We start from the raw sequence: 230,686 nt of genomic DNA on the forward strand, positions 1-230,686 counted from the left end.
TGCCGGACGAGTAGGTCCGCATCGGCAGCGAGATGAAGTCGCCCTTCTCGTTGATGCCGGAGAAGTCGACGATGTCCTGATACCGGCTCTTGATCGACGGGCCTAGCCCGGCAGCAGCCGGACCCGGCCGGCCGGCAGCTTCGGCCACCAGTGCGCGTACCGCCGGTAGAGCCCCGGATCGCGCTCGGCGAGCAGCGCGTACAGGCCCCGCGCCTCCTCGGCGAGCCCCTCCCACACCGGCTCCGGCAGCTCGTGGAAGGCCGTCGCCTCGATGCCTCCCTCGGCCGGCCGCCACACCCCCGCCACCTCGCCGTCGACGAGCAGCGTCGGCAGCACGTCGCCGTTCACGCGGATGACCACCCGCCGGTACGCGGGCGGCATCACCCGGCTCCGGTCCGCGTACGCGAGCAGCACGCTGTCCCACATCCCCAGCAGCCGCGGCGGCGCCGACGCCTCCGCGGCCGGCCGCGGAGCCCCGGGCAGGTCGAACAGGACGACACCGTCCGGCCCTTCGAGACGTTCCACGGCACCGCCGAGTCCGGCCAACACCCGCCGGACGGGCGCCCGCTGCACCATCGCGAACTGCGCCACGTCCGCCACCGACGCCGGCCCGAAGCCCGCCAGATAGCGCAGGACCAGGTGGCCCAGCGCCTCCGGCGCGACGTCACGGCTGCCCGGCACGCCCGCGCCGTCCGCCGCCACGTACGACGGGCGCTCGCCGAACGTCCAGGGCCCACCGGTCGGTTGATGGTGCAACGGAGCGTAGCCGCGCAGCCCCCACCACGCGTCGTCCCGCCGCTCCGCGCCCACCCGCTCCTCCAGCCACCCCTTCATCTCCGCACTGCTGCGCGGCACTTCGGCGAACGACAGGAGCCCCGGCAGCAGCTCCGCCGCGTCCGCGGGTGTCAGGCCGCTCGCCGCGAACCGGAACCCGAGCCGCGAGGCGTACAGCGTCTGCTGCATCGCCTCCCGGAACATCCGGTAGTCCTCGGCGTGCACCGCGTGCAGGGTGATCCGCATCAGGGTCGCCTTCACCACCTCGCGACGGGCGAGGACGGCGTCCGCCTCGGCCGGGTCGAAGCCCGCGAGCCGGTTCCACAGCGCCACGTAAGCCGAGCCCGGATGCTGCGCCTGCAGCGCGACGACCCGCCGGACCCCCTCCGCGACGCCGAGCGGCGCGCGCTCCAGGAGGAGCTGACGGCAGAGAGTGGCCCGGTTGAGCTCGCGCGCGGTGATCCTCACGCCGGGCATTCTCGCCCGTCGGCCCTCGGCGGCCACCACCGGCCCCCGCTGCGCGGGGAGCCCGGGGCGTCCGGACGCGTCCGGCGCACGGAACGGGCTCGCCCGCACCTCGTACGCCTCCCGGAAGGAGCCCTTCCCCGCGGCCGGGTCCTCTACGTCTGCTCGGTGGACCGCTGGGCGTCCCCGCCCGCGCCGACGCTGACCAGACCCGTCTCGTAGGCGACGATGACGGCCTGGACACGGTCACGGAGTCCGAGTTTGGAGAGGATGCGGGCGACGTGCGTCTTGACGGTCGGCTCGGCCAGGTGGAGGCGCGCGGCGAGTTCGGCGTTGCTCAGACCTCGGGCCAGCAGGCCGAGGACCTCCAGTTCGCGCGGGGTGAGCGAAGCGAGGTCGCGGTGGAGGGCAGCGGTGTCGCCGCCGCGCTGGGTGAACCGCTGCACGAGGCGGCGGGTGATGGCGGGCGCGAGGAGGGCGTCGCCGGTACGGACCGTGCGGACGGCCGCGGTCAGCTGCTCGGGCGTGACGTCCTTGAGGAGGAAGCCGCTGGCCCCCGCGGACAGTGCCGCATAGACGTAGCGGTCGAGGTCGAAGGTGGTCAGGATGATGACGCGGGGTGTGTCGGGGGCACCGGTGACGATGCGGCGCGTGGCCTCCAGACCGTCCATCTCAGGCATCCGGACGTCCATCAGGACCACGTCGGGACGTGTACGGCGGGCCGCTTCGACCGCTTCGGCTCCGTTGCTCGCCTCGGCGACGACGTCGATGCCATCGGCCCTGAGGATCAACCGGAATCCGGTGCGGACCAGGGTCTGGTCGTCGGCGAGGAGCACACGCAGCGGCTCGGTCACAGTGCCTCCAAGGGGATCAGGGCCTCCACACGGTAGCCGCCGGTCAGGCGTCGGCCGGTGGTCAGGGTTCCGTCGTGGACGGCGAGGCGCTCGCGCAGGCCGATCAGGCCCCGGCCGCTGCCGACGCTCGCGTCGCCCGGTCGTCCACCGGTGTCCGTGACTTCCACCCGGAGCCGTTCCGGGCCGTACTCCACGGTCACGGCGGCGGTGGCGCCGGACGCGTGCTTCACGGTATTGGTCAGGGCTTCCTGGACCACGCGATAGGCCGCGAGTTCGAGGCCGGGCGGAAGGGGACGGGGCGGGCCGGTCACGGTCAGGTCGACGGGCAGTCCGCTGTCCCGGACCCGTCCGACCAGCGTTTCCAGCTGGTCCAGGCCGGGCTGCGGGGCCAGCTCCGCCGCCGAGTCGCCCTGGTCAGCACCTCCGTCCGTTCCCTCGCCCTCGTCGGGCATGGTGAGCAGCCCCATGACGTGGCGGAGCTCGGTCATGGCCGCCCGGCCGCCCGCCTCGACGGCGAGCAGCGCCTCGTCGGCCTCCTCGGGTGAGGTCTTCATGATCTTGCGGGCGGCGCCCGCCTGGATGATCATCACGCTGACGTTGTGCGTGACGACGTCGTGCAGTTCGCGGGCGATCCTGGCCCGCTCGTGCTCGACGGCCCGGCGCAGCGCCGCGGCCTGTTCGCGCTCCAGGGCGGAGAGCCGGCCGCGGCCCTCGTCGGTGCGGAGCTTCCAGGTACGCAGGCCCACGGCGGCCACGGCCATCGGGACCAGGATCAGCAGGGCGATGTACTCGTTGGGGACGATCGGTGTCACCGAGTTCCCCGACGTGCCGACCAGGACGACCGGCAACGGCAGCGCCGCCAGGGTGGCCACCCGGTACGGGCTGTACACGGCGGCGCTGTAGACGGCGATGATGAACGCGTAGAAGGTCAGCCGCAGAACGCTCTGCGGGGTCGCCAGTGTCGCGGCCGTCACCACGCACAGCACGGCGAGCGGGTAGCGGCGGCGCAGCGCCAGGGCACCCGAGGCGACGACCGCGAGGGTCACCATGAAGGCCAGGCCGCCGGGACCGGACGGGCGCGGAATGACGAGCTCGACGCCGGGTGCGATCTCACGCACCACGACGTTGCCGGCATTGTCGATGCCGTAGTACACGGTGGCGATGCCGAGCACCAGTGCCACCACCGCGTCGAACTGCCAGGCGCGCCGGGTCGGCCGCAGCGGTGGACCGCTCGGAAGCCCGGCGTCGCGGACCGTCCGGCGGGCGGCTTCCCGCAGCCGCTCCAGCGTCGTACCTGCGTCCATCACCGGATCATTGTCGCCGCCGCGCGCACCCGCGGAGTCCGTCCCGGTGGTCATTCCCACGGCACCGGATACATCACCCGCCTACATCGCAGGGATGACGTTTCCGGTGCTCGTCCGAGTGCGGTACCGCAAGGGGTTCGGGCGGGCGACGCGCGCGGGCCGGGCCCGCTCCTAGCGTTCACGCAGCCGACTGACCGTACCCGAGAAGCCCGAGGAGCATGTTCATGACCATGCCGCTGATCGAACTGCGCGAGGTGAGCCGCCGATACGACGACGGCCCGCCCGCTCTGCACGAGGCGTCACTGACCGTGCAGCCCGGTGAGGCCGTCGCGATCCTCGGCCCTTCCGGCAGTGGCAAGTCCACGCTGCTCCACCTGATCGCGGGCCTGGACCGGCCCGACACGGGAACCGTCACTGTGGACGGGGTGCGGGTGGACCAGCTGGGCGAAGCCGGATCGGCGCTCTACCGGCGGTCGAAGATCGGCATGGTCTTCCAGTTCTTCAACCTGCTCGACGATCTGACCGTCACCGACAACGTCGCCCTGCCCGCGCGCCTCGCGGGCACGGCACGTGGCGAGGCGGACCGCCGGGCGGCGGAACTCCTGGAACTGCTGGGCATCGACCGGCACGCCCGCGCCTACCCGGGGCGGCTGTCCGGCGGTGAACGGCAGCGCGTCGCGGTGGCCCGGGCGTTGATGAACCGGCCGGCGCTGCTCCTGGCCGACGAGCCGACCGGGGCCCTGGACACGGCCGCCGGACAGGACGTCAGCGAGCTGCTCAGCGGCCTCAACGCCGAGGGCCAGACCATCGTCGTGGTCACCCACGACCTGGCCCTGGCCCGGTCCTGCACGAACCGCACGGTCCGCATCGCCGACGGCAGGATCACCGGAGACGTCCGGTCGCAGACCGTCGCCCCGGAGGCCGTCCGATGAGCGCGCTCGGCAAGGTGGTGCGCTCAGGGGTGGGACGACGCCGGGTGCAGACGCTGGTGATCGGGCTCGCCACGATGATGGCGGTGGCCGCCTCCGTCCTCGGCGGATCGCTGCTCGTGGTGTCCGGCGCGCCCTTCGACGACGCCTTCGCCCAGCAGCACGGCGCGCATCTGTCCGTCCGGTTCGACGCGGGCAAGGCGAGCGCGGGGCAGCTGTCGAGGTCCAAGGACGCCGAGGGGGTGAGCGATGCGGCCGGGCCGTTCCGTACGGCGACGGTCACCCCGCGGTCGGACGGGTCGGGCGGCCCCCACTGGCCGATGACCGTGGTCGGCCGCGGCGATCCCGGACGGGGCGTGGACGAGGTGGCCCTGCTCGACGGACGCTGGCCCACACGGCCCGGCGAGATCGTCCTGTCGGCCGACTCCTCGCTCGTTCCGACCCTGGGCATGAAGATCACCTTTACCGATCCGTCCGGGGCTCCGACCCTGACCGTCGTCGGTGTGGCCCGCTCGGTCACGCGGACCGCTGATGCCTGGGTGCTGCCCTCCCAGATGCCGGCGCTCACCGCGCCCGCCGGCGGCGGCTTCCAGATGCTCTACCGCTTCACCGCCGCGAGCACCGTCGCGCAGATCACCGCGGGCGCCGAGGCGGTGACCGGATCCCTGCCGCCGGGAACGGCCGTCGGTGAACGGTCATGGCTCACCGTCAAGAAGACCGCCGAGCGCGACACCGCCGTCTACGTCCCGTTCCTCGTCGCGTTCGGCGCTCTGGGCCTGGTCATGTCGGTGCTCATCGTCGGCAACGTCGTCGCGTCGGCCGTCGGCACGGGAACGCGCCGCATCGGCATCCTCAAGGCCGTCGGCTTCACCCCGTCCCAGGTCGTGCGGGCCTACGTGGGCCAGGCGTTGATTCCGGCCGCCGTCGGCACGGCTCTCGGTGTCCTCGCCGGTCACCTGCTCGCCGTCCCTGTGCTGGCCGAGACGGAGGAGGTCTACGGCACCTCGTCCCTCGCCATCACCCCCTGGGTCGACCTGGCGGTCATCGCCGGGGTGCTCGGACTGGTGGCGGCGACCGCGTCCGCGAGCGCCTGGCGGGCCGGCCGGCTGCGTACGGTCGACGCGCTCGCCGTCGGGCGTACCGCTTCGGCCGGGCGCGGCCGGTGGGCGGCCCGCCTGGCCGGACGCCTGCCGTTGCCGCAGCCGGTCGCCCTGGGCCTGGCCCGGCCCTTCGCTCGGCCCGCCCGCGCGCTGGCCATGGGCACGGCGATCCTGTTCGGCGCCATCGCCGTCACGTTCACCGTGGGGATGGGCGCCTCGCTGGGCCAGGTGATGAAAGCCAGGGCCCACGACGCCGCCGATGTCGTCGTGCCCGCGCCACTGCCGGACTTCGGCCCCCGAGGCGCCGGCCCCGAGCAGGAGCGCGAGGCCGATCCCGCCGCGGTTGCCGCTGCCGTCGAGGCCGCCGCCGGGACCGGGAAGTACTACAGTGCCGCGACGGTACGGGCGACCGTGTCCGGCCTGACCGGCACCATCGACGTGCACGCCTTCACCGGCGACGCCTCCTGGGGCGGCTACACGATGGTCTCGGGCCGCTGGATCGACGAGCCCGGCGAGGCCGTGGTCCCGACCCCCTTCCTGGCCGCCACCGGCACCCGCATCGGCGACACCGTCACCCTGAACGGCCTGGCCGAGCCGGTCACGGTCCGGATCGTCGGCGAGGTCCTCGACCCCCGCAACGACGGCATGCAGGTCTTCACCGACGCCTCGACCCTCACGGGCGCACATCCCGACCTGACGGAGACGAGTCATCACATCGCGGTCACCTCAGGCACCGATGCCTCCGCCTACGTCGACACGCTGAACAAGGACCTGGCACCGCTGGGTGTCGCCGCCCGGGTCGGCGGGCTCGACTCCGGCAGCGACATGGTCGTCACGCTCAACGCGCTGTCCGCGATCCTCACGCTCATGCTCGTCGCCGTCGCCGCTCTCGGCGTGCTCAACGGCGTACTGCTCGACACCCGCGAGCGCGTCCGGGAGATCGGTGTCCACAAAGCGCTCGGCATGACCCCGAGGCAGACCGTCGCGATGGTCCTCACCTCGGTGGTCGTGACCGGACTGGTCGCGGGCGCTCTGGGCGTGCCGCTGGGCGTGGTCCTGCACGGCTGGGTCATCCCCGCGATGGGCGACAGCGTGGGGCTCCGCCTTCCCGGTTCCGTCATCGCCATCTATCACGGAGCTGAACTGCTCCCGCTCGCACTCGGTGGCCCGCTCATCGCCACCCTGGGTGCGCTCCTGCCCGCCGGCTGGGCCGCCAGGGCCCGGACCGCCACGGCCCTGCGCACCGAATAGGACATCACATGCAGCAGCCCATCCGGCGCCGGACGCCGACGCCGGCGCCGACGGCCGTCTGCCGTCCTTCCCCTGGTCGTCCTCCGCACCCGTCACGCCGGGAGAACGGACCGCGGGCGGTCGTCGTCACCGCGGATGAGAGGGTGAGCGAAGCACGGGCAGCGCGGGGGCGCGGAGAGGGGGGCGGCATGGGGACGAGCGAGCTCGTACGGGCGGAACTCGCGCGGCACGACTGGGCGGCGCTGGGGTGCGGGTGCGGGGACGGCGCGGAGCACGTGCCGTTGCTCTTCGAGACGATCCTCGAGGCGGAGACCGTCCGCGACATGCGCGGCTACACGCTGCAGGACCACATCGTGGTGGACACGTCCCTCTACGAGTGCACCCCGCCCGCCGTGGGCGTCGTCCTCGCCGCGCTGGCCGGGCACGTGTCGCCGCCGGCCCGGGAGGAGCTCCTCGAAGCCCTCTCGTACATCGCCATCGGCGCGAGCCATGCCCCCGGGGGACTGTCGCCCGAGGAGGCCCGGCTCGAGGAAGGCTGCCGGGCGGCCGCCCACGAGGGGTTCTGGGTGCTCGCCCACATCGGGCTCACCGGCAACGCGTACGAGGCGGAGACGGTGGCCGACATCTGCGCCGCCCTGGGGCTCGGCGGCGACAAGTACGCGGACTACCAGCACCTCCTGCGCGGGCGGGTCGAGGCCAGGACCAAGCGCGGCCGCAGGCGTTACTGACGGGTGCGCACCCGCGGACGCCCGGGCGGCGGACGGGCGGACGCCGGCCGGGGGACGGGCGGACGCCGGCCGGGGGACGGGCGGACGTCGGGCGGGGGCGGCTCGGGTGGCGGAAGGAGCACGGTGGATGGCTGGCGGCGGCGGCGCGACGCGCCGTTGCGGAGCCACGCTTTGAGTGCCCGTCACCGCAGGTCGTACGCTCGCTACGCGCGTCGTACCGGCGCCTGAGCGACAATTGCGCAACGGCCGTACAACGGCCGCAATCAGGGGGGAAGTTCACCATGTCCAGGATTCTCGTCGCCGCCACGCCCGTGTCCGGCCACCACGGGCCGCTGCTCCAGGTCGCGAGCCACCTGTCGCGCCTCGGCCACGAAGTCGTCTTCCTCGGCGGGGCGCGCTTCGCCGAGCAGGTCCGCGCCGCCGGGCCCGAGTTCCGCCCGCTGCCCGCCGAGGCGGACTACGACGACCGGGACTTCTCCGCACGCTTCCCGGAGCGCGACGGCATCCCGGCCGGGCCCGCGCAGATCATCTGGGACGTCAAGCACGTCTTCGGCGATCCGACGCCCGCCCAGTTCCGCGCGCTCAAGGAGGTCCTCGCGGAGTTCCCGGCGACCGCGGTCCTCCACGACAACCTCTTCTTCGGCGGCGTGGCCCTCTCCCTCAGCGACGCGCCGGGCCGCCGGCCGGCCGTGTTCAGCGTGGGCATCTCGCCCCTCGGCGTCGAGAGCCGGGACACCGCGCCGCACATGCTCGGCCTGCTGCCGCCCGTCGACGACGCCCAGCGCGAGCAGTACGCGGCGATCGCCGCCGTGATGGCGGAACAGCGCGCCCCCCTCGACGCGCACCTGCGCGCCTGCTTCGCCGAGGCGGGCGTCACCCTGCCCGACCGGAGGCTCGGGCGCGACCTGGTCGAGGCGGCCGACGTCTTCCTCCAGCTGACGGTCCCCGGCTTCGAGTACCCCCGCGCCGACCTCCCGGCCAATGTGCGCTTCGTCGGCGTCGTCCCGCTGCCGACCGTCGCGGACCAGGAAGAGCCGGCCTGGTGGCCCGAGCTCGTCCGGGCCCGCGCCGAGGGCAGGCGGGTCGTCGTCGCCACGCAGGGCACGCTCGCCAACACCGGCCTCAAGCGTCTCGTCATCCCCACCGTGCGCGCCCTCGCCCACCGCGACGACGTCCTCGTCGTGGCCGCCACCGGCCGCCCCGACGCCGCGGACCAGTTCGCCGCCGAGCTGCCCGCCGTACCCGCGAACGCCGTCGTCGCCGGCTTCGTGCCCTTCGCCGACCTGCTCCCGCTCGCCGACCTCCTGGTCACCAACGGCGGCTACGGCGGCACCCAGGCCGCTCTGGCCCACGGCGTCCCGCTGATCGTGGCCGGCGACACCGAGGACAAGCCCGAGGTCGCCGCCCGCGTCGAGTGGACCGGCACGGGCGTCAACCTCCGCACCGCCGACCCCTCCGACGACGCCCTCCGCACCGCCGTGGACACCGTTCTCGGCACCCCGTCCTTCACCGAGCGGGCCGCGGGGCTGGCCAAGGAGTACGCCACGCACGACGCCCTCGCCCTCATCGACGAGCTCGTGCGGGCGACCGACGGCGGCTGACGCCGGTCCCTCGCGGCCCGTTGTGGTGATTCCGGCGAGAGACCGTCATGAAGTCGTGAAACTTCCTGGGGAAGATACTGGTCAGCCCAGTGCACCACGTACTTCTCGGACTCGGGGGAACACCATCATGAGCACCGTTCGCAGAGCCGCCGCCCTCGCCGTCGTCGCGGCCGTCTCCAGCCTCGCCCTCACCGCCTGCGGCCCCTCCGAGGACGATGCCGCCGGGGCGCCGTCGGCACCGGCGACGCCGACCAAGTCCGCGGCGCCCACGACGCCGGCGAAGCCGTCGACCCCGGGCAAGGACACGACGGGCGGCTCCACGGGCGGGACCGGCGGCGGCTCGACGGGCGGCTCCACCGGCGGTTCGACGGGCGGGTCCACCGGCGGGAGCGGCGGCCCGACCGATCCCGACTACAACGTGTTCCCGTGCAGCACCTTCGACGTCACCTTCACCGCGAGCCTGGCCGAGCCCACGACCAGCAGCTATCTGCTCAAGATCACCAACAAGAGCGGCAAGCCGTGCAAGGCCCTCGGCCACCCCGTCGTGACCTTCGGCGACCTCGACGGCCAGGCCACCGAGCGCGGCGCGGCGCCCGCCATCGAGAAGGCGATCCGGCTCGCGCCCGGGGAGTCGGCGTACGCGGGGCTCATGGGCGGGACGAAGGACGGCACGGGCAAGACCGTCAACTCGATCGCCATGACGATGAGCACCGAGTCCGACCTGGAGCAGAAGCCCCTCAAGGCCTCGACGCCCGGCCTCAACGTCTCGCCCACCATGAACTCCGTGACCCCGTGGATGACCAACGCGGAGGACGCGCTGAGCCTTTGACCGGCCGGCGCCGGGTCGCAGGAACCGGGGAACGGTGGAGCGGGGGAACAGGCGATCCGAGGCAACAGCAGGTCCCCAGGCCTCGGCCGCGTCGAGCGGCCGGGGCCCGACCGTTGTCCGTCCCGGGTGGCAGTGAGGAGTGACGAGCCGCGGTGCGTGCCTCGGATCTACCTCGCCGCAGCGTGATCTCATCGCCGGAATGCGGTTCGGAATCCTCGGCGACACACCCCGGCCTGGCACGACGACGGCACCGTGGTGTGGTCGGGCGGACGGGCCCGGCGGGCCCTGCTGGCGCTGCCCCTCACGATCGCCAAGATCGCCCGAAGGACCGCCGAGACATCACCCTGCGGATCCCCGGTGGCCGGGCCGTGCCGGCCGCGGGCCGCCTAGACCGCCGCGTCCGGCTTCCAGTCGTCCACGAGGAGGCCGAGCAGCACCTCGTCCAGGAACTCGCCCATCACCCAGGCCGAGGAGCGCAGCACGCCCTCGCGCACGAAGCCGTTGCGCTCGGCGGAGCGCAGCATCCCGGTGTTGTCCGCCAGTGTCTCGATCTGCAGCCGGTGCAGGCCGCGGACGACGAAGCCGTAATGGCAGAGGACCGCGACCACGTCGGTGCCGTAGCCCTTGCCGCGGCAGGACGGCAGCAGTCCGAGGCCGATGTGCGCGGCCCGGTGGTGGTTGTCGATGCCCCACAGCGTGGCGGTGCCGACGAGGGTGCCGCCCTCCAGCTCCACCACGGAGAACGGGACGCTTCCCTGCTGCGTGTCGTCCACCACGAGCCGCGGATCCTTCGAGCCGGGCGAGACCGGCCGCCATGGCGCGGCCTCGGCCCGAGAGGCGTTGACCACGTCGTCGTAGAGCTCGGTGCGCAGGATCGGGATGTCGTCCTCGTGCCGGGCCCTGAGCCCGACCTTGGTACCTCTCAGCATGGCAGCTTCCTATCCGACGGGATCGGCCCGCGGCAACCTGTTAACGATCTCCGTGCTTCCCGCCCACGACGCGGCACGGCGCACGGCCACGCCCGCCCCGCGGCCACACATTGCAACGCCGCCGTTGCGTTTGGTCGTCCCGTCATTGCATCAATTTGTGGGCTCTGAGCTGCGATAGTGCCAACCACTCAATTGACCAACCAGTGAACGCAACGTAGCTTTCGTGATGGATCAAACACGTAATGTCGCGAGTTGAGGAATGGTCATGAGCGAGCCCCTCCACACCGTCACGACGCTGCCGACGGAGCGTCAGGCCGGCTGCCCCTTCGACCCGCCGGCCGAGCTGACCGACGCCCGCCGCCACGGCCCCATCAGCCGCTACACCCACCCCGGCGGCGTACCCGGCTGGATGATCACCGGACACGAACTGGTCAGGTCCGTCCTGGCCGACCCGCGTTTCAGCTCGCGCAAGGAGCTCATGAACGTGGTCGACTTCGCGCTCCCCCCGGCGCCGCCCGGCGAGTTCCTCCTCATGGACGACCCCGAGCACAGTCGCTACCGCAAGCCGCTCGTCGGCAAGTTCACCGCTCGGCGGATGCGCCTGCTCACCGAGCGGATCGAGGAGATCACCGCCGAATGCCTGGACGCCATGGAGGCGGCGGGACCGTCCGCGGACCTGGTGACCGCGTTCGCCAAGCCCATCCCCACCATCGTCATCTGCGAACTGCTGGGAGTGCCGTACCAGGACCGGGACTCCTTCCAGGAGCAGATCGACAGGTTCATGAACGGCGAGACGAGCGACGAGGATCTCATCGCGGCCTACACCGCGACCCAGGAGTACCTCGCGGAACTGGTGGTCGCGAAGCGCGCGAACCCCACCGACGACGTGCTCAGCGAACTCACCGGCAGCGACCTGACCGACGAGGAGCTGAAGGGGATCAGCCTGGTCCTCCTGGCCGCCGGCTTCGACACCACCGCGAACATGCTGTCCCTCGGCACCTTCGCCCTGCTGCAGCACCCGGAACAGCTGGCCGCGCTGCGCGCGCAGCCCACGCTCATCGATCAGGCCGTGGAGGAGCTGCTGCGCTACCTGAGCGTCGCCAAGTCGTTCCACCGGACGGCGCTGGAGGACGTCGAAGTGGGCGGCAGGACCATCGAGGCCGGCACGACGGTCGTCCTGTCGTACAACACCGCCAACCGCGACCCGGAGCGCTACGACGACCCCCACGTCCTCGACATCCAGCGCAAGCCCAGCGGCCACCTGGCCTTCGGGCACGGCATCCACCTGTGCCTGGGGGCCCAGCTCGCCCGCGTCGAACTGCGCGTCGCTCTCCTCGCCCTCCTCGACCGCTTCCCCACCCTGCGGCTCGCCGTCCCGGCCGACGAGGTCGCCCTGCGCCCGGAGACGGCGGACATCTACGGGGTCAAGAGCCTCCCGGTGACCTGGGACGTCTGACACCGGGCCGGCCGGCGGCGGCAGTCGGCGAGATCCCGCGCCGGGATGCCGGCGCCCCGGCGGGGCGGCCTCAGGTGACCGTGCGGATGCGGGTGACGAGGAGGCCGCCGATCAGGGTGGCCAGGGCTGCCGTGAGGTACAGGCCGGTGTAGCCGCCGACGTGGGCGATCACGGGGGAGGCGAGGGCCGGGGCCAGGACCTGGGGGCCGGAGTTGGCGATGTTGATGACGCCGAGGTCCTTGGCGCGGTCGGCGGCCTCGGGCAGCACCTGGGTGACCAGGGCCTGGTCGACGGCGAGGTAGATGCCGTAACCGGCGCCCAGGACCGCCGCGGCGGCCAGCGCCGACGGCCAGGTGTGGAGCAGGGCGAGCAGCAGTGCCGCGGCGGCCATGACCACCGAGCAGAGGACGACGAACGTCTTGCGGCGCCCGACGCGGTCGGACAGCACGCCGACGGGGATGGCCGTGAGCGCGGCGCAGAGCGTGTAGACGACCGTGAGGATCAGGACGCCGGTGCCGGGGTCGGCGTGGTGGACCGCGTCCGCCAGGAAGTAGAACAGGTAGAGCGTGCCGAGGGCGTTGCCCAGGTTGATCAGGAACCGGGTCAGCCAGGCCCAGCCGAAGTCGGGGTGCCGGCGCGGGCTCACCCAGAACGAGCGGGCGAAGGAACGGAGCCGGAAGGCGGGGCGCAGGGCCCGGGGGAGGGCCGGTTCGCCGTGGCGCAGGACGAACGGGAGGGCGAGCGCCACCGTGAGCAGGGCGAGGGCGCCGTAGCCGGACCCGACGCCGGTCACGAGCGCCGTGGTGATCAGCGCGCCGAGGACGAGGCCGAGGGACTGCATCAGCCCGGTCCAGCCGGAGACCTGCGCGCGCTGGGAGAGGGGCACACGGTCGGCGATCGGGGTCGTGACCCCGGCCAGCATCGCGTTCAGGCCCGCCTGGGCCAGGCACCAGCCCACGGCGACCCCGGCGACGGTGTGCTGGGAGGCGGTGAAGGCGAGCCCTGCCGCGCCGGCGAGGGCACCGCCGAGGATCCACGGCCGGCGGCGGCCGAAACGGCTCGTCGTGCGGTCCGACCACGCTCCCGCGATCGGATTGGCGAGCACCGCGACGAGCGCGCCGAGGCCGGTGACGAGCGAGAGCGCGCCGCTCTTGCCCTGCGGGTCGATCTGCTCCAGCTGGAGCGGCAGCAGGATCTGAATGGGCGTCATGAACGCCATGAAGACGGCGAGCGTGGCGAGCGAGAGGCTCGCCGTCCAGCCGGGTCCGACGGGGACGGTGGGCTCGGCGAGGACGTCGGCGGCCGGCGCCGGGTGCGCCGCGCCCCGCGTGCCGTCCGTATCTCCTCCCGCACCTCCTCCTGCTCCCGCGTCCCTCGCACCTCTCGCGTCTCCCGCTCGGGGGTGGGCCATGAGAGTCCCCCGCTCAGGACCGCTGGGAGGCGATCAGGTCGCTGTACCACGCGAAGCTCGCGCGTGGCGTGCGGAGCCCGGTGGCGAAGTCGACCTCGACCAGTCCGAAGCGCTGGTGGTAGCCCTCGGCCCACTCGAAGTTGTCGAGCAGCGACCAGGTGAAGTAGCCGCGCACGTCCACCCCGCGGGCGCCGGCCTCGGCGACGGCGGCTATGTGTCCGGCGAGGTAGTCGATCCGCGCCTGGTCCCGCAGCCCGGCGGGCTGCGAGCAGCCGTTCTCGGTGATCCACATCGGCGGAAGGGCGTCGCCGTAACGCGCCTTGAGGCCGGTGAGCAGCTCCGTGAGCCCGTCGGGCACCACCGGCCAGCCGAACGCGGTGCGCTCGTACGGCTCTTGGGGCTCGGCCAGGTCGAAGGGCAGCCCGGCGGCGGGATCGGCCGGGGCGGTGATCCAGGTCGGGTTGTAGTAGTTGATTCCCAGGCCGTCCAACGGCGCGGCGATCGAGGCGAGATCGCCGTCGCGCACCACGCCGCCCCAGCTCGCGTCGGACACGCCGTACGCCGAGAGGTCGGGATACGCCCCCAACAGGACGGGGTCGTTGAAGATCCGGTTGTGCAGGACGTCGTACGCGGCGGCCGCCGCCACGTCCTCGTCCGACCGGGCGTCGGAGCGCAGCCGGACGGGCGTGCAGTTGTTGGCGATCAGCACCTGCGCGTCGGGGACGGCCGCCCGCAGCGCGGCGGTCGCGAGGCCGTGGGCGAGCAGCTGGTGGTGCGCGACGGGCAGCGCGTCCAGGAGCAGGGCGCGGCCCGGGGCGTGGACGCCGAAGCCATAGCCGAAGGACATGTGCACGAACGGCTCGTTGAGCGTGATCCACCGCTCCACCCGGTCACCGAGCCGTTCCGCGACCACGGTCGCGTACTCGGCGAAGCGGTGGGCGGTCTCGCGGTTCAGCCATCCGCCCTCGTCCTCCAGGGCCTGCGGCAGGTCCCAGTGGAACAGGGTGGGGGTGGGGGCGATCCCGGCCGCGAGCAGCGCGTCGACCAGCCGGTCGTAGAAGTCCAGCCCGCGCGGCTCGACCTTCCCGGCGCCGGCCGGCAGGACGCGCGGCCAGGAGATCGAGAAGCGGTACGCGTCGAGCCCGAGCCGGCGCATCAGTGCGACGTCCTCGTCGAACCGGTGGTAGTGGTCGCAGGCGACGTCGCCGGTGTGCCCGTCGCGCACGGCGCCGGGACGCCGCACGAAGGTGTCCCAGATCGACGGGCCCTTGCCGTCCTCGTCGGCCGCGCCCTCGATCTGGTACGCGGCGGTCGAGGCGCCCCAGACGAAGTCGGCCGGGAGCCGGGGGACTCGGGTCGGACCGATGGAGCTGGCTGTCACGGGAACCTGCCTTCATCGCTGGAGCGAGCGTTGCTCATGTCACCCGCCGAAGGCAGCCCGGGGAGGGGAGTTCACCTGACGTGGGCGTGGGCGTGCCGTCCGAGGTGGGCCGCACCGTAACATGAACAACTGTTCACGTTCTAGGGGTGCGGCAGGTGGCCCGGAGTCCTCGGCGCCAAGCTCCGGAGCGCCCGGCCCGCGCCCCGCCCGGCCTCACCCTTCCTCGGCGGCCGTCAGCCGGCCGCGCAGGTCCTCCCAGTAGGCGCCCAGCATCCGCTTGAGCTCGTCCAGAGCCTCCGGTTCGGGCTCGCCCCCGTCCTTGAACACCTCGTGCAGGACGGCGTTGGCGGCCCACACCACCATGCGCGTCGCCCGTCGGGCCCGCTCGCCTCCGGGAACGCCGGTCAGGTGCTCGACGATCCGCTGCAGCCCTTCGGCCACGACCTCGTTGCTCGCCTCGTCGGCGCGCGCGAGCTCGGGACTGAGATGGCGGCCGGCCCACAGCGTCATACCGCCCCGCTGGGACCGGAAGAGCTCGGCGTAGACGTCGACCATGGTGCCGACCAGGTCGGTGAGTTCACCGGCGAGGGCCCGCGCGACGAGCTCGTCGACGGCGGTCCCGAACGCCTCCAGGTACCGCCGGCCGAGCGCGTCCACGACAGCGCCCTTGTCCGGGTAGAACTGGTAGATGCTGCCGACCGGCACGCCCGCCGCCTCGGCGATCCGGCGCATGGTCAGCGCCTCGTACCCCTCCTGGGCCAGGATCCGGTCGGCCGCCGCGAGAATCGCCTCGACCCGGGCCCGGCTACGCGCCTGCTGCGGCGCCCTGCGCACCCGGGACCGAGACTCCGGCCCCGGCGCCGCTGCTCCCGTCACCACGTCACCCCCACGCTCCCGGTCGCCCGGTGAAATGGATGAACGTAGCACGGGCCGGACGCGTCCCGGGGAGGCGACGTCCGGGGCCGGGCGAGTGGTGACCCGCGCCTGCGCCTGAGCGCACCACAGCCCCGACCGGCAGGCCGGTCGGGGCTGTGGCCATGGCTCTAGTGGCTGTCGAGCCAGCGACGTGCCGCCACGCTCAGCGGCAGGTCGTCCGGTTCGCCCATGTCGTCCATGGATCCGTCCGTCAGTGCCTCGGCCCAGCGGCGGAGGACCTGCGCACGGTGCGGCGCCTTCAGCACGGAGGTGCTGAGGGCGTGCTCCCACGTCGTGGCGGAGCACAGCACGTTCCCGTCGAGCGAGAGCATGCGGAACTCCGGGTGGTACGGGGCGCTGCCGAGCAGCCCGTCAGCACCCTTGCCCATGATGTCCCACTCGCTCTGCAGCTCGACGCAGTGCCACCGCGCGAGGCGGTCCTGGCCGGGATGGAGGGCGATCAGGAACCTGCGGTCGGTCTCGGAGAAGAGTCCTCCTTCGACCGACAGCCGGTACCAGTCGGCGTTCGCCTTCTCGTGCAGCTGTGGATCACGGAAGTCCACCATGGCCTCGACACGCCCGTCCTCGAACGGGACGCTCGGTGCCTGGCCGGCGACGGTGGGCGGAAGGAGCCCGTCGGGCGGGGTCCAGCCTTCCACGACCCGCAGACCGGCTGCGGCTGGTGACTTCATCGGGGTGACCCGCCTCCATGGCTCGCGTACCAGGCGGACGGTGGTTGGTTCCATCTGCCTGGGAGACGTCCGGCGAACCCGTACTCGAACACCTGATTGTAGTTGTGGCCGAGAATGTACCCGACCACGCCGTCGGAGCGGACGAGGATACGGGTCAGACCGCCGTTCACGCCGGTGTAGACGGTCGCGTCGTACCACGGGTTGTTGGTCTTGTAGCCGGTGATATGGCCGTTCGCGTTCGTTCGGCGGGCGTCGTACCAGTCGAGACCGGCGTGGTTGACCCGCTGCGACAGCTGGCCGCTCTCGACACGGTTCACGGTCTCGTGGACCTCGCGCGGGATCTGCTTCCAGTTGGCGTCGTTCTGCTTCTGCCGCTCTTCGGTGAGCTCCGGCGAGTAGGGGTCCTGTTCCGTCGGGCACGAGTCGTTGTGGACGAGAGCAGGTGTCGCGCCCGCCAGCACGTAGTACGTGTGGACGTCGCCGACCGTGAGGTTGTGGACCCGCTTCTGCTGGGTCCAGCGCTTGACCTCCGTGACCTGGACCCACGTGCCGGACGAGGTGCGGAGCGCCTCGCCGGCCTTGAGGTCCGTGGCCTTCAGCCACTTGTGCAGCGACGGAACCCAGAACGGGTGACCGTCGGTCGCGGTGATCTTCTCCTCGGAGTCGCCCTTGGCGCCGTCGGTGTCGATCGTGATCTCGACGAGGTTCTTCTGGCCCTCCCCGATGATCCGTGCGACGACGGGCTTGGACTTCGTGGCGCCGGTCTTCTCGTCGGTGGCCATGACCTGGTCACCGGGCTTGACCTCTTCGATGGCCTTCGACGTGCCGTCGCCCATCAGGACCTTGGTGCCGGGCACGAAGCTGTTGCAACCGCTGGCCCCCCCGTCGGTCTCCTTGCCCGACGACTTCTTGGGTTCGTCCGCCTTCTTCTGCTCCGAGGACTTCGACGCCTTGCCGTCGCCGTCCGCCTTCTTCGCCTTCTGCGCGGAGGACTTGCCCTGCTTGGCCGCGGTCGCCGCGGCCTCGTCGGCCTTCTTCGCCGCCGCAGCTGCGGCCTCCTGAGCGGCTCTACGCGCCGCCGCGGCCTCTTCCTCCAGCTTTCTCGCGCGTTCGGCAGCTTCCTCCATCTGGCGTTTCCACTCCGCCAGGTCCTCGGCGTACTTGGCCATCGCCTGCTGGTAGCGCTCGACCCGACGCATGATGTCGCGTGCCAGGGCGAGCTTCGAAGCCCAGCTGTTGAAGGCCTCCCAGGCTCGGTCGAGGGCCTTCAGGATGCGCTTGGCGCGTCCGGCGAAGGGCAGGGCCGCGTCGAGAGCGAGGCTCGCACAGGCCCAACCATCACCGCTGAGACAGGACTTGATGTCGTTGTAGCCCGAGACGTCCTTGAGGATGCCCACGGCGACCTCGAGGGCGATGTCCAGCGCGCTCTTGCCCTGGACCATACGGGCCCAGGCCTCCTCCGCCGCCGTGAAGTCCTGGACGGGCATCACGGGCGGTGCGATCGACAGACCGCTCGGGTCGCTGTACGTCACCGGCGAGTTGTTCGCGTAGGCGTACGAATTCATCTGCTTGGGCTCGCTGTAGTCGACCACGGGGTCGACGGACAGGAACCGGCCCGTCGCCGGGTCGTACTCCCGCGCACCCAGGTGGACCAGACCCGTGGTCTCGTCGACGTCTCCGCCGACGAATCCCTTCTTGCCCGGCCACACGGACGGGGCCGTGCCGCGTACCTCGCCGAACGGGGTGTACTTGCGACGGGTGACGGCTGAGGTCGACGCGTCCACGGCAATGGTCGCCGTGCCGTTCTGGTCAGCCATCAGGTACGACGTGGTGATCACGCCGTCCTTCGCCGTCTTGACCATCGTCGGCCCGGCCGCGTGCGCGTAGTACCGCGTGCCCTCCAGCTTGCCCGCCGTGGTCAGCTTGACCTCGGTGTTCGGCAGGTAGAGCGTGGTGCCGGTCTTGTCGCGCTTGATCAGGCGATTGCCGCCGACGTCGTAGACGTACTCCGTGGACTCGCCGCCCTTGGTGACCTTCGCGAGCTTGCCCGCGGCGTCCCAGTCCAGGGTCTGGGTGTCGCCCTGGATGGTGCGGGTGCGGGTGTTGCCCGCCTGGTCGTACGTGTACGACTCGGTGCGCGAGCCGCCCGGTCCGGTCGTGTCGACCTTCTGCAGCTGGTTGGCACGGGCCTGGCCCGCGGTGCCGTAGGTGTAGGTCCGGGTGACGTCCTGCGTCGTGTCACCCGTGGGGGAGTGCTGGACCTCCTTGGTGCGGTTGCCGCCCGCGTCAAAGCTGTACGAGGACCAGTACGGGTTCGGGCCGCCCACCGACGGGGTCGAACCAGGACCGGACGAGCCGGGCTTGGCGGCGCAGTCGTCCGTGGCGGTCCACGCCTCGTTCATCCGGCGCAGGTAGTCGTACGCGAAGCACTGGACGTCGGGGGTGCCCTGCGGGCCCTCCTTGTCCGTGATCTTCAGGATGTTGCCGACGTCGTCCCGCTCGAACGTCGTGTCGTTGATACGGCTCGGCGACACCTCACGGTCGTTGACGGTCCGCAGCAGTGCGCGGGTCTGCTCGTCGTAGAAGTGCGTCGCGTAGACCTGGGAGCCGGCCGGGCCGGCCTCCGTGCGCAGCACGTCTCCCATGGGCGAGTAGTCGACCTTGCCGACGAACGTCTTCCCACCGACGCCCATGATCGTGGGCAGCTCGAAGTGGTTGTACGTCTGCGTGGTGATCTCGCTGGGCAGACCGCCCACCGCCGGCTGCATCGTCCACGCCATCAGACCGGTGTTCGGCCGGTAGCCGGTGGAGAAGCTGTACGTGCCCGCGAGAGCGCCCTCCGAGGCCGGGATGGTGAGCTTCGTCCCGGTCGGACGGTACTCGGTGTCGTAACCGGTGACCTCTTGCTTGTAGGCGTTGCCGTTCACGTACCGGGTCGAGGAGGCCGGCATGCCGATCGCCCCGGGCAGCGTGTCGTACGTGGTCGACGTCAGCTTCGGTCCCGTCAGCGAGCCCTCGTGCGTGGCGACGACGCGACCCAGGACGTCGTACTCGGGCGCGACGGTCTTTCCGCGGGCGTCGGTGAGGGTGGAGACACGGTCACCTTGGCCGTACGTCACCGACGACGTGCCCTTGTCGGGGTCCGTCTGCTTGGTCTTGCGACCCCGGAGGTCGTACTCGAAGCCCCACCGGTCCCCGGCCTGGTTGACGACCGACTCCAGCATGCCGCGCCGGTTGTAGGCGTAGCGCGTCGTGTCGTACGTGCCCGTCGGCGAGTCCGCGTGGAAGAAGCGCAGCTCCGTCTTGCGTCCGGCACCGTCCAGGAAGGCACGGGTCGGCGTCTCGCCCTTCGGCGGGTCGACGGTGATGTTGTCGCCGCCGTACGAGGTGGTGGTCCGGGAGGTCTCCACGCCGAACTTGCGGGAGATCTGGGCGGTCGCACGGCCGGAGCCGTCGTACTGGGTCACCGTCGAGGACGGGACCTCGTTGTCCTTCGGATCCCACTGGACGCCCGACGGCGCGCCGTCGGTGTAGTAGGCGCCGTTGCTCTTCCAGACCTGGCCGAGGCTGTTGTAGAAGGTGTCGGTGATGAGCCGACCGCCGCCGAGCGCCTCCATCTGGGTCTGGCGGATGCGCAGGCTGGCGTCGTAGATGTCGTAGCTGGTGCGGTAGGTGCCGTCGTCCAGCAGCGCCTTGTTGGTGATGACGACCGGACCGTCGGTGCGGACGTCGTAGGAGAACTCGCCGTCCGGCGACTTGCTCAGCGGGTCGCGGTCCGGGGACCAGACCTTGGTCAGCCGGCCGAGCGCGTCGTACCGCATGACCTGGCGGCGCCCGTTGACATCCGTCTCGGCGAGCACCGAGCCACGACCGGCATCGGTCTCCGTCGTCTTCGTGTGGCCCACCGGGTTGGTCGACACGACCTTCGTGACGATCTGCCCGGAGGCCGGCGTGTACGCGGTGCGGGTGACCTTGCCGAACACGTCCGTGGTGGTCGTGAGGCGACCGTACGCGTCGTACTCCGCGCTGCCGTCCGTCTGGTAGACCGGGCTGCCGTTCACGTAGTCCGACAGCGACTCCGTGGACTGCACGTTGCCCGCCGCGTCGTAGTGCATCCGCACGTCCGACGTCACGTCCGCCGGGCGCGCCACGTCGGTGGCGTCGCAGGCCTTGGCGACCGACTCCACCCGCTTCTGGCGGGCGATGATCCAGCGGGCCGGGTCCTCGTCGTACTCGAAGCGGGTGCAGCTGTCGTCCGACCCGTCGGCGACGTCGCCGCGGTTCGAGACCGACAGGGCGAAGCCGCGGGTGTCGTACTCGGTGTGCATGGCCGTGCGGCGCCAGCCGCGGCCGTCGGAGAGGAGGATCCGGGAGGCCACGTCGCTCGTCTGCTGGACGTACGACTCCTGCGGCTCGATGTCCTCCTCCGGGACCTCGCCCTTGCGCAGGCGGGTCGCGGTGGGGCCGTGCAGCCACGGGGTGTACGTGGTCGCCGCCTCCAGCGGGCCGCCCTCGCCGTCGTACGCCAGGACCTCACGGGTCTGGCCGGCGAAGAGGCGGTGGTCCGGGATCTCGTTGCCCTCGGAGTCCTTGACCTTGACCGAGCGGATGCCGCCCGAAGGCGTCGCACGGTCGCCGTCGAGACCGCGGAAGAACAGCGTCTCGGTCTGCGAACGCCGGTCCGGCGCCACGCCGATGAGGGTGCGGACGCGCTCGTAGCCCCGCCACTGGGACCAGGTGCGGGTCTTGGGCCGCATCATCTCGGTCTCGTCGTCGAAGGCCCAGGCCGGGTCACCGAGGAACTGGTACTCGGTGCGCCGCGTCGGCGAGTTGCCGTTGCGGTCCTCCTCCTGGACCCAGTCGACGACGTGCTTGTGGAACCAGTCGGTGACGTACAGCTTGCGCTCGCGCGTCGGGTCGTTCGGGTCCGGGATCTCCGAGATCACCGGGTAGCACCGCATCGTGTTCGTCTCGGGCGACGAGGGCAGCGCGCCGGCGGAGCACTGGGTGTCCTTGTAGTGCGCGAGGATCGTCGAACCGGTCTCGGTGTCGATCGCCTCGACGCGGTAGCGCTTGAACGGCGGCTTGCCGTCCGAGGCGCCGTCGACACGGTTGTCGAGCTGCTTGCCGCGGAACTTCACCGGCGGCAGCTCGATCGAGCCGCCGTTCTGGCCGGTGTGCCGGATCTCGGACAGCCACAGCGGGTAGTCCGTGCCGTCACCGGTCATCGGGAAGTCCTGGGTGAGCTTCCAGGTGTCGACCGGCTTGCGCTCGCTGCCGTTCCAGACCGACGTGGTGACCTGGGTCAGCCGCTTGCGGGTGAAGAAGGTCGGGGTGAACCGGCCCTTGCACTCCTCGCCCGCAGCGCACAGCTGGTCGCCGGGGGTGTCCGGCCACTCCTTGGCGATGCTCCAGTCGACCTCGGGCTTCAGCTTCGCCGGGTCGCAGTCGAAGGTGGCCGAGACCAGGCAACGCTCCGCGACGGAGAACTTCACCTGGGCGGGCGCCTCGGCGAACAGGTCGTTGCTGCGCAGACCGTACGAGATGCGGTCCAGCCAGCCCGAGCGGTCGTAGGCCCGGGCGGTCGAGCCGCCGGCGATCTGGTAGTTGGAGCCGTAGTGGTTGACCTCCTTCTCGTACCAGTACGTCATGGCGTTTCCGCGCGGGTCCACGACGTAGTCGAGGTTCCAGCGGTACACCTGGTCGCACGCGGAGTCGGCGAAGGTGGTCGTGTAGCAGGGCTCACCGGGGTGGTTGCCGTAGACCGGCACCGTCCAGGCGGAGTTGGTGACGGGCTTGCCCGACGTCCAGCCGGGGATCCGGTTGACACCGAAGTAGAACTGGATGCCCTGGGGGTTGGTGAACCGCCAGTGGTCACCCTCCTTGTCACCGTTCTGCGCGCCCTGCAGCAGCTCGACGCGCGAGCCGTCGTCCTTGGCGGGACGCCACTTCTTCGTGGCGTCGTCCAGGACGAGCTGGGTGGAGCCGCCGTTGAGCGACAGGGTGACCATCGGGGCGCCGTGGCACAGGTCGCCGGTGTCGTCCTTCGGGTTGTTGTACCCGGAGTCCTTGCGCTTGTCCTGGCTGCACGGGACGTAGGACCGCTCGATGTAGTTCGAGGCCAGGTCCCAGCCGTCGCCGACCCAGGAGGTCTGCTGCGCGGAGGCCGAGGTCCGGCCGTCGATGGTCGAGCTGGAGTAGCCGAGCGTCAGCGACGGGCTGGGGCCGCCGAGGGAGGCGGGGATCTCCAGCGGGTACGACCAGGAGAAGTCGCCCGCGGAGCCGCCCGCCTGCCAGGCGCCGGAGGGGTTCAGCGAGGTGGCCTTGAAGGTGCCGTTGGCGCCGTCGGCGCCCGCGGTCGCGGCCAGCGTCACGGTGCCCGTGCCGGCGGTGGTGGCGGCGACGGACATCGTGTTCATGCCGCCGGCGCGCGAGGCCGCGTCGGCCGCGGGGGCGTCGAAGGTGGCGACGAGTCGGCCGGTCGCCGGGTCGTTGCTGGTGGTGACCGGGATGCCGGCCGGGCAGCCCGGCTTCTTCGGCGTGGTCAGGGCGCAGGGCGGGATCGCCGTGAACCGGAGACGGGAGCCCCAGCTGCCGCCGAAGGCGTTCTTGAAGGCGGTGTAGTCGAGTTCGACCGAGACCGGCGCCGAGGACGTGCCGGCGTCGGTGCGCCGAACCGTCAGGAGGAGGCTGTTCGTGAGGCCGGCCCGGTGGGCGGCGGCCCGGTCGAGCAGCCCGACCTCGACCTTGACGGGCCCGGCGGACGAGTCGGCGGGCGCCGCCGCGGCCGACTTGGAGAGCGGTCCGGCCTTGGCGCGGGCGGCGAGCGCGGCGACCTTCACGGGAAGGGTGCCGGCCTTGACCGCCGCTCCCGCCCTGACACCGTTGCCGGAGCGCAGACCGGGGCCGCCGGCGAGGGACTTGCCGGTGGCCGGATTCAGCTGGGCGGTGGGGGTGAGCGTCGGCTCGGGGAGGGTGATTTCGGCGGAGCCGGCCTTGGGCCAGGCGATCGCCGGAGGGTTCTTCCACTTCTTCTTCTGCGACTCGGCCTGGCCCGGCGCCGGCTTGCCCGTGACGGGGGCGCCGCCGACCTTGGTCAGTCGCTGGAGGGAGGGAAGGGATAGGTCGGAGTTGGCTGCCGCGGCGTCGACGGCCGAGAGGCCGGACGCCAGAAGGCTGACGGCCAGCAGTGGTATCGGCCACCGCCGGACACGCCTCAGAGGCGCACGCCAGGCGTGCGCCTTGGATCTGTTCAAGATTCGAACACTCCATGAAAGAGAGATGAAAACGAGCGTGAATTGTGTCATGGCCACGCTCTACACAACGGCGCTGAACCTAACAGTCGCGCTCCCGGCCGTCGAGGCGGCGCAGGTGCGCGGGGTGAGGGGGTGTCAAGACAGAAGTCGCTGGTCGTGCGCACGCCGCGGCGTGAACACCTGGAGTTTGACCTTCCGTCAAACATGAGGTAAAGGGGGCTCCCCGGCGCCGCCGCGCCGCGCGACCCTGCACGCGAAGGTCTCCACGGCTGCTACAAATAATTCGAACGCCAACGGCCGATCGTCGAGGTGGCCGAAAGGCGCCCCCTCGGCGCGCGGCCCGACGCCCAGATTCGGCCACCGCACCCACGCGGGGGCCGCCCGACCCCGAGGACTCCTTCCGTGAGACCCATCCCGACGCGTACCCGCGTCGACGAGCCACCGCGTCGCAGCACGCCGGCTCTCACCACGGCCGCCGTCACCGCGTTGACCGCCGTGCTGCTCGGCACCGTGCCCGTCACGGCCGTCGCGGCACCGAACGCGGCCGCCGCCTCCCAGGCCTCCGCCGCGGACCGGGCCGACCAGAGCGCCCACGCCAAGGCCAAGGCCGAGGCCAAGCGCACCGGCAAGCCGGTGGAGATCACCTCCAAGCGCACCGAGAGCGACGACGTCTGGGCCAATCCGGACGGCACGTTCACGCAGAACCACGCCCTGGCCCCGATCCGTGTGCTGCGCGGCGGGAAGCTCGTGCCCGCGGACACCGGCCTCAGCCGGCAGAGCGACGGCCGGATCGCCCCCAAGGCCACCCGCGTCGGGCTCACCTTCTCCGGCGGTGGCGACAGCCCGCTCGTCACCATGCGCAAGGACGGCCGGGACATCACCCTGACCTGGCCGAAGCGGCTGCCCGCCCCGCGCATCGAGGGCGACAGCGCCACCTACCCCGAGGTGCTGCGCGGCGTCGACCTGCGGGTCACCGCCGACGTCACCGGCTTCTCGCACCAGCTGATCGTCAAGAACCGCGAGGCCGCGAACGATCCGGCGCTCGCCTCCCTCAGCTTCGGCCTCAAGGGCAAGGGCCTGACCCTCCGCAAGGAGGCCAACGGCGAACTGCGGGCGCTCGACCCCTCCGGCAAGGCCCTGTTCAGCTCGGCCAAGCCGCAGATGTGGGACTCCGGCGCCGACCGGCCCGCCGCTCCGGCCACCGCTTCGAAGACCGAGGCCCCGACGACCGAGGGCGCGACGACCGAGGGCGCGACGACCGAGGGCGCGAAGACGGCGGCCCCGAAGACGGCGGCCCCGAAGACCGCGGCCCTCCGGGCGGCCGCCGCGAAGCCGGCCGCCGCCGTGGCCGACCAGGTGCCCGCCGTCGACGGCATCTCCAACGGCACCCGCCAGGCCGACCTGGGCGTCGCGCTCAAGGGTTCCACCCTCACGCTCACCCCCGACCGCACGCTGCTGACCGCGCCCGGGACGACGTACCCCGTCGTCATCGACCCGGTGTGGCGGGACGACTGGAAGTCGGTGTGGGCCCTCGCCTACAAGCACAACGCCTTCTCGAACTCGGCGAACACCAACTACTGGAACGGCGGCACCCTCAGCAAGGAAGCCCGCGTCGGCTGCGCCAAGGACGCGCAGAACGGCTACGCGGTCGTCTGCGCGAAGACCTTCTTCCAGGTCGGCATGGGCAGCCTGTGGGACAAGCAGATCCTGTCGTCCACCTTCCGCATCCAGCAGAAGTACGCCGGCTCCTGGAGCTGCAGCTCCGGTGACATCCAGATCTGGGACACCGACGGCATCGGTACCTGGACCACCTGGAACAACCAGCCCGCCTGGAAGCGCCTGGTCGACTCCTCCGGTCAGTCGTTCGGCGGGCGCAACTGCCCCGGCGACGGCGACACGATCGAGCTCAACGTGACCTCCGCGGTCGCCGACGCGGCCCGCTGGCACTGGCCGGCCTGGACCATGGGCCTGAAGTCGGCCACTGACACCGTCGACGTGTCCTGGCGCAAGATGAACCCGGACAGCGCCCGGATATCCACCCAGTACAACACCGTGCCGAACGGGATCTCCGAGCGCGGCTCCGACCCCTCGGTGTCCTGCGGCGGCGGCATGATCGGCACCACCGACGAGGTCGTGCTCCGCGCCCGTGTCTCGGACGCCGAGGACAACGCGCTGCGTGCCGAGTTCAACTACTGGAACGACAAGGACTACTGGGGCACCATCAAGCGGCCCCAGGTGTGGGTCACGAACGGCAACGTCGCGCAGGTGCGGATCCCCGCCTCGGAACTCCCCACCGGCACCTACCGGTGGGACGTCCGCGGGCTCGACGACTACGCGGCCGGCCCCTGGGCGGGCCAGTGCGTGTTCAGCATCGACGCGACCCGGCCGGGTCACCCGCCCAAGGTGACCTCTCCGCAGTTCCCCGAGAACGAGCCGGACAACACCTCCCAGGCCCGCACCAAGGGCACCTTCACCTTCAGCGCCAACGGCGAGACCGATGTCGTGAAGTACCAGTGGTGGACCGAGTCCGACCCGAAGGTGCGGGAGGCCGCGGCGGCCTCGGTCGGCGGCGACGCGACGGCGGAGTACACCCCGTCCACGACCGGCCCGCAGACCCTGTTCGTCCGCAGCCTCGACGCGGCCGGCAACCGGTCCGACCTGAAGGCGTACCTCTTCTACGCGAAGCGCAAGCCGACCCGCGACAAGCCCGGTGACCTCAACGGTGACGACACCGTCGACATCTGGAGCGTCGACCCGGGCTCCGGCCAGCTGTGGATGCACCCCGGCAAGGGCAACGGCAGCTTCGACCTGTCCAAGAAGCTCGAGCGCGGAACCTTCGCCGACGCCGTGTCCCTGTCCCACCGCGGCAGCTGGGACACGGACTACTACGAGGACCTCATCGCGCTGCGTCCCTCCGCCGACGGCAGCCGCAAGATGCTGTACGTCTACCCGGGCAAGGGTGACGGCGATCTGCAGCCCGTCGACGCCAACCGGACCGAACTGCAGACGGCGTTCCCCGACAACGACCACTGGGCGCAGGCCGACCAGGCGCTCGTGATCGGCAGCGTCGACGACGACAGCAAGGACGGCAAGGTCGACGACAGCGACCAGCCCGACCTGCTCGTGAAGGCCGGCGGCGAGCTGTACCTCTACCTCGGCACCACGACCGGCTTCCTCGACGTCGCGGACACCGGCTTCCGTGCGCCGATCCTGCTCGGCAACGCCGACTGGCAGAACATGACGCTCATCGCCCCCGGTGACCTCAACGCCGACAAGCTGCCGGAGGTCTGGGCCCGGGACAAGGTGACCGGCACGATCCACCAGTACACCAGCCGCGTCACCACCGATCCCGCCTCGACCACCGTCGCGGACCTCACGGTGTACGGCGACAGCGCCGTCCGGAACACCTCCATCGCGACCGGCTTCACCGGCACCTCTCCGCAGCACCTGTCGAGCAACGGCGACTTCGAGAACGACGGCTACGCCGACCTGTGGTCCCGCGACGCCAACGGTGAGATCACCGAGTTCCCGGGCCGTGCCCTGGCCGACGGCTCGGTCTTCGGCGCCGGCCGCCGGCTCGTGCTCGGCGGAACCCCCTGGTCCCAGTGCCAGAGCTTCACCTCGGCCGCGACCGGTACGCACTCCCTGTGCGGCCCGATCCTGGCCAAGTACCTCGCCAAGGGCGGCCCGTCCGGCTTCGGCTACCCGACCACGGACGTCACCGTCCCGGAGGACGGCGAAGGCCGTTACGCGCACTTCCGCCAGAACGGTGCCGGCGGGGAGAACGCCTCGATCTACTGGCACCCGACCACGGGCGCCTGGATGGTCCAGAACGGCATCCGCGACTACTGGAAGTCGCTGGGCGCCGAGAAGGGCTTCCTCGGCTACCCGACCTCCGACGAGTCGACCACCTTCGAGAGCGACGCCTGGGTCACCACGTTCAGCGGCTCCGGCGGCAACGGCGCCATCTACTGGACGTACGACTTCGGCGGACGCTCCATCCACGGCACCATCTACAAGAAGTACCTGGCGCTCGGCGGCCCGGCCGGCTTCGGCTACCCGACCACCGACGAGACCAACGTCGACGACGGCATCGGCCGGTACAACAACTTCCGCCGCCGCGGCGAGACCTCCGACTCCCGCTCCATCTACTGGACCACGACCACGGGCAAGGCCTGGGGCGTGTGGGGCAGCATCCGCAACAAGTGGCTTTCGCTGGGTGCGGGGAAGAGCTTCCTCGGCTACCCGCAGTCGGAGGAGTACGACGTGGCGGGCGGTCCGCGGACCGACTTCCAGAACGGCACGTACATCCGCCACAACAAGTGGACCGGCGCCACCGTGGAGCACCACCCGGCCGATCGCACCGACACGCTGCGCAAGGAGCTCTCGGGCGACTTCAACGGCGACGGCCGCGTCGACATGGCCACGGTCTACGACTACGGCAGCGACGCGATGGCGCTGTTCACCCACGCGGCCAAGCCGGACGGCGGCTTCGCCGCCCCCGTGGCGGCCCACACCAACGGCGCCTGGACGTGGCGGGTCTCCCAGTCCCAGTGGGTCGCGGGTGACTTCAACGGCGACGGCCGCGACGACCTGGCCGCCCTGTACGGCTACGGCGACGGCGCCAACGGCATGTTCACCTTCCTGGGCAAGGCCGACGGAACCTTCACCGCGCTGCAGCGCAGCGCGTACACGGCCCCCGGCAACTGGGACGCGACCAAGGGCAAGCTGGTCGCGGGTGACTTCAACGGCGACGGCCGGGACGACGTGGTCATGATCTACGACCACGGCAACTCCACGTCCGGCGGCTACACCTTCCTGTCGAACGCGGACGGCACCTTCAAGAACATCTTCGGAAGCTGGTGGTCCGGCGCCGGCAACTGGAACCAGAGCAGCGCCAAGTACGTCGCGGGCGACTTCAACGGCGACGGCCGGGACGACGTCATCGGCGTGTACGGCTACGGCGACGGCTCGGTCTCCGCGTTCACCTTCCTGGGCAAGACCGACGGCGGCATCCAGGCGGGACCGAAGTCGTGGTCCCGCGCGCCCGGCCAGTGGGAGTGGTGGCGCAGCAAGGTCACCGCGGGTGACTACAACGGCGACGGCCGCGCGGACATGGCCATCATGTACGACTACGGCTACGGCAACGCCTCGCTGTTCACCCTGACGGGCAAGCCGGACGGCGGAGTCAACGACGACTTCCGCAGCTGGCAGGCGCCGTCGGGCACGTGGCACGTCCAGGACGCCTCGTTCCCGGTCTCCGGCGACACCGACCACGACGGTCGCGAGGACATCGCGATCATGTACAACGACGGCTCCGGCGGTACCGCGGCGAACACCTTCAAGGCGCGTACCGACGGCGGGTTCGAGAACCCCCTGAAGAGCTGGCAGGCGTCACCGGGCACCTGGTGACCCGCTGACCCGGCCCGTCTGACAACAGTCGCCCTCCGAGCCCACCCGGGCCCGGAGGGCGACGTCGTGTCGCGGGCCGGCCGCGCCAACTGGTGGGCGCCGGGGCCGCTGCGCCGGTTCCACCGCCGCTTCGGCCTGAGCGAGGAACCGCGGCCGCCGAGCGGCGCGTGGCGGAAGCCGACGGCACCGGCCGGTGCCGCACCGTAGGTCCCCCCTCACCCCTGTGGCATCTCTGTGACACGAGCGGCACATATTTCCTGCACAACTCCCGCCCCAGCAGGTACTGTTAACCGTGTTCACAGCTTGATGTGGGAATTCCATCTGTTAACACATGGGGGGTCAGGTGTTCCATCACCTGCGCACGACCAGCCGAGCCGGACGCACCCGGCGTACCGCCACCACGGCCGCCATCGCCGCCGTCCTCGCCGCAGGACCGGTCGTCGTGCTGCCGGCAACGGCGCACGCGGCCGGGGCGGCCGAGGTCCTCGTACCCGCGCCGGACGCGTACGGCGCGGGCGTCGAGACGCTGCTGGCGACCGGCAGCCAGGGCGTACTGCACCGCGAAGGCGGCGGCTACCTCTGGACCAACACGTACAACAGTGCCACCAAGCCCGTCCCGGAGCTCGACGGCGTGCCGGAGGACGCGATCGTCCACGGCCACGACGAGTTCAACCGCGCCATCTACACCAAGCCGCGTGCCGACGGCGGCACGGACGTCGTGCGGATCGGAGTCGAGGACCCCAGCTTCACCCACACCCTCGTCGTGCCGGCCGGCTACCTCAACCCGCGCGTGTCCAACGGCTGGGTGCTGGCCACCGTGGACCAGGGCGACGGCACGTACCAGCTCCGCGTGGCGCGCGGCGGCGCCCCGGCGAACGACCCCGTCGTGCGACTCCCCGCCGGAGCCACCACCGGCGCTGAGCCCGTGCTGCTCGGCGCGCACTACAACCGACTCCTGATCGGCTACCGCACGGCCGACGGCACGCCGGGGTACGGCATCCTCACCGCGTACAACGGCACTGTCGAGCCGCTGCCGGTCACGGGCGAGGCGAGCAGCTTCCGGATCACGCAGGAGACCGTCAGCTGGTTCACCCGCAGCGGGGAGCCGGGCGTGCGGGTCGTGGCGCGCGACAACATGGCCGCCGCTCCGCGCGTCGTGCCGCTCGCCCTGCAGGCGACCGACAGCAAGGTCACGTCCTACGTCGTGGGCGAGAACGTGCTCTGGCGCGAGGGCGACGGCGGGCCCCTGCGCCTCACCCCCTTCGCCGGGGCGGAGCGCGAGCGGACGCTGCTGAGCGAGGTCGAGACGACCTTCCTGCGCTCCGAGGGCGGGGGCTCGCTGGTCGCGCTCGGCAAGGACGCCGAAGGCAAGCGCGCCATCCACCACTTCAGCGTGGACGGCTCCGGACTCGTCTTCGACCTGCTCCTGCGCGACGTACCGGGGGTCAGGACGGCGGACGGGCACATCCAGGCCCTGAGCCTCGACCGTGGGCGACTCCGGTACGTCAACTCCCTCGCCGGCAAGGAGACGTTGCACGGCACGGGAGTCGGATCCGGCCTCGACCCGGCCAAGGGAGCGGCGCTCGCCGACTTCCCCGGCCTGGCGGCGGGCCGCTTCGCCGACGGGACCGACGAGGGGCTGGCCCGCCTGGTCGAGGACCCGGCCACGGGTGCCGACGTGCTCGTGACCGGCGACGACCCGGACCACCCGGCCGACCGCTTCACGCTGCCGGGCAAGGGTGGCCGGATCCTCGACGCGGCACCGGAGTTCGTGCTGTACGAGGCGGACGGACGGCAGTACGTCGTGGACACCGCACGCGACGTCGTCGTCCGCGAGCAGCGCGCGCAGGCCGCCGTACTGGAGCAGAAGTGGCTGCTCAAGCCGGCGCTGCAGGATCCCGGCACGGTGAAGGTGGTCAATCTGCTCACGGGCAACGTGACCGAGACCGTGGCGCTGGGCACCGCCTGCGTCCCGAACGAACTCCAGCGCAGCGGCACCCTGCTGTACTGGAGCTGCGCCTCCCTGGACGCGGCAGGCGTGCGCGACCTGGCGACCGGACGCACCTACCCCGCGCCGACGTCGGGCGTCCTCCTGGGCGACCGCTTCCTGGCCCACCGTGACGGCGCCGGCGACCTGCGCCTCACCGCGCTGCAGGCGGACGGCGGTACGGCCGATCTGGGCACCGTCACCGGCCTGAAGCAGCCGACGGACGGAGACGGGCGCGGCACCACCTGGACCCTCGACGCGGGCGCCGGCAAGCTCGCCTGGGTCGACGCGGACGACACCGTCCACGTCACCGCGCCGCAGCACGGGGTCTCCCCGCTGGGCGTCGCCCGCACCGCGGCACCTCGCGCACTGGTCCAGGGCGGCACCGCCGAGTGGGCCGCCGCATGGTGGCTCTCCAAGCCCGCCGCTTCCTGGCGGGTGACGCTCACCCACCGCACGACCGGCGAGGTGGTGCGCACCTGGGCGGGCGAAGGGGCCCTCAGCGCCGTGCGCGTCTCCTGGGACGGCACCTCCGACGCGGGCACCCCGGTGCCGACCGGCGCCTACACCTGGCAGCTGACCTCCGCCCCGGCGGACGGCTCAGGTCCGGAGGCGACGGCCTCGGGCGTCGTACGCGTCACGGACTGACCGGAGCACCGCCCCCACACCGGCGCCTTCCCCCCGACAGCGACGCAGGGAGGGCGCCGGCTTCGCCCCTCGCCCGGCCCGCCGGCGGATCTCCGTCCGGGCCTGGTGGGCTCCCTTCGCTCCGGCCGATGTGGGTAGGGTGCGCGGGCACCAAGGCGACCGGAGGACAGCACGTGACGACGATCCAGCACAGCAGGGCGGGGAGACGGCAGGCCCAGCGCCGTATCCGCCCCAGGCGTTCCCCCGCTGTACCTCTGATCGCCCTCGCCTGGGCCGGTGCGGCAGCCGTGGTCGGGCTGTGGTGGCGCAACACACCGGCTGTCCTCCCCGACGCCGGGGACCGGTTGATCCACGCGGGGCGGATCACCGGCCTGCTAGCCGGTTACGTGATCGCCCTGGTGGTGGTGCAGATGGCGCGGGTGCCCGCGCTGGAGCGGCGGGTGGGGTCCGACCGGGTGTCGCGGTGGCACGCCACGAGCGGCCGGTACGCGCTCTCCCTCACCTCGGCGCACGTCGTGCTGACCGTGTACGGGTACGCGCTGCAGGGCCGGACCGGTGTGGCGGAGCAGACGGTGTCACTGGTGACCGAGTACCCGGAGATGGGCAAGGCGGCAATCGGCACGGTGCTCCTGCTGGTCGTCGGACTCGTGTCGGCCGGTGCCGTACGGCACCGGGTGCGATACGAAGTCTGGTACTACCTGCATCTGCTCACCTACCTCGCCGTCTACCTCGCCTTCTGGCACCAGCTCGCCACGGGGGCGGAGTTCCTCGCCGACCAGGCGGCCCGCGCGGTCTGGTACGTGCTGTACGGCGCGGTCGGCGCGCTACTCGTCTGGTACCGGGTGCTGATGCCCCTGCGACTGAACCTCGTCCACCGCATGAGGGTGGATCAAGTGGTGCCGGAAGCCCCGGGCGTGGTGTCCGTGCTCGTCCGCGGGCGCCGGCTGCACCGTCTCGGAGCGGAGGCGGGGCAGTTCTTCCGCTGGCGGTTCCTCACGAAGGGGCTGCGCTGGACGGCTCATCCCTATTCGCTCTCCGCGCCGCCCCGGCCCGATCTCCTGCGGATCACTGTCAAGGCCGTCGGCGGGCACAGCGCGGCCCTCGCCCGGCTGAGGCCGGGGACGCGGGTGTGGGCGGAGGGTCCGTACGGGTCGCTGACCGCCGCTCGCCGCAGTCGCGGCAAGGTGCTGCTGATCGCTGGAGGCGCGGGCATCACTCCGCTACGCACGCTGTTCGAGACCCTCCCGGGCGCCGGGGGCGATCTGACGCTGCTGTACCGGGCCCGCACGGCGGACGACCTCGCGCTGCGCGAGGAACTGGAGGCGATCGCGGACGACCGTGGGGCGCACCTGCTGTACGCGGTCAACGGTCCGGACGGCAGACGGCCGGAGATCAGCGCCGGTATGCTGCGCCGGATCCTGCCGGACATCGCCCGGCACGACGTGTACGTGTGCGGGCCGCAGGGGCTCGCCGAGGAGTCGTACGCCGCCCTGCGGGAAGCGGGCGTGCCGGACCGGCGGATCCACCACGAGTCCTTCGCCCTGTGAGCCGCCGGACCGTCGGGTGATCGGTCCGGGTGTGACACCCGGCGGCTCGGTGACGCTGAGCGGGGTGTGAGGAAGACACACCCGCTCCGCCGCGCGGTGCTCGCCGGCGCGGGCACCGTATCCGCCGTCGTGCTCCTGCTCGCGCTCAAGCCGACCGTGGATCCGTCGCTCGCCCAGGGGGCGGCAGGCCTGGGCACTCCCCTGGCCTCCGTGGTCCCGGCCGATGCCGGCACCGCATCCTCCGCCGCCTCGCCGTCGGCTTCCGTGAGCGCCGCAGCCTCGCCTTCGGCGAGCACCGGCGCGACCGGCTCCGCGAGCCCGTCGTCGGCCCGCCCGTTCGCGTCCCGTACGCCCATCGCTCCGACGAAGACGAGCGCGCCCACCGTGTCCAGGACCACGCCGGGCTCGTCGGGCAGCACCTCGGCCGGGTCGACCACCCGGTCTGTCGCCGGAGCCACGATCAGTACGCAGTACGGCTCCGTCCAGGTGCAGATCACGGTCAAGGGGAGCACGATCACCGGGGTCACCGCCCTGAAGTCGCCGTCCTCCACACCACGGAGCAGGGAGATCTCCGCCGAGGCCGTCCCCCAGCTCAACCAACGGACAATGGCGGCGCAGAGCGCGGACATCGACTCCGTCTCGGGTGCCACCTACACCAGCGCCGGCTACCGCCAGTCGCTCCAGAGCGCTCTGGACAGGGCCGATGTATGAGCCGCGCGTGCGGCATGTGGAACACGTGATGGGCACGGTGTTCTCGTTCGACGTCCGTGGGTGCTCCGACCTCTCCCGAACGCGCGAGGCGCTCACGGAGGCGGTGGATTTCCTGCACCACGCGGACCGGGTCTTCTCTCCGTACCGCGAGGACAGCCAAGTCAACCGTCTGGCGCGCAGAGAGCTCGACCCCGAGCAGTGCGGCCCGGACGTCCAGGAGGTGACGCGCCTGTGCGAGGACATGGTGCGCCGCACCGACGGCTGGTTCTCGCCCTGGTATGCGGGAAGCGACGGCGGATGGGATCCGACCGGACTGGTGAAGGGCTGGGCGACGGAGCGCGCGGCCCGCATGCTGGCTTCGGCGGCCCCCGGCACGGCCGTGTGCGTCAACGGAGGTGGTGACATCCAGCTGCTCGGCGGGCCGTGGCGCATCGGTCTCGCCGACCCCCTGACCCCCGGAGCTCTGGCCGCGGTGGTGGAGGTGGGCGCTGATGTACCGGAGGCGGCCGTGGCGACGTCGGGCCCGGCGGAACGAGGCTGCCACATCCTCGACCCTCATACCGGTGAGCCGCCCGCGCACGCGCTCGCGGCGATGACCGTCGTCGGCACCACGCTCACGATCGCCGACGCCTGCGCCACCGCCGCCTACGCCATGGGCGAAGCCGCTCGCTCCTGGCTGGACGCGCAGCCGGACGTCGAGGGCCTTGCGACCACCACTACCGGCGTCACCTGGCAGAGCACGGGCTTCGCCCGCTGGACCGCCTGAGGCGTCGGGTGGACGACCACCGGGCGTCATCCCGTCGCACGGGGCCGGAACGGCCACCGGTGCACACCCCCGGCGGTGACACGGGCATTGTCGACGGCCTGCCCATCCCGTGTACTGGCGGCACTCGCCGGTGAAGACGGTGGCGATCTCCGCATCGAGCAGGGGTGCCACGAACTGGGCCACCGTCGCTCGTGCGGCGCCTTCCGCGTTCCCCGAAGCCGGGCCCGGCGCGGCGCCGGGGCGTTCGTTCTCCGTGCGGCCGGGTAGGGGAGGGGACGGTTGTCGGTGACCTCGTCAGCAGTGGTCGTCGGACCGCCAGATACGGTTCACCCGGTCACCTCTGCGGATGCGGCTCGACGGACCCCGGCCGGCCGGGGCGGACGAGGCCCGTCTCGTAGGCCAGGATGACGAGTTGGACGCGGTCGCGCACGCCGAGTTTGGTGATGGCCCGCGTGACGTGTGTCTTGGCGGTCAACGGACTGATCACCAGGCGGTCCGCGATCTGCTCGTTGGACAGGCCGGTGGCGATCAGGTGGACCACCTCCCGTTCCCGTGCGGTGAGTACCGAAAGCCGCTCCGCCGTGTCGGTGGGTGCGACAGGTCGGTGGGCGAACTGCTCGATCACCCGGCGGGTCACGCTCGGCGACAGCAGCGCGTCGCCGCCGGCCACGGCTCTGACGGCCTGGCGCAGGTCGTCGGGCTCGATCTCCTTGGTCAGGAAGCCGCTCGCTCCGGCGCGCAGGGCGGCGAAGACGTACTCGTCGGTCTCGAACGTGGTGAGGACGATCACCCGGCAGCCCGTCAGCTGCGGCTCGCCCAGGATGCGTTCGGTGGCCGTCAGGCCGTCCGTGCCGGGCATGCGGATGTCCATGAGCACGACGTCGGGCCGTGCGGTACGGGCCTCGCGGACGGCCTCGTCGCCCGTACCCGCCTCGGCGACGACTTCGATGTCGCGGGTCCGCCCCAGGAGGCTGCGGAACCCGGCGCGCACCAGTGACTGGTCGTCGGCGAGGAGAACCCTGATCGTCATGGTCGGAAGCCTGGCACAGGAATCGTCGCCCGTACCACGTAGCCGCCCTTCTCGCCGTCGGGACCGGCGGCGAACGTGCCGCCCAGCGCACGGACCCGTTCGCGCATTCCGCTCACCCCGTGCCCCACCGCGCCATCGGCGCCGGTGCCGGACCCGATGCCGTCGTCGACGACAGCGATGCTCACCTCCTCGGCGGTGCAGCACAGACGGACGGTGGAGCGGGAGGCACGTGCGTGCCGGACGGTGTTGGTCAGGGACTCCTGCACCACCCGGTAGGCAGCCAGAGACACCGGTGCGGGGACGGCGGACAGGTCCCCGGTCGTCTCCAGGCGGATGTCCAGTCCGCTCGAATCCATGCGGTCGATCAGGGCCCTCAACCCCTCCACCCCTGCTTCAGGGGTAAGACGTAGCGGCGTCTCCTGGGCGGTTCTGTCGGTGGGGTCGTGCAGCACGTCGATGAGCGAGCGCAGATCCTTCACCGCCTGCGTCCGCACGTGCTGCGCGGTCGCCAGGGCGGTGCGTGCCTCTTCGGGGGAGTCGTCGAGGGACTCTGCCACGACCCGCAGCTGCACACCGACCACGGTGAGCGTGTGTGCCACGACATCATGCAGTTCCCGGGCGATCTGGAGCCGCGCCTCGGTGATTCGCCGGCCGGCTTCCGCGTCCTGCTCCTGCGCGGCGCGACGCAGCGACGCGTCGAGTTCGGCACGCCATCGGTGCCAGTTGCGGTATGCGGCTGCGACGGAGAGCACCAGGGCGAGCCAGAGGGCCTCGGCTCCCAAGGAGCCCAGCACGCCGCGTGGGTCGTTGCCTGCCGCCGCCTCCCAGCTCGCGGCGAATCCCAGCTCCACCAGTCCGATGCCGATCGCCCAGGGCAACCCCGGTCTGCGCGGCCGATCGTCGGCAGCCAGCGTGAAGTAGGCGGCGGTGACGGGCCACACCCAGCCGGCGTCGGTGAGTCCGGCGCTCCGGAACACGATCACCGTCTGCACGCTGAACAACAGCACCAGCACGGGCCATCGGCGACGGACGAGGAGCACGAGGCCCAACTGGAGGGCGAGCGGCAGCGCGCCGGCAGGATCGAGCCGACCGCCGAGGAACGCCGTGCCGGCGAGGACGGCGAGCACTGTCACCGCGGCCATCGCGAGGTCCGCCGGGGGGAGTGGACGTGAAGGCGTGACCGCTCCCCGGGCCGGAAGCGTCGCGGGCAGCTCGGAAGTCGTTCGGTCGGCGATCATGCGCTGATCATCCACGAGCACCACGACCCTCGCTCAGCCGAGCCGTGGCCACCGCAGCGAGGGTGAGCCAGGCGAGGTCGACCGTGATGACCAGCCGCTCGACCAGGCCGACCAGCGTCGGGGCGGAGCCGACGCCCAGCGACGGACCGTCCATCACATCGATCAGGCACACGGCCAGCGCCGCTGTGGCCACGACCGATGCGGTCGTGACAGCGAACAGCGCCTTCCGGGCGGCCGGCCACCGGGCCGTCAGCTGACGACGGAGCAGCAGCGCGGCCAGGGGCAACGCCACGAACGCCGGAAACGCCGCCGTCCCGTGAACCATCTCCGACATCGACGGCCGGCTCCACCGGCCCGGCGGATCCGCCGGGAAGAAACCCGCCACAAGCACCCCGCCCGCCCACACGGCCAGCGCACCCCGCGCCACCCGTCGTACGACAGGGCCGCCCGGCAGGCGCCCCACCTGTACCGCCACAACCGCCGACGCCGACCCGATGGCGAGCAGGGCGGTGGTGATCAACCAGCCGGCGGATCCGTGCACATAACGGCTGACGGTCTCGCTCACGGGGCTGAACTGCGGGTTGAGCACGTCCACCGCGACCATGGCCGCGCACCCGGCGGCGAGCAGGAGCACCACCGCGCCCCGGACTCGGTCCGACCGGCCAGGACGTCCCGTACGTGCGCCATCCGTCGCCACCCGCTCGGGCAAAGTCACCATGCGTTCCTCCTCATCACGACGATGAAGGCAACGCTAGGGATGCGATCACCAGGCAGTCGTCGTCCCTCGGCAGTCACATGCCAGTACGCCGGCCGCGTACCACGTACACCCGACGGAGTACGCGTCCACATCGCCTGGTGAGAGGGCGGGACGCGAACTGCCCAAGGGTCTCCTCCCTTTCGCCCACCGCCGCCGGAGCGGCTTCACCGTCACGGCGAGCACAACGCTCGGTGACCCCCACCTGCACGAGACGTGGATCCGTGAGACCGGTCATGCCGCGGCTGCCGCCCGCCGAACATCGGTGACATCGTGGGCTCGTGACGAGTGACGACCCAGGCTTCGCAGCGGGCGCGGGCTTCATCCGCAGCGAACCCGCCCCCTCGCCGCCCGCTCCGGCCAGGGGGCGTTGTGCCGGCCCAGGTTTCCCCGTGCGTTGAACGGCCGGAGCGGGCGTCCTGGACGTCCTGGACGGTTACGCACCCGGCGCCCGGTACTGGATTCGTTCGGCTTTGCGCAGGGCATCCATGGTTTCCTCGACGGTCAGGAGAACCGTCGTCTCGAACGAGCCAAGCGCGCCACCTCCACTGATCGCCAGCGCAACCGCGGCCATGGACACGTTGTCGGGGGCTTCCCACAGGTTGTAGCCGTCGTGCGTGCCGAAGGCGTACCAGAAGCCGTGGAGCTTTCCGCCGACGGATTCGATGTACGCCCGAGCGGCCGTTGCGCGGTCCTCGGGGTGGACGATCAGCCTCGCCCACGTTTCCGGTGTGTAGCTGAACCTCGATAGATAGAGCGGCATCATGTCTCCCTTTCGTTCCACCCAGGGATGCCCCGGCGGGGCGGGGGACGCGCCAGGGCGTCCCTCGGGTCCCCCGAACGGCCGGGGACGATGACCGAGACCGCCACAGCCGACGGAAGAGCGACCTTCCCGGGCGCTCTGGCCTGCCCAGCCCCAGGCGCGGTGGCGCCCAGCCGCAGCTCGACGTCTCGGCCTGGGCACCAGCTTGTCAGCGCCGGACAGGTCCCATGCCTTGCAGTCGTTGTACGGCTCCTGATCCCTGCGCCGCCTCCGGCTCCGGCGCGGGGGTCACGGATCCCGGTGCCCGCCGGGTGGGGCTGCCCGGCTCTCGGCGGTGTCGGGCGGACCCGGCGAGGGCTCGCCCGCCGCGAGGTGCTCCAGGACCTCCGCCAGTTCCTGGCAGGCGCGGCGCACCGACCGGCGGGTCGCACGCTGCTCGGTGATGACGGAGGCGAGAAGCAGGGCGGTCAGGGCGGCGGAACCGTTGAATGACTGGAGCTTGGCCATGATCTCGATGTCCGTCAGGTGGAGGAACGCGCCTCGCCCGGAGGTCGCCTCGAAGGTGGTGAGCACAGAGGCGAAGAGCGCGCACAGCATGCTTCCGGCGAGCTGGAAGCGGAGTGCTGCCCAGATCAGCAGGGGGAAGACGAGGAAGAGCATGCTCATCGGGCTGAGCACGGCCATGGGCATGAGGACCAGGGTCGTCAGCCCCAGAAAGGTCGCCTCCTTCCAGCGCCGTACCCGGAACCGTCCGGCCGGCCCCGCGAGGACGAGCAGGAGCGGGGCGACGAGCAGCACCCCCATCGTGTCGCCCACCCACCAGGCCAGCCAGACGGGCCAGAACTCGCTCTTGTCCAGGGAGCCCTTCGCCACCTGCAGTCCCACCCCCGCGGTCGCGCTGATCAGCATGGCGCCGAACCCGCCGAGGAAGACCAGGGAGAGTCCGTCCCGCAGCCGCGCCATGTCGCGCCGGAAGCCGGCCCGTCTCAGCAGCAGGAAGGCGCAGAGCGGCGCGACGGTGTTGCTCACCACGGTGACCACTGTGGTGGGTCCCGGAGTGGTGAGGGAGGCGATGACGAGGAAGGAGCCGAGGGCGATCCCAGGCCAGACCCGTGTGCCGAACAGCAGCAGGGCGGCGACGGCGACGCCGGTGGGCGGCCAGATGGGGGTGGCCACCACGCCTTCGACGACGAGGCGGCCCATCAGGCCGAGTCGTCCGGCCGCGTAGTAGCAAACCGTCACGGCCAGCGACATCAGAGCCGCCTCCGTAGAGGGCCGGAACTGCCGAGTATCCAACACGTCAGCCATCAGACACCGGCCGGGCCGCCACGACCGGGCAAGGACCCCTGCGTGTCGGGCGCCGTCGTACGGGTCGTACGGCATGCGCCGGTCCGAGGAGAGCCCCGGTCCGCGGAGGGCCCCGGTCCGAGGAGGGCCCCGGTCCGAGGACCGCCCCGGCCCGAGGTGAGCCCCGGCCCGAGGACCGCCCCGGCCCGAGGACCGCCCCGGCCCGAGGAGAGCCCCGGCCCGAGGAGAGCCCCCTCCCCTCACTCCTCGTCCGCCGACTCGGCCGGACCGCCGTCATGGCCGACGACCAGGACGGCCGCGTCGTCCTCGTGCCCCACCGTGGCCGCCAGCTTCATGACGGCGGTGGCGAGCGCGTCGACGTCCAGCCCGGCGACGGCGGTGATCCCGGCGAGCCGCGTCACCCGGTCCAGACCCTCGTCGACGTGGAGCGAGGGCCCCTCCACCACCCCGTCGGTCAGGAGGACGAAGACACCGTCGGAGGTCAGCCGGTGGCGCGTGGCCGGGTAGTCGACGTCGCGGAGCACACCGAGCGGAGGCCCGCCCTCGCTGTCGTCGATGCCGGAGCGGCCGTCGGTGGTGGCCCAGATGTAGGGGATGTGACCGGCCCGGGCGCACTCCAGGGTGCCGGCAGCGGGGTCGAGCCGCAGGAAGGTGCAGGTGGCGAAGAGGTCGGCGCCCAGAGAGATCAGCAGGTCGTTCGTGCGACCGAGCAGTTCTCCCGGGTCTCCGGTGACGGAGGCCAGTGCGCGCAGTGCCACGCGGACCTGTCCCATGAAGGCGGCGGCCTCGATGTTGTGCCCCTGCACGTCACCGATGGACATGCCGATCTGTCCGCCGGGCAGGGAGAAGGCGTCGTACCAGTCACCGCCGACGTGGAGCCCGTGGTTGGCGGGCTCATAGCGGACGGCCAGTCGGGCGCCCGGAAAACTGGGCAGGTCCGAAGGCAGCATGTCGCGTTGCAGGGCCACGGCGAGCTCGACACGGGAACGCTGTGTCTCGGCCAACTCCCGAGCCCTGGCGGTCAGCGACCCGAGCCGGACCAGAAGGTCCTCGCTCTTGTCGGCCGGCCGTCTGCGGAACATCGATCACTCCGACGTCACGACAATCCTCGCATCACTCCGTCCCGTCTCCACCGCGCGGGACCACAGGGACTACCTCGGTACGAACAGGTCCTTCCCCACTCTGCCCGGAGGGGACGGCGTCCGCATCTCATCGGCGGAGAACGCGGCGGATCCCAGCGGGGCCACCCCACACCACCGGAAACGAACAAAAGCTCGGCGAGATCGAAGGCGCCGCCCCGCCCTGATCTCCGTCCGGACCGAGCAGGCCGACGCCGCGCGACTCGCGGGCGGTCACCCGCCGCACCCGCACCCGCAGCCTCGTGCCGTCGGCGGCGCCCCGGACCGTGATCGCGCCGCCCGAGTCGTCCGTGGCCTCAGCTCGAGACGGCCTCGGCCCAGCCGCGGTTGACGGTCTCTCTTGCCCTCTCCGTCTGCGCCTCCGTCGGAAAGGTCGGCGTGCCCTCGACCGTCGGCAGTTTCTCCGCGGCGGCCTTGTCGAGGGTGCCGTCCTTCTCCATGGCGTCCATGAGGACGGGGCGTGCGTAGGCGCCGAGCCGGAGGTTCTGGCCCTCCGGGCTGAAGACGTACTCCTGCCACAGACGTGCCGCCGCGGGGTGCGGAGCGTCCTTGTTCACCCCGTTCGCGTAGTACTGGGCGAAGCTGCCGTCGAAGGGGATGGCGGTCCGCCAGTCGACGTCCGCGCCGTTCTCGCGGAACTCGTCGGCGTATCCGAGGTTGAGGAAGTCCCAGTCGATGCTGATCGGGGTCTGGCCCTTAGCGATCGTGGCCGGGGTGGATTCGACCGGGATGAAGTTGCCGTTCTTGCTGAGCTCGGCGAAGAAGTCGATGCCGGGCTGGATGTCGTCGAAGGAACCCCCGTTCGCCAGGGCCGCCGCGTAGACCCCGGCGAAGGCGGAGCCGGACTTGGTGGGGTCGCCGTTGAGCGCGACCTTGCCCTTGTACTCGGGCTTGCGCAGGTCGGCGAAGGTCGCGGGGCAGGTCTTGACGCGCCTGGCGTCGCAGCCGATCGAGACGTAACCGCCGTAGTTGTTGTACCAGCGGGCCCGGTCGTCCTTCTGTTCCTTGGGGATCTCGTCGTACGCGGCGACCTTGTACGGAGCGAGCAGGCCCTGCCGTGCCGCGGACTGCGCGAACGAGCCCCCCACGTCGATCACATCGGGGGCGCGGCCTCCGTCCCTGCGCTCCTTCAGGGCGTTGATCTCGTCCTGGCTGGTGCCTTCCGGGTTCTCCACCATGACCTTGATCCCGTACTTCTTCTCGAAGCCGTCGATCACTGCGCCGTAGTTGGCCCAGTCGCTCGGGAGCGCGATCGTGTTGAGCGAGCCCTCTTTCTTCGCCGCTGCGGTCAGTGCTGCCATGCCGCCGGCGTCCGCGGCGGAGGTGGCCACCGCGGGTGCTCTGGGCGCGGTGGCGGGGTTGTCTCCGCAGGCGCCGAGGGGCGCCGCGAGGACCAGGCAGGCGGCGACGAAGGCTGTCCGGAGACGAGGTGCGGGCACAAAGGCTCCATAACGGGCGGTCGCGTACTGATCGAGGCCAGCGTACGTTCGGCGGCCCCGGCGGCGCAGTCCCAGGCGGTGGTGTCCGCTGTCTTCCCTGCGGCTGCCGTACCGGCGCGTTCTCAGAGCCCCTCGTCGTCCCACCCGGCCAGGAGCGCCTCCCCGAGATCCATCGCGGGCGGTGCGGCCCCGTCGAGGAGGGCCTGCTCGCTCCAGATGATCTTGCCGCGGGCGGTGTAGCGGGTGCCCCAGCGCTCGGCGAACTGCGCGACGAGGAACAGGCCGCGACCGCCCTCGTCGGTGGCCTCGGCCCGGCGCAGGTGCGGGGAGGTGCTGGACCCGTCGGAGACCTCGCAGATCAGACTGCGGTCGTACAGCAGCCTCACCCGGATGGGCTCGGTGCCGTAGCGGATGGCGTTGGTCATCAGTTCGCTGAGGATGAGTTCCGTGGTAAAGGCGATCTCCTCCAGGCCCCAGTCCGCCAGTCGGCGGGCGCAGGCGTTGCGCACCGGGGACACCGCCGCAGGGTCGGGGCGCACGTCCCACTCGGCGATCCGCGCGGGGTCCAGTCGGCGGGTGCGGGCCACCAGCAGCGCGACGTCGTCGCTGGGCCTGGAGGGCAGCATCGCGTCGATCACCGCGGTGCAGGTCTCCTCCGGGGTGCGAGCGGGCCCGGCCAGGGCGGCGCGCAGCGCCGCCAGGCCCGCGTCCGGATCGCGGTCGCGGCTCTCGATCAGCCCGTCGGTGAAGAGTGCCAGCCGGGAGCCTTCGGGCAGGGTGACCGTCATGGTCTCCATGGGCAGGCCCTCGCCCAGGCCCAGCGGCGGGGAGACGGGCACCTCGGGGAAGGACACGGTTCCGTCGGGGTGGACCAGGGCGGGGCCCGGATGCCCGGCGGTGGCGGCCGTCACCTGCCCCGAGACGGGATCGTAGATGGCGCACAGGCAGGTGGCTCCGGTGATCCCCTGCCACTCCTGCTCGTCGGTGTCGATGTGGGCGACCAGCTCGTCCAGGTGGCTCAGGAGTTCGTCCGGAGGCAGGTCGAGGGTGGAGAAGTTGTACACGGCGGTGCGCAGGCGGCCCATGGTGGCGGCTGCGTGGAGACCGTGGCCGACGACGTCGCCGACCACCAGGGCCACCCGGGTGCCGGGCAGCGGGATGACATCGAACCAGTCACCACCCACACCGGCCTGGGCAGCCAGATAGCGGTGCGCGACCTCGACGGCGGACTGCTCCGGTACGCCCTGGGGCAGCAGGCTGCGCTGCAGGGTGACGGCCATGGTGTGCTCGCGGGTGTAGCGGCGGGCATTGTCGACGGCCAGTGCCGCCCGGGCGGTCAGCTCCTCGGCGAAGGACACGTCCTCCTCGTCGAACGGCGGGGAGTCCTGCCCCCGCCAGTAGCCGGCCATCCCCAGCACCACGCCCCGGGCCCGCAGGGGCACGGCGATCAAGGAGTGGATGCCGCGGTCCAGGATCTTCAGGGCGTTGGCCGGGTCCTGCGCCCGCCAAGGATGGGTGGCGCGCAGGTCCGCCTCCAGGACCGCACGGCCACCCGCCAGACCGGCCGCCATCGGGCTGGTGGGAACGAACCGGATCAGCCTGCCGACGGGGTAGAGCGGGTGGTCGCCCTGGAGGCCGACGGCGGCGGTGCGGCGCATCTCGGTGCTCGGTTCGGTCGGCTCCTCGCCGCGCAGCACCGGGTCGAGCAGGTCGACCGTGACCACGTCGGCGAACCGGGGGACCGCCACCTCCGCCAGTTCCTCCGCAGTGCGCTCGACGTTCAGCGTCGTTCCCACCCGCACCCCCGCGTCGTAGAGCAGCTTCAGCCGCTCGCGGGCCACCTCGGCCCTGCCGGAGAGTGCCCGCAGCTCGGTGGTGTCCCGCAGCGTGACGACGGTCCCGGCCTGCCCGTAGGGGGCGGTGGGCCGGATGTTCACCGACAGCAGCCGGTCGGCCGCCATGTGCAGCTCGTCGGTCGCGGAACGGCCCGATGCGATCGGCTCGGCGATCCCCTCCTCCAGACCCAGGTCCGTGACGGCGAGACCTTCCGCGTCCGCGGGCAGACGCAGCAGCCGCCGCGCCTCGTCATTGGCCAGCAGCAGCCGTCCGCCGCCGCCGACGATCAGCACGCCCTCCCGCACCGCGTGCAGCACCGCGTCGTGGTGCTCGTACATCCTCGTCATCTCGGCCGGTCCCAGGCCATGGGTCCGGCGCAGCAGCCGACGGCTCACCAGAGCGGTTCCGCCCGCGGAAAGGGCGAGCACCGCGCCTGCACTGCCGAGGACGACCGGCAGCTGCCGGTTCACCATGCTCTGCACGTTCTGGACCGTGACCGGGGAGGACACGATGGCGATGACGCGGCCGTCGGAGTCCCTGACGGGGACCACGGAGACCACGGACTGCCCCAGGGAACCTTCGAAGGTCTCGGTGAAGGACTGGCCGGCCGCCGCCTTGGAGAAGGGGCCGACGACGTGCTTGCCGATCTGCCGCGGGTCGCTGTGGGCGAGGGTGACCCCGGAGAGTGAGTACACGTGGATGCCGTCGACCCCGGCGATCTTCCGGGCCGCCTCGGCGCTCGGCTGCAGCACTGCGGTCGGATGGGGGCTGCGCAGGGCCGCGACGATTCCCGGAGACTCCGCGAACGCTCCGGCGGCGGCGAGCGTACGGTGCCGGGCGTCCTCCATACCGGCGCTCCGGGCCTGCACCACGAGCGCCACCACCGCGGCGGCGACGAGCAGCACCACGACGGCCAGCTGTAGGAGGAACACCTCGCCGGCCACGCTGCGCACGCTCAGGAGGGAGGACAGACGCTGCGGCCGCCGCGCCCTTCCTTCGGCGGGCTGGGGGTGCTCCTGACGCTCCTGGTGGCTTCCTGAGCGGGGACGCCGAGGGGGAGAGGAAGAGCTCGTGGTCGAGCCGAGCAGCCGACGTCGGACTTGTCCAAGTAGGTCGCTCATACTTTATTTTCCAACCTCTATGGGCCGTCGGCAGCGGGGAGTGACGGTCGCCGAGAGCGACGGTCGCCGAGCCGGCGATCCGGGTCCTCCGCGAGCGGGGGTGCGGTGTGGCGTGGCGTGGCGCGTGGGGGCGCGGGCGGGATCCGGGCCGCCGCCGCGCTGATGTGGATCCCCCACGCCCACACGCCGTGCAGGACGTCATGCTGGTTCAGGGAAGTGGAGGGGCGGACGGGACGAGCGCTACGACGTGCCGGCCGCCGTTTCCGCCCTGCTGCGCTGAGCCAGCCACCGGCGGCCGGGGGCGCTTCTCTCGGCTCGGTCCTCGCCACGGCGCACTTCGCGCCGCGGAATGCCCGTGGTGTCCGGATAATGGGTGGAACGGCGAGTGGAAGGGGACATCTCGTGCCATCGGCTCGGCCGGGGGGCGAGGAGACCCACGGCCCGTTCTGGTCCGAGCCGGGGACGCTGCTCGAGCACGTGCCCGTGGCCGTCTTCGGCCTCGATGACCGGGACCTCGTCTGCTACTGGGGGCCCGGCGCGCGGGACCTCTTCGGATATGACGCCACCGCCGTCCTGTCGAAGCCCGGCGCCGTTCTCTTCGCCGACGGGCCCCCGGGCGCCCCCGATCCGTGCTCCCGGCTGACCGAGCGAGGCCGGAACCAGGGTTACTGGAGGGGACGGCTGCCGGTCCGGCATCGTGACCGCACCGTCTTCGACTGCGGCTTCCGGGCCTTCTCCGTGACCGGAACCGGCGGACCTTCGGTGGTGATGGTCCTGGCGAGCCGTAGTGACGAGCTCGATCGGGTCAAGACCAACCTCGCCTTCCTCGACGCCCTTTTCGAGACGTGCCCCATCGGTCTGGTCATGCTCGACCAGGACCTCCGGTACGTCCACCTCAACCAGGCGCTCGCCGACATGGACGGTCTGCCGATCGAGGCCCACCTCGGGCGGCGCATGGACGAAATCATGATCATGTCCGACGGTGGCGAGTACCAGCGCATGCTCCGCGGCGTCGCCCTGGGCGGCGTACCGGTCGTGGGGACCCTGGTGGGCATGCGTACGCGGGGGCATCCGGACCGTGATCAGGTGCGGTCGGTGAGTTTCTTCCCCCTGAGCCAGGCGGTCGGCTCGCGCCCCGGAGTGGGCGGGCTGATGCTGGACGTGACCGACCGGGAACAGGCCATCCTGGAAGCCACCGCCAGCCGTCGACGGCTGGCTCTGCTGGACGGGGCCTCCACTCGCATCGGGACCACCCTGGACGTGAACGTCACCGCCCAGGAGCTGGTCGACGCTTCGATGCCGGACTTCTGCGACGGCGCCGTGGTCGAAGTCGTGGAGTGGACGGACGAGGCAGAGGACTTTGACCCGGCGCGACCGCTGTTCACCCGCAGGATCGCCTCCGGGACGATCCTGCCCCCTCCGGCCACCGAACTCGTGAGCGGGGTGGAGACGGTGCGGTATCCGCCCGGCTCCGTCATCCACGACATGCTGAGGTCCGGTCGCGCCATCTCCGCCGTGGTGAACGAGGAGTTCCTGGCCCGGACGGTCCTCATCGAGTCACGCTCACGGCTCTTCGCCGAGAGCGGGTTGGCCTGCGTCCTCGTCGCCCCGCTCATCGCCAGGGGTACGGTCCAGGGAATCGCCATGTTCGGCCGGTCCACGGACCGGCGGGCCTTCACCCGGGACGATGTCAGCCTGGCCGGTGAGCTCGCCTCACGGGCTGCGATCTGCCTGGACAACGCCCGTCTGTACAGCCGCGTCCAGGACATCGCCCTCACCCTGCAGAGGGCGTTGTTGCCCAGCGCGTTGGCGACCAGCCCGTACGTGGACGTGGCCCACCGGTACGTACCCGGCAGTCGGATCACCGAGGTCGGCGGAGACTGGTACGACGTGATCAGCCTGTCCGACGGCCGAGTCGCTCTGGTGGTGGGCGACGTGATGGGGCACGGTGTGTCGGCCGCCGCCGCCATGGGCCGCCTTCGTATCACCACCAAGGCTCTGGCCAGGTACGGCAGCGAGCCCGGCGACCTCCTCACCGAGCTCGACGCATGCGCCCAGGAGGCCGGCATCGAGCTGGCGACGTGCCTGTACATCGTCTACGACCCGAAGCGCGGAGGAGCCCGTATCGCCAGCGCCGGCCACCCCCCGCCCCTGGTACTCCGGCCGGACGGCACAGTGGAGACCATCGACGACGTCCTGGGAATCCCTCTCGGCGTCGGCGGCTGTCCCTTCCGGACGATCGAGATCGAACTCCCCGGGAACGCGAGTCTCGCCCTGTACACCGACGGCCTCATCGAGACACGAGGCGCGGACCTCGAGGTCGGTCTGAAGGCATTGCGCGCCGAACTGGGCAGGCCCCCAGGCCCGTTGGAAGCAATGGCGGACCGCATCCTCGCGAGCCTGCTGCCCGCCCAGCCGGCCGACGACGCGGTTCTGGTCCTCGCCCGCGTCCGCCGCGCCCGTTGAGGAGGCGTCGAGTCCGGTGTGTCTCGGCAGCTGCCGGTACGTGACCGGCGGGAGGCGGGCCCGCAGCAGGTCGTGGCGGACGGTGACCACGTCAGCCGGGTGGCCGGCCCGCGCGTACCGTTCGCAGACGAAGGTGGCCAGTTCCTCGTCCGGTCCCCGGCACGGATTCGGCCTGCCCCAGGACGGCCAGGCCCACCGCCACACCGTGCTTGCAGAAATTGCCCTCCCGCCCGTACGGGCGGTCGCACGAGCCGGCGAGCCCGCCGTCCTCGTCCTCGGTCGGCTCGACCGTGTAGGCGTCGCTTCCGTCCGCGGTCGCGGTGATCGCCACGTCCCCGATCTCCAGCCGGGACACCGCGGACAGACAGCCGAGCCCCGCTCGAAGGAACGCGCCCTGGCGAGCCGGCGCAGGTCTCCTCGGTGAGGCCCGGAGCGTGTGTCTGCCCGTGCTGCGGCGCCTGATCAGTCCCTACATCCGCGAGGTCTGGGAGGACGCCTTCCCCGAGCCGCTCCGCACCGCTACGACCAGCGGCTCCGCCGCGTGAAGCTCACTCCGCTCCACGAGCTCGGGGGGAGAGGGTTCCCGTCGCCTGTTGTACGACGAGGACGCCGACGGCCGGCCGGTCCGCCGACGCCTCTCCGTCCGGTGGACCGACCACATCCCATCTGACCCCCCTCGTCCTCCGGGCGCACGTCGGCGAGGCGGGAAGACCGGTGGCGCCGTGCCCCCTCCGGCGCGACCGGAAGTCCGCCTTCGCATGTCAGCGGCGTGCCGGCGCCATGGGGTTGACACCGCGGGACGCCCACCCGGGGCTCGTCATGTTCCGTCCGGAATCCCACGATTCATAGCTGGCAGGCCTTTGCCATGGCGAGGACTTGCCGTCACGGGGCCTTCACGACAGCGCTCAGCGGTCGATAGACCCATGGCATGTCCTTCCCCTCTCATGCTTCCGCCTTCCGGCGCAGACGCTGGCGGCTGATCTCGGTTGCCACCGCGGTGCCGCTGCTGGCGTCGGGGCTTGCGGTCCTGCAAGCGCCCGCACAAGCCACTCCGAGCAAGCCCGACGTTCCCGCCAAGCCCTCGGCGACCCACAAGGTCACGCTCGTCACCGGTGACGTCGTCACCGTCACCACGACGGCCGACGGCAAGCAGATCGCCGAAGTCGACCGGCCCGACAGCGCCGTCGGCGGCGTGAAGCTCCAGGAGATCAAGGGCGACCTCTTCGTCATCCCGGACGAGGCGGCGCCCCTGCTGGGCACCGACAAGCTGGACCGGCGGCTGTTCAACGTCACCGACCTGATCGAGATGGGCTACGACGACGCGAAGTCGGCCGCGGTACCGCTGATCGCGACGTACACCCAGCCGAAGTCCCGGGCGGCCGTCGAGCCCACGGCACCCCGGGGCAGCAAGCTGACCCGGAAGCTCAAGGGCATCCGAGGCGCCGCGCTCAGCACCGAGAAGCGGCAGGCTCGCACCTTCTGGAACACCGTCGCGCCGCAGGGGAGCCCGTCGCTGGGCGCGGGCGTGGCGAAGCTGTGGCTCGACGGTCGCGTGAAGGCCAGTCTGAAGGAGAGCGTGCCGCTGATCGGCGCGCCCGAGGCCTGGGCGGCCGGGTACAACGGCAAGGGCGTCAAGGTCGCGGTGCTCGACACCGGCATCGACGTCAACCACCCCGACTTCGCCGGTCTGATCGACGGCGCGGCGAGTTTCGTGCCGGGTGAGGCCATCACCGACGTCAACGGGCACGGCTCGCATGTCGCCGGCACGATCGTCGGTTCGGGCGCCGCCTCCGGGGGCGACAACAAGGGCGTCGCCCCCGGCGCCGACCTGTTCGTCGGCAAGGTGCTCGGCGGCGCCGAGGGCTACGGCCAGGACTCCTGGGTCATGGCGGGCATGCAGTGGGCCGCCGAATCCGGCGCGGACGTCGTCAACATGAGCCTCGGCGACTCGTACCCGACGGACGGCAGCGACCCGATGTCGCAGACGGTCGACGCGCTGTCCGCCCAGTACGGCACGCTGTTCGTCATAGCCGCCGGCAACTCCGGCCCGGAGAGCATCTCCGCCCCGGGCGCGGCCGCCTCGGCGCTGACCGTGGCCGCCACGGACAAGCAGGACCGGCTCGCGTCCTTCTCCAGTACCGGCCCGCTGGCCTACTCCGGCGGCATGAAGCCGGACATCGCGGCACCCGGCGTGGACATCACCGCGGCCCGCTCGCAGGAGATGACCGGCGGTGGTGAGGGCCTCTACCGCACCATCAGCGGCACCTCGATGGCCACCCCGCACGTGGTCGGTGCGGCCGCGATCCTTGCCCAGCAGCACCCGGACTGGACCGGCGCGCAGCTCAAGGAACACCTGATGAGCACCGCCAAGGGCCTGGACGGCGGATACTCGCCGTACGAGGTCGGCACCGGCCGTCTCGACGTGGCCGCCGCCGTACGCACCACGGTCCGCGGCACCGGATCGCTCTTCTTCGGCAACTACACATGGCCGCACGAGCCGAGCGACGGCGCCGTCACCAAGGACCTGACCTTCACCAACGCCGGCTCCGCCGACGTCACGCTGAACCTCGCGCTGAGCTACGGCGGCGGCCCGTTCACGCTGGGAGCCACGACGGTCACCGTCCCGGCGGGCGGCACCGCCGCCGTCCCGGTGACCGGTGACCCGCAAGCCGCCTCGGCCGGCCGGCACGTCGGCTATGTGACAGCGACCGACGCGGCCACCGGGCAGCCGGTGACCCGCACGTCCGTGGCGCTGCTCAAGGAGGAGGAGCGGTACGACCTGAACATCAAGCTGGTCGGACGGGACGGCAAGCCCGGCGCCGGCTGGGTCACGATCAACCTGGCCGGCGACTTCTGGCCGTGGCAGGTCTACGTCGACGGCTCGACCACCATGCGCATGGCACCCGGCCTGTACACCGTCGCGGGGTACGTCGACGTGGCCGGCGAGAAGGCGGACCGCTCGGGTCTGGCCGTGCTGGTCGACCCGGAGACCGTGCTCGAGGACGGCGCCGCGGACGTGGTGCTCGACGCGAGCAAGGCGCGCCTGCTGCAGACCGAGGGGCCGCAGCGCACCGAGGACCGCCAGCGCAAGGTCGACTTCAACGTCCACTACAAGGACTTCGACCCGTTCATGGACTACCGCAGCGCGTACGTGCTGCCGCCGACATACGACGACGTCTACGTCGCGCCGACGGAGCCGATGGAGCAGGGCGAGTTCATGCTGACCACCCGCTGGCGCAAGGGCGAGCCGCAGCTCAGCCTGAGCACGAGGGGCGGCCGACTCCGGTTCGATGCACTGGTGCAGGCGGGCAGCGCCCTGGGCACCGCCACGGACACGCTGGACGCCGTCTACGCGGGCAACGGTGCGACGGCCGCTTACGAGCAGGTCAAGGCCAAGGGGAAGGTCGTCGTCGTCGAGCGCAGCGACGAGGTCTCGCCCCAGGAGCGCACCGAGGCCGCGGTCGCGGCCGGTGCGAAGGCGCTGATCGTGGTCAACGACGGTGTCGGTCCCCTGATGGAGTACGTCGGCGAGTCGGCCATCCCGGTCGCCACCGTGCACCGAGACGCGGGCAAGGCCCTCGTCTCGACGGCCAAGGCCGGCAGCTTCAAGCTGACCGTGAAGCAGACCGAGTACACGCCGTTCGTCTACGACCTCACCCGGGAGTACCCCGGCCGGGTTCCGGACCGTGCCCTGGTCTACAAGCCGACCAAGGCCGACCTCGCCCGGGTCGACGCCCGCTACTACTCGGCCACGGAAGGCCGGGAGGCGGAGGGCTACCGGTCCGACTTCACCCTCAGCCCGTCCTTCAACTTCCCAGAGCGCGAGTGGCACCCGGGCACCCGCACCGAGTGGGTGACTCCGGGTCAGGTCTGGAGGGAGTTCCACGCGCAGGGCGTCGACGGAGCCCTGCCGTGGGTGATGGTGTCGGGCGACAACACGTACACCAAGGGCAGCACCACCCGCCTGGACTGGTTCGCACCGGTCACCAGGCCCGGCCAGAGCGAGTCGTTCGGCGTGTACAACTCCCGGTGGCAGAACTACATGACCTGGAACGTGCAGGCGTGGGCCTCCTCCAGCGGCACCATGCGGCTGGGCGGCTTCCTGCCGTGGGGTGCGACCGCGACCCACCTGCAGGTCTTCCAGGGCGACACCCTGATCCACGACAACCCGAACAGTACGGACATGCAGTGGGTGGAGGTGCCGGCGGGCAACCTGCCCTACCGCGCCGTCCTCGACGCGGAGCGGCCCGGTGGCGACTTCCGGCTGTCGACGCGTACCCACACCGAGTGGACGTTCATGTCCGACACCGTCGACTCGGACTTCTTCGAGCCGTTCCCGGTGCTGAACCTGGACTACAAGCTGGAGTCGGACCTGCACGGCGACGTCAAGGCCAACGCGACCCAGGAGATCGCGCTCAAGCCGGTGTCGATGGGCCGCGGCACCCTGCCGGGCACCGTCACCACGGTGAAGCTGGACGTCTCGTACGACGACGGCGCGACGTGGCAGAAGGTGACCGTCGCCAAGGGCGCCGACGGCCACTGGACGGGTTCGTTCAGGACGGCCAAGAAGCCGGGCGGCTTCATCTCGGTCCGCGCGAGCGCCGAGACCGACAGCGGCTTCAGCGTCAAGAACGAGATCATCCGGGCGTACGGCCTGCGATGAACCGCACTGCCGGGCCCCGGGGAGGTGACTCCCCGGGGCCCTTCCCCTCGCACCTGCTCCCATCAGGGACTATTCAGGGTCTGCCGCCTTGGCGCATACTCTCCCCGCTGCGGCAAGCGGAGGAGAGTCGGTCGCCGATGTTGGATGTTCTGGGCCTCGGACCCGATGACGAGCGCGTCTACCGGGCGCTGCTCGGACGCCCGAACTCCACGGCGATCCTGCTGTCCGACCAGCTCGACCTGTCGCACGCCCACGTCGACATGGCCTTGTCCCGCCTGGTCGGGTGGGGACTCGTGACCAGGTCGGCGGACGAGCGGTTCACCGCCGCACCACCGGCGATGGCGCTCGGCGCCCTGATCAGCCAGCGCCGGGACGGGCTGCGGATGGCCGAGCACGCCCTGGTGACCTTCGCCGAGGAACACCGGGCGGCGATGACCGGGAGCAGCATCAGCGATCTCATCGAGGTCGTCACGGGCGTCGACGCCATCCGCCATCGCTTCCTCCAGGTACAGCAGGCAGCCCGTACGCAGGTCCGCTCCTTCATCACCGCACCGTTCGTCGCCCTGCCTCCCGACGAGAACACGGCAGAGCCCATGGCACTCGACCGCGGCGTGCGGTTCCGGGCGGTACTGGACCGGGCCGTGCTGGCAGAACCGGGCATCCTCGACGACGCGATCGACTCCATGCGCAAGGGCGTGCAACTGCGTGTCGCCGACCAGCTGCCGATGAAGCTCGTGCTGGCCGACGCCGACCTCGGCCTTGTCCCGCTCGCGGTCACACCGGACGGGGAGCCCGGCGCCGCGCTGCTGCACCGCAGCGGACTGCTGGACGCGCTGGACGCTCTGTTCGAGACGGTATGGCGCACGGCCGACCCGCTCGCGCTGTCGGCCGCGGTCGGAGCATCCGAACCCACCGTCGAGGTCGGTCCGCAAGGCCCGACCGAGCTCGACCGCAGGATCCTCGCGCTCCTCCTGGCCGGCCTCACGGACTTGGCGGCCGCGACACAACTCGGTCTGTCACCGCGCACGCTCCACCGGCGCCTGCGTCATCTCATGGACCTGGCCGGAGTCCGGACCCGCATGCAGCTCGGCGCCTGCGCGGTACGAAACGGCTGGGCGGAGCCCCTTCGAACGTGACCGGCACGTGACGGCGTCGCCCTGCCGGGCGCGCGGGAGCCGTCTGGCCTGTGCCGTCGTCCCGGCGGCTCGTCAGCTCGTCAGCTCGTCAGGCGAGGACGTTGACGGCACGGGCGACCACGAGCCCGAGAAGGAGCAGCGAGACGAGGGACTGAACGCCCATGGCGATCTTCGCCCAGGGGGCCAGGGGGCCAGGGGGATGACGTCGGTGGGGCTGAAGGCGGTGGCGTTGGTGAGCGCGAGGTAGAGGTAGTCGATGCAGCGGGGCCGCCAGTCGGCGCTGCTCAGCCGGGGATCGAGCTGTTGGGGGAAGTCGAGCGCGGGGCGGAGGGCATGCGGTGGGCGCGGGAGGCGGGCCCACCGCTGTCGAGTTCGAAGTACAGCAGGGAGAAGGCGAGGACGGTGCAGGCCCACACCGTGCCGCCGGTCTGCAGCAGACTGGTGGCGGAGCTGGTCTCGATGTCAGTCCGTTTGAGACGCACCGCCGCTTTCGTCCGCATCGGCTTCACCGAGGCCACTGAGATGCGATCCTGGGCGCCACCGCCCTCTCTTCAACGCGGCCGCGTCTGCCCGGCCCAGTGAGAGGCGCCTGACAGGTAAAAGCGCAGATCAGGCGCCTCTTTTATACCCTGGAAGAATCCGGGCTTCTTCGGCGAGTAGGAAACCAGCAGGTTCTTCGTCTGCTTGTGGTTTGACCACAGCCCGGCGCCACTGGGGAGCATCGCGGCGACCTCGGAGATTTCCATCAGGGCGGGTTCGACGGGTTGACGCCGCCGCGGTCGGGCGGTGTCGGAAGGCTGCGGTTCCATGGGTGAGACGGCTCCTTCGAGGCCCGGGCTGAGCGTGATCGCAAAGCCGAGTTGCTCTCCGCTCTGTCGGGATTCTGAGGTCTTCGGCGGCCGCCCTGTGTCACTGCCAAGAGTCACCGGGCGGGCTAAGGCCATGGTCATGAGGAACGCCGGTTTCGCGGGGCCGGGATTCGCTGCTAGGTTCCCGCGCCGCTTCTCCGAGGATTCTTGCGGTGGCGAGTCTTCGTGCACGCGCGGATCGAGCGTCTCCGCTCCGTGAGAGTGACGGTGATCACGAGGGCTCTTGAGTGCGTGCTGCGTAGGCTTGTGGGGTCGTCGCGGTGGAGCCAGGGAGAGTGGGCGAAGTTCCCCGGCATTGCCTGATGATGCGTCAGAAAAGTCAGCAATTGGTCAGCATGAGTCCTGAAAAACCTGGGACAGCTGCCTGAACCTGCGACTCGTTGTAGGGTGTGGAAACAGCCCTTGACCTGCAAAAACGCAGGCAGGGAGCCTATGTCCAGGAGTACCTCGATGATACGTACAATGTTCAAGTCCAAGATCCACCGCGCCACCGTCACCCAGGCCGACCTCCACTACGTCGGTTCCGTCACGGTCGACGCCGACCTGATGGACGCCGCCGACCTGCTGCCCGGTGAGCTCGTCCACATCGTCGACATCGACAACGGGGCGCGCCTGGAGACGTACGTCATCGAGGGCGAGCGCGGCTCGGGCGTGATCGGCATCAACGGCGCCGCCGCCCATCTGGTGCACCCCGGGGATCTGGTGATCCTCATCAGCTACGCCCAGGTGACGGACGCGGAGGCGCGCGCGCTCGTGCCGAGCGTGGTGCACGTCGACGGGGACAACCGCATCGTGGAGCTCGGGGGCGACGCCTCGGCGCCCGTGCCGGGGAGCGACACGGTGCGTGCGCCGCACGCCGTGCCCGCGCAGATCTGAGCCGCGGCCGAGGGAGGCCCGCAGCATGGCTAGCTGACGCTCCGGCGTGATCGTCTCCTTCGTGCTCGACGCCGCACCGCACGCGTGCGTCGCCGTGCACACGGTGGTGGAGGCGACGCACGCGGGGAGCGGGAGTGGGCGTCCCGCCCCCGCTCGGCCGGGCCGGGGCGCCCACCCGAAGGAATGGGTCCCGCGAGCGGGGGCACGCGGACAGGGAGACGCTGGTGCCGAACCCGTTCCCGTCCCGCACATCGGAGTCCGTCATGACCCAGCCCCCGATCCCGGATCCGCTGCCCCCGCCCGCGCCGCCACCGGTGCCCCCGCCCGTCCCGCCGCCCGGCCCGGTCCCCCCGCCCAACCCCGTTCCCGTGCCGGAGCCCGAGCCGCAGCCGCAGCCGGGTCCCGCCGGGATGTGACGGAAGAGGCGCCGGATCGGCCCGAAGCCCTTGTCACGCACGGTTGCCCGCCCTTACCGTGGGCGACTGCCGATGCGTTCAAGGGGGGCTCATGGCCGTACGCGGAAAACACCGTCGGCAGCAGCCGAGCCGGATCAACCGTGCCTCGCTCACCGTCACCGCCGGCGGTGCCGGCATGGCCCTGCCGCTGATCGGCGCGGGCACGGCCGAGGCCGCCTCGCTCGACGTGTGGGACAAGCTCGCGTCCTGCGAGTCCTCGTCCAACTGGCAGATCAACACCGGCAACGGCTACTTCGGCGGGCTGCAGTTCACCCAGTCCACCTGGGAGGCTTACGGCGGGACGCACTTCGCGCCGCGGGCCGATCTGGCCTCCAAGGACCAGCAGATCGCCGTCGCCGAGCGTGTGCTCAAGGGGCAGGGCCCCGGCGCCTGGCCGGCCTGCGCGCCGCGCGCCGGGCTCGAACGGGGCGGCCCCGCCCCCGGCATCGCCCCGCAGACCGAACGCACCCGACCGCTCCAGGACGTCGCGTTACCGGCCCAGCGGACCCACGCGACGCAGCCGAGCCGGCCCGAGAAGCCCGCGAGCCCCACCACCGTGCCGACCGTCCGGGAGATGTACACGGTCACTCCCGGCGACTCCCTCTCCAAGATCGCCCGCGACGAGCACGTCACGGGCGGCTGGCAGAAGCTCTACGAGCGCAACCGCGCGGTCGTCGGCGACGACCCCGACCTGATCCATCCCGGCCAGCGGCTCACCCTGCGCATGACCGCGCCCGCCCCCGCGGCGCCCCCGAAGGCCCCGGCCCGGCCCGACGCCACGACGCACCCACGGCCGAAGCCCGCCCCTCAGCCGAAGCCGTCCACGCAGCCGAAGCCCGCCGCGACGACATCCGCCAAGCCCGCCACCAGGCCTGCCGCGAAGCCCGTGGCCGCCAAGCCCGCGCCCAGGCCCCCGGCCGCCAAGCCCCCGGCCGCCAGGCCGGTCGCCAAGCCCCCGGCCGCCAAGCCCGCCGTGGCCAAGCCCGCCCGGCCCGCGGTCCACTTCACCTCGCCGGTCGCCGACACCGACATCGGCACCAGCTACCGCGTCGCCGGAACCTCCTGGTCCAGCGGGTATCACACGGGCGTCGACTTCCCGGTCCCCACCGGCACCTCCGTGCGGGCCGTGTCCGCCGGCCGGGTCGTGTCCGCGGGATGGGGCGGGGCGTACGGGTACCAGGTCGTCATCCGGCACGAGGACGGGCGGTACAGCCAGTACGCGCACCTCTCCGCGCTCACCGTGCGGGAGGGGCAGAAGGTCGGCGCCGGGCAGCGGATCGCGCGGTCAGGGTCGACCGGCAACAGTTCGGGACCGCATCTCCACTTCGAGATGCGCACGGGTCCCGGGTACGGGTCCGACATCGACCCGTTGGCGTACCTCCGGGCCCGAGGCGTTTCGATCTGACACCGACAGCGAGTCCTCGGGCGTCGCCATGCGGTCGAGGGTGAGCCGGACCAGGCCGCCGGCCGCCACCGCGCCGCAGATCAGGGCGGCGACGGTGCCGGCCGTGCCGTACCGGAACGACTCGCCGAACAGGGTCAGGCCGACGGCCGCGGCGACCACCGGGTTGACCACGGTGACCGTGGCCAGCGGGGCGGCGAGGCCCGCGCCCCGGTAGGAGGCCTGCGAGAGCAGCAGTCCGGTGATCGCGAGCGCCGAGAGCACCAGCAGGCTCGGCCACTGGGCGAGCGGGGCGCTCGGCGTGAAGTCCACGGCCACCGTCTTGGTGAAGACCGAGGCGATGCCGAAGGCCACCCCGGCCGCGGCGGCCAGGATCACGGCGCGCAGCACCGAGCGCCCCACCACGTGCGCCGCCGCGAAGAGCAGGGCCACGAGGCCGAAGGCCCCGATCGCGAGCAGCCGCCGCTCATCGGCGGCGAGGGACTGCGCGCCCGTGCCACCGGTGAGGCTGAGCAGCCCGGCCAGGCCCGCGGTCGCCGTCACGGCGCCCCACCAGGCCGCGCGGCCGGCCCGGCGGCCGACGAAGACGGCCGCCATCGGCAGCGCGAAGACGATGGTGAGGGCGCCCAGCGGCTGCACCAGGCTGAGCGGCCCGTACGCGAGCGCGGCGACGTGCAGGGCCGCACCGACGCCGTTCAGCATGACGGCGCCCCACCACGCCGGTCGGCGCAGGGGCGCGTAGCGCGGGCCGGCCGAGGCGGCGACCCGCTCCTGCACGATCGCCGCGGCCGCGTACGCGACCGCGGAAACCAGGGAGAGGAGCACGGACAGCAGGAGGGGGCTCATACCTCCACGATCTCTCTTCCGGGCCTCCACGTCGTCGTACCTGGGAACGCGATCGGTGATACCGCGGATGGAGTACGCGGCCCGCGCGTACGCCGTGGGATGTACGCCCCCGCAGGTCAGGACGGGGGGAACGCGACCATTCCGGTGTCCGGGGCGAAGCGGGCACCGACGGCGAGGGCCTTCCGGAATGCCGCATCCCGAGCCGATCGGCGCGTGACCCGGTCCACATTGGCCCGCAAACTGTGCCCCCGGGCCGCCGGGCAGGTGCCGGGCCGGGACGGTCGCCGAACTCGCGTCCCTGTCCGACCCCGGCGGCGCGCGCACCGCCCGCGCGAGCTCCTCGACCAGCTCGGTCCGCGCATCCGTGGACGGGAGCCGCCGTTGCGGAGCCGAGCACGGGGCGATTCCGGCGGGGTGGAAGGATGCGGGCGTGGATCTCGACGAAAGCGCACGGGTCGGCGGCTTCTTCGCGCTGCGCACCAGCCCGCCCCCGCCGCACTCCGGCGCCCACCGACCCCTCGCGGAGCTCTACGCGGGGAGCGACGACGCCCCGCTGACCGCACGCGTCGACCGGGTCGCCGCCCGCCTCGGCGCGCCCGAGCGTCGCGTCGGCGCCTCCGTCGCCCACCTCGGGCTCGCCGCCCGGCTCTGGTCCACCGCCCTCGGGCCCGCCGCCCTGCACGGCCGCTTCCCCGACCTGACCCCCGACACGCTCCACTGGGACGGCGCGCTCACCTCGCCCGACGACCTGTGGTGGTCCGGCACCGCCACCCGCCCCGGCACCGTGGCGGAGCTCCGGGCCGCCGTCCACGAGGGCCACCTCGTCCCGCTGCACGCCGCCTTCGCCCGGGACGGCCGGATCTCGCCACGGCTGCTCTGGGGCAACGCCGGCTCCGCGCTCGCCGGCGCGCTCCGCGAGCTGGTCCGCTGGGCTCGCGCCCACGACCGCCCCGAGGCCGCCCGGCGCGCCTCCGCACTCGTCGAGGGCCTGTTCGACCACCCCGACCTGGCCGCCACCGTCCGCGGGCCCGCCCTGCGCCGTACCAGCTGCTGCCTCTACTACCGCTGCCCCTCCGGCGGCCTGTGCGGCGACTGTGTGTTCGACCACCCTCCCCGTACGGGTTTGGAGGGGCGGCCCTCCGCTCCGTAAAGTTGCGTCTTTGGAAACGCCGACAACGCCAACCGGATGCGACGGCACGAGCGATCGAGGAACGACGACGGCATGACGGTGACTGAAGAGACCCAGGACTACGGGCCGGGCATCGACCCCGAGCGCCTGGCCGTCTGCCTGAGCGTGCTCGACGAGCTCGACGAGCTGGAGGTCGACCACCCGGACGCGATCACCGTCCGCCGCGCCACCGCCGGCATCTACCGGACCGTGAAGCAGCGCCGCCGCCAGGAGCGCCGCGCCGCCAAGACCGCCAACGACAAGGCGGTCACCGAGGCCACCGCGACCGGCTCCGCACAGCGCATCGACGACGAGACCGAGGGCATCCTGCCCTCCTCGGTCACCGAGGCCGGCCGCATCGCGGGCATACTCCAGCGCCCCCGCTCCTGCTACGTCTGCAAGCAGCGGTACGTCGAGGTCGACTACTTCTACCACCAGCTCTGCCAGAAGTGCGCCGCGGAGAACCGCGCCAAGCGCGACGCCCGCGCCGACCTCACCGGCAAGCGCGCCCTGCTCACCGGCGGACGGGCCAAGATCGGCATGTACATCGCGCTGCGGCTGCTCCGCGACGGCGCGCACACCACCATCACCACCCGTTTCCCGAAGGACGCCATCCGCCGCTTCAAGGCGATGGAGGACTCGGCGGACTGGATGCACCGCCTGGAGGTCGTCGGCATCGACCTGCGCGACCCGGCGCAGGCCGTGGCCCTCGCCGACCAGGTCGCCGAGGCCGGACCGCTGGACATCCTGGTCAACAACGCGACGCAGACCGTGCGCCGGCTGCCCACCGCGTACGCCGCCCTGGTCGAGGGGGAGAGCGCCCCGCTGCCCTTCGGCGAGCTCCCCGCGCACCACGTCATCGGCGCCTTCAACTCCGGTGCCGTCGGTGAGCTCGGCGGACCGGCCGCGCTGCCGGTCGGCGTGAGCGGTCTCGACGCCCAGCAGGTCGCCGACCTCGCCCTGGTCGCGGGCAACGCCAGCATCGAGCGCCACCACGCCGGGACCGCCATCGACGCGGGCGGCCTGGTGCCGGACGTCGTCGACAGCAACACCTGGGTGCAGACCATCGAGCAGATCTCGCCGGTGGAGCTCCTCGAGACCCAGCTGTGCAACTACACGGCGCCGTTCATCCTGATCAGCAAGCTGCGTTCGGCGATGGCCGAGGCCGCCGCGAAGGCCGAGAGCAAGCGCGCGTACGTCGTGAACGTCTCCGCGATGGAGGGCGTCTTCGGCCGTGGCTACAAGGGCGCCGGGCACCCGAACACCAATGCCGCCAAGGCCGCGATCAACATGGTGACGCGGACCAGCGCCCAGGAGATGTTCCAGACCGACGGCATCCTGATGACCTCCGTCGACACCGGCTGGATCACCGACGAGCGTCCGCACTTCGACAAGCTCCGGCTCGCCGAGGAGGGCTTCCACGCCCCGCTCGACCTCGTCGACGGTGCGGCCCGGGTCTACGATCCGATCGTGCGCGGTGAGCAGGGCGAGGACCTGTACGGCGTGTTCATGAAGGACTACGCGCCCGGAAACTGGTGATTCGGGAGGGGCGCGAAGGGCGATGCCGAGCCGGTGATTTTGATCGATGATCGGGCGTTGACCTCGGCAAACGGGCCAGTGTCACTCGATCGCGTCACACTTTTGCGCCCCATAGAGCGCTGACGCGCTCATCTGGTTAATCTGATGCACATGGTCGGCCCAGCGGGGTTTAACCGAACCCCTACGGTCGGCCCGGGGACTGGCCTGCCACCAAGGCCGCGGTCCCGCCCGGAGAACGGCGCCACCGCGACCGAACGGCCCCTTTGTCCCCATCGGTACGCGACACAGAGGAGTGCGCGGTGACACCAGAACTGACCAAGCAGGAGAAGGCCCCGGCCGAACCGACCGAGCGGACGCGCCGGTCAGGAGAGCTGGGCAGCCTCGAAGTGTGGGCGCGTTCGGCCCCGATCCGCCTCGCCGGCTACGAGGACGACCTCGCGGAGCCGCACATCCTGCCCGGCATCGACTGAGTCGAGCTGTCGCTTCGCCCCGTGCCCCCGGCCGACCCCACGGCCGGGGGCACGGGCATGCCCGCGGGATCGTCCGGCGCCCGAGCCGTCCTCGGTCCAGGCCGTCCCCGGCGTCGGCCGTCCTCGGCGTCGGCCGTCCTCGGCGCCGGCCGCCGCCCGGCCGCCGGGCGTGCTCAGTCGCGTTCGGCCGGCTCGCGCAGCCGTACCGGCGGCAGGTACTCCCGCCGCAGGGTCCGGTGCCACCACGCCCCGGTCTCCCGCAGTTCGCGCCAGCTCGTGTACCGGTAGCGGTAGAGCCGGGCCCGGACGTGGGTCGGCGGCGCGTCCGGGAACGGGTTGTGGCGCAGCAGCCGCAGGGTGTCGCGGTCCCCGGCGAGCAGCCGCTCGACGAAGGGCCCGAACCAGTCCCGGGCGTAGCCGGGGGAGAGCGCGGCGAACCACATCAGCCAGTCGAGCCGCAGATGGTAGGGGGCGAACTGGCGCGGCAGCCGGCGCGGGTCGCCGGGCTTGCCCTTGAAGCCGTACTCCCGCCACACGGTGTTCTCGTCAGGGTCCGGATCGTCCGTGCCCTCGACGGCGATCTCGTCCCGGATGCGTCCGACCGTGCCGAACGCGCCGTACGTGTTGACCAGGTGGAGCGGGTCGAAGGAGCGGTTCATCGCCTGCCGCCGCGAGAGCAGGTTGCGCACCGGGTGCCGGCTCTGGAAGAGGATCAGGGCGGTGGCGGCGCACACGACCACCACGTACCAGAGCGGGGCCTCCGGCTGCGGGTGGGAGCCGGCCAGGAGCGAGCCGTCCAGGGCGGAGAGCGCGAGGACGATGGTCAGCCAGTTCAGCCAGGCGAAGTTGCCGGAGAGCACCAGCCACAGCTGGGTGACCACCATCAGCCCCGCCGCGACCGTGGCGACCGGCTGCGGGGTGAAGAGCAGGACGGGCACGCCGAGCTGGACGACGTGGTTCGCGGCGCACTCGACCTTGTGCAACGGCTTCGGCAGGTGGTGGAAGAACCAGCTCAGCGGGCCGGGCATCGGCTGGGTCTCGTGGTGGTGGTAGAGGCAGGTCAGGTTCCGCCAGCACGGGTCGCCGCGGATCTTGATCAGTCCGGCGCCGAACTCGACCCGGAAGAGCAGCCAGCGCAGCAGGAACAGGATCAGGACGGGCGGGCCGGTGTCGTCGTTGCCGAGCAGGACGGCGAGGAAACCGGTCTCCAGGAGCAGCGACTCCCAGCCGAAGGAGTACCAGGTCTGCCCCACGTTCACGATCGACAGGTACAGCCCCCAGAGCAGCAGCCACAGCAGCATCGACACCGGCAGCGGCACGGCGTCGCCCGCACCGGCGACCATCGCGAGAGCGAGTGCGGCGCCGCCCCACGCGACCGTCGCGAAGAGCCGGTCGGAGTAGCGCCACTGGAAGAGGCTGGGCGCCCGCCGGGCGGGTACGAAGCGGACGTACTCGGGGACGGGCAGCATGCCGCGCTCGCCGATGAGCGCGCGGAACTGCAGCGCCGCGGACAGGAACGCGACGAGGTACAGACCGGCGAGCCCCCGTTGGAAGACGATCCGGCTCAGCCAGTAGTCGGGGGCGGTGAACCACTCCATCGCGTGCGGCGGCGGAGACCGGCGGCGGCTGTCGCGCCTGCTGTCAGCGGCGGGCGCCGGCGGCCGGCGCTCTCACTCGTCCTCGTCCGCCGAGCGCTCGCCTTCCGCCTGGGAGGGGGTGGTGCGCATGACCTGCGGGTGGACGTGCGACTTCTGCTGCGCGTCCATGTCCTCGTCGAGGCGCTCGCCCTCGGCCTGCGAGGGGTTCGTGTACTCGTCGTACGGGCTGCTCATGGCCGCCTCCTTCGAGGGAGTACGGGTGAGTACAGAAGGAGCGTAACTCTCATCGGCCCGCGGTGAGACCCGCCAGACCGCGGCCGAGCCGGCGGGCGTAGGCGAGCTGCAGTGCCCGGACGGCCGGCCCGCCGAGCCGGGTGTACCAGACGGCGGCGCGGCTGAAGGCGGTGACCGTGAACCAGACCGTGCCGTCGTCGTGCAGGTCGACGACGAAGGACTCCTCGCCGCACTCGGGGTGCCCGGCGACGGTGCCGTACGCGAAGCCGGTGCAGCGCTCCGTGTAGGCCGTCCAGATCACCTGGCAGGGCGCGTCGAAGCGGATCGGACCGAGCCCCATCGAGACCTCCAGGGTGACGCCCGGCTCGGCGCGCCCGGCGGTGCAGGCCACCCGGGCGCCCGTCGCGCGGTGCATGGCCCACGTGGTCACGGCGGCACCGGCGGCCGCGTAGGCCGCCTCGCCGTGGCCGACCCGGACGGTGTGGTGGAGGTGGTGGTAGCCGACGGGCAGCGGGCCGGTGCGGGTGGCGCCGACCTCGGGGTAGTTCGGCCCGGTCGGGGCCGTGGCGGGGGCGTCCGAGAGGCTGCGGATGAGGCGGGTCATGCCGGGAGCTCCGTTCGGTGAGCGGTGGCTGTGGCTGTGGCTGTGGCTGTGGCTGTGGCTGTGGCGGTTGTGGTGACGGTGGCGGTGGTGGGCGATGGCGGTGGTGGTGGCGATGGCCTGGGCGGTGGTGGCCGTGGGCGTGGCCGTGGCACCCGCGGTGGTGGTCACGCCGGCCGTGGCCGGGGCGGTGGTGTCGACGGCGCTACGGGGACGTGCCTGGGTACGGATCTCCGGGCGGTGCGCGGGGCGGGGCCCGGTCGGTGGGGCGGGGCGCAGGCGACGCCAGGCGAGCAGCGAGCACAGCGCGAAGCCGAGGGCGTTGCCGAGCCCGTGGGTCGCCGCCATCCAGGTCAGGCTCGGGTGCGGGAGTCCGGTGGCCTCGCCGAGCGCCCAGCTGAGTGCGAGCAGCATGGTGGCGACCAGGACGGCCGCCGAGACCCCGAGCAGCGCGCGGGTGGCCGGATCGGCCGCCGCGGGGCGCAGCCGGCGCCAGGTGGTGAGGGCGACGGCCCACATGCCGGCGGAGAGCACGAGGGCCCCGGCCAGCTCCGCCCAGTCGTCGACGAAGTAGCCGAGCAGGACGAGCAGCGTGCCGAGCGGGACGCTGAGCGCCGCGAACCGGGTCGCGCGGCCCTCGACGGTGCGGCAGACGAGCCCGGCGACCAGGGCGGCGGTGAAGCCCGCGAAGTGGAAGTGCGGAACGGTGAGGGCGAGGACGTCGAGGTCGAAGCCGAGCAGCTCGTGGCCGCCGCGTTCGGCGACCAGGGCGAGTCCCGCGACGGACGGTGTCGCGAGGGCGCTGAGCACGGCCACCTCGGCGGGGGACAACGACCGGGTGAGGGCCAGTCGGGCGGGGGCGTGCAGGGCGAGCGCCAGGGTGCCGAGGGCGTAGATCCCGGCGAGGGCCGCGGCCACCGGCGAGCGGGGGAGCCAGAGCGCGACGGCCCCGGGGAGGGCGAACAACGGCCAGGCGCGGCGCAGGGCGCGCAGCGTGGCGGGCTGGGGGCCGCCGATCATCCGGAGCCCGGCGGGCACGACGACCAGCATCCCCAGCATCACGATCGGTCCGACGAGTACGGACACGGCACGGACACCCCCCTTGAACATGTTCAAGCTCTCCGGGACGAGCGTAGACCCCACCCTTGAACGTGTTCAAGAGTGGGGTGGTGAAAGCCTCCGAGCCGGATGGACGCGCCCGGATTGCGGCCCCCCTGGCCCTGCGGCAGACATGAAGGGACGACCCGGGGCGAACAGGCGGGAGACCCAGTGCGCGACGCAACCAGACCACGGCCCACGCGACCACGGTCAGCGCGAGCACCGCACGCGCTGCCGGGCGCCCTCGCCGCGCTCGCCTCCGCCCTGCTGCTCGCGGGCTGCGCCGGCGGCGAACCGGGCGAACCGGGCGCGGAGCAGACCGCCGCCACGGCCCCCGTCCGCGAGGTGCTCCTCCAGCCCGCGGGCGCCCAGGGACCCGCCCCGTTCACCGCCTCCACCGCGCAGGAGGGCGCCCCCGTCGACGCGGGCGCACCCGCCGCCACCGGCGTCGGCGAACCCGCGCCCGTCGGCCGGTCGCTCACCGGTGCCACCCCGGGCCTCTACGGCGGCACCCGCTCCGTCGCCAGCTGCGACGTCGAGCAGCAGGTCGCCTTCCTCACCGCCGACCAGGCCCGGGCCCGCGCCTTCGCCGAGTCCGCCGGCATCCCCGAGAGCAACATCGCCGGCTGGCTGCGCGGCCTCACCCCCGTGGTGCTGCGCACCGACACCCGCGTCACCAGCCACGGCTTCAGCGACGGCCACGCCACCGCCTATCAGTCCGTCCTCCAGACCGGCACCGCCGTCCTCGTCGACCAGTACGGCAGCCCGCGCGTCCGCTGCGTCTGCGGGAACCCGCTGCGCTCCCCGGCCGCCGCGCCCGGCGCCGCCCTCGCCGGACGGGCCTGGGCCGGCTACCGCCCCGACCGCGTCGTCGCCATCACCCCGACCACCGCGGTCGTCACCAGCCTGGTCATCGTGAACACCGCCGACAACACCTGGATCGAGCGGAAGACCGGCACCACCGGCGCCCAGGACCGCAGGCCCGACGTCCTGCCGCCCTGCGACCCCGCCGACTGCGACGTCGTCACCGCCCCGCCTCCGCCGGCGCAGGACAGCCCGCAGGCACCGGAGCCGACGACGCCCAGGAGCCCCGTCGGGCCCCCCACGGCGCCGCGACCCGTCCCCCCGGCACCCGACGACCCGACCCCGCCCGCTCCCGAGCCGCCGCTCCCGGACACGCCGGCCCCCGACTCGCCCGACGGCGGAACGCCCGTACCGATGCCCGACGCGCCGGTCGTACCGGACGGACCCGGCGAGTACCCCACCCCCGAGCCGCCGCCCTCCTTCGACGACCTGTTCCCGGCCGAGACCGTGCCCCAGCAGCCCGAGACCTTCGAGGGCTGACCGCCCCCGCCGGACCGCCCCCGCCGGACCGCCCCCGCCCGACCGCCCCCGCCCGTCCGCCGGACCGCCCCGCCCGCACGTTGTTGCCAAGCTGTGCCGATCTTCGCCGTGCGTACGGGCGGGCCTGCGCCTAGCGTGGCCCCCATGAACGCGGGCAGACGGGGCGGGGAGGCGGCCGAGCAGTGCCGCTGCGAGACGGGGGCGGCCGGGCCGACCTGCTGTTTCCTTCATGAGTTCGGCCAGGAGTTCGGGATGGGCAGCTTCGACTGGGACCTGCTCACCGGCCGGATGACCATGGACGAGGGCGCACTGCGCGTCTTCGACATGGATCCCGGCGAGTACGACGGCGACCCCGCGACCCTCGGCTCGCGCGTCCTGCCCGACGAGGGCCGCCGCCTCGACTCCCTGGTGGCGCAGGCGCTCAAGGACGGCAGCGAGCGCTACGGCGCCTACTTCCGCATCCGCACCCGCGGCGGCGTCCAGCGCTGGACCCACACCCAGGGCCTCGTCCGGCGCGACGAGACCGGTCGGCCCTTCCGTATCGTCGGCGTCGTCCGCGACGCCTCCGAGGAGCTCACCGAGTCCGCCGCACGGCTCGGCCTCGACGAGGGCAGGCGACAGCGCACCAGCGTCGTCGAGGGCATGACGGCCGCCCTCGCCCACGCCCGCACCGTCCAGGACATCATCGACCTGCTCAACGACTCCCAGGGCCTGGAGCAGTTCGGCGCGGCCAGCCTCGTCATGGGCCTCCTGGAGGCCGGGCGCATCCACCTCGTGGCCGAGGGACCCGCCGGCGCGTTCGTGCCCGGCACCCGGTTCACCCGAGTGGACGAGCCGTACCCGATGAGCGAGGTCGTCCGGACCCTGCAGCCCCGGTTCATCGAGTCGCCCGAGGACTTCGCCGCCTCCTACCCGGTCCTGTGGCCGCACATCAGCGGCCTCGGCATCACCTCCGCCGCCTACCTCCCGCTGATCGCCCAGGCCCGGCCCATCGGCGCCCTCGGCCTCCTCTACAGCGACCGGACCGGCTTCAGCGCCGACGAGCGCAACCTGCTCGTCGCCCTCGGCAGCTCGATCGCCCAGAGCCTCCAGCGCGCCATGCTGTACGAACAGGAGCACGACCTCGCCGAGGGCCTCCAGCAGGCGATGCTGCCCCGCCGCATCCCCGACGTGCCCGGCACCCAGATAGCCGTCCGCTATCGCTCCGCCCGGCTCGGCCGGGACATCGGTGGCGACTGGTACGACATCATCCCGCTGCCCGGCGGCCGGGTGGGCGCCGTCATCGGCGACGTCCAGGGCCACGACACGCACGCCGCCGCCGTCATGGGCCAGCTGCGGATCGTGCTGCGCGCCTACGCGGCCGAGGGCCACACCCCCGCCACCGTGATGGCCCGCGCCTCCGTCTTCCTCCACGAGCTCGACACCGACCGCTTCGCCACCTGCACGTACGCCGAGGCCGACCCCAACACCGGACTCGTCCAGATCGTCCGCGCCGGGCACGTCGACCCGCTCGTCCAGGACCCCGACGGCAGCGCCCACCGGCTCCCCGTCGACGGCGGTCTGCCGCTCGGGCTGTCCGCCGAGTTCGGACGACTGGACTACCCGGTCACCACCGCCGAGCTCGACCCGGGACAGACCCTGCTCATGTACACCGACGGCCTGGTCGAGAAGCCGGGCGCCGACCTCGACGAAGGCCTCCAGTGGCTCTCCTCGCTGGTCAAGCGCGGCCCGCGCGACCTGGCGCAGCTCGCCGACCACCTCTGCGACGTCGTCGACGAGCGCGGCGGCGAGGACGACGTGGCGGTCCTGCTGCTGCGACGCGAGGGCGCCCACAAGCCGCAGGCCGGCGGCCGCCTCCAACAGCACGTGGGCCAGAACGACCCCGAGGCGCTCCGGTCCGCCCGCCACATGATCCGGGCCGCGGTACGGGCCTGGGGCGCCGGCGCCCGCTCCGACGAGATCGAACTCGTCGCCGACGAGCTGACGACCAACGCCCTGATGCACACCGACGGCGGCGCCATCGTGACCCTGCGGATGCTCGCCGGCCCGGAACGCCGCCTCCGCGTCGAGGTGGAGGACCGCTCCAGTGCCCTGCCGCGCCGCCGCGAGGCCGGCGAGTCCGGCGTATCGGGGCGCGGTCTCCTGCTCGTGGACCGCATCTCCGACCAGTGGGGCGTGGAGCCGCGCGGCAGCGGCAAGTGCGTGTGGTGCGAGTTCATCACGGAGGAACCGGGGATCTGACGGGCGCCGGTCCCGCCCGTGCGGGGTCCCGCCCTGACGGGCGTCGGTCCCGCCCTGACGGGCGTCGGTCCCGCCCTGACGGGCGCCCGACCCGCCCGTGCGGCAGGGTGGGAGCATGCCCGAACTGCCCGAGGTCGAGGCCCTCCGCGAGTTCCTCGACGCCCACCTGGTGGGCAAGGAGATCGCCCGCGTGCTGCCGGTCGCGATCAGCGTGCTCAAGACCTACGACCCGCCGCTGAGCGCGCTCGACGGCGCCCGGGTGACCGGGGTCGCCCGGCACGGGAAGTTCCTCGACATCGCGACCGAGGGCACGGCCGGGGAGCTCCACCTGGTCACCCACCTCGCCCGGGCCGGCTGGCTGCAGTGGAAGGACGTGCTGCCCTCCGGACTGCCGAAGCCCGGCAAGGGACCGCTGGCGCTGCGGACCGCGCTCACCGGGGGCGACGGATTCGACCTCACCGAGGCCGGCACGACCAAACGCCTCGCCGTGCACCTCGTCCGCGACCCCGCCGAGGTCCCCGGCGTGGCCCGCCTCGGGCCCGACCCGCTCGCCGCGGACTTCGACCTCGCCGCCTTCGGCGCGCTGCTCGCGGGCGAACGGCGCCAGATCAAGGGCGCCTTGCGCGACCAGAGCCTGATCGCGGGCATCGGCAACGCCTACAGCGACGAGATCCTGCACGCCGCGAGGATGTCGCCGTTCAAGCCCACCCAGAACCTGACCCCCGAGGAGACCGCCGTCCTCTACGCGGCCGTGCGCAGCACCCTCGCCGAGGCCGTCGAACGTTCCCACGGCCTCGCCGCCGGCAAGCTCAAGGCCGAGAAGAAGAGCGGGCTCCGCGTCCACGGCCGCGCCGGTGAACCCTGCCCGGTCTGCGGGGACACCATCCGGGAGGTCTCCTTCGCCGACTCCTCCCTCCAGTACTGCCCCACCTGCCAGACCGGCGGCAAGCCGCTCGCCGACCGGCGCATGTCCAAACTCCTCAAATAGACTCCGCACCCCCGCCGGTCTTGCGCGGCTCCTGAAATAGACTCCCGCGCATGCTGCGCGTACTGGCCGTCGACGACGAGGCGCCGGCCCTCGGGGAACTCCTCTACCTGCTGCGGGCCGACCCACGGGTGCGCACCGCCGAGGGCGCGGGCGACGCCACCGAGGCGCTGCGCAGGATCGGACGCGCCCTGGAGAGCGGACCCGACGGCGACGAAGCCATCGACGTCGTCTTCCTCGACATCCACATGCCCGGCCTGAGCGGACTCGACCTGGCGCGGCTGCTCGGAGGCTTCGCCCGGCCGCCGCTCATCGTCTTCGTCACCGCCCATGAGGGCTTCGCCGTCCAGGCCTTCGACCTGGAGGCCGTCGACTACGTGCTCAAGCCCGTCCGGCGCGAACGGCTGGCCGAGGCCGTCCGGCGCGTGCGCGAGCTCGTGCACGCGCCCGCGCAGGCGCTCGCGCCCGAGCAGATCCCGGTCGAACTCGGCGGCGTCACGCGCTTCGTGTCCGTCGACGACATCGCGTACGTGGAGGCGCACGGCGACTACGCCCGCCTGCACACCGACCACGGCAGCCACCTGGTCCGGATCCCGCTGTCGACGCTCGAGGAGCGCTGGGCCGCCCGCGGGTTCGTGCGCATCCACCGCAGCCACCTCGTGGCCCTCGGCCGCATCGACGAGCTGCGCCTCGACGGCGGTGCGACCTCCGTGCGCGTCGGCGACGCCGAACTCGCCGTCTCCCGCCGACACGCCCGTGACCTGCGGGACCTCCTCGTGCGCCGGGCCGGCGGCTGAGCCCGACCGGTAGGTCCGGCGACCCCTACCCGCCCCCGACCCCTTCCGCTTACACTCCACGGGCCCACCCGACCGTGAGAGAGCGGACGCCGATGTCCGAGCACCATCCGTCCCCGGCCTCCGGCCGGGGGGACCCCCAGCGCCGGCCCCGGCGCGAGACCGTCACCCACGCCTCTGCCGTGGGCGGCGGGCCCGTGCCCCGGCCCCGTCCCCATCACGCGCCCGCCCGCTCGGAGATCAGCGAGCAGACCACCCTGGGCCACACCTACGTGCGCTCCCTGATGCGCAGCCAGCTGCGCGCCGCCCTCACCGGACTCGGCGCGCTGCTGCTGCTCGTCGGCCCCCTGCCGCTGCTGCTCGCGCTGCCGGCGCCCGAGGCCGCCGTGTGGGCGGCGCTCGGCGTCGGCGTCCACCCGGTCGTCTGGGCCATCGCCCACTGGTACGTCCGGCGCGCCGAACGGAACGAACGCGACTTCACCGGCCTCGTCGAGCGGTGACCCCCGGCGCATGAACCACAGCTACGCGGTCGCCGCGGTCACCGTCGTCGTCCTCGCCACCGTCCTCATCGGCGGTCTCGGCCTGCGGATCTCCCGTACCACCTCCGACTTCTACGTCGCCTCCCGCACGGTCGGGCCGCGCCTCAACGCCGCCGCCATCAGCGGCGAGTACCTGTCCGCCGCCTCCTTCCTCGGCATCGCCGGACTCGTCCTCGTCCAGGGCCCCGACATGCTGTGGTACCCGGTCGGCTACACCGCCGGCTACCTCGTGCTGCTGCTCCTGGTCGCCGCCCCGCTGCGCCGCTCCGGCGCGTACACGCTGTCCGACTTCGCCGAGGCCCGGTTGGAGTCCCCCCAGGTCCGGCGGCTCGCCAGCCTCTTCGTCGTCGGCATCGGCTGGCTCTACCTGCTGCCCCAACTCCAGGGCGCGGGGCTGACCCTGGAGATCCTGACCGGTGCCCCGGACTGGCTCGGCGGTCTCGTCGTCGCCCTGGTCGTCACGGGCATCGTCGCCGCCGGCGGCATGCGCAGCATCACCTTCGTGCAGGCCTTCCAGTACTGGCTGAAGCTCACCGCGCTGCTGGTCCCGGCGTTCTTCCTCGTCGCCGCCTGGTCCGGGGACGGCGCCCCGCGCGCCCGGTTCGACGCGCCGGCCGTCTTCCGCGCCCACACGGTCGTCCGGGTCGCCGACACGGTACGGATCGAGGTCGACGCCCCGCTCACGCTCACCGTCACCGGCGGCGTCGACGAGCGGGCGTACGAGCGGGGGACGGTCACCCTGCGGCCGGGCACCCACCGGATCGAGAAGGGCACCCGGCTCGCGTTCCCCGCCGGGGCGCCCGTACCGACCCGCGCCTCGAACGGCGCCGACCCCCTCGGCTGGTCCCAGCCGCTCGCCGGCGGGCGCGACGGGCACCAGCTGTACGCGACCTACGGGCTGATCCTCGCGACCTTCCTCGGCACCATGGGCCTGCCGCACGTCGCCGTGCGCTTCTACACCAGCCCCCATGGGCGGGCCGCGCGCCGGACCACCCTGGTCGTCCTCGGCCTGGTCGGCGTCTTCTACCTGCTGCCGCCGCTGTACGGGGCGCTGGGCCGGATCTACGCCCCCGAACTCGCCCTGAGCGGGGCCGCCGACGCCGCCGTGCTCGTCCTGCCGGAACGGCTGCTCGGCGGGGTGCTCGGTGACCTGCTCGGGGCGCTCCTCGCGGGCGGCGCCTTCGCCGCCTTCCTGTCGACCGCCTCCGGGCTCACCATGTCGGTGGCCGGGGTCCTCACCCAGGACGTGCTGCCCTCCCGGGGCGTCCGGCACTTCCGGCTCGCGACCCTGCTCTCCACGGCCGTCCCGCTCGCCGCCGGGGTCCTCGCCTCCAAGGTGCCGGTCGCCGATGCCGTGGGCCTGGCCTTCGCCGTCTCCGCCTCCTCCTTCTGCCCGTTGCTGGTGCTCGGCATCTGGTGGCGGCGGCTGACCCCGCCCGGCGCGATCGCGGGGCTGCTGCTCGGCGGCGGCTCCGCGCTGACCGCCGTCATGGCCACCCGGGCGGGACTGCCGCCGGAAGGCTGGCCGCACACCCTGATGGCCTGGCCCGCCGTCTGGTCGGTGCCGCTCGGCTTCCTCAGCATGGTCCTGGTGTCCCTCGCGACCCCGGGTCGCGTGCCGGCCGGAACGCCGGGGATCCTGGCCCGGCTGCACCTGCCGGAGGAGTTCAGTGGGCGCCCCGAGGCCCAGGCGCGGGGGGCCGAGCGGTGAGCGGCATCGTCCTGGCCGCGGCGGCCGCCGTCGGAGCGGTCCTGCTCGCGGCCGGCTTCGTGCTCGGCCGGAGCACCGCCCGGCGCGGACGCAGGGCGGCCGACCTCGACCTGGGCACCCCCGTCGAACGTGCCACCTTCCACACGCTGCACACCGCCTCGCTCGCCGCGCCCCCGCTGCGCGCCGGGCTCACCGAGGAGACGGCTGGCAGGGCGGCCGGCCGGCTGCGCTCCCTGCTCGGCACGGAGGCGCTGTGCCTGACCGACCGGACCTGCGTGCTCGCCTGGGACGGACCCGGCGACGGGCACCACCGCGAGGCGGTCATGGAACTCGTCGCGGAGACCGTCGCCTCGGGCCGCAGCCGCTCCGCGCACACCGGCTGCGCGGACGACTGCGCCGACCCCGAGTGCCCGCTGGGCTGGGCGGTGGTCGCCCCGCTGACCGGCGAGGACGGGGTGCTCGGCGCGCTCGTCGCGTACGGCTCGCGGGAGTCGGCGGTCCTGGTGCGGGCGGCCACGGAGGTGGCCCGCTGGGTGTCCGTCCAGCTCGAACTGGCCGAGCTGGACCGCTCCCGGACCCGGATCGTGGAGGCCGAGATCCGGGCCCTGCGCGCTCAGATCTCCCCGCACTTCATCTTCAACTCGCTCGCCGCCATAGCCTCGTTCGTCCGCACCGATCCCGAGCGGGCGCGCGAACTACTGCTGGAGTTCGCCGACTTCACCCGCTACTCCTTCCGGCGGCACGGCGACTTCGCCCAGCTCGCCGACGAACTGCGGGCCATCGAGCAGTACTTGGCACTCGCCGGCGCCCGGTTCGGCGAGCGGCTGAAGGTGACCCTGCGGATCGCGCCCGAGGTGCTCCCGGTCACGCTGCCGTTCCTCTGCCTGCAGCCGCTGGTGGAGAACGCCGTCAAGCACGGTCTGGAGGACTCCGCCGACGGCTGCCGGGTGGTGATCGCCGCCCGCGACGCGGGCGCCGAGGCCGTCGTCACCATCGAGGACGACGGGGTCGGCATGGACCCGGAGCTGCTGCGCGCGGTCCTGCGCGGCGAGCGTCCCTCGGACTCGGGCGTCGGCCTGTGCAACGTGGACGAGCGGCTCCGGCAGGTGTACGGGGCGGAGCACGGTCTCGTCATCGAGACGGGCGTCGGCGCGGGCATGAAGGTGACGGTACGGATCCCCAAGTACCGCCCGGGCGTGCACCCGACGGCCTGACGGCGCCTCCCGGGCTCAGCACAGGTGCAGCGCGAGGTGGCTGAGGGCCACGCCCACCTGCCAGGCGGGCAGCCACACCTGACGGTCCTCGTCGACGGCGGCGAGCCCGGCGAGTCCGGCCAGGTCGGCGGCGCGCAGTTCGGTGGCCCGCAGCCGTCGCCAGGTGTCCCGGGCGAGGGCGAGGTCCGGTTCCGGGGGGCGCGCGGACGGAGCGTCGAGGTGGGTGTCCACCCAGGCGGACCAGGGGTGGTCGTGGGCGGTACGGCGCAGCCAGCCGTCCCTGCCGGCCCCGGACAACAGGACGGTGAGGGACAGGGTCCGTACCCCGGCCCGGAACTCCAGCGAACCGGGCGCGACGAGCCCGCTGGTCCGCAACACGTCGTCGGCGACGTACTCGGCGCACAGCCAGTCCATGGGGACGGCGAGCCCGCCTCCGCCGGCGCCGTTCGTGCTTTCGGGCAGCACCGTTTCCACCTTCTCCCGGACGTCCAGACGAGGCCCCCGGTGACGAGCCTCCTCCGAGAAGGGCACGCGCGGGGCGCATTCGCTCAACTCGCCCGAGTGGTTTCGGACACGGCCCCCGCCACATCGGTGCAGGTGAGGGCCGTGTGACGGGGGTGAAGCCCGGGGTGGAGGAGGTCAGCCGAGGAGGGCGTAGACCGCCGTCGCGTGGGCGGCGGGCTCCTCCGTGCCCTCGGCGGTCATGGTGATGTCCGCGAAGGCCATGCGCTTGCCGGCCTTCGTCAGCCGCGCCCGCACCAGGACGTCGACGCCGAGCACGGCGCGCTGGAAGCTGATCGACTGCTGGACCGTGGTCATCGGCACGAAGCCGCCGCGGGCGGCGGACACCGCGATCACGGTCGCGGTGTCGGCGGCGGCCATCAGCGCCTGTCCGGAGAGCCCGCCGCCCTCCCGGGCGAGCCGGTCGGACCAGGGGAGCCGGAGGACGGCCTCGTGACCGTCGACGGAGGCGACGGAGAGCCCCAGGTCGAGCACCCAGGGGGCGAAGTTGTCGGCGAGGACCTTTTCGGCGGCGGCGAGAGTCAGTGTCACGAGCGTCATTGTGGGGCGACGGCCGGGGGCCGGGCAACGCCCGTGCGGCGCCGGGGCCGGTAGCCGGGCAGCCGGTGGCCGAGCTGGCGCAGTGCGTAGTGCGAGCGGGACTTGACGGTGCCGGCCGGGATGCCGAGGTCGGCGGCGGCCTCGTTGACCGTCAGGCCGTGGAAGTAGAGCCGGACGAGGACCGCGCGGTGCTCCGGGCTGAGCCCGCGGACCGCCGCGCGGACGTCGAGGGCCGCGTCGGCGGACTCGGTGGCGTCGGCCGGGTCGGCGGTGACGGCGAGCAGGCAGTCGCCGATCTCGGTCGGCCGGGACAGCCGGGAGCGGCGCGCGTCGATGGCGAGACGCCGGGCCACCGTGAACAGCCACGGCCGCATCGACTCGTACGAGGAGTCGAAGGCCTCGGGGTGGAGCCAGGCCCGGACCAGGGTCTCCTGGGCCAGGTCCTCGGCCCGCTGCCGGTCGCCGTGGGTGAGGCCGAGGAGGAAGGTGAGCAGGGCCTGCCCGTGCTCGCGCTGGAGCTCCTTCAGGGCCCGCTCGTCGGTGGTCGCCCTCGCTGCCTTCGGTGCCGTCAGTGCCGTCGTCATGTCGCCGTATCCGAACGCACCCGCTCGACGAGCGACAGGGAACGGACGAGGTTCTGCGACGAACGGTCGCACCGAGCGGTGAATGGCACGACGAACGGTCGGGCGGAAGCACTGCGTCCGATTCAGCGGGGTTTCCCACGAGACGCGGCAATGACCCTTGACTGGGGCTTATCTCCCCTGTGAATTCGTGAGAACGGATGTTCATCCTACGAATCAGCGGAGTCCGGCAGATGACCCCACGCACCAGACCCGGCGCGGCGGCCCTCGCCGTCGTCCTGCTCACCGCGGCCACCGGCTGCGCCGTCGCCGACCGCGCCCCCGACCGGTCGGCCCCCGACGCCGGACGGAGCCGCGCGGAGGAGCGGTCCCCGGCCCCCGGGGGAGCGTCCGCCCCGGCCCCCTTCACCCTCGTGGCCTCCGGCGACGTCCTGCCGCACGACTCGGTCATCCAGCGGGCCGCCGTCGACGCGGGCGGCGCAGGCTACGACTTCCGCCCCATGTTCTCGGGCGTCCGGTCCGTCGTCTCGCGCGCCGACCTGGCGATCTGCCACATGGAGACCGTCTACGGCGAGCAGGGCGGCCCGTACACCGGCTACCCCGCGTTCAAGTCGCCGCCCGAGGTCGCCGTGGCGCTCAAGGAGACCGGCTACGACTCCTGCTCCACCGCTTCCAACCACACCCTCGACGACGGGGCCGGCGGCCTGCGCCGCACCCTGGACGCGCTCGACAAGGCAGGCGTGCGGCACGCCGGCTCGGCCCGTACCGCCGCGGAGGCCGCCCGGCCCGCCCTGCTCGAGGCCGGCGCCGCGACCGTCGCCCAGCTCGCCTACACCTACGACACCAACGGCTACCCGCTGCCCGAGGGGCAGCCCTGGGCCGTCAACCTGATCGACGAGCAGAAGATCGTCTCCGACGCGCGGGCAGCCCGGAAGGCCGGCGCGGACGTCGTGGTCGTCTCGCTCCACTGGGGCACCGAGTGGCAGACGGCACCCGACGAGCGCCAGCTCGGCCTCGGCCGCGCGCTCACCGCCTCGCACACCGGGAACCGCCCCGACATCGACCTGATCATCGGCACCCACGCCCACGTGCCGCAGGCGTACGAGAAGGTCAACGGCACCTGGATCGTCTACGGCATGGGCGACCAGATCGCGGGCGACATGATCAACTACGAGGGCGTCCACGACCCCCGGGGCAACCAGGGCACCCTGGCCCGCTTCACCTTCGCCCCGCCGACCGCACCCGGCCGTCGCTGGGAGGTGTCCAGGGCGGAGTTCGTACCCCAGTCGTTCGACACCGCCCTGGGGCGGGTGGTGAACCTCAACGAGGCGATCAAGAAGGGGCGGACGCAGTACACCGGGGCCCGCGACGCCATCCGCGCGGTCGTGCTCGCCCGGGGCGCCGCCCGCGACGGCCTGGTGATGGGGGAGTAGCCCCCGGGGGCCCCGGGGCTACGGGACCACCGTGACCGGCCAGCGGCCCGCCTTCACCAGCCGCACCGCGACCGAGCCGACGAACCGGTGCCCCGCCGACTCCGAGGCCCCCACCACCACCGCGTCCGCCTTCAGCTCGTCGGCGGCCGAGACCAGTCCCGCGTACGCGTCCCCGCGGAAGGTGTGGAACTCCCAACGCACCTGGAAGATCTCCTTCACCCGCTCGGCGGACTCCCGGATCTCGGCCACCAGGCCCTCCGCGATCTCCTCCGTCGTCCCGGCGACCGGAGCCCCGAGCGAGGCGCCCGCCGCCATCACGGGCTGGACGTGGACGAGCGCGAGCAGCGCGTGCTGCCGCCGCGCCAGGCCCGCCGCGTACGCCGCGGCGCGCAGCGAGGACGCCGAGCCGTCGACCCCGGCGACGATCACCTTCGGGCCGTCCGTACCCCGTTCGAAACCACTCACCCTTCGAGGCTATCGGCTCATCAGGTGTTTTCGGACGGGCGGCCGGTGTCGCTGCGCGGAGCGCGCCGTCCTCCGGACGAACCATTGGTCATGAAAAAGGATGAGACGACCACCGGTCGCCGGTCGCTGCTGCGCCTCGCCGCCGCCCTCGGAGCCACCGCCGCCGTCGGGGTCTTCGCCACGGACCGGCTGACCGACCCCGGCGGCCCGCCCGAGGCCACCCCGGGCGCCACGCCCTCCGCCCGGCCGTCCGTACGACCCGCCCCCGCGGCGGCGGGGCCGCAGGTCCAGGCCGCCCGGCTGCGACCGGCCGCGTACCGGCTGCAGCCGATGACCGGCTACGCGCCGCCCGCCTTCCGCAAGGCGCTCCCGCCGGTCAGGACCCGGCCCTTCCTCCAACTGACCGGTGTCGGGCGCTCGATGGTGCTCACCTTCGACGACGGGCCCGACCCGCGCTACACGCCGGAGATCCTGGCCACCCTGCGGCGCCACGACTGCCGCGCGATGTTCTTCGTGTGCGGCGAGATGGCGGTCGACAACCAGGACCTGCTCAAGGAGATGGCCGAGGACGGGCACGTCGTCGGCAACCACTCATGGTCCCATCCCCTCGTCCCCAAGCTGCGCCCGTCCCGCATCCGCCAGGAGCTCGGCAGCACGAGCGACGTCATCGAACAGGCCCTGGGCGCTGCTCCGCTGTGGTACCGGGCTCCCTACGGGGCCTGGAACAAGCTCTCCTTCGAGATCGGCGCCGAGCTCGGCATGGAGCCGCTCGCCTGGACCGTCGACACCCTCGACTGGCAGGAGCCGCCCACCGACAGCATCGTCCGGAGGGTCCTGAACGGGGCCGGGCCCGGGGTCGTCGTCCTCAACCACGACGCCGGCGGCAACCGCTCGCACAGCGTCGCCGCGCTCAAGCGCTATCTGCCCCAACTCCTCGACGCGGGCTACAGCATCACCGTCCCGCGCCGCTGAGCGCGCAACCCGCCCCGTACGGCCCGGGGCCCCGGCACGCTGCGGAGTGCCGGGGCCCTGGGCCGTGCCGTGTGCTCCGCGGGCCTACCGCGAGCCCACCATCCGGGCGTAGACGACCACGTTGCCGTCGTAGCCGTGCGCCCGGGAGTAGCCGCCGCCGCAGGTGATCACCCGCAGCTCGGGCTCACCGGTGTCCGCGTAGACCTGGACCGGGAAGTCGTTCTTCGCGTACACGTCGACCCCGTAGATCTCGAAGACGGCCACCCGGCCGTCGTACCGCTCGACCTCGATGTGCTGGCCGCGCTGCAGGGAGCCGAGGCCGTAGAACACCGCGGGGCCCGCCAGGTTGTCGACGTGGCCCACGACGACCGACGTGCCGCGCATGCCCGGGGCGATGCCGTTCTGGTACCACCCGGCGAGGTTGGCCTCCTGGGGCGGCGGGGCGGCGATCCAGCCGTTGTCGTCCAGGCCGACGTCGATGACGGGGGCCGCCACCTTGAGGGCCGGGATCTTGATGCGCGAGGCCTGGGCGTAGGGCAGCGGATCCAGGCCGTAGGCGCTCGTGGGAGCCGGGCCCACCGGACGGGCGACCGGGCGCGCCGCGGCGGTGGGCTGGGGCGGGCCGGACTCGAAGCCGACCCCGTTGCGCATTATCGCCAGCCCGGAGAGCATGACGAGGGCCAGGGCGCCCCAGGGTTGGCGTCTCCTGGCGGCTTCGAGGAAGCTGAAGTCCTTGGGGCTCATGGTTCTCCCGGGCTCATGGTTCTCCCTTGGTGCGTCACGGGAACGGTAAGGGCGCGGGCGGAAACCGGCGATCGGAGCGGGGCGAACGGGTGGCGGCCCCGGGGGCGCCGCCCTGTGCCACGGTCAGGACGGGAGCGCCGGTGGGGTGCCGGTCAGGTGCCGGTCGGGTGCCGGCGGGGGTGAGTCGGGCGTCCGGGTGATGACCCGTCCGAGTAATCGTCAGATCATCGGCCTGACATCGCGTGACCTGCGGTTCCGTCAGTCCCCCACCCCCGTTCGGCGGACGCCGGGACTCACCGAGGTGGCGCAGTGCCGAAATGCGCCGGTCGGCACGGCTTGTGATGGTTCGTCATGGAAGGCGTACTCGTCGATTCTCCCGGAGCACCGCTTTGGGGCGCCTTCAGTTGGAGGTTCAACCATGCGTGCTGCACGCACTCTGGCGGTGACGGCGACCGCGTTCGCGGCGCTCGGACTCGCGGCCCCCCTCGCCACCGCCACCCAAGGGCCCAGCAGCGTGTCGGCCGACTCCTTCCAGGCCCCCGGGGGTGGTGACAACTCCAACGCCGTCACCGTCTCCCCCTTCGCGGTCCACCAGGGGTCGATCCTCACGATCACCGTCAGGGGGTGCGCCGGGGGCACGGTCACGTCCAGCGCCTTCGCGACCACCACCCTCTCCGCCGCCAACAACGGCGTTTCCACGGCCACCGCCCGCATCTTCAACAACGCCACGCCGGGCCAGTACCAGCTGACCGTCCAGTGCAGCAACGGACGGACGCTCACCCAGTCCTTCCGCGTGCTGCCGGGTCAGGGCGCGCAGGGCGGTCTGGGCGGCTCGCTCGCGCCGAGCTCCGTCGAGATGGCCGTCGGCGGCTCGCTCGTCGCCGCCGCCGCGCTGGGCGGTGGCCTGTTCATCGTCCGCCGGCGCCGCATGGGCCGCGTGGAGGTCTGACCGGTCGAACCTCCCGGCAGGCCCGCGACGCCCGTCGCCCCCGGACCCTCTTCAGGGTTCGGGGGCGACGGGCGTCCGGGGCGGTTTCGCACTCGGGCTCTTCCGTGGGGCGGGCCGGGGCACGGCCGCCCCGTCAGTGCCGACGGCCGGCGGCCGACCTGCGCCGGATCACGAAGACCAGACCACCGGCCGCGGCGAGCGCCATGGCTCCGCCGGCCGCCATCGTCCAGCCGTTCGTCGCGTCGACCGAGCCGCCGAGGCCGCCGGCGACACCGCGCGGGGTCGCGGGGCGGAGCGTCGAGAGGCTCGTGGCGGTGGCGGTCGCGCCACCCGTGATGGTCAGGTCGACGGTGCTCTGCATGCCGCCCGTGCAGTTGAAGGACACCGTGTAGACGGCGCCGCGCTTGGCGTCGCTGTCCACCGTGGCGGTGGCCGCGGATCCGGGCGCGATCGTGACGGTGTCGAAGATGCCGGCCGAGGCCGTCGCCGTGCTCGCACAGCCCGGGGCGCTGAGGGTGACCCTGCCGCCCGGGGCGACGAACGCGGGGGAGACGACGAAATCGCCCACTTGCCTCGCTCCGGGCGCTCGGGGGTTCGGCGCCGGCGCGCCGTCGGCGGCGACGGCGAGGGGGGCGGCCAGGGCGAGGGCGGCCGCCCCCAGCAGAGCGGTGGACACGGCACGTATCGCGCGCATGGTGGATCCTCCGGGTCTCCGAGGAGCAGCTGCGGAAGGGTTTTCCGCATAAGGCATGAAATGCACCTCGATACCGGAAACGCTAGGAGTCCCCTACCACAGTCGCGATCCCAGACGGGCGAATGGGGCACCCATGTCCCCCACCCGGCCCAACGTCCGGCCCGGGTCAGCCCAGGACCTGCGGGAACAGGTCGGTGAACGGCGCGGCGGTGGCCGAGATGCCCCGGCCGAACGGCGCGTCGAAGTCCCAGATGAGGAAGAGCAGGAAGGCGATGAGCGCGCTGAAGAGGCCGGCGAGCAGCACCTCCCTGCCGGTGCGCCGGATCTGCAGGGTGAAGATCAGGCCCACCGTCACCAGGGCGCCGATGATGAGGCCGAACCACACCACGCCCGGCATCGTCGCGCCCGCGTTCTGCCCGCGCGCGCCACGGGCGTCGTCGGCCACCGCCACCTGGTCCACGAGCGGTTGGTAGGCCTGCCCCTCGAAGTCGTTGGCGGGCTGGTAGTCGGTCACGCTGCGGCGGACCTTCTCCAGGAGCTCCGTCCCCGTGTCGTCGAGCTCGTTGTGGTCCGACATGTAGGGGAACTCGTCATGGACGACGAAGCTCACGTACGCGTCGACGTCGGCCCGGATCCGGTCCCGCACGGCCGGCGGGTAGACCTGGGCGCGCGCGGAGATCTCGTGCAGGGCCTGGGCCTCCTGCCGCACGGTCTCCTGGGCGGCGCTGCGGGCCTCCCAGACGCCGGCGATGGCGAGGCCGAGGACGATGGCGTACACCACGCCGATCATCATCGTCATGTACTCGATGACGTCGGGGGTCTCGCTGGGGTCGTCGTCCTCGGGGATCCTGCGGTGGTTGATGACGACGATGGTCAGGACGACGGCGCACGCGGCGGCCATCGCGATGGACAGGACGAGCCATTCGGACAAGGTTTCCTCCGTCGGCCGAGCGCGGCCCGGCCGGATCGAGCGCTCGGTGGTGACGAGCGGTCAGCGGGAGCGGGGGCGCAGGATCGCGGTCGCGAGCACCGCGGGCGCGGTGATGAGCAGGGTCGTACTGAGCACGTTCGGGGCGCTCTTCGGCTTGACCCGGGCCGTGCGCTGGTAGTGCGGCAGGGCGACCGGGCCCGGGGCCGGCGGGTGCGACCGCACGGTCGGCACCGGCGAGGGCGACGGCGCGGGCGGCGGGGGCGGGGGCGGCTCCGCCTCGGCGGTGCGCGGGGCCGGGCGGGGGCGCGCGGGCCTCGGTGCCGGGGCCGGCTTAGGCGGGGGAGCGGGCCGGGTCGTCGGCGGCTCGGGAGCGGGCGTCGGCTTCGGCGTCGGCTTCGGCGGATGTGTGGGGTGAGGCGGATGTGTGGGGTGAGGCGGATGTGTCGGGTGCGGCGGATGGGACGGGTGCGGCGGGTGCGAGGGATGCGGCGGGTGCGAGGGGTGCGGCGGGTGGGTGGGGAAACAGGAGCCCGATCCGGTGGACGCGATCGAGATGCCCGAACCGTCGGAACCGGTCGAGGCGTACGCGCACGCGTCGGCGGCCGCGGGCGCCGGGGCGGTGAGGAGCCACACCAGGGCGCCGGCCGCGAGCGGCCGCGCCAGGCGCGATCCGTACAGAGGCGACAGAGACACGCCTCGCAGCATGATCATATGGATCGCTCCGGCGGGCCGGAACGGCCCAGGATTCCCCGGATGGTGGGGATCTCGAGCCGCGGGGGTTTGACGTTTCGCGGGGTTCTGTCGTCTCACACGTACCCAACGGCCCCAACGGCCTTGTCGTTGCGCCCGATTCAGGGGGAACGCCCGACCGGCACCTCTCGTGGGACGCCCGTACGGAGAACTGGCCGGTTGTCGTCGCCCATTGGGCCGGCCCAGGGCGTACTCCGGGCTTCTGGGCTGTAAGGGAAGGGTCTTCCGGACTCCGCGCTTCCATATGCACGTGAATTTGCACGACCTGAAGGCGTGAAGTCTTCCTTACCCGCCGCACGTGCCAATGGCGTGTGACCAAGAACGGATCGCGAATTTCCGTTTCTACTCGCTCTCCAGGCGGGCGATCAGTAGCCTCAGCTCGAACGTAGGCTGCGAACACATGGCCGCATCCATGGCGACTTGATGGAGACTTTGATGGAGCGTCCCGCCTGGGCTCCGCCGGGCATCGACATTTCGGTGCCGAGCGTGTCCCGTATGTACGACTTCTATCTGGGCGGCTCGCACAATTTCGAAGTGGACCGGGAAGCGGCCCGCAAGGCCATGGAGTTCCTGCCGGGGCTCCCCAAGATCATGCAGGCGAACCGTGCCTTCATGCGCCGGGCCGTCCGGTACGCCGTCGCGACCGGCGTCACCCAGTTCCTCGACATCGGCTCGGGGATACCGACCTTCGGCAACGTCCACGAGGTCGCCCAGGCCGCCAGCGACGCGACGCGCGTGGTCTACGTCGACCACGACCCGGTCGCCGTCGCCCACAGCCGGGCCGTCCTCGACGGCGACGCCCGCTCGGCCGTGGTCGCCGCGGACCTGCGCAAGCCCCGCGAGATCCTGCGCAGCCACGAGGTCGGCGAGCTGCTCGACCTGGACCGCCCGGTGGCCCTGCTGCTCGTCGCCGTCCTGCACTTCCTGGAGGACGAGGACGAGCCCGGCGCCGCCGTCGCCGAACTCCTCGACGCGCTCGCCCCCGGCAGCCTCCTCGTCCTCACCCACGCCTCCTACGAGGGCATCCCGGTCTCCCAGGAGCGGGCCGGCGGCGTCGTGGACGTCTACCGCGACATCCGCAACCCCCTCGTGATGCGCAGCAAGGAGGAGATCAGCCGCTTCTTCGCCGGCACCGAGTTCGTCGAGCCCGGACTCGTACCGATGCCCCTGTGGCGGCCGGACAGCCCGGACGAGGAGGAGGATCCCTTCGCCTTCTCCGGGTTCGCAGGGGTGGGGCGCAAGGCGTGAAGCTGCCGTCCCAGCCGACCGGCTCCGTGGCCGACGCCGACGGACCGGAGGACAGACTCAGGCGGTTCGTGACCATCTGGAGCCGGGCCGTGTTCCCGGTCACGGCCACCTCGATGACCCGTCAGGAGTTCGAGCGGCACCTGCTGCCGCCCGCCCGGGAGCTGTCCGAGGCCCTGCACGCCCGGCCGTTCGACACCGCCCCCGCCCACCGCGTCGGCCAGGCCCTCGTGGCCGCCCACTGCACGGACCCGGACGCCCTCGCCCGCAGCCTCGGCGTGGTCGACGCCTACCTGGTGCTGTACTGCGGTGACGAGCAGGACACCGCAGCCGAGGAGCTGCGGGCCCGCTGCGCCCGGCTCCAGCACGCCATGGCCGCCGGCTTCGCCCAGGCGCTGCGCGAGCGGACCCTCGTCGAGCAGGAGTCCATCGCCCACTCGGCGCTCTCCGCCCGCAGTGCCGCCGAACTCGCCCTGCACGCCACCGAGAGCCGCTTCCGCGCGGTCTTCGACGGCGCCGCGATCGGCATCGGCATCGCGGACCTCGACGGCAACGTCCTGGAGGTCAACGAGACCCTCACCCGCATGTTCGGCGGCCTGGAGCAGACCGTCTTCAGCCGCAACATCGTCGAGTGGGCGCACCCCGAGGACGGCCCGCACGTGTGGCGGCTCTACGACGAGCTGGTGCGCGGCGAGCGCGAGCACTACCGCGTCGAGAAGCCGTACTACCGCAGCGACGGCACCGTGCTCTGGACCAACCTCACCGTGTCGCTCCTGCGGGACGCGGAGGGCGCGCCCCAGTACCAGCTGGCGCTGATGGAGGACACGACCGAACGGCGGCTGCTCAACCTGCGGCTGCGGTACGAGGCGACGCACGACGCCCTCACCGGCCTGCCCAACCGCACGCTGTTCTTCGAACGCCTGGAGAAGACCCTCGGCCCGGGCGGGGACACCCGTTTCGGCCTGTGCTATCTGGACCTCGACGGTTTCAAGGTCGTCAACGACAGCCTCGGCCACTCCACCGGAGACCGGCTGCTCGTCGAGGTCGCCGACCGGCTGCAGAGCTGTGTCACCGGACCCGGCGAGATGGTCGCCCGGCTCGGCGGCGACGAGTTCGTCGCCCTCACCACCGGGCCCGGCACCGAGCGCAAGGTCGCCGAGCTCGCCGACCGCATGCTCGCCGCCCTGGCCTCCCCGATCAGCGTCGACGGGCGCGAGCTGACCGTCCGCGGCAGCGTCGGCGTGGTCGAGGGCCCGGCGGGGGAGCGAACCGCGGCCGAGGTGCTGCGCAGCGCCGACATCACCATGTACCGGGCCAAGTCGGCGGGTGGCAACCGCTTCGAGTACGCCGACGCGGAGGCCGACGCGCGGGCCATCACCCGGCACGGGCTCACCACCGCCCTGCCCGCGGCCCTGGAACGCGGTGAGTTCTTCATCGAGTACCAGCCGCTGGTCCACCTCGGCGACGGCAGCGTGCACGGCGCCGAGGCGCTCGTGCGCTGGTGCCACCCGCAGCACGGGGTGCTCGGCCCGGACCGCTTCATCCCGCTCGCCGAGAACACCGGCCTCATCGTGCCGCTGGGCCGCTGGGTGCTCCAGGAGGCCGTGCGCCAGGCCCGGTTCTGGCAGGACGGGGCCCCCGGCGGCCGCAGGGCCACCGGTCCGCTGCGGATCAACGTCAACCTGTCGCCGACCCAGCTGCACCACCCGGGCCTGGTCGCCGAGACCGTCGACGTCCTGGAGCGCTCCGGGCTCGAACCGGGCGCGCTGTGCCTGGAGGTGACGGAGTCCGCCCTGATCGGGGCCGACGACGACCTGCTCAAGCCGCTGCGGCAGCTCGCCGAGATGGGGGTGGACATCGCCCTCGACGACTTCGGCACGGGCTACTCGAACCTCGCCAACCTGCGTCGGCTGCCGGTGAGCGTCCTCAAGCTGGACCGTTCCTTCACCCAGGGCATGCAGCAGCACCCGGCGGACCCGGTCGACCTCAAGATCGTCGAGGGCATCGTGCAGCTGGCGCACAGCCTGGACCTCGCCGTCACCGTCGAGGGCGTGGAGACCGGGGCCCAGGCCCAGCAGCTCCGGGAGCTCGGCTGCGACACGGCCCAGGGCTGGTACTACGCCCGCCCCGGCGCCCCGGACCGGATCCACTCTCTGGTCCTGGCGGACGCCGTGTAGGACGCCGCACCCCCGCGCTCTCCGCCCCGGCCGTCGCGGACCGTTCGCCCCGCCCCGTGGGGGCGGTCGTCCCGCCCCGGCCGGACGACCGCCTCCGACAGGGGTGGGCGAACGCCCCGCGTCGAGGGGGCGGCCGCGCGGCGCGCTATCGCCCCCGGCGGGAGGCCATGAGCAGCTTCTGCAGCTCGCGGGCCGCCCGCGGGGGCGCCACGTCGCTGCGGTGGGCCAGTGCGATCGTGCGGCGCAGGCCCGGGCGCGCCAGGGCCGTGACGCGCAGGTCGCGGCCGGCCCGGCCGGCGACCATCGTGGGCACGACCGCCAGGCCGAGACCTGCCCGTACGAAGCCCAGGACCGCGTCCATCTCGCCGCCCTCCACCGTGAACGAGGGCTCGAAGCCCTCCGCCCGGCAGGCCGCCACGGTCAGCTCCCGCAGGTCGTAGCCGTGCCGGAACATCACCAGGGGCTGGTCGCGCAGATCCGCGATCCGCACGGGCCGCCGCGGCGCCGGGGCGGACGCCGAGGACACCACCACCAGGTCCTCGGTCAGCAGCTCCACCGTGGTCAGGGCCGGTGAGGGGGTCGGCAGCGGCAGCACCACGAGCGCCAGGTCGAGCGCGCCGCGCGCCAGCTCCCGTACGAGGTCGTGCGAGCCGCCCTCCTCGATGAGCAGCTGGATGCCCGGATGCTGGTCGTGGAACGTCCGCAGCACGTCCGGCAGCAGTCCGGTGCACAGGCTGGGCGTCGCGCCGAGCCGCACCCGGCCGCGCTTGAGCTGCACCAGCTCCTGCACCTCGTGCCGGGCGGTGTCGGTGTCGGCGAGGATCCGGCGGGCCAGCGGCAGCAGGGCCTCGCCCGCGTCGGTGAGGGCGATGTTCCCCCGCGCCCGGCTGAACAGCTCCGCGCCCAGCTCCTGCTCCAGGGCCTTGATCTGCTGCGAGAGCGAGGGCTGCGAGACGTGCACGCGCTCGGCGGCCCGGGTGAAGTGGCGGGTCTCGGCGACGGCGACGAAGTAGAGGAGCTGCTGGAACTGCATGGCACCACCCTACCCGCGCCCATAGCTCCCGCCTATCGAGATCAGCCGATCCATGTCTTGGACCACTCGGGTCCTTCGGCCCTACCGTCGCTGGCATGGCTTTGGCAACGAAGACCGATCGGGCGACAGCCCGGACCCCCGCCGCTCCCACCCGCGGCTTCTGGGCCTCCACGATCGGCAAGAAGACGGTCATGGCCGTGAGCGGCCTCCTCATGCTCGCCTACCTCGTCGCACACGTCGCGGGCAACCTGAAGGTCTTCTTCGGCCCCGGGGAGTTCAACGCCTACGGCCACTGGCTGCGCGTCATGGGCGCCCCCGTGCTGCACCACCACTGGGGCCTGTGGATCGCCAGGATCGTGCTGCTCGCCGCCGTCGTCGCGCACGCCGTCTCCGCGTACCAGCTCAGCCGCCGCGGCCTCAGGGCCCGCCCCACGGCGTACGCGCACCGTCGCAAGGGCTCCTCCTACGCCACCCGCACCATGCGCTGGGGCGGCGTCATCCTCGCCCTCTTCATCGTCTGGCACGTCCTCGACCTGACCACCGGCACCGTCCACCCCGGTGGCTTCGAGGAGGGCAAGCCCTACCAGAACGTCGTCGACACCTTCTCCACCTGGTACGGCAACGCCATCTACATCGTCGCCATGCTCGCCGTCGGACTCCACGTCCGGCACGGCTTCTGGAGCGCCGCCCAGACCCTCGGCGTCGGCAACGCCCGCCGCGAACGCGTCCTCAAGATCCTGGCCAACGCCCTCGCGCTCGTCCTGACCGCGGGCTTCGTCTCCGTACCCGTCGCCGTCATGACCGGAGTGGTGAGCTGAATGACCTCCCCCGACTACACCCTCGGCGCCCCGCTCACCGACGAGAAGGCCCCCACCGGCCCGATCGCCGAGCGCTGGGACACCCGCCGCTTCCAGGCCAGGCTGGTCAACCCCGCCAACCGCCGGGGCCACCGCGTGATCGTCGTCGGCACCGGCCTCGCCGGCGGCTCCGCCGGCGCCACCCTCGCCGAACAGGGCTACCAGGTCGTCCAGTTCTGCTACCAGGACTCCCCGCGCCGCGCCCACTCCATCGCCGCACAGGGCGGCATCAACGCCGCCAAGAACTACCGCAACGACGGCGACTCGGTCCACCGGCTCTTCTACGACACCGTCAAGGGCGGCGACTTCCGCGCCCGCGAGTCCAACGTGCACCGCCTCGCCCAGATCTCCGTCGAGATCATCGACCAGTGCGTCGCCCAGGGCGTCCCCTTCGCCCGCGAGTACGGCGGCCTGCTCGACACCCGCTCCTTCGGCGGCGTCCAGGTCTCCCGCACCTTCTACGCCCGCGGCCAGACCGGTCAGCAGCTGCTCCTCGGCGCCTACCAGGCGCTGTCCCGGCAGATCGCCGCCGGCAACGTCGAGATGCACCCGCGCACCGAGATGCTCGACCTGATCGTCATCGACGGCCGGGCCCGCGGCATCGTCGCCCGCGACCTGATCACCGGACGCGTATCCACCCACTACGCGGACGCCGTCGTCCTCGCCACCGGCGGCTACGGCAACGTCTTCTACCTGTCCACCAACGCCATGAACTCCAACGCCACCGCCGTGTGGCGGGCCCACCGGCGCGGCGCGTACTTCGCCAACCCGTGCTTCACCCAGATCCACCCCACCTGCATCCCGCGCACCGGCGACCACCAGTCCAAGCTCACCCTGATGAGCGAGTCGCTGCGCAACGACGGGCGCATCTGGGTCCCCAAGGCCCAGGGCGACACCCGCCCCGCCCACGAGATCCCCGAGGACGAGCGCGACTACTACCTGGAGCGCATCTACCCCTCCTTCGGCAACCTCGTCCCGCGCGACATCGCCTCCCGCGCCGCGAAGAACGTCTGCGACGAGGGGCGCGGCGTCGGCCCCGGCGGCCAGGGGGTCTACCTGGACTTCGCCGACGCGATCCGGCGGATGGGCCGGGACAAGGTCGAGGAGAAGTACGGCAACCTCTTCGACATGTACGAGCGGATCACCGCCGAGAACCCCTACGAGGTGCCGATGCGGATCTACCCCGCCGTGCACTACACGATGGGCGGGCTGTGGGTCGACTACGACCTCCAGACCACGATCCCCGGCCTCTTCGCCATCGGTGAGGCCAACTTCTCCGACCACGGGGCCAACCGCCTCGGCGCCTCCGCCCTCATGCAGGGCCTCGCCGACGGCTACTTCGTGCTCCCCGCCACCATCAACGACTACCTGGCGCGCCACCCGCACAGCGAGCCCGTCACCGACGAGCACCCCGCCGTACGGGAGGTCCTCGCCGAGACCGAGGACCGGATCCACCTCCTCCTCGCCGTCGACGGCGACCGCACCCCCGACTCCTTCCACCGCGAACTCGGCGAAGTCATGTGGGAGTTCTGCGGCATGGCCCGCACCGAGGAGGGCCTGCGCAAGGCCCTGCGCCGCATCCCCGCGATCCGCGAGGAGTTCTGGCGCCGGATCAAGGTCCCCGGGACGGGCGAGGAGTTCAACCAGTCCCTGGAGAAGGCCAACCGCGTCGTCGACTACCTGGAGCTCGCCGAGCTCATGTGCCTCGACGCCCTCCACCGCGCGGAGTCCTGCGGCGGCCACTTCCGCGAGGAGTCCCAGACCCCGGACGGCGAGGCCGCCCGGCGCGACGAGGAGTTCTCCTACGTCGCCGCCTGGGAGTTCGGCGCGGAGGGCACCCCGGTCCTGCACAAGGAAGACCTCGTCTTCGAACACGTCCACCCCACCCAGCGGAGCTACGCATGAGGCTCACCCTGCGCGTCTGGCGCCAGAAGAACGCCGACGCCGAAGGCGCCATGTCCACCTACGAAGTGGACGGAATCTCCTCCGACATGTCCTTCCTGGAGATGCTGGACACCCTCAACGAGGAGCTCATCCTGCGCGGCGAGGACCCCGTCGCCTTCGACCACGACTGCCGCGAGGGCATCTGCGGCGCGTGCAGCCTCGTCATCAACGGCGACGCCCACGGCCCCGAGCGCACCACCAGCTGCCAGCTGCACATGCGGTCCTTCCGTGACGGCGACACCATCGACGTCGAGCCCTGGCGTGCCGCCGCCTTCCCGGTCGTCAAGGACCTGGTCGTCGACCGCTCCGCCTTCGACCGGATCATCCAGGCCGGCGGCTACGTCAGCGTCCCCACCGGCTCCGCCCCGGAGGCGCACGCCACCCCGGTCCCCAAGGCCGACGCCGACCTCGCCTTCGAGCACGCCGAGTGCATCGGCTGCGGGGCCTGCGTCGCCGCCTGCCCCAACGGCTCGGCGATGCTGTTCACCTCCGCCAAGGTCAACCACCTGGGCGTGCTGCCCCAGGGCGCACCCGAGCGCGAGAGCCGCGTCCTCGACATGGTGGCCCAGATGGACGCCGAGGGCTTCGGCGGCTGCACCCTCACCGGGGAGTGCGCGACGGCCTGCCCCAAGGGCATCCCGCTGCCGTCGATCGCGGCCATGAACAAGGAGTGGCTGCGGGCCCGCCGCAAGGCCGGCCGTTCCTGAGGCCCGTCCGACGGTTCCCGACGGCCGCACCCGCGCGGCGCCGGCGGCACGCCGGGGCGGCGACCGGCCCCGCGTGGCGCTCGGCGCCGCGGGCGCCGAGAATGAAAGGGCCGGAGCGGATCTTCACGCCGCCCGCAGCGCAGCCCTGTTCGAGACCCAGGGATCCAGGTGATCACGGATGTGCCGATGGCTCGCGTACTGGGGGACACCCGTGCTCCTCGACACCATCCTCTACAAACCCGAGCACTCCCTGATCGACCAGAGCCTGCACTCCAAGCTGGGGGTGGAGACCACCAACGGTGACGGCTTCGGTGTCGGCTGGTACTCGCCCGAGAACGACACCCCCGCGCTCCTCCGCGACGTCGGCCCCGCTTGGAACAACCGCAATCTGCGGGAGCTCGCGGACCACGTCCGGTCCCCGCTGTTCTTCGCCCACATCCGGGCGTCGACCGGGACGGCCGTGCAGCAGTCGAACTGCCACCCGTTCCGGTACGGGCGTTGGATGTTCATGCACAACGGCGCCATCGCCGGGTTCCCCCTCGTGCGCCGCGAGCTCACCCTGCTCGTCGACCCCCGGCTGTACCCCGACATCGAGGGCACGACGGACTCCGAGGTGATGTTCTACCTGGCCCTCACGTTCGGTCTCGACCGGGACCCGCCCGCCGCCGTCGCCGAGATGGCGGGAGTCGTGGAACGGGTCGGCCGTGAGCACGGCGTGGAGTTCCCGCTCCAGATGACCCTCGCCGTGACCGACGGCGAGCGGGTCTGGGCCTTCCGCTACTCCAGTGCCCGCGCGTCCCGCTCGCTGTACTACAGCAGCCGGGTGGAGGCGCTGCGCAGACTCCACCCCGACATCGCCTTCCTGCGGCACCTGTCCGAGGAGAGCCGCCTCATCGTCTCCGAGCCCCTCGGCGACCTGCCCGGCGCCTGGAACGAGGTTCCGGAGAGCAGCTACGGCGTCGTGCAGCCCGGCACCGACGAGCTGCACCGCTTCGCTCCGGCGGCGGCCTGACCCGGCACGCCCCGGCATCGGCACACCGTCCCGGGACCCCCGGGCCCCCGGGACGTCCCGGGTCGACCGACGTGACCGGACGTCCGACGTGACCGTGGGGACGCCACCCGGCTAGGCAGCAGCCTCGGCCGCGCGCCGGATCGCGTCGAGGGTGCGCCGCACGTCGTCGTCGGAGGTCGACCAGTTGCTCACCGAGATGCGCATGATGCGCCGCCCGTGCCAGGTGGAGCCGCTGATCCAGGCCGTGCCGTCGTCGAGCAGCCGGGCGAGCACCCGGTCCGTGCGTTCGTCGCCGCCGAACTCGGCGCACACCTGGGTGAACACGACGTCGTTGAGCACGGTCGCCCCCTCGATGGCGGCGATGCCGGCCGCGAACGTGGCGGCATGCCGGCACAGTCGCTCGACCAGGTCGGTCACCCCCGAGCGGCCGAGGGACCTGAGGGCGGCCCACACGGTGAAGGCGCGCCCGCGCCGGGAGAGTTCGGGCACCTTGTCGATGGGGTCGCCGTGCTCGTGATGGATGAGGTAGTCGCCGCGTTCGCCCATCGCCGCCCGTACCGCGGACGGGTCGCGCACGATCGCCAGTCCGCAGTCGTAGGGGACGTTGAGGGTCTTGTGGGCGTCCGTCGCCCAGGAGTCGGCGTCCGCGCAGCCCGCCGTCAGATGGGCGTGGCGCGGGGAGGCTGCCGCCCACAGCCCGAAGGCGCCGTCGACGTGCACCCACGCGCCCGCGTCGCGAGCGGCCCGAACGCTCTCGGTGAAGGGGTCGAAGGCGCCGGAATGCACGTCGCCGGCCTGGAGGACGACGAGGACGGGCCGCTCTCCGCTGCCCGCCAGCGCGTCCCGCAGCGCCTCGGCCTCGATGCGTCCTTGATCGTCCGCCGTCACCAGCTCCGGCCTCCCGAGCCCGAGGTAGCGCAGCGCCAGGTCGACGGCCATGTGCCGTGACTCGCCGGCGAGGACGCGAACGGCCGGGCCCCCGTGGAGGCCGTCACGGGCCACGTTCCAGCCGGCGCGCCGCAGCACCGCGTCGCGGCCGGCCGCGAGACACGTGAAGTTCGCCATCGTCGCGCCCGTGGTGAAGCCGACGGAGCTGTCGTCCGGCAGTCCGAGCAGATCGAGCAGCCACGCCCCGGCGATGTCCTCCGCCGCCGTGTACGCGGGGGAGACGGTGCGCATCACGCAGTTCTGGTCCCAGGCGCTGACCAGCCAGTCGGTGGCCAGCGCCGCCGGTTCGGTGCCGCCGACCACGAAACCGTAGAAGCGCCCGCTGGGGAAGGCGGTGAGCCCCGGTTCACAGGCCGTGGCCAGGAGGTCGACGACGTCGGCGGGCCTGCCGGGACCGTCGGGCAGGTCCGCACCCAGGGCGCGGACGATCTCGTCCACGCCGGCGCGGGCCGGAACACGGCGGTCGGGCAGGCTCGCCAGCCACCGGACGGCATGGTCGTGCGCCCGTCGGAGCGCCGCCTCACGCGGGTCCATACCTCCGACCATGTGCCCGTCGGTGCCGCCGCGCAAGCCATGGTGGGGAGGCTCGCCCGAGCGCGTGGCGGGCTCCCCACAGCCGGTCACCGGCGGAGGTGGGCCAGCACCGCGAGCACCCGGCGGTTGTCGTCCGGGGACGGCTCGATCCGCAGCTTCGCGAAGATGCTCGCGGTGTGCTTCGCCACCGCGCTCTCGCTCACGTGGAGCGTGGTGGCCACGGCCGCGTTCGACCGGCCCTCGGCCATCAGCTTCAGCACCTCGTGCTCGCGCGGGGTGAGCGCCGACGTGTTGCCCCGGGCGTCGCTGCGGGCCAGCAGCCGGGCCACCACCTGCGGGTCGAGCACCGTGCCGCCCGCGGCGACCGTCCGCACCGCGTCGACGAACTGGGCCGTGTGCGTCACCCGGTCCTTCAGGAGATAGCCGACGGCCCCCTCACCGCCCGCCAGCAACTCCTGCGCGTACAACTGGTCGACGTACTGCGAGAGGATCAGCACCGGCAGGCCCGGCCGCTCGCGGCGGGCGTCGAGCGCCGCCCGCAGGCCCTCGTCGGTGAGGCCCGGCGGCAGCCGTACGTCGATGACGGCGACGTCCGGCCGCTCCTCGCGCAGTGCGCGCCGCAGCGCGGGCTCGTTGTCCACGGCCGCGACCACCTCGCAGCCGTGCTCCCGCAGGGTCCTGGTCAGGCCGTCCCGGAGGAGGAAGAGGTCTTCGGCGAGGACGACGCGCACGGTATCTCCAGGGTGGCGAGGGTGGGTCCGCCCGGCGGACTGTGCAGGGCGAGGGTTCCGTCGAAGGGGCGCAGCCGGCGCCGCACGCCGAGCAGCCCGCCGCCGCCCGCGGACGGGTCCGCACCGCCCCGGCCGTCGTCGGCGACGCTCACGCGCAGCACACCGTCGACGTGCCCGAGCCCGACGCGGACCTCACGCGCGTCCGCGTGCTTGGCCGCGTTGGCCAGCAGCTCGGCGACGGCGAAGTAGGCGGCGGACTCGACGGCCGCCGGGAACCGCCCGGGCGGCAGGGCGACGTCCACGTGCACGTCCAGGAAGCTGTCCAGCGCCAGCGACCGCACCGCGTCGCCGAGCCCCCGGTCGGCGAGGACCGGCGGCAGGATGCCGTGCACCAGCTCCCGCAGGTCCTGCAGCGCCCGCTCGGAGGCCTCCCGCACCTCGACGAGCAGGGCGCGGGCCCGCGCCGGGTCGTCGTCCAGGAGCCGGGTCGCCGCCTCCAGCGTCATGCCCAGGGCCACCAGCCGGGCCTGCGCCCCGTCGTGCAAGTCACGTTCGATACGGCGTAGTTCGACGGCCTGGACATCGAGCGCGTCGGCCCGGGTGCCGGTGAGGTGGTCGATCCTCCGGGCGAGCTCGGTGGTGTACGGGGCGCGGAGCGCCCATCGGATCCAGCGGGCGTGCCCGGCGAGCGCCCGGGGCGCGAGGGCGACGCCGGCCGCGCCGAACACGAGGCCCAGGAGCAGGGCGGCCGCCATGGTCACGGAGGACCGGACGGGCACGAAGGCGTACCAGTTGTCGTCCCCCAACTCCCGCCACACGAAGGGCTGTACGAGCGCGCCGAACACCCCGTACCAGAAGAGGCACAGCGGCACCGCCACGACCAGACCGCCCGTGACGGGCTCCAGCCACGCCCAGCGCAGCTCGCGCCAGAACCCCTCGTCCGCGAGCAGTGCCCGGGTCGAGCGGGGGAGCGGCTCGGGCGGACCGACCTCCCGGCCCGACCACCCGGCGGCACGGCCCCGCTGCCGGTCGGCGCGCCTGCGCAGGCCCGCCGCGGCGGGCGGGAGGAGCGGAAACCCGAGGCCCACGGGCAGCAGGAGCAGCGCGCCCACCACGAGCCCGCCGTACAGGGGGAGGGCCAGATCGCTCAGCGACTGCCGCTGGCACCGCCCGAGGGCCGTCCAGGCACCCCGTCCTCTTCGCACCGACCGTTCCCCCATGTCAGAGCGCGCCGCTTCGCGCCGCCGCGATCGTAGCGCCCGGCGCCCGCACCCCCGCCCGTACCACCCACAGGAGCGCCACGACCAGGCACGCGGCCGCGAACAGGAGCATCGGCGGCACCGCGCCGGACTCCTCGTCCATGAAGAGCAGCATCCCCAGGTTGACGAGGGCGTGGAAACCGCCCGCGAGGAGCAGCCGGTTCGCCCGGATCCGCTCCAGCGCGAGCCCGAGGACCACGGACATCGCGACGGTCGCCACCAGGAACCCGGCGGCGTACGCCGGTGCCTGCGCGAACACCCCGACGTGCCACACGCCCCAGACCACGCCCACGACGCCCGACGAGGTGAGCGGACCGAAGCGGGACCGCAGCAGTGGCTGCAGCAGGCAACGCCAGCCGATCTCCTCCCCGCAGGCACCCGCCAACTGCGCCACCACGACGAGCAGGAACGGGTGGGACAGCGTGCGCGGATCGGTGGCCACCGGCCCGTCGTGCACCACCGCGTAGGCACCCGCCGACAGCGTGATGATCAGCGGCGCGGTCACCAGCAGCGACCACCCGGTCCGCGGCGGGGACCCGGCGGTGCGGGCGGGCGGGGCCACGGCCGGCGCCTGGGGCGGTGGTGCCCCGTGCCGGGCTCCGGGCAGGGCCCCGGCCAGGCGCCGGCGGATCCGTGCGGGCCACAGGAGCGCGCACACGAGCACCCCCGCCGCGGGCCCGAACTGTGTCAACTGCACCACCTCGGGCGGTATCCCGACCGCCGGCTGCACCGCCCCGAGCAGTCCCGCCGCCACGAACGCCACGGCGAGGAACACCCCCGCCTCCGCCTTCCGTCCCCGTACCCCCATGCCCGCGGCCTCCTCGTCGCCCGGTCCGTCTCCGTCACCGTCGACTCTGCCGTCCGGCGCGGGAACGGTCCCTGGAGGCGACTGCCCGACGGGGGTGTACCTGGGTACACCTCCGTCCGGCAGTCGCGGCTCACCGGGCGAGTCTGGCCGCGAGGAAGCGCGCGGTGCGGCTCTCCGGGGTCCCGGCCACGGCGGCCGGCGGTCCCTCGGCGACGATCCGGCCGCCCTCGTCGCCGCCGCCCGGGCCCATGTCGAGCACCCAGTCCGCCGTCGCGACCACGTCCATGTCGTGCTCGACGACGACCACCGTGTGCCCGGCGTCGACGAGCCCGTGCAGCTGGCGCATCAGCACCTCCACATCGGCCGGGTGCAGGCCCGTCGTCGGCTCGTCCAGGACGTAGAGGGTGTGCGCGCGGCGCGGCCGCTGGAGCTCGGCGGCCAGCTTGATGCGCTGTGCCTCGCCGCCCGACAGCTCCGTGGCCGGCTGCCCGAGCCGCAGATGGCCGAGGCCGACGTCGAGCAGGGTCCGCAGACTGCGGGCCGCCGCCGGCGTGTCCGCGAAGAACTCGGCGGCCGCCTCCACCGTCAGGTCGAGGACCTCGGCGATCGTCAGCCCGCGCAGCCGCACCGTGAGCGTCTCCGGGGCGTAGCGGGCGCCGTGGCAGTCCGGGCAGGGCGCGTAGGTGCTCGGCAGGAACAGCAGCTCGACGGAGACGAACCCCTCGCCCTGGCACGTCTCGCAGCGCCCTCCCGGCACGTTGAAGGAGAACCGGCCAGCCTTGTACCCGCGGGCCACCGCCTCGTCCGTCGCCGTGAACAGCTTGCGCACGACGTCGAACAGCCCGGTGTTCGTGGCCAGGTTGGAGCGCGGGGTGCGCCCGATCGGCTTCTGGTCCACCGTCACCACCCGTGTCACGGCCTCCGCTTCCTGCGCGGCCTCGGTCAGGGCGCCCACCAGGGTCGACTTCCCCGACCCCGACACCCCGGTGACGGCGGTCAGCACCGACAGCGGGAACGCGGCGTCGAGACCGCGCAGATTGTGCCGGGTGACCGGGCCGGTCCGCAGCCGCCCTGCGGGCTCACGCGCGGTCCGTTCCGGCACCGCCGCCCGGTCGAAGAGGAAACGGCGGGTCGCCGACCCGGGCACCTCGGCGAGTCCGCCGGGCGGACCGCTGTGCAGCACCCGGCCGCCGTGCACCCCGGCCCGCGGGCCCACGTCCACCAGCCAGTCGGCGTGCCGCACCACGTCGAGGTGGTGCTCGACCACGAACACCGTGTTGCCGGCTGCCTTCAGCCGGTCCAGGACCACGAGCAGCGCCTCCGTGTCCGCCGGGTGCAGTCCCGCGGAAGGCTCGTCGAGCACGTACACCACCCCGAAGAGCCCGGCCCGCAACTGCGTGGCGAGCCGCAGGCGCTGCAGCTCCCCGTTGGACAGCGTCGGCGTCGACCGGTCCAGGCTCAGATAGCCGAGGCCCAGCTCCGTGACCGTGGCGATCCGCGCCACCAGGTCACCGGTGAGCACCCGGGCCGTCTCCGTGCCGCCCGCCGCGTCCAGCGTCCTGGCCAGGTCGGTCAGCGGAAGCCCGGCGAGCTCCGCGATCGTGCGACCCGCGAAGGTCACCGCCAGCGCCTCCGGCCGCAGCCGGCTGCCTCCGCACACCGGGCACGGCTCGCTCGTCAGGAACCGCTCGGCCTTCGCCCGCAGCGTGGCGCTCTTCGAGTCGGAGAAGGTGTGCAGCACGTAGCGCCGGGCACTCATGTACGTGCCCTGGTAAGGGCGTTGGATGCGGTCCGCCTCCCGCACCGGATGGACGGTGACGACCGGCTGCTCCTCGGTGAAGAGGATCCACTCGCGGTCCTTCGCGTCGAGTTCCCGCCAGGGCCGGTCCACGTCGTGGCCGAGGGTGTCCAGGACGTCCCGCAGGTTCTTGCCCTGCCAGGCCCCCGGCCAGGCGGCGATCGCACCTTCCCGGATGGACAACCCCGGGTCGGGGACGAGGAGTTCCTCGTTGGTGTCGTGCACCCGGCCCAGACCCTGACACGAAGGGCACGCCCCGGCGGCGGTGTTGGGGGAGAAGGCGTCGGAGTCGAGGCGCTCCGCGCCGGGCGGGTAGCTGCCCGCGCGGGAGAACAGCATGCGGAGGGAGTTGGACAGCGTGGTCACGGTGCCCACCGAGGAGCGCGCGTTCGGCGTCGCGCGGCGCTGTTCCAGCGAGACGGCCGGCGGCAGGCCGGTGATCTCCCCGACCTTCGGTGCCCCGACCTGATGGATGAGCCGCCGGGCGTACGGTGCCACCGACTCGAAGTAGCGGCGCTGCGCCTCCGCGTAGATGGTGCCGAACGCCAGCGACGACTTCCCCGACCCCGACACCCCGGTGAAGACCGTGAGCGCGTCGCGCGGGATGTCGACGTCCACACCGCGCAGATTGTGCTCGCGGGCTCCCCTGACCCGGACGAAGGGGTCGTGGGGAGCGGCGGGGGAGGGGCCGGGGGTCTCGGTGCCGGGGTCGCGCATCCGACGATTCTAGGCGGGGATCGTGGTGTTTGCCCTGGTCAGGCCCGCCAGGCGAGCGAGCCGGCGGTACGAGTCGAGCAGGGCGCCCCGGTCGTAGGTGCTCGTGGTCACCAGGATCTCCTGCGCGCCCGTCTCCTTGACCACCGCCTGCAGCGCGTCGGCGACCTGGTCCTCCGTACCGCACACATGGCCGCTCAGGCCCGACGCGTACAGCTCCCGCTGCTTCCGCGTCATGGCGAGCGTCTCGATCGTCTCCGGCGGCGACAGCGGCGGGAAGACCCCGAGGGTCCGCGACTGGGCGAGCGACCACGCCTCCGGCACCAGGAGCCGGCGCGCCTCCTCCTCGCCGTCCGCCACGACGACGGTCCCCGCGACCACGACGTACGGCTCCGCGGACCACGCCGAGGGCCTGAACGCGGCCCGGTAGGCGTCGATCGCGTCGAGCAGCCGGGACCGGCCGCGCAGGTCGCCGATGACCAGCGGCAGCCCCGCCGCGGCCGCGATCGCCGCGCCCTCGCCGGTGGCCAGGACGTACGGCGGCACCCGCAGGCCCTCCGCGGGGCGGGCGTGCACCTGCGGGTGCGCGGTCTGCTCGCCGGTGAACCAGCCCAGCAGCTCGTCCAGTTGCGCGGCGAACCGGTCGGCGTCCTCCTTCTCCCTGCCCAGGGCCCGCCGAATGCCGTCCGTGAAGCCCACCGAACGGCCCAGGCCCATGTCGATCCGGCCCGGGAACAGGGCCTCCAGGACCCCGAACTGCTCCGCCACCACCATCGGCCGGTGGTTCGGCAGCATCACCCCGCCGGTGCCGACCCGGATGCGCGACGTGGCCGCTGCCACTGCCGCCGCGAGCACCGTCGGCGACGAGCCGGCCACCCCCGGCACGCTGTGGTGCTCCGACACCCAGAAGCGGTGGTAGCCCAGCGCCTCGGCCTCCCGGGCCAGGCGCACGGTGTCCCGCAGCGCCTGCGCGGCGTCCTCGCCCTCCCGGGTGCGGGAGCGGTCGAGGACGGAGAGGCGGACGCCGTCGAGGGGGGTCGTCATGCTGCTCACACAGGGTTCAACAGCGCGGGGCGCCGGGGATTCCCCGGTGCCGGCGGCTGCCTACCCTGGGGGAGTGATCCGACACCGCAGGCCCGTGGCCGTCTTCGACCTCGACAACACCCTCGCCTCCACCGCCCACCGGCAGCACTTCCTGGAGGGCCGCCCCCGTGACTGGGAGGGCTTCTTCGCCGCCGCCCCCAAGGACCCGCCGCTCCCCGAGGGCGTCGAGCTCTGCCGCGGGACCGCCGAGGAGTGCGACATCGTCTACCTCACCGGCCGGCCCGAACGCTGCCGCCGCGACACCCTCGACTGGCTCGCCGCGCACGGCCTCCCGGAGGGTCCGGTGCACATGCGCCGCGGCCGCGACTTCCGGCCCGCGCGCCTGACCAAGCTGGACGTGCTGCGCCGGCTGGAACGCGACCGCGAGGTGCACGTCCTCGTCGACGACGACGAGCTGGTCTGCGACGCCGCCGAGGCGGCGGGCTTCAGCGTCGTACGCGCCCGGTGGGCGGTGCCGTCGGAGGCGTTGCGGGACGCGCAGGAGGTGGACGGGCGGGCGTGAGGCGGCGGCCTCAGGCACCCTCCTCCAGGCGGAAGCCGACCTTCAGGCCGACCTGGTAGTGCTCGATCGCCCCGTCCACGAGATGCCCGCGCACCTCGGTGACCTCGAACCAGTCGAGGCCCCTCAGGGTCTGCGAGGCCCGCTCGACCCCGTTGCGGATGGCCTGGTCGACGCCCTCGGTGGACGTGCCGACGATCTCGGTGACGCGGTAGGTGTGGTTCGACATGGAAGCCGGACTCCTCTCGATGCCCTCGGTGCGTTCCCTCCACCGTGCCCCACCGGGCCGAGGTCCGCGACACGTCCGCCGCCGGCCGGGCGGCGGACGCAGGAGTTGGTAGAGGACTTGACCATCCGCATTGGTCCAGACCAGAATCCAGGCCACATGCCCGCGCGAACCTTCCGTTCGGTCCCCCCACGTCGGGTCAGCAGCCCCTGCAGAAGGTGACCTACGTGAAGAACCGGCGTCTCGTCTGTGCCCTGGCCGTCCTCTCCGCCCTCTCCCTCGCCGGGTGCGGCCTCCTTCCCGGCGGGGGGAGCAAGGACCGCACCGTGAACGTCTGGCTGATGCGCGACAGCGTCAGCGACGACTTCCTCCAGCGGTTCACCGAGGCCTACGAGGCCGAGCACGACGGGGTCGAGCTGAAGGTCACCATCCAGGACTGGACCGGCATCGGGAAGAAGGTCACCGAGGCCATCGAGGGGCCGGGCGGACCGGACGTCATCGAGGTCGGCAACACCCAGGTCGCCCAGTACGCCGACACCGACAAGCTCTACGACCTCACCCTGGAGTCGGTGCGCGACCTCGGCGGTCAGGACTGGCTCCCCGGCCTCGCCGAACCCGGCAGCATCGGCGGCGCCCAGTACGGCATCCCCTGGTACGCGGCCAACCGCGTCGTCATCTACAACAAGGACCTCTTCGCCGATGCCGGCGTCAAGCCGCCCGCCACCCGCCGCCAGTGGCTCGACGACACCGAGAAGCTCAACCGCGACGGCAACCAGGGCATCTACCTCGCCGGACAGGACTGGTACACGCTCTCCGGCTTCATCTGGGACGAGGGCGGCGAACTCGCCGTCGACAGGGGCGGCGTGTGGGCCGGCGCCCTCGACAGCCCGGCGGCCCTGCGCGGCATGGACTTCTACAAGGACCTCCAGGCCCTCGGCAAGGGCCCCAGGAACGCCGACGAGCAGACCCCGCCGCAGGCCGAGGTGTTCGCCCGCGGCGACGTCGCCCAGATCATCGCGACCCCCAGCGCCATACCCGTCATCACCAAGGCCAACCCCGGGCTCAAGGACAAACTGGGCTTCTTCCCGATCCCCGGCAAGAAGGCCGGACAGCCCTGCGCCGTCTTCACCGGCGGCTCCGACCTGATCATCCCGGAGAACGCGCCCGAACTCTCCGCCGCCCTCGACGTCGTCAAGGCGCTCGCCGGGGAGAAGTGGCAGGGCGAACTCGCCCGCGCCATGAACTACGTCCCGAACAAGAGCTCCCTCGCCTCCGTCGTCGCCGGCCAGGAGGCCACCGCGACCATGGCTGTCGGCGCGGCCCGCGGCCGGGCCACCCCCAACTCGCCCCAGTGGGCCGACGTCGAGGCCGACAACCCCATCAAGCCGTACATGACCGCCGTCCTCTCGGGCGACGACCCCGCGCAGGCCGCCAAGAGCGCGTCCGAGCAGATCACGGACTCCCTCGCCGAATAACCGCTCAGCCCACCATTCAGCGCCTCCACACCAACCGGCCCCCGCACGGTCACGTCGAATCCAGCCACGAACGGAAGAAACGAGGAGCCGGGCCACCGCTCGCACGGCCCGGCTCCGACCGTCCCCTTCCGTAGTGCCGGAGGAGCCCGCCATGGCCGCCGTACCCCTCGCCCAGACAGTCGCCGGACCGGCCCGCGAGACCCTCGCCGCCGTACCGGCCCAGCCGCAGCCCGTGGACGAGCCGCAGCCCCGCTACGTCGTGGGCCTCGCCAAGGACCAGGAGGACGTCCGCGCCGCCCAGCGGCTGCGCCACCTGGTCTTCGCCGGCGAGATGGGCGCTCGCCTGGACGGGCCCGAACCGGGCCTCGACAGCGACGCCTTCGACGCCTACTGCGACCACCTGCTCGTGCGCGAGGAGGAGACCGGCGAGGTCGTCGGCACCTACCGGGTGCTGCCGCCCGAGCGGGCCGCCGTCGCGGGACGGCTGTACTCGGAGAGCGAGTTCGACCTCACCCGGCTCGCCCCGATCCGCCACGACCTGGTCGAGGTCGGCCGCTCCTGCGTCCACCCGGCCCACCGCAACGGCGCCGTGATCGCCCTCGTGTGGGCCGGACTGGCCCGCTACATGACCCGCACCGGGCACAACTGGCTGGCCGGCTGCTGCTCCGTCCCGCTCGCCGACGGCGGCACCCTCGCCTCCGCCACCTGGGACACCGTCAAGGCCAAGCACCTCGCCCCCGAGGAGTACTGGGTCACCCCGCACCGCCTCTGGACCCCCGAGGGCGTCGCCCCAGCCGAGGGCCGCGTCGAGCTGCCCCCGCTGCTGCGCGGCTACCTGCGGCTCGGCGCCTGGGTCTGCGGCGCTCCCGCCCACGACCCCGACTTCGGCGTGGCCGACCTCTACGTGCTGCTCTCGCTGCGCCGCACCAACCCGCGCTACCTGCGCCACTTCCTCTCGCTCGCCCCCGCCCGGTGACCGCCTCCACGGCCCCGTCGCCGTGGCTCCCCACGGCGCCGTGCACGCCCGGCCGGTGCGCCGCCCACCCCGGCCCCGCCGCCCCGCGCGCCGGCGCCGTCCAGGGCGTGCTCCGGCTGGCGGCCGGGCTCGCCGCGGTGCTGGCCGGCGTCCTGCTCGCCCCGCTGGCGGCCCCGCTGCCGGCGGGGCGGCGCCTGCTCCTCGTACGGCTCTGGTGCCGGGTGGTGCTGCGCGCCTTCGGCGTGCGCGTCCGGGTCACGGGCGCGCACGCTCCCGCGGCCGGACCGCTCCTGGTCGTCGCGAACCACGTCTCATGGCTGGACATCCCGCTGGTCGCGGCCGTGCTGCCGGGCCGTACGCTCGCCAAGCGCGAGGTGCGCGGCTGGCCCGTGCTCGGCCCGGTCGCCGCGCTCGGCGGGACCTTTTTCGTCGACCGCGACCGGATCAGGAACCTGCCGGCCACGGTCGAGGCGATGACCCGCGCCCTCGCGGCCGGCGGCCGGGTGGTGGTCTTCCCGGAGGGCTCCACCTGGTGCGGGCGGGCGGGGGGCGTGTTCCGCCGTGCTGCCTTCCAGGCCGCATTGGACAGCGGATCCGATGTCCAGCCCGTGCGGATCGACTACCGGCCGGTGGGGCCCGCGGCCTTCGTCGGTGAGGACACCCTCGGGGCGTCGCTCTGGCGGATCGCGACGGCGCGGCGGATCGAGGCCGAGATCCGCATACTGGATCCGATATCCAGCATGCGGTATCCGGACCGCCGCGCCCTCGCCCTCGCCGCTCAGTCCACCGTCGCCAGGGAGAGCGCGAACCGTTCCTTCTCGTCCGTCCACCAGTGCGAGAGCGTGAAGCCCGCCTCCGCGAGTTCCGCCCGCACCCCCTCCTGACGGAACTTCGCGGACACCTCCGTCCGCATCTCCTCACCCGCCTCGAACGGCACCACCAGATCGAGCTCCGGGATCTTCACCGCGAGCGCGTGCCGCGCCCGCAGCCGCATCTCGATCCACTCGTGCTCCCGGTCCCACAGCGCCACGTGGTCGAAGTCCTCCGGATGGGCGTCGGCCCCCAGCTCCCGGTCGACGACGGCCAGCACGTTCTTGTTGAACTCCGCCGTCACGCCGGCCGCGTCGTCGTACGCGGCCACCAACGTGACCTCGTCCTTCACCAGGTCCGTCCCGAGCAGCAGGGCGTCCCCGGGCACGAGCATCGCCCGGACGCCCCGCAGGAACTCCCGCCGCTCCTCGGGCAGCAGATTGCCGATGGTGCCGCCCAGGAACGCCACGAGCCGGGGCCCGACCGTCGGCGGCAGGTCGAGCCCGTGGGTGAAGTCGGCGACCAGGGCGTGCACGCGCAGCCCGGGCCGCTCGTCGAGGAGCGCCTCGCCCGCCCCCCTCAGGGCGGACTCGGACACGTCCACCGGCACGTACGCGTCCAGTTCCGGCAGCAGCGCGTCGATCAGGAGGCGGGTCTTCTCCGACGACCCCGACCCGAGCTCCACCAGGGTCCGCGCGCCGGTCGCCGCCGCGATCTGGTGTGAACGGGAGGCGAGGATCTCCCGCTCCGCGCGGGTCGGGTAGTACTCGGGCAGCCGGGTGATCTCCTCGAAGAGCTCGCTGCCGCGCGCGTCGTAGAACCACTTCGGCGGCAGTTCCTTCGGGCTGCGGGTCAGGCCGTGGAGCACATCGGCGCGCAGCGCGGCGCCGGTGGCGTCCTCGGGCAGGGTGCGGGTCAGCTGGAAGGGGCTCACGGGGAGGGCTCCTTGAGCGGGGTGAGGACGACGTCGGCGCGGGAGGCGGTGAGGACCGTGCGGTCCGGCACCTCGGTCCAGCGCGGATCGTCGTCGTACGGTTCGGAGGCCACGACCGTCCGGCCGGGCCCGGTGAGGTACCAGAGCGAGTTCCCCCAGGCCGTCGCCGTGATCGTCGCCCCGTCGGTGAGCAGCAGGTTGAGCCGGGCGCCGGGGGCGGCCTCGGCCACCTCCCGCACGGTGTCGGCGAGCGCCAGGTCGGGCGCGTCACCGGCCCGCAGCCGGTGCAGCGCGAGCGCCCACACCAGCGCCGAGTCGGTCCGCGCCTCCAGGGCCAGCAGCTCCGCCGCCGGCAGCGCCGCGGCGAGCGCGACGAGGGAGCCGGGCCAGCCCGGGACGGCCCCGTTGTGGCTGAACAGCCACCGGTCGGCCCCGAACGGCGCCGCGGCGGCCTCCCCGTCCGCCCCCGGCAGGGTGGCGCCGCGTACGGCGGCGAGCAGGGCCCCCGTGCGCACCACCCGGGCGAGGTCGGCGAACGAGAGGTCGCCCCAGATGGGCGCGGCCCGCCGGTAGCGGGCGGGCACCGGATCGCCCTCGGCGTACCAGCCGACCCCGAAGCCGTCGGCGTTCACCAGTCCGCTGCTCTGCGTCCGCGGCTCCCAGGCCTGCCGCTCCAGCGAGTGCGGGGGGCGCAGCAGCAGTTCGCCGAGGGCGACCGGTTCCCCGAGGTAGGCGAGGTGCCGGCACATCAGACCGGCTCCGCGTTCCGGGCGGTGCGGAAGCCGGCGAAGATCTGCCGCCGCACCGGCAGGTCCCAGTTGCGGAAGGTGCCCCGGCAGGCCACCGGGTCGACGGCGAAGGAGCCGCCGCGCAGCACCTTGTGCGCGGGCCCGAAGAAGACCTCCGAGTACTCCTTGTACGGGAAGGCGCGGAAGCCCGGGTACGGCAGGAAGTCGCTCGCCGTCCACTCCCACACGTCGCCGATCAGCTGGCGCACCCCGAGCGGGGACGCTCCCTCGGGAAAGCTTCCGGCGGGCGCGGGCCCCAGGTGCCGCTGCCCCAGATTGGCGTGCCCGGGGCCGGGGTCGGCGTCGCCCCAGGGGTAGCGCCGCGAGCGCCCGGTCGCCGGGTCGTGCCGGGCCGCCTTCTCCCACTCGGCCTCGGTGGGCAGCCGTCGCCCGGCCCAGCGGGCGTAGGCGTCCGCCTCGTACCAGCTGACGTGCAGCACCGGCTCGTCCTCGGGCACCGGCTCGGTGACCCCGAAGCGGCGGCGCAGCCACCGGCCGCCTTCGCGCCGCCAGAACAGCGGTGCCTCGATGCCGTGTTCGCGGATCTGCGCCCATCCCTCGGCCTGCCACCACCGCTCGTCGTGGTAGCCGCCGTCGGCGAGGAAGGCCTGGTAGGCGCCGTTGGTCACCGGGGTCGTGTCGATGAGGAAGGCCGGCACGATCCGGGTGTGCGCGGGCCGTTCGTTGTCGAGCGCCCACGGCTCGTCCGAGGTGCCCATGGTGAACGGGCCACCGGGTACCAGGACTTCGGTCCGCGCGGGCAGGTCCGCGGTGGGCGCGGGCGGTGCGGGGGCGGTGAGTGCCGCAGGGCCCGTGCGCAGCTGATGGGTGATCAGCATGGTCTCGTCGTGCTGCTGTTCGTGCTGGGCGATCATCCCGAAGGCGAACGCGGACTCCACCAGCGGCCGGCCCTCCAGGCGGGTGCCGTCGAGGACGTCCAGGACCCGGGCGCGTACGTCCGTCGCGTAGGCCCTCGCCTCGGCGGGCGCGAGCAGTGGCAGTGACGGCCGGGTCGCCCGCGGGTGCTCGAAGGCGTCGTACAGCGAGTCGATCTCGGGCCGCAGCGCCTCACGGCCGCCCACGGCCCGCCAGAGCCACTGCTCCTCCTGGTTGCCGATGTGTGCCAGGTCCCACACCAGCGGGGACATCAACGGGGAGTGCTGGGCGGTCAGTTCGGGATCCTCCACGCAGGAGGTGAGCAACTCGGTCCGGTCCCGCGCCGTGGTCAGTGCCGTCACCACCCGCAGGCGCAGCGCGTGCTCGTCGATCCGCTCCTCGTCGGGCGCGGTCTCCTGTGCGGTCATGAGGCCACCTCCTGCAGCTCGTCGGCCGGGCAGCAGCCCCGCATCACGTACCGTTCGTGGAAGGCGGCGACCGCGCCCACCACCTCGGGCGAGGCCCCGATCCGGGGCAGCGCCTCCAGGGCCGCCGGGAACACGTCGAGCGCCGCCCGGTGCAGGGCGGGGTCCGTCAGTCCCTCCCGGGCGGCGATCCGCCACAGCGGGTTGCGCGGCGCCGGAGCCTGTCCCGCGAGCGCCTCCAGCGGATCCACGGCCCGGTGGGCGGTCTCGGCGGCCACGGGATCCTCGAAGAGCGCGGTGGTCACCGCGATCGGCACCATCCACCCGTCGGGGCCGGACTGGGCGTCGATCATCCGCAGCTCCAGGTGCCCGCGCGGCCGGACCGGCGGGAAGAGGGTCGTCATGTGGTAGCGCAGGTCGTCCGCGTCGGCCCGGCGCGGCCCGCCGGTGCGCAGCCACTCCCGGAAGGTCAGCCCCTCCGGCACCGGCCATGGCCCCTGGGGCATCCGTACGCACATCACGGGCGTGTCCAGGACGTGCGCCGCCCACGCGGCGCGCGGCTCCCCGTACGGCGTCCCGTCGGCCGAGCCGTCCGGGGACGGGGCGAGCGCCCGTGAGGGGTCGAGCTCGTCCCAGAGCAGCTGCCGGGTGGAGCGCCAGCCGGTCCGGCGCCCGCCGTGCACGGGGGAGTTGGCGAACGCCGCCACCAGCACCGCGCCCAGCAGGTGCGCGAGCCGCCAGCGTCGCCGGTAGCCCAGCGGCCCCGGCCCGTCGAGACCGGCGTCGAGACAGACCTGCACGGAGGCCGACTCGCACATCATCGCCCGCCCGGAGGGTCCGGTCCTGCCGAGGACCAGCTCCATGGCGTCGTAGCGGGGTTCGTGCAGCACCCGCGCGCGCGGCGCGTGCCAGGGATCGACCCCGTAGCCGCTGAGGCCGAGTCCGAGCGGGGCGAGTGCCTCCCGCACCGCCCGCAGATCGGCGGCGAGCGAGTCCAGGCACTCCATGAGCGAGGCGGCGGGAGGCGAGCTGAGCTCCAGCTGCCCGCCGGGTTCGAAAGTGAGGGCCGCGACCAGCGGCAGGGCCCGTACGGTGTCGATCGCCGCGGCCAGCCGGTGCGGCGGGACGGGAAGGCGCGGATCACGCAGTTCGTGGACGAGCCACTCCAGCTCGGCCCCGACCGTACGCGGCGGTCCCGTCTTGAAACAGATACATCGCAGCAGGTCCTCGGCATCCTCCTCGGTCAGAGGGGGACCGCCCCTGGGTATGCCGCTCGACGACGGTGTCGTCATCGCTCCACCTCCTGGGAAAGCGCTGATTCCACCTAAAGCCACCCGGCACAGGCGTGCAAGAGCGCCTCTCGCGCCCCAGCCGGACAGGGCCGGAAAACCCGTTGCCGCCCCCGAAGGGAGTCGATCATGCTTTCGGCTCATGAGCGCACGACTGCGGGCCCTGGCCCGCGAGACCGAGGAGATCGTGGCCGCGGGCCGCTACACCGCGCCGGACGGCCGGACCGTCCCCCTCGCCGAACAGCTGGCCGCCGCCCTGGCCGGAACCCGCCTCCACGGCCCCGAACCGGTGCCCGTCAGCCCGGACACCGACCGCACGACCACCCTCCAGGTCACCGGAGAGAGCAGCCTCGCCGCCGCCCGCCGGATGCTCCTCGCCGCGGCCGGTGCCCCGGTGGCCGTCCTCAACTTCGCCTCCGCCCGCAACCCCGGCGGCGGCTACCTGAACGGCGCCCAGGCGCAGGAAGAGGTCCTGTGCCGCTCCTCCGCCCTCCACGCCACCCTGCTGCGCGCCCCCGAGTACTACGAGCACCACCGGGCCGAGCGGAGCGAGATGGGGGCCCCGGCCGGAGGCCGGGGGAGGGACGCCTTCTACTCCGACCGGGTCATCCACTCGCCCGGCGTGCCCGTCTTCCGCGACGACCGCGGACACCTGCTCGACGAGCCCTTCACGGTCGGCTTCCTCACCTCGCCCGCGCCCAACGCCGGGGTGATCCGACGCCGCACCCCCGAGCTCGCCGACCGCGTCCCCGCGGCCCTCGCCTCCCGCGCCGAGCGGGTCCTGGAGACCGCCGCCGCGCACGGCTACCGCAGGCTGGTCCTCGGTGCCTGGGGCTGCGGCGTCTTCCAGAACGACCCCGCCCGGGTCGCGGGCACGTTCAAGGCGCTGCTCACCGGCGACGGCCGGTTCGCCCGGCACTTCGACGAGATCGTCTTCGCGATCCTCGACCGCACCCGCGACCAGGCCACCCTGGGGGCCTTCCGGAGCGTCATCGGCCCGTCCTGAGCGCTCAGGACCAGCCGTACCGCTCGATCAGCCGGCCGACCACCCGGTCGAAGCGCGGCCGGTCGAGCGCGCAGGCCTCGCGCCGCATCCCCGACTCGTGCACCCGCAGCACCCGGTCCAGATCCACCCACGAGTCGCGCCGCTCGGAGTCCCACGAGCCCGCGCCGATCGCCACCCACTCGCGGTCGTGGTCGTGCCGCTTGCTCGACAGCTGCACGGCGAGCAGCGTGCCCTCCGCCTCCCGCGCCACCACGAGCACCGGGCGGTCCTTGCCCCGCCCGTCGTTCTCCTCGAACGGCACCCAGGTCCACACGATCTCCCCCGGATCGGGGTCCCCGTCGTGCGCGGGCGCGTAGGAGGTGCGGACCGGCCCGATGGCGTACGGGTCCGCCTCGGTCGTCGTGTACGTCGGCATCGTCATCCCGGCACCGTAGCGCCCGCCCGCGCCGACACGCCCGGCCTGACGTGCAGGTTTCGTACCCCCGTGCGAGTCTGGGAAGAAGTTCCCCGACCACGGGAGGCACGATCGTGGGCAAGAAACAGACCCGGGTCAACAAGGGTGCCCGTACGGGTGGCCACGAACATCGGGCGACGGCGACCGAGACCAGGACGAGCCCGCGCTCGTCCCTGCCCGAGGCGCCACGCCCGGCCATCGACGTCCCGTCCCACCGCAAGGAGCGCAAGTTCGGGCACAACTGACAGGCGGGTGACCGCAGTCGGGACGGTGCGTGGATGATGTACCTCCATTCACGCTCGTCCCTAGGGGGAACATGCGCACCACCGGTACCACCGCGGTCCTCGGCATCGCCCTGCTCGCCGGACTCACCGCCTGCACGTCCTCCACGGATCCGCAGAGCGCACCGACACCCACGGTCCCCGCGGCCACCGTCCCGACGGCCACCACCGCCCCGACGGAGACGTCGGGCCGGGGCGGCGGCCTGCCCGACATGATCGGCGGCAGCGTCGCGGGCGCGTACAGCCAGCTGACCGGCGGCCTGCGGGTCGACGACGTCTCCGGAAAGGGCCGGATCGTCCCGGTGGACTCGCCGGCGGCCGCCGACTGGAAGATATGCACCCAGGAGCTCGCCCCCGACGGCACCGCCGTCCTGGGCGCCGTGAAGAAGGACGAGCACTGCTGACCGGCCCCCACGGCCGCGCAGCGGCTCGCGAGCGGGGCCCGGCGCCAGGACGGCACCGGGCCCCGCTCCGTGCCCCCGGCTAGGCGTCGTCGCCGACCGGGATCTCCTCCGCGCGCGGCGCGGGCACCACCACCTCCGCCGCCGCGGACGGGGCCGGACCGTCCGGCTTCATGTTGGCGAGCAGCTGACGGGCGAGCCCGAGCCCCGTCCCGCCCATCGTGAGCGCCTTGGCGAACATCTCCGACATGCCGTCGGCGCCGTTGAGCAGCACCATCTGATCGACGTTGCCGAACGCGGACGCGCCCGCCTCCACGATCTCCGGCCACCGCTCGGCCAGTTGCTGCGCGACGACGGCCTCCTGGTTCTCGGCGAGGGCTGCCGCCCGCGCCTTGATCGCCTCGGCCTCGGCGAGACCCTTCGCCCGCGTCGCCTCGGCCACCGCCAGACCCTTGGCGTGGGCCGCCGCGGCCTCCGCCTCACCCGTCACCCGGGTCGCCGACGCCGCCGCCGCGCTCGCCAGCTCGGTCTGCTTCGCCTCGGCCTCGGCCGCCAGGATGCGGGCGTCGCGCTCCGCCGCCGCCAGCGTCCGCTTCTCGTAGGCGCGCGCGTCGGCCGGCTTGCGCACCTCCGTCTGGAGCTGCTGCTCCTTGAAGTGGGACTCCAGCTCGGCGACCCGGGTCTCCTGGACCACGACCTCCTGGCGGGACGCCGCGTCGGCGAGCGGACCGGCCTGCCGGGCCTTCGCGGACGCCTGGTCGCGCTCGGCCTGGTAGCCCGCCTGGAGGATCTCGCTGTCCCTGGTCGCCTCCGACATGCGCGCGGCGGCCTGCTGCTCCGCCTCGGTCGCCCGCCGGTTGGCCTCCGCCTGCGCGATGCGCGCGTCGCGCTGCACGGCCGCCGCGTGCGGCGCGGCCAGGTTCTTGATGTAGCCCGTGGGGTCCTCGATCTCGTGGATCTGCAACGAGTCCACGATCAGACCCAGCTTCTCCATCTCCGTGCCACAGGCGGAACGGGCCTGACCGGTCAGCTTCTCCCGGTCACGGATCATGTCCTCGACCGTCAACCCGCCCACGATGGCGCGGAGATGACCGGCGAAGACGATGTGCACCCGCTCCGACATCAGCTTCTGCTGGTCGAGGAAGCGGCGAGCGGCGTTGGCGATCGACACGAAGTCGTCGCCCACCTTGAAGATGACGACACCCCGCACCTTCAGCGGAATGCCCTGGTGCGTGACGCACTCCACGGACAGCTGCGTCTCGTTGAGGTCGAGCGAGAGCTTCCGCACCGCCTGGACGCCGGGCATCACGAGCGTGCCCCGTCCGGTGACGATCCGGAACCCCATGCCCTCGCCGAGGCCCTCCGTCTTGTGGTTCGAACCCGAGATGATCAGCGCCTCGTTGGGTTCCGCGACGCGCCACATCAGTTTGAACAGAGCGATCAGGAAGACGACGGCGCCGACGACGGCGCCCGCCAGTATCCAGAGGCTCATGGGCTGGTCCCCCTTCACCGGACCCGTGCGGTTCCGGTGAAGGGAGTGTGCGCCCGGGGCGCGCCGCGCTCAATGGATCGGTCAACTGTCGTACGCGGCTGTGACATACACGGTGCGTGGAGGGAGATGTTCCACGACCATCACGACCGTTCCCGTCTCGATCCGGTCCCTCCCCGAGGCCGAGTAGGCGAGGAAGTGTTCGGCTCCGCCACGGATGCGGACGATCACCTCACCGACGAGGCCGGGCCCGACGGTGCCGGTCACCCGGCCGAGCAGTCCCACCATCGAAGCGTCGTCCATGACCAAAAGGTACGTCAGATCCAGCCCTCCAGGGCGGACATGAACCCGTCGAAGTCGTCCCGCTGGATCGTGTGGCCCGCACCGGCCACCGTCCGCAGCTCGAAGCCGCGTTCCTTCAGCGTCCGGGCACGCTCGGCGGGGACGAGCATGCTCGGGTCGGCCAGCATGACGAGCGACGGCCGTGCGGCACGCTCCGGTCCCAGGTCCCGCCCGGTGAACGGCACCAGACCGTGGGCCGAGCTCTCGTCCCAGATCCGTACGGTGTCGAGCTCGACGTCCAGGTCCTCCTCCGCCCACCGCGGGTTGAACATCCGCACGTGCTCCCGGGTCAGCAGCTTGGCGTCGGTGAACAGCTCCGGACGGTAGCCGTGCCGGCCCGCCGGCAGCTGCCAGGCCGGGTCCACGTACACCGCGCGCCGCGGGGCGAGCCGCTCCACGGCCAGGGCGAGGGCGAGACCGCCGAGCGAGTGCCCGATCGCCAACTCCGCCCCGGCGGGCAGCGTTTCGACGAGATCGTCCGCGTAGTCCCGCGGGGCGTACCCCGCGGGACCCGCCGCCCGTCCGCTCGCTCCGTGACCCCGAAGGTCGACCGCCACGGCGCGGTAGCCTCGCCCGGCGAGCGCCGGTCCCACCCGCCGCCAGGTGCGGTGGTCGGACATGATGCCGTGGACCAGGAGCGCCACGCGCTCCCCGGCCCCCCAGGTCCTCGTGTGCAGCTGCACGGGCGGTGCCTCTCTGCGTGGTGCGCGGCGCGGCGGCTCAGCGCACGGTACGGATCGGGCGCACGGCGAGCGCGCCGAGCACCGACAGTACGGCGGCGACCAGGAACAGCGCCGTGTATCCGCCGCTGAGCGAGACGATCGTCGAGGCGACGAACGGGGCGACGATCTGCGGTCCGGCGTTGGCGATGTTCAGCACGCCCATGTCGCGCGCCGCGTCCTCGGCCTTCGGCAGCACCATCGTCACCAGCGCCGTGTCCACCGCCATGTAGCAGCCGAAACCGAGGCCGTTGACCACGGAGAAGGCCAGCATCGCGGTCCAGCTGTTCGACACGGCCGGGATCAGCAGGGCGACGGCGGCGAGCACGGCGGAGGCGCCGACGAACAGCTTGCGCCGGTCGTACCGGTCGGAGAGCCAGCCACCGAGCACGGTGGAGACGACCATCGCGACGGCGTTGAGCGGGGTCAGGATCGCCACCGCCTCCTCGGCGCCGAGTCCTGCGGGCAGGTCGGTGCGGTCCTTGAGGACGTACAACTGGAAGCCCGCGACGGCGAAGTAGCCGAGGATGAGCAGCGCCCGGCCGATGAACGCCCAGCGGAAGTCGTGGTCCTTCAGCGCGCTGCCGAAGGCCGCGACCTGGGCCTTGACCGGCATCGGGGCCTTGGGCGCCATGCGCTGCTCGCGGGCGCAGGAGGTGAAGAGGAGGGCCGTGGCCGCGACGATCGCGCCGAAGACGAGGTATCCGGTGCGGTAGTCCTCCGAGAAGGCGGCGCCGACCAGGGCGCCGATCGTGGAGCCGATGGGCAGGCCCAGGCCGACGGCGGCCGAGGCCTTGCCGCGCGAATCGAGCGGGACCCGGTCGGGCACCACGGAGGTGATGGCGGCCTGGTAGACGTTCATCACGGCCTGGCCGAGGCACCAGGCGATCGTCACCAGCAGGATCGTGTGCACGCTGCCGAGCAGCAGCATGACGGGCAGGGCCAGCAGCCCGCCCGCGAGGATCCACGGGTTGCGGCGTCCCGAGCGGTCGGAGAGCGCGCCGGCCACCGGGTTGAAGACGGTCGCGAAGATCGCCGATATGCCGGAGACCAGACCGAAGTTGGCCACCTTGTCCGCCGGGGCGATCTCCTCGATCTGGAGCGCGAGGAGCATGCCGGGCACGCCTACGTACAGCGCGTACATCGCCGTGTTCCCGGCGAGCAGCAGGGGGAGCAGTCCCCGGGTCGGCCGGGGGGCGGCGGGGGAGGCGGTACCGGAGTCCTCGGCGGTGCCGGGGGACGTGCCGGGGGAGGAAAGGGCCACGGTGCCCTCCTGGGGTGATCGCCCGATGCGGGGGCGGGAAGCGGAAGGATGAGCGATGGGTTACACGTGTCAGTGACTCGTGTAAACCTTGTGTAGCACTCGAATCCGGCCATCCGCCAGACCCTGCGCCGGATCGTTCTGGAAAGATGCCGGATCGATGAGCCAGTCACCCAAGAACTCCACCGGACGCTCCGTCCCCACCAGCGCCGACGTGGCGCGGCTCGCGGGGGTGTCCCGGGCCACCGTGAGCTACGTCCTGAACAACACGGCGGCCGTACGGATCAGCGAGCCCACCCGCCGTCGGGTCCGGGAGGCGGCCGAGGAACTCGGCTACGTCCCGCACGCCGCGGCCCGCAGCCTCCGCGCCGGCCACAGCCGGATGGTCCTGCTGCCCACCGCCCACGTGCCGATAGGCCCGCTGTACAGCCGCTTCTTCAACGACCTGCAGTGGGCCCTGCGCCGCCTCGACTACACGGTGGTGCAGTACGGCAGCGTCGGTCTGGACGCCGACGAGGCAGCCCGCGCCTGGGCCGAGCTGCGCCCGGTCGCGGTGGTCTCGCTCGGCCAGGTCGAGCTGACCCCGGCCGGGGTGGAACTGCTCAAGCGCTCCGGTGCCAGGGCCGTCATCTCGGTGGGACCGCAGCAGGTGCCGGGCACCCACGCGCTCGTGATGGACCAGTCGCAGGTCGGCCGGGTGGCCGGGGACCACCTGATCGAGCGCGGCTGCCGCAGCATCGGTGTCGTGATGCCGCAGGAGCCCGGCCTGGAGATGTTCTCCGGCCCCCGCCTGGAGGGTGTGCGCGCCGCGGCCGCGGAGGCCGGCGCGACCGTCGTGCCGCTGCCCCTGCCCTACGAGGAGGAGGCGGCGAACGTGCTCGCCGGGCGCTGGCGCGAGCTCGGCCTCGACGGGGTCTTCGGCTACAACGACGAGTACGCCATGCTCCTCATGCGCGCCCTCCAGGACGCCGGGGTCGCGATCCCCGAGGAGACCGCCGTGGTCGGCTCGGACGACCTGGTCCTCGGCCGCCTCCTGCGGCCCCGGCTCAGCACGGTGCACATCGACATGGTCGTCGGCCGCCGGCTCGCCGAACTCGTCGACCGGGCGGTGCGCGAGCCGGACGCGGCGCCGGAACGGCAGGAGCTGCTCGCCTCCCGGGTGGTGCACCGCGAGTCCAGCTGAGCGCGCCCGTCGGGGTGTCCGGTCGTGCGCGTCCGGCCGGGCCGCGCACGGTCCGCGCGTCCGGCCGGGCGCGCCGCCGTCCGTCGTCTTAGCGTCGGTGCATGAGCACATATCCGAAGCGGTTCGAGATCCTGCTGGTGTCCGCGCACGTGGAGGACCGTGGTGACGCCTCCATAGAGGACAGTGCCGTCCGCTCGGCGGTCGTCGAGGCGACCGGCCGCACCGGTGAGACGGGGTACCCCATCTACGAGGGGCACGGCCTGGTCGCCGACATCGATCCCGAGACGCGGACGGTGGAGGCGCTGCTCGTCGACGGCAGGGAGCTCGACTACGGCCTGACGGCACTGATCAGGGGCCCGGGGACGGCGCGAGGGGGCGTTGACAGGAGCGGGAGAGGGGGCGGAGACTCGGGCCCGCGGTGACGAAGAATATTTCACCAGGCGAACAGCTTCTTCGCTTCCGCATCCGTTTGCCCGTAAGCGAAGGTCACGTGGGAGAGAACCGATGAGCATCCGCGACGTCTACATCGTCGACGCCGTCCGCACCCCGATCGGCAAGTTCGGCGGTGCGCTCTCCTCGGTGCGCCCCGACGACCTGGCCGGCCACGTCGTGCGGGCCCTGGTCGACCGCACCCCCGACCTCGACCCCGCCCGGATCGACGACGTGTACTTCGGCGACGCCAACGGCGCCGGCGAGGACAACCGCGACGTCGCCCGGATGGCCGTACTCCTCGCCGGGCTGCCCACCTCCGTCCCCGGCGTCACCATCAACCGGCTCTGCGGCTCCGGCCTGGAGGCCGTCATCCAGGCCGCCCGCGCGATCGCCCTCGGCGACGCCTCCGTCGCCGTCGCGGGCGGCGTCGAGTCGATGTCCCGCGCCCCCTGGGTGCTGCAGAAGCCGGAGCGCGCCTTCCCCGCCGGGCACCAGCAGCTGCACTCCACGACCCTCGGCTGGCGCATGACCAACCCGCGGATGCCCGCCGAGTGGACGGTGTCCCTCGGCGAGGGCGCCGAACTCGTCGCCGACAAGCACGCCATCAGCCGTGAGCAGCAGGACGCCTTCGCCCTCGCGAGCCACCGCAAGGCCGCCGAGGCCTGGGCCAAGGGCCTCTACGACGGCGAGGTCGTCCCCTACGAGGGCGTCGACCTCGCGCGGGACGAGTGCATCCGCGACAGCACCTCTCCCGAGGCCCTGGCCAAGCTCAAGCCCTCCTTCCGCACCGACGGAGGCACGGTCACCGCCGGCAACGCCTCTCCGCTCAACGACGGCGCCGCGGCCCTGCTGCTCGTCGACGAGGAGGGGCTGCGCGAGACCGGCCGCGAGCCGCTCGCCCGGATCCGCGCCTCCGCCGTCACCGGCATCGAGCCGCAGCTCTTCGGGCTCGGTCCGGTGGAGGCCGTGCGGCGGGCCCTGGACAAGGCGGGCCGGGACTTCTCCGACCTGACGACCTTCGAGCTGAACGAGGCCTTCGCCGCCCAGGCCCTCGGCTGCCTCGCGGAATGGCCGGAACTCGACCCCGCCGTGGTCAACCAGCGTGGCGGCGCCATCGCGATCGGGCACCCCCTCGGCGCCTCCGGCGCCCGGCTCGCCGGCGCGGTCGCCCACCAGCTCGCCGCCGCGGGCTCCGGCACGGGCCTCGCCGCGCTCTGCATCGGCGTGGGCCAGGGCCTCGCGCTGGTCCTGGAACGCTGACAGCACCTGCTGACGGAACGGGTGGGGGCGGAACCCCAGGCCCCCACGCCCCCCGCGCCTCACCGCGCAGGTGACGCCCGCTCATCTGCCCCTGCGAACGGGCCGGCCACCCCGCGTACGGGCAGGCCGGCCCACCCGCGTACGGGGAGTCGGCCGGCTCTCGGGAAGGCCGAGGCCGGCCGGCTCGCGTACGGGAAAGGCGGGGCACCCTCCCGCATCCGCGCGCGGGGGCGCTCACCCGCACAGGTGAAGGGGCGGCCCGGACGCGCCGGGCCGCCCCTTCACGTGGTCACTGGCCCTGCTGGGCCTGCGCCTCGGCGATGGACTTCCGCACCTCGTCCATGTCGAGGCCTCGGGCCTGGCCGATGACGTCCTCCAGCGCCGCCTCCGGCAGGGCGCCGGGCTGCGCGAAGATCGCGACCTTGTCGCGCACGATCATCAGGGTCGGGATCGAGCGGATCTCGAAGGCGGCCGCCAGCTCCTGCTGCGCCTCGGTGTCCACCTTGGCGAACACCAGGTCCTCGTGGCGCTCGGAGGCCGCTTCGAAGACGGGACCGAACTGACGGCACGGACCGCACCAGGAAGCCCAGAAGTCGATCAGAACGAAGTCGTTCTCACTCACGATCTGGTCGAAGTTGTCCTTGGTGAGCTCTACGGTGCTCATTCTTCCTACCTCTCCGGGCCGGTCTCCTGACGGATTCCTTACGGTCCCCTCGGGACACGCCACGCACAACGGTGTATCGAGCCGCGCTATTCCACGCCGATTCCCGACGTCACCCCCAGACTGGAGCTCATGACCTTCGAATACGACGTGGTGGTCCTGGGCGCGGGACCGGTGGGCGAGAACGTGGTGGACCGGGTCCGGGCGGCGGGACTGACGGTGGCGGTCGTGGAGGGCGAGCTGGTCGGCGGTGAGTGCTCGTACTGGGCCTGCATGCCCAGCAAGTCGCTGCTGCGGCCCGCCATCGCCCGCTCCGAGGCCCGCCGGGTCGCCGGACTGCGCGGCCACGCCTATCACCCGCTCGACGCCCAGGACGTCCTCGCCCACCGCGACGCCGTCGTCGGGAACTGGAAGGACGACGGCCAGGTGGCCTGGGTGCAGTCCACCGGTGCCGACCTCCACCGCGGCCACGGCCGCCTGCACGGCCCCCGCCAGGTGGTCGTCCAGGGTCCCGAGGGCGACCGCCACGTCCTCACCGCCCGGCACGCCGTCGCCGTCTGCACCGGCAGCCGCGCCGTCCTCCCCGACCTGCCGGGGCTGCCCGGCGCCCACCCCTGGACGAGCCGCGAGGCGACCAGCTCCAGCCGGGTGCCCCAGCGCCTGGTCGTCGTCGGCGGGGGAGTGGTGGGAGTGGAGATGGCGACCGCCTGGCAGGCGCTCGGCTCGCGGGTGACCCTGCTCGTCCGGGGCGGGGGACTGCTGCCCCGGATGGAGCCCTTCGCGGGCGAGCTCGTCGCCGACGCCCTCGCCGAGCGCGGCGCCGACATCCGTACCGGCACCTCCGTCGCGGCGGTGGTGCGCGACGGGGGCACCGGCCCGGTGACCGTGGTCCTCGAGGGCGGCGACCACGTCGAGGGCGACGAGGTGCTGTTCGCGACGGGCCGCCGGCCCCGCACCGAGGACATCGGCCTGGAGAGCGTCGGCCTGGAACCGGGCTCCTGGCTCACGGTCGACGACAGCCTGCGCGTCGTGGGGCACGACTGGCTCTACGCCGTGGGGGACGTCAACCACCGAGCCCTGCTCACCCACCAGGGCAAGTACCAGGCGCGGATCGCCGGAGCCGCCATCGCCGTCCGGGCCACCGGCGACGGGGCGGTGGACACCTCGCCCTGGGGGCCGCACTGCGCCACCGCCGACCACGCCGCCGTCCCCCAGGTCGTCTTCAGCGACCCCGAGGCGGCCGCCGTCGGGCTCACGCTGGCCGCCGCCGAGGCCGCGGGGCGCCGGGTCAGGGCCGTCGACCTCGACCTGACCTCGGTCGCCGGCGCCAACCTGTACGCCCAGGGGTACCGGGGACGCGCCCGCATGGTCGTCGACCTGGAGCGCGAGACCGTCGTCGGGGCCACCTTCGTCGGCCCCGGCCTCGGCGAACTCCTCCATTCGGCCACCGTCGCGGTCACCGGCGAGGTCCCGATCGCCCGCCTCTGGCACGCCGTTCCGTCCTATCCCACCCTGAGCGAGGCCTGGCTGCGGCTCCTGGAGGCGTACCGGGACGGGTCGGCCACGTCATGAGCCCGGCCGAGCGGGCCAACGAGTACGACGCCTCCTGCGCCCGCTGCGGCGGACCCGTCCCGGCGGGCGCGGGGCTCCTCCGGCACGGCGCCAAGGGCTGGGAGGTCTTCCATCCGGAGCACGCCCCCGCACCGGGACCGCCGCCCCGGGGCGATCATCCCGGCTGGCACCGACGGCGGCTGCTGTCCCTGGACATCGGATCCACGGGCCATCGTCCGGCCGTGGACCGGATCCGATCCGCGGCGTTGCGGGGGAGTGACGGGACGGCGTGGGACTGGACATGGGATCCAGAATCCGATGTCCAGGGTGCGGGTGCGGGTGCGGGTGCGGGTGCGGGTGCGGGTGCGGGTGAGGGTGCGGGTGCGGGTGCGGGTGCGGATGTGGATGTCGGATCCTGGATCCAACCTCCAGCCGCGGGATCCGATGCCGCCCGTCCCGCCGACCCCGCCCAGGCCCTCGACGAACTGGCCACCCTCGTCACCGACCACCTCTCCTCCAAGGAACTGCTGGTCGTCTGGTTCGCCCCGTACGTCCTGACGATGCTGCACGCGGAACTCGTCCGCCACGAACTGGTCCCGCTCACCGAGCGGTTGCCCGCCGGTGTCGCTCCCCTCTGCGATCCGCTCGTGCTCGACCGGCACGTCGACCGCTACCGCCCGGGCACCCGCTCTCTGCGGGCCGTGGCGGAGTGGTACGGCGTTCCGCTCGCCCGCCCCGGCGATCCCGGGGCGGACGCCGAGGCGGCCCTGCTGGTCGCCCAGGCGGTCGCCGCCTGCCATCCGCCGCTCGCCAAGCTCTCCCGGCCGGCACTGCACACCGAGCAGATCCTCTGGTACGCGGAGCAGACGAGCCGTCATCCGGACGCGCCGGCCTGGCCGTTCGCGGCCGTCGAGCCGTTGCCGTGGGAGCCGCCGGCGGACTAGCCAGGAAGCGGGGTCAGGAGGCGGGGGAGGCTCGGGGGATCAGTAGTCCCGCCGCGGCGCGGGCCGCGTCGAGGGCGTTCCTGGTGTCCCGGCCCGACTCCTCCCCGAGGACCACGCGTGTGCTCAACCCGTCGAGCAGGGCGAGGAGTTCGGAGGCGCGGGCGGTGACGTCGGTCGGCGCGAAGTGCTTCTGGTCGACGCCCTTGGCGAGCAGCGTCTCCAGGTCCTCCTGCCAGCCGCGGTCGAGCTCGGCCTGTGCGGTCCGCAGTTCCTCGTTGGCCGGAATCCGCGCCCACAGCTCGATCCAGAGCGTCCAGCGCGGGTCGCGCGGCCCGCGCGGCAGGTAGAGCCGCAGGAACAGGTCGAGTCGGCGGGGGGCGCCGATCCGGCGGGCGAGCAGCTGGCGCCGCTCCTCGGCGAGCTCGGCCTCGCTCCACCGCAGGGCGGCGAGGAGGAGCAGGTCCTTGCTGCCGAAGTGGTACAGGATGTGGCCGCCGCTGGTCCCGAGGCGCTCGGCGAGCGCCGACATGGTGAGCGCGGCGAGGCCGTCCTCGGCGATGGCGGTCATGGCCTCCTCCAGCATCCGCTCCCGCGTGATGCTGCCGTCCCTCCGCCGTCCCGCCCGCGCTGCCGCTGCCACCGCTGCCGTCCTCGTGTCGACTCCGTCCACGGGGTCGACCCTAACCGCAATCCCTTGAGGTCTTGACGTGGCCGGATCCTTGCCTCCATCTTGAATGCCATTCAAGAACTTAGAACGTCGTTCAAGATCGGCATCCGGTCGGCCCGTGGTCGGCCGGTGGCCGACCTGTGGGCGGCACCCGAGAGGGGAGTGCAGTGTGCTCGAACACGAGACGGTGCCCGCGACGGCGGGCGCGGCGGGCCGTGACGAGGTCTTCCAGGTCGAGGGCCATGGCATCGATCCCATTCCCGACAGCGAGCGCCACGGCGGGGCCAAGGACCTCTTCTGGCTCTGGTTCGGCTCGAACCTGACCTTCACCTACGTCATCAACGGCGCCCTCGCCGTCGCCTTCGGCCTGTCCTTCTGGCAGGCCACCGGCGTCGTCGTGCTCGGCGGGCTCTCCTTCTTCGTCATCAGCGCCGCCGGACTCGGCGGCGTCCGCACCGGCACCGCCACCCTCGTCATCTCCCGCGCCGCCTTCGGCGTCCGCGGCAACTGGCCCGCCGGACTCCTCAACTGGATCGTCAGCATCGGCTACACCATCGTCAACACCGTGGTCGGCACGCTGGCCCTCGAAGCCTTCCTCGCCGACCTCGGCTGGAGCGGCGGATCCCTCCCGCGCGCCCTCGCCCTCGCCGTCACCCTGGCCCTGACGTTCGCCGTCGCCCTGTGGGGCCACGCCACCGTCCAGTGGGCCGAGCGCTGGATGGCCTACGTCCTCGCCGTCGGCTTCGCCGCCCTGCTCGTCTTCGTCCTGCCCGGCGCCGACACCGCCGCCCCGGCGGCCTCGCCCGGCGCCTCGGGCTGGAGCCTGGCCCTCCTCGTCATGCTGGCCGGCCCCTTCTCGTACGTCCCGATGCCCGCCGACTACACCCGCTACCTGCCCCGCACCACCTCCCTCAAGGCGCTCACCTGGAGCGGCGGCCTCGGCGGTCTCCTCTCCTCCGCCGCCCTCGGCGTCGCGGGCGTCGCCGCCGCGACCCAGGCCGACATGACCGACGCCGTCGCCGGCACGGAAGGACTGCTGCCCGGCTGGTTCCAGCCCCTGTTCCTCGCGCTCGTCCTCGGCGGCTCGGTGACCAACTCGATCATCACGCTCTACTCGTCCAGCCTGAACCTCCAGGTCCTCGGCATCCCCTGGAGCCGCGCCCGCGCCATCGTCATCAGCGCCGCCGTCACCGCCGCGGGCTCCCTCGGAGCCCTGTTCCTCACCGACTTCACCACGTCGCTGCTCTCCTTCCTCTCCCTCCTGATCATCGTGTTCGCGCCGTGGGGCGGCGTCTTCCTCGCCGACATGGTGCTGCGCCGCTGCGCCTACGACTCCGCCGCGCTGCACGCCGGCGAGCGCGGCGCCTACTGGTACCGGGCCGGCTGGCACCCCGCAGGCATCACCGCCCTGCTCGCCGGGATGCTCTTCGCCGCGCTCACCTGCGACTCCGAGCTGTGGACCGGCCCGCTGGTCGCCCCGCTCGGCGGCGCCGACCTGTCCCTGCTCGGCGCCGTCGTCTCGGCCGCCGTCCACGTCCTCCTCGCCCGCCGCGCCGTACGGCCCGCCCCGGCCGCCTGACCGCCCGCTCCCCCTCGTACCGCAGGAGAAAGACCCGTATGAACCGCCCCGCCCCCGCCGACCTCCTCCTCACCCACGCCCGCGTGCACACCGTCGACCCGGAGCTGCCCGAGGCCGAGGCGCTCGCCGTGCGCGACGGCCGGATCGTCTGGGTCGGCGACGCCGACGAGGCCGAGGCCTGGACCGGACCCGGCACCCGCGTCCTCGACGCGGGCGGCCGGCTCGTCCTGCCCGGCTTCGTCGACGCCCACAACCACGTACGCCTCGGCTCCGACGACGCCTGCGTCCAGCTCGCCGGCGCGCGCGACCTCGACGAGATCCACACCCGCGTCCGTGCCTGGCGCACCGCCCACCCCGACGCACCCTGGATCGAGGCCGAGGCCTTCGACTACTCCGCCATCCCCGGCGGCCGGATGCCCACCGCCGCCGACCTCGACCCCGTCACCGGCGACACGCCCGCCCTCGTCCTGAGCTACGACGTGCACACCGCCTGGCTCAACACCGCGGCCCTGCGCGCCCTCGACGTCCGCGCCGACCGCACCGACCTGCCCTTCGGCACCGCCGTGACCGACCCCGCCACCGGTGAACCGACCGGATTCGTCCAGGACTTCGCCGTCAAGGGGCTCTCCCGTGAGGGCCATCGCGCACTGCGCGGGCTCGGCGTGCCGTGGGCGTCGGCGGACCGTCAGTACGGGCGCCTCGCCAAGAGCCTCGACGACGCGATCGGCTACGGCATCACCACCGTCGTCGAGCCCCAGAACTCCCTCGACGACCTCGCTCTGTTTCAGCGCGCCCGCACGGAGGGCCGGCTCCGCTCGCGGATCGTCGCCGCCCTCTTCCACCCGCGCGGCACCACCGAGGCGGAGCTGGACGAATTCGCCGCCGCCGCAGAGGAGTTCGCGGACGACCGACTGCGCGTCGGGCCGCTCAAGCTCTACATCGACGACGTCGTCGAGCCCCGCACCGCGGCCCTCCTCGAACCGTACGCGGGCTGCGGCCACCACCGCGGCGACACCTTCTACCCGCCCGAGGAGTTCGCCGAACTGCTCACCCGTCTCGACGCCCGCGGCTTCCAGTGCTTCGTGCACGCCACCGGCGACCGCGGCATCCGTACGGTCCTCGACGCCGTCGAGCAGGCCCGTGCCGTCAACGGCCCTCGCGACGCCCGCCACCAGGTCGTGCACGTCGAATGCCTCGACCCCGCCGACACCCCGCGCTTCGCCGAACTGGGCGTCACCGCCTGCATGCAGCCCCGGCACGCCGCCCCCGACATCGCCGGCCCCGGCCAGGACTGGGCCGAGAACATCGGCCCCGAGCGCTGGCACAAGGCCTGGCCCCTGCGCAGCCTGCACCGCGCGGGCGCCCTGCTCGCCCTGTCCAGCGACTGGAACGTCGCCGAGATGGACCCCATGATCGGCATCCACGCCGCCGTCACCCGGCGCCCGCCGGGCGGCGGGGCGGCCTGGACGCCCGGGGAGACCCTCGACGTCGCCACCGCGGTCGAGGGCTACACGATGGGCTCGGCCCGTGCCAACTTCCTGGAGCACGAACGGGGTTCGCTCACCGTGGGCAAACTCGCCGACTTCGTCGTCCTGTCCCGCGACATCCTGGCCGTCGAACCCGACGTCATCCCCGGCACGGTCGCCGAGACCGTCGTCGTGGGCGGCGAGGTGGTGCACACCGCCGGACGGTAGTGCTCCGCGGAAGCCGCCGGAGCAAGCGGAGCGGCGGGCATCGCGCACGGCGGCACCCGCGTCCCGGCGCACACTCCCCACGGGGACGAGTACGGCGTCACCGTCGCCGACCCCGACGGCTACTGCCTCGTCCTCTGCTCGCGCACCTGGGGATAGGCCCGGGCCCCGATCCGCCGGACGGGGCCCGGCCGCGCGCGTCGCACCGCCGCCGCCGGCCGCCGTCGGTAGGTTCGGGCGGCATGGCGGACCCCCTCTTCTACGTCGATCACTCGGACCTCCGCGAGGGGAGGCTCGCCGAGGCCAGGAGCGCGATGCGCGACCTCGCCGCGTTCATCGAGGAGAACGAGCCCCGACTGATCGCCTACCGCTTCTTCGTCGACGAGGCCCAGGCCACGATGACCCTCCTCGCCGTCCACCCCGACTCGGCGGCCCTGGAGTCCCACCTGGAGCTCGGCGGACCCAAGTTCCGCGCCTTCGCCGAACTCATCCGCATGCGCTCCATCGACCTGTACGGCCGGCCGAGCCCGGCGGTCGTCGAGGGGCTACGGCAGAAGGCCGCGATGCTCGGCGGAGGCACCGTCACCGTGCACTCCCCGGAAGCCGGGTTCAGCCGACTGCAGCCACCCGACCAGGTGAAGTGACCCGACTTCGCGTCGGCAGGGTGGTCGACTGCGGCAGGCTCGCCCCACCATGACCTCGGCGGGACGCGTTCCGGTCCCGGCCCCGCGCGTACCCAAGGGTGGAGACGATGACCGGCAGACGCAGAGTGCTCGCCCATGTCCTGACGATGTGTCTGACACTCGGCGGAGGCGGGGCGTCGGCGACCGCGAGCGCCGCCGCGCCGCCCGCCCCCGAGGTGGTGCGGGCCGCGGCCGCCGCCGACCAGACCACCATCTCCCACGACAACCTGCGCACCGGCTGGGACCCGAACGAGCCGGGACTCGCCCCCGACCAGGTGTCCAGCTCCGACTTCGGGCAGCAGTTCTCCACCGCGGTCGACGGCCAGGTCTACGCCCAGCCCCTCGTCGTCGGCAGCACCCTCGTCGTCGCCACCGAGAACAACAAGGTCTACGGACTCGACGCCGCCTCCGGGAAGATCAACTGGACCAAGGACCTGGGCCCGTTCTGGCCCGCCTCCGCCATCAACTGCGGCGACCTGGTCCCCAACATCGGCGTCACCTCCACCCCCGTCTACGACCCGGCCAGCGGGGCGCTCTACCTCACCGCCAAGGTGAACGACGGCCCCGACGCCCAGCACCCGAGCTGGTACGTGCACGCCATCGACCCCGCCACGGGCGCCGAACGCAGCGGCTGGCCCGTCAAGGTGGCGGGCGCCCCGGCCAACGACCCGGGCCGCGCCTTCAACTCGTACACCGCCGCCCAGCGCCCCGGGCTGCTGCTCATGGGCGGCTCCGTCTACGCGGGCTTCGCCTCCTACTGCGACCGCGGCCCGTACGTCGGCTACGTCCTCGGCGTCAACACCTCCACCCGCAAGACCACCCTCTGGGCCGCCGAGGACTCCTCCGCCAACGGCATGGCCGGCATCTGGATGAGCGGCGGCGGCCTCGTCTCCGACGGCCCCGGCCGGATCTTCCTCACCACCGGCAACGGCGTCACCCCCGCGCCCGGACCGGGCACCATGCCGCCCGGCCAGCTCTCCCAGTCCGTCGTCCGGCTCGGCGTCAACAGCGACGGCACCATGTCCGCCCAGGACTTCTTCGCCCCCAGCGACGCCAACCAGCTCGACCTCAACGACACCGACCTCGGCTCCGGCGGTCCGGTGGCCCTGCCCGCCACCCCGTTCGGCACCAGCGCCCATCCCCGGCTCCTCGTCCAGATCGGCAAGGACGGGCGCCTCTTCCTCCTCGACCGGGACGACCTCGGCGGGCGCAGCCAGGGCCCCGGCGGCACCGACAAGGTCCTGGGCACCTTCGGACCGTACGAGGGAGTCTGGGGCCACCCGGGCGTCTACGGAGGCCAGGGCGGCTACGTCTACACCATCGGCTCGCGCGGACCGCTGCGCGCGTTCGCGTACGGACTGACGGGCACCGGCCGGCCCGCCCTCACCAACACCGGCAGCAGCACCGGGACGTTCGGCTACACCTCCGGCTCGCCGGTGATCACCTCCACCGGCACCAACTCCGGCTCGGCCCTCGTCTGGGCGGTCTACTCGGACGGCTCCAACGGAGCCAACGGCCAGCTCCGCGCGTACGACGCCGTCCCCGTCAACGGCACGCTCAAGCTGCGGTGGTCGGCACCGATCGGCACCGCGTCCAAGTTCTCCGTCCCGGCCACCAACGGCGGCCGCATCTACGTCGGCACGCGCGACGGCCACGTGCTCGCCTTCGGGCGTCCCGCCAACTCCGCCATCACCAGCAGCCCCGTCGACTTCGGACGGGTCGCCGTCGGCGGCAGCGCGAACGCCACGGCGACCGTCACCGCCACCCGCGACGTCACCATCAACGCCGTCACCACCCCGGCCGGCAGCGCGTTCACCGCCGCCCCGACCGGCCTGCCGCGCACCCTGCGCGCCGGCGACACCTACTCCGTACCGGTCCGCTTCGCGCCGACCGCACCCGGGCCCGACAGCTCCTTCATCACCGTGTCGACCGGTGTCGGCGACAGCGCCGTCGGGCTCACCGGCTACGGAACGCGGCCCGGGCTCCTCGCCTCGCCCACGCTCCTCGACTTCGAGACCGTGCCCACCGGCACCAGGAAGTACCTCGGCGTCACCTTCACCAACACCGGAACGCAACCCGAGACCGTCTCCGCGACCGCCCCGCCCGGCGCCCCGTTCAGCGCCACGGGCCTGCCCGCCGGCGGCACCGTCGTCCAGCCCCAGCAGTCGGTCTCCGTCCAGGTCGCGTACGTCCCCACGACCGACGGCGACGACACCGGAAGCCTCTCCGTGACCGGGCAGAACGGCACCTCCACCGTCTCCCTCAAGGGCACCGCCGTCACCGGCCAGGCCCGGCTGACCGTCACCCCGACCTCGACCGACTTCGGCACCGTGAAGGTCGGCCAGTCGGTCACCAAGACCTTCGACATCAGCAACACCGGCAACATCCCGCTCACCATCACCAAGGCCAAGCCGCCCGCCGCCCCCTTCCACGTGACCGACCCGCTCAGCGAGGGGCAGGTCATCGGTCCCGAGGACGTCATCCACCAGTCCGTCACCTTCTCGCCGACCTCCCTCGGCACGGTCAACGCCGCCTACGAACTCACCTCCGACGACGGACGCGGCCCGCAGAACGAGACCCTCACCGGAGCCGGCGCCGCCGGGACCGGCGTCACCGTCCCCGGCCCCAACGCCGGCGGCTGGAAGCTCAACGGCAACGCCCAGATCTCCGGCGGCGACCTGCAGCTCACCCAGGCGACGGCGGATCAGCGCGGCACCGCCGTCTGGCCCGTACCCGTCCTCACCGACGGACTCAGGGCGACCTTCACCACCGTCATCGGCGGCGGGACCGGCGCCGACGGACTCTCCTTCGCCCTCCTCGACCCGGCCAGGACCACCGCGGGCGCCCTCGGCGCCGGAGGCGGCGGCCTCGGCTGGTCCGGACTCCCGGGTGTCGCCGTCACCCTCGACACCTACGACAACGGCGCGAGCGATCCCTCGGCCAACTTCCTCGGCATCGCCACCGGCGGCAGCGGCCCCGCCCTCACCTACGCCTCGACCACGACGAACGTGCCGAACCTGCGTGCCGGCGGCCACACCGTGAACGTCGCCGTCACCGGCACCACCCTCACCGTCACCGTCGACGGCACGCAACGGCTCAGCACCAGCGTGGCCTCGCTCCCGCCGACCGCCTTCCTCGCCTTCACCGGCGCCACCGGAGGCAGCACCGACATCCACGCCGTCCGGGGCGTGACCCTCACCGCCGCCTCGTACGCGGTGCCGCCGCCCGGTCCCAACGGCTGGACGTACAACGGCAGCGCGGCCCTGTCCGGCACCAGCCTGGAGCTGACCCCGCTCCAGACCTTCCAGCGCGGCTCGGCCGTCCAGGCCACCGCCGTCCCCTCCGCCCGCCTGAAGGCCCGCTTCACCGCCACCATCGGCGGCGGCACCGGCGCCGACGGACTCGCCCTGCTCCTCCTGGACGCGAGCCGGACCACCGCGAAGGCACTCGCCGCCAACAGCGGCGGCAGCCTCGGCTTCGCCGGACTCCCGGGCGTCGCCGTCACCCTCGACACCTACGACAACGGCCCCAACGACCCCTCGGCCAACTTCGTCGCGGTGGCCACCGGAGGCAGCGGAACCACCCTGACCTACGCGGCCACCGCGACCAACGTCCCCAACCTCCGCAGCGGCAGCCACACCGTCGACGCGGTCGTCACCGCCACCGGCCGGCTCCAGGTCAGCGTCGACGGCACCCGTGTCATCGACGTCGCGGTGACGCTCCCGCAGAACGTCCTCGTCGGCTTCAGCGGCACGACCGGCGGCCGGACCGACCGGCACACGGTGACGGGGGTGCGGGTCGGCTACTGAGCAGCCGACCCGCGGCCGTGACGTTCAGTGGCCCGCGCCACCGGACGTCACGGCCATCCGCCGGGTGAACGTGCGTCCGCCGTCGGTCGACCCGTGCACCCCGTCCCGCGTCGCCACCAGGATCCGGCGCGCGTCGACGGCGGTCAGCGCCTGCGGCGCGCCGCCCGGCACCGTCGAGACCCGGCCGGTCCGTCCGGTCCGGACCGAGCCGGGGTCTGGGCCCGCCGGACCGGACCGGCGGAGCCCGACGGAGCCGGTCCGGTTCGGGCCCGGGTCTGTGCCCGACGGACCGGTCCGAGCCGGGGGCTGCGCCCGACCGACCAAGTCCGAGCCCGACCAGCCGGTCGGCCGGTCCGAGCCGGTGTGGGCCCGACCGGCCGGTCGGCTGCTCAGAGCGGGGCTGGGCCCGCCGGCCGGTGGGCCGGTCAGAGCCGGTCGAGGATCTTCCGCAGCTGCGCGATCTCGGCGTCCTGCGTCCGCACGACGTCGTCGGCCACCTGCTTCGCCGCCGCGTCGGCGCCGTCCTTCTGCTCCGTCTTCGCCATCGCCACCGCGCCCTCGTGGTGGGCGATCATCAGCTCGGCGAACGTGCGGTCGAAGTCCTTGCCCTTCGTGGCGGCGAGGGCCTTCATGTCCGCGTCGGACATCATCCCGGGCATGCCGTGGCCGCCGTGCCCGGCGTTCTCCGGCCTGCCCCAGGCCTTGAGCCAGGACCGCATCTTCCGGATCTCGGGGTCCTGGGCCTTCTCGATCGCTTCGACGAGCTTCTTGATCTCGGGGTCCGCCGCACGGCCGTCGGCGAGCTCCGCCATCTCCAGGGCCTGCTCGTGGTGCGGGATCATCATCTGCGCGAACATCACGTCCGCGTCGTTGAAGGCCCCGGCGGACGCCGAGGCGGAGGCGGAAGCCGTGGCCGACGGGGTGGCGGAGGCCTTGCTGCCGTGCTCCATGCCGCCCATGGAGCCGTCGGAGTCGCCGGAGCCGCCACAGGCGGCGAGGAGGAGCGCGGCGGCGGCGACGGCGCCGGTGAGCGCCAGCCTGCGGGTGGTGCGGTGGGCGGTGGGCGTGCTGAAGGTACGCATAGGTGTCACACCTCGTGTGCTGTCGTGTCGGATCGTGGTGGCGGATCGGTTCGTCGAGCGCGTCGGCGGGCAGCACGGGGCGCCCGCGGTGGCGTGACGGCCTAGATCCGCAGGATCGACAGCTGGGCGAGGTCGGGTGGCCGGGGCGGCGGTGCGTTCGGGCCCAGGGCCGGCAGCAGCCCGGCCAGGAGCGCGGCGGTCCGGTCCGGACGGCGCGCGAGGGCCGCCCGGACGAGCGCGACGAGCAGCCAGGCCCCGAGGACCGCCACGCAGAGCGTGGTCATGTCCATCCCCGTTCCGTCGGACTCGTGCGAGGCCGACTTCCGGTGGTCGCCGCCGTGGTCGCCGCCGTGGTGGGCCGGGGCGGAGGCGTCGGCGGAGGCGCCGTCGGCGGGGGAGGCATCGGCGGGGAGGAGGCCGGTCGCGGCGACGACGTGGGTCGTGCCGTCCGCGCCGCCGCCGGAGGAGCCCTCCGGGTGCCCCACCGAGTGCATCACGAAGACACCGAGCGCGAGCACGACGACGAGCAGGAGGTGCGCCAGGGCGCCTCCTGCTCGTGTACGGCCGCGTCGCTCTCGTTCCACGTGCACGGAAGTGAGCCTATCCGAATACCCCCGACGGGTACGCGACGCGCGCCGCGGCGCGCCGCGAACAGTCCCCGAACGGCCCGCGCGAACGGGCTACCCGACCGTGTCGCCGGCCATCGCGGCGGCCAGCCGCAGGTGCGGGGCGGCCTCGTCGGCCCGGCCCTGGCGCTCCAGGGTGCGCCCGAGCATCAGCCGGGCGTAGTGCTCGACGGGGTCGCGCTCCAGGACGGCGCGCAGCTCCTCCTCGGCGCGGGTGAGCTGGGCCGAGTGGTAGTACGCGCGGGCCAGCAGCAGCCGCTGGGCCGTCTGGTCCAGGTGCTCGGCGACCAGACCGCGCAGGATGCGGGCGGCCGTCAGGTACTCCCTCGCCTCGAAGAACAGCTGCGCGCGGCTCCATCGGTCGGCCGCCGTGCCGAACTCGTAGTACGTCTCGTCGCTCACTGTTCACTCTCTCCGTGGTCGAGCCGGGCGGTGCTTCCTTCGCTCGGCTCAACACCCCGTCCTTGTTGAACATTCCACCAATATTGTGGCGCGGGTCCGCCCCGTACGGACCTCCGACAGGAATAGGTTGAGCGACATGAGCAATCTTGATCGCCAGGCCACCCTCCAGGTCTGCGGCGGCCGGGGTTTCGTCGTCGCCGAACCGGTACGGGAACTCCTCAGCCCCCGCCACGTCCAGCTCGGCGAATCGACCGAGGTCCGCCGACTGCTCCCCAACCTCGGCCGCCGCATGGTCGGCGCCTGGGCCTTCGTCGACCACTACGGCCCCGACGACATCGCCGACGAAGCCGGCATGCAGGTCCCGCCCCACCCGCACATGGGCCTGCAGACCGTCAGCTGGCTGCACGAGGGCGAGGTCCTGCACCGCGACTCGACGGGCAGCCTGCAGACCATCCGGCCCCGCGAACTGGGCCTGATGACCTCGGGCCGGGCGATCTCCCACTCCGAGGAGAGCCCCCGGCCGCACGCCCGCTATCTGCACGGCGCCCAGCTGTGGGTCGCGCTCCCGGACGCCCACCGGCACGTCGAGCCGCACTTCCAGCACCACGCCGAGCTCCCGCGGGTCACGGCCCCCGGCCTGACCGCCACGGTCATCCTCGGCGCCCTCGACGGCGCGGTCTCCCCGGGCACGGCCTACACGCCGATCACCGGCGCCGACCTCGCCCTGACCGCCGGCACCGAGCTCCGCCTCCCGCTCGACCCCGACTTCGAGTACGCGGTCCTCGCCATGTCCGGCGAGGCCCACGTGGACGACGTCCCCGTCCTCCCCGGCTCCATGCTGTACCTCGGCTGCGGCCGCACCGAACTCCCGCTGCGCGCCGCCTCCGACGCGGGCCTGATGCTCCTCGGCGGCGAGCCGTTCGAGGAGGAGCTGGTCATGTGGTGGAACTTCGTGGGCCGCACGGACGAGGAGATCCGCCAGGCCCGCGAGGACTGGATGACCGGCTCCCGCTTCGGCGAGGTCAAGGGCTACGAGGGCGGGCGCCTGGCCGCCCCGGAGGTGCCCCCGACCCCGCTGAAGGCCCGGGGGAGGGTGCGCTGACCTGCGGCTTTGCTCCTTTCTGGAGCTTTCGCGGTGACGCCGTTCTACGCGCTCGATTCTCCCCGGCCGGGACGGCCCCACTCGGGGGTTGCCCCGGCCGCTCGGCGGTGGGGGTTGTTCAGGCCATGGTGCCCACGATCTCCTCGACCAGCTCCAGAGTGGTCTCTGGGTGCAGAAAGGCGAAGCGGGCGACCGTCTCGCCCTCCCAGCCGGTCGGCGCGACGAACGCGGTCTGGCCGGCGAGGAGGCGGGCGGACCATTCCGCGTAGTCCTCGGGGGTCCAGCCGATGCGGCGGAACAGTACGGCGGACAGCTCCGGTTCGCGGATGAGTTCGAGGTGCGGGGTCTTGCGAATGAGGGTGGCGGTGGCGCGGGCCAGGGAGAGGGCCTTCTCCATGGCCTCGGTGTAGGCGCGGGTGCCGTGGACGGCGAGGGAGAACCACAGGGGGAGGCCGCGGGCACGGCGGCTCAGCTGGTGGGCGTAGTCGCTCGGGTTCCACTGAGTGTCGTCGTCCGTGTGAAGGGCGTCGAGGTAGGAGGCGTCCTGGGTGTGGGCTGCCCTGGCCTGACGCGGGTCGCGGTAGAGGAGGGCGGCGCAGTCGAAGGGGGCGAACAGCCACTTGTGCGGGTCGATGACGAGGGAGTCGGCGTGCTCGATGCCCCGGTAGCGGTCCCGGACGCTCGGGGCGAGGAGGCCGGCACCCCCGTACGCGCCGTCCACGTGGAACCAGAGGTCGACGTCACTTGCCACGGCGGCGATTCCCGCGAGGTCGTCGATGATGCCGGCGTTGGTCGTGCCGGCGGTCGCCGCCACTCCGATGACGTCCGACGGGTCCGCGTCGGCGAGGAGCGCCGCGCGCAGCGCGGGGCCGGTCAGGCGGTGGTCCATGGCCGGCACGGTGAAGGGCTCGACGCCGATGATGCGCAGGGCGTTGCCGATGGAAGAGTGGGCCTGGTCGGACACGGCGAACCGGACGCGGTCGTACGGGCCGAGGCCCCGGCGGGACCGGGCCGTGTCGCGTGCGGTGACCAGGGCGGAGAGGTTTCCGGCGGAGCCGCCGGAGACGAAGCATCCGCCGGCTTCGGCCGGCATCCCGGCGAGGTCCGCGAGCAGGCGCAGGACCTGGTTCTCGGCGGCGATGGGGCCGGAGGCGAGGAGCCACGAGACGCCCTGGATCGACGAGCATGAGACGAGCATGTCGAAGAGGGCGGCGGCCTGCGTGGGGGCGGCGGGGACGAACGACAGGAAGCGGGGGCTGTCGACCGCGATCACGGTCGGCGCGAGCTGCTCGGTCCACAGGCGCAGGACCTCCGCCGGATCGTTTCCCTCGGGGCCGATCAGCCCGACCAGGACCCTGTCGAGCTTGTCTCCCTCGCCAGTGTGGTTGAGCGGGGGCCGGTTCAGCAGCCGGTCGCGCAGGGAGGCGACGACGAGGTCGGTGAGGGCAGGGTCGTACGTGTGCATGGTGGGCCTTCGTGTTGACGATCAGCGAGCCCGGCCGGGCAGGGCAGGGCCGAGGCCCAGTCAAATCGGCGCCCGGGTGGGAGGGTTCGGTCTGCCTCACAGCTCTGGGGTGGTCGCTTCGTCCGCTCGACCGAACCAGTTGCCCGGCGCGGGGGTGTTCCGGCGGCCCGTACCAATCGCGGTCGGACCTTTTGGCTTCGGCGACGACCTCCCGCCGCTCCCATCGAGCGACGATCGCGTCGAGACCCCGCGCAGTACGGCGGGAAGAACGGAAAGGCTGCCCCGCATGCGTCACGTCACCCGCCCGACCCTCGGCATCCTCGGCGGGATGGGACCCCTCGCCACGGCCGACTTCTACCGGCGGCTCGTCGAACGCACCCCGGCGGGATCCGACCAGGCGCATCTGCCCGTCCTCATGTGGGCGGATCCGGGCGTCCCGGACCGGACGGCGGCGCTGCTCGGGGAAGGGCCTTCGCCCGTTCCCGCCCTCGTCGAGGGTGCCCGCTGGCTCCAGCGCGCGGGAGTCAGCTGCATCGCCGTCCCCTGCAACACCGCGCATGCCTACGTCGAGCAGCTGTCCAGGGCCACCGGCGTCGAGGTCCTCGACATGATCAGGGCCGCTCTTGAGGCAGCGGCCCGCCGCACGCCTGGGCTTGAGCGCGTGGGCGTCCTGGCGACCCGGGGGACGCGCCTGACCGGACTGTACGAGCGGGCCGGCGCCCGGCTCGGGCTCGACGTGGTCCAGGTGTCCGGCCCCGTACAGGAGGAGTACGTGGACGCCGCCATCCGCGCGGTCAAGGGCGGCGCCGACCCCGCCGGGCCCGAACGCTGGATCGCCACGGCGACTGACAGCCTCAAGGAGCGGGGCGCGCAGGCGGTCGTCGCCGCCTGTACCGAGATACCACTGATCAGCTCAGCGGCATCCCGCGTGCTGCCGCTGGTCGACTCGACCGACGCCCTCGCCGAAGCCGCCGTCGCCCGCCTCTGGCGACCCACGAGCGCAGTTCGTATTCGCGAACGAACCGGCTGACGTATCCTCGTCCGCACGCACCACATCGCAGGGCTGCGCGAGTCCTAACCTGCGGAGATGATCAGGCACATGTCGACGCACCCCGCCCGAAGTCTCAGCCGGGTGCTCGAGGACTTCGGCCACACCCTCCTGGACCTCCTGTACGGCGACCCTGACGCGGCCGGCGAGATCGGCGGCGTCGGCATCCACGATCCGTACGACGAACAGCACTACCCGGAGCGCGCCATCGTGCTCGGCGTCGGTGTCCACGGAGCGGAGGAGACCGCCCGGCTGCTGCGGTATCTCGCCGCCCTCGGAGCCACCGCCCTCGTCGTCCGCGGCCCCGTCGACGACGCCGACGAGCTGGAGCCGGTCGTCAACGAGACCGGCGTCGCTCTGCTCGCCCTGACCCGCGGTGCCTCCTGGGCCCAGCTCGCGGCCATGCTGCGCACCCTGCTCGCCGAAGGCGACGTGGGCAATGCGGGGGAGGGCGAGGAGCAGACCCTGGGCGGGGTGCCGTCCGGAGACCTCTTCGCCCTGGCCAACGCCATCGCCACCCTCCTCGACGCCCCTGTCACCATCGAGGACCGCCGCTCCCGCATCCTCGCCTTCTCCGGACGCCAGGACGAGGCGGACGCCCCCAGGGTGGAGAGCATCCTCGCCCGCCAGGTCCCCGAGCGCTATCTGCGCCACCACGAGGAGCACGGCGTCTTCAAGGAGCTGTACCGCACCGAGGGCCTGGTGCACGTGCCCGCGCCGACCCTCGGCGACGAGGTGGCACTGCCCCGGGTCGCCGTCGCCGTGCGCGCCGGCGACGAGTTCCTCGGATCCGTGTGGGCGGCTCTGCGTAAGCCCCTCACTCCGGAGCGGGAGAAGGCGTTCCTGGAGGCGGCGAAGCTCGTCGCTCTCCACATGCTCCGCTTTCGGGCCGGCACGGACGCCGAGAACCGCCTGCGGGCCGACCTCGTCACCACCGCCCTCGAAGGCGGGGCCGGAGCGGTCGAAGCCCTCGGCCGGCTCGGCCTCGTCGACGAACCCACCCTGGTCATGGCCATGGGCCTCGCACCCGAGCGGGGCGAGGACCACGCCCACGTCACTGCAGAGCGCCAGCGCCTGGCCGCCGCCCTGGCCGTGCACCTCACCGCCGTACAGCCGCGTTCTGCCGTGGCACTGCTCGGCGACGTGGCGTACGCGCTCTTCCCCGTCCCGGGCGACAACGCCCACGCCCGGGAACGCGCCCTGCAGGTGGCGTCGAACTTCCTCCAGCGCACCGGCGACCGGGCCGGCGCCGTCATCGGGATCGGCTCCGTCGCCGAGGAACCCGCGGCGCTCCCGCGGTCCCGGGCCAACGCCGACCGGGCCCTGCGCGTGCTGTTCACCGGCCGTACCGGAAAGCGTGTCGCCTCGATCGCCGACGTGTACGTCGACGCCCTGCTCCTGGAGATGCGGGACCTGGCCATTGCCAACCGCGACGAGCTGTCCGGCCCTCTCGCCCGCCTCGTCGCGTACGACGCCAAGCACAACGCCCACCTGGTGGAGACGCTGCGGGCCTGGCTGGACGCCTTCGGGGACGTGATCACCGCCTCGGCGAGCGTGTTCGTCCACCCCAACACCTTCCGGTACCGGATCCGCCGAGTGGCAGAGGTCGGGGAGATCGACCTCCAGGACCCGTCGGCCCGGTTCGCCGCGATGCTGCAGCTGCGCCTGCTGGAACCGGGACGGACGCAGAAGGGCGGCGGGAGCGGGACCGAAGGCCCGGGCACCGCCGCCAGGTTCGACTGAGCGTCGGCTCGGTCAGAGCCGCACGCCCGGCGGGAGCGTCAGGTCCGCGTGGGTGTCGTGGAAGGCGTCCGCGTCCTGGATGGTGCGCACCCAGTCGTAGAACAGCTCCTTCGTGGACAGCGTCTCGATGCCCCGGCCGGCCAGGCGCCGCAGGCCCCGCTCGTGGGCCTGCCCGGGGCTGTACGCGGCGTCGTCCACGACCACCACGCGCTTGCCCGCGTGGTGCAGCTGGATCGCCGAGTGAGCGACGCAGATGTCCGTCTCGATGCCGACCAGGATCATCGTCGTGCGTGCGGTGGCCTCGATCGCGGCGGCGATGTCGGGGTTGTCCCACACGGCGAAGGCGTTCTTCGGCAGCGTGAGCGCCTTGGCCGGCAGCGCCTCGCGGATCTCCGGCACGGTGTGGCCGCCGGCCGCCGGGTCCTCCTCGGTCACCACGACGGGGATCTCCAGGCGGTCCGCAACGGAGGTGATCCAGGCGATGCGCCGCACCATGTCGTGGAACCGCTGCCGGTCCACGTCGAGCCGGTGGGGCGGGTAGAAATCGGTCTGCACATCGATGATCACCAGGGCGCAGTCGTCGCGGTCGATCAGCGGCATCGTCGTCTCGTCTCCTCATACGTCGGGTGCACGCCACCCTAGGAACGCCGGCCGCCCCCGGAGTCGTCTGGCGGACCAAGCTCCGACCTGCACGTTCGTATCCCTGTACGAACCACGCCGGTGCCTTCGTACGTACGCTTTCGGCCAAGCTCACCGAGCCGCAAACAGACACATCGAACCACCCGGAGGGCGAGCGTGAAGGCCGACATCGAGCACTGGACGAGCCGCCTCGCGGAGCTCGCCGCCGACTCCGACGTGCCTGGCGCGAGCCTGGCCTTCTGGTACGGCGGCGAGCTGTACGAGTGCGCGACCGGCGTCCTCAACACCGCGACCGGGGCGCCCGCGCACACCGACTCGCTGTTCCAGATCGGTTCGGTCACCAAGGTGTGGACCGCGACCCAGCTGATGCTCCTGGTCGAACAGGGCCGTGTCACGCTGGACACCCCGGTCGCGGAGATCCTGCCGGAGTTCACGGTGGGCGACCCCCGTGCCACCGAAGCGATCACCCTGCACCACCTGCTCACCCACACCTCGGGGATCGACGGAGACCTCTTCCTGGACACCGGGCGCGGAGACGACTGCCTGCGGCGGTACGTCGAGGCGTGCGCCGACCTGGAGCAGACCTTCCCCGTCGGGGACTCCCACTCCTACTGCAACTCCGGCTTCGTCATCGCCGGCCGTGTCGTCGAGCAGCTCACCGGAAAGGTGTGGGACCAGGCCCTGCGCGAGCAGGTCTGCGACCCGCTCGGCCTCTCCCACACCTGGACGCTGCCGGAGGACGTGCTGCGCTTCGGCGCGGCCGTCGGCCACGACGAGCACGGCGCCGTGGTGCCGCAGTGGGGACTGCCCCGGTCCGTCGGCCCCGCCGGACTGATCTGCGCCCGGGCCGCCGACGTGGTCACCTTCGGCCGCGCCCACCTCACCCCCGGAGCGCTCCTCGCCGACCCCGCCGCCTTGCGACAGGCACAGGTCGACCTGCCCAATCCGTACGGCGGCGGGCGGCAGTGGGGCATCGGCTGGAGCCTGGACGAGTGGGACGGCCACGAGGTCGTCTCCCACACCGGCGACACCATCGGCCAGCACGCCGCGCTCTGGGTCCTGCCCGAGCTGGGGACGGTCGTCGCCGCGCTGATCAACGGCGGGCGGAGCGTCGAGTTCCAGCAGCGTCTCGTCACCGAGCTTCTCGGGGACCTGCACGCGATCGACGTCCCCGCCCCCATCGGGCCCCCCGAGCCGCCCGTCCACGTCGACGTCGAACCCTTGACCGGTGTGTACGAGCGGGCCGGCAGCAGGATCCATGTGACCGCGCACGAGGGCGGACTGCGCCTGCGCACCGAACCCACCGGCATCCTCGTCGGCCTCGCCCGGTCCCGCACCCTCGACCTCGTCGCTGTCGACGCGACCACGTTCGTCGGGCGCGACGAAGGCGACTCGATCTGGGACGCGGTGGTGTTCGAGCGGCGCCCCGACGGCCCTCCGTACCTCCACTACAGCGGCCGCGCCACCCCCAAGACCAGCTGATCTCCGCAGGATTGGATCGCCATGGCACCACCTTCCACCGCAGATGCGGCGACCTCAGCCCTTTGGGCAATCTTCGACGAGGCCGGAGTCGAGGGCTTCGTCCACGCCCGCGACATCGACGACGCCGACGGAGACCGCGAGGTCGCCTTCCGCGCCGACGCCCCCGTCATCGTCGCTTCCGTCCGCAAGATCGCCGTTGCCCTCGCCTACGCCCGCCAGGCGGCGGCCGGAGCCCTCGACCGGGCCGCCCGCCACACCATCACCGCCGCCAACCGCGAGGGCGGCGGCATCGGCACCGACAGCTGCCGGCACGACGTCACCCTGAGCACCCGCGACCTCGCCTTCTTCATGCTCTCCATGAGCGACAACGCGGCCACCGACAAGCTCATGGAGATCCTCGGCACGGACCGGGTACGTGCCGTCGCCACCGAACTCGGCTGCCCGCGCCTTCCGGTCGGGCGCTACCGCGAGCTGTGGGACCCGGTCTGGGAGGAGCTCGGCCTCGACCCGGACGGCGACATCGATGCCCAGCTCGACCAGGTGAGCGAGGACCGGATCAGGGGCCTCGCCATGCTCGACCCCGCCCGTTCCGCGTCCAGTACGCCACGGGAGATCACGTCCATGCTGACGGCGATCTGGCGCGACCGGGCCGGACCCGCCGAAGCGTGCGCCGAGGTCCGTGAGCTCATGAGCCATCAGCTGTCCGTGCACCGCCTCGTCGCGGGCTTCGACGCAGGCGTCCGCGTCGCGGCCAAGAACGGCTCCCTGTGGGGCGTCCTCAACGAGGCAGCCGTCGTCGAGTACCCCGACGGCGGCCGGTACGCCGTCGCCGTCTTCCTGCGCACCCCCGCCCTCGGCGGCCGTAACCCGGCCGCCGACGCCGCGATCGGCCGTGCCGCACGGACCGCCGTCGACCACCTGCGCCGCCCGTCGGCCGAGAGCACCTCCCAGGAGACAGCATGATCACAGCCGCCGCGCAGTCGGCCGGGGCCGATCAGACCCGCACCGCTCTCTCGTACGTCTTCGCGCAGGCGCGGGCCGAAGGCTTCGTCCACGTCCGCGACCTCGACACGGGAGCGGAGTTCGGCCACGGCGCCGACACCCAGGTCGTGCTCGCCTCCGTCTTCAAGATCCCCATTGCTCTGGAGTACGCCCGGCAGGTGGCGGCAGGGGAGCTCGACCCGGCCAGGCGCCACACCGTCACATCCGCCTACCGGGCGGGCGGCAGCGGCACCGACGGCTGTGCCCACGACGTCGAGATGAGCGCCCGCGACCTCGCCTTCATGATGATGACGATCAGCGACAACGCCGCCACCGACCTGCTCCTGGACGTCGTCGGACCCGACCGCGTCCGCGCGACACTGGACGACCTGGGCTTCCCCGACTTCGGGTTCTCCTCCTGCGCCGCCCTGGACGACGACATCCGCCGGGAACTCGGGCTCGATCCGGACCGCTCCCTCGACGACCAGCTCGCCGGCATCCCCGACGAACGGCTCCTCGCCCTCCGCGCCTGCGCTCCCGGCACGAGTCCGTCGAGCACCCCACGCGAGGTGACCGCGCTGCTCGCTGCGATCTGGCGCGACGAGGCCGGGCCGGCGAGCGCCTGCGCCGAGGTCCGGGACATCATGGGCCAGCAGGTCTGGCAGCACCGCCTGGTCTCAGGCTTCCCCGAACCGGGCGTGCGGCTCGCCGGGAAGACGGGCACCGACTTCGCCGTACGCAACGAGGCCGGCGTGGTCGAGTACCCGGACGGCAAGCGGTACGCCGTGGGCGTCTTCCTCCGTACGTCGACCGCGGCCACGCGGCAACCCCTCGCCGACCGCGCGATCGGCCGGGCCGCACGGGCCGCCGTCGACCATCTCCGCGCCGGAACCTGAACGAGCCACGCCCAGCCGAGCCGCACCGTGCACACCGCCCCTCCGTACGGACACGCCACGCCCCGGACCGCATCGCCCGCGGTCCGGGGCCGACGTGTCTCCGAGACCGTCGCCGGGCTTGGGATCCCCCACCCAACGAGCCCCGCGGCTTTCGTCGCCCCGACTGAATCATTTCCGGCCACGAGCCGCGACTGTGGGGCAACTCTCCCGCTCCAAGGAGTCCCCCTATGAAGCCCCCGATGAAAAGAGCCAAGGCGATGTCCGCCTGTCTCGCGGTGTCACTGCTTGCGGCCGGCTGCGGCGGCGTCGCTCAGGCCGGATCGTCCGGCGGTGACGCCTTCAGCTACGCGATCAAGAGCGACCCGGGACTGCTCGACCCGGCCCAGATCCAGAACACGACCACGTACACCGCGCTGTCGCTGGCCTACGACACCCTGGTGCACGCCGGTTCCGACGGCCGCATCGTCTCCGGACTCGCCGAGAAGTGGGACGTCAGGCCCGCCTCCGTCACCTTCACCCTGCGCCGGGGCGTCACCTGCGCCGACGGAAGCCCGGTGACCGCGAGCACCGTCGCCGCCAACGTCAACCACATCACCGACCCCGCCACCAAGTCGCCCGCGTACGGCGTCGTGGTCCCCGAAGGACTCACCGCGAAGGCGGACGACACCGCCCGCACCGTGACCCTGTCGACGCCCGAACCCTTCGCTTTCATCCTGCAGAGCACCCGCTACCTCTTCATCGTCTGCGGAGCGGGCCTGAAGGACCGCGCCCTGCTGGCGAGCGGCACGTCCGGATCGGGCCCCTTCCGGCTCACCTCCGCCGAGCCGAACCAGAGCTACACCTTCGCCAAGCGCGACGGCTACGCCTGGGGACCGGACGGGGCGACCACCGCCGACCCGGCCATGCCCGGCTCGGTCGTGCTCAAGGTCGTCGGCAGCGAGTCGACGACCGCCAACCTGCTGCAGTCCCACGAACTGAACGGCGCGCAGCTCGCCGGCCCCGACCGCGCCCGCGTCACCAACATCCCTGGCGTGACCACCACCGTCCAGGCCAACGGCACCCAGGAGTTCCTCTTCCACCAGGGCAAGGGCCACCCCGGCAGCGACCCTGCCGTCCGCAAGGCCCTGCTCCAGGCCGTCGACATGGACTCCCTCGGGGCGATCGCCACCGGCGGCACCGGCCGCACCCCCACCGGCCTGGTCATGGACCCCAAGCCCTGCCCCGGCGACACCGTCACCGGCCACCTGCCCGTCTTCGACCCGATCGAGGCCAAGTCGGCGCTGTACGCCGCCGGCTGGCGCCGCGGCTCCGACGGCATCTGGGCGAAGGAAGGAAAGCGGCTCACGATCCGCATGATCTACGGCACGTCGTCAGGCGAGACGATGGCCGCCGCGGCCGAGTACCTGGCTGAACAATGGAAGAAGATCGGCGTCGACGTCCGACTGCGGGCCGTGTCCGACGCGGCCTACGGCGAGATCGAAGCGGTCACCCAGGACTGGGACGTGGACTGGGCGCCCCTCGGCGTCACGCTGCCCACCCAGCTGTTCGGCACCCTGTCCGGCCCCTTCACCCCCGACGGCGGCAACTTCGCCCACCTCACCAACACGGAGTACGAGAAGCTCACCGCCCAGGCGAGCAAGCTGCCCGGCACCGCCGGCTGCACCCTGTGGGACCGGTCGGAGCACGCCCTGATCGAGAGCGGCGACATCGTCCCCGTCGTCGACAAGACCGTCACCGTCGCCGCCCACAACGCCACCTTCCGCATCACGTCGGGCCTCTTCGACGCGACATCGATCCGTATGACGGGAGGACGGAAGTGACCACCACGACCGATGCCCTCACCCCGCACGAGACGGCCCCGGCTGCCCCACCACGCCGCCGCGTCCGACGCCTGACCCCGCTCTTCCTCGCGCGACAGCTGCTGCGCCTGGCCGGGTCCCTCGCCGTGCTCGTCGTCGCGTCGTTCGCGATGATCCACCTGATCCCCGGCGACCCGCTGCGCCAGATGCTCGGCCCCACCGCGCCGAAGGAGCTGGTCGACCAGCGCAGGAGCGAACTCGGCCTCGACCAGCCGTTGTTGAGTCAGTTCACGCACTACGTCAAGCAGCTGTTCTCCGGAGATCTCGGCACCTCGTTCTTCTCGTCCCAGCCGGTGACCGACCTCATCGGCCAGGGCCTGCCCAACACCCTGGCCCTCGCGGTCCTCGCCACCCTCGTCGCACTCGCCGTGGCCGTACCACTGGGCCTGTGGGCCGCCGTCCGCACCCACAACGGACGCCGGCGAGGCACCGAGACCGCCTTCACCACGCTCACCGGCGCCGCCGTCGCCATCCCCGAGTACCTCTACGGTCTGGCCCTGCTGCTCGTCCTCGCTCTGGGCCTCGGCCTGTTCCCGCCGGGCGGTCTGACGGGACCCGCCTCCTTCGTGCTGCCCGTGACCGCACTCGCCATCGCACCGGCGGCGATGATCGCCCGCCTGGCCCGGGTGGAGACCCTGCGCGAACTGGACACCGACTACATGCGCCTGGCCCACGCCAAGCGCCTGCCCGCCTGGCGGCTGTACGCGGTCCACCTGCTGCCGAACACCCTCACCGCGACCCTGACCATGGGCGGCCTGCTGCTCAGCGGTCTGATCACCGGCAGCGTCCTGGTCGAGAACGTCTTCGCCTGGCCCGGTCTCGGCCTGCGCACCGTCGAGGCCATCACGCAGAAGGACTACCCCGTGGCGCAGGCCATGATCCTCGTCTACGGCGCGCTCGTCCTCGTCGTCAACTTCCTCGTCGACATCCTGCTCGGGGTCCTCGATCCCAAGTCGACTCTGTCCACCCCGTCCGCCTCCACCCGCAGGGAGGGCTGATGCGTCACCTGCTGAGAAACCCCGTCGGTCTGCTGGGCGCCGTACTCGTCGCCCTCATGGTCCTCCTCGCCGTCGTCGGACCGCTGATCTGGCAGGACGCCGCCGACCAGATCAACCCCAAGGAGATCAGCCAGGGAGCCTCCGCCGCGCACTGGCTGGGCACCGACGCCCTCGGCCGGGACCTGCTGGCCCGGACCCTCGTCGCCACCCGGCTGACCCTGGGCCTGGCCTTCCTGGCCACGCTGATCGGCACCGTCTCCGGCGTCCTGCTCGGCACCCTTCCGCAGGTCCTGCCGCGACCGGCCGGCCGCGCGGTGATCGCCGCGGTCGACCTCCTGGTCGCCTTCCCCACCCTGCTGCTCGCCATGTTCACCGCCGTCGTCGCCGGGCTCGGCGCGCAGGGCGCCGTCCTCGGCATCGGCGTGGCCCTCGCACCGACCTTCGCCCGGCTCACCCACACCATGACGGCGACTGTCGCGGGATCGGACTACATCGCGGCCGCCCGCATGCTGCGCGTGCCCCGTCGCCGCATCCTCACCCGGCACATCCTCCCCAACATCGCCGAACCGCTCATCCTCAACACCGCCCAGGCGATGGGCGGCGCCCTCCTCGGCCTGTCCGCGATGTCCTTCCTCGGCATGGGCGTCCAGGCACCCTCGTACGACTGGGGCCGCCTGCTCAACGAAGCCTTCGGGCACGTCTACGTCACCCCGTCCGTGGTCGTCGCGCCCGCGCTGGCCGTCACCCTCGCCGGTCTCGGCTTCATGCTGCTCGGCGACACCTTCGCCAAGGCCGCCGCCCACACGAGCGAACCCGTCGGCAAGCCCGTCGCCCCCGTGGTGACCCCCACCCGGGACGAACCCGTACCGGACGCCGTCCTGGAGGTGCGGGACCTCAACGTCGCCTTCCCCGGGCGCATCACTCCCGTACGCCAGGTGTCGCTGACCGTCCGCGAGGGGGAGATCGTCGGCCTGGTGGGCGAATCGGGCAGCGGCAAGAGCATGACCGCCGCCGCCATCGGGCAGATCGTGCCCTACCCCGGACTCGCGGGCAGCGCCCGCACGCGACTGGCCGGGGTGGATCTGGACGGCCTCACGGACGCGGAGCGCCGCAAGCTGCTCGGCTCGTCCCTGGCGATGGTCTTCCAGGACCCCACCTCGTCGCTCAACCCGGCCCTGCGGGTCGGCGGCCAACTCGCCGAAGTGGCCACCCTGCACGACGGCGTCACGCGCACCGAGGCACGGGCCCGCGCCGTCGAACGCCTCGGCACGGTCCGCATCAAGCAGCCGGCCGAGGTCGCCCGGCAGTACCCGCACGAGCTCTCCGGCGGCATGCGCCAGCGCGCCGTCATCGCCATGGGCCTGATGAACACGCCCCGCCTGATCATCGCGGACGAGCCCACCACTGCGCTCGACGTCACCGTCCAGCGCGAGGTGCTGCGAGTGCTGCGCGAGGTGGTCGACGAGACACGCGCGGGCGCCCTGTTCATCTCCCACGACATCGCCGTCGTCAGCGAACTGTGCGACCGGATCGCCGTCATGTACGCGGGCCGCATCGTCGAGGAGCTTCCCGCCGACGGCCTCCACTACGCCCGGCACCCCTACACCCGCGCACTGGTCGGCTCCCTGCCGGACATGGACACCGACCGGTCGGGTCCCCTCAGCACCATCCCCGGCCGCCAGCCCGCGCCCGGCGACGTCGGCGACGGCTGTGCCTTCGCCGACCGGTGCGCCTTCGTCACCGCACGCTGCGCGATCCGGCCCAAGCTGCTCGCCCGTACGGAAGACCACTCCGTGGCCTGCTGGGAGGTCCAGTGAACATCGACCGACTCACCGTCCGATACGGCTCCTTCACCGCTGTCGACGGCGTCAGCCTGGCGGTCCCCGAGGGCTCCGTGACCGGTCTCGTCGGGGAGTCGGGCTCCGGGAAGTCCACCCTCGCCCGCGCCGTGGCCGGCCTGACGCCTTACCGGGGCACGGTCACCGGCGTCGCGCCCGGACGCGTCCAGATGGTCTTCCAGGACCCGTACTCCTCGCTGAACCCGCGCATGAGCATCGGCGACGCCATCGCCGAAGGCACCCGCGTCCCGCGCGCCCAGCGGGCGGCGGAGGTCGGGCGGCTCCTCGAACTGGTCTCCCTGCCGGCCACGTACGCGGGCAAGTACCCCCGTGAGCTCTCCGGCGGCCAGCGCCAGCGCGTCGCCATCGCCCGCGCCCTCGCGGCCGGGCCCGAGCTGCTCATCGCCGACGAGATCACCTCCGCCCTGGACGTCTCCGTCCAGGGAGCCGTCCTCAACCTGCTGCGCGAACTGCGCGGCGAACTCGGCCTGACCATGCTCTTCATCTCGCACAACCTCGCCGTCGTGCGGTACGTCTGCGATGCCGTCGCCGTCATGCACCATGGCCGGCTCGTGGAGTCAGGCCCTGTCGAAGAGGTGATCGGGGCGCCCCGGCACGAGTACACCCGCACCCTGCTCGACGCGGTCCCGCGACTCGCCCGCACCTGAGCCTCCCGCTCGCGTCCGGCGGCCCGATACCCCGTACGGGCCGCCGGACGTCTTCCCCCTGCCCGAAAGGACCGTCGTGTCCCACGACCTCCAGCACCGCGCCGTCGTCGCCGACGCGCACAACGACCTCCTCATGGCCGTCGCAGCCCGCCCCCCGAAGCGCTGGGGTGCCTTCTTCCGCGAACGATGGCTGCCCCAGCTGCGCGAGGGCGGCATCGACATCCAGGTCCTGCCCGTCTTCATCGACGACCAGTACCGCCCCGAGGGCGCGCTCCGGCAGACCCTCCGCATGATCGAGTGCGCCCACGTCCTCGCCGAGGCCAACGCCGACCAGGTCGCGCTGTGCCTGAACGGCGACGACATCGACGCCGCCCTCGCCGAGGGCAAGATCGCCCTGGTCCTCGCTCTGGAGAGCGCCCCCGGCATCGACGCCTCCGTCGAACTCTTCCCCACCCTCTTCCGGCTCGGCGTTCGGATCGCCTCGATCGCCCACTGGGGACGCACCCCGCTCGCCGACGGCAGCCGCGAGGACGCCACCGGCAGCCGGCTCACCGTGCCCGGCGTCGAGGCGCTGCGCGAGATGGAACGCCTCGGCATGCTCTTCGACATCTCCCACCTGGGAGCGAGCGGCGTCGCCCACGTCCTGGAGCTTGCCACACGGCCGCTCATCGCCACTCACTCCTGCGCCCGCGCCCTGCGCGACCACCACCGCAACCTCACCGACGAACAGATCCGCGGCGTGGCAGCCACGGGCGGTGTGGTGGGCGTGAACTTCGTACCGGACTTCCTCACCGACGACCAGGCCAAGGTGAGCACCGATCGGATCGTCGACCACATCGAGCACATCGTCTCCGTCGCGGGGATCGACCACGTCGGCCTCGGCTCGGACTTCGTACGCGAGGTCATGACGGACGTCACCCCGCCCTGTTGCGAGAACCTCGACGACGAGGACCCGATGTTCGACTTCCCCGGCCTCGAAGGCCCCGCCGGAATGCCCCTGGTGACCGAGGCGCTCGTCCGCCGAGGACTGCCGGAAACGGACATCCTGAAGATCCTCGGCGGGAACATGCGGCAACTCATGACCAAGCACATGGGCTGACGGCCGACGCTGCCGCGGTGCCCGGCGGGTCGTACGACCCGCCGGGCACCGGCCGTTCCACGGCCATTGGGTCCCCGGTACGAATCGGGCGCCCAGGTTGTCACCGCGCCACCAACCGGGCCGTGTCCGGCCTGCCTAGCGTGGTGGTCATCCCCACCTGGAGGAACCACCGTGCCGGTTGACCAAGAACCCCACCCCCTGCGAGCGGACCACGCGTCCGCCCCCGTACCCGAGCTCGACGCCATGCTCGCCGACCTCGAAGAGCTCGTCACCTGCGAGTCGTACTCCGCCGACCACGCCGCTGTGGCCCGCAGCGCGCGGGTGGTCGCCGAGCAGGGTGCCCGGCTGCTCGGCGCCCGCCCGCAGACGCTCGTGATCGACGGCGTCACGCACGTCCAGTGGACCTTCGGAACCCCGCGCGTCCTGCTCCTGGGCCACCACGACACCGTCTGGCCGATCGGCTCCCTCACCACCCACCCCTGGTCGGTGGAGCAGGGCATCGCCCGCGGTCCCGGCGTCTTCGACATGAAGGCCGGCCTGGTCCAGATGTTCCACGCACTGGCCGCCCTGCCCTCCCTCGACGGGGTGTGCGTCCTGGTCACGGGCGACGAGGAGGTCGGCTCGGACACCTCCCGCCCGCTCATCGAGGACCTGGCACGTCAGTGCACGGCCACCTTCGTCCTGGAGCCCTCCGCACCCGGAGGCGCACTCAAGACCGGCCGCAAAGGCGTCTCCCTCTACGACATCACGGTCCACGGCCGCGCCGCCCACTCCGGGCTCGAACCCGAGAAGGGCATCAACGCGGCGACCGAACTCGCCCACCAGATCCTCGCCCTGAGCCGGATCGCCGACACGGTGACCGCCGAGACCGGGCCGGGGACGACGGTCACCCCCACGCTTGCCTCGGCGGGCACCGCGAACAACACCGTTCCCGCCCGCGCTGACCTCAGCGTGGACGTACGCGTCCCCAGCGCGGCCGCCCAGGACGCGGTCGACCAGCTGATCAGGACCCTGGGACCGCAACACCCCGAGGCGCGCCTGAACATCGCCGGCGGCCTCAACCGGCCGCCCCTGGACCCCGACGCCTCACGCGGGCTCTTCGCCCTGGCCGACGACATCGCCGCGCGGCTCGGCCTCGACCCCCTGCGGCAGGCATCCGTCGGCGGCGCCTCCGACGGCAACTACACCGCCGGAGTCGGCTGCCCCACCCTCGACGGCCTCGGCGCCGTCGGCGACGGCGCCCACGCCGACCAGGAACACGTCGTCACCGCCACCATGCCGGCCCGCGCCCGGCTCCTGTCCCACCTCGTCGGAGCGATGCAGTGACCGCACTCGACGTCCGGGAACTCCACACCATGGAGGACCTCGACACCGTCAGCCGCCTCTACGCCGGCATATGGGGCACGGCCGCCGACAGCCCGCCCGTCTCCGCCGAGGTGATGCGAGCCCTGGCCCACGCGGGCAACTACGTGGCCGGCGCCTACGAGCAGGGCCGCCTGGTCGGCGCGTCCGTCGCCTTCTACGGCGACCCCGTCGGCACCACCCTGCACTCCCACATCACCGGCGCCTCCCAGGGACGCGGCATCGGCCTCGCCCTCAAACTGCACCAGCGCCGATGGGCCCTCGCCCGCGGACTGAAGCGCATCACGTGGACCTACGATCCGCTGATCCGCCGCAACGCCTACTTCAACCTCGTCAAGCTCGGCGCCCGCCCCGAGGAGTACCTGCGGTCCTTCTACGGCGCCATGGACGACGCCATCAATGGCGGCGACGAGTCCGACCGCGTCCTGACCGCCTGGGACCTGACCGCGCCCGCAGGGCCGTACACCTTCGACCTGCCCGCCGATGTCGCCCATGGCGTCCGCAACGACGACGGCCGCCCCGTGATCGGCCCGACCGACGCCCACACCGTCCTCATCGACCTCCCCGACGACATCGAGTCCCTGCGCCGCACCGACCCGGGCGTCGCCCGCGACTGGCGGCTGGCCGTACGGCACACCCTTGGCGGCCTCCTCGCCGAGGGAGCGCGCGTCGCGGGCTTCCACGACCGACGCAGCTACGTCATCCACCGCACCACCCCCTGACCAACGCACCAGGAGCCACCCGCACATGAAGACCACGATCTCCGGCGTCGAACTGCGCCGCATCGCGATGCCGCTCGTCGCCCCGTTCCGCACCTCCTTCGGCGTCGAGACCAGCCGTGACGTCCTGCTCGTCCGTGTCGTCACCTCCGACGGAGTCGAAGGCTGGGCCGAGTGCGCGGCCATGTCCGAGCCCCGCTACTGCTCCGAGTACGTCGACGGGGCCCAGGACGTCCTGCGTCGCTGCCTCGTCCCGGCCCTGCCGAAGGAGGGTGTGGACGCGGCGACCGTCGGCCGCGCGCTGGAACCCTTCACCGGCCACCACATGGCCAAGTCGGTCCTGGAGACAGCAGTCCTCGACGCCCAACTCCAACTGTCGGGCGAGTCCTTCGCGGCCCATCTGGGCGCTGCCCGCGACCGCGTCCCCTGCGGCGTCTCCGTCGGCATCATGGACTCGATACCCGAGCTCCTGGACGCGGTCGACGGCTACGTGTCGGAGGGCTACGTCCGTATCAAGCTGAAGATCGAGCCCGGCTGGGACGTCGCCCCCGTCCGCGCCGTCCGCGAGCGCTTCGGCGACGACCTCCTCCTCCAGGTCGACGCCAACGCCGCGTACACCCTGGTCGACGCCCAGCAGCTCGCGAAGCTCGACGACTTCGGCCTCCTGCTGATCGAACAGCCCCTCGCCAACGACGACATGGTCCAGCACGCCCAGCTCGCCAAGCTGCTGCGCACCCCGATCTGCCTGGACGAGTCCATCGAGTCCGCCGCCGACGCCGCCGCGGCCATCACCCTCGGCGCGTGCTCGGTGATCAACGTCAAGCCGGCCCGTGTCGGCGGCTACCTCGAGGCCCGCCGCATCCACGACATCGCCCGTGCCCACGGCGTCCCCGTCTGGTGCGGCGGCATGCTGGAGACCGGCATCGGCCGTGCGGCCAACGTCGCCCTGGCGGCCCTCCCCGGCTTCACCCTGCCGGGCGACACCTCGGGCTCGCACCGCTACTTCGCCACAGACATCACGAAGCCGTTCGTTCTCGCGGACGGCCACCTCGACGTCCCGACGGGCCCGGGGCTCGGCATCGAGCCGCTCCCGGACGTCCTGAAGGAGGTCACCACCTCCACCGAGTGGATCGCGTTCTAGTCCTCAGTACAGGACAGCCGAACCTCGAAGGCTCCCCGGGCGCGTACCGCTCCGGGGGAGCCTTCGAGGCACCTCGTCGCCTGCGACGGAATGGCCCGACCGAAATCAGCGCAGGAAACGAACGAAAGGGGTCACCGCTCCGGCACAGTGGCACCACCGCACAGCGTGACGGCAGGAGCGCTTCCACCCGCGAGCACTCACGACGCCACGCAGCCCGCCCGCCTGTCGGTCCAGCTGCGGAACCCCCTTCCAGCGTGAGGGCGGGGGCGCCCCGGACTTCGGGTGCAGGATCCGCGTCGCCACACTGGCGGCGCGGATTCCTTGTTCGAGCCGGAGACGCGATGGACTCCGGCCGGCGGCCGACGCGAGTGCGTCGATGCTTCCTGCCTCTGTACGGAAGCAGCGGCGGAGCTGCGGGGTGAATCGGCCGTCCAGAGGCGCTCTGATGCTGACTTTTGCTGACTTTGACGGGCTAGACCACTTCTGACCTGCGGAAACGTCAGCGGATCAAGTGGTGGTGGAACTTCGTCGGCCGCACGGACGAGGAGATCCGCCAGGCCCGCGAGGACTGGATGACCGGCTCCCGCTTCGGCGAGGTCAAGGGCTACGAGGGCGGCCGCCTGGCCGCCCCGGAGGTGCCCCCGACCCCGCTGAAGGCCCGGGGGAGGGTGCGCTGACCTGGGGCTTCTCTGCCGAATCGATGCGCGCCGGGTGACGTTCGGGCCTGCCGCAGCACCGCGGGCTGGACCGCGGATCGGTCAGTCGGACCCCCTCCGTGCGCGAGACGTCCCGAGCCGGGACAGCCGCTGGAGCTCCCGGTCGGCCCAGCGTCGGACCCGGTCGGGTTCCAGTGGCGTGCCGTGACCGACGTGGAGTGCGGTGGGGTTCAGGGCGAGCATCTCGCGCAGGCTGGCGAGGTTGCGCAGCGGGTCGTCGTGGAAGGGCGGGTTGGCGGGGCGGCCCCGCACGAGACCGAAGAAGGAGTTGGCGATCAGGTCACCGGCGACGAGGTCTCCCTGGTCGGTGAGGACGGAGACCGACCCGGCGGTGTGCCCCGGGGTGGGCATGATGCGGGCCGCGATCCCGAAGTCCTCCAGGTCGGTCTCACCGGCGACGAGGACACCGGGTTCGAACGGTTCGACCTGCATGTGCAGCTTCTTGTTCCGGGCCATGAGGCGGCCCATCAGCCCGGTGGGCAGATAGGGTTCGCGGGCCCGGCCGGTGCGATAGGGGTCGAGGTCGGCGACGTGCCCCGCCACGGGGGCTCCGGTCAGACGGTGCAGCTCCGCGGCGGAGCCGAAGTGGTCGATGTGGCCGTGGGTGATGACGATCAGCGACACGTCGGTGGGGTCCACCCCATGGGCGGCGACCTGTTCGTAGATTCTCCGACCGCTGCCGGGCGTTCCCGCGTCGACGATGACGGGTCTGCGCCCCAGCAGCAGATACGCGTTGATGTTGTGCCGGCCCATGACCGGGAGGGGAACCACCTTGGTTCGGGACACTGTTCTCTCCTTGGGCATGACTGTCTGCCGTCGCGCGGTGGTCCGCGAACGGTCGGGGAGCATGGCGAAATCAGCGGAAGCGGCGCCGGTACTGGGCGGGGGTGGTCCCGAGACGGCGCCGGAAGGAACGATGCAGGCTCTCCACGGAACCGAGGCCGCTCAGGGCGGCGATCTCGGGCAGGCCGTGGCTGCTGTCCTGGAGCAGTCTGCGGGCCGCCTCCAGCCGGACGGACTCGACGTAGGCGGCCGGAGTGGTGCCCGTACGCTCGCGGAACAGCCGGGAGAAGTGGCGCACGCTCAGGTGCAGCCGTGCGGCCAGGGCATCCGCGGACAGGTCCTCGGTGAGGTGCTCACCGATCCACACGCGCAGGTCGTCCAGCCGGTCGCCGGGCGCCGCGGGAGGCGCGAGCGGGGCGCTGAACTGGCTCTGGCCGCCGGCACGTTTGACGTACATGACCATCGTCCGGGCGGTGGCCAGGGCGCGTTCGGGGCCGTGGTCCTCGGTGACCATGGCCAGTGCCATGTCCATCCCCGAGGCGATGCCGGCGCACGTCCACAGGCGCCCCTCGCGGATGAAGATCGGATCCGGGTCGACGGTGACGAGCGGGTGGTCGGCGGCCAGGCGCGCCGCCGTCCGCCAGTGGGTCGTGGCGGAACGACCGTCCAGCAGCCCCGCGGCCGCCAGCAGATGCGCGCCCGAGCAGATGGAACCCAACCGGTGGACACCGGGGGCCGTTTCGCGCAGCCAGTCGGTGATTCCGGGGTCCACCATCGGCTCCACCCCATGGTCGTGCACACGGACGGCTCCCGATACGAGCAGGGTGTCCACGTCGCCGTTCACCTCCTCCAGGGTCAGGTCGGCCATCAGCCGGATCCCGCTGGAGGTCGTCACCGGCTCGCCCCGGGCCGTCGCGATGCGGACGGTGTAGCCGGGGCGGCCGGTGCCGGCGACCCGTGTGGCGACGGAGAACACCTCGGCCGGACCGGTGACGTTGAGCAGTTCGACGCCGGGGAAGGCCACGAGGACGACTCTGTGCGGTAGGGGCATGTGCCGATCATTCCGCCCCGCCCCGAGGGCCGCAATGACCATGTTCTGTCAGATCCGGACATGGAGGTGCCCAGGTGGAGCCGCCGGTGCGGTGCGGCGGCATGCGGACGGCACGGCGCCCGCCCGGACGCCACGTCCCGGCGACCGGCCGGAGGCCCGGGGACCGGGCGTGCCGACGGGCGGCCTCTCCTGGAGCAGGAGGGGCCGCCCGGGGCAAGTGCTCGGATGGATACCGCTTGTGACCGTGCCGCACGTCCAGGCAGAGCGCCAAGACGTCGGAGTAGCTGCCCGGGGAGGGCGACCCCCGCTGTGGGTGGCGGCCGTCCAGTGCGACGGGTTGGCGTCCCCGTCGCCGACCGGTGTGCCGGCGGCGTCGCTCGGGAAGCGACCGCCGTGGACCAGCGGACCAGCGGGCCACCGGTTCCGCGGTCACCCACTGGGGGAAGGTGTGGCGCGGACCGCCCTCCACGGGGAGAGCGGTCGGCCCGATGTCACGCCGTCGCTCTCCACCGGCGTGGTGCGTCAGAGAGCGCCGACGATGTCCTCGACGCGGGCCTTCGCGTCGCCGAAGAGCATGGAGGTGTTCTCCCGGAAGAACAGCGGGTTCTGCACGCCCGCGTACCCGGAGGCCATCGAACGCTTGAACACGATGACCTTCTCCGCCTCCCAGACGGTGAGGACCGGCATGCCGGCGATCGGGCTGCTGGGATCCTCCGCCCCGGCCGGGTTGACCGTGTCGTTGGCGCCGATCACGAGGACGACGTCGGTGCCGGCGAAGTCGTCGTTGATCTCGTCCATCTCGAGGACGATGTCGTACGGCACCTTGGCCTCGGCCAGCAGCACGTTCATGTGTCCGGGAAGGCGGCCGGCGACCGGGTGGATGCCGAACCGTACGTCGACGCCCTTGGCGCGCAGCTTCGAGGTGAGCTCCGCGACGGGGTACTGAGCCTGCGCCACGGCCATGCCGTAGCCGGGCGTGATGACCACCGAGCGGGCGGAGCCGAGCAGTGCGGCGGCGCCCTGGGCGGTGATCTCGGTGTGCTCGCCGTAGTCGACGTCCGAGCCGGACGGCGCCTCGATGCCGAAGCCGCCGGCGATCACGGAGAGGAACGAGCGGTTCATGGCCTTGCACATGATGTACGACAGGTAGGCGCCCGAGGAGCCGACGAGCGCACCGGTGATGATCAGCAGGTCGTTGCCGAGCAGGAAGCCGGAGGCCGCCGCGGCCCAGCCGGAGTAGCTGTTGAGCATCGAGACCACGACGGGCATGTCGCCGCCGCCGATCGAGGCGACCAGGTGCCAGCCCAGCGCCAGCGCCAGGACCGTCACGGTGATCAGCAGCCACAGGTCCGGGGTGATCACGAACCACACCGTCAGGGCGACGAACAGGCCCAGGGCGCCGAGGTTCAGGGCGTTCTTGCCCGGCAGCACCAGCGGCTTGGAATCGGTCTTGGCCGAGAGCTTGAGGTAGGCGACGACGGAGCCGGTGAAGGTCACGGCACCGATGAACAGGCCGATGAACACCTCGGCGTGGTGGATGCCCAGCGTGCCGAGCGCGTCCAGGGCGGTGGCCTCCTGGCCTTTCGGGTCGTGCTCGACGTTCAGGAAGCCGTTCCAGCTGACCAGCACGGCGGCCAGACCGACGAAGGAGTGCAGCAGCGCGATCAGTTCGGGCATGCCCGTCATCTCGACGCCGCGGGCCCGCCGCAGGCCGATCAGCGCGCCGATGAGCATCGCCAGCAGCATGAGGCCGAGGCCGGCGCCGCTGATGTCGCCGTCGATCGCTAGCACGATCGTCGCGACGAGCGCGACGCCCATGCCGAGCATGCCGAAGGCGTTGCCGAGCCGTGCCGACTCGTGCTGGGAGAGTCCTGCCAGCGCGAGGATGAACAGCAGCGCGGCAACGAGGTAGGCCGCCTGCGCGGCGAGGGTCGCAGACATGTCAGCTCCTGTTGAACATGGCGAGCATGCGACGCGTCACCGCGAAGCCGCCGAAGACGTTGATACTGGCCAGCAGGATCGCCACGAACGACAGCACCGTGACGGCGGTGTTCGTGTGCCCGATCTGCAGCAGGGCGCCGACGACGATGATCCCGGAGATCGCGTTGGTGACCGACATCAGCGGTGTGTGCAGGGCGTGGTGCACGTGACCGATCACGTAATAGCCGATCACGATGGCGAGCACGAAGACGGTCACGTGCGGCAGCAGGGCCGCGGGCGCGAACCCGGCGGCAAGGAAGAGCACCAGGGCGCCCAGGGCCACCCCGCCGAACTTCTGCTTCGGCGTCATCGGCACCTTCTTCGGCTTCGGCGCCTCCGCCGGGGCCGCCGCGGGCACGGGGGCCGGGGTCGCCGAGACCTGGACCGGCGGGGGCGGCCAGGCCGACTCGCCCGCGCGGACGACGGTGATCGAGCGCTGCACCGGATCGTCCCAGTCCAGGATCAGACGCCCGTCCTTCTCCGGCGTCATCAGCTTCAGCAGGTTCACCAGGTTGGTGCCGTACAGCTGGGATGCCTGGGCCGGCAGCCGGCCCGCCAGGTCGGTGTACCCGATGATCGTCACACCGTTGTCCGTGACGGTCCTCTCGCCCTTCACCGTGCCGACGACGTTGCCGCCGTTGGCGGCCGCCATGTCGACGATCACCGACCCCGGCTTCATGGACGCCACCATCTCCGCGGTGATCAGTGTCGGCGCGGGACGCCCGGGGATCAGCGCGGTGGTGATGACGATGTCGACCTCACGGCACTGCGCGGCGTAGAGCTCGGCCTCGCGCGCCTTGTAGGCGTCGCCCATCTCCTTGGCGTAGCCCGTCTTCGAGACCTCGACCTCCGGGGACTCGATCGACAGGTACTCGCCGCCCAGCGAGCGGACCTGGTCGGCGACCTCGGGACGCGGGTCAGTCGCGCGCACGACCGCGCCGAGCGAACCGGCCGTGCCGATCGCCGCCAGCCCCGCGACACCCGCGCCCGCCACGAGCACCCTCGCCGGCGGGACCTTCCCCGCCGCCGTCACCTGACCGGTGAAGAACCGACCGAACTCGTGCGCCGCCTCGACCACGGCACGGTAACCGGCGATGTTCGCCATGGACGACAGCACGTCCAGCGACTGCGCCCGGCTGATCCGCGGCACCGCGTCCATGGAGAGCGCCGTGAAGGGACGGCGGCCCAGCTCCTCGACCATGGCCGGGTCGAAGGCCGGCGCGAACAGGGCGATCACCGTCGCCTCCGGCCGCACCCGGTCCAGCTGGGACGGGTCCGGGGCGTTCACGCCGAGCACCACGTCCGAGGCCGCCGCGTCCCCGAGGGTCGCCCCGGCGGCCTCGTAGGCGCTGTCGGCGAAGCCGGCCGCGAGGCCCGCGCCGTGGTCGACGACGACCCCGTACCCCAGTTTGCGGATCTGTTCGATCGTGGCCGGTGTGGCCGACACACGACGCTCACCTGCCCGCGTCTCCTTGAGGACTCCGACAATCACGAGTGTTCTCCGTTCACTGCGTCGGCCGTCACGGCCGCGATCGATCTCGAATCCCGAAGCGCTTCCCCGTCCCTCGGAATCGTCCGCGGTGACCTCGTCCGGAGGTGCGTCAGGCCGGATTTCAGGACGTGGGCGTGTCGAGCCAGTCTGCAGAGAAGGGTGGCATCGTGGGGGCCTTCCGCGAGAAGCGCGGGGCGTGCTTCTCGCGGAAGGCGACGTCCTCATGCCCGTCTCCGACGCCGCCGCAGAACATCGCGAAGGAGTCCACGCGGTGCGCGTCCTCCGGGTGTGCGAGGGGCGTGGTGCGGACCGTCAGGTGCCGGGTCGGGGGCGGGGGCGCGACGCGCGAGCGGCCCGGAGTACGGCGGTCCGCCGGTGCTCGGGCGTGGAGAGTGCGGCGACCTCGATGACGACCCGGGCCGGCACGCTCGCGCCGGCCGACCCCGATCTGGAGCGGTCGGCCGACGATGCGGCCCATCGCTCACCGCTCCGGCGCCGAGACCCGGAGGGCCGGCGCGAGGTCGCCGGAGTGCCCGACGCGCGGTTCGTCGAGCGCGCCGACGAGGACTCCCCTCAGGTCACTCCGCCGACAGGCGCGGCGTGCGCGGCGGCACCGTGCGCCGACTGCCGGTCTTCTCGAAGGCCGCCGCGAGGGACAGCAGGGCGTTGTCGTCGTAGGCGCGGCCCGCGAAGGTCAGCCCGACGGGCATGCCCGTGTCCGCCATGGTGCCCATGGGCACGGTCACCGTCGGGATGCCGAGGTGGCGGGGGACCAGGTTGCCGTTGGCGACCCAGACGCCGTTGCGCCAGCCGAGGTCCGCCGACTCCACGTTGACGTCCATGTCCGCGGGGCCCACGTCGGCCACCGCGGGGAAGACCACCGCGTCCAGGCCCAGTCCGTCCATCCACAGCTCCAGGTCGACGCGGCGCGTCTCCTCCAGCCCGCGCAGCCCCTGCTCGAGGTGCGGCATGTCGGTGAGGGAGGCGTACGGGCGCTCGCGCACGAAGCGGGGGTAGTCGCCGATCGTGTCGTCGAAGCCGGCGTACCGGTCGGGCAGTTCGCCCTCCTGCTTGGGCCAGATACGGTCACCGTCGACGTCGGCCAGGGTGGAGAGAGCCGGATCGCCGTTGGCGCGCAGGAAGTCGTCCCAGGCCCAGGCGGACAGGTCCTCGATCTCGAAGGTGAGGTACTCGAGGCTGACCAGTCCGCGGGTGAGCAGCGAGGGCGCTCCGGGGCGGTCGGACTCGTAGTGGGAGACCACGGGGAAGTCGACCTCGACCACCTCGGCTCCGGCGGCCTCCAGGTCGCGGCGGGCGGCCTCCCACAGGGCGATCACCGAGGGGCGCGTGTCGATGCGCTGCCCGGTCTGGCCGCCGATGCCTCCCTCGGGGTTCGTTCCGGCGTCGGGGTCGGCGTTGATGTACATCCGGGGCACGCCGACGCGCTTGCCGGCGAGCGCCGCGGATGCCGCCACGGCGTCGGCGGGCGCGAGGGCCGGGTAGGAGGCGGGGCGCACCTGCGACGGTGCGGGCAGGGTCACCCACGGCTGTGCGCGCCACAGGTCCCCGCGCGTGTCCGGGTCGTCGGCGACGATGACGTCGAGCAGTTCGAACAGGTCGGCCATGGTGCGGGTGTGCGGGACCACGACGTCCATGGTCGGCACGAGCGGCCAGTTGCCGCGGACCGAGATCACGCCTCGGCTGGGGGTGTAGGCGCACAGGGCGTTGTTCGAGGCGGGGGCGCGGCCCGAGGACCAGGTCTCCTCGCCGAGGCCGAACGCGCCGAAGGACGCCGCCGTCGCCGTGCCGGAGCCGTTGGAGGAGCCGGAGCCGTAGGCGCTGGTGAGCCAGTCGGCGCTGTACGGGCTCTCCGCGCGGCCGTACACGCCGCGCTGCATGCCGCCGTTCGCCATCGGCGGCATGTTGGTCAGGCCGATCAGGACCGCGCCGCCCGCGCGCAGCCGCTCGATGGCGAAGGCGTCGCGCTGGGCGACGAGGTGCTCGAACGCCGGGGAGCCGGACGCGGCCGTGAGCCCCTGGGCGAGGTAGCTGTCCTTCGCGGTGTACGGGATGCCGTCCAGCGGTCCGAGGGTCTCGCCGCGGGCGCGACGGGCGTCGGAGGCCTCCGCCTCCGCGCGGGCCTGCGGGTTCATCACGACCATCGCGTTCAGAGCGGTGGGCGTACCGGGCCGGTCGTACGCGTCGATCCGCGCGAGGTAGGCGTCGAGCAGCTCGACCGCGGTCGTCTCGCCCTTCTCCAGCGCTGCGCGCAGGTCGGCGATACAGGTCTCCACGACATCGAATCCGCGCGTCATGTGGGTGTCTCCTGGGTGGTGGGTGGGGCAGGCGGGCCACTGGCCGTCGGGGCGGCCGCTACCAGCGGGCCGTCACACACCCCATCGTTCTAACTAGATTTTCAGTCTAGAGTAAGAGTCTAGGTTTCCGGAATCTAGACTGGGACCTGGATTTCCGGAACCGAAGGTGAGCTCATGCCGACGTCAGAGACCGGGCCCGCGCTGCCCGACCGCCTCCCCCCGTCGAAGGGCGTGACCGGGTCGGCGGGCGTCGGGACCGGCGCCGCCTCGCGGCCTGCGGCGCGGGTCCCGACGGACAGGAGACGTCAGCCCAGCGGGGACGAGGCGCGGGGGCGGGCCATGCAGGCCGCCATCAGCGTCATCGCCGAGAAGGGCACGGCGGCCCTGCGGATGTCGGACATCGCCGCGCGGGCCGGCATGAGCACCGGGCACATCCTCTACCACTTCGGCAAGAAGGACAGGCTCCTGCTCGAAGTCCTCGCCTGGAGCCAAGCCGACCTCTGGTCCCGGTTCCAGCAGGCCGTCGACGAGGCCGCGTCCCCCGTCGAGAAGCTGGACCTGTTCGTCCGCTTCTACCTGCCCCAGCACCAGGGCGACGAACGCTACGCGCTGTGGACGCAGGTCCTGGCCCAGCGCCACGACGAGGCAGGCCGACAGATCCTCACGGAGCTGCTGGACGGCTGGGACGAGCGCCTGGAGGCCATCCTTCGTGAGGGACGGGAACTGGGGCACTTCGCCGACGTGGACCTCTCCGAGTTCACCATTCGGGCCATCGCCCTGCTCAGCGGGCTCTCCGAGGACGTGATGTTCGGACGGCCCCGCTGGCAGCGGGCCTCCGCACACGCGTTCGCCCTGTCGGCCCTCGAACGCGAACTGCGTCCTGCCGGTCGGGACTGACGACGGCCGGAGCCGTTGATCCCGGCACGCGTGGGGCGGACGACGGACCTCCGATGTCGCGCCGGGCTCCCCGAGGCGTGCGCGTACCGGCGGTGCCCACGGAGGCGCGACCGGCCGGGCCCACCTTCACGGTGCGCCCGCCGCGCCCGGCCGGATCCCCGTCCAGGCTGCCGCCACCGAGCTCGCTCGCAGACGTGCTCACCGGCTCGCTCGCCGGGGCGCGCCCGACGGGCAGCGGTCCCTGGGGGGCCGCCCGCACCGTCACCGCACGTTCGTGCCCCCCCGCCGTGGAGTCAGGACCGACCGGGCCGTACGACGTCGAGCGCGGGAACGGGGCGCGGGGTGCCGTCGGCGTCGATCGCGACGAAGGTGAGGAACGCGGTCGCGACCTCGGTGGCCGGTCCGGAGTTGTTCCACCGCTCCGCGGTGACCCGGACCCCGACCGTCATGGAGGTCCGCCCGGCCCTTTCGAGCCCGGCCTCGACGCTGAGCAGGTCTCCGGCCCGCACGGGAGCCAGGAAGCTCATCCGGTCGACCGACACGGTGACGGCCGGACCGTCCGCGTGGCGTCCGGCGGCGGCCGCGGCGGCGTCGTCGATGAGCTTCATCATCACGCCGCCGTGGATGGTCCCGTACAGGTTGGTGTCGTGGTCGCTCATGATGTGGGCCAGGACGACCCGGGAGTCGTCCGGCGTCTTCGTCGTACGGGCTGGGCTGGTGACGGTGGGATCGGCCACGTCAACTCTCCTTCGCGAGTCGCGGCAGGGCGGTTCCGCACGGCGGGGATCGCCGTCGTACGGGCAGCGGGCAGGTCTTCGGACTCGCGGGCACGCCACTCCTGACGGAGGACACCTACTGGCCGTCGCTTCCCAGCCCCGTCCGGGGCCAGTGCGTATGACGGCGGTCGTTCCCGCTCACCGCTGCGGGGCAGTCCCGGATTCCCACCGGGTTCCCTCTTGCGACGCTCCCGCCTGGAGGACGGGGCGAACCAGCTGCCCGGCCAGCCTACGGCAGCGGCCGCGTACGGGGCCGGGCCCGTGGATCAGGCAGGGGGAAGGGCCTGCTCGGCCCAGATGACCTTGCCCTCCCGGGTGTGCCGGGTGCCCCAGCGCTCGGCCAGCTGGGCGACCAGCAGCAGGCCCCGGCCGCCCTCGTCGGAGGTGAGGGCGCGGCGCAGGTGCGGTGCGGTGCTGCTGGCGTCGAATACCTCGCAGGTCAGCGTGGCCTGGAGGATCAGCCGCAGGTGGACGGGTGGCTTGCCGTAGCGGATCGCGTTCGTCACGAGTTCGCTCACCACGAGTTCCGTGGTGAAGGACAGCTCGTCGAGACCCCAGGCGCCGAGCCGCTCGGAGGCGAAGGCGCGGGCCCCGGCGACGGCCGCCGGGTCGGACGGCAGGTCGACTGTGGCGACGTGCCCCGGGTCGAGCGCCCGCGTGCGGGCGACCAGGAGGGCGACGTCGTCCGCCGGCCGGTCGGGCAGCAACCTGGACAACAACCGGTCGCAGACCGTTTCGGGGTCCTCCGGGCTCTGGGCGAGGACGTCGCTCAGCACCGCGCGAGCCGTGTCCACGTCGTGCGTCCGGCTCTCGATCAGGCCGTCGGTGAACAGGGCGAGGAGGCTGCCCTCGGGGAGCTCGAACTGGGCCGTCTCGAACGGCAGCCCGCCCAGACCGAGGGGTGGGCCGATCGGCACGTCCGGGAACCGGACCGAGGGCGGGACGGAGCCCCCGGCGCCCGATGCCGCGGCGGTGCGCACCGCCGGCAGCACGTGTCCGGCGCTGGCGAGCGCGCACACGCGGGGGACCGGGTCGTAGACCGCGTAGAGGCAGGTGGCGCTGATCTCTCCGTCGTCCCGTCCCTCCTCGCGCTGGAGCCGGATCACCACGTCGTCGAGGTGGGTGAGCAGTTCGTCGGGCATCAGGTCGATGTCGGCGAAGGCGCGGACGGCCGTGCGCAGACGGCCCATGGTGGCCGCCGCGTGCAGGCCGCGGCCGACGACGTCGCCCACGACGAGGGCGACGCGGGCCCCGGACAGCGGGATCACGTCGTACCAGTCGCCGCCGACGCCCGCGCGGGAGCCGCTGGGCAGGTAGCGGGAGGCGGTCAGCACCGCCGACTGGTCCGCCGCGTGCCGGGGCAGCAGGCTGCGCTGGAGGGTGAGCGCGGTCAGCCGCTCGTGCGTGTACTGGCGGGCGTTGTCGATCGACACCGCGGCCCTGGCAGCGATCTCCTGGGCCAGGAGGAGGTCGTCGTCGTCGAACGGCGCCGCGGTCCGGTCGCGGAAGAACTGGACGAGGCCCAAGGTGTTCCCGCGGGCCTGGAGGGGGACCAGCAGGACCGAGTGGGAACCGGTGGCGTCGTCGGGGCCGTCGGGGTCCGCGGCCGGAACCCACGGTGCGGGGGCGGGGGAGTTCGCTGCCTGGTGCAGCAGGGGCTGTCCCGTGCTCAGGGCCCGAGCCGGCTCCGAGTCCGCAGGGAAGGCGTGCGTCCGGTCTGCTGGGGCGGGAAGGGGCCGGTCGTCGGCGGCTCGCTGGGCCACGCGGCGCAGTGACGGTTCGGCGGCGGGCAGGTGCGGTGCGCCGTCCTCGTGGAGCGCGGAGACGAGGAGGTCGACGGTGACGAGGTCGGCGAAGTCCTTGGTGCCGACCTGGGCCAGTTCCAGGGCGGTACGGGCGATGTCGAGGGTGCTCCCGATGCGCCGGCTCGCCTCGTCGGTCATCGCGAGCCGCCGTTGCAGCCGGCGTTCACGCTCCTCCTCGTAGGCGGCGACGACCTGTTCCGAGCCTCGGTCCACGTACGCGAACGCCGTCACCACCAGGCGCATCGTGGCGCGGTTGATCAGCCGCCAGTCGTCGGTGAGCCGTGCGGCCTGGGCCTGGATCTCCTCCAGGAGGGTGATGTGGCCGAGCCGGTAGGCCCGGAGGAGCTCACTGAGGGGCACTCCGCGCCGGGCGAACTCGCGGGCTATCTCCGGGGCCCGCGGGGGGAGCGTGACCTCGGTCGCGGGGAGTCCCTGTTCGATCATGTCCAGGAAGGCGGTCACGTGGTCGGCCGTCTCCTGCGCCGTGAGGGCGTCGAGATCCGCGTGCTCCCGCAGTCCGGCGAGCTCGCCGCGCATGCGGCGCAGCAGGAGGTCGGCCGACTGGTGGGCCCGCGGTCGGAGCTCTTGAGCCAGGCGACGCAGGAACGCGTCGACGTCCGTCTCCATACCGGAAACGTATCGTCCGCTCGATCCGTCCGCCCGTCGGTCGGCCCGTCGGTCGGTCGGTCCGTCGGTCGGTCGGTCCGTCGGTCGGTCGGTCGGTCAGTCGGTCGGGCGGTCGGGCGGTCGGGCGGTCCGTCGGACGGAGGGATCTTGACGGGGTCGCACCGGCGATCCGTCGTGACCCAGAACGATCCGGCGTGACCCAGAACACGAAACGAATCGAAGTCGATTCATTCGGTGGGCTGCCGTGCCTCCGCCCTCGGACCACGCCCCCCACGCCTCGGTAAGCCCGCGCCCGCGCTCCGCTCCGCCGTCACCGCGCAGGGCTGTCCGACACGCCCCGGCGGACGCACTGAGCCGGACCCGGCGAGCGGTCCCGTCCCCTCGACCGGGGGGACCCGCGCCGCTCCCGGCCCGACGACGGCCGCATGGGGCACACGGGACGGTCAGGAGGGCATGTTCTGTTCCGCCCAGACCACCTTGCCGGTCGCGGTGCGGCAGGAGCCCCAGCGCCGGCAGAGCATGTTGACGAGCTGGAGTCCGCGGCCGCCCTCGTCGCTGAGGTCCGCGTGCTGGATCTGAGGCAGGTCGGGGCCGGTGTCCGAGACCTCCACGAGGAGGCGGTCCCCACGCAGCAGACGCAGCGCGCCGGGCCCGTTGCCGTAGCGGAGGGCGTTGCCGACGAGTTCGGAGACGACGAGCTCGCACACGTCGGCCAGCTCCTCCAGGTCCCACGCGACGAGCTGTTCCCTGACCAGGTGCCGGGCCGCGGACGCGGCGCGGCCGTCCTGCGGCAGCGGCCACACGCACAGGTCGTCCCGGAAGCCCTCCGCGCTCGTCGCGGTGAGCAGCACGGCCTCGTCGAAGCGGGCCTCGCCCGCGGGGGCGTACTCCACCAGGCCGCCGCCGTGGAGGGCGTCCGGCGGCAGGTCCCTCGCCACCGAGCGCAGCAGCTCCAGCTGCTCGCTCAGGTCCGCCTGCCGGGACTTGATGAGGCCGTCGGTGTACATGACCAGGCTGCCGCCGTCCGGCACCGTCAGGCGCACCGGGTCGTACGGGATGACCCCCGCCCCCAGCGGCGCGCCGATCGGAACGTCGACGAACTCGGCGGAGCCCCGCCCGTCGAGGAGGAGCGGGGGCAGGTGCCCGGCGAGGGCCATGGTGCAGGTCGAGTCCGCGGGGTCGTGGACGGCGCACAGGAAGGTGGCGACCTGCTCGTCCTCCAGGTCGCGGGTGGCGAGGTCGAGGCGGGCCAGCACGCGTTCCGGAGCCATGTCCAGCGTCATCAGGGTGCGGGCGACCGCCCGGAGGCGGCCCATGGTGGCGGCCGCCGGCAGCCCGTGCCCCATCACGTCACCCACCATGAGGGCCGTCCGGCCCCCGGGCAGGGCCATCACGTCGTACCAGTCCCCGCCGGCCCCGTGGTGGGCCGCCGAGGGGGCGTACTCGGCGTGCACGCGCAGTCCGGGCGTGACCGGGGTCGCGCGCGGCAGCAGGGTGCGCTGCAACGAGACGACGTGCTCGCGCTCCCGCCCGTACAACCGGGCGTTGTCGAGGAACACGGCGGCCTGGGAGGCCAGCTGCTCCGCCAGCGCCTGATCCGTACGGGAGAACGGCGGCGAGCCCGGACCGCGGACGAAGTCGACGGTGCCGATCAGCAGCCCGCGGGCGATGAGCGGCACCGCCAGATAGCTGTGGACGCCGGCGGCCCTCATCTTCGTCGCGGCGCTCGCGGTCGGCGCCACCCTCAGGAAGTCGTCGTCCCCCATCCGGCTCACCAGCACCGGCCTGCCCTGCCGCAGACAGTAGCGGTGCAGCAGCGTCTCGTGATGCTCCTCGTCGCGGACGAAGGTCTCGCCCACCGGAGTCGGCTCCAGGGTGGCCAGCTCCTCGACGGCGGACAGCGCGGTCGCCCGCATCGTGGGAAGACCCGTGCCCGTCCACCGCGCACCCTCGTCGCCCCGTAGGACGCTCTCCAGGATGTCCACGGCGGCGCCGTCGGCGAAACCGGGCACGGTGAACTGGGCGAGCTCCTGGGCGGTGCGCTCCAGGTCCAGCGTGGTGCCGATGCGTGAGGCGGCGGAATTCAGCCAGGCGAGGCGGCCGCGCGTCGTCAGCCGGTCGAGGGGATCCCCACCGCCGACGCCCTTGCCGCGCCGCCCGCGGGCCCCGGCCCAGCGGTGCGCCGCGCCGCTCCTCGTGGAGGAGACGCGCCTGGTCAGACGCCGTCGCCCGTTGCCGCCGCGCACTCGTTCGGCCTCCAAACAGGAACTCGACGCCTCATGATGCACAGCATGCACTGGAATAAGCCCCTGCGCACCGGTCATGCGGAATCGGTTGTGCCGCCGGCCGGTCCCGTACCCCCGCGAAGTGGCGTCGCTGCCGCGCGGAGTACGGGGGTGGGGGCGTGCGATCGAGGGCACCGGGTCCCGTACGGTGCGGGACCCGGTGCCCTCCCTCGCCCCGCGCCGCCGGAGGGGGCGGCGGGCGGTCAGGTGCCGTCGGCGGCGCCCGTGGGCCTCGTGTGACGGAGCAGTGCCGCAGCCGCCAGCGCGACCACCGCCGCGCAGCTCAGGACGGCCAGCGCCTGCGCCCAGGCGAACCGCGCGCCGAGGCTGCTGTGCAGCACGTCGACCGTGCGGGCGCCGGCGACGACATGGAGGCCGATGAGCCCGATCGTGCCCGCCGCCGTCGCGGCCCAGACGATCGCGCTGTCCCGTGCCGCCAGCCACATGCCGCACAGCAGGCAGAAGGCGGTGACCACGATCGACAGGACGGCGGTGTTGCCGCCCGCGCGCAGGCCCTCCACGTCCGTCGGCAGATGGATCAGGCCGCACACGAACAGCGCCGCCGCCGCCGGCCAGCGCAGCACCGAACGCACGGCGGGTGACGGAGCGTGACTGCCCGGACCCGCGGCGAGCGCGTGGTCCAGCGGCGACCTCGACGACTTCACCGGCCCCCGGCGCCGCTTCTTCGAAGCCCCTGCCGTGGAGGCGGGCGGCCGCGCGGGCCCTCCCGTCTCGGTCGTGGACGGCGCGGAGTTCGTGGCGCCGCCGCCCGCGCCCCGCCAACTGCTGCCGTCGGCACCGATGATGCCCACCAGCGCCACGACGTCCTCGATCGGACGGCCGACGGCCGCCGCGCGCAGCGTGGTCTCCGCCTGACGGAGGTCGTACCCCGACTCGTTGAGCAGGACCACCAGTTGCCGCACCTCGTCGAGCGGACGGGACACGGCGGCGGCACGCAGGGCCACGTCGGCGGGGCTGGACAGCTCACCCGACTCCGTGAGCCGGGCGACCAGCGCCGCGACCTCCGTCACCGGCCGTTCGGTCGCCGCCGTCCAGAGCAGGGTGCGGATCGCCTCGTCGCCGTGCTCGCCCTGCTCGTCCTGCTCGTCCTGCTCGTCCTGCCGGGCCTGCTCGTCCTGCTGGAGCTGCTCGCCGTGCTCGCCCCTCTCGTCCTGCTCGCCCTTCTCGGCCTGCTCCGCGATGGCGGGGCCGGGGGGCGAGCCGAACTGCTCGGGTGCCTGCGCGGCCGGCGCTATGGACTCCAGGACCGGGACGGGGACGGGGACGGGAGGGGCGGTGCGGGATCGGAAAGGGTGGGAGTGGGCGTGGGGGTGCGAGTCGGGCCCTGGAGCGGTGTCCCGGGCCCCCGTGTCGTCGTCCGCCGGTTTGCTGTCGAAGGGGTCGGGGGTCATGAGTGGTGCTCCATCCGTGGACACCTGGTGCGGCGTCCACCGTGCCTTGATCGTGACGCGCCGATGAGCGCGTTCGTGAACACCACTAGGAGGCAGCGGTACGGGCTGCGCCATCCGGGACCGGGCTCGCTGGGCCGTCGGAGCGAAAAATCGCCGCAACGGCCACCGTGCGGGACCGCGACCGGCCCCCATGACGGGGCCACGCCGTGGCGCCGCCGCTTCCCCGCCCAGGTCACGGACCGGACCGGGCGGGGTGGGCGGGCAAGGGACGGCTACCACGGCCCCGTCGGGAACGCGGGGATCCCCGCTGCCGGCACCGGGGTGAGGATGCCGGAGGCGACGACCAGGCCGCCCGGGCGGCTGCCGGAGGCGAGGGACGCGGCCGGGCGGCCGGCCCGGGTCGCCGGGGACGGCGCCGGGGCGGGCCGGTCCGCGGCCGGGGGCGTCCCGTCCACCGTCGGCGCCGGGCCCGCATCGGCGGGGAGTTCGGCGAGGAGGGTGAGCAGGAGCAGTCCCGAGCGGTTGGACAGGATGTCGGCGGCCCGGACCAACCGGGGGAAGTGCTGGGCGGGCAACGACAGGGCCACGCACGCGGGTTGGGCGTCCAGGGTGAGCGGCACCGCCGCGCAGACCTCCCGGTCCGAATACTCCAGCAGGTCGAACTGGCTGGCCTGCGGCCCGTGCCCGTCGAGCACGCGGAACAACGTGGCAGGGTTGGTGATGGTCCGCTGCGTGAGCCGGACCGGTCGGTGCCGGGCCAGGTGGTCCATCCGTTCGGCGAAGCCGAGTTGGGCCATGAGGCTCTTTCCGACCGCGCTGGCGTGTGCGGCGAGCCTGAAGTCGACGTACGGGACCACGGCGGGGGTCGTCGGTCCGTCGGCGCAGTGCTGGACGTCGACCTCGCCGTGGGTGTAGCGGCTGATGTAGACGGCGGCGCCGGCGGTGTCCCGCAGATCGCCCAGAAGCCGCTCGAGGGCGTCGTGGCGCAGCACCCGGTCGCCGGCCGGGGCGGGGGAGAAGAGGGGGCCGACGGTGAAGGACCCGTCGGCGAGCCGGGCGAGCAGCAGGTGTCGGCACAGCCAGCCGAGGAGCGGGCCGAGCAGTACCCGGTCCTGCCGGGCCGCGGCGGCGATCTCGCCCGTGCTCAGCGGGCGTCGAGCCGCGCGCACCGCGTGCAGGACGTCCAGGACCCGCATCGCCGCCGCCCACCGGTCGGGGACGTGCGGCGCGGCCGGCGTCTGCTGGGCGAGCGCGGTGAGGGAGGTGTGCCGCATCGGCAGCGCGGAGAAAGCGGTGCTGCGGCCGGGCGGCAGTTCCCGCAGGGCCCCGGTTCGGGCGGGCGCCGGGGTGCCGGGCGTCGACGGCGGTGCCGCAGGGGCCTGTCGCCGACGCCGTACCGTCGGCGGAAGGGGGACCATCCAGGCGCCGGGACGGGAGGGAACCGGCTGGTGGGAGATCGCGAAGACCTCCTTGGCGAGAGCGCGGCCGGCCGTCGGGACGGACCCCAGGTCCTCGTGCTCGCGGTGCCGCACCCAGCGCCGGGCCCCCGCCAGCACGCGCCGTACCCGAGGCGTGAGGAGGGAGGCGGCGCCCCCCGCCACGGGAGCCACGGACGCCCCCACGATCGGCCCCCGGGCCGACCTCGGGGCCGGATCCACCACCGACCTCACGACCGGATCCACGACCGACCGCACGGCCGGATCCGTGACCGACCGCACGGTCGGATCCACGATCGGCTCCAGGGTCGGATGTACGACCGCATCCGGGTCCGGATCCACGATCGGCTCCAGGTCCGGATGTACGACCGCATCCGGGGCCGGGCGCACGACCGGTTCCGTGGTCGGACGCAGGGCGGACACGAGGTCCGCATCCGCCACGGCATCGGCCACCGCGTCCGTCACCGTACCCGTGGCCGGAGGCGTGGCGCGGGTCGTGGAGCGCGCCGGAACCGGGCCGGCCGGCGTGGCCGGCGACCGGCTCCCCGCCTCGTCCAGGCGCCGGAGCCAGAGCGCGGCGTCGTGGAACTCCCCGCGCCGGGTGTGGTCGAGGAAGAGGCAGGAGGCGGCGAGTGCCACCTCGGCGCCGGCGGCGAGCTGCCACCAGAAGGTCGCCCCCTCGCCGTCGCCGGCGAGGTGCAGGAGGCAGGCGAAGACCAGTGCTCCGTCCGGGTCGGCGCCGGCGTGCTCGGCGAAGACCGCGAGCCGGGCACCGGCTTCGCGGGCGAGCACGACGCCCGCGCACAGGGCTTCGAGCTCTCGGCGGGCGTCGTCCGCGTCGGGCAGAGTCTCGTCGGCGTGAGGATCTGCCGCGTCGTCAGGACGGGGTGCGGCTCCGGCCAGGGCCAGGAGCCGGGCCCGGGAGGCCGCCGCGTCGGAGCGGGGGCGAGGTGCGGTGGCCGATGCCGTGGCGAGGACGTCTTCCACGGACCGGAAGATCCCGTGGGTGTCGCTCATGAGCTGGCCTTCCCGTCTCCGGTGGGTGTGATCGGAATGCGAAGCTCCCGGGCGAGCCGGCGCTTGGCGCGGTGCAGATGGGAGCGGATCGTGGCCGCGTCGATGTCGAGGATCTCGGCGGCCTCGGTGGTGGAGCGCCCGAGGAGGTAGCAGTGGGTGACCGCCTCGCGCTGCCGCTCCGGCAGGCGCCCGATGGCGTCGTGGAGGGCGATGTTCTCGACCAGCGTGTCGAACGGGTCGACCCCGCCGACCTGTTCGTCGAGCAGGCCGCCCAGCACGCCGTCGTCGACCGGTATCGGCGTCCGCCGACGACGGCGCCCCTGATCGATGATCCGTTTCTTCAGGACCGTCCAGGCGTACGCGGCGGGTTTCTCCATCACGGACACGCGCGGCCACTGCCGCATCAGGTCGTGGAAGGTCGTGTCCACCGCGGTCAGGGCCGCCGCCTCGGACCGCAGGTCGAAATGGGCGTACTCGAAGAAGTGGTCGTGCCAGCGCGCGTGGAACTCCCAGTAGCCCTGGTGGAGCGCGGGGCTCCAGTCCACCATCGGGGCGGGTCGGCGCGGCAGGCCGATCGCCCCGTCGGATTCCTCCGTCTCCTCGGTCCCGACCTCGCTCACCCGGTCACCTCGGACCGTGTGTCGTCCGCCGCGCCGGTACGGCGCAGGGCTCCGGAGCTGATGTCGGAGATGGCCGTGCGCACCGCGGCGGCCAGCAGGCGCCGGCCGCACCGGACGACGTCTCCCCCGAACACCCGCATCACCAACGCGGCACCGACCAGCCACTCCGTCGTGCTGTGCTGCACCAGCTTTCCTCCTGTCGCACCTGAGCACCGCCCGCAGCCCCCCTTCTCCGCGGCACTGGAGGCGACCGCCTCCACAGGTATCAGCGACGCCCGGAGCCCCAGCGTGCACAGGAAAAACAAAGAAATATAACTGTCGGTAATTGACTTCGATCGATCAGTCTCGATCTGGCGGCCGGGGGCGTTGTCAGACCCCCCTCGTAACGTCAGGAGTACGGGGCCAGGGAGTCGCCCGGCCCCTCGGCGCAAGGAGCGGTCATGGGTGAGATCAGCGTGGACCGGCGGCACCTCGACCGCTTGCTCGCGGACCCCGCGAGCGCGTACGGCCACCCCTACCAGCAGGCGTTCGCCGAGCTCGCGCTCTCCCATCGGGGGCGCCCGGTCGCGACGATCGTGCCGTTGCTGCGCGCGGCGGCCGAACGGGCGCTGCTCGGCTTCACCGCGGCCGACCTGGCCGACCAGGCCGAGGCCATCAGCAGCGGAGCACCGTACGAGCTGCGGATCCGCGTCACCGGGCGTTAGGCCCGTCCGGCCCGTCCGGTGGGTCCGGTCGGTCCCGTGGGTCCGGTGGGTTCGGTGGGTCCGGTGGGTTCGGTGGGTCCGGTGGGTCCGGTGGGGCGGGTGGTCTGGAGGGTCACGCGGGTCAGGGCTGGACGGGCTCTACGGGGTCGGTCCCGGTACGGGCTCCTGTCCGGTGCCCCGGCAGTCCGGGCAGTCCATGCCCAGTCCGCACTCGGGGCACTGCCGGCCGTCGAGGAAGCCGAGGCCCTCGCAGGTGCGGCACGACCCCCAGCCCTCGCACATGCCGCACAGCCGGTGGCCCGGCCGCAGCGTTTCCGGTGTCGCCGCACGGGGCGGGCGGATCCAGTGGGCGTGGATCCACACGACGGGGGTCGTGCCGGAGATCCGCAGCGCGGTTCCGGTGACGCCGACGCTCGCCTCGAACCGTTCGCGCGCGCCGTCGAGGCGCGTCGCCGTCAGGACCAGACGCCCGCCGAAGCCGTCGCCCGGCTCGGTGCGCCAACCGGCCGCGCGGAACGCGTCGGCCGCGACCGGCGCCGCGGTCCCGTACGGAACACGGGGCAGGAGCAGGGACATCGTGTAGCGCTTGCCCATCGCCCCGCTCACGGTGTAGCGGTCGTCGGTCCGTTCCTCGACCCGCGGCTCCAGGCCGGGGGCGACGGCGGCCGCGACCGCCCGCAGAACATCCCGCAGCCCCGCGACCGCCCGCGCGAACTTCTCGGCGGCGCCCTCGATCTCCTCGCTCACGGCCACCTCCCCGCCCCCACTGTACGGAGTCGCGCGAACGGGCGTACGGGAACGGGGAGGGGGCCGCCCGGCACGGGAGGGGGCTCTCGGCGCAGCGGGACATGGGGGTTCGAACGCCTCCGGGGGCTCGAACGCCTCCAGGAGCGGCTCCCGCATCCTGGACGCGATCCATCCTCGCCACGCGGCAGTGCGTCGGCCGCGGGATGTCAGGACGCCAGGATGTCCGGCGTCAGCGGGCGGACTTCAACGCGACGTGGTCGATGCCCAGTTCGCGGACGAGCGCGTCGTCGACCCACTCCAGCATCGTCCTGCGGCTGAACGCTCCCTGGTACGACGTGGTCTGGACGGCCAGTCCGTCGAGCAGGGCGGTGAGCCGCCAGGCCGCGTCGGAGGGGTGCTCGCACACGAACTCGCCGGCGGCGACGCCCTCGGCGACGACCTGGGCGATCTCGGCCTTCCACTGCTGGTCGAGCTCGTGGGTGACCTTGCGCAGGGCGGGTTCGCGCAGCGCGGCCGCCCAGCCCTCGATCCACAGCCGCCAGCCCTTGGCCTGCCCGGTCGGCGCGTACCAGCGCACGGCGGCGCGCAGTCGCCGGGTGGCGCTGGAACGGGGCTTGTTCAGGATCTCGCGGAGCTGGGCGAGGTCGCCCTCGGCGGCGTGCGTGAAGGCCTCGGCGACGAGCAGCTCCTTCGTGGAGAAGTGGTAGAGCACCAGGGAGCTGCTGACTCCCAGCACCGAGGCGACGTCCGCGATGCGCACGTTGCTCACGCCGCGGGCCTGGATCTGCTCGACGGCGACGCGCAGGATCTCCGCGCGCCGTTCCTCCACGCTCAACCGGACTCTGGCCACCCCCGCACCCTACACAGTGGCGTGTGGCCGGACCCGTCGCGCCTGCTGCTGACCGGCCGTTCGGCCAACAGGCCCGGGACTGCCGTGAGGCCGTCCACCGGCGTCCCGAGCGGCCGTGTTCCGTGGAGGGGCCGGCCGGCCTCGCCTCGCCTTCCCGGGCGGCCTCCGTCGAGAGCGCGTCACGGCTCAGGCGTACCAGCCGAAGCGGTCGGCGATCACCGGCAGCCGGTCGGCGACGACCGCGTGCGCCGCGAGGCGCGGGGTGGTGGCGTCGCGCTCGGCCCGGGTGAGGACCTGTTCGACGAGGGCGCGCATGGAGCGCCGGATGTGGGCGAAGGCCTCGTCCGCGTCGGCACCGATGTCGCCGAACAGGGTCCACCACCACCAGGCGTTCGTCGCGGAGTTGACGACGACGTCCGGAAGGACGGTGATGCCGCGGGCCGCGAGCCGCTCCTCCGCGTCGGGCAGCACCGGCATGTTGGCCGCCTCGACGATCCAACGGGCCGTGATCGTTGCCTGGTTGGCGGCGTCGATCGCGTAGGAGACGGCCGCCGGGACGAGGACGTCGGCGGGCACCGACAGCCATGCGTCGCCCGGCAGTTCCTCGTCGCCCGCCCGCAGCGCCGAGCGGTCCACCGTGCCGTACGCGTCGCGGGCGGCGAGCAGTGCCTCGACGTCCAGGCCCTCCGGGTTGGCGACGGTCCCCTTCACGTCGGCGATCGCGACGACCCTGAGCCCCGCCCGGGCGAGGAACCGGGCGGTCGCCCCGCCCATCGTGCCGAGGCCCTGCACCGACACCCGCGTCCCGGCGTGCGGGACGCGGGCCCGGTCGAGGGCGGTCAGGACGGACTCGGCGACACCGCAGCCGCCCGCCAGTTCGTCGAGCCCGATGCCGTCCACCTCCACGGCGAACGCGTCCGCGAGCCGGCGGCGGGCCGTGGCCTCGTCGTCGAGCAGCGGGTAGACGGCCTGGATCGAGGAGACCAGACCGGCCTCCGCGGCCGCACGGTCGACGAGGTCCTGGGTGAGCCCGAGGTCCTCGCCGGTGGTCCAGAACCGCTCGATGTACGGGCGCATCGCGCGCAGGTAGCGCACGAGCACGCCGTACGCCTCGGGATCACGCGGGTCGCAGTCGATGCCGCCCTTCGCGCCGCCGAGCGGCACGTACCGGGCCCGGGGGTCGTAGTGCAGGGCCTCCTTCATCGTCATCCCGCGCGCGAGCCCGGCGACCTCGTCGAGGGTGCAGCCCGCCCGCATCCGAAGCCCGCCGCTGGACACGCCGCGGACGAGCCGGTCGATGACCAGATGGCCCTGCCGGCCGGTGACGTGGTCCGTCCAGGTGAGCGAGACGAGGGGAGTGACGGGGGTGGTGGGGGTGTCTGGGGGCGTCATCTCGGGGACTCCTCGGGAACGGTGACGACGGTGGGGCCTGGGGTGACCAGTGCTTCGGCCAGGGCTGCTGCGAGCTCGGCGGGCGACCGTACCGTGACGCCGCGCCCGCCGTAGGCCCGGGCGAGCCCGGGCAGGTCGACCGCCGGCAGGTCGACGGCCGTCGGGGTGTCCCCTCGCGCGGCCATCTCCTCACGGATCTCGCCGTACCCGCCGTTGTCGAAGACCACCACGGGCAGCGGGAGGCCCGACTGGGCGGCGGTGGCCAGTTCCTGCACGGAGAACTGCAGCCCGCCGTCGCCGCTGAGGGCCACGACCTGGCGCTCGGGGCACGCGGTCTTCGCCCCGATCGCGGCGGGCAGGGCGTAGCCGAGGGTGCCGAAGCCGGTCGGATGCAGATAGCGGCCCTCGGGGCCGACCGGAAGGTGGGGCAGCGCCCCGTAGTAGCAGCACTGGGCGCTGTCGGAGGTGATGACGGCGTCCTCGGCGAGCACCCGGCGCATCGCCCGCAGGTACGGTACCCAGCGGGCGTCCCGGGTCCGGGTCTCGTCGTCGCGGGTGGTGCGCAGGTCCGTGACGAGGGTGCCGAGGTCGGCCTCGTCCTCGACCTCCGCGGTGTCGCGGGCCCGCCCCCGGCACGTGGTGAGCAGCGCGGCGAGGGTGGCGCGCGCGTCGCCGACCAGCGGCAGGTCCGCCGGCCGCCCCGCGTACATCTGGGCCGGGTCGACGTCCACGCGGATCAGCGTGCCGGTCAGGGCCGGGAGGGGACCCCAGGCATCGGACTCGGCGAGCTCCGTGCCCACGGCGAGCACGACGTCGCGGTCCGCCAGCCACTTCTGCACGGAGGGGCTGTGCAGCGACACGCCGAGCGACAGCGGGTGGCGCTCGTCGACGACACCCTTGCCGTTGGCCGTCGTGACCACCGGCGCGCCCAGTGTGCCGGCCAGCGCCCGGCATTCCGCGGCCGCCGCCCGTGCCCCGCCGCCGAGGACGAGGGCGGGGCGCCGCGCCCCGAGCAGTGCGTCGGCCGCCGCCCGCACGCACGCCGGGTCCGGCGCCGGCAGCCCGGCCGGCGGGGCGAGCCGTTCGGGCCCGACCGGTTCCACGGTCTCCAGGACGTCGAGGGGAACCTCGATGTGCACCGGCCGCGGCCGGCCCGTACGGAAGGAGGTGAAGGCCCGGGCCACCGCGGCGCCGATCTCGTCGACGGATGCCACCCGGTGGCTGAAGGCGGCGACGCCCCGCAGGGCCTCGGTCTGGCTGCGCGTCTCGTGCAGCAGACCGGTGGGCTGCCGGGGGTGGCGCAGCGGCATGCCGGGCGAGACGACGAGCAGCGGCACGCTGTCGGAGTAGGCCTGGCCCACCGCGGCCGCGATGTTCAGCAGCGCGGGCCCCGTGGTGGTGATCGCGATGCCCGGCCGCCCGGTCACCCGGGCGTACGCGTCGGCCGCGTACCCGGCACCCTGCTCATGACGGGGTGTCACATGCCGGATTCCGTAGGGCCGGAGATGCCGGTAGATCTCCAGGTTGTGCGTCCCGGGGATGCCGAAGGCGTCGGTGACGCCGTGCGCGGCGAGGGCGCGCACGACCGCCTCGCCGCCGGTCACGCTGCCCGGGGAGTGCGCACGGCCCGCCGGGGCGCGGCTCGTCGGCGCGTGGTCCGCCGCCGCCCCGGTACGGCCGGTCGCCGGGAGTCCCGTCATCACGGGCGCCCGTCGCCGGCGAAGGTCCGGCCCGGCTCGACGGCGTCACGCCGCGCGGCGGTGACCGGGACCGGCTCGGTGGGGAGGTCGGACACGATGCCTCCTGGTGCGATACGGGCTAAGACTACTGACTGAACCGTCAGTCAGTATCGGCAGCGCCGGGCAGTGCTGTCAACCGAGCGGAACCCCACCGTCCGGCGTCGGAGCGCACGCCGTGGCCCACAGCCCCGGGCCGTTCCCGTAGGGTCGGAAAATGGCCAAGTACTTCGACGTCCACCCGCAGTCGCCCCAGCCGCGCACCATCGGCACCGTGGTCGACAGCCTCCGGGCCGACGCCCTCATCGCGTACCCCACCGACTCCTGCTTCGCACTGGGCTGCCGGATCGGCAACCACGAGGGGCTGGAGCGGATCCGGTCCATCCGGCGCCTCGACGACCGGCACCACTTCACGCTGATCTGTGAGAACTTCGCGCAGCTGGGGCAGTTCGTGCACGTCGACAACGACGTCTTCCGCGCGGTCAAGGCGGCGACCCCGGGGAGTTACACCTTCATCCTCCCCGCCACCAAGGAGGTCCCGCGCCGCCTCATGCACCCCAAGAAGAAGACCGTCGGGGTGCGGATCCCGGACCACACCGTGACCCGGGCCCTCCTCGCCGAGCTGGGCGAGCCCCTCGTGTCGAGCACCCTGCTGCTGCCCGGGGAGGACGAGCCGCTGACCCAGGGGTGGGAGATCAAGGAGCGGCTCGACCACGTGCTCGACGCCGTCGTGGACTCCGGCGACTGCGGCACCGAGCCCACCACCGTCGTCGACTTCTCCAGCGGCGAGGCGGAGATCGTACGGCGCGGGGCCGGCGACCCGGCGCGCTTCGAGTGACCGGCCGCCGCTGACCTCGCTCGGCCGCCGCTGACCGGCCGGGGCTGACCGGCCGCCACGCCTCCGCGGATCAGCCGACGGGCAGCGAGAGGCTCGGGAACGCGAAGCGGTACGGGTGACGGTACTCGGCCTCGCCGCCGAGGATCAGGTCGGTGGCGCGGGCGACGCCCGCCGCCCGGGCCGTGCGGACCAGGAGGTCGGCCGCGGCGCCCGGGTCCACCTCGCCCGGGCCGCCGGCGTCCACGCGCCACGGGGCATCGCCGTCGAGGTCCTCGTCGAGGTGGCCCGGAGGCAGGGACTCCCGCGAGGTCCAGCCGAGGGCCGCCGCGCGCTCGCCGCGGGCGGCCTCGGCGACCTGGTGCTCGGTGAAGTCCAGATGGAGCCGGCTGCCGGAGGTGAGGACGAAGAGCAGCGGGGCGCCGGCCCCGGCGATCCGCCCGTAGAGGGGGAGGGAATGCGCGATGCCGAGCGCGTGCGTCTCCGCGGGGAGGGTGCGCAGGAAGGACGCCAGGGTGAGGTGCAGGTCGTCCCAGTCGCCGGGTCCTTCGTGGCGCGGCTGGTCGACGGCGAGGCCGGAGTGCTCCCAGGTGCCCGTGAACCCGGTGCCGACGCTCTGGTACCAGGTCTCCCATGTGGCGCTCGGCTCCAGGACCAGCTCCGGCCCGACGGCGCCCGCGCGCAGCTCCAGGGTGGTGTCGCCGTGACGCCAGCGCAGGAAGGGCCGACCCCAGCGGGGATCGGCCCGGCGGCCGGGCGGTCGGGTGTGGCCGTGGGCGCCCAGGAACCCCGCCTCGCCCAGCGCCCCCCGGAGCACGTCCGCGACCCGGCGGAACTCCACGGCCTGCGCGAGCGGGTCCGCGTGCGGCCGGCTCAGCGGCAGCACGAGCGCCGCCGGATCCTCGACGACCTCGGCCGGAAGCCCGAGACGGAGGGCCAGTTCGGGCAGGGACTCCTCGGGCCGGCCGATGTCCCGGGCCGCCGCCGAGAGGGTCCTGGCCGCCTTCGTCATGTCCTCGGTGCTGATCATGGTGCATTGCTATCAGTCGGGACCGACACCCGGGGGCACACCCGACCTGCTGCGATGTCGGTGGGCCGGGTTAGTGTGCCGGTGAGGCGCAAAGGGCGTTCGAAGACGAACGAACCGTACGAAGCGGAAGAAACGGAGGCCGACCATGAGCAGGAACCGTGCCGGCCGCCCGCCGGGCACCCGGACGAACGGCGACGGGCTGACCCAGCGGCAGCAGCAGATCCTGGACATCATCCGCTCTCACACGCGTCAGCACGGGTTCCCGCCCTCGATGCGCGAGATCGCGGCCGCGGCCGGTCTCCTCAGCACGTCCAGCGTCTCGCACCAGATCCGGGCGCTGGAGAAGAAGGGAGTCCTCCGCCAGGACCCCCAGCGCCCGCGTGCCTACGTGCTCGCCGACGGCCTGTCCGAGAGCGGGGCCGACGCCCCCGAGGGCCAGGGGCAGGGCAAGAGCCAGGCCGAGATCCTCGGCGAGCGGCAGGCCGTCGTGGTGCCCCTCGTCGGACGCATCGCGGCCGGTGTGCCGATCACCGCCGAGGAGCTGGTCGAGGACAACCTGGTCCTGCCCGCCCAGGTGGTCGGCGCCGGCCGGCTGTTCGCCGTGACCGTCGTCGGCGACTCGATGCGGGACGCCCACATCGAGGACGGCGACCTCGTCGTCGTGCGGGCGCAGGACACCGCGGACGACGGCGACATCGTCGCCGCCATGCTGGACGGCGAGGCCACGGTCAAGCGCCTCGCCCACGACGGCCCGCACGTGTGGCTGAAGCCGGCCAACCCCGCGTACGAGCCGATTCCCGGCGACGAAGCGGTGATCCTCGGCAAGGTCGTGTCGGTGCTCCGCCGCCTCTGAGTCCCGCGGCGCGGCGGCGGGCGCCGCCGGGTCAGCTCAGGGCGGCCGCGTCCGCCACGACGACGCCGTACAGGTCGCCGATCGTGGCGAGCGCGCTCCGGTGGAGCTGCTCCGCGGAGACCTCGGCACCGACGGTGCCGAGCGGGCGGGTCGCGCAGGCGTCGGCGACGACCGTGGGACGGTTGCCGCGGAGGAAGGCGCCGGCCGTCGTGAAGGTCACGCACATGTGGGTCATGAACCCGGCGACGACGACGTCCTTGTGGCCGGCGGCGTCGAGGTGCTCGCCGAGGTCGGTGCCGACGAACCCGTCGGGCACGTTCTTGACGACGACGGGCTCGCCGTCGACCGGTGCCACTCGAGGGTGGATCCGCCCGATCTCGGCGCCGATGTCGTACGGCGTGCCCTCGCCGCCGTCGTTGACGACGTGGACGACCGTGGCGCCGGCGGCCCGGGCCCGGTCGAGCAGTTCGGCGGCAGCGTCCAGGGCGGCCTCCCAGCCGGTCAGCTCCATCACGCCCCGGGTGTAGGTGTTCTGGTAGTCGATCAGGACCAGCGTGGCGTCGGCGAGCGAGGCCGGGGTCCGGTCGAAGCCGTTGAGCTCGCGCAGCGTGGTCGAAGGCGTGGTGGCAGGCATGACTGTCCCTTCCCAGGGTGTCGTCCGGGTGCGGATCGGGCACGGTCGGAGCCGTGGCGGGCACGGCCCGCGCGGCTCCTCGACCGTGCCTCCACGCTACGAACGACCTCCGGACGGCGGCAATGTCATGCGAGTTGCAGATCCGGACATCGCCGCCGCGCGTCCGGGACGTCGGGCCGGGGGTCAGCGGCCCGTCACGCCCTCCCGGACCGGGTCGGGCAGTTCCTCCCCCGGGGCGGACGCGAGGTCCGTGCCGGACCGGCGGCGCCGGCCGTGCAGGCCGGAGAGGCGGGTGGCGAGGGGCTCGGTGTAGCGGGCGGTGAGCGGGCCGAGGACGACCAGGATGAGCACGTACGCCGTGGCCAGCGGGCCCAGGGACGGCTCGATGCCCGCCGTGACGGCCAGCCCCGCGATGACGATGGAGAACTCGCCGCGCGCCACCAGCGTCCCGCCCGCGCGCCAGCGGCCCTTGGGCGAGACGCCGGCCCGGCGGGCCGCCCAGTAGCCCGTCGCGATCTTCGTAGCGGCCGTGACGACGGCCAGCGCGAGCGCCGGGAGCAGGACCGGCGGGATGCTGGCGGGGTCGGTGTGCAGCCCGAAGAAGACGAAGAACACGGCGGCGAAGAGGTCCCGCAGCGGACTGAGCAGGTTGTGCGCGCCCTCCGCGACCTCGCCGGACAGGGCGATGCCGACCAGGAACGCGCCGACCGCGGCGGAGACCTGGAGCTGCTGCGCGAGGCCGGCGACCAGCAGGGTCAGGCCGAGCACCACGAGGAGCAGTTTCTCCGGGTCGTCGCTGGAGACGAAACGGGAGATCAGTCGCCCGTAGCGGACCGCGAGGAAGAGGACGAGACCGGCGACGCCGAGGGCGACGGCCAGGGTCACGCTGCCCGCGGCGAGTCCCACGCCGGCGAGGAGGGCGGTCACGATCGGCAGGTAGACGGCCATGGCCAGGTCTTCGAGAACCAGGATGCTCAGGACGACGGGGGTCTCGCGGTTGCCGAGGCGGCCGAGGTCGCCGAGCACCTTGGCGATGACGCCGGAGGAGGAGATCCAGGTGACGCCCGCGAGGACGACGGCGGCGACCGGGCCCCAGCCGAGCAGCAGGGCCATGACCGCGCCCGGCAGGGCGTTGAGGGCGGCGTCCACGAGACCCGCGGGGTACTGCGTCCTGAGGTTGCCGACCAGGTCGGTCGCCGTGTACTCGAGGCCCAGCATGAGCAGCAGCAGGATGACGCCGATCTCGGCGCCGATCGCGACGAACTCCTCGCTCGCGCCCAGCGGGAGCAGCCCGCCCTCACCGAAGGCGAGGCCGGCGAGGAGGTAGAGGGGTATGGGGGAGAACTTCAGCCGTCCGGCGATCCGGCCCAGGAGACCCAGGCCGAGGATGATCGCGCCGAACTCGATGAGGAAGACGGCGGACGAGTGCATGGATCACTCCCTTTCGAGTATCACGGCGGCGGCGTCGGCCCCTTCGCGGGTGCCGATGACGATGAGGGTGTCGCCCCCGGCGAGGCGGAAGTCGGGGCCGGGGGAGGGGATGGCGTCGGCGCGGCGCAGCACGGCCACGACGGAGACGCCGGTCTCGGTGCGCAGCCGGGTCTCGCCGAGGTGGCGGCCGTTCCAGTGGGAGACGGAGGAGAGCGCGACCCGCTCGGCGACGAGGCCGAGGTCGGTCGTCGACAGCAGGCTGGGGCTGTGGTGGGAGGGCATGAGCGCGTCGATCAGGGACTCCGACTCCGCGGCGGTCAGCCGCACCGACAGGGAGCATTCATCGGGATCGTCCCGGTGGTAGGCGCTCAGCACGCGGGTCCCGTCGCGACTCGCCACGACGGACAGCCGACGGTCCTCACGGGTCGTCAGGTCGTAGCGGACGCCGATTCCGGGCAGCGGCGTGCGGCTCATGCGGGCGGCGGGCATGGCGGATCTCCTGGAGGCGGTGGGCGGTGGGCATGCCGAAGGGGGACGGCCCGCGGAGCAGGCGTCTTGGCAATTACTTTACCCAGGCAACAAATCGGTGGATCAGCGGGTCAACGCTGCCGGACCGGGACAACTCGTCCGCTCGGCGCGATCTTGCGCCTTCGCGGCCGTCGTGGTCGTATGTGCTGTCCTTTTCCAAGATCACGACATGGGGGGTAAGTGATGACCGGACGCATGGACCGACGATCCGTCATACGCGGGGTGGCCACGGCCGGAGCCGGCGTCGCCGCGGGCGCGCTGGTGACGGGCGGCACGGCGTACGCGGCGGGGGCGGGCGGGGACCCGTACGTCGTCAACGTCATGAGCCACAACGCCGACCCGACCGGCACCACCCCGAGCGACGCCGCCTTCCGCGCGGCCGCCGCCGAACTGCTCGCCGCCTCCAACTGGCAGAAGAACCCGATCTCGGGCACGATCCTGAAGAAGGTCCTGCTGATCCCGCCGGGCAACTACCTTCTGACGGAGCCCGATTCGCTCCTCCCGAACGTGGACGGCCGCGGCAACGGCGGTGTCATCGACGGCATCACGATCACCGGCTACGGCAAGCGGACCTCGCGGATCGTGTACGCGCCCACGGCCGACGACACCACGCTGTGGACCAACTACCGGCGCTACAAGAACATCCGGATCTCCGGCCTCACGTTCACCAGCAGCAACCCCACCTCCAGCTTCTGCTACTCCTACTCGGAGGACGGCGGCTACGGTGCCCAGGACACCTGGTACACCGACGTGGAGTGGCGGGGCGACTGGAAGCGCGGCATCGGCCTCGACGGCCCCGCCGACTCCCCGCCGCCGCCGGCGACGCAGGTGCCGCAGTCCGACCTCAACAGCGAGATGGGCTGGGACCACTGCCAGATCGGCGGCAACTACTCCGAGGCGTTCCTCGTCACGGGGATGAACACGACCGCCACGCAGCAGGACCAGTTCCTCAACTACTGGTTCCGCGACTGCAAGGTGGAGTTCAAGTCCGGGGTGTTCGTCAAGAACATCCGCGGCGGATCGATGAACTTCATCGGCGGGTCCTACATCCTCAGCGACGCGACCAAGTCCGGCACCTTCTTCCAGCTGACGTCCGATGCCTCCTCCCGGTTCGACTCCGTCCTGCGCCTGTACGTCCAGGGCATCCGCTTCGAGGTGCACGGCAAGAACCACAAGGTCATCGACTCGCGCTGGACCCGGGGCAACATCACCTTCGTGTCCTGCGACGACACCGCGCAGCACTTCCAGACCTGGGCGCCGGACGCCGTTCCGCACACCTACGCCTTCAACGTCGGCGGCAACAGCGGACCGATGGTCCGCTACCTCGACTGCGCGCTGATGGGCTCGCACAAGGTCGAGACCGGCACCTCGCCGACGACCTCGGGCAAGGTGCTCTACGACGGCTGCCGCTTCATCGACATGAACAAGTCGACCGGCGCCGACGGCTTCCTGCGCTGGACGGGTGCCGCGCCGCGCCACGAGATCCGGGACTGCCTCGCGGGACCGGCCTACACGGCGGACGTGAGGTACCCGGCCTGATCGGCCGGTCCGTCACCCCCGGGCGGTACGCTGCCGCGCGTAACGGCGGCAAGCAAAGGGAACGATTCGGCTCATGGGGCGTCAGAAGTACCGAGACATAGCGGGCTTGGTGGCGGCGACAGCGGTGCTGCTCGCCGCCATCGGCTGTGCCGGGCCGGAAGGCAACGGCCGCACGGGCCCGGGCCCCGAGGCCAAGGGGAAGACCCCGGGCTCCTCGGCCTCGCCCTCGCACGGGGGCGGGGCGCCCGGCGGGGCGGCCGAGGCCGACGGCAAGCTGCCCGGCCTGCCGGGCAGCGCCCGGGCCCGCACCCAACTCGCGGGGCTGAAGGTGGCGCCCCAGCGCTCGATGAGCGGCTACAGCCGCGAGAAGTTCCCGCACTGGGCCGAGCAGGGCGAGAGCTGCAACACCCGAGAGGCCGTTCTCGAACGCGACGGGACGGACGTCCGGCGGGACAGCGAGTGCCGGGCGGTGTCCGGCGTCTGGGTCAGCGTCTACGACGGCAGGTCCTTCACCAAGGCCTCCGGTCTCGACATCGACCACATGGTGCCGCTCGCCAACGCCTGGCGTTCCGGTGCGGACGGCTGGACGCAGGAGAAGCGCAAGGCCTTCGCCAACGACCTGACCCACCCTCAACTCCTGGCCGTGTCGGCCGTGTCCAACCGGTCCAAGGGCGATCAGGGGCCCGACGAGTGGCAGCCGCCCTCGCGGACGTACTGGTGCACGTACGCGCGCGCCTGGACCTCGGTGAAGTCGACGTACGGCCTGACGGTGACGCCCGCGGAGAAGGCCGAACTGCAGCTCATGCTGGACACCTGCGGCGGCTGACGGCGCGGGCAGGTCCGCGGAGGGGCGGCACGGTGGAGACCCCCGTACCCCTCGTGCCGCCCCTCCTCCCCCCGATAGAGAGCAGCTCGGGTCCCTCACCCCGGCCCAGGACTTCCTCCCGCCCCCCGACGGGAGGACCATCGTGGGCCGAGCCGGAGAGACGGTGGCGCCGCGGCTACGGGGGTGTGACCGCGGCGCCGGGAACGACGATAGTGACAGGCGGGGTGCCCCCCGCAGCCGTCCGTTTGGGGGGCTTGCGGCCCCCCGCCGGCGAGCCCCCGCCCGTCATCCCCCGTCCAGACTGTCCTCCCGGACCCGCAGGGCGAGGTCGATCTTCGTGTACGCGGGGCGGCCGGCCTGCCGGTACTTGGCCTTGACCCGGTCCAGGTAGTCCTTCGCGGTGTGCACCGTGATGCCCGCCCGACGGGCGGTGGACTTGAGGGTCAGTCCGGAGGCGTAGTCGAGCAGGACCTGCCGCTCGCGCGGCGAGAGCCGGGGCGCGGCGGGGCCGCTGTCGTGTGCGCAGGCGAAGGCGAGCTCGGGGGAATGGGCACCGTGACCGGCGGCGACGTCCTTGACCGCGGCGACCAGTGTCGGCAGGTCGTTGTCCTTGGTCAGATAGCCGTCGGCCCCGGCCCGCAGCGAGTCGAGGATCCGGTGGCGGTCGGGGACCGTGCTGATCATCAGGACCCGGCTGCCGCCGGCGAGCAGGCGTCGGATGTTGTCCGCGGGTGCCGACCCGTCGCGCAGGACGAGGTCGAGCAGGACCACGTCGGGGGCTTGGTGTCCGCCGTCCCCGTGGGGGAGCCGGCCGCCGGGCCGGGGGCCCAGGAGCTCGTCGACGGTGGCGGCCGTGGCCACCAGGTCCAGCTCGGGCACACCGCCCAGCCAGGCCCGCATGCCGTCCAGGAGCATCCGGTCGTCGTCGACGACGGCGACGCTGATCATCCGGGCCATCTCAGCTCCACCCGTACGCCCTCGCCGGGCGCGGTGTCCACCACGGCCCGGCCGCCGATCTCCGTCATCCGGGCGTGCACCGACCCGCGCAGCCCGAAGCCGGGCACGTAGGAGTCGAGGTCGAAGCCAGGTCCCCGGTCGACCACGGTGACCACGGCGCCGCCCTGCCCGCCACCCGCGCCCGTCGCGGTGAGGTAGGCGTGACCGGTCCCCGCGTGCCGCCGTACGTTGTTCAGGGCCTCGCGGGCGGCGTCGGCGAACGCGGCGGCGACCTCCGGCGGTACGGACGGCAGGTCGTGGTACTGGGCGGTGACCCGCAGCCGCAGCGCCTCCACGGAGCTCACCGCCTCCTCCAGGGCGGCGCCCATCCCGGGGTGGTGGACCTCGTCGGCGGTCTGCTGGATCAGCCGGCGCAGGTACGCCGCCTCCCGCGCGCACCGTTCCCGCACCTCGGGGGCGTTGGCGTCGATCCCGCCGGCCGCGAGGGTGGTGAGGGTGGCGAGAACGGTGTCGTGCAGCGCCCGGTGATGGTCGAGCCGCTCGGCGTAGCGCGCCTTCTGCGCCTCGGCGGCGAGCGCGCGGGCGTTCGCCTCGTCCAGCAGCCGGCCCTGGCGGCGCAGGTACCACCACATGATCCAGGTCATGACGGCGGAGGACACCACGGAGTTGAGGTGTCCGCCGAGGACGGCACGGCTCGCGCCCACCAGGTGGTAGCCGAGCAGGTGCGTCGTGGCGAGCAGCGCGACCGCGGCGAGGGCCTGCCACCGGGCGAGCGCGATGGCGGCGGCGCCGCTCGCCGAGCCGCCGAGCAGCATCGCCCAGCCGATCGCGGGCGTCTCCCGCACGCCGCCCCACGCGTAGAGGACGAACGGCAGCGCGACGCCCGTGACCAGGACGTCCGCCCAGATCTGCCGGGGGTCGAACCAGCCGCGGCGCAGCGCCGTGCCGAAGACGAGGACGCTCAGGCCGAGCGCGGTGGCGATCCCCAGGTACTGCAGGGGATGGGCGCCGGGGCGCTGGGCGACGGCGAGGACGCCGACGGTCAGGTGGCTCGCCCGGTAGAGCAGAGTGGTGAGGATCATGAAGGACCGGGCGCGCTGGAGCGCGGAGCCCGCTCCGCCCGTTCGCCGCCACGCGTGCAAGCGCCATGTGAGTAAGGACCGCACCGGCAAGACCGAGCCTTTCTTCCGCCGTGTCACGACTGTCCCCGTCGCCCCGCATTCTGCCCGGGGGAAGTGCCGTCGTCAGGGCCTCTACCAGCCGTTTTGTCGACGGGGTGAAGGAGGTGTGCGGGAGATGTGCGGTGCGTCCGTACCGAAGGGTAACAGGGTGCCTCCGAAGGCTTGTTGGGGGTGGCATGTCCATGGTTACCTCGGGTAAGTCCCTGTCTGGAGCCGGAAGAAGGAACCTTTCATGTCCTCTCCCCGCCTGTCCCACCCCCGCCCCCGGCCCCGCCGCGGCCGCGTCCGCCGGCGCGTCGGCGGATCCCTCGCCGCACTCGCCGTCCTCGCCGCCCTCGGCGGCGGGGTGACCGCCGCACCGGCGTCGGCGGACGCCGGCGCTCTGCGCGAGGTCATGTTCGTCGGGAACAACTGGGACGGCACCGCCGAAGTCATCGATTCCCGCGGCGACTTCGGGCGCATCGGGAGAGTGAACGTGATCCCCGACCGCGAGGAGCGGATGCGGGAGATCTACCTCGACCCGATCAAGCTGGCCTTCTTCCTCGGCGTGCGCAACGGACCGGGCGAGGGGCACGACCAGTTCGTCGACGACATGTACGCCACGCCCGACGGCTCCGCCATGGTGGTGTCGCGGCCCAGCTTCGCCGACGTCGTCTCGGTCGACCTGCGCACCGGCCGGATCAACTGGCGTTTCGCCGTGGCCGGTTACCGCTCCGACCACATGGCCGTATCGCCCGACGGCACCCGTGTCGCCGTCTCCGCCTCCACCGCCAACACGGTGCACGTCCTCGACATCGTCACCGGCCGCCAGCTCGGCTCCTTCAAGACCGGCGACAAGCCCCACGAGAACGTCTTCACCTCCGACGGGCTGCTCTGGAACATGTCCATCGGCGAGGTCACCACGGCCCTCGACGCCCCGTGGCTCGACTGGACCAAGGGCGACCGGAAGATCACCGTCGTCGACGCCGCCACGTTCAGGACCGTGCGCGTCATCGACATGCGCGAGCGCCTCGACGCCTTCGGGCGCGGCGACCTCTCCGACGCCGTACGGCCCCTCGTCCTCACCCCCGACGAGAAGAAGCTCTACTTCCAGGTCTCCTTCCTCAGCGGCTTCCTGGAGTACGACATCGCCGCCGACCGGATCACCCGCCTCAAGGCCCTGCCCGGCAACCCGGCGACGAACCCCGACCGCACCACCTGGGTCAACGACTCGCGCCACCACGGCCTCTCGATGAGCCCGGACGGCACCAAGCTCTGCGTCGCCGGCACCATGGACGACTACGCGACCGTCGTCGACCGGGCCACCCTCCAGGAGGGCCCGCTGGTCGAAGCGAACAAGCCCTACTGGGCGACCGTCAGCGGCGACGGCCGGTCCTGCGTCATCTCCGAGAGCGGCGCCGACCGGGTCACCGCGATCGACTTCGCCACCGGGCGGCGGGTCGCCACCGTGGACGTCGGCGACCACCCCCAGCGGGTACGCCTCGCCCACGTGCCCGCCGACTGGACGGGCCCGACCGCCCGTTGACCTCCCGCGGGGAGTGACGCGACGAAGGGGCCTGCCGGATCGGATCCGGCAGGCCCCTTCCTCATGTGCTCCGGTGCGGCCGCTCAGGCGCCCAGGACGCCCGGGGCGTGGTTCAGGACCTGGTGACCTTCACCTCGTAGAGCGAGTAGCCCCACCCGGTCGCCCGCCCCGCGCCGTGCACCCGCAGATAGCGGGCCGACTGCGACGGGAACTCCGCCGTGTCGTAGCCGCCGTCACCGGAGTCCGTGGACCAGGCGGTCCGCCAGGTGCTGCCGTCGTCCGACAGCTCGATCCGGTACGCCCGCGCGTAGGCGCGCTCCCAGTCGAGCGTCACCCGGCCCACCCGGCGCTCGGAGCCCAGGTCGACCTGCCACCACTGGTCGTCCGACCACTCGCTGGCCCAGCGGGTGCCGGTGTCGCCGTCCAGCGCGCGGCCCGGGGAGTAGTTCACGAACGGGTTCCACCACTCCGAGGTGCTCGCCGACGTCGGCTGCCCCGCGGCGATGTTGACGCCCGTCTCGTGCTTCTCGGTGGACTTCCAGGTCGTCAGGTACGACTCCGCGCCGTTCGCCAGCTCGCCGACGACGCCGGGGCCGCCGGGGGTGAGCCGGATCTGCTCGATCCAGTCGGGCACGAGACCGTTGTGCGCGGCGCCGTCGAGGTTGAGGTCCCAGGTGCGCTGACCCGTGACCTGCCGGTCGAGCACCGAGCCGCCGTCGAAGCTCTTGAACGGGTACTTCACGGCGTTCGGGGCGTCCGCGCCGACCGGGCCGGGCCAGCCGCCGACGCCGTTCATGTCGGTGCCGTAGCCGAGGCCCACGCCGTACTTCTTGCGCAGCTCGGCCTTCTGTCCGGCCTCGCCGATGAAGCCCTCGGCACCGTGCATGTACTCGGCGACGAAGCCGCCGAGCTTGTAGACCCGCTCCGTCCAGTCCAGGTCCATCCAGCTGTGGCTGGAGATGACGCCCGGGTACTCCTCGGCCTCCAGGATGTCCAGGGCCCGGCCGGCCGCCTTGACGCTCATGTGGTCGAGCTCCAGCATCATGCCGCGCTGCATCATGCCCTTCAGGGCGTGCTCGCCGAGCCGGGTGAGGCCGCGCGTGTTGCAGCGGGCGTCGGAGGCGTACGAAGGCACGCTGACCCCGGCCGGCAGCTTCTCCGCCAGCGCGGGCAGGACGGTGGCCAGACCGATCGGGTTGTCGTGCTGCGCCCCGGCGCACTTCTCCGTGGCCCAGAAGGTGCCCGTGGAGAGGAACTGGCCGATGTTCACCGCGACGCCGGTGGTGCCGCTGTCGAAGCGGACGCCGCACAGCGCGTTGTCGAACTTGTGGCACAGGAACATGCTGCGCACGCCGAGCGAGTACAGCTCGTCGAGACCCTTGTCGATGTCCGCCTGGCTGCACTGCGCGATGTCGAGGATCATCTTGCAGCCGAACGGCTCCGAGGTCTCGACGCCGAGCACCACCGCGAGCTTGCCCTGCTCGATCACCGAGCGGGCCTGCGCCGAGTCGGTGACGATGCGGAACCAGCCCTTGCCCGGACCGCCGTACATGCGGTCGACGTAGTCCTGCAGCTCGTAGGACTTGCGCGCCTCCAGGCGGATGGCGTCCATCTCGTCACAGCCGCGGTCGCGCGGCAGGAGCGAGCAGATCAGGCCGTTGGTGACCAGGTCGTTGACGAGCACCCGCTGCCCGCCGCGCCAGGCCCGCTCGACCCAGGCGTAGTAGTTCTGCTGGTGGCTCAGGGAGTTGTTGGCCGGCCAGTCCTTGAACGTGGGCCAGCCCACCGGGTCGTGCTTGCCGTTGTCACCGCCCGTGAGGTGCTCGAAGAGCGCGCCCGAGCCGTCCGGGTAGTGCTCCGGACAGTCCTTGAGCGCCTCGGGGGCGCCGCCCTCGGAGAAGGTCTGGCCGCAGATCATGCGGCCGCCGAACCCCTCGTTGGACATGAGGTGGTTGTGCGCGTCGACGAAGCCGCGCACCTTGCCGTCGGCGGTCGTCCCCTTGAAGGGGGCGCCGGTGACGTTGATCTGCGAGTCGGGCGCCGGCCGGGCGGTCGGCTCCCACCAGGAGCCCGCGTCGGCGGCGGGGACCGGGCCCGCGCCGAAGACGACGGTGGCCAGGGCGATGAACAGGGACACGACGGCGAACCGGCCGCCCGCCCCGCGCGTAGTTGGTCGATTCATGGTCAGCGATGCCTTCGGTCATGGGGGATACCGGGCTGGGAGCCGTCCTGGGTGTTTCTTGCGGTAACAGTGGGCTCGGCCAGAGGATCGCGAGGAACTACCAGCGAGTCAAGAGTCCGGGTCAAATGACCTGTTGATGAATGTCAGCCCTCGATGAGCGCCACGAGGTGCTCGGCGGTCGTGTCGAGCAGGTCGGCCGCGGCACGCTCGTCGCCGAGCACCAGGTACTGCAGGGTCAGCCCGTCGATGGTCGCCGCGAGCACCCGCGCGAGCAGCTGCACCGGCACCTTCGGCGTCACCTCGCGCAGTGCGCAGACCTGCTCGATCAGGATCGCCGCCGACGCCACGTACTGCTCGTACTGCGCCCGGGCGAGATGCTCGAAGCCCTCCTCGCGCAACGCGTACTGGGTGAGCTCGTAGGTCAGCATGTGCTCGGCCGGATGGGCCGTCACGTGGTCCCAGTACGTGCCGAGCGCCCCGCGCACCGTCTCGCGCAGCGTCGCCCGCGGCTCGACCGCGGACATCACCCGGGCGACGTAGTTGCCGGTGATCGACCCGATCGCGGCCTCCAGAAGCGCCTGCTTGGAGTCGAAGCAGTAGTGGAACACGCTCAGCGAGACCCCGGCCTCGGCGCAGATCGACCGGGTCGTGGTGCGCGCCACCCCGTCCCGGGCCATGACCCGGACCGCCGCCTCGACCAGCTGCCGGCGTCGTTCGGCCGACGGCATCCGCGCCATGCTTCCTCCTCGCGTCGGGGCCACAGGGTAACCGCCCCGCCCGGGCGGTCGACCGGCACCGCTCCCGCCCCCGACCCGAAACGTCACTCCCACCCGTGCGGCGAGTGCGCGGGGCCGAGGTCATCGCGTCGGCGTAGCCCCGCTCGACCGCGACGCCGTGGCCCGCCGGTCCGCCCCCGCACGCCCTCGCGTTCGCGACGCGCCGAAGAGGGTGTCGAGGGGGCCCCAGGGGGGCGTCGAGCGGGCTTCCGGGTCGCCCGGTCGTGAACTGATGCCTGCACAGGCCTTGTCAGTGCAATTTCACATTACTATTTTACTGCTCACGCGGCGGCGCACCACGACCGTCAACTCCCGTGTGAGCCAAGGGAGTTCGCCGCGCATCCCCCACTACCTCCCGACCAGGAGCCCAGGTGTCCCAGCGCAGAATCGTGCGTACCTCCCTCCTCGCCACCGCCGTCGCGGTGACCCTCGTCGCCTCCGCCGGGCAGGCCGCCACCCAGGCGGCGGAGCCCGTGGCGAAGCCGGCGGTGCCGGCCACGTTCGCGGCCCCCGGCCCCGCCGCGAACCCCTTCGACGAGGTCGAGCACCTCGCCGACGCCCGCAGCGCCGAGGCCGTCCCGGCGCCCGCCCCCGGCGGCCTCGTACAGCCCCGCGTCCCCGGCCCCGCCAAGGCGGCGGTCAAGAAGGGCAAGGCGACGGCGGACGCCGCGCCCGCCCTCGCGGCCGGCGTCCCCTGCACGCTCGACGGCATCACCGGGCTCTCGCCCGAACGGTTCGCCGACTTCCTCGCCGACCCGGCGGTCACCGCCGACGGCTGTCTGCGCACCCTCGTGTGGACCTGGGACGCGCGGCTCGCCCCGGTCATGTCCGACGCCCACGTCCAGGCCGTCGCCCGCCGCGTGTCCACCCTGGCAGCCGCCCACGACGGCCGTAACTCCTCGCACTTGGAGGAGATGTTCACCTACCTGCACGCGGTCGCCTACCACGACTTCTCGCGCCCCGAGATCGACATCACGGACGCCCCCACCGTCGACGCGGTCCGCCGGGCCATCGCCGACTTCGGCGGCGCCGCCCGCACCTTCGACGTCACCGCCTCCAACGCCCGCACCCTGCGCGAAGCCCTGTACGTCGGCAGCGCCCCCGGACTGCGCCAGCACCAGCTCGGCCTGATCGTCAAGGTGCTCGCCACCATGGACGCGCGGCACACCGCCACCCACCAGGACCCCACCTGGGCCGGCGCCGCCCTCGCCGCGCTGTCCGTCAACTACCTGGGCGTGTACCCCGGCAACCAGGACGCCGCCTTCCACGCCGCGGTCAAGGCCGACCCGGCCTACCGCGCCGCCTTCAAGGCCTTCGCCGGCCACACCCACCTCAAGGGCACCGCCAACGCGTGGGTGGTCCGTGACGCCCTCTCCGAGTACGGCCGCTTCGGGCAGATATCCGGCCTCCAGAGCGGCGTGGTCGCCGACCTGGGCTCCCTCCTCGGACAGGCCGAGTCCGGTTTCGGCTACGGCAGCGAGCCGTGGGCCAAGGTCGTCTCCTGGCTCAACTTCTACGAGGCGTGCGCGCCGTACAAGGTCTGCAAGGCCGACATCGAGAAGAAGCTCTTCCCCTTCACGTACACGTACGACAACGGTGGCATCAAGGTCCGCACGGCGCTCGACCGGGCCACCGTCGACCAGCTCTACTACGCGAGCAAGCAGGTCAAGTCCCAGTACCACCGTGTGCTCGGCACCGACCAGCCGCTCGCGGGCGACCCCAACACCACCCTCAACATCGTCCTCTACGCCTCCCGCGCCGACTACGAGAACTACCACCCGATCCTGACCGGGTACTCGACCAACAACGGCGGCATCTACATCGAGAACGGCGCCACCTTCTACACGTACCAGCGGCGCGTCCCCCAGGACTCCAGCCTGACCCTGGAGGAGCTCTTCCGGCACGAGTACACCCACTACCTCAACGGGCGCTTCGCCGTCCCCGGCTTCTTCGGCGAGGGCCCCTGGTACCAGGGCGACCGCACGACCGCCATGGACGAGGGCACCGCCGAGTTCTTCGACGGGGCCACCCGTGACAACGGCATCGCCGTCCGCAAGTCCCTGGTCCGCGGCATCATCAACGACACGGCGAACGGCGGCCCCCGCATGAGCGTGCGCCAGCTCCTGCACGCCACCTACGACGGCGACGGCTTCCGCTTCTACAACTACGCGGGCACCTTCTTCGAGTTCCTGTGGACCGAGCGCCCGAGCCTGCTGCGCGAGATGTACGGGCGGCTGCGTGCCGACGACGTGGCCGGCTACGACGCCTGGCGCGAGCGCCTGAGCGCCGACCCGGGCCTCCAGGCCGCCTACGACCGCTTCCTGGACGCCCAGATCGCGCAGGTGGACCGCCTCTACGTACCGAACACGAGCTTCACGCCCAACGACCAGCTCCGCGACACCACGGCCGCCCAGGTCCGCTCGGCCTTCTCCTCGGCGACCTACAGCAACCCGGACTGCGTGGAGAACGGCGACCCCGGCAAGAAGCGCTTCGTCTGCACCGGCCGCATCACCGCCAACCTGTCCAACGCCTCCAGCGAGGACCAGGTCTTCAAGGACATGTCCGAGACGGTCGACTACTTCATCCTCGACCGGGCGGGCGCCGCCTCCAACAACCTCGCCGACATGAACTGTTCCTTCGGCCCGGTGGAGATCTGGTCCACCAGGACCGCCGGCACGTCGAGCTACCGCTGCGAAGGCCCGCTCCGCAGCTGATCGCGCGGCCCCCCGGGCGCGGCTGATCCGTAGCCCTCAGGCGCAGTTGAACCATGCCCGGGCCCGAAAGGGCCTGGGCAGCTCCTAAAGAATGTGACATATTACTGCCGTGCCCAAGAGACACTCCCTGGACGCCGTGATCATCGGTGCCGGCGTCGTCGGAGCCGCCTGCGCGTACTACGCGGCCCGCTCCGGCCTCTCCGTCGCCGTCGTCGACCGCGGTCCCGTCGCGGGCGGCACCACCGGTGCCGGGGAAGGCAATCTGCTCGTCTCCGACAAGGAGGCGGGCCCCGAGCTCGACCTCGCGCTGCTGTCCACGAGACTCTGGCGCGAACTGTCCGGCGAACTCCCGCCGGACACCGAGTACGAGCCCAAGGGCGGTCTCGTCGTGGCGCCCGACGAGGCCACCCTCAAGGCCCTCCGCGCGTTCGCGGAGGGCCAGCGGGCGGCCGGCGTCACGGCCACCGAGATCCCCGGCGACTTGCTGAACGACCTCGAACCGCACCTCGCGCCGGGCCACGCCGGCGGCTTCCTCTACCCGCAGGACGCCCAGGTCCAGCCCGCGAAGGCGGCTGCCCGCCTGCTCGCCGCAGCCCGGGCCGAGACCCACCTCGGCGAAGAGGTGACGGAGATCCTCCGCGGCCCCGACGGGGCGGTCCGCGGCGTGCGCACCCCGCGGCGCGAACTCCTCGCCCCCGCCGTGGTCAACGCCGCCGGCACCTGGGGCGCGGCGGTGGCCCGCCTCGCGGGCGTGGACCTCCCGGTCCTGCCGCGCCGCGGCTTCGTCCTCGTCACCGAACCGCTGCCGCGCGTGGTCCGCCACAAGGTGTACGCCGCCGACTACATCGCCGACGTGGCCAGCGACTCGGCGGCCCTGCAGTCCTCGGCGGTCGTGGAGGGCACCCCCTCGGGACCGGTCCTCATCGGCGCGACCCGCGAACGCGTGGGCTTCGACCGGAGCCTGTCCCTGGAAGCCGTGCGCCGCCTCGCGTCACAGGCGGCGGCCCTCTTCCCCGTCCTGGCCGACGTGGACGTCCTGCGGACCTACCTCGGCTTCCGTCCGTACCTCCCGGACCACCTCCCGGCCATCGGCCCCGACCCCAGGGTCCCCGGCCTGCACCACGCCTGCGGCCACGAGGGAGCAGGCATCGGACTGGCCCCGGCGACCGGCGCCCTGATCGCCGCCGCTCTCACCGGCACCGCGCCACCCCTCGACCCCGCCCCGTTCGCCCCGGCCCGCGACTTCGGCCAGGAGGACGCCGAGTGACCGGGGGAGCCACCGCGAAGGAGCCACCGATGCCCACCGTCACCTTCGACGGACGCGAACTTCCCCTCCGGGAAGGCCAGTCCGTCGCGGCCGTCCTCTGGTCGGCGGGCATCCTCGCCTGGCGCACCACCCGCGAGACGGGCGCGCCGCGGGGCGTGTTCTGCGGGATCGGGCAGTGTCACGACTGCCTGGTCACCGTCAACGGGCGCCCCAACCAACGCGCCTGCCTCGTCCCGGCCCGCCCGGGAGATGCCGTCACCACCCAGGAGGGAACCGGCCGTGCCGCACTCGGCTGCTGACCGGACCGCTGACCTCGCGATCGTCGGAGCGGGCCCGGCCGGCCTGGCCGCCGCCGTCAGCGCCGCCGACCTCGGACTGTCCGTGGTGCTGCTCGACGCGGGAGCGCGTCCGGGCGGCCAGTACTACCGCCACCCCGCGCCCGAACTGGACGCGACGGGCGCCCGGGCGCTCCACCACGACTGGGCGGCCTTCGCGACCCGCGAACGCCGGCTGCGGGCCCACGAGCGGGCGGGCCGCGTCACCTACCTGCCGGACCACCACGTCTGGACGATCACGTCCGCCGGACCGGACCGGTCCCTCCACGCCCGTACCGCGGACGACGCGGCCGTCACCGTCACGGCCGGCGCGGTCCTCCTCGCGACGGGTGCCTATGAACGTCAACTGCCCTTCCCCGGATGGACGTTGCCCGGCGTGGTCGGCGCCGGGGGAGCGCAGGCCATGCTGAAGGGCGGCCTCGTGCTCCCCGGCCGACGGATCGTCGTCGCCGGCAGCGGGCCCCTGCTCCTTGCCGTCGCGGCCTCACTGGCGAGCGCCGGCGCGCGGGTGCCCGCCGTGGTGGAGGCGGCGGCGTACGGCGGTTACGCCCGCCGCGCGGGCACGCTCCTGCGCAATCCGGGGAAGCTCGTCGAAGGCGCCCGCTACGGCGCGGCGCTGGCCCGCCACCACGTCAGGCTCCTCGCCCGGCACGCCGTCGTGGAGGCGCACGGCGAGACCAGGGTCGAGGCGGTCACCGTCGCCCGTCTCGACGGGGACTGGCGACCGGTCCCCGGCACGCACCGCCGCATCCCGTGCGACGCGGTGGCCGTCGGCCACGGCCTGGTCCCCGAGCTGTCCCTGGCGACGGCCCTGGGCTGCGCCACCCGGACGGCCCCCGACGGGACGGTCGCCCTCGCCCTGACCGACGGTCAGCGCACGTCGGTGCCGGGCATCTGGTCGGCCGGTGAGACCGGCGGTGTCGGTGGCGCCCAACTGGCGCTGGTGGAGGGGGAGCTGGCGGCGCACGACATCGCCGCGGCCGCCGGCGGGGCGGCGCCGCGCCGTCCCGCCCCGGACGCCCTGCGCTCCAGCGGCGCCCCTCGCCCGGCAGCGGTGGACGACGTCGAGCGCCTGCGCCGCCGTCGCACCCGCCTGCGGGCCTTCGCCGAGGCGATGGCCGCGGCCCATCGGCCGGGCCCGGGCTGGACGGACTGGCTCCGGCCGACGACCGACGTCTGCCGCTGCGAGGAGGTCCCGGCCGCCCGTGTCACGGAGGCCGTGGAGGAGCTCGGCGCCCACGACCCCCGCACCGTCAAGCTGCTGACGCGGGCGGGAATGGGCTGGTGCCAGGGCCGCATGTGCGGGTCGGCCGTGGCCGCGCTGTGCGGCGCGGGCGCGACGCCGGACCGCAGGCCGTTCGCCTGCCCGGTCCCGCTGCGCCATCTGGCCGACCTCCCCGAGCAGAACGGCTGACGGACTGTGCGCCGCACCCTTGTGGGCGTAGTCCGGGATTCAGTAAAATGTCACACACTACAAAGGAGTTGCTGATGAGCGTCCCCACCTGGACCCCCGCCCGCCCCTGGCGCGGCATCATGGTCGCCACCACCCTCCCCCTCCGCGAGGACCTCTCCGTCGACCACGACGCCTACGCCGAGCACGTGCGCTGGCTGATCGACAACGGCTGCGACGGCGTCGTGCCCAACGGATCCCTGGGGGAGTACCAGACCCTCACCGCCGAGGAGCGCGCCCGCGTCGTCCGTACGGCGGTCGAGGCCGCCGGCGACGGAGCCCGGGTCATGCCCGGCGTCGCCGCCTACGGCAGCGGGGAGTCCCGGCGCTGGGCCGAGCAGGCCGCCGAGGCGGGTGCGGGCTCCGTGCTGCTGCTCCCGCCCAACGCCTACCGCGCCGACGAGGCAGCCGTCCTCGCCCACTACGCGGAGGTCGCCCGGGCCGGGCTCCCGGTCGTCGCGTACAACAACCCGATCGACACCAAGGTCGACCTCACCCCCGCCCTCCTCGCCCGGCTGCACACCGCCGGCGACATCGTCGCCGTCAAGGAGTTCAGCGGCGACGTGCGCCGTGCCTACGAGATCGCCGAACTCGCCCCGGAGCTGGACCTGTTGATCGGTGCCGACGACGTGCTCCTCGAGCTGGCCCTGGCCGGTGCCGTGGGCTGGATCGCCGGCTACCCCAACGCGCTGCCCGCGTCCTGCGCCGAGCTGTACCGCGCCGCCGTCGCGGGCGACGTGGCCACCGCGCTGCCGCTCTACAAGTCCCTGCACCCGCTGCTGCGCTGGGACTCCAAGACCGAGTTCGTCCAGGCCATCAAGCTCTCGATGGACCTCGCGGGACGCCCCGGCGGCCCCACCCGGCCGCCGCGCCACCCGCTGACCGGCGCGACCGGGGCCGCCGTACGCTCCGCCACCGAGAAGGCCCTGGCCGACGGCCACCACTGACCCCGGGGGAGACCCATGCGCACCCGTCACATCTACCACGCCGTCGACTCGCACACCGAAGGCATGCCCACCCGCGTGATCACCGGCGGCGTCGGGGTGATCCCCGGCGCCACCATGGCCGAGAAGCGGCTCCACTTCCTGGAGCACCTCGACCACCTCCGCACCCTCCTCATGTACGAGCCGCGCGGCCACGCGGCCATGAGCGGCGCGATCCTCCAGCCCCCGACCCGCCCCGACGCCGACTACGGCGTGCTGTTCATCGAGGTGTCCGGCCTGCTGCCCATGTGCGGTCACGGCACCATCGGCGTGGCGACCGTCCTCGTCGAGACCGGCATGGTCCCGGTCACCGAGCCCGTCACCCGGGTCCGGCTCGACACCCCGGCAGGCCTGGTCGGCGTGGACGTCCGCGTCGAGGACGGGGCGGCCGTCGCCGTCACCCTCACCAACGTCCCCGCCTTCTCCGTCGGCCTCGACCTCAAGGCCGAGGTCCCCGGCCACGGCACGGTCACCTACGACCTCGCCTACGGCGGCAACTTCTACGCCTTCGTCGAGCTCGACTCGCTCGGACTGCCCTTCGACCGGGCCCGCAAGGAGGACCTGCTCGCCGCGGGCCTCGCCCTCATGGACGTCATCAACCACGGCCCCGACCGCCCGGTCCACCCGGAGGACCCGGCCCAGGGCGGCGTGAAGCACGTCTACCTCGCCGCCCCCGGCTCCGACGCCCGCCGCTCCCGGCACGCGATGGCCATCCACCCCGGCTGGTTCGACCGCTCCCCGTGCGGTACGGGCACCAGCGCGCGCATGGCGCAGCTGCACGCGCGCGGACTGCTGCCGCTGGACACCGACTTCGTCAACGAGTCCTTCATCGGTACGGAGTTCACCGGGCGACTGATCGCCGAGACCACGGTCGCGGGGCGCCCCGCCGTCGTCCCCACGGTCACCGGCCGGGCCTGGATCACCGGCACGGCGCAGTACTTCCTCGACCCCGACGACCCGTTCCCCGCGGGATTCCTGCTGTGAGCCCGGCCGAGGAGCGCGCGACCCGCACGACCGGGATCCGCACCACCGACTACCACACCGCGGGCGAGCCGTTCAGGATCGTCGACCCGGTCGCGGCGGGCCTGCCCCCGCTGCCCGGCGACACCGTCGCCGAGCGCCGGGCCGCCCTCCTCGTGCCGGGCGGAGACGGCACGGCCCCCCGCCCCACGCCGCACGACGCACTGCGGCGCCTGCTCGTCCAGGAGCCGCGCGGCCACGCCGGCATGTACGGCGGGTTCGTCGTGCCCCCGGACGACGACGGCGCCCATCTGGGCGTGCTGTTCTGGCACAAGGACGGCTGGTCGACCGCCTGCGGTCACGGCACCATGGCGCTCGGCGCCTGGGCGGTCGACTCCGGCCTGGTCGCCGCCCCCGGCGACCGGGACGTCCAGGTCCGCATCGACGTCCCCTCCGGACGGGTCGCCGCCACCGTGCACCGTGCGGGCGGCCGCACCACCGGCGTCACCTTCCGCAACGTCCCGGCCAGGGTCACCGGGCGCAAGGTGCCGGTCGACACCGCCTTCGGCACCGTCGAGGCCGACCTCGCGTACGCCGGCGCCTGCTACGCCTCCGTCTCCGCACGCGACCTCGGCCTCGCCGTCGACCGGGAGCACCTGCCCCAACTCGTCCGCGCCGGCCGGGAGATCAGGGCGGCGCTCGAGGGCCACCCGGCCACGCGGCACCCCTCCGGACCACTGCTCTCCGGGGTGTACGGGGTGATCCTGTACGAGGAGCTCCCGGACACCCCGAAGGGCCCGCACCAGCGGAACGTCACCGTCTTCGCGGACGGCCAGATCGACCGCTCGCCCTGCGGCTCCGGCACCTCGGCCCGACTGGCGATCCTCGCCGACGAGGGCCGCCTCGCGGGGGGCCGGGAGCTGACCCACGAGTCGGTCACCGGCACGGTCTTCACGGGACGCACCGTGCCCGGCCCGCCGCGGCAGGGGGCCGCCCCGGCGCGGGACGGGTCCGGGCCGGCGGAGGAAGGGCTCGTCACCGAAGTGACGGGGACCGCCCACCGCACCGGCGAGCACCGATTCACCCTCGACCCGGACGACACGCTCGGCACGGGGTTCCTGCTGTGAGCGGCGCCCACCTCCGTCTGCTCGACGCCGCGGCCGTCGGCCGGCTGCTCACCCCGGCCGACGCGGTCGAGGCGCTCGCCGACGTGCTGCGGGCCGGCCTCGACCCGGAGGCGGGACCACCGCGGACCGCGTTCCCCGTGCCGGCCGGCGAACTGCTCCTCATGCCGGCCGCCACGGGCTCCTGGGCCGGGGTCAAGATCGCCGGGGTGGCCCCCGGCAACCCCGGCCGCGGCCTGCCCCGCATCACCGGCAGCTACCTCCTCCTCGACGGCCCCACCCTCCGCCCGCTGGCGCTGCTCGACGGCGCCGCGCTCACCACCCTCCGCACCCCCGCCGTGTCGGCCCTGGCGGTCCGTCAGCTCACCGGCCCGGGAAGGCCGTTGCGCCTCGTGGTCTTCGGCTCCGGCCCGCAGGCGTACGGACACGTGGAAGCGGTGCTCGCGGTACGGAAGGTGGTCGAGGCGGTGGTCGTCGCCCGGAGTCCGGAGCGTGCGCGGCGGCTCGCCGCGCACGCCCGGGCCCTCGGCGTGCCGGAGGCCCGTACCGGAACGCCCCGCGACGTGGCGGGCGCGGACCTGGTGATGTGCTGCACCACCGCCCGCACCCCCCTTTTCGACGGGCGGCTCGTCGCGCCCGGCGCCACGGTCGTCGCCGTCGGCTCGCACGAACCGGACGCCCGGGAGACCGACACGGCCCTGGTCCGGCGGGCCGCGGTCTACGTCGAGTCGCGGGCTGCGGCCCTGCGGGAGGCGGGTGACCTGCTGATCCCCCGGGCCGAGGGCGCGATCGGCCCGGACCACATCGCCGGCACGCTGGCCGACCTGCTCGAACGGCCAGAGGGCCGGGCCCCGGTGGACCCGGCGGCGCCGCGCTTCTTCAAGAGCGTCGGCATGGCCTGGGAGGACCTCGCGGTGGCGGTCGCGGTGTACCGCGCGGCGGCGAGCAGCGAGGATGTGCCCGGCACGCCCGACAGCGAAACGTGACATTGTACGCTGTCCCCCTGCGAGTTCTCGGAGGAATCAGCGTGGGTGACCTGAAGCAGCACAGTCTCATCAAGGCCCAGGAGCGGCTCCGCGACCAGGTCGGTCACGCGCTCCGAGCCGCCCTGATAGCGGGCGAACTGCGTCCGGGCAGCGTCTACTCGGCGCCCGGCCTGGCCGCCGAGCTCGGCGTGTCGGCCACCCCGGTGCGCGAGGCCATGCTCGACCTCGCCCGCGAGGGTCTCGTCGAACCGGTGCGCAACAAGGGCTTCCGGATCACCGAGGTCAGCGAGCGCGAGCTCGACCAGTGCACCGAGCTGCGCATGCTCATCGAGGTGCCCACGGTCGGCCGGGTCACCGAACTCGCCACCCCGGAACAGCTGGAGGAGCTGCGCCCGCTCGCCGAGGAGATCGTGACCAACGCGCGCGAGCACAACCTCATCGGCTACCTGGAAGCCGACCGGCGCTTCCACCTCACCCTGCTCGGCCTGGCCGGGAACGACCGGCTCGTCGAGACCGTCGGCGACCTCCGCAAGCGGTCCCGGCTCTACGGCCTCACGGGTCTGGACGAGGCCGGCAAGCTCGTCTCGTCCGCCGAGGAGCACATCGAGCTGCTCGACCTGATGATCGCCGGCGACGTGAAGGGGGCGGAGGCCTGCATGCACCGTCACCTCGGCCACGTGCGCTCGCTGTGGGCCGAGGCCCGCGACGAACCCGTCGAGCGCCCGGCCGGCCGCCTCGGCCCGGTCGGCAGGGCCCGCAGGAACTGACCCGGCCCCACCGGGCCGACGGCCGGCCGGCCGCCCCCGGTCAGCGCACCGACTGCCCGTACACGTGGTCGACGCGCATCGTCATGAGGACCCGCCGGTCGGCCACCATCACCGACCGGTACTCCTCCCAGTCCGGGTGCTCCCCGGCGGCGAGCCGGTAGTACCCCACCAGCGCCTCCACCTCGGGCCCGTACGGCTCGGTCCCCGGCCCGGTCAGGGTCACCGTGCCCTCCGCCGTCGCCCACGACCAGCCGTCCTCGGCGGTGACCTCCAGGGCGGCCCGGGGATCGCGCCGCAGGTTCGCGGTCTTGGCGCGGCCCTCGGTCATCGACACGTACACGGTGTCGGTCGCGGGGTCGTAGAAGGGCATCACGGGGGAGAGCTGGGGGCGCCCGTCGGCCTTGATCGTGGCGAGGACGCCGAGCCGGCTCTTGGCGAGGAGTGCGCGGGCGTCGAACGGCGTGGTGGTCATGTCCCTCACCAAGTCCCTTGCCCCGCCGCTTTGTTCCCGACGTCGACCGCCGACTCCCCGAGCGGGCCGCGCCCCGGCCCCGAGGGCGCGGTCAGGCGGTGCGGAACCGCCGCCACTGCGGCGCCGCGCTCGCCACGGACAACGCCGCGACCCCGCTGGTCAGGCCGAGGACCGCGCCGGCGGCGACGTCGCCGGGGTAGTGGACGCCGGTGTGGACCCGCGAGTACCCGACGGCGCTCGCGAGAATGCCGAGCGGGACCGCCGCGGGCGGGAACACCACCCCCACGGCCGTCGCGAAAGCGACCGCCGACGCCGTGTGCCCGGACGGGAACGACGCCGAGAGGGGCATCGGCACATGCCGGTCCACCGTCACCCGCGCCGCCTCCCGGTCCGGGCGCCGTCGGCGCACGAGGCGCTTCCCGAGCAGGTTGGCCGTGGCCGAAGCCACCCCGATGGCACCGACGCCGACCACCGCGGCCATGCGGGGACGCCCCGGGACGAGGGCGAGGGCCGCGGCGACGGCAAAGGAGATCTTGGAATGGTCGGCGGTGTGCGAGAGCCGGCGGAACCCCCGGTCGAGGGTCGGCGTCGGCGTCGCGGCGACCGCCGCGTACAGGGCGCCGTCCACGGCCCGCATGTCGGAGAGCATCGCGCGGACCGACTCCCGGAGGTCGGGCCGCCGTGGGCGTCCGGACCGGTCCGTGGCGTCGACGGGGGAGGGGGCGGTGGACGCGGGCTCGTTCTCCGGGGTCGGTCCGGGTCCGTTCGGGGGCAGTTCTGCCATGGGATTCTCCTCAGTGGCGGCCGAAGGCGAGGACGACGATCCGGTACCAGTTCAGGGGCTGGGAGGGCGGCGCCGTACCGGGACGGTCACGGGGGACGAGGACGCGCAGGGCGCGTGGTCTCAGGGTGCAGGTGACCGGGGGCGGCAAGGTGAGGGCCTCGCCGTCGACGGCCACGGGCAGCGTGTCGACCTTCGCGGTGACCTCGACCCGCCGGGCGGTGAGGACGTTCAGGCCGGTGGACGACGAGCCCCGGACGGCGAGGTCGGCGGCCTGCGCCGCACCCTCCACACGGATCGCGATCACGCCCAGCTTGCCGCCGTCCAGGCGCGGCCGATGGCCGCCGGTGCCGAAGGGATCGGGCGAGGCGTAGGGGTTGTTGCTGACGAGCAGGGCCTGCTGCGCGGACAGCTCGGTGGTGCCCACGCGGGCGTCGAGCCGTACGCCGGCCTCGCCGGTCAGCAGGTCGGGCATCACGCTCAGCGCCGTCTCCGCCTTGGCGTCGCGGTACTCGGGGCGCTGCACGACATCCGCGTACACGCCGAAGGAGACGGTGTTGACGAAGGGCCGGCCGGCGACGTCGCCCAGGTCGACGCGCAGCTCCTCGCCGTCGGTCAGGGCGTCGAGGCACCTGGACGGGTCGGCACGGTCGAGGCCGAGGTCCAGGGCGAAGTGGTTGCGGGTGCCCGCGCTGATCACCAGGAACGGCAGGTCGTGCTCGGCCGCCACCGCGGCCACGAGCGCCTGGGTGCCGTCGCCGCCCGCCACGCCCAGCAGGTCGGCGCCGTCCGCGACGGCGGAGCGGGCGAGTTCGGCCACGTCCTGGAACTCCCCGTCGGGCCCGGTCGGGCCGAGGAGCACCACACGCGCGCCGAGGGCCTCCGCCTTCTCGACGAGCCCGAACCGGCCGACCTTGCCGCCGCCGGACTTCGGATTCATCAGCAGGACGGGACGCCGCGGGCGCGCCGCGGGCCTCGCCCGGCTCCGGTGGTCGGGACGGCGCAGCGCCTTGCGGGCGCAGATCAGGGCCGCGGCCCAGAGCAGGAGCGAGCCGAGCGCGGTCCGCCACAGCCCGTCGTCGAGGTAGAGGACCAGGACGGCCACAGGGGCGCCGACGCCGAGCAGCGCGCCCAGGAGCCGGACCGGCCCGCGGTGCGCGAGGAACCACCACCCGCCGGCCGCGCACAGGGCCAGGCCCACGAGGCCGACGACGACGATGAACACACCACCCCCGCCGAAGGGCACGAACAGGGCGACGACGGCAGCCGCGGCGCAGAGCAGCGCGCACCGCGCGAACAGCCGCGCGCCCGCGCGTGCCCGTATCCGCTCCAGGGCCCGGGCCTGCGCCCGTGCGCGCGTCCGGTCCTCGGCGTCTCCGCTCACCGTCGCCTCCCGACGTCCATGGCCCCAGCCTGCTGCCCGGAGGCTCCTGACACCGTCTCACTGGGCCGTTCGAGTGGCGGTGCAGCCGGTGCCGGGCAGCGCGGCGGGATGTCCCGCGTGTCCGTCCGGATACCGATTGTGGCACGGGTCGATAGACGACAAGATCGCTTGGGTGCGTGATGACGTGAAGCTCTGCGACGGGGTGGTCACCCTGTCCCCGCTCGACCCGGACGAAGCGGACGCGCCCTGCGCAGCCGGCCCGCCCCCTGCCCGCCGCCGTGAACGGTGGCGCCCGCACGGCGCCGGCCGGACCTTCGCCATCCGGGCGGACCGGCTCGTCGGCACCGTCGAGCTGCGACCGCCGGCCGCCGGGCACGCCCACGGCGACGTCGAAGTGTCCTACGCCCTCCGGCCGGAGGCGCGCGGCCGCGGCTTCGCGACCCGGGCCGTCCTGCTCGCCTGCGACCACGCCCGTACGGCGGGCGCCCGCCGCGCCGTGATCGTCACGGCCGCCGACGACCCGGCCGCCTCCGCCGTCGCCCGCCGCGCGGGCTTCGTGCGCCGCGGCCAGATCAGCCACGCGGACGGCGCGCTCTACGACTGGCACGTCAAGGACCTCGTCGGCAGGTCCTGACCCCGGAGCGGAGGCCCCGCCCGGCCGGGACAAGGGCCCGGCCGGGACAAGGGCCCGGCCGGCGGGACGCGGAGGGCGTCCGGCGTCCAGGCGTGTCGCGAACGTCCCGGGCGGTCGTGCGGGCGGACGGCGCTGCCTTCCCGACACGACCTACTAGGCCAGGATCCCGCTCCCGTGCGGCGCGTACAGGTCGAGCAGCCTGACCCGCGTCACGTGCAGCCGGTGGGCCAGGATCTGGCCCACCCAGAAGGTGACCGACGCGCCGAACTCGGCGTCCGTGCGGCACATCGAGCGCACCGCCGTCCCGTCGAACTCGTACGCCCTGACCGGCGTCATCGCCTCCGCGCCGGACTGGCACAGGTACGGCGGGAACAGCCACGACAGGCCCACCAGCTCCCCGTGCCGCAGCGTCTCGATCACCGGGGAGCCGCGTCCCGGCACCTTGGCGTCGAGGGTGACCGCGCCCGTCTTGACGATCCAGAAGCGGTCGGCCCGTTCCTGCTCCTCGAAGAGCCGGGCGCCGGCCTCGAAGTACACGTCCTCGGCAAAGGCCATGAGCCGTTCCCGGTGCTCCGGCGGCAGCGTGCTGACCTTGGGTGCGGCGGTGCTCATGGCGGACCTCCTCGGACCTGCGGCTGCGGTGCGTCCGCCTCCAGTGTCCGTCGCCCCCGCCCCGTACGCAGACGCCGCACGCGGCCGGTCACACGGACGCCGTACAGGAGGCGGCACCCCGCGGCGGACGGTGGTGGGCCGGTCACCGTCCGTATGGCGTGGGGGTGAGCCGCGCCTCCTTCGCCTCCCGCCCCGCCGAGGCCTGCGACCTCATCGAGGCCGCGGCCCGCGAGACGGCCGGACGGGGGCCTCGGGGCCCAGGGCGTGCCGCCGCCGGCGCGGAGCCGATGCCCGATGCCGCGCCCCGCCGGCGGCCCGCCGCCCTGCCCCGGTGCGGTGATCCACCACGGGCGCCGCCCGGGGCGGGAGTGACACCCCCGGGGACGCGGACGCTGTAGGGCATGAGAGACCTGCCCGCAGCTCCGACAGCAGAGGCCACCCCCGCATGCACCCACGCCCCGGCATCACGGACGACGACACCGTCGAGTTCTTCGTCGTCGACGCGGCCGCACCCGCCCCGCACCCGCCCGCACCGAGCGTCCCCGAGGCCAGTCCCGTCTTCGTGGACACGTCCGGTCGGCGGCAGCGGCGGGTGCGCCGCTGGGGCTACCTCCTGCTCGTCCCGGCCGTCGGCTACGTCGCCCTGCTCATCAGCGCCCTGCTCGGCGGCCCCACCGTCCAGGCGCCCTTCCTGCCCTCGGCGCAGGCCCCGCACACCCCCACCCCCGCCCCCTCGACGGGCGGCGGGAACGGTGGGCCGACCCCCGCCGCGGGCGACACGGCCGACCGGCCGGACACCGCCTCCACCCCCGGCGGTTCGGACCCCACGCCCGGTGAGGCGGCCACGCCCGGCACCGGGGCGCCCAGCACCGTGCCGGCGCCCGTCCGGAGCACCACCGGGCCGGGGGACACCAAGCCGACGCCGCAGGGAATGGGCACCGGAAAGCCCACCGAACGCCCCGACCAGGGCCACGGCAAGCCCACGAGCCGCCCGTAAGCCGTCCTCACCGACGGCCGCCCGCGGCGCACGGTCCCCCCTCGCACCACCCGCGGCACCACAGTCCCCCCAAGCACCAGGCAGGAACCGCTCCCCTTGTCGAAGAACCCCGGCCGCCGGCCCCGCGGCCGACACAGCTCGGTCCGCGAAGTCCCCGTGCGCACGCACTGGCTGCTGCTCACCACCCTCGTGCTCACCCTCTCGGCGGCCCTGCTCGTCCAGGGCTACACGCAGCACCTGTTCGACCGGACCCCGGACGCGGCGCCCAGGCAGGCCGGGGCACGGACGTCCGTACCCGCCCGGGTGACCTCGGGCGGCCCGGTGATCGAAGGCGCGTCGGCCCGCACCACCCGCCCCGCGGACCGCACGGTCTCCCTGACCTTCGACGACGGCCCGGACCCGGTGTGGACCCCGAAGATCCTCGACGTGCTGCGCCGCCACCAGGTCCACGCCACCTTCTTCACGGTCGGCACCAAGGTCGCGGAGAACCCCGATCTGGCCCGCCGGATCGTCGCGGAGGGCCACCAGATCGGACTGCACAGCTTCACCCACACCGACCTCGGCTCGGCCTCCCCGTGGCGCCGCTCGCTCGAACTGCGCCAGACACAGCTCGTCATCGCCGGTGCCACCGGTGTCACCACCCCGCTGCTGCGGCCCCCCTACTCCGCCACGAACCAGGCGCTCACCGACGCCGACTGGGACGCCGTCGTCCAGGCGGGGAAGGAGGGGTACCTGACCGTCCTGACGACCCAGGACAGCGAGGACTGGCGACGCCCGGGCGTCGACCGGATCGTCGCCGACTCCACCCCCAAGGGCGCCGCGGGCCAGATCGTGCTGCTGCACGACGCCGGCGGGGACCGCGCGCAGACGGTCGCCGCGCTGGAACGGCTGCTGCCCCGGCTCAAGGCGGACGGCCGGCGGTTCACCACCGTCGGCGAGGCGGTCGCCCTGCCCACGGCGGAGCGGCCCGCGACGACGGCCAACGCATGGCAGGGCTCCGCCCTGATCGCGGCGATCCGCACCAGTGACGGGGTCGTCGACGCGCTGTCCTGGCTGCTGTGGGCCGCCGGCGCGATCAGCGCGCTGCGCGCGATCGCCGTCTTCGTCGCCGCGCGGCGCCACGTGCGCATGCGCCGCCGCCCCTGGGGCCCGCCGGTCACCGAGCCGGTCAGCGTGATCGTCCCCGCCTACAACGAGAGCGCGGGCATCGAGGCGGCCGTCCGTTCCCTGCTGGCCTCCGACCACCCGGTCGAGGTCATCGTCGTCGACGACGGTTCGACGGACGGCACGGCCGACATCGTCGAGGCCTTGCGACTGCCGGGAGTCCGGGTCATCCGGCAGCAGAACGCGGGCAAGCCGGCCGCCCTCAACACCGGGATCGCCGCGGCCTCCTGCGACCTGCTGGTCATGGTGGACGGAGACACCGTCTTCGAGCCGGACGCGGTCAGGATGATCGTGCAGCCGTTCGCGGACCGCCGCGTGGGCGCCGTCTCCGGCAACGCCAAGGTGGTCAACCGGGGCGGGCTGCTGGGGCGCTGGCAGCACATCGAGTACGTGGTCGGATTCAACCTGGACCGCCGTCTGTTCGACCTGGCCGAGTGCATGCCCACCGTGCCCGGCGCGGTCGGCGCCTTCCGCCGCGAGGCCCTGCTCCGGGTCGGCGGCGTCAGCGACATCACCCTCGCCGAGGACACCGACCTGACCATGGCCCTGTGCCGGGACGGCTGGCGCGTGGTGTACGAGGAGCGGGCCAAGGCCTGGACCGAGGCGCCCGCCTCGCTCGGGGCACTGTGGAAGCAGCGCTACCGCTGGTGCTACGGCACGCTCCAGGCCATGTGGAAGCACCGGGGCGCCCTCGTCCAGGGCGGCCAGGCCGGCAAGCTCGGCCGACGGGGCCTCGTCTACCTGCTGATGTTCCAGGTCCTGCTGCCGCTGCTGGCACCGGTCGTGGACGTCTTCGCCGTCTACGGACTCGTCTTCCTGGACCCGGTGCACATCCTGGGCCTGTGGACGGCCTTCCTTCTGCTCCAGGTCGTCATGGGCCTGTACGCCTTCCGCCTGGACGGCGAGAGGCCGGGGCCGCTGTGGAGCCTGCCGCTCCAGCAGTTCGTCTACCGCCAGCTGATGTACCTGGTCGTGATCCAGTCCGTCTTCACCGCGATCGCCGGGTCCCGGCTGCGCTGGCAGCGGATGGAGCGGTACGGAAGCCTCCAGGTCCCGGTCGCCCAGGTCGCCCCCCCGCCGCCGTCCCCGGCCCGGCTCCCGCGGCAGCCGTCGCCCCCGCACGGGCACGAGGGGTACGGACACGGGCAGGGGGGGTACGGACACGGGTACGAGCAGGGGGACGCGTACGGGTACGAGCAGGCGGACGCCCGCGCGTACGAGCAGGCGGACGCCCACGCGTACGAGCGGAGGGACGCCTACGCGTACGAGCAGGGGGACGCGTACGGCTACGCCCCCGCGCCGGACGGAGCCCACGCACCAGGCCCGGTGCCGACGCACATGCCGTACCCGCCCGCCCCGCACCACGCGGTCCGGCCTCCGGCGGATCCGTTCGGCCAGTACCACGAGGGCCACGACCACGACCAGGCCGGCGGGTCGGGCCCGGGCAGGCCCTACGGCGCGTAGTCGACGCGGATCGCCCGCCCGTCCGGTCCGGCCGCGGCCGCAGTACGCGCGCGCGGCACGAGCGCGCCCTCGCTGCCGGCGATGAGGACCAGCGACGGGCCGCGCTCCGCGGAGGCGTGAGGCGGCGCCGCGGCCTCGCCGTGCGCCGCGGACCCCTCGTACGGGCCGGACTCCTCGTACAGGGCGAAGAAGCAGTCGAGGCGCCGGCCCTCGTGCGGGGCGCGGTCGCCCGGCCGGTCGGCGGCGAGGAGGAAGACCGTCTCGCCGGGCGCCGGCGCGGGCACGGCCTTGTGCGAGTGCCCGAAGTGCGGCGGGCTGTCGAGACCGGCGGCCAGCCAGCCGTCGACGTCGGCCTCAAGGGCCTCGGCCTGCTCGTCGAGCGCGTGCCGCCGGTACCAGGCGGCGCCCTCCTCGCGGATCCGCAGCAGCAGCGCGCGGTCGGTCCGGTCCGGCGCGGGCAGGGTGCCGTCTTCGGACTGGCGGGCCCGGAAACGGTTGACGAGCGGGATGAGGGAGTCCGTGAGCACGCGGCCCTCGGCGCTCAGGTACTCGGGGATGGCGGCGGTGATGGGAGGCTCCGTCCTCGGCGTCGGCGTGGACACCGGCGAGATCGTGCGCTGTCCCCCGGCGGACGGCCGGGAGAGCCGGGCAGGAAGCCAGGCGGGTGAACCACGGTGGGAGAGATCCAAGCAACCGGGCCCGCCCGGGGGCAAGGCCTCCGGGGCGGCGTCCCGCATACCGGTCACCGACCGGCGGTAACCGGCCACCGGGACCCCGCCACCCTCCGTGACCGCCCTCCGCCCGTCCGGCGTGCGCCCGCCGAGCCGAGGGCGGAGCATGAACCTGGGGAGGAAGCGGCAACGCGGGGCCGGTGACCCAGGAGGGTGCCATGGGCGTCCCTGACGCGGGCGACGCACTCGTCGTGCTCGACAACGTGGACAAGCACTTCGGCGCGCTCCACGTGCTCCAGTCCATCGACCTCACCATCCACCGCGGGGAGGTCGTGGTCGTCATCGGGCCCTCCGGGTCCGGCAAGTCCACGCTCTGCCGCGCCATCAACCGCCTGGAGACGATCGACTCCGGGACCATCACCATCGACGGCAAGCCGCTCCCCGCCGAGGGCAGGGCCCTGGCCGCGCTCCGCGCCGACGTCGGCATGGTCTTCCAGTCCTTCAACCTTTTTGCGCACAAGACGGTGCTCGCCAACGTCACCCTCGGACAGATCAAGGTCCGCAAGAAGGACCGCAAGAAGGCCGAGCAGCGGGCCCGCAGCCTGCTGGAGCGGGTCGGGGTCGCCAACCAGGCGGACAAGTACCCGGCGCAGCTCTCCGGCGGCCAGCAGCAACGCGTGGCGATCGCCCGCGCACTCGCCATGGACCCCAAGGTGATGCTGTTCGACGAGCCGACCTCGGCGCTCGACCCGGAGATGATCAACGAGGTCCTGGAGGTCATGCAGCAGTTGGCCCGGGACGGCATGACGATGGTGGTCGTGACCCACGAGATGGGTTTCGCGCGTTCGGCGGCCAACCGCGTGGTCTTCATGGCCGACGGCCGGATCGTCGAATCCTCCACTCCCGACGAGTTCTTCAGCAACCCGCGCAGCGAGCGTGCCAAGGACTTCCTGTCGAAGATCCTGCATCACTGACCCGTACCGAACCCGAACCGACCCCCGTGGGGTGATGACCATGAACCCGCTCAGGAACCGAAGGTTCACCGTGGCCGCAGCCGCTGCGGTCGTCCTGTCGTTCACCGGCGCCGGCTTCGCCTCCGCCGTGCCGGCCGACCACGGAGACGACGAGATCGTCGTCGGTATCAAGTTCGACCAGCCGGGCATCGGCCTCAAGACCCCGGACGGCAAGTACACCGGCTTCGACGTCGACGTCGCGACCTACGTCGCCAAGCAGCTCGGCCACGACCCCTCCGACATCGTGTGGAAGGAGGCCAAGAGCGCCGACCGCGAGACGCTGCTCCAGCGGGGCGACGTGGACTTCATCGCGGCCTCGTACTCGATCAACGACAAGCGGCTCCAGAAGGTCGACTTCGCCGGCCCCTACCTGCTCGCCCACCAGGACGTGCTCATCCGCGCCGACGACGACTCCATCACCAAGCCCTCGGACCTGAACAACAAGAAGCTCTGCTCCGTCACCGGGTCCACGTCCGCGCAGAACGTCAAGAGCAAGATCGCCCCGAACGCCCAGCTCCAGGAGTACGGCGGTTACTCCGAGTGCCTCACCGGCCTGGAGAACGGGGTCATCGACGCCATCACGACCGACGACTCGATCCTCGCCGGATACGCCGCGCAGCCCGAGTTCAAGGGCAAGTTCAAGCTCGGCGGCTTCAAGCTGAGCAACGAGAACTACGGCATCGGCGTACAGAAGGGCAGCGAGCTCAAGGAGAAGATCAACAAGGCCCTGGAGAAGATGGTGGCCGACGGATCGTGGGACGCGGCCGTGGAGAAGAACTTCGGTCCCGCCGGATACCAGAACGAGCCCGCGCCGAAGATCGGCGTGATCGTCCAGTGAGCAGGCCCTCGTGTTCGACTTCCTCGAAGGCTACGACCTGCTGGGAGCCTTCTGGACGACGGTCCAGCTGACCGTCTACTCCGCGATCGGCTCCCTGGTCTGGGGGACGCTGCTGGCCGCCATGCGCGTCAGCCCCGTCCCCCTCATGCGGGGCTTCGGCACGGTGTACGTCAACATCGTCCGCAACATCCCGCTCACCGTCATCATCGTCTTCACCTCGCTCGGCCTCTTCCAGACCCTGGGAGTCAGCCTGGGCGCCGAGGACTTCACCACCATCAACTTCCGGCTCGCCGTCCTCGGCCTCATCGCGTACACCTCCGCGTTCGTCTGCGAGGCGCTGCGCTCCGGCATCAACACCGTCCCCCTGGGGCAGGTCGAGGCCGCCCGCGCGATCGGGCTCAACTTCACCCAGACGCTGCGGCTCATCGTGCTGCCACAGGCGTTCCGCTCGGTCGTCGGGCCGCTCACCAACGTCCTCATCGCCCTGACCAAGAACACCACCGTCGCCGCCGCGATCGGCGTCGCCGAAGCCGCCCTGCTGATGCGGGAGATGATCGAGAACGAGGCCCAGCTCATCCTCATCTCCGCGATCTTCGCCTTCGGCTTCATCTGCCTCACCCTGCCCACCGGGCTGTTCCTCGGCTGGATCGCCAAGAAGGTGGCGGTGAAACGGTGAAGAGCAAACCCACCGTCCTCTACGACGTACCCGGGCCGCACGCCCGCCGCCGCAACCTGCTCTACACCCTGCTCTTCGTCGTCGGCCTGGCCGGCGTCGTCTGGTGGGTGGTGCAGAGCCTCGTCGACAAGAACCAGCTCGACTGGGACAAGTGGGCGCCGTTCTTCACCGACCCCCGGGTCTGGACCACCTACATCCTCCCGGGCCTGCAGAAGACCGTCATCGCCGCCGCCCTCGCCATGGTCATCGCGCTGCCGCTCGGCGCGCTCTTCGGCATCGCCCGGCTCTCCGACCACGCCTGGGTCCGGGCGGCGGCCGGCACGGTCGTGGAGTTCTTCCGCGCCATCCCCGTCCTGATCCTGATGCTCTTCGCCAACGCCGCCTACTCGGAGTTCACGGACGTCAGCCCGGAGAACCGGCCCCTGTACGCGGTCGTCACCGGTCTCGTCCTCTACAACTCCTCCGTCCTCGCCGAGGTCGTCCGGGCCGGCATCCTCGCCCTGCCGGCCGGCCAGACCGACGCCGCCAAGGCGATCGGCATGCGCAAGGGCCAGACCATGACCTACGTGCTGCTTCCGCAGTCGGTCACGGCGATGCTGCCGGCGCTGGTCAGCCAGCTCGTCGTCATCGTCAAGGACACCGCGCTCGGCGGCGCGATGCTCGGATTCTCGGAACTCCTCGCCTCCGTCCGCCCGATGAGCGCCAACTACGGAGCGAACACGATCGCGTCCTTCACCGTGGTGGCCGTCGTCTTCGTGATCCTCAACTTCCTCCTCACCTCCTTCGCCTCCTGGCTGGAGGGCCGGCTGCGTCGCGGCCGGAAGTCCACCGGCGCGGTCGTCGGGGCCGAGGCCGTGGAGGAGCTCGCGGTCCCGGGGGAGCACCCGCCGACGGGAGGCGAAAAGCGGCCCTGAGGGGCGCCGGGCACCCCTTCGTGGGGCCGCGCCGGGCTCCTCGCGGTCCCGGCCGCCCGTGGCCCGGCCGTCCCCGCCGTGCTGTCCCGTGACCGGGCGGTCCACTGCGGCTCCGCCCGGACCCGGCCCCGGCTCCGCTCCCGCTCCGGCCCCGGCTCCGCTCCCGCTCCGGCCCCGGCTCCGCTCCCGCCCCGTAACCGCTCCGGCCTGCCGCGGCCCGACTTCTTACGGTCCGATGACCGACGGCCCCGCCCCTTCAGCTCCGCCCCCTCCCGTGCCGAGAATCAAGGGCATGACCGCCTCGCCCCCCTCGCTCACCCCCACGGACCGTCTGCTCGCCGCGCTCGGCGGCATCGTCGCCGGGTACGGCGGCATCGCGGTCGCCGCGCTCGTCGCCGTCGTGGTGCGGCCCGAGGCCGGGCCGGTGCCCGCCGTCGGTGACGCGGTCGTCGACCACACGCCCGCCGGGATCAAGGAGTGGGCGATCCGCACCTTCGGTGAGAGCGACAAGGCGGTCCTGGAGTTCGGCATCCTCGTGCTGCTCGCCGGTCTCGCCGCCGCGCTCGGGCTGCTCGCCGTGCGCCGGCCGCTCGCCGCCGTCGCCGGGGTGGCAGCGCTCGGCGCGGTGGGGGCGCTCGCCGCCGTGACCCGCCCCGACTCCGAATCCCTCACCGACGCGCTGCCCTCGCTCGTCGGGGCGGTGGCCGCCGCTGCCGTCCTGTACGTGCTCAGCCGGCGCCTCGCCGCGCCGCGCTCCGGCGCGTCCGCGGCGCCCGACCGGCGGGGCTTCCTGCTCACCGGCGCGGCCATGGTGATCGGTGCGACCGGTGTCACGGTCCTCGCCCGCAGCGTGGGCTCCACCCGCTCCGAGCACGCCACGGCCTCCCGCGACGCGCTCCGGCTGCCCCGGCCCGCGTCGCCCGCCCCCGCCGTCTCGCCCGGCGCGCAGCTGCCCGTCGAGGGCATCAGTCCCTTCATCACCCCGAACCGCGACTTCTACCGGGTGGACACCGCCCTCGTCGTGCCACGCGTCGACGCCGACACCTGGCAGCTGCGCGTCCACGGCAGCGGAGTGCCGCGGGAGCGCGTCTTCACCCTCCCCGAGCTGATGCGCCGCGAGGTGGTCGAGCGGGACATCACCCTCGCCTGCGTCTCCAACGAGGTCGGCGGCTCCCTCGTCGGCAACGCCCGCTGGCTCGGCGTCCGCCTCGACGACCTGCTGCGCGCGTGCGGGGTGCGCCCGCCGTCGGCCGGCGGGCCGGCCGACCAGCTGGTGGCCCGCTCGGTGGACGGCATGACGATCGGCACCCCGGTCGAGACCGTCATGGACGGCCGCGACGCACTCCTCGCCTTCGGCATGAACGGCGAGCCCCTGCCCTTCGCGCACGGCTTCCCCGTCCGCATGGTCGTCCCCGGCCTCTACGGCTACGTCTCCGCCTGCAAGTGGATCGCCTCCATCGAGCTGACCACCTTCGCCGCGTACGACGCCTACTGGGTGCCGCGCGGCTGGGCGGCACAGGCACCGGTCAAGACCGAGTCACGGATCGACACCCCGCGTGCCTTCGGCCGTGCCGCTGCCGGACCCGTCGCCGTCGCCGGGGTGGCGTGGGCCCAGCACCGGGGCATCTCCCGGGTGCAGGTACGGGTCGACGACGGGCCGTGGCAGGACGCCGAGCTCGGCGCGCAGGACAGCCGCGACACCTGGCGCCAGTGGGTGTACCGCTGGCAGGCCGACCCGGGCCGGCACACCCTCACGGTGCGGGCCGCCGACGGCACCGGCGCGTTCCAGACCGAGCAGCGGCAGGGCACCATGCCCGACGGGGCCACCGGCTACCACTCGGTCGTCGTGACCGTCGACGCGGGCTGACCGGCGGCCACCGCCGAGGTCGGCCGCCGCCCCGGGGGCCTGCGGCCACCCGCCGAGGCCGGCCGCCACCGCCCAGGCCCGCCGCCGCCCCGGAGGCCCGGGACCACCGCTCAGCGGATGAGCGGAACGGCCGTCCGGCGCACCATGAAGAGATGGACGGCACCCCCGATCTCAGGGACGTCAGCGCGCCGGGCCGGCTCGCCGGGCCCGACGAGGGCGTCAGCACCGCGGAGCTGGCCCTGGCCGCTCGCAACCACGGCCTGCCCCTCGAAGCGCTGCGCTACGACACCACACCGCCCGGCCTCCACTACGTCCTGGTCCACTACGACATCCCCGCCGTCGACGGTGATGCCGAGGGCTGGCGGCTCACCGTCGGCGGCCGGGTCGCCCACCCCCTTTCCCTGGAGCTGACGGCACTGCGCGAGCGACCCGCCGTCACCCACCGGGTCACCCTGGAGTGCGCCGGCAACGGCAGGGCCCGCCTCGCGCCCCGCCCGGTCAGCCAGCCCTGGCTGGTGGAAGCCGTCGGCACGGCAGACTGGACCGGAGTCCCGCTGGCCGACCTGCTCGCCGAGGCGGGCGTCGCCGACGGCGCCGTGGAAGCGGTCTTCACCGGCGCCGACCACGGCGTCGAGCGCGGCACCGAGCAGGACTACCGGCGCAGCCTGCCGTTGCCCGTCGCCGCCGACCCGGCCCGCGGCGTGCTCGTGGCGTACGCGATGAACGGCGCGCCGCTCCCGCCCCAGCACGGCTACCCGCTGAGGCTCGTCGTGCCCGGCTGGTACGGCATGGCGAGCGTCAAGTGGCTGTGCGACGTCACCGTCACCGACACCCCGTTCACCGGCTTCCAGCAGGCCGTCGCCTACCGCTACCGGCAGGCCGCCGACGACCCCGGCGTGCCCGTGGACGTCATCGCGCCCCGCGCTCTGATGACCCCGCCGGGCTTCCCCGACTTCATGTCCCGCACCCGCGTCGTTCGTCCCGGCCCCGTCCCGCTGTCCGGCCGCGCCTGGTCCGGCCACGCGCCCGTGGTCCGCGTGGAGCTGAGCGCCGACGGCGAGGCGACCTGGACCGACGCCGAGGTGGCGGTCGACCCGGACCGGCCGTGGGCCTGGGCCGCCTGGCGCGCGACGTGGACCGCGGCACCGGGCGCGTACACGCTCACCGTGCGCGCCACCGACGCTTCCGGCCGCACCCAGCCGCTCGCGGCCCCCTGGAACCGCGGCGGCTTCGGCAACAACCTGGTCCAGCGCGTCGAGGTCGTGTGCGTGGAGTAGCCGGCCGCCGCCGGAGCCGGGCACCGCCGTGCCCGCCGGGCAGGAGCGTGTGCCCGGTCACGTGGACCGTGCGGACCCGCTGTGCGCGTGCGGGGTCGGGATAAGGTCGACCCGGGACGTCCAGCCCACCACCGCACGACCGAGGAGCATTCCGTGACCGACCCGGAGACCACCGCCCTGCAGCAGCAGATCGCCCGGGAGCTGGAGGTCGCCGAGACCTTCGACCCGCGTGCGGAGATCGAGCGCCGGGTCGCCTTCCTCACCGAGCGCCTCACCTCCACGGGCCTGCGCTCCCTGGTCCTGGGCATCAGCGGCGGTGTCGACTCCACCACCACCGGGCGGCTCTGCCAGCTCGCCGTCGAGCGGGCCCGCGCCGCCGGTCACGACGCCACCTTCTACGCCATGCGCCTGCCGTACGGCGTCCAGGCCGACGAGCACGACGCCCAGCTCGCGCTCGACTTCATCCGGGCCGACCAGGTCCTCACCGTCGACATCAAGCCGGCCAGCGACGCCGCCCTCGACGCCGGCCGCGCCGCAGGGGTCGTGTTCCGCGACGCCCACCACCAGGACTTCGTGCACGGCAACATCAAGGCCCGGCAGCGGATGATCGCCCAGTACGCGGTCGCGGGCGCCCACGACGGCCTGGTCGTCGGCACCGACCACGCCGCCGAGGCGGTCTCCGGCTTCTTCACGAAGTACGGCGACGGCGCCGCCGACCTCGTCCCGCTCACCGGCCTCACCAAGCGCCGCGTGCGCGCCGTCGCGGCCGAGCTCGGCGCCCCGGCCGAGCTGGTCTGGAAGACCCCGACGGCCGACCTGGAGACCCTGGACCCGGGCAAGCCCGACGAGGACGCGCTCGGCGTGACGTACGACGAGATCGACGACTTCCTGGAGGGCAAGCCGGTCGGCGAGACCGCCTTCGCCTCGATCGTGCGCCGCTACGAACTGACCGACCACAAGCGCCGGCTCCCGATCGCGCCCTGACCCCGCGCCCGGCCCGCCCGCGCCGGTCACCCGAGGGTGACAGGCGGAGGACCATCCGGCCGTTTCCGCGTGGCGGGGGCGGCCGGGCGCACGGCCCGTGGTGTGCCCTGAGGGGACGTCAGCAGACGCTCCACCGAAGGGAGAACCGCCCGTGCTCGGGAACACCACGGCATTCAGCAGCTTCTCGGTCGACGACCTCGACGCCGCCCGTCACTTCTACGACGAGACCCTCGGCCTCCAGACGGCCCAGGAGGGGACCGGCGACATGCGGATGCTGTTCCTGACCCTCGCCGACGGGGCGAGGGTCTTCGTCTACCCGAAGGGCGACCAGCACAGCCCCGCGAGCTTCACGGTCCTCAACTTCGAGGTGGAGGACATCGAGTCGGTGGTCGAGGGCCTGAAGGCGCGGGGGGTGGAGTTCCAGCGCTACCCGGGCTTCGAGTTCGACGACAAGGACATCTGCCGCGACCCGAACGGCCCGGCCATCGCCTGGTTCACCGACCCGGCGAAGAACGTCCTGTCGGTGCTGCAGCGCCCGTAGTGTCCGGCGGACCCCGGTGGGTCCGCCGTACTCCGATCCCGAGCCGTGAGCGGTGGGCGCCCCCGTCATGTGATCCACTGTCCTGACGGGGGTGTCACGAACAGGAGTACGCCGTCTTGTCCACCTACCGCCAGCCCGGACTCGTCCTCACCGACCGCCACTACACCGTCCCCCTCGACCACGACCGCCCCGGCGGCGAGTCGATCGAGATCTACGGACGCGAGGTCGTCGCCAGTGACAAGGCGCACCGCACCGACCTGCCCTGGCTGGTCTACCTGGAGGGAGGCCCCGGGTTCGGCGCCAAGCGCTTCGTCGGCCCGCAGGCCTGGCTCGGCCGGGCCGTGCGCGAGTTCCGCGTCCTGCTCCTGGACCAGCGCGGCACCGGACGCTCCACCCCCGCCAACCGGCAGACCCTGCCGCTCCGAGGAACCCCGCGCGAGCAGGCCGCCTACCTCGCCCACTTCCGCGCCGACTCCATCGTCAGGGACTGCGAGCTGATCCGCGGCGAACTCATCGGCGGCGCCCCCTGGACCGTCCTCGGCCAGAGCTTCGGCGGATTCTGCGCCACCCACTACCTGTCCACCGCCCCCGAAGGACTGGCCACCGTCCTCGTCACCGGCGGCCTGCCGTCCCTCCACGCCACCGCCGACGAGGTCTACCGCGCCGCCTACCCGCGCGTCCGGGCCAAGAACGCGGCCCACTACGCCCGCTACCCCGACGACGTCGAGCGGGTCCGCCGGATCGCCGCCCACCTCCACGAGCGACAGGTCACCCTGCCCGGCGGCGGCGCCCTCACCCCCGAGGCCTTCCAGTCGCTCGGCATCCTCCTCGGCGGCGGCGACGGCAGCCACCAGCTGCACCTGCTCCTCGAAGACGCCTTCGTCCCCACTCCGGCCGGCCCGGCCCTCTCCGACGCCTTCCTCGAAGGCGTCCAGGCCCACCTGTCCTACGCCGGACACCCGCTCTACGCCGTGCTCCACGAGGCCATCTACGCCCAGGGCCGGGGGCCGACCGACTGGGCCGCCGAACGGGTGCGCTCCGAATTCCCCGAGTTCGACGCGGCGAAGGCGCTGACCGGTGACGGTCCCGTCCTCTTCACCGGGGAGACCGTCCACCCCTGGCACTTCACCACCGACCCCGCGCTGGCCCCGCTCCGCGAGACCGCCGAGCTGCTCGCCGCCCGCAGCGACTGGGCCCCGCTCTACGACCCCGTACGCCTCTCCGTGAACGAGGTGCCGGCGGCCGCCGCGATCTACCACGACGACATGTACGTGGACACCGCCCACTCCCTGGAGACCGCGCGGGCCGTGCGGGGCCTGCGCACCTGGGTCACCGACGAGTTCGAACACGACGGGGTCCGGGCCGGTGGCCCGCGCGTCCTCGACCGCCTCCTCGCCCTCGCCCGCGACCAGCTCTGAGCGCCACCGCGGGCGCGGGGCCCCAGGTTCCGTGCAGGAGCGATCCGCGAGCCCGAGGATAGGATTCGCCGCGCAATCGATCAGCAATCGGCGCACCAGGGGGGGCCGGTGGCACACCGCGAGAATCCGGTGCCCGGACGCGAGCTGAAGTTCCGGGCCCTCGTGGCCCAACTGCGCCAGGGCATGCTCGACGGGACCTGGCCCCCCGGCGGCAAGCTCCCCACCGAGCGGGCCCTCGCCGCCGAGGCCGGCGTCTCGGTGACCACGGTGCGCCGCGCGTACGAGGACCTGGTCGCGCTCGGCCTGGTCGAACGCCGCCAGGGCGCGGGCACCTTCGCCGCCCAGCGCCCCGAGGACCAGCGCGCCGACCGCAGCGTGATCGGCGTCCTCGTCCCCGACACGGCCTTCTCCTACCCGCGGGTCCTGCACGGCATCGAGAAGGAGCTCGCCGCCGCCGGCGCGCGCCTCGTCCTCGCCTGCTCGCACTACGACCCCGGCGAGGAGGACGCCGCCGTCGAGCGGCTCCTGACCGCAGGCGTCCACGGCCTGCTCCTCGTCCCCACCCTGCACACCGCCACCGACCCGGCCCGTCGCGCCGAGGAACTGCTCGCCCTCCCCGTCCCCGCCGTCCTCGTCGAGCGCCGGCTCGCCGCGTACGGGCCCGGCGACCCCACCGAGCACGTGTGCACCGACCACGAGGGCGGCGCCTACGACGCCGTGCGCCATCTGCGCGGCCTCGGGCACCGCCGCCTCGGTCTCGTGGTCCGGTCGGACGCACCCACGACCGCCCCCATCGAGTCCGGTTTCGCCCGCGCGATCGCCGACCTCGGGCTGCCGACGCCCCGTCACGAGAGCGACACCCTGGGGGAGTGGAACCCGGAGCGTGCCGACCGGGCCGTGGCCGCGCTGTGTGCCGCGGGGGCCACGGCCGCGCTCTGCTTCGGCGACCGCGAGGCGGCCCTCGTGCTCGCCGCCGCCCGCCGGGCGGGCCTGCGGGTCCCCGAGGACCTGGCCCTGATCTCGTACGACAACGAGTTCGCCGACGTCGCCGAGATCCCGTTGACGGCCGTGTCGCCGCCCAGGTTCCAGGTCGGCAGGCTCGCCGCGCAGATCCTGCTGCGCCGGCTCGCCGAGGGCGACGCCACGCCGCTGCACCAGGTGCAGCTGAGGCCCCGTCTCGTCGTCCGCGCCTCCTGCGGGGCGGCCCCGGCCGACGGCGCGGGCCGGGACGCGCGGAAGGGTCCCGGCCCCGCCCACTGATGGCTCATGGTCTGCTCCCGCGCGGCGGGCCCCCACCCCGACCGGCCGCGCGGGCTCACCCGCTCGGTGATCCTCGGTGGTGGCCGCCGCGTCGCGGCTCACCGCCGGAACCCCGCCGCGTCGCGGCTCACCGCCGGAACCGTCCCCGGGCGGGGGTCCCGATGCGCCCCGAGGGCTGCCGCCGCCCCGGTCCTCCGGGGCCCGGCCCGTATCCTGCGCCCATGATCGAGAAAACCGAACAGTCCCCGCCGCAACTGGCCGAGATGCCCGCCGACTGGCAGCGCGCGCTCGCCGTCGTCGCCCATCCCGACGACCTGGAGTACGGCTGCGCCGCGGCCGTAGCGGGCTGGTCGGATGCCGGCAAGGAGGTCGCCTACGTGCTGGTCACAAGGGGCGAGGCCGGCATCGACACCCTCGACCCGGCCACCTGCGGCCCGCTGCGCGAGCGGGAGCAGCGGGACAGCGCGGCGGTGGTGGGCGTCGAGACCGTCGACTTCCTCGACCACCGGGACGGCGTGATCGAGTACGGCCTCGGGCTGCGCCGGGACATCGCCGCCGCGATCCGGCGCCACCGGCCCGAACTCGTCATCACCCTCAACCACCGCGACACGTGGGGTCCGGAGCCCGGCGGGTTCTGGAACACCCCCGACCACCGGGCCGTCGGCCGCGCCACCCTGGACGCGGCGGCGGACGCGGGCAACCGCTGGATCTTCCCCGAGCTCGTCGAGCAGGGCCTCGAACCGTGGAACGGGGTCCGCTGGGTGGCCGTCGCCGGCTCGAACCTGCCCACCCACGCCGTCGACGCCCGCCCGGGCCTGGAGCGTGCCACCCGCTCGCTGCTCGCCCACCGCACGTACATCGAGGCCCTGACGGACCAGGACGCGGAGCAGTACGTCCGCGACTTCGTCGCCGAGTCGACCGGTCGCGCCGCCGCCCGCTTCGGCGGGCGCCCGGCGGTGGCGTTCGAGGTGTTCCCCCGCTGACGGCCCCGGGCTACGCTCCCCGCACACTGTCTGACTGACCATCAGAAAGCGGAGGAGGGTGCGGTGATCGACACGCTCGACCACGCGGTCCCGGAGGGGGAGGAGCGGCTCTCCCTCCGGGTCGAGGACGGCGTCGGGGTGCTCACCCTGTGCCGCCCGGAGAAGCTCAACGGCTGGAGCTGGGAGGCCAGTCGGCAGCTCGGGGTGTTCGCCGACCGGATCCGCTTCGACGAGCGGATCCGCGTCGTGCTGCTGCGCGCCGAGGGCCGGGCCTTCTGCGCCGGCATCGACGTCACCGCGCCCGGCGGCGCCATCACCGGCCGCTCGGCGGCCGAGCGCACCGAGCACTACGCCGAGGGCATCCGCTGGGTCCACGAGCGGTTCGCCGCCTTCGCCCGGCTTCCCCAGCCGATCGTCGCTGCCGTCCAGGGCTACTGCCTCGGCTTCGGCTTCGAGCTGGCGCTGATGGCCGACATCCGCATCGCCGCCGAGGACGCCGTCTTCGCCCTCCCCGAGACCGGAATCGGCGTCGCCGTGGACGCCGGCGGCGACCTCCGGATCGCCCGGGAGGCCGGGGCCGGCTGGGCCAAGTACCTGGCGCTCACCGGGCGTCGGATCGATGCCGCCACCGCCGCGAGGCTCGGACTCGTTCAACAGGTCACTCCGGTCGCGGAGTTGGCCCGGGAGGCGGCCGGGACGGCCGCCGCCGTCGCGGCTGCGGCGCCGCTCGCCGTCCGTGCCGTGAAGCGCGACATCGACGCCTACGCCGACCAGGGCCTGGCCGCCGCCCTCGACCGCACGGCCCTCGCCGCCGCACTCACCCTCACCTCGGAGGACGCCCGGGAGGGCTACGCGGCGAAGGCGGCCCGCAGGCCGCCGCGCTTCGAAGGTCGCTGACTCACATCGTGGGGGAGGGCTTGAGGACGGCGAACGGCGCGCCGAACGGGTCGGCGAACCAGGCGATCCGGCCCACCTGAGGCACGTCCGCCGGCGGCATCAGGACCGAACCGCCGCTCTCCTGGACCGTCGCGGCGGTCGTGTCGGGGTCCGTCACCATGAAGTACGGCACCCAGCGCGACACGCCGGCCCCCGCCTGGAGCGGGGCCGCGCCGCCGAACGAGGCGTCCTTCAGGTCGCCTTCGGCCGTGGAGATCACCCGGTACGTCATGCCCGGCGCGTCCATCGCCTCCCAGCGCCAGCCGAACAGCGCGCCGTAGAAGGTGAGGGTGGCCTCCGGGTCGCCCGTGTGCAGCTCGACCCAGAGCAGGGTGTCGCGCTCCGAGGCCCGGTCCAGGCCTTTGACCGCGCCCGGCTGCCACACGGCGAACCGCGCACCGCCCGGGTCGGTCAGCGCGGCCATCCGCCCCGCGTCCATGACGTCGAACGCCTCCAGGCGCACCGCCCCGCCGTTGGCCTCGGCCGCGTGCGCGGTGGCGTCGGCGTCGGGCGTCTGGAAGTAGACGGTCCAGGCGCTGCTCGCGCCCTCCTCGGTGAGCGGGCCGAGCGCCGCGACCGTCCGGCCGTCCTGCTGGAAGAAGCCGTACCCGCCGGCGTCGGGCCCGGCGGAGGTGAAGTCCCAGCCGAAGACCCGGCCGTAGAACCTGGCAGCCGCGTCGGTGTCGGGGCTGCCGAGATCGATCCAACTGGGTGAGCCCGTGGTGAAGTCCGTGCCGATCATGGGGTGAGTCCCGTCCTTCCGGTGGATGAAGATCCTTCGGTCACCATGGCCGATCCTCGCCCCCGCCCCCGGTCCACGCGGCGCCGACGGCCGGGTTTCATCCGCACGGCCTACCCCTGGTCCGCCGCCGCCCCGAACGGTCCCCGCCCCAGCTGGCTGCGCACCGGCACCACCGGCTCGTTGACGAGGGCCCGCCGCTGCCAGTTCGCTCCGTCCACCACCAGCGTGTGCCCGCTGACGAACCGGGCGTACGGGGAGGCCAGGAACGTCGCCGCCCAGCCCAGCTCGCGCGGGAGCCCCACCCGTAGCGCGGGCTGACGGAGGTCGAGCGCCCCCGGGGTCCGGTCGAGGTTCGCCCGGATGTCCGCCACCATGTCCCCGTGCGGCATGAGGCCGGGCACCAGGCCGTTCACCTGGATCCCGTACGGGCCCCACTCCACGGCCAGCGTCTCCGTCAGGTTCTTCACCCCCGCTTTCGCCGCCGCCGAGTGCGCGTAGCCCGGCCCGCCCGTCCAGGCGTACGAGGCTCCGACGTTGACGACCGAGCCGGGCGTCCCCGCCGCCAGGTGCCGCCGGGCGAACTCCCGCGTCATGAACCAGGTCCCGGTGAGCGTGACGTCCACCACCGCGCGCCAGCCGTTCGGCGACAGGTCCTCCGCCGGAACGGGGAAGTTGGCGGCGGCGCAGTTCACCAGGACGTCCGGCCGCGCGCCGAACTCCGCCTCGCAGGCGTCGAACACGGTGCCGATCCGCTCCGGCTCGCGGATGTCGCAGACCCGGGTCACCACCCGCGTCCCCGCCACGGCCGCCAACTCCTCGCGCGCCTCGGTGAGCCGCCCGGCCGTCCGCCCCACGATCACCAGGTCGGCCCCCGCCCGCGCGAACTCGGCGGCGATCGCCTTCCCGAGCCCGGACCCCCCACCGGTCACCAGGACCGCCCGGCCCGCGAAGGTCCCGGGGGGCAGGGCGGTGGCGCCGAGCGGGGGAGGGGCGGGCAGCCCCTGCGGACGTGTGCTCGTGTCGTCGGTCATGGCGCATCGATAGCGCGCGGCCGGCGAGAACGGAAGGCCCGGGCACGGTCCCTTCAGCTCGCTCCCGCCCCCGCCCCGGTTGCCACCTTCCGGTCCAGGTCCGCGAACAGCAGGTCCGCGTTGACCATCGCCGCCGCCCGGTACCCACCGCTCGCCGCGTTCACGACCTGTTCCTGCGCGCCGATCACGTTCCCCGCCGCCCACACGCCCGGCACGCTCGTCCGGTACGACTCGTCGACCGTGACGAAGGTGCCGAGCGGGGTCTCGTGCGTGGCCGCGCCGAGCGCGGTGAGCAGCCCGTCGCGGGGCGTCGTCCGGGTGCCCACGAACACGACCTCGCGCGGGACGACCCGGCCGTCGGCCATCCGTACGCCCGTCAGCCCGGTCTCCTCGACCACCAGGGCCGCCACCGCGCCGGTCACGACCGTCACCCCGGCCGCGGCGAGCCGGGCCCCGTCCTCGGGCGAGGGCTCGGGGGCGGTGTGCAGGAAGAGGGTCACGTCGGAGGACCACTGGGAGACCATCAGCGCCTGGTGCGCCGGCATCACCGGGTGCGCGATGACGCCGAAGGCGCGCTCGCGCACCTCCCAGCCGTGGCAGTACGGACAGTGGAGCACGTCCCGGCCCCACCGCTCGGCCACGCCGTCGATCGCCGGGAGCTCGTCGGCCATACCGGTGGTGACCACCAGCCGGCGCGCCCGGAGCCGCCGACCGTCCGCCAGGGTGAGGGAGAAGCCCTCCTCGCCGTTCGGAACCGCTTGAGCGACCAGGCCGCTCGTCAGGTCCACGCCGTACGCGCCGATCTCCCGGCGCCCCGCCTCCAGGAACGCGGCCGGGCTCACCCCGTCCCGGGTGAGGTAGCCCTGCATGTGGGCGGCCGGGGCGTTGCGGGGCTCGCCCGCGTCGACGACCAGGGTCCGGCGCCGGGCGCGGCCCAGGACCAGGGCCGCGCTCAGCCCGGCCGCACCGCCGCCGACCACGATCACGTCGTAGTCGGCCACGGCGACAGCCACGGCGTCGGCGTCGGCCCGTCCGACCGGGAGGTTCTGCGCACTGTGTCCACTCATGCCGCGAGCGTCGCTCGCCGGCGCGCGGTTGACAAATGAAGTTGCTGTTTCTGCAATGGGTGCGTGACCGAAGACGAACGTGTGGAAGACGAACGCATCGAAGCCGTCCTCACGGAGGTCGGCCCCCGGCTCCGCCGCATCCGCCGGGAACGCGGTGCCACCCTCGCCGAGCTCTCCACCGCCACCGGCATCTCGGTGAGCACCCTCTCGCGCCTGGAGTCCGGGCAGCGCAAGCCCAGCCTCGAACTGCTGCTGCCGATCGCCCGCGCCCACCAGGTGCCGCTGGACGAGCTGGTCGGCGCCCCGCCGGTCGGCGACCCGCGCGTCAAGGCCAGGCCGATCGTCCGCCACGGTCGCACGATGTACCCGCTCACCCGCCAGCCGGGCGGGCTCCAGGCGTACAAGGTCGTCCAGGAACCCGGCGCCGAGGTGCCGGATCCGCGGGTCCACGAGGGCTACGAGTGGCTGTACGTGCTGTCGGGGCGGCTGCGGCTGGTCCTCGGCGAGCACGACGTGGTGCTCGGCGCGGGCGAGGCCGCCGAGTTCGACACCCGGGTGCCGCACTGGTTCGGCCCGGCGACGGACCGGCCGGTGGAGTTCCTGAGCCTGTTCGGCCCGCAGGGCGAGCGGATGCACGTTCGGGCGCGCCCGAAGAGTTCCTGAGGCCCGGCCGGGCCGGGGCCGGCGGCGAAGCGCTACACGTTGCGCGCGTCGGCGAGCCCGTCCAGTTCGCGCATCGCCTCGGCGTGGGCGCTCATCCGGCCGCTCAAGGTGCCGATGGTGAAGAGCACCGTGCCGGCGACGGCCGCGGGCACGGACAGGCCGAGTATCAGCAGTGCCTCGGGCCAGTCACGCTCGTCCTGGCACCAGTCGCCCCTCTGCAGGCCCTCGTTGGCCGTGCCGTACTCGGTCGACAGCCGTGACTCGCACTCCCGGGTGCTCCGGCCGTCGGGCCTGTCCTCGACCTGGTAGGGCGTGAGCAGCAGCAGCGCGCACCAGGTCCAGAAGAGGGCCGCCACGGTCAGCAGGCCGACGCCCCAGGCGCTCGTCCTCCGGGCCTTGGCGCGGAAGTCGAGGTCGTATTCACGTGATCGCATGGCGGACGAATCTAGCAGCGGCCGGAAGAGGACGTGCGAGCCTGGTTCCGCGAAGCCAAGCGACCGCTTAGTATGCGTTCGACCCCGCAGGACGCACGACGGCACGTGGAGGCCCCGGATGCAGGCATGGCGAGTGCACGAGAACGGTGAACCGGGTGAGGTGATGCAGCTCGACGAGACCGACCGGCCCGAGCCGGGGCCCGGTCAGGTGCTGCTCAAGGTCCTGGCCACCGGACTCAACTTCCCGGACGCCCTGCTGTGCCGGGGGCAGTACCAGGTGCGGCCCCCGCTGCCCTTCACGCCGGGCGTGGAGATCTGCGCCGAGACGGAGGACGGCCGCCGCGTCATCGCGACGCCCGCCCTGCCGTACGGCGGGCTCGCCGAGTACGCGGTCGCCGACGAGGCCACGCTGCTGCCCGCGCCCGAGGCGCTGGACGACGCCGAGGCCGCCGCCCTGCACATCGGTTACCAGACCGGCTGGTTCGGCCTGCACCGCAGGGCGGGCCTCCGGGAGGGCGAGACGCTGCTCGTGCACGCCGCCGCGGGCGGGGTCGGCAGCGCCGCCGTCCAGCTCGGCAAGGCGGCCGGCGCCACCGTGATCGGCGTCGTCGGCGGCGCGGACAAGGCCGCCGTCGCCCGTGGGATCGGCTGCGACGTCGTCGTCGACCGGCACGCCGAGGACGTCGTCGCGGCCGTCAAGGAGGCCACCGGCGGGCGCGGCGCCGACGTGGTCTACGACCCGGTCGGCGGCGCCGCCTACCAGCAGTCCGCCAAGCTGGTGGCCTTCGAGGGCCGGATCCTGGTCGTCGGCTTCGCGAGCGGCACCGTCCCGGCGCCCGCCCTCAACCACGCGCTGATCAAGAACTACTCGATCGTGGGCCTGCACTGGGGCCTGTACAACCTGAAGGACCCGGCCGCCGTCCTGCGCTGCCACGAGACCCTCACCGAGCTCGCCGCCAAGGGCCTCGTCAGGCCGTACGTGAGCGAGCGCGTCCCCTTCGGCGCCGCCGCCGACGCCGTGCAGCGCCTCTCCGAGGGCACCACCACCGGCCGGCTCGTCGTCCTCCCGGAAGGAGCCCGCGCATGACGGCAGTCCGTCCCGACGCCGCCGAACTCGTGGACCGCACCCGGCGGTTGCTCGCCGAGCACCCGCCCGCCACGACCGAACGCGGCGACTTCCTGCGCGCCCGCTTCGACGCGGGCCTGGCCTGGGTGCACTACCCGGTGGGCCTCGGCGGGCTCGACGCCCCGCGCTCCCTCCAGGTCGTCGTCGACGCCGAACTCGCCGCCGCGGGAGCCCCCGACAACGACCCCCGTCGGATCGGCATCGGTCTCGGCATGGCCGCCCCCACCCTCCTCGCGTACGCCTCCCAGGAGGTCAAGGAGCGCTTCCTGAAGCCCCTTTGGGTCGGCGAGGAGGTCTGGTGCCAGCTGTTCAGCGAGCCCGGCGCCGGCTCCGACCTCGCGGCCCTCGGCACCCGCGCCGTCCGCGAGGACGGGGGAACCTGGGTGGTCGACGGGCAGAAGGTGTGGACCTCCAGCGCCCACGTGGCCCGCTGGGCCATCCTCATCGCCCGCACCGACCCCGACCTGCCCAAGCACCGGGGCATCACCTACTTCGTCTGCGACATGACCGACCCCGGGGTCGAGGTCCGGCCGCTGCGCCAGCTCACCGGCGAGGCCGAGTTCAACGAGGTGTTCCTGACGAACGTGCGCATCCCCGACGCCCACCGGCTCGGCGAGGTCGGCGACGGCTGGCGGGTGGCCCAGACCACCCTCATGAACGAGCGCGTCTCCATCGGCGGCGCCCGCGTCCCCCGCGAGGGCGGCATGATCGGCAAGGCCGCCGAGACCTGGCGGGCCCGCCCCGAGCTGCGCACCCACGACCTGCACCGCCGGCTGCTCGACCTGTGGGTCGACGCCGAGGTGGCCCGGCTCACCGGCGAGCGGCTGCGCCAGCAGCTCGTGGCCGGCCAGCCGGGTCCCGAGGGCAGCGCGATGAAGCTCGGCTTCGCCCGCCTCAACCAGGCGATCAGCGCCCTGGAGGTGGAACTCCTCGGCGACGAGGGCCTGTTGTACGGGGAGTGGGCGATGGCCCGGCCCGACCTGGTCGACTTCACCGGCCGCGACGCCGGCTACCGCTATCTGCGCGCCAAGGGCAACTCGATCGAGGGCGGCACGAGCGAGGTGCTGCTCAACATCGTCGCCGAGCGGGTCCTCGGACTGCCCGCCGAGCCCCGCAACGACAAGGACGTCGCCTGGAAGGACCTCGCCCGATGACGGACACGACGGCAACGACGGCCACGACGGAGACCTCTCCGAGGGATCTCCTGTACTCCGACACCGAGGACGATCTGCGCGCCGCGGTCCGCTCCCTGCTCGCCGACCGGGCCGACGCGCGGACCGTGCTCGGCCGGATCGAGGGCGACGTCCCCTACGTCCCCGGCCTGTGGGAGGCGCTCGGCGGCGGGATCGGCGCCGCCGGACTCCTCGTCCCCGAGCGGCTGGGCGGCCAGGGCGCGAGCCACCGCGAGGCCGCCGTGGTCCTGGAGGAACTCGGCCGGGCGGTCACCCCCGTCCCGTTCCTCACCGGCGCGGTGGTGGCGACCGAGACGCTGCTGGCGCTCGGCGCCGACGGCGGCCCGGTCGCGGAGCTCCTCACGGCGCTGGCGAGCGGCGAACGCGTCGCCGTGCTCGCGGTGCCTCTGTCCACCGCACCGGCGGGAGGCGGGGTCCGGTCCGGGCCCGTGCCGGCCGTCGCCGACGCCGTCGCCGCCGACGTCCTCCTCGTCCCGCGCGCCGACGGGCTGTACGCCGTCCCCGCCGCCGACGCGGTGATCACCCCGCAGTCCTCGCTCGACCTCACCCGGCCGCTGGCCGTCGTCGACGCGGACGGCGCCGCCGGGGTCCGGCTGGCGGGTGCCGACGCGGCGGCCGCGGCCGTGCGGCGCGGACTGCTCGCCGGGGCGGGACTGCTCGCCTCCGAGCAGCTCGGGCTCGCCGAGTGGTGCCTGGAGGAGACCGTCCGGCACACCGGGGAACGGCACCAGTTCAACCGGCCGGTCGGCTCGTTCCAGGCCCTGAAGCACCGGATGGCCCAGCTCTGGCTGGAGCTCGTGGGCGCCAGGGCGGCGGCCCGCGCCGCCGCCGACGCGCTGGCGACCGGTGCCCCGGACGCCGCGCTGACCGTGGCCGTCGCCCAGGCGTACTGCTCGAAGACCGCGGTGCGCGCCGCCGAGGAGTGCGTCCAGCTGCACGGCGGCATCGGCATGACCTGGGAGCACCCCGCACACCTGGCGCTGAAGCGGGCCAAATCCGACCAGACGGCGCTGGGTTCGGCCGGCCGCCACCACGACGCCATCGCCTCCCTGGTGGACCTGCCCGCCCCCGAGTAAGGGGCCCATGTGTCCGCACCCCTTTACATACTGTTTAATTGCGAGCTGTTCGCAATAGCAGTTGATCTTCAAGAGGGGTGTGGACACCATGGCCGCCCGATCCGTCCGCCGCGCGACCGCCGCGATACTCACCGGGGCCGCGGCCCTCGCCGCGGCGGCCTGCTCGAATCCCGGCGGCGGTGCCGCGGGCTCCGGCGGACCCAGGGATTCCGCGGTCGTCGGCATCGCCTACGAACCCGAGACCCTCAGCCCCCTCCTCGGCTACGGCAAGGACGGCAACTCCAAGATCTTCGACGGGCTGCTCGCCTTCGACGCCGACATGGAGCTGCGTCCCGCCCTCGCCGCCGCCCTGCCCACCGTCAGCACCGACGGCCTGACGTACACCTACAAGCTGCGCCCGGGCGTGAAGTTCAGCGACGGACAGCCCTTCACCGCCGAGGACGTCGTCTTCACCTACCGGACCGTCCTCGACCCGCGCACCAACAACGCCTCGCGCACCGAGCTCGACGCGCTCCGGGACGTCACGGCCGTCGGCGACGACACCGTCGTCTTCACCCTCAAGTACCCCTACGCGCCCTTCGCCCGGCGCACCGTCCTCGCCATCGCCCCCGAACACGTCGCCGGCCGGCAGGACGTCAACACCGGCCCGTTCACGACGAAGCCCGTCGGCACCGGCCCGTACGTCCTCACCGGCTGGTCCAAGGGCGAGAAGCTCACCTTCGAGGCCAACCCGGCCTACTGGGGCGGCGCCCCGGCCGTGAAGAAGTTCACCATGGCCGTCATCAAGGACGACGACGTCCGCGCCACCCGGCTGCGCGCCGGCGACCTCGATGCCGCCATCCTGCCGCCCGCCCTCGCCGCCGGATTCCGGGCCGACAAGACGAAGCGGACGTACCGGGCCGCCACCTACGACTACCGCACCGTCACCCTCCCCACCCACCACCAGGTCGCCGGCGACGTGGCCGTCCGCCGGGCCCTCGACCTCGCCGTCGACCGCCGGACCATGGTCGACAAGATCCTCGAAGGCGCCGGCAAGCCCGCGTACGGACCCGTCCCCACCGACAGCCCCTGGTTCGCGAAGGGCACCGAGCGCCGCCACGACCTCGCCGGTGCCCGGAAGATCCTCGACGAGGCCGGCTGGAAGCCCGGCCCCGACGGCGTCCGCGTCAGGAACGGCGTCCGCGCCGCCTTCCCGCTCTGGTACCTCTCCGGCGACAAGCTCCGCCAGGACCACGCCCTCGCCTACGCCTCCGACGCCAAGAAGGCGGGCATCGCCGTCACCACCCAGGCCGGCACCTGGGAGGTCATCGAGCCCCGCATGAAGACCGACGCCGTCCTCGCCGGCGGCGGCTCGCCCGGCGACCCCGACTTCGACCAGTACCTCCTCCTGAAGTCCGGCCTCGCCGGCGACGGCTTCAACAACATGGCCCGGTACACCGACCCGACCGTCGACCGGGCGCTGGAGGACGGCCGCCGCACGAACGACCTCACCCGGCGCCGCGCCGCGTACGACACCGTCCAGCGCCAACTGGTGAAGAACCCCGGCTACACCTTCCTCACCCACGTCGACCACCTCTACGTCGTCGACGACCGCTGGGACGCGACGCCCGGCGGCGGCCTCCGCACCCAGGTCGAGCCGCACGACCACGGCCTCGGCTCGGGCCCCTGGTGGAACATCGAGGACTGGAAGCCGAAGAGCGCCGGAGGGACCGCGAAGTGAGCCGCCGCCTCCCCTGGGGGGCCATGGCCCGGATGACCGGACGGCGCGCCCTGGCCGCCGTCCCCGTCCTGCTCGCCGTCACCCTCGCGGTCTTCGCCGTCGCCGCCGCCTCCCCCTTCGACCCCGTCAAGGCCTACGCCGGCACCGCCGGACTCACCGCCTCACAGGAGAACCTCGACCAGCTGCGTGCCAACCTCGGCGTCGACCGGCCCTGGCTCACCCGCTGGTGGGACTGGCTCGGCCACGCCGTCCAGGGCGACCTCGGCGACTCCGGCGTCCTGCGGCAACCGGTCGTCGACGTGATCGCCGAACGCGTCGGCTGGTCCGCGCTGCTCGCCGCCACCGCCTTCCTCGTCGCGATCACCCTCGGCACCGCCCTCGGCGTCCTCGCCGGACGGCGCCGCGGCGGCCTCCTCGACCGGGCCGTCAGCTCCGCCGCGTACACCCTCGAAGCCGCCCCCGCCTTCTGGCTCGGCCTGCTCGCCATCTGGTTCTTCGCCCTGGAGCTGGGGGCGCTGCCCGCCGGCGGCCTCACCGACACCGCGAGCGACACCGTCACCGCCGGTCAGGTGGCGAGCCACCTCGTGCTGCCCGCGTTCGTCCTCGGGACCTCCCAACTGCCCTGGTTCTTCCTGTACGTACGGCAGGGAGTCGGCGACGCCCTGGAGGAGGACCCGGTGCGCGGCGCCCGCGCCCGCGGCCTCGCCGAACGGACCGTCCTCACCGGCCACGCCCTGCGCTCCGGCATGCTGCCGGTGCTCACGCTCGTCGGCTCCCGCGTCCCCGAACTCATCACCGGAGCCCTCCTCGTGGAGACCGTCTTCAGCTGGCCCGGCATCGCCGCCGCCACCGTCCAGGCCGCCGTCTCCGTCGACTTCCCGCTCCTCGCCGCCCTCACCGTGCTCGCCACCGCGGCCGTCCTGCTCGGCAACCTCCTCTCCGACCTCCTGTACGGGCTCGCCGACCCGAGGGTGGGCTTCGATGGCTGACCCCCGCACCCGGCGGGTCCGGCTGGGGACCTCCGCCCTGATCGTCGGCGCCGTCGGCCTCGCCGTCCTCCTCGTCCCGCCGCTCGTCCCACTGGACGAACAAGCCGTCGACCTGGGGCGCAAGCTCCTGCCGCCCTCGTGGGAGCACCCCTTCGGCACCGACGACGTCGGCCGCGACCTGCTCCTGCGCTGCGTCTACGGACTGCGGATCTCGCTCCTCGTCGGCCTGGTCGCCGCCCTCGTCGCGACCGTCATCGGCACCGCCGTCGGCGGTGCCGCGGGCGCGCTCGGCGGCCGGTTCGACCGGTTCGCGATGCGGATCGTCGACGGCTTCTCGTCCGTGCCGCACCTGCTGCTCGGCATCTTCGTCGTGGCCATGTTCCGGCCCGGGGTCTGGCCGGTGATCGTCTCCGTGGCCCTCACCCACTGGCTGTCCACCGCCCGGATCGTCCGCTCCGAGGTCCTCTCGCTGCGCTCCCGGCCCTTCGTCGACGCGGCGATCTCCGGCGGCTCCTCGCGGTGGCGGATCGCCGTACGGCACCTGCTGCCCGCGGTGCTCCCGCAGGCCGGGCTCGCCGCCGTGCTCATGGTGCCGCACGCCATGTGGCACGAGTCCGCGCTGTCCTTCCTCGGCCTCGGACTGCCCAGCCACCAGGCCAGCCTCGGCAACCTCGTCCAGACCGCCCGCTCCTCGCTGCTCGCGGGCCACTGGTGGCCGACCCTCTTCCCGGGCCTGCTCCTCGTCGTGCCGACCCTCGCCCTCGCCGGCCTCGCCGGAGTCTGGCGCGACCGGCTCGATCCGCGCCGCCGGTCGGAGCTGATGCTGTGAACGAGCAGATCGCGCGCGCCCTCGAGGCGGTCACCGCCGAGCGCGCCTCCGACGCCGTCCTCAGCGTCCGCGGCCTCACCGTCCGCTTCCGGCTGCGCGGCGGGCGGCACGTCGCCGCCGTCACCGACGCCGCGTTCGACCTCGCGGCGGGCGAGTGCCTCGCCCTCGTCGGAGAGAGCGGCTGCGGCAAGTCCGTCCTCGCCTCCGCCCTCCTCGGCCTCCTCCCCGGCAACGCGCAGACCACGGGCACCGCGCTCCTGACGGGCGGTC

The 230,686-nt window shown here is 73.0% G+C and carries 192 protein-coding genes, 5 pseudogenes and 1 riboswitch (1 of these 198 cut by a window edge); of the genes and pseudogenes, 106 read left to right on the forward strand and 91 right to left on the reverse strand.

The genetic code is table 11. The annotated features are described in order from the left end of the window. From AB0M16_RS04770 to AB0M16_RS04785, 4 genes and pseudogenes are all read right to left on the reverse strand, one after another. A pseudogene (locus tag AB0M16_RS04770) lies at nt 1-94 on the reverse strand (ABC transporter ATP-binding protein); the annotation flags it as partial. 8 nt (nt 95-102) lie between these two features. Next, complete coding sequence (locus tag AB0M16_RS04775) at nt 103-1,242, reverse strand: winged helix DNA-binding domain-containing protein (RefSeq protein WP_365338763.1); 1,140 nt, start codon at nt 1,240-1,242, stop codon at nt 103-105. Between the two features lie 152 nt (nt 1,243-1,394). Further along, nucleotides 1,395-2,093 (reverse strand): response regulator transcription factor, encoded by a 699-nt coding sequence (locus tag AB0M16_RS04780; RefSeq protein ID WP_365338765.1) that lies wholly within the window; start codon nt 2,091-2,093, stop codon nt 1,395-1,397. After that, on the reverse strand, nt 2,090-3,397 hold the full coding sequence (locus tag AB0M16_RS04785; protein WP_365338767.1) for a histidine kinase: 1,308 nt from the start codon (nt 3,395-3,397) through the stop codon (nt 2,090-2,092). The genes AB0M16_RS04780 and AB0M16_RS04785 overlap by 4 nt, the downstream gene beginning before the upstream one ends. Before the next feature lie 224 nt (nt 3,398-3,621). On the opposite strand from AB0M16_RS04785, the gene AB0M16_RS04790 reads away from it, so the two are divergent. From AB0M16_RS04790 to AB0M16_RS04810, 5 genes are all read left to right on the forward strand, one after another. Next, nucleotides 3,622-4,329 (forward strand): ABC transporter ATP-binding protein, encoded by a 708-nt coding sequence (locus tag AB0M16_RS04790; protein WP_365338769.1) that lies wholly within the window; start codon nt 3,622-3,624, stop codon nt 4,327-4,329. After that, nucleotides 4,326-6,677, forward strand: coding sequence for an FtsX-like permease family protein (locus AB0M16_RS04795; protein ID WP_365338771.1), 2,352 nt, complete (start codon nt 4,326-4,328; stop codon nt 6,675-6,677). The genes AB0M16_RS04790 and AB0M16_RS04795 overlap by 4 nt, the downstream gene beginning before the upstream one ends. A 188-nt stretch (nt 6,678-6,865) precedes the next feature. After that, nucleotides 6,866-7,405, forward strand: a complete 540-nt coding sequence (locus tag AB0M16_RS04800) for a hypothetical protein (RefSeq protein WP_365338773.1) — start codon at nt 6,866-6,868, stop codon at nt 7,403-7,405. Between the two features lie 281 nt (nt 7,406-7,686). Next, nucleotides 7,687-9,006 (forward strand): nucleotide disphospho-sugar-binding domain-containing protein, encoded by a 1,320-nt coding sequence (locus AB0M16_RS04805; RefSeq protein WP_365338774.1) that lies wholly within the window; start codon nt 7,687-7,689, stop codon nt 9,004-9,006. Nucleotides 9,007-9,133: 127 nt separating this feature from the next. Then, nucleotides 9,134-9,835 carry a DUF4232 domain-containing protein gene (locus tag AB0M16_RS04810; protein WP_365338776.1) on the forward strand — a complete coding sequence of 234 codons (702 nt, stop codon included), beginning with the start codon at nt 9,134-9,136 and terminating at the stop codon, nt 9,833-9,835. A 386-nt stretch (nt 9,836-10,221) separates the two neighbouring features. Here AB0M16_RS04810 and AB0M16_RS04815 read toward each other — a convergent pair whose 3' ends face one another. Beyond that, nucleotides 10,222-10,764: a GNAT family protein gene (locus AB0M16_RS04815; protein ID WP_365338778.1), complete on the reverse strand. Its 543-nt coding sequence runs from the start codon at nt 10,762-10,764 to the stop codon at nt 10,222-10,224. Between the two features lie 265 nt (nt 10,765-11,029). Between AB0M16_RS04815 and AB0M16_RS04820 the strand changes: the two genes are divergently transcribed. Continuing rightward, nucleotides 11,030-12,220, forward strand: a complete 1,191-nt coding sequence (locus tag AB0M16_RS04820) for a cytochrome P450 (protein ID WP_365338780.1) — start codon at nt 11,030-11,032, stop codon at nt 12,218-12,220. A 70-nt stretch (nt 12,221-12,290) separates the two neighbouring features. On the opposite strand, the gene AB0M16_RS04825 is transcribed toward AB0M16_RS04820, so the two are convergent. From AB0M16_RS04825 to AB0M16_RS04845, 5 genes are all read right to left on the reverse strand, one after another. Next, nucleotides 12,291-13,631, reverse strand: a complete 1,341-nt coding sequence (locus AB0M16_RS04825) for an MFS transporter (RefSeq protein ID WP_365338782.1) — start codon at nt 13,629-13,631, stop codon at nt 12,291-12,293. 13 nt (nt 13,632-13,644) lie between these two features. Further along, nucleotides 13,645-15,012 carry a GH1 family beta-glucosidase gene (locus AB0M16_RS04830; protein ID WP_365338784.1) on the reverse strand — a complete coding sequence of 456 codons (1,368 nt, stop codon included), beginning with the start codon at nt 15,010-15,012 and terminating at the stop codon, nt 13,645-13,647. 213 nt (nt 15,013-15,225) lie between these two features. Beyond that, on the reverse strand, nt 15,226-15,846 hold the full coding sequence (locus tag AB0M16_RS04835) for a TetR/AcrR family transcriptional regulator (protein WP_365338786.1): 621 nt from the start codon (nt 15,844-15,846) through the stop codon (nt 15,226-15,228). A 209-nt stretch (nt 15,847-16,055) separates the two neighbouring features. Then, a complete protein-coding gene (locus AB0M16_RS04840; protein WP_365338788.1) occupies nt 16,056-16,619 on the reverse strand; it encodes a hypothetical protein in 564 nt (187 codons plus the stop codon). After that, entirely contained in the window at nt 16,616-23,875 is a 7,260-nt protein-coding gene (locus AB0M16_RS04845) for a polymorphic toxin-type HINT domain-containing protein (protein ID WP_365338790.1), read from the reverse strand. The genes AB0M16_RS04840 and AB0M16_RS04845 overlap by 4 nt, the downstream gene beginning before the upstream one ends. Nucleotides 23,876-24,277: 402 nt before the next feature. On the opposite strand from AB0M16_RS04845, the gene AB0M16_RS04850 reads away from it, so the two are divergent. From AB0M16_RS04850 to AB0M16_RS04870, 5 genes are all read left to right on the forward strand, one after another. Continuing rightward, entirely contained in the window at nt 24,278-29,287 is a 5,010-nt protein-coding gene (locus AB0M16_RS04850) for an FG-GAP-like repeat-containing protein (protein ID WP_365338792.1), read from the forward strand. 343 nt (nt 29,288-29,630) lie between these two features. Beyond that, the gene (locus tag AB0M16_RS04855; RefSeq protein WP_365338794.1) at nt 29,631-31,922 is read left to right on the forward strand and encodes a FlgD immunoglobulin-like domain containing protein; all 2,292 of its coding nucleotides are present in this window, start codon (nt 29,631-29,633) and stop codon (nt 31,920-31,922) included. Nucleotides 31,923-32,050: 128 nt separating this feature from the next. Further along, entirely contained in the window at nt 32,051-33,469 is a 1,419-nt protein-coding gene (locus AB0M16_RS04860) for a ferredoxin reductase family protein (RefSeq protein ID WP_365338796.1), read from the forward strand. A 66-nt stretch (nt 33,470-33,535) separates the two neighbouring features. Next, on the forward strand, nt 33,536-34,180 hold the full coding sequence (locus AB0M16_RS04865) for an FMN-binding protein (RefSeq protein ID WP_365338798.1): 645 nt from the start codon (nt 33,536-33,538) through the stop codon (nt 34,178-34,180). A 28-nt stretch (nt 34,181-34,208) separates the two neighbouring features. Then, nucleotides 34,209-34,946, forward strand: coding sequence for an FAD:protein FMN transferase (locus AB0M16_RS04870; RefSeq protein WP_365339461.1), 738 nt, complete (start codon nt 34,209-34,211; stop codon nt 34,944-34,946). A gap of 334 nt (nt 34,947-35,280) precedes the next feature. Here the strand turns inward: AB0M16_RS04870 and AB0M16_RS04875 are convergent, their stop codons facing one another. From AB0M16_RS04875 to AB0M16_RS04910, 8 genes are all read right to left on the reverse strand, one after another. Then, nucleotides 35,281-35,976 carry a response regulator transcription factor gene (locus AB0M16_RS04875; protein ID WP_365338800.1) on the reverse strand — a complete coding sequence of 232 codons (696 nt, stop codon included), beginning with the start codon at nt 35,974-35,976 and terminating at the stop codon, nt 35,281-35,283. Further along, nucleotides 35,973-37,214 (reverse strand): histidine kinase, encoded by a 1,242-nt coding sequence (locus AB0M16_RS04880; RefSeq protein ID WP_365338802.1) that lies wholly within the window; start codon nt 37,212-37,214, stop codon nt 35,973-35,975. The genes AB0M16_RS04875 and AB0M16_RS04880 overlap by 4 nt, the downstream gene beginning before the upstream one ends. 7 nt (nt 37,215-37,221) lie before the next feature. Then, a complete protein-coding gene (locus AB0M16_RS04885; RefSeq protein WP_365338804.1) occupies nt 37,222-37,848 on the reverse strand; it encodes a DUF998 domain-containing protein in 627 nt (208 codons plus the stop codon). A gap of 556 nt (nt 37,849-38,404) precedes the next feature. Then, entirely contained in the window at nt 38,405-38,731 is a 327-nt protein-coding gene (locus AB0M16_RS04890; RefSeq protein WP_365339463.1) for a GYD domain-containing protein, read from the reverse strand. 288 nt (nt 38,732-39,019) lie between these two features. Next, nucleotides 39,020-39,985: an MASE1 domain-containing protein gene (locus AB0M16_RS04895; RefSeq protein ID WP_365338806.1), complete on the reverse strand. Its 966-nt coding sequence runs from the start codon at nt 39,983-39,985 to the stop codon at nt 39,020-39,022. Between the two features lie 293 nt (nt 39,986-40,278). Then, on the reverse strand, nt 40,279-41,121 hold the full coding sequence (locus tag AB0M16_RS04900) for a PP2C family protein-serine/threonine phosphatase (protein WP_365338807.1): 843 nt from the start codon (nt 41,119-41,121) through the stop codon (nt 40,279-40,281). Nucleotides 41,122-41,474: 353 nt separating this feature from the next. Beyond that, a complete protein-coding gene (locus tag AB0M16_RS04905; protein ID WP_365338809.1) occupies nt 41,475-42,617 on the reverse strand; it encodes an extracellular solute-binding protein in 1,143 nt (380 codons plus the stop codon). A gap of 122 nt (nt 42,618-42,739) precedes the next feature. Beyond that, nucleotides 42,740-45,406 (reverse strand): SpoIIE family protein phosphatase, encoded by a 2,667-nt coding sequence (locus tag AB0M16_RS04910; protein ID WP_365338811.1) that lies wholly within the window; start codon nt 45,404-45,406, stop codon nt 42,740-42,742. A 570-nt stretch (nt 45,407-45,976) separates the two neighbouring features. Here AB0M16_RS04910 and AB0M16_RS04915 point away from each other — a divergent pair. Beyond that, nucleotides 45,977-48,040 carry a SpoIIE family protein phosphatase gene (locus tag AB0M16_RS04915; protein WP_365338813.1) on the forward strand — a complete coding sequence of 688 codons (2,064 nt, stop codon included), beginning with the start codon at nt 45,977-45,979 and terminating at the stop codon, nt 48,038-48,040. 91 nt (nt 48,041-48,131) lie between these two features. Here the strand turns inward: AB0M16_RS04915 and AB0M16_RS04920 are convergent, their stop codons facing one another. Further along, nucleotides 48,132-48,371 carry a hypothetical protein gene (locus AB0M16_RS04920; protein WP_365338815.1) on the reverse strand — a complete coding sequence of 80 codons (240 nt, stop codon included), beginning with the start codon at nt 48,369-48,371 and terminating at the stop codon, nt 48,132-48,134. A gap of 597 nt (nt 48,372-48,968) precedes the next feature. Between AB0M16_RS04920 and AB0M16_RS04925 the strand changes: the two genes are divergently transcribed. Then, on the forward strand, nt 48,969-52,703 hold the full coding sequence (locus tag AB0M16_RS04925; RefSeq protein WP_365338817.1) for a S8 family serine peptidase: 3,735 nt from the start codon (nt 48,969-48,971) through the stop codon (nt 52,701-52,703). 137 nt (nt 52,704-52,840) lie between these two features. Next, entirely contained in the window at nt 52,841-53,839 is a 999-nt protein-coding gene (locus AB0M16_RS04930; protein WP_365338820.1) for a helix-turn-helix domain-containing protein, read from the forward strand. A 284-nt stretch (nt 53,840-54,123) separates the two neighbouring features. On the opposite strand, the gene AB0M16_RS04935 is transcribed toward AB0M16_RS04930, so the two are convergent. Together AB0M16_RS04935 and AB0M16_RS04940 are read right to left on the reverse strand one after the other, a co-directional pair. Then, nucleotides 54,124-54,321: a hypothetical protein gene (locus tag AB0M16_RS04935; RefSeq protein WP_365338822.1), complete on the reverse strand. Its 198-nt coding sequence runs from the start codon at nt 54,319-54,321 to the stop codon at nt 54,124-54,126. A 69-nt stretch (nt 54,322-54,390) separates the two neighbouring features. Next, entirely contained in the window at nt 54,391-54,648 is a 258-nt protein-coding gene (locus AB0M16_RS04940; RefSeq protein ID WP_365338824.1) for a hypothetical protein, read from the reverse strand. Nucleotides 54,649-55,158: 510 nt separating this feature from the next. On the opposite strand from AB0M16_RS04940, the gene panD reads away from it, so the two are divergent. After that, nucleotides 55,159-55,584 (forward strand): aspartate 1-decarboxylase, encoded by a 426-nt coding sequence (gene panD / locus AB0M16_RS04945; RefSeq protein ID WP_365338826.1) that lies wholly within the window; start codon nt 55,159-55,161, stop codon nt 55,582-55,584. A gap of 507 nt (nt 55,585-56,091) precedes the next feature. Next, nucleotides 56,092-57,444 carry a transglycosylase family protein gene (locus AB0M16_RS04950; RefSeq protein ID WP_365338828.1) on the forward strand — a complete coding sequence of 451 codons (1,353 nt, stop codon included), beginning with the start codon at nt 56,092-56,094 and terminating at the stop codon, nt 57,442-57,444. Here the strand turns inward: AB0M16_RS04950 and AB0M16_RS04955 are convergent. After that, nucleotides 57,325-58,287 carry a DMT family transporter gene (locus AB0M16_RS04955; RefSeq protein WP_365338830.1) on the reverse strand — a complete coding sequence of 321 codons (963 nt, stop codon included), beginning with the start codon at nt 58,285-58,287 and terminating at the stop codon, nt 57,325-57,327. The two genes, AB0M16_RS04950 and AB0M16_RS04955, sit on opposite strands and share 120 nt — an antisense overlap. A 430-nt stretch (nt 58,288-58,717) precedes the next feature. On the opposite strand from AB0M16_RS04955, the gene AB0M16_RS04960 reads away from it, so the two are divergent. From AB0M16_RS04960 to AB0M16_RS04970, 3 genes are all read left to right on the forward strand, one after another. Further along, complete coding sequence (locus AB0M16_RS04960) at nt 58,718-59,437, forward strand: IucA/IucC family C-terminal-domain containing protein (RefSeq protein WP_365338832.1); 720 nt, start codon at nt 58,718-58,720, stop codon at nt 59,435-59,437. Nucleotides 59,438-59,509: 72 nt separating this feature from the next. Further along, the gene (locus AB0M16_RS04965) at nt 59,510-60,994 is read left to right on the forward strand and encodes an SDR family NAD(P)-dependent oxidoreductase (protein ID WP_365338834.1); all 1,485 of its coding nucleotides are present in this window, start codon (nt 59,510-59,512) and stop codon (nt 60,992-60,994) included. Nucleotides 60,995-61,293: 299 nt separating this feature from the next. Continuing rightward, a complete protein-coding gene (locus tag AB0M16_RS04970; RefSeq protein ID WP_365338836.1) occupies nt 61,294-61,464 on the forward strand; it encodes a hypothetical protein in 171 nt (56 codons plus the stop codon). Between the two features lie 173 nt (nt 61,465-61,637). Here the strand turns inward: AB0M16_RS04970 and AB0M16_RS04975 are convergent, their stop codons facing one another. From AB0M16_RS04975 to AB0M16_RS04990, 4 genes and pseudogenes are all read right to left on the reverse strand, one after another. Further along, nucleotides 61,638-63,062, reverse strand: a complete 1,425-nt coding sequence (locus AB0M16_RS04975) for a lipase maturation factor family protein (protein WP_365338838.1) — start codon at nt 63,060-63,062, stop codon at nt 61,638-61,640. A gap of 72 nt (nt 63,063-63,134) precedes the next feature. After that, nucleotides 63,135-63,296 carry a hypothetical protein gene (locus tag AB0M16_RS04980; protein ID WP_365338840.1) on the reverse strand — a complete coding sequence of 54 codons (162 nt, stop codon included), beginning with the start codon at nt 63,294-63,296 and terminating at the stop codon, nt 63,135-63,137. A 49-nt stretch (nt 63,297-63,345) separates the two neighbouring features. Then, nucleotides 63,346-63,900 carry a DUF1990 domain-containing protein gene (locus AB0M16_RS04985; RefSeq protein WP_365339465.1) on the reverse strand — a complete coding sequence of 185 codons (555 nt, stop codon included), beginning with the start codon at nt 63,898-63,900 and terminating at the stop codon, nt 63,346-63,348. 270 nt (nt 63,901-64,170) lie between these two features. After that, a pseudogene (locus AB0M16_RS04990) lies at nt 64,171-64,983 on the reverse strand (YndJ family protein); the annotation flags it as partial. A gap of 183 nt (nt 64,984-65,166) precedes the next feature. On the opposite strand from AB0M16_RS04990, the gene AB0M16_RS04995 reads away from it, so the two are divergent. The 7 genes from AB0M16_RS04995 (at nt 65,167) to AB0M16_RS05025 (ending at nt 73,823) form a co-directional block, all read left to right on the forward strand. Further along, nucleotides 65,167-66,339, forward strand: a complete 1,173-nt coding sequence (locus AB0M16_RS04995; protein WP_365338842.1) for a DUF6777 domain-containing protein — start codon at nt 65,167-65,169, stop codon at nt 66,337-66,339. Between the two features lie 144 nt (nt 66,340-66,483). Further along, nucleotides 66,484-68,580 carry a SpoIIE family protein phosphatase gene (locus tag AB0M16_RS05000; protein ID WP_365338844.1) on the forward strand — a complete coding sequence of 699 codons (2,097 nt, stop codon included), beginning with the start codon at nt 66,484-66,486 and terminating at the stop codon, nt 68,578-68,580. Nucleotides 68,581-68,695: 115 nt separating this feature from the next. Beyond that, on the forward strand, nt 68,696-69,568 hold the full coding sequence (locus AB0M16_RS05005; protein ID WP_365338846.1) for a DNA-formamidopyrimidine glycosylase family protein: 873 nt from the start codon (nt 68,696-68,698) through the stop codon (nt 69,566-69,568). A gap of 50 nt (nt 69,569-69,618) precedes the next feature. Further along, complete coding sequence (locus tag AB0M16_RS05010; protein ID WP_365338848.1) at nt 69,619-70,362, forward strand: LytTR family DNA-binding domain-containing protein; 744 nt, start codon at nt 69,619-69,621, stop codon at nt 70,360-70,362. A 92-nt stretch (nt 70,363-70,454) separates the two neighbouring features. Continuing rightward, entirely contained in the window at nt 70,455-70,859 is a 405-nt protein-coding gene (locus AB0M16_RS05015) for a hypothetical protein (protein ID WP_365338850.1), read from the forward strand. A gap of 10 nt (nt 70,860-70,869) precedes the next feature. After that, the gene (locus tag AB0M16_RS05020; RefSeq protein ID WP_365338852.1) at nt 70,870-72,609 is read left to right on the forward strand and encodes a cation acetate symporter; all 1,740 of its coding nucleotides are present in this window, start codon (nt 70,870-70,872) and stop codon (nt 72,607-72,609) included. Beyond that, nucleotides 72,606-73,823: a histidine kinase gene (locus AB0M16_RS05025; RefSeq protein ID WP_365338854.1), complete on the forward strand. Its 1,218-nt coding sequence runs from the start codon at nt 72,606-72,608 to the stop codon at nt 73,821-73,823. Before AB0M16_RS05020 ends, AB0M16_RS05025 begins: the two co-directional genes overlap by 4 nt. Nucleotides 73,824-73,838: 15 nt before the next feature. Here AB0M16_RS05025 and AB0M16_RS05030 read toward each other — a convergent pair whose 3' ends face one another. The 3 genes from AB0M16_RS05030 to AB0M16_RS05040 all read right to left on the reverse strand — a co-directional run bounded on the left by AB0M16_RS05030 (nt 73,839) and on the right by AB0M16_RS05040 (nt 75,469). Beyond that, the gene (locus AB0M16_RS05030; RefSeq protein WP_365339467.1) at nt 73,839-74,237 is read right to left on the reverse strand and encodes a hypothetical protein; all 399 of its coding nucleotides are present in this window, start codon (nt 74,235-74,237) and stop codon (nt 73,839-73,841) included. Between the two features lie 225 nt (nt 74,238-74,462). Then, a complete protein-coding gene (locus AB0M16_RS05035) occupies nt 74,463-74,876 on the reverse strand; it encodes a PaaI family thioesterase (RefSeq protein WP_365338856.1) in 414 nt (137 codons plus the stop codon). A 5-nt stretch (nt 74,877-74,881) separates the two neighbouring features. After that, nucleotides 74,882-75,469, reverse strand: coding sequence for a sigma-70 family RNA polymerase sigma factor (locus AB0M16_RS05040; protein WP_365338858.1), 588 nt, complete (start codon nt 75,467-75,469; stop codon nt 74,882-74,884). 230 nt (nt 75,470-75,699) lie between these two features. Between AB0M16_RS05040 and AB0M16_RS05045 the strand changes: the two genes are divergently transcribed. Then, nucleotides 75,700-76,899 carry a CapA family protein gene (locus AB0M16_RS05045; RefSeq protein WP_365338860.1) on the forward strand — a complete coding sequence of 400 codons (1,200 nt, stop codon included), beginning with the start codon at nt 75,700-75,702 and terminating at the stop codon, nt 76,897-76,899. A gap of 18 nt (nt 76,900-76,917) precedes the next feature. On the opposite strand, the gene AB0M16_RS05050 is transcribed toward AB0M16_RS05045, so the two are convergent. Continuing rightward, entirely contained in the window at nt 76,918-77,364 is a 447-nt protein-coding gene (locus AB0M16_RS05050; RefSeq protein WP_365338862.1) for a universal stress protein, read from the reverse strand. A gap of 90 nt (nt 77,365-77,454) precedes the next feature. Here AB0M16_RS05050 and AB0M16_RS05055 point away from each other — a divergent pair, with 90 nt between their 5' ends. Further along, nucleotides 77,455-78,336: a polysaccharide deacetylase family protein gene (locus AB0M16_RS05055; RefSeq protein ID WP_365338864.1), complete on the forward strand. Its 882-nt coding sequence runs from the start codon at nt 77,455-77,457 to the stop codon at nt 78,334-78,336. 84 nt (nt 78,337-78,420) lie between these two features. On the opposite strand, the gene AB0M16_RS05060 is transcribed toward AB0M16_RS05055, so the two are convergent. Further along, nucleotides 78,421-79,080 (reverse strand): class F sortase, encoded by a 660-nt coding sequence (locus tag AB0M16_RS05060; protein ID WP_365338866.1) that lies wholly within the window; start codon nt 79,078-79,080, stop codon nt 78,421-78,423. Between the two features lie 418 nt (nt 79,081-79,498). Here AB0M16_RS05060 and AB0M16_RS05065 point away from each other — a divergent pair, with 418 nt between their 5' ends. After that, the gene (locus AB0M16_RS05065; RefSeq protein ID WP_365338868.1) at nt 79,499-80,029 is read left to right on the forward strand and encodes a hypothetical protein; all 531 of its coding nucleotides are present in this window, start codon (nt 79,499-79,501) and stop codon (nt 80,027-80,029) included. 133 nt (nt 80,030-80,162) lie between these two features. Here the strand turns inward: AB0M16_RS05065 and AB0M16_RS05070 are convergent, their stop codons facing one another. The 3 genes from AB0M16_RS05070 to AB0M16_RS05080 all read right to left on the reverse strand — a co-directional run bounded on the left by AB0M16_RS05070 (nt 80,163) and on the right by AB0M16_RS05080 (nt 81,876). Next, nucleotides 80,163-80,723: a hypothetical protein gene (locus AB0M16_RS05070; protein ID WP_365338870.1), complete on the reverse strand. Its 561-nt coding sequence runs from the start codon at nt 80,721-80,723 to the stop codon at nt 80,163-80,165. A 166-nt stretch (nt 80,724-80,889) separates the two neighbouring features. After that, nucleotides 80,890-81,654 (reverse strand): hypothetical protein, encoded by a 765-nt coding sequence (locus AB0M16_RS05075; RefSeq protein WP_365338872.1) that lies wholly within the window; start codon nt 81,652-81,654, stop codon nt 80,890-80,892. Nucleotides 81,655-81,714: 60 nt separating this feature from the next. Continuing rightward, nucleotides 81,715-81,876 carry a hypothetical protein gene (locus AB0M16_RS05080; protein ID WP_365338874.1) on the reverse strand — a complete coding sequence of 54 codons (162 nt, stop codon included), beginning with the start codon at nt 81,874-81,876 and terminating at the stop codon, nt 81,715-81,717. A gap of 963 nt (nt 81,877-82,839) precedes the next feature. Between AB0M16_RS05080 and AB0M16_RS05085 the strand changes: the two genes are divergently transcribed. Both AB0M16_RS05085 and AB0M16_RS05090 read left to right on the forward strand, forming a co-directional pair. Beyond that, the gene (locus AB0M16_RS05085; protein ID WP_365338876.1) at nt 82,840-83,652 is read left to right on the forward strand and encodes an SAM-dependent methyltransferase; all 813 of its coding nucleotides are present in this window, start codon (nt 82,840-82,842) and stop codon (nt 83,650-83,652) included. After that, a complete protein-coding gene (locus tag AB0M16_RS05090) occupies nt 83,649-85,826 on the forward strand; it encodes an EAL domain-containing protein (protein WP_365338878.1) in 2,178 nt (725 codons plus the stop codon). Before AB0M16_RS05085 ends, AB0M16_RS05090 begins: the two co-directional genes overlap by 4 nt. A gap of 145 nt (nt 85,827-85,971) precedes the next feature. On the opposite strand, the gene AB0M16_RS05095 is transcribed toward AB0M16_RS05090, so the two are convergent. After that, complete coding sequence (locus AB0M16_RS05095) at nt 85,972-86,859, reverse strand: LysR substrate-binding domain-containing protein (protein WP_365338880.1); 888 nt, start codon at nt 86,857-86,859, stop codon at nt 85,972-85,974. A gap of 191 nt (nt 86,860-87,050) precedes the next feature. Here AB0M16_RS05095 and AB0M16_RS05100 point away from each other — a divergent pair, with 191 nt between their 5' ends. From AB0M16_RS05100 to AB0M16_RS05115, 4 genes are all read left to right on the forward strand, one after another. Next, entirely contained in the window at nt 87,051-87,677 is a 627-nt protein-coding gene (locus AB0M16_RS05100; protein ID WP_365339469.1) for a succinate dehydrogenase cytochrome b subunit, read from the forward strand. Then, nucleotides 87,678-89,621 (forward strand): fumarate reductase/succinate dehydrogenase flavoprotein subunit, encoded by a 1,944-nt coding sequence (locus AB0M16_RS05105; protein WP_365338882.1) that lies wholly within the window; start codon nt 87,678-87,680, stop codon nt 89,619-89,621. It begins immediately after the preceding gene. After that, on the forward strand, nt 89,618-90,367 hold the full coding sequence (locus AB0M16_RS05110; protein ID WP_365338884.1) for a succinate dehydrogenase/fumarate reductase iron-sulfur subunit: 750 nt from the start codon (nt 89,618-89,620) through the stop codon (nt 90,365-90,367). Before AB0M16_RS05105 ends, AB0M16_RS05110 begins: the two co-directional genes overlap by 4 nt. A 178-nt stretch (nt 90,368-90,545) precedes the next feature. Then, nucleotides 90,546-91,379, forward strand: a complete 834-nt coding sequence (locus AB0M16_RS05115; RefSeq protein ID WP_365338886.1) for a class II glutamine amidotransferase — start codon at nt 90,546-90,548, stop codon at nt 91,377-91,379. 111 nt (nt 91,380-91,490) lie between these two features. On the opposite strand, the gene AB0M16_RS05120 is transcribed toward AB0M16_RS05115, so the two are convergent. From AB0M16_RS05120 to AB0M16_RS05145, 6 genes are all read right to left on the reverse strand, one after another. Continuing rightward, on the reverse strand, nt 91,491-92,861 hold the full coding sequence (locus tag AB0M16_RS05120; protein ID WP_365338888.1) for an aminotransferase class V-fold PLP-dependent enzyme: 1,371 nt from the start codon (nt 92,859-92,861) through the stop codon (nt 91,491-91,493). A gap of 86 nt (nt 92,862-92,947) precedes the next feature. Continuing rightward, on the reverse strand, nt 92,948-93,592 hold the full coding sequence (locus AB0M16_RS05125) for a response regulator transcription factor (protein ID WP_365338890.1): 645 nt from the start codon (nt 93,590-93,592) through the stop codon (nt 92,948-92,950). After that, nucleotides 93,544-94,797, reverse strand: a complete 1,254-nt coding sequence (locus AB0M16_RS05130; RefSeq protein ID WP_365338892.1) for a histidine kinase — start codon at nt 94,795-94,797, stop codon at nt 93,544-93,546. The genes AB0M16_RS05125 and AB0M16_RS05130 overlap by 49 nt, the downstream gene beginning before the upstream one ends. Nucleotides 94,798-94,813: 16 nt before the next feature. Beyond that, a complete protein-coding gene (locus tag AB0M16_RS05135) occupies nt 94,814-95,659 on the reverse strand; it encodes a CPBP family intramembrane glutamic endopeptidase (RefSeq protein WP_365338894.1) in 846 nt (281 codons plus the stop codon). Between the two features lie 130 nt (nt 95,660-95,789). Then, nucleotides 95,790-98,174, reverse strand: a complete 2,385-nt coding sequence (locus AB0M16_RS05140) for an excinuclease ABC subunit UvrA (RefSeq protein ID WP_365338896.1) — start codon at nt 98,172-98,174, stop codon at nt 95,790-95,792. A gap of 9 nt (nt 98,175-98,183) precedes the next feature. Further along, entirely contained in the window at nt 98,184-99,215 is a 1,032-nt protein-coding gene (locus AB0M16_RS05145) for an LLM class flavin-dependent oxidoreductase (RefSeq protein WP_365338898.1), read from the reverse strand. A 73-nt stretch (nt 99,216-99,288) separates the two neighbouring features. Here AB0M16_RS05145 and AB0M16_RS05150 point away from each other — a divergent pair, with 73 nt between their 5' ends. After that, on the forward strand, nt 99,289-99,777 hold the full coding sequence (locus AB0M16_RS05150) for a hypothetical protein (RefSeq protein WP_365338900.1): 489 nt from the start codon (nt 99,289-99,291) through the stop codon (nt 99,775-99,777). Between the two features lie 10 nt (nt 99,778-99,787). Here the strand turns inward: AB0M16_RS05150 and AB0M16_RS05155 are convergent, their stop codons facing one another. After that, nucleotides 99,788-100,003 carry a dodecin gene (locus AB0M16_RS05155; protein WP_365338902.1) on the reverse strand — a complete coding sequence of 72 codons (216 nt, stop codon included), beginning with the start codon at nt 100,001-100,003 and terminating at the stop codon, nt 99,788-99,790. A gap of 224 nt (nt 100,004-100,227) precedes the next feature. On the opposite strand from AB0M16_RS05155, the gene AB0M16_RS05160 reads away from it, so the two are divergent. From AB0M16_RS05160 to AB0M16_RS05170, 3 genes are all read left to right on the forward strand, one after another. Next, nucleotides 100,228-101,475 (forward strand): extracellular solute-binding protein, encoded by a 1,248-nt coding sequence (locus AB0M16_RS05160; protein ID WP_365338904.1) that lies wholly within the window; start codon nt 100,228-100,230, stop codon nt 101,473-101,475. A gap of 151 nt (nt 101,476-101,626) precedes the next feature. Continuing rightward, complete coding sequence (locus AB0M16_RS05165; protein ID WP_365338906.1) at nt 101,627-102,451, forward strand: GNAT family N-acyltransferase; 825 nt, start codon at nt 101,627-101,629, stop codon at nt 102,449-102,451. Further along, on the forward strand, nt 102,448-103,335 hold the full coding sequence (locus AB0M16_RS05170; RefSeq protein ID WP_365338908.1) for a lysophospholipid acyltransferase family protein: 888 nt from the start codon (nt 102,448-102,450) through the stop codon (nt 103,333-103,335). The genes AB0M16_RS05165 and AB0M16_RS05170 overlap by 4 nt, the downstream gene beginning before the upstream one ends. Here AB0M16_RS05170 and egtD read toward each other — a convergent pair. From egtD to egtA, 4 genes are read right to left on the reverse strand one after another with little or no spacing between them, the layout of a single operon-like run. Further along, nucleotides 103,230-104,195 (reverse strand): L-histidine N(alpha)-methyltransferase, encoded by a 966-nt coding sequence (egtD, locus tag AB0M16_RS05175; RefSeq protein WP_365338910.1) that lies wholly within the window; start codon nt 104,193-104,195, stop codon nt 103,230-103,232. The genes AB0M16_RS05170 and egtD overlap by 106 nt on opposite strands. Next, nucleotides 104,192-104,944: an ergothioneine biosynthesis protein EgtC gene (gene egtC, locus AB0M16_RS05180; RefSeq protein ID WP_365338912.1), complete on the reverse strand. Its 753-nt coding sequence runs from the start codon at nt 104,942-104,944 to the stop codon at nt 104,192-104,194. Before egtC ends, egtD begins: the two co-directional genes overlap by 4 nt. Further along, nucleotides 104,944-106,287, reverse strand: coding sequence for an ergothioneine biosynthesis protein EgtB (egtB, locus tag AB0M16_RS05185; protein WP_365338914.1), 1,344 nt, complete (start codon nt 106,285-106,287; stop codon nt 104,944-104,946). Before egtB ends, egtC begins: the two co-directional genes overlap by 1 nt. Next, nucleotides 106,284-107,576, reverse strand: a complete 1,293-nt coding sequence (gene egtA / locus AB0M16_RS05190) for an ergothioneine biosynthesis glutamate--cysteine ligase EgtA (RefSeq protein WP_365338916.1) — start codon at nt 107,574-107,576, stop codon at nt 106,284-106,286. The genes egtB and egtA overlap by 4 nt, the downstream gene beginning before the upstream one ends. A gap of 139 nt (nt 107,577-107,715) precedes the next feature. Here egtA and AB0M16_RS05195 point away from each other — a divergent pair, with 139 nt between their 5' ends. Continuing rightward, nucleotides 107,716-108,579 (forward strand): TIGR02452 family protein, encoded by an 864-nt coding sequence (locus tag AB0M16_RS05195; protein WP_365338918.1) that lies wholly within the window; start codon nt 107,716-107,718, stop codon nt 108,577-108,579. Between the two features lie 4 nt (nt 108,580-108,583). On the opposite strand, the gene AB0M16_RS05200 is transcribed toward AB0M16_RS05195, so the two are convergent. Further along, the gene (locus tag AB0M16_RS05200) at nt 108,584-109,000 is read right to left on the reverse strand and encodes a type II toxin-antitoxin system PemK/MazF family toxin (protein WP_365338920.1); all 417 of its coding nucleotides are present in this window, start codon (nt 108,998-109,000) and stop codon (nt 108,584-108,586) included. Nucleotides 109,001-109,107: 107 nt separating this feature from the next. Here AB0M16_RS05200 and AB0M16_RS05205 point away from each other — a divergent pair, with 107 nt between their 5' ends. Together AB0M16_RS05205 and AB0M16_RS05210 are read left to right on the forward strand one after the other, a co-directional pair. Next, nucleotides 109,108-109,278, forward strand: coding sequence for a hypothetical protein (locus AB0M16_RS05205; protein ID WP_365338922.1), 171 nt, complete (start codon nt 109,108-109,110; stop codon nt 109,276-109,278). Between the two features lie 71 nt (nt 109,279-109,349). Beyond that, nucleotides 109,350-109,718, forward strand: a complete 369-nt coding sequence (locus AB0M16_RS05210; RefSeq protein ID WP_365338924.1) for a hypothetical protein — start codon at nt 109,350-109,352, stop codon at nt 109,716-109,718. 79 nt (nt 109,719-109,797) lie between these two features. Here the strand turns inward: AB0M16_RS05210 and AB0M16_RS05215 are convergent, their stop codons facing one another. The 4 genes from AB0M16_RS05215 to AB0M16_RS05230 all read right to left on the reverse strand — a co-directional run bounded on the left by AB0M16_RS05215 (nt 109,798) and on the right by AB0M16_RS05230 (nt 113,529). Next, the gene (locus AB0M16_RS05215) at nt 109,798-111,207 is read right to left on the reverse strand and encodes an SPFH domain-containing protein (protein ID WP_365338926.1); all 1,410 of its coding nucleotides are present in this window, start codon (nt 111,205-111,207) and stop codon (nt 109,798-109,800) included. An 81-nt stretch (nt 111,208-111,288) separates the two neighbouring features. Then, nucleotides 111,289-111,507: a hypothetical protein gene (locus AB0M16_RS05220; RefSeq protein WP_365338928.1), complete on the reverse strand. Its 219-nt coding sequence runs from the start codon at nt 111,505-111,507 to the stop codon at nt 111,289-111,291. Nucleotides 111,508-111,521: 14 nt separating this feature from the next. Then, the gene (locus AB0M16_RS05225; protein WP_365338930.1) at nt 111,522-112,229 is read right to left on the reverse strand and encodes an alpha/beta fold hydrolase; all 708 of its coding nucleotides are present in this window, start codon (nt 112,227-112,229) and stop codon (nt 111,522-111,524) included. Between the two features lie 37 nt (nt 112,230-112,266). Further along, entirely contained in the window at nt 112,267-113,529 is a 1,263-nt protein-coding gene (locus AB0M16_RS05230; protein ID WP_365338932.1) for an MFS transporter, read from the reverse strand. Between the two features lie 157 nt (nt 113,530-113,686). Between AB0M16_RS05230 and AB0M16_RS05235 the strand changes: the two genes are divergently transcribed. The 3 genes from AB0M16_RS05235 (at nt 113,687) to AB0M16_RS05245 (ending at nt 116,401) form a co-directional block, all read left to right on the forward strand. Further along, the gene (locus tag AB0M16_RS05235) at nt 113,687-114,709 is read left to right on the forward strand and encodes a LacI family DNA-binding transcriptional regulator (protein ID WP_365338934.1); all 1,023 of its coding nucleotides are present in this window, start codon (nt 113,687-113,689) and stop codon (nt 114,707-114,709) included. A 101-nt stretch (nt 114,710-114,810) separates the two neighbouring features. Then, nucleotides 114,811-115,131, forward strand: coding sequence for a hypothetical protein (locus AB0M16_RS05240; protein ID WP_365338936.1), 321 nt, complete (start codon nt 114,811-114,813; stop codon nt 115,129-115,131). A gap of 82 nt (nt 115,132-115,213) precedes the next feature. Next, on the forward strand, nt 115,214-116,401 hold the full coding sequence (locus AB0M16_RS05245; protein WP_365338938.1) for a thiolase family protein: 1,188 nt from the start codon (nt 115,214-115,216) through the stop codon (nt 116,399-116,401). A gap of 289 nt (nt 116,402-116,690) precedes the next feature. Here AB0M16_RS05245 and trxA read toward each other — a convergent pair whose 3' ends face one another. Further along, nucleotides 116,691-117,065 (reverse strand): thioredoxin, encoded by a 375-nt coding sequence (trxA, locus tag AB0M16_RS05250; RefSeq protein ID WP_365338940.1) that lies wholly within the window; start codon nt 117,063-117,065, stop codon nt 116,691-116,693. 129 nt (nt 117,066-117,194) lie between these two features. On the opposite strand from trxA, the gene AB0M16_RS05255 reads away from it, so the two are divergent. Beyond that, nucleotides 117,195-118,634 carry an NAD(P)/FAD-dependent oxidoreductase gene (locus AB0M16_RS05255; RefSeq protein ID WP_365338942.1) on the forward strand — a complete coding sequence of 480 codons (1,440 nt, stop codon included), beginning with the start codon at nt 117,195-117,197 and terminating at the stop codon, nt 118,632-118,634. A 380-nt stretch (nt 118,635-119,014) separates the two neighbouring features. Further along, on the forward strand, nt 119,015-119,557 hold the full coding sequence (locus AB0M16_RS05260; RefSeq protein WP_365338944.1) for a hypothetical protein: 543 nt from the start codon (nt 119,015-119,017) through the stop codon (nt 119,555-119,557). Between the two features lie 13 nt (nt 119,558-119,570). Here AB0M16_RS05260 and AB0M16_RS05265 read toward each other — a convergent pair whose 3' ends face one another. Beyond that, complete coding sequence (locus tag AB0M16_RS05265; protein WP_365339471.1) at nt 119,571-120,140, reverse strand: TetR/AcrR family transcriptional regulator; 570 nt, start codon at nt 120,138-120,140, stop codon at nt 119,571-119,573. A gap of 253 nt (nt 120,141-120,393) precedes the next feature. Here AB0M16_RS05265 and AB0M16_RS05270 point away from each other — a divergent pair, with 253 nt between their 5' ends. The 5 genes and pseudogenes from AB0M16_RS05270 to AB0M16_RS05290 all read left to right on the forward strand — a co-directional run bounded on the left by AB0M16_RS05270 (nt 120,394) and on the right by AB0M16_RS05290 (nt 127,986). Further along, nucleotides 120,394-121,803 (forward strand): cytosine permease, encoded by a 1,410-nt coding sequence (locus AB0M16_RS05270; protein WP_365338946.1) that lies wholly within the window; start codon nt 120,394-120,396, stop codon nt 121,801-121,803. A gap of 38 nt (nt 121,804-121,841) precedes the next feature. After that, the gene (locus tag AB0M16_RS05275) at nt 121,842-123,497 is read left to right on the forward strand and encodes an amidohydrolase (protein ID WP_365338948.1); all 1,656 of its coding nucleotides are present in this window, start codon (nt 121,842-121,844) and stop codon (nt 123,495-123,497) included. A gap of 45 nt (nt 123,498-123,542) precedes the next feature. After that, nucleotides 123,543-123,653, forward strand: a pseudogene (locus AB0M16_RS05280) (VOC family protein); the annotation flags it as partial. 83 nt (nt 123,654-123,736) lie between these two features. After that, nucleotides 123,737-124,138, forward strand: coding sequence for a hypothetical protein (locus AB0M16_RS05285; protein ID WP_365338950.1), 402 nt, complete (start codon nt 123,737-123,739; stop codon nt 124,136-124,138). Nucleotides 124,139-124,245: 107 nt separating this feature from the next. Continuing rightward, complete coding sequence (locus AB0M16_RS05290; RefSeq protein ID WP_365338952.1) at nt 124,246-127,986, forward strand: choice-of-anchor D domain-containing protein; 3,741 nt, start codon at nt 124,246-124,248, stop codon at nt 127,984-127,986. 425 nt (nt 127,987-128,411) lie between these two features. On the opposite strand, the gene AB0M16_RS05295 is transcribed toward AB0M16_RS05290, so the two are convergent. The 3 genes from AB0M16_RS05295 to AB0M16_RS05305 all read right to left on the reverse strand — a co-directional run bounded on the left by AB0M16_RS05295 (nt 128,412) and on the right by AB0M16_RS05305 (nt 130,096). After that, nucleotides 128,412-129,068 (reverse strand): DUF305 domain-containing protein, encoded by a 657-nt coding sequence (locus tag AB0M16_RS05295; protein WP_365338954.1) that lies wholly within the window; start codon nt 129,066-129,068, stop codon nt 128,412-128,414. A 101-nt stretch (nt 129,069-129,169) separates the two neighbouring features. Further along, nucleotides 129,170-129,658 carry a DUF6153 family protein gene (locus AB0M16_RS05300; protein ID WP_365338956.1) on the reverse strand — a complete coding sequence of 163 codons (489 nt, stop codon included), beginning with the start codon at nt 129,656-129,658 and terminating at the stop codon, nt 129,170-129,172. Nucleotides 129,659-129,748: 90 nt separating this feature from the next. Beyond that, nucleotides 129,749-130,096 (reverse strand): tetratricopeptide repeat protein, encoded by a 348-nt coding sequence (locus AB0M16_RS05305; protein ID WP_365338958.1) that lies wholly within the window; start codon nt 130,094-130,096, stop codon nt 129,749-129,751. 136 nt (nt 130,097-130,232) lie between these two features. On the opposite strand from AB0M16_RS05305, the gene AB0M16_RS05310 reads away from it, so the two are divergent. Then, the gene (locus AB0M16_RS05310; protein WP_365338960.1) at nt 130,233-131,198 is read left to right on the forward strand and encodes a pirin family protein; all 966 of its coding nucleotides are present in this window, start codon (nt 130,233-130,235) and stop codon (nt 131,196-131,198) included. Nucleotides 131,199-131,316: 118 nt separating this feature from the next. Here the strand turns inward: AB0M16_RS05310 and AB0M16_RS05315 are convergent, their stop codons facing one another. Next, nucleotides 131,317-132,663, reverse strand: a complete 1,347-nt coding sequence (locus tag AB0M16_RS05315; RefSeq protein WP_365338962.1) for a pyridoxal-dependent decarboxylase — start codon at nt 132,661-132,663, stop codon at nt 131,317-131,319. A 286-nt stretch (nt 132,664-132,949) separates the two neighbouring features. Here AB0M16_RS05315 and AB0M16_RS05320 point away from each other — a divergent pair, with 286 nt between their 5' ends. After that, nucleotides 132,950-133,693: an amino acid racemase gene (locus AB0M16_RS05320; protein WP_365338964.1), complete on the forward strand. Its 744-nt coding sequence runs from the start codon at nt 132,950-132,952 to the stop codon at nt 133,691-133,693. Nucleotides 133,694-133,762: 69 nt separating this feature from the next. Then, nucleotides 133,763-135,454, forward strand: a complete 1,692-nt coding sequence (locus AB0M16_RS05325) for a helix-turn-helix domain-containing protein (protein ID WP_365338966.1) — start codon at nt 133,763-133,765, stop codon at nt 135,452-135,454. Between the two features lie 12 nt (nt 135,455-135,466). Here the strand turns inward: AB0M16_RS05325 and AB0M16_RS05330 are convergent, their stop codons facing one another. Continuing rightward, nucleotides 135,467-136,054, reverse strand: coding sequence for an isochorismatase family protein (locus tag AB0M16_RS05330; RefSeq protein ID WP_365338968.1), 588 nt, complete (start codon nt 136,052-136,054; stop codon nt 135,467-135,469). A gap of 195 nt (nt 136,055-136,249) precedes the next feature. Between AB0M16_RS05330 and AB0M16_RS05335 the strand changes: the two genes are divergently transcribed. The 12 genes and pseudogenes from AB0M16_RS05335 to AB0M16_RS05390 all read left to right on the forward strand — a co-directional run. Continuing rightward, nucleotides 136,250-137,575, forward strand: a complete 1,326-nt coding sequence (locus AB0M16_RS05335; RefSeq protein WP_365338970.1) for a serine hydrolase domain-containing protein — start codon at nt 136,250-136,252, stop codon at nt 137,573-137,575. 21 nt (nt 137,576-137,596) lie between these two features. After that, entirely contained in the window at nt 137,597-138,538 is a 942-nt protein-coding gene (locus AB0M16_RS05340; RefSeq protein WP_365338972.1) for a serine hydrolase, read from the forward strand. Then, nucleotides 138,535-139,452, forward strand: a complete 918-nt coding sequence (locus AB0M16_RS05345) for a serine hydrolase (protein WP_365338974.1) — start codon at nt 138,535-138,537, stop codon at nt 139,450-139,452. Before AB0M16_RS05340 ends, AB0M16_RS05345 begins: the two co-directional genes overlap by 4 nt. Nucleotides 139,453-139,691: 239 nt before the next feature. Beyond that, on the forward strand, nt 139,692-141,272 hold the full coding sequence (locus tag AB0M16_RS05350; protein WP_365338976.1) for an ABC transporter substrate-binding protein: 1,581 nt from the start codon (nt 139,692-139,694) through the stop codon (nt 141,270-141,272). Continuing rightward, nucleotides 141,269-142,309 (forward strand): ABC transporter permease, encoded by a 1,041-nt coding sequence (locus AB0M16_RS05355; protein ID WP_365338978.1) that lies wholly within the window; start codon nt 141,269-141,271, stop codon nt 142,307-142,309. Before AB0M16_RS05350 ends, AB0M16_RS05355 begins: the two co-directional genes overlap by 4 nt. Next, nucleotides 142,309-144,126 carry a dipeptide/oligopeptide/nickel ABC transporter permease/ATP-binding protein gene (locus AB0M16_RS05360; protein ID WP_365338980.1) on the forward strand — a complete coding sequence of 606 codons (1,818 nt, stop codon included), beginning with the start codon at nt 142,309-142,311 and terminating at the stop codon, nt 144,124-144,126. Before AB0M16_RS05355 ends, AB0M16_RS05360 begins: the two co-directional genes overlap by 1 nt. Then, on the forward strand, nt 144,123-144,815 hold the full coding sequence (locus AB0M16_RS05365) for an ATP-binding cassette domain-containing protein (protein WP_365338982.1): 693 nt from the start codon (nt 144,123-144,125) through the stop codon (nt 144,813-144,815). Before AB0M16_RS05360 ends, AB0M16_RS05365 begins: the two co-directional genes overlap by 4 nt. A 76-nt stretch (nt 144,816-144,891) precedes the next feature. Further along, nucleotides 144,892-145,914: a membrane dipeptidase gene (locus AB0M16_RS05370; RefSeq protein ID WP_365338984.1), complete on the forward strand. Its 1,023-nt coding sequence runs from the start codon at nt 144,892-144,894 to the stop codon at nt 145,912-145,914. Nucleotides 145,915-146,157: 243 nt separating this feature from the next. Further along, nucleotides 146,158-147,240 (forward strand): M20 family metallopeptidase, encoded by a 1,083-nt coding sequence (locus tag AB0M16_RS05375; RefSeq protein ID WP_365339473.1) that lies wholly within the window; start codon nt 146,158-146,160, stop codon nt 147,238-147,240. Next, a complete protein-coding gene (locus AB0M16_RS05380; protein ID WP_365338986.1) occupies nt 147,237-147,998 on the forward strand; it encodes a GNAT family N-acetyltransferase in 762 nt (253 codons plus the stop codon). The genes AB0M16_RS05375 and AB0M16_RS05380 overlap by 4 nt, the downstream gene beginning before the upstream one ends. A gap of 25 nt (nt 147,999-148,023) precedes the next feature. Continuing rightward, complete coding sequence (menC, locus tag AB0M16_RS05385; protein ID WP_365338988.1) at nt 148,024-149,136, forward strand: o-succinylbenzoate synthase; 1,113 nt, start codon at nt 148,024-148,026, stop codon at nt 149,134-149,136. Nucleotides 149,137-149,636: 500 nt separating this feature from the next. Continuing rightward, nucleotides 149,637-149,813, forward strand: a pseudogene (locus AB0M16_RS05390) (pirin-like C-terminal cupin domain-containing protein); the annotation flags it as partial. A gap of 81 nt (nt 149,814-149,894) precedes the next feature. Here the strand turns inward: AB0M16_RS05390 and AB0M16_RS05395 are convergent. The 5 genes from AB0M16_RS05395 to AB0M16_RS05415 all read right to left on the reverse strand — a co-directional run bounded on the left by AB0M16_RS05395 (nt 149,895) and on the right by AB0M16_RS05415 (nt 157,473). Continuing rightward, nucleotides 149,895-150,638 carry an MBL fold metallo-hydrolase gene (locus tag AB0M16_RS05395; protein ID WP_365338990.1) on the reverse strand — a complete coding sequence of 248 codons (744 nt, stop codon included), beginning with the start codon at nt 150,636-150,638 and terminating at the stop codon, nt 149,895-149,897. Between the two features lie 70 nt (nt 150,639-150,708). Beyond that, on the reverse strand, nt 150,709-151,686 hold the full coding sequence (locus AB0M16_RS05400; RefSeq protein WP_365338992.1) for a helix-turn-helix domain-containing protein: 978 nt from the start codon (nt 151,684-151,686) through the stop codon (nt 150,709-150,711). Nucleotides 151,687-152,208: 522 nt separating this feature from the next. Next, the gene (gene pntB / locus AB0M16_RS05405) at nt 152,209-153,627 is read right to left on the reverse strand and encodes a Re/Si-specific NAD(P)(+) transhydrogenase subunit beta (protein WP_365338994.1); all 1,419 of its coding nucleotides are present in this window, start codon (nt 153,625-153,627) and stop codon (nt 152,209-152,211) included. A 1-nt stretch (nt 153,628) separates the two neighbouring features. After that, a complete protein-coding gene (locus AB0M16_RS05410) occupies nt 153,629-155,158 on the reverse strand; it encodes a Re/Si-specific NAD(P)(+) transhydrogenase subunit alpha (protein ID WP_365338996.1) in 1,530 nt (509 codons plus the stop codon). 578 nt (nt 155,159-155,736) lie between these two features. Further along, on the reverse strand, nt 155,737-157,473 hold the full coding sequence (locus tag AB0M16_RS05415) for an amidase (RefSeq protein WP_365338998.1): 1,737 nt from the start codon (nt 157,471-157,473) through the stop codon (nt 155,737-155,739). 174 nt (nt 157,474-157,647) lie between these two features. Here AB0M16_RS05415 and AB0M16_RS05420 point away from each other — a divergent pair, with 174 nt between their 5' ends. Further along, nucleotides 157,648-158,370 carry a TetR/AcrR family transcriptional regulator gene (locus AB0M16_RS05420; protein ID WP_365339000.1) on the forward strand — a complete coding sequence of 241 codons (723 nt, stop codon included), beginning with the start codon at nt 157,648-157,650 and terminating at the stop codon, nt 158,368-158,370. A gap of 320 nt (nt 158,371-158,690) precedes the next feature. Here AB0M16_RS05420 and AB0M16_RS05425 read toward each other — a convergent pair. The 7 genes and pseudogenes from AB0M16_RS05425 to AB0M16_RS05455 all read right to left on the reverse strand — a co-directional run. Further along, nucleotides 158,691-159,029, reverse strand: a pseudogene (locus AB0M16_RS05425) (acyl-CoA thioesterase); the annotation flags it as partial. Nucleotides 159,030-159,158: 129 nt separating this feature from the next. After that, nucleotides 159,159-159,378, reverse strand: a riboswitch (cobalamin riboswitch). A 34-nt stretch (nt 159,379-159,412) separates the two neighbouring features. After that, nucleotides 159,413-161,578 (reverse strand): SpoIIE family protein phosphatase, encoded by a 2,166-nt coding sequence (locus AB0M16_RS05430; RefSeq protein WP_365339002.1) that lies wholly within the window; start codon nt 161,576-161,578, stop codon nt 159,413-159,415. Between the two features lie 443 nt (nt 161,579-162,021). Further along, nucleotides 162,022-163,824: a SpoIIE family protein phosphatase gene (locus tag AB0M16_RS05435; RefSeq protein WP_365339475.1), complete on the reverse strand. Its 1,803-nt coding sequence runs from the start codon at nt 163,822-163,824 to the stop codon at nt 162,022-162,024. Between the two features lie 242 nt (nt 163,825-164,066). Continuing rightward, nucleotides 164,067-165,275: a hypothetical protein gene (locus AB0M16_RS05440; protein ID WP_365339004.1), complete on the reverse strand. Its 1,209-nt coding sequence runs from the start codon at nt 165,273-165,275 to the stop codon at nt 164,067-164,069. Nucleotides 165,276-165,547: 272 nt separating this feature from the next. Continuing rightward, a complete protein-coding gene (locus tag AB0M16_RS05445; RefSeq protein WP_365339006.1) occupies nt 165,548-167,728 on the reverse strand; it encodes an IclR family transcriptional regulator C-terminal domain-containing protein in 2,181 nt (726 codons plus the stop codon). Further along, nucleotides 167,725-168,348, reverse strand: coding sequence for a sigma-70 family RNA polymerase sigma factor (locus AB0M16_RS05450; protein ID WP_365339008.1), 624 nt, complete (start codon nt 168,346-168,348; stop codon nt 167,725-167,727). The genes AB0M16_RS05445 and AB0M16_RS05450 overlap by 4 nt, the downstream gene beginning before the upstream one ends. Continuing rightward, on the reverse strand, nt 168,345-168,533 hold the full coding sequence (locus AB0M16_RS05455) for a hypothetical protein (RefSeq protein ID WP_365339010.1): 189 nt from the start codon (nt 168,531-168,533) through the stop codon (nt 168,345-168,347). The genes AB0M16_RS05450 and AB0M16_RS05455 overlap by 4 nt, the downstream gene beginning before the upstream one ends. 255 nt (nt 168,534-168,788) lie before the next feature. On the opposite strand from AB0M16_RS05455, the gene AB0M16_RS05460 reads away from it, so the two are divergent. Beyond that, complete coding sequence (locus AB0M16_RS05460) at nt 168,789-169,052, forward strand: hypothetical protein (RefSeq protein WP_365339012.1); 264 nt, start codon at nt 168,789-168,791, stop codon at nt 169,050-169,052. Between the two features lie 138 nt (nt 169,053-169,190). Here the strand turns inward: AB0M16_RS05460 and AB0M16_RS05465 are convergent, their stop codons facing one another. The 4 genes from AB0M16_RS05465 to AB0M16_RS05480 all read right to left on the reverse strand — a co-directional run bounded on the left by AB0M16_RS05465 (nt 169,191) and on the right by AB0M16_RS05480 (nt 173,741). After that, nucleotides 169,191-169,799 carry a hypothetical protein gene (locus tag AB0M16_RS05465; protein ID WP_365339014.1) on the reverse strand — a complete coding sequence of 203 codons (609 nt, stop codon included), beginning with the start codon at nt 169,797-169,799 and terminating at the stop codon, nt 169,191-169,193. Nucleotides 169,800-170,028: 229 nt separating this feature from the next. Next, the gene (locus AB0M16_RS05470) at nt 170,029-170,649 is read right to left on the reverse strand and encodes a TetR family transcriptional regulator C-terminal domain-containing protein (protein WP_365339016.1); all 621 of its coding nucleotides are present in this window, start codon (nt 170,647-170,649) and stop codon (nt 170,029-170,031) included. Between the two features lie 186 nt (nt 170,650-170,835). After that, nucleotides 170,836-172,041, reverse strand: a complete 1,206-nt coding sequence (locus AB0M16_RS05475; RefSeq protein ID WP_365339018.1) for a Glu/Leu/Phe/Val dehydrogenase dimerization domain-containing protein — start codon at nt 172,039-172,041, stop codon at nt 170,836-170,838. Then, a complete protein-coding gene (locus tag AB0M16_RS05480) occupies nt 172,038-173,741 on the reverse strand; it encodes a thiamine pyrophosphate-dependent enzyme (protein ID WP_365339020.1) in 1,704 nt (567 codons plus the stop codon). Before AB0M16_RS05480 ends, AB0M16_RS05475 begins: the two co-directional genes overlap by 4 nt. Nucleotides 173,742-173,994: 253 nt before the next feature. Here AB0M16_RS05480 and AB0M16_RS05485 point away from each other — a divergent pair, with 253 nt between their 5' ends. Further along, nucleotides 173,995-174,615, forward strand: coding sequence for an L-threonylcarbamoyladenylate synthase (locus AB0M16_RS05485; RefSeq protein WP_365339022.1), 621 nt, complete (start codon nt 173,995-173,997; stop codon nt 174,613-174,615). 70 nt (nt 174,616-174,685) lie between these two features. On the opposite strand, the gene AB0M16_RS05490 is transcribed toward AB0M16_RS05485, so the two are convergent. Then, nucleotides 174,686-175,642: a hypothetical protein gene (locus AB0M16_RS05490; protein WP_365339024.1), complete on the reverse strand. Its 957-nt coding sequence runs from the start codon at nt 175,640-175,642 to the stop codon at nt 174,686-174,688. A gap of 145 nt (nt 175,643-175,787) precedes the next feature. On the opposite strand from AB0M16_RS05490, the gene lexA reads away from it, so the two are divergent. After that, the gene (gene lexA / locus AB0M16_RS05495) at nt 175,788-176,495 is read left to right on the forward strand and encodes a transcriptional repressor LexA (RefSeq protein ID WP_365339026.1); all 708 of its coding nucleotides are present in this window, start codon (nt 175,788-175,790) and stop codon (nt 176,493-176,495) included. A 31-nt stretch (nt 176,496-176,526) separates the two neighbouring features. Here lexA and AB0M16_RS05500 read toward each other — a convergent pair whose 3' ends face one another. The 3 genes from AB0M16_RS05500 to AB0M16_RS05510 all read right to left on the reverse strand — a co-directional run bounded on the left by AB0M16_RS05500 (nt 176,527) and on the right by AB0M16_RS05510 (nt 179,049). After that, complete coding sequence (locus AB0M16_RS05500; RefSeq protein ID WP_365339028.1) at nt 176,527-177,129, reverse strand: cysteine hydrolase family protein; 603 nt, start codon at nt 177,127-177,129, stop codon at nt 176,527-176,529. Nucleotides 177,130-177,312: 183 nt separating this feature from the next. After that, nucleotides 177,313-178,560: a cation:proton antiporter gene (locus tag AB0M16_RS05505; protein ID WP_365339030.1), complete on the reverse strand. Its 1,248-nt coding sequence runs from the start codon at nt 178,558-178,560 to the stop codon at nt 177,313-177,315. A 3-nt stretch (nt 178,561-178,563) separates the two neighbouring features. Further along, nucleotides 178,564-179,049 (reverse strand): TrkA C-terminal domain-containing protein, encoded by a 486-nt coding sequence (locus AB0M16_RS05510; protein ID WP_365339032.1) that lies wholly within the window; start codon nt 179,047-179,049, stop codon nt 178,564-178,566. 234 nt (nt 179,050-179,283) lie between these two features. Here AB0M16_RS05510 and AB0M16_RS05515 point away from each other — a divergent pair, with 234 nt between their 5' ends. Continuing rightward, entirely contained in the window at nt 179,284-180,627 is a 1,344-nt protein-coding gene (locus AB0M16_RS05515) for a hypothetical protein (protein ID WP_365339034.1), read from the forward strand. Between the two features lie 73 nt (nt 180,628-180,700). Next, entirely contained in the window at nt 180,701-181,453 is a 753-nt protein-coding gene (locus AB0M16_RS05520) for an HNH endonuclease family protein (protein ID WP_365339036.1), read from the forward strand. Between the two features lie 285 nt (nt 181,454-181,738). Here the strand turns inward: AB0M16_RS05520 and AB0M16_RS05525 are convergent, their stop codons facing one another. Together AB0M16_RS05525 and AB0M16_RS05530 are read right to left on the reverse strand one after the other, a co-directional pair. Further along, nucleotides 181,739-182,410 carry a response regulator transcription factor gene (locus AB0M16_RS05525; RefSeq protein WP_365339038.1) on the reverse strand — a complete coding sequence of 224 codons (672 nt, stop codon included), beginning with the start codon at nt 182,408-182,410 and terminating at the stop codon, nt 181,739-181,741. Beyond that, nucleotides 182,398-183,492 carry a hypothetical protein gene (locus tag AB0M16_RS05530; RefSeq protein WP_365339040.1) on the reverse strand — a complete coding sequence of 365 codons (1,095 nt, stop codon included), beginning with the start codon at nt 183,490-183,492 and terminating at the stop codon, nt 182,398-182,400. Before AB0M16_RS05530 ends, AB0M16_RS05525 begins: the two co-directional genes overlap by 13 nt. Nucleotides 183,493-183,823: 331 nt before the next feature. On the opposite strand from AB0M16_RS05530, the gene AB0M16_RS05535 reads away from it, so the two are divergent. After that, complete coding sequence (locus AB0M16_RS05535) at nt 183,824-185,116, forward strand: YncE family protein (RefSeq protein ID WP_365339042.1); 1,293 nt, start codon at nt 183,824-183,826, stop codon at nt 185,114-185,116. A 112-nt stretch (nt 185,117-185,228) separates the two neighbouring features. Here AB0M16_RS05535 and AB0M16_RS05540 read toward each other — a convergent pair whose 3' ends face one another. Together AB0M16_RS05540 and AB0M16_RS05545 are read right to left on the reverse strand one after the other, a co-directional pair. Next, on the reverse strand, nt 185,229-187,298 hold the full coding sequence (locus tag AB0M16_RS05540) for a discoidin domain-containing protein (RefSeq protein ID WP_365339044.1): 2,070 nt from the start codon (nt 187,296-187,298) through the stop codon (nt 185,229-185,231). A gap of 143 nt (nt 187,299-187,441) precedes the next feature. After that, nucleotides 187,442-188,035, reverse strand: coding sequence for a TetR family transcriptional regulator (locus AB0M16_RS05545; RefSeq protein WP_365339046.1), 594 nt, complete (start codon nt 188,033-188,035; stop codon nt 187,442-187,444). Nucleotides 188,036-188,445: 410 nt separating this feature from the next. On the opposite strand from AB0M16_RS05545, the gene AB0M16_RS05550 reads away from it, so the two are divergent. The 9 genes from AB0M16_RS05550 (at nt 188,446) to AB0M16_RS05590 (ending at nt 198,660) form a co-directional block, all read left to right on the forward strand. Beyond that, nucleotides 188,446-190,788: a collagenase gene (locus tag AB0M16_RS05550; RefSeq protein ID WP_365339048.1), complete on the forward strand. Its 2,343-nt coding sequence runs from the start codon at nt 188,446-188,448 to the stop codon at nt 190,786-190,788. Between the two features lie 109 nt (nt 190,789-190,897). Beyond that, nucleotides 190,898-192,055, forward strand: coding sequence for an FAD-dependent oxidoreductase (locus AB0M16_RS05555; protein WP_365339050.1), 1,158 nt, complete (start codon nt 190,898-190,900; stop codon nt 192,053-192,055). Between the two features lie 29 nt (nt 192,056-192,084). Beyond that, entirely contained in the window at nt 192,085-192,354 is a 270-nt protein-coding gene (locus AB0M16_RS05560; protein WP_365339052.1) for a (2Fe-2S)-binding protein, read from the forward strand. Next, nucleotides 192,335-193,804: an FAD-dependent oxidoreductase gene (locus tag AB0M16_RS05565; protein ID WP_365339054.1), complete on the forward strand. Its 1,470-nt coding sequence runs from the start codon at nt 192,335-192,337 to the stop codon at nt 193,802-193,804. The genes AB0M16_RS05560 and AB0M16_RS05565 overlap by 20 nt, the downstream gene beginning before the upstream one ends. A 74-nt stretch (nt 193,805-193,878) precedes the next feature. Continuing rightward, on the forward strand, nt 193,879-194,787 hold the full coding sequence (locus tag AB0M16_RS05570) for a dihydrodipicolinate synthase family protein (protein WP_365339055.1): 909 nt from the start codon (nt 193,879-193,881) through the stop codon (nt 194,785-194,787). 15 nt (nt 194,788-194,802) lie between these two features. After that, nucleotides 194,803-195,807: a proline racemase family protein gene (locus tag AB0M16_RS05575; RefSeq protein WP_365339057.1), complete on the forward strand. Its 1,005-nt coding sequence runs from the start codon at nt 194,803-194,805 to the stop codon at nt 195,805-195,807. Beyond that, nucleotides 195,795-196,910: a proline racemase family protein gene (locus AB0M16_RS05580; RefSeq protein WP_365339477.1), complete on the forward strand. Its 1,116-nt coding sequence runs from the start codon at nt 195,795-195,797 to the stop codon at nt 196,908-196,910. Before AB0M16_RS05575 ends, AB0M16_RS05580 begins: the two co-directional genes overlap by 13 nt. Further along, nucleotides 196,907-197,893, forward strand: coding sequence for an ornithine cyclodeaminase family protein (locus AB0M16_RS05585; protein ID WP_365339059.1), 987 nt, complete (start codon nt 196,907-196,909; stop codon nt 197,891-197,893). The genes AB0M16_RS05580 and AB0M16_RS05585 overlap by 4 nt, the downstream gene beginning before the upstream one ends. 41 nt (nt 197,894-197,934) lie before the next feature. After that, nucleotides 197,935-198,660, forward strand: a complete 726-nt coding sequence (locus AB0M16_RS05590) for a GntR family transcriptional regulator (RefSeq protein ID WP_365339061.1) — start codon at nt 197,935-197,937, stop codon at nt 198,658-198,660. Between the two features lie 40 nt (nt 198,661-198,700). Here AB0M16_RS05590 and AB0M16_RS05595 read toward each other — a convergent pair whose 3' ends face one another. From AB0M16_RS05595 to AB0M16_RS05605, 3 genes are all read right to left on the reverse strand, one after another. Beyond that, entirely contained in the window at nt 198,701-199,132 is a 432-nt protein-coding gene (locus tag AB0M16_RS05595) for a PPOX class F420-dependent oxidoreductase (RefSeq protein WP_365339063.1), read from the reverse strand. Nucleotides 199,133-199,223: 91 nt separating this feature from the next. Next, on the reverse strand, nt 199,224-199,781 hold the full coding sequence (locus AB0M16_RS05600) for a phosphatase PAP2 family protein (RefSeq protein ID WP_365339479.1): 558 nt from the start codon (nt 199,779-199,781) through the stop codon (nt 199,224-199,226). Between the two features lie 145 nt (nt 199,782-199,926). Continuing rightward, on the reverse strand, nt 199,927-201,246 hold the full coding sequence (locus AB0M16_RS05605; protein WP_365339481.1) for a diacylglycerol kinase family protein: 1,320 nt from the start codon (nt 201,244-201,246) through the stop codon (nt 199,927-199,929). A gap of 223 nt (nt 201,247-201,469) precedes the next feature. Between AB0M16_RS05605 and AB0M16_RS05610 the strand changes: the two genes are divergently transcribed. Next, nucleotides 201,470-201,931, forward strand: coding sequence for a GNAT family N-acetyltransferase (locus AB0M16_RS05610; RefSeq protein ID WP_365339065.1), 462 nt, complete (start codon nt 201,470-201,472; stop codon nt 201,929-201,931). A 153-nt stretch (nt 201,932-202,084) separates the two neighbouring features. On the opposite strand, the gene AB0M16_RS05615 is transcribed toward AB0M16_RS05610, so the two are convergent. Then, complete coding sequence (locus tag AB0M16_RS05615) at nt 202,085-202,543, reverse strand: cyclic nucleotide-binding domain-containing protein (protein WP_365339067.1); 459 nt, start codon at nt 202,541-202,543, stop codon at nt 202,085-202,087. 445 nt (nt 202,544-202,988) lie between these two features. On the opposite strand from AB0M16_RS05615, the gene AB0M16_RS05620 reads away from it, so the two are divergent. Together AB0M16_RS05620 and AB0M16_RS05625 are read left to right on the forward strand one after the other, a co-directional pair. After that, nucleotides 202,989-203,540 (forward strand): hypothetical protein, encoded by a 552-nt coding sequence (locus AB0M16_RS05620; protein WP_365339069.1) that lies wholly within the window; start codon nt 202,989-202,991, stop codon nt 203,538-203,540. Nucleotides 203,541-203,696: 156 nt separating this feature from the next. After that, on the forward strand, nt 203,697-206,168 hold the full coding sequence (locus AB0M16_RS05625) for a bifunctional polysaccharide deacetylase/glycosyltransferase family 2 protein (protein WP_365339071.1): 2,472 nt from the start codon (nt 203,697-203,699) through the stop codon (nt 206,166-206,168). On the opposite strand, the gene AB0M16_RS05630 is transcribed toward AB0M16_RS05625, so the two are convergent. After that, on the reverse strand, nt 206,156-206,770 hold the full coding sequence (locus AB0M16_RS05630; protein ID WP_365339073.1) for a hypothetical protein: 615 nt from the start codon (nt 206,768-206,770) through the stop codon (nt 206,156-206,158). The genes AB0M16_RS05625 and AB0M16_RS05630 overlap by 13 nt on opposite strands. Before the next feature lie 287 nt (nt 206,771-207,057). Here AB0M16_RS05630 and AB0M16_RS05635 point away from each other — a divergent pair, with 287 nt between their 5' ends. The 12 genes from AB0M16_RS05635 to AB0M16_RS05690 all read left to right on the forward strand — a co-directional run bounded on the left by AB0M16_RS05635 (nt 207,058) and on the right by AB0M16_RS05690 (nt 219,507). Next, the gene (locus tag AB0M16_RS05635; RefSeq protein WP_365339075.1) at nt 207,058-207,813 is read left to right on the forward strand and encodes an amino acid ABC transporter ATP-binding protein; all 756 of its coding nucleotides are present in this window, start codon (nt 207,058-207,060) and stop codon (nt 207,811-207,813) included. Between the two features lie 34 nt (nt 207,814-207,847). After that, nucleotides 207,848-208,690, forward strand: coding sequence for a glutamate ABC transporter substrate-binding protein (locus tag AB0M16_RS05640; protein WP_365339077.1), 843 nt, complete (start codon nt 207,848-207,850; stop codon nt 208,688-208,690). 10 nt (nt 208,691-208,700) lie between these two features. Further along, nucleotides 208,701-209,366 carry an amino acid ABC transporter permease gene (locus tag AB0M16_RS05645; protein ID WP_365339079.1) on the forward strand — a complete coding sequence of 222 codons (666 nt, stop codon included), beginning with the start codon at nt 208,701-208,703 and terminating at the stop codon, nt 209,364-209,366. After that, nucleotides 209,363-210,280: an amino acid ABC transporter permease gene (locus AB0M16_RS05650; RefSeq protein WP_365339081.1), complete on the forward strand. Its 918-nt coding sequence runs from the start codon at nt 209,363-209,365 to the stop codon at nt 210,278-210,280. The genes AB0M16_RS05645 and AB0M16_RS05650 overlap by 4 nt, the downstream gene beginning before the upstream one ends. Nucleotides 210,281-210,572: 292 nt before the next feature. Then, a complete protein-coding gene (locus AB0M16_RS05655) occupies nt 210,573-212,147 on the forward strand; it encodes a molybdopterin-dependent oxidoreductase (RefSeq protein ID WP_365339083.1) in 1,575 nt (524 codons plus the stop codon). A 152-nt stretch (nt 212,148-212,299) separates the two neighbouring features. Beyond that, the gene (locus AB0M16_RS05660) at nt 212,300-213,424 is read left to right on the forward strand and encodes a sulfite oxidase (RefSeq protein ID WP_365339085.1); all 1,125 of its coding nucleotides are present in this window, start codon (nt 212,300-212,302) and stop codon (nt 213,422-213,424) included. Between the two features lie 153 nt (nt 213,425-213,577). Further along, nucleotides 213,578-214,408 (forward strand): ammonia-dependent NAD(+) synthetase, encoded by an 831-nt coding sequence (gene nadE / locus AB0M16_RS05665; RefSeq protein WP_365339087.1) that lies wholly within the window; start codon nt 213,578-213,580, stop codon nt 214,406-214,408. A gap of 151 nt (nt 214,409-214,559) precedes the next feature. Further along, complete coding sequence (locus AB0M16_RS05670; RefSeq protein ID WP_365339089.1) at nt 214,560-214,949, forward strand: VOC family protein; 390 nt, start codon at nt 214,560-214,562, stop codon at nt 214,947-214,949. 116 nt (nt 214,950-215,065) lie between these two features. Continuing rightward, entirely contained in the window at nt 215,066-216,367 is a 1,302-nt protein-coding gene (locus tag AB0M16_RS05675; RefSeq protein ID WP_365339091.1) for an alpha/beta fold hydrolase, read from the forward strand. 108 nt (nt 216,368-216,475) lie between these two features. Continuing rightward, nucleotides 216,476-217,627, forward strand: coding sequence for a substrate-binding domain-containing protein (locus AB0M16_RS05680; protein ID WP_365339093.1), 1,152 nt, complete (start codon nt 216,476-216,478; stop codon nt 217,625-217,627). A 221-nt stretch (nt 217,628-217,848) separates the two neighbouring features. Beyond that, nucleotides 217,849-218,610 carry a PIG-L deacetylase family protein gene (locus tag AB0M16_RS05685; protein ID WP_365339095.1) on the forward strand — a complete coding sequence of 254 codons (762 nt, stop codon included), beginning with the start codon at nt 217,849-217,851 and terminating at the stop codon, nt 218,608-218,610. Between the two features lie 63 nt (nt 218,611-218,673). Then, nucleotides 218,674-219,507 (forward strand): enoyl-CoA hydratase/isomerase family protein, encoded by an 834-nt coding sequence (locus AB0M16_RS05690; protein WP_365339097.1) that lies wholly within the window; start codon nt 218,674-218,676, stop codon nt 219,505-219,507. A 1-nt stretch (nt 219,508) separates the two neighbouring features. On the opposite strand, the gene AB0M16_RS05695 is transcribed toward AB0M16_RS05690, so the two are convergent. From AB0M16_RS05695 to AB0M16_RS05705, 3 genes are all read right to left on the reverse strand, one after another. Continuing rightward, nucleotides 219,509-220,288: a VOC family protein gene (locus tag AB0M16_RS05695; RefSeq protein WP_365339099.1), complete on the reverse strand. Its 780-nt coding sequence runs from the start codon at nt 220,286-220,288 to the stop codon at nt 219,509-219,511. 110 nt (nt 220,289-220,398) lie between these two features. Then, on the reverse strand, nt 220,399-221,319 hold the full coding sequence (locus AB0M16_RS05700) for an SDR family oxidoreductase (RefSeq protein ID WP_365339101.1): 921 nt from the start codon (nt 221,317-221,319) through the stop codon (nt 220,399-220,401). Between the two features lie 53 nt (nt 221,320-221,372). Continuing rightward, entirely contained in the window at nt 221,373-222,386 is a 1,014-nt protein-coding gene (locus AB0M16_RS05705; RefSeq protein ID WP_365339103.1) for an NAD(P)/FAD-dependent oxidoreductase, read from the reverse strand. A gap of 63 nt (nt 222,387-222,449) precedes the next feature. On the opposite strand from AB0M16_RS05705, the gene AB0M16_RS05710 reads away from it, so the two are divergent. Continuing rightward, nucleotides 222,450-223,049, forward strand: a complete 600-nt coding sequence (locus AB0M16_RS05710; protein WP_365339105.1) for an XRE family transcriptional regulator — start codon at nt 222,450-222,452, stop codon at nt 223,047-223,049. A 32-nt stretch (nt 223,050-223,081) separates the two neighbouring features. Here the strand turns inward: AB0M16_RS05710 and AB0M16_RS05715 are convergent, their stop codons facing one another. Then, on the reverse strand, nt 223,082-223,483 hold the full coding sequence (locus AB0M16_RS05715) for a hypothetical protein (protein ID WP_365339107.1): 402 nt from the start codon (nt 223,481-223,483) through the stop codon (nt 223,082-223,084). A gap of 118 nt (nt 223,484-223,601) precedes the next feature. Between AB0M16_RS05715 and AB0M16_RS05720 the strand changes: the two genes are divergently transcribed. The 7 genes from AB0M16_RS05720 to AB0M16_RS05750 all read left to right on the forward strand — a co-directional run. Then, nucleotides 223,602-224,570, forward strand: coding sequence for an NADPH:quinone oxidoreductase family protein (locus AB0M16_RS05720; protein ID WP_365339109.1), 969 nt, complete (start codon nt 223,602-223,604; stop codon nt 224,568-224,570). Continuing rightward, complete coding sequence (locus AB0M16_RS05725; RefSeq protein ID WP_365339111.1) at nt 224,567-225,763, forward strand: acyl-CoA dehydrogenase family protein; 1,197 nt, start codon at nt 224,567-224,569, stop codon at nt 225,761-225,763. Before AB0M16_RS05720 ends, AB0M16_RS05725 begins: the two co-directional genes overlap by 4 nt. Then, nucleotides 225,760-226,878, forward strand: a complete 1,119-nt coding sequence (locus AB0M16_RS05730; protein ID WP_365339114.1) for an acyl-CoA dehydrogenase family protein — start codon at nt 225,760-225,762, stop codon at nt 226,876-226,878. The genes AB0M16_RS05725 and AB0M16_RS05730 overlap by 4 nt, the downstream gene beginning before the upstream one ends. Before the next feature lie 88 nt (nt 226,879-226,966). After that, entirely contained in the window at nt 226,967-228,598 is a 1,632-nt protein-coding gene (locus tag AB0M16_RS05735) for an ABC transporter substrate-binding protein (RefSeq protein ID WP_365339116.1), read from the forward strand. Beyond that, a complete protein-coding gene (locus AB0M16_RS05740) occupies nt 228,595-229,587 on the forward strand; it encodes an ABC transporter permease (protein WP_365339118.1) in 993 nt (330 codons plus the stop codon). The genes AB0M16_RS05735 and AB0M16_RS05740 overlap by 4 nt, the downstream gene beginning before the upstream one ends. Next, entirely contained in the window at nt 229,580-230,416 is an 837-nt protein-coding gene (locus AB0M16_RS05745) for an ABC transporter permease (protein ID WP_365339120.1), read from the forward strand. Before AB0M16_RS05740 ends, AB0M16_RS05745 begins: the two co-directional genes overlap by 8 nt. Beyond that, a protein-coding gene (locus AB0M16_RS05750) for an ABC transporter ATP-binding protein (RefSeq protein ID WP_365339122.1) crosses the window boundary here: on the forward strand, nt 230,413-230,686 show its beginning. The gene runs 809 nt beyond the window's last position; only the first 274 of its 1,083 coding nucleotides appear in the window; its start codon is at nt 230,413-230,415; its stop codon lies beyond the right edge, outside the window. The genes AB0M16_RS05745 and AB0M16_RS05750 overlap by 4 nt, the downstream gene beginning before the upstream one ends.

The organism is Streptomyces sp. NPDC051921 (genome assembly GCF_040680975.1).
Taxonomy (GTDB): Bacteria; Actinomycetota; Actinomycetes; order Streptomycetales; family Streptomycetaceae; genus Streptomyces.

Bases quoted from the DNA above. Each gene is read 5' to 3' on its own strand.
- AB0M16_RS05200 (WP_365338920.1), bottom strand. From the start codon at position 109,000: ATGACGATGCCGACGTACACGACGACCGAGGCGGACCCGTACGCCATC.
- AB0M16_RS05705 (WP_365339103.1), bottom strand. From the start codon at position 222,386: ATGAGTGGACACAGTGCGCAGAACCTCCCGGTCGGACGGGCCGACGCC.
- AB0M16_RS05620 (WP_365339069.1), top strand. From the start codon at position 202,989: ATGCACCCACGCCCCGGCATCACGGACGACGACACCGTCGAGTTCTTC.
- AB0M16_RS05540 (WP_365339044.1), bottom strand. From the start codon at position 187,298: ATGAATCGACCAACTACGCGCGGGGCGGGCGGCCGGTTCGCCGTCGTG.
- AB0M16_RS05480 (WP_365339020.1), bottom strand. From the start codon at position 173,741: ATGACGGGACTCCCGGCGACCGGCCGTACCGGGGCGGCGGCGGACCAC.
- AB0M16_RS05040 (WP_365338858.1), bottom strand. From the start codon at position 75,469: ATGACGACGGCACTGACGGCACCGAAGGCAGCGAGGGCGACCACCGAC.
- AB0M16_RS05440 (WP_365339004.1), bottom strand. From the start codon at position 165,275: ATGACCCCCGACCCCTTCGACAGCAAACCGGCGGACGACGACACGGGG.
- AB0M16_RS04870 (WP_365339461.1), top strand. From the start codon at position 34,209: ATGGGCACGGTGTTCTCGTTCGACGTCCGTGGGTGCTCCGACCTCTCC.
- AB0M16_RS05600 (WP_365339479.1), bottom strand. From the start codon at position 199,781: ATGCTCTCCGACATGCGGGCCGTGGACGGCGCCCTGTACGCGGCGGTC.
- egtC (WP_365338912.1), bottom strand. From the start codon at position 104,944: ATGTGCCGGCACCTCGCCTACCTCGGGGAACCGGTCGCCCTCGGCGAA.
- AB0M16_RS04930 (WP_365338820.1), top strand. From the start codon at position 52,841: ATGTTGGATGTTCTGGGCCTCGGACCCGATGACGAGCGCGTCTACCGG.
- AB0M16_RS05155 (WP_365338902.1), bottom strand. From the start codon at position 100,003: ATGTCGAACCACACCTACCGCGTCACCGAGATCGTCGGCACGTCCACC.
- AB0M16_RS05290 (WP_365338952.1), top strand. From the start codon at position 124,246: ATGACCGGCAGACGCAGAGTGCTCGCCCATGTCCTGACGATGTGTCTG.
- AB0M16_RS05575 (WP_365339057.1), top strand. From the start codon at position 194,803: ATGCGCACCCGTCACATCTACCACGCCGTCGACTCGCACACCGAAGGC.
- AB0M16_RS05695 (WP_365339099.1), bottom strand. From the start codon at position 220,288: ATGATCGGCACGGACTTCACCACGGGCTCACCCAGTTGGATCGATCTC.
- AB0M16_RS05115 (WP_365338886.1), top strand. From the start codon at position 90,546: ATGTGCCGATGGCTCGCGTACTGGGGGACACCCGTGCTCCTCGACACC.
- AB0M16_RS05725 (WP_365339111.1), top strand. From the start codon at position 224,567: ATGACGGCAGTCCGTCCCGACGCCGCCGAACTCGTGGACCGCACCCGG.
- AB0M16_RS05095 (WP_365338880.1), bottom strand. From the start codon at position 86,859: ATGCAGTTCCAGCAGCTCCTCTACTTCGTCGCCGTCGCCGAGACCCGC.
- AB0M16_RS05570 (WP_365339055.1), top strand. From the start codon at position 193,879: ATGAGCGTCCCCACCTGGACCCCCGCCCGCCCCTGGCGCGGCATCATG.
- AB0M16_RS04785 (WP_365338767.1), bottom strand. From the start codon at position 3,397: ATGGACGCAGGTACGACGCTGGAGCGGCTGCGGGAAGCCGCCCGCCGG.
- AB0M16_RS05505 (WP_365339030.1), bottom strand. From the start codon at position 178,560: ATGCACTCGTCCGCCGTCTTCCTCATCGAGTTCGGCGCGATCATCCTC.
- AB0M16_RS05120 (WP_365338888.1), bottom strand. From the start codon at position 92,861: ATGGACCCGCGTGAGGCGGCGCTCCGACGGGCGCACGACCATGCCGTC.
- AB0M16_RS05010 (WP_365338848.1), top strand. From the start codon at position 69,619: ATGCTGCGCGTACTGGCCGTCGACGACGAGGCGCCGGCCCTCGGGGAA.
- AB0M16_RS05065 (WP_365338868.1), top strand. From the start codon at position 79,499: ATGCGTGCTGCACGCACTCTGGCGGTGACGGCGACCGCGTTCGCGGCG.
- AB0M16_RS05285 (WP_365338950.1), top strand. From the start codon at position 123,737: ATGGCGGACCCCCTCTTCTACGTCGATCACTCGGACCTCCGCGAGGGG.
- AB0M16_RS05360 (WP_365338980.1), top strand. From the start codon at position 142,309: ATGCGTCACCTGCTGAGAAACCCCGTCGGTCTGCTGGGCGCCGTACTC.
- trxA (WP_365338940.1), bottom strand. From the start codon at position 117,065: ATGAGCACCGTAGAGCTCACCAAGGACAACTTCGACCAGATCGTGAGT.
- AB0M16_RS05545 (WP_365339046.1), bottom strand. From the start codon at position 188,035: ATGGCGCGGATGCCGTCGGCCGAACGACGCCGGCAGCTGGTCGAGGCG.
- AB0M16_RS04925 (WP_365338817.1), top strand. From the start codon at position 48,969: ATGTCCTTCCCCTCTCATGCTTCCGCCTTCCGGCGCAGACGCTGGCGG.
- AB0M16_RS05310 (WP_365338960.1), top strand. From the start codon at position 130,233: ATGAGCAATCTTGATCGCCAGGCCACCCTCCAGGTCTGCGGCGGCCGG.
- AB0M16_RS05730 (WP_365339114.1), top strand. From the start codon at position 225,760: ATGACGGACACGACGGCAACGACGGCCACGACGGAGACCTCTCCGAGG.
- AB0M16_RS05195 (WP_365338918.1), top strand. From the start codon at position 107,716: ATGAGCGCACGACTGCGGGCCCTGGCCCGCGAGACCGAGGAGATCGTG.
- AB0M16_RS05215 (WP_365338926.1), bottom strand. From the start codon at position 111,207: ATGAGCCTCTGGATACTGGCGGGCGCCGTCGTCGGCGCCGTCGTCTTC.
- AB0M16_RS04820 (WP_365338780.1), top strand. From the start codon at position 11,030: ATGAGCGAGCCCCTCCACACCGTCACGACGCTGCCGACGGAGCGTCAG.
- AB0M16_RS05295 (WP_365338954.1), bottom strand. From the start codon at position 129,068: ATGCGTACCTTCAGCACGCCCACCGCCCACCGCACCACCCGCAGGCTG.
- AB0M16_RS05045 (WP_365338860.1), top strand. From the start codon at position 75,700: ATGACCCCACGCACCAGACCCGGCGCGGCGGCCCTCGCCGTCGTCCTG.
- AB0M16_RS05520 (WP_365339036.1), top strand. From the start codon at position 180,701: ATGGGGCGTCAGAAGTACCGAGACATAGCGGGCTTGGTGGCGGCGACA.
- AB0M16_RS05020 (WP_365338852.1), top strand. From the start codon at position 70,870: ATGAACCACAGCTACGCGGTCGCCGCGGTCACCGTCGTCGTCCTCGCC.
- AB0M16_RS05240 (WP_365338936.1), top strand. From the start codon at position 114,811: ATGAGCACATATCCGAAGCGGTTCGAGATCCTGCTGGTGTCCGCGCAC.
- AB0M16_RS05560 (WP_365339052.1), top strand. From the start codon at position 192,085: ATGCCCACCGTCACCTTCGACGGACGCGAACTTCCCCTCCGGGAAGGC.
- AB0M16_RS05660 (WP_365339085.1), top strand. From the start codon at position 212,300: ATGGACGGCACCCCCGATCTCAGGGACGTCAGCGCGCCGGGCCGGCTC.
- AB0M16_RS05245 (WP_365338938.1), top strand. From the start codon at position 115,214: ATGAGCATCCGCGACGTCTACATCGTCGACGCCGTCCGCACCCCGATC.
- AB0M16_RS04900 (WP_365338807.1), bottom strand. From the start codon at position 41,121: ATGTTCCGCAGACGGCCGGCCGACAAGAGCGAGGACCTTCTGGTCCGG.
- AB0M16_RS05345 (WP_365338974.1), top strand. From the start codon at position 138,535: ATGATCACAGCCGCCGCGCAGTCGGCCGGGGCCGATCAGACCCGCACC.
- egtB (WP_365338914.1), bottom strand. From the start codon at position 106,287: ATGACCGCACAGGAGACCGCGCCCGACGAGGAGCGGATCGACGAGCAC.
- AB0M16_RS05685 (WP_365339095.1), top strand. From the start codon at position 217,849: ATGATCGAGAAAACCGAACAGTCCCCGCCGCAACTGGCCGAGATGCCC.
- AB0M16_RS05485 (WP_365339022.1), top strand. From the start codon at position 173,995: ATGGCCAAGTACTTCGACGTCCACCCGCAGTCGCCCCAGCCGCGCACC.
- AB0M16_RS05005 (WP_365338846.1), top strand. From the start codon at position 68,696: ATGCCCGAACTGCCCGAGGTCGAGGCCCTCCGCGAGTTCCTCGACGCC.
- AB0M16_RS05340 (WP_365338972.1), top strand. From the start codon at position 137,597: ATGGCACCACCTTCCACCGCAGATGCGGCGACCTCAGCCCTTTGGGCA.
- AB0M16_RS05700 (WP_365339101.1), bottom strand. From the start codon at position 221,319: ATGACCGACGACACGAGCACACGTCCGCAGGGGCTGCCCGCCCCTCCC.
- AB0M16_RS04985 (WP_365339465.1), bottom strand. From the start codon at position 63,900: ATGACCCGCCTCATCCGCAGCCTCTCGGACGCCCCCGCCACGGCCCCG.
- AB0M16_RS05515 (WP_365339034.1), top strand. From the start codon at position 179,284: ATGGACCGACGATCCGTCATACGCGGGGTGGCCACGGCCGGAGCCGGC.
- AB0M16_RS05100 (WP_365339469.1), top strand. From the start codon at position 87,051: ATGGCCGTGAGCGGCCTCCTCATGCTCGCCTACCTCGTCGCACACGTC.
- AB0M16_RS05350 (WP_365338976.1), top strand. From the start codon at position 139,692: ATGAAAAGAGCCAAGGCGATGTCCGCCTGTCTCGCGGTGTCACTGCTT.
- AB0M16_RS05235 (WP_365338934.1), top strand. From the start codon at position 113,687: ATGAGCCAGTCACCCAAGAACTCCACCGGACGCTCCGTCCCCACCAGC.
- AB0M16_RS05510 (WP_365339032.1), bottom strand. From the start codon at position 179,049: ATGCCCGCCGCCCGCATGAGCCGCACGCCGCTGCCCGGAATCGGCGTC.
- AB0M16_RS05490 (WP_365339024.1), bottom strand. From the start codon at position 175,642: ATGATCAGCACCGAGGACATGACGAAGGCGGCCAGGACCCTCTCGGCG.
- AB0M16_RS05320 (WP_365338964.1), top strand. From the start codon at position 132,950: ATGCGTCACGTCACCCGCCCGACCCTCGGCATCCTCGGCGGGATGGGA.
- AB0M16_RS04950 (WP_365338828.1), top strand. From the start codon at position 56,092: ATGGCCGTACGCGGAAAACACCGTCGGCAGCAGCCGAGCCGGATCAAC.
- AB0M16_RS05255 (WP_365338942.1), top strand. From the start codon at position 117,195: ATGACCTTCGAATACGACGTGGTGGTCCTGGGCGCGGGACCGGTGGGC.
- AB0M16_RS05535 (WP_365339042.1), top strand. From the start codon at position 183,824: ATGTCCTCTCCCCGCCTGTCCCACCCCCGCCCCCGGCCCCGCCGCGGC.
- AB0M16_RS05110 (WP_365338884.1), top strand. From the start codon at position 89,618: ATGAGGCTCACCCTGCGCGTCTGGCGCCAGAAGAACGCCGACGCCGAA.
- AB0M16_RS05525 (WP_365339038.1), bottom strand. From the start codon at position 182,410: ATGGCCCGGATGATCAGCGTCGCCGTCGTCGACGACGACCGGATGCTC.
- pntB (WP_365338994.1), bottom strand. From the start codon at position 153,627: ATGTCTGCGACCCTCGCCGCGCAGGCGGCCTACCTCGTTGCCGCGCTG.
- AB0M16_RS05475 (WP_365339018.1), bottom strand. From the start codon at position 172,041: ATGACGCCCCCAGACACCCCCACCACCCCCGTCACTCCCCTCGTCTCG.
- AB0M16_RS05330 (WP_365338968.1), bottom strand. From the start codon at position 136,054: ATGCCGCTGATCGACCGCGACGACTGCGCCCTGGTGATCATCGATGTG.
- AB0M16_RS04980 (WP_365338840.1), bottom strand. From the start codon at position 63,296: ATGAGCAGCCCGTACGACGAGTACACGAACCCCTCGCAGGCCGAGGGC.
- AB0M16_RS05145 (WP_365338898.1), bottom strand. From the start codon at position 99,215: ATGACGACCCCCCTCGACGGCGTCCGCCTCTCCGTCCTCGACCGCTCC.
- AB0M16_RS04860 (WP_365338796.1), top strand. From the start codon at position 32,051: ATGTGGGTAGGGTGCGCGGGCACCAAGGCGACCGGAGGACAGCACGTG.
- AB0M16_RS05615 (WP_365339067.1), bottom strand. From the start codon at position 202,543: ATGAGCACCGCCGCACCCAAGGTCAGCACGCTGCCGCCGGAGCACCGG.
- AB0M16_RS05375 (WP_365339473.1), top strand. From the start codon at position 146,158: ATGCTCGCCGACCTCGAAGAGCTCGTCACCTGCGAGTCGTACTCCGCC.
- AB0M16_RS05220 (WP_365338928.1), bottom strand. From the start codon at position 111,507: ATGGACGACGCTTCGATGGTGGGACTGCTCGGCCGGGTGACCGGCACC.
- AB0M16_RS04895 (WP_365338806.1), bottom strand. From the start codon at position 39,985: ATGTCGCTGGCCGTGACGGTTTGCTACTACGCGGCCGGACGACTCGGC.
- AB0M16_RS05055 (WP_365338864.1), top strand. From the start codon at position 77,455: ATGAAAAAGGATGAGACGACCACCGGTCGCCGGTCGCTGCTGCGCCTC.
- AB0M16_RS05715 (WP_365339107.1), bottom strand. From the start codon at position 223,483: ATGCGATCACGTGAATACGACCTCGACTTCCGCGCCAAGGCCCGGAGG.
- egtA (WP_365338916.1), bottom strand. From the start codon at position 107,576: ATGACGACACCGTCGTCGAGCGGCATACCCAGGGGCGGTCCCCCTCTG.
- AB0M16_RS05655 (WP_365339083.1), top strand. From the start codon at position 210,573: ATGACCGCCTCGCCCCCCTCGCTCACCCCCACGGACCGTCTGCTCGCC.
- AB0M16_RS04825 (WP_365338782.1), bottom strand. From the start codon at position 13,631: ATGGCCCACCCCCGAGCGGGAGACGCGAGAGGTGCGAGGGACGCGGGA.
- AB0M16_RS05635 (WP_365339075.1), top strand. From the start codon at position 207,058: ATGGGCGTCCCTGACGCGGGCGACGCACTCGTCGTGCTCGACAACGTG.
- AB0M16_RS05070 (WP_365338870.1), bottom strand. From the start codon at position 80,723: ATGCGCGCGATACGTGCCGTGTCCACCGCTCTGCTGGGGGCGGCCGCC.
- AB0M16_RS05105 (WP_365338882.1), top strand. From the start codon at position 87,678: ATGACCTCCCCCGACTACACCCTCGGCGCCCCGCTCACCGACGAGAAG.
- AB0M16_RS05140 (WP_365338896.1), bottom strand. From the start codon at position 98,174: ATGCGCGACCCCGGCACCGAGACCCCCGGCCCCTCCCCCGCCGCTCCC.
- AB0M16_RS05595 (WP_365339063.1), bottom strand. From the start codon at position 199,132: ATGACCACCACGCCGTTCGACGCCCGCGCACTCCTCGCCAAGAGCCGG.
- AB0M16_RS04795 (WP_365338771.1), top strand. From the start codon at position 4,326: ATGAGCGCGCTCGGCAAGGTGGTGCGCTCAGGGGTGGGACGACGCCGG.
- panD (WP_365338826.1), top strand. From the start codon at position 55,159: ATGATACGTACAATGTTCAAGTCCAAGATCCACCGCGCCACCGTCACC.
- AB0M16_RS04880 (WP_365338802.1), bottom strand. From the start codon at position 37,214: ATGATCGCCGACCGAACGACTTCCGAGCTGCCCGCGACGCTTCCGGCC.
- AB0M16_RS05640 (WP_365339077.1), top strand. From the start codon at position 207,848: ATGACCATGAACCCGCTCAGGAACCGAAGGTTCACCGTGGCCGCAGCC.
- AB0M16_RS04965 (WP_365338834.1), top strand. From the start codon at position 59,510: ATGACGGTGACTGAAGAGACCCAGGACTACGGGCCGGGCATCGACCCC.
- AB0M16_RS05165 (WP_365338906.1), top strand. From the start codon at position 101,627: ATGGCCGCCGTACCCCTCGCCCAGACAGTCGCCGGACCGGCCCGCGAG.
- AB0M16_RS04805 (WP_365338774.1), top strand. From the start codon at position 7,687: ATGTCCAGGATTCTCGTCGCCGCCACGCCCGTGTCCGGCCACCACGGG.
- AB0M16_RS05500 (WP_365339028.1), bottom strand. From the start codon at position 177,129: ATGCCTGCCACCACGCCTTCGACCACGCTGCGCGAGCTCAACGGCTTC.
- AB0M16_RS05735 (WP_365339116.1), top strand. From the start codon at position 226,967: ATGGCCGCCCGATCCGTCCGCCGCGCGACCGCCGCGATACTCACCGGG.
- AB0M16_RS05445 (WP_365339006.1), bottom strand. From the start codon at position 167,728: ATGAGCGACACCCACGGGATCTTCCGGTCCGTGGAAGACGTCCTCGCC.
- AB0M16_RS05060 (WP_365338866.1), bottom strand. From the start codon at position 79,080: ATGAGCCCCAAGGACTTCAGCTTCCTCGAAGCCGCCAGGAGACGCCAA.
- AB0M16_RS05720 (WP_365339109.1), top strand. From the start codon at position 223,602: ATGCAGGCATGGCGAGTGCACGAGAACGGTGAACCGGGTGAGGTGATG.
- AB0M16_RS05420 (WP_365339000.1), top strand. From the start codon at position 157,648: ATGCCGACGTCAGAGACCGGGCCCGCGCTGCCCGACCGCCTCCCCCCG.
- menC (WP_365338988.1), top strand. From the start codon at position 148,024: ATGAAGACCACGATCTCCGGCGTCGAACTGCGCCGCATCGCGATGCCG.
- AB0M16_RS05275 (WP_365338948.1), top strand. From the start codon at position 121,842: ATGAACCGCCCCGCCCCCGCCGACCTCCTCCTCACCCACGCCCGCGTG.
- AB0M16_RS05210 (WP_365338924.1), top strand. From the start codon at position 109,350: ATGCGCACCACCGGTACCACCGCGGTCCTCGGCATCGCCCTGCTCGCC.
- AB0M16_RS04800 (WP_365338773.1), top strand. From the start codon at position 6,866: ATGGGGACGAGCGAGCTCGTACGGGCGGAACTCGCGCGGCACGACTGG.
- AB0M16_RS05265 (WP_365339471.1), bottom strand. From the start codon at position 120,140: ATGCTGGAGGAGGCCATGACCGCCATCGCCGAGGACGGCCTCGCCGCG.
- AB0M16_RS05745 (WP_365339120.1), top strand. From the start codon at position 229,580: ATGGCTGACCCCCGCACCCGGCGGGTCCGGCTGGGGACCTCCGCCCTG.
- AB0M16_RS05000 (WP_365338844.1), top strand. From the start codon at position 66,484: ATGAACGCGGGCAGACGGGGCGGGGAGGCGGCCGAGCAGTGCCGCTGC.
- AB0M16_RS05460 (WP_365339012.1), top strand. From the start codon at position 168,789: ATGGGTGAGATCAGCGTGGACCGGCGGCACCTCGACCGCTTGCTCGCG.
- AB0M16_RS04875 (WP_365338800.1), bottom strand. From the start codon at position 35,976: ATGACGATCAGGGTTCTCCTCGCCGACGACCAGTCACTGGTGCGCGCC.
- AB0M16_RS05015 (WP_365338850.1), top strand. From the start codon at position 70,455: ATGTCCGAGCACCATCCGTCCCCGGCCTCCGGCCGGGGGGACCCCCAG.
- AB0M16_RS05415 (WP_365338998.1), bottom strand. From the start codon at position 157,473: ATGACGCGCGGATTCGATGTCGTGGAGACCTGTATCGCCGACCTGCGC.
- AB0M16_RS05325 (WP_365338966.1), top strand. From the start codon at position 133,763: ATGTCGACGCACCCCGCCCGAAGTCTCAGCCGGGTGCTCGAGGACTTC.
- AB0M16_RS05135 (WP_365338894.1), bottom strand. From the start codon at position 95,659: ATGGGGGTACGGGGACGGAAGGCGGAGGCGGGGGTGTTCCTCGCCGTG.
- AB0M16_RS04840 (WP_365338788.1), bottom strand. From the start codon at position 16,619: ATGAAGTCACCAGCCGCAGCCGGTCTGCGGGTCGTGGAAGGCTGGACC.
- AB0M16_RS04890 (WP_365339463.1), bottom strand. From the start codon at position 38,731: ATGCCGCTCTATCTATCGAGGTTCAGCTACACACCGGAAACGTGGGCG.
- AB0M16_RS05400 (WP_365338992.1), bottom strand. From the start codon at position 151,686: ATGCCCCTACCGCACAGAGTCGTCCTCGTGGCCTTCCCCGGCGTCGAA.
- AB0M16_RS04815 (WP_365338778.1), bottom strand. From the start codon at position 10,764: ATGCTGAGAGGTACCAAGGTCGGGCTCAGGGCCCGGCACGAGGACGAC.
- AB0M16_RS05085 (WP_365338876.1), top strand. From the start codon at position 82,840: ATGGAGCGTCCCGCCTGGGCTCCGCCGGGCATCGACATTTCGGTGCCG.
- AB0M16_RS04810 (WP_365338776.1), top strand. From the start codon at position 9,134: ATGAGCACCGTTCGCAGAGCCGCCGCCCTCGCCGTCGTCGCGGCCGTC.
- AB0M16_RS04790 (WP_365338769.1), top strand. From the start codon at position 3,622: ATGACCATGCCGCTGATCGAACTGCGCGAGGTGAGCCGCCGATACGAC.
- AB0M16_RS05430 (WP_365339002.1), bottom strand. From the start codon at position 161,578: ATGGAGACGGACGTCGACGCGTTCCTGCGTCGCCTGGCTCAAGAGCTC.
- AB0M16_RS05530 (WP_365339040.1), bottom strand. From the start codon at position 183,492: ATGATCCTCACCACTCTGCTCTACCGGGCGAGCCACCTGACCGTCGGC.
- AB0M16_RS05030 (WP_365339467.1), bottom strand. From the start codon at position 74,237: ATGGACTGGCTGTGCGCCGAGTACGTCGCCGACGACGTGTTGCGGACC.
- AB0M16_RS04975 (WP_365338838.1), bottom strand. From the start codon at position 63,062: ATGGAGTGGTTCACCGCCCCCGACTACTGGCTGAGCCGGATCGTCTTC.
- AB0M16_RS04955 (WP_365338830.1), bottom strand. From the start codon at position 58,287: ATGAGCCCCCTCCTGCTGTCCGTGCTCCTCTCCCTGGTTTCCGCGGTC.
- AB0M16_RS04940 (WP_365338824.1), bottom strand. From the start codon at position 54,648: ATGGAACCGCAGCCTTCCGACACCGCCCGACCGCGGCGGCGTCAACCC.
- AB0M16_RS05315 (WP_365338962.1), bottom strand. From the start codon at position 132,663: ATGCACACGTACGACCCTGCCCTCACCGACCTCGTCGTCGCCTCCCTG.
- lexA (WP_365339026.1), top strand. From the start codon at position 175,788: ATGAGCAGGAACCGTGCCGGCCGCCCGCCGGGCACCCGGACGAACGGC.